We start from the raw sequence: 225,367 nt of genomic DNA, 5'->3' as shown, positions 1-225,367 counted from the left end.
GCCAGCCGCAGCCCGATTCGTATTTGTCCGACGACGCAAAAAGCGGTTCGCCCGAGACGATGTCGACATAGATGCCCGGTTCCTTGTTGTGCAGCAGCTTGCCAGTGCCGGGGCGTTCCGTGCCGCTATGCTGCGTGACATGGAATTCTTCGGGGCTTAGCGCGGCGATCGCCTCGGGAGATTTCGTGTAACGGGTCATGGAGCCTCCGTTCAGGGGTATTCATGCGCAGTATTTGAGATCGGATTGCCGAAAGCAAAGGGTTGTTTCGCAGCCCTCGCGAAGACGTGCATTGATCCGTATCACCTTGCCGTACGTAACCTAAGGGAAAGGAGAGCCAAGATGTACCGCATCGTTTTTCTGATCTTTCTTCTGCTTGTCGGCCGCTCGGTGCAGGCAGGACCTGTATCCGGCGTGTTCCCTTCGATCGACGGCGGCTCGTTGTCGATAGAGGATTGGCGCGGACGACCGGTGCTGGTCGTCAACACCGCGTCGCAATGCGGGTTCACTGGCCAATATGCCGGTTTGCAAAACCTTTGGGAAACCTATCAGGATGCCGGGCTGGTTGTTCTCGCAATCCCGTCGGATGACTTTAATCAGGAATTGGCAACCGCGGCCGAGGTCAAGGAGTTCTGCGCGCTAAACTATGATCTGACGCTGCCGATGACCGACATACTGCATGTGAAGGGGGCACAGGCGCATCCGTTCTACAAAGCGGTCAAGGCCGAAACCGGGTTCGAACCGGCCTGGAACTTCAACAAGGTTCTGGTGGCGCCGGACGGGTCTGTTGCGGCGACCTTCGGGTCGGCTGTCAAACCGGACTCCGCGCGGATGCAGCGCGAGATCGAGGCGTTGCTGAACTAGGGTTTTCGCGCGCTTGCCTGACGCGACAGCTGGACTGCAAGGATACCAGCGGTGGTGATCGCCACGCCGAAGGCGTCGAGCGCGCCCAGCCGCTCGCCCAGCAGGGCGGCGGCGATGGCAACACCAAACACCGGGTTGAGAAAATGGAAGGTGGCCGCCCGGATCGCACCGATCCGGTTGAGCAGCAAGACCCAGACAAAGGTGGCGGTGAGGCCGGGCACCAGCGTTGTATAGGCAAAAGCCAGGGCCAGCGGCAGCGTCGGCGTGACATGCACGGTCTCAAAGATCGGGGTGGCGAGAAACAGGACAGCGGAGCCAACCAGCATCTGCAAGCCGACCACCATCATGAAATTCCCACCCGAGGTCGCCCCGCGCAGGGCGAGCGTGGCGGTGGCCAGCGCCAGCGCGCCCAGACCGCAGAGCAGCACCCCGAACAGATCGACACCCGCGCCGATGCGCGCGCCCATGATCAAAGCCACACCGAGAAAACCAGCCATCAGTCCGACAATCCCCAGCGCCGGAAGCCGCTCGCCGAACAGCAGCCAGCTGGCCAGCGCCACGAGGAGAGGCATGGTCGAAGCGATGATCGCGGCGACCGAGGCCTCGACCGTTTGCATCGCATAGAAGTTGAGGCCCAGATAGAGCGCGTTCTGGCAGATGCCAAAGACGATGGTCGCCTTCCACTGACCACGGGTCAGGTTCCAGCTTTGCCCCATGGCGCGGGCGATGGCCACGCCCAGAAGGCCCGAAATCAGGAAGCGGCAGGCGAGAGAAAACAGTGGCGAGGCATCTGCCACGATGATCCGTGCCGAGGTGAAGGCCGAGGACCACATGAAGGCAAAGGCCAGCCCCATGGCAATGGCGCGCAGATCCACGGTGTTCTCTCCCTCTCGATCAACGCGGCGACAGTTTCGGAAATCACGGTCCGGTGCAAGGGGGCACTCTCTTGTCACCGCGGGAGGCGAGACCTCGCGATACTCAGGGCAAGAGGTAAGAGGGGCGCAAACGCAAGGACCGCCCCGAAGGGCGGCCCGAAAAGCATGTGATCCGGTTGGGATCAGCCGTTCACGCTGTCCTTCAGCGCCTTGGCGATGGTCATCTTGACCACCTTGTCGGCTTCCTTGGTAAAGGTCTCGCCGGTGGCGGGGTTGCGCACCTGGCGCTCGGGGCGCTCGCGGCAATAGATCTTGCCGACGCCCGGCAGGGTCACGGCACCACCGCCCGACACTTCGCGGGTGATCAGCGCGCAGACCGCGTCCAGAGCGGCGCTGGCGGTTTTCTTGTCACTGCCCATATCCTCGGCGAGTGCGGCAACGAGCTGAGTTTTGGTCATAGGCTTTGCCATTTCTTGGTCTCCTTTTTCGTGCCCGATCCATAGGGCCTCATTGCGGCAATCTAACTTTATCTTGTGAGCGAACACAACGAATAGTAGCGTCGAAAATCCCGAAAATAGGGGATTTTCGGCGTTTTTCCGCAGTTAGAGGAAGGCTGTTTCGTCAAATGATCGCAATTTGCGGCTGTGCAGCCGTTCCAGAGGCATGCCACGCAGGGCTTCCATGGCCCTGATCCCGATGCGCAAATGGCGGCTGACCTGCGTGGTATAGAAGGTCGAGGCCATGCCGGGAAGCTTCAATTCGCCATGCAGCGGCTTGTCGCTGACACAGAGAAGCGTGCCATATGGGACCCTGAATCGATAGCCGTTTGCGGCGATGGTCGCGCTTTCCATGTCGAGTGCGATGGCGCGAGATTGGCTGAGGCGTTGCACCGGGCCCGACTGGTCGCGCAGTTCCCAGTTGCGGTTGTCGATGGTGGCGACGGTACCGGTGCGCATGATCCGTTTCAGGTCGTAACCGCTGAGTTCTGTCACCTCGGCCACCGCCTGTTCCAGCGCGATCTGGATCTCGGCCAGCGCCGGGATCGGAACCCAGACCGGCAGGTCGTCGTCCAGCACATGGTCCTCGCGCAGATAGGCATGGGCCAGCACGAAATCACCCAGCGCCTGGGTGTTCCTGAGGCCGGCGCAATGACCCACCATCAGCCAGGCATGCGGGCGCAGCACAGCGATATGGTCGGTCGCGGTCTTGGCGTTGGATGGGCCTACGCCGATGTTGACCAGCGTGATGCCCGACCCGTCGGGGCGCTTGAGATGATATGAGGGCATCTGCGGAAGCTTCGCCGGAACATCGATCGGGGTATCCGGATCGGTGACCTCGACATTGCCGGTGCTGACAAAGCTGGTGTAGCCGCTCGCCGGGTCGCCCAATTGCGCGCGGGCATAGGCCTCGAACTCGGAGACATAGAACTGGTAGTTGGTGAACAGGACGTGGTTCTGGAAATGCTCGGGGTCTGTGGCGGTGTAATGCGCCAGCCGGGCCAGCGAGTAATCTACCCGTTGCGCGGTGAACAGCGACAGAGGGCCCGCGCCGTCCTCGGACACATGGGTGCCGTTGACGATATCGTCATTTGTGGTGGCCAGATCCGGCACGTCGAACACGTCGCGCAGGGTAAAACCGGCGGCGCCTTCGTGTGGGACAACCAGATCGGGGGCATTTGCCACCGCGAAATGCAGCGGGATCGGCGTGGTCGACGCGGCGATCTGCACCGGTTGGCCATGATTCCGGATCAACAGGCCGATCTGCTGGGTCAGGTATGACCGGAACAGGTCTGGACGGGTGATGGTGGTCGCATGGGTGCCCGGTTGCGAAACATGGCCAAAGCTGAGCCGGCTGTCCACCTGCGCGTAAGACGAGGTTGAAAAGCGGATCTCGGGGTAATAGGCGCGAAATCGGGTTCCTGGGTCCAGACCCTGCATTGCGCTGGTGAACCTCTCACAGAGGAAACCGGTCGACTGGCTGTAGAGCTCTTCGAGCCGCACGACAGCTTGGGCTGCATCGGTGAAATAAGCCGGTTCGGGGGTTTCGGGGGTGATCAGCTGCGTCATGCAAGCGGCTCCAGAAGGTTGATCCGCTGAAAGCTGCGCACATCGATCAGGCCAAGATCGGAAATACGCAGTTCGGGGATCACCACCAGCGCCAGCAACGAATGCTGCATATAGGCGTTGTTGAGTTTGCAGCCGCAGGCGGCCATGGTCTCGACCATCTCCTGCGCCTTAGCGGCGACCTCGGCGGCGGGGTTGTCGGACATCAGGCCCGCGATGGGCAGTTCTACCAGCGCCAGCTCCCGGCCCTCGCGCCAGATGGTGATGCCGCCGCCGACCTCGGCCAGCCGGTTGGCGGCCAGCGCCATCTGGTCACGGTCGGTGCCGACCACGATCATGTGGTGGCTGTCATGCGCCACGGTCGAGGCCATGGCCATGCGGCCCTGATAGCCAAAGCCCGAGACAAAGGCGTTGGTGACGCCGCCGGTGGCGCGGTGGCGTTCGACGAGCGCGATCTGGCAGACATCGCCCTCGCCTTCGACCAGCCCCCCGATGATTGGCAGTTCCGCTTTCAGCGCCTTGGTCGGCGCCTGGTTTTCCACCACCCCGATCACATTGGCGCGGACCCGGTTGGCGCCGGTGGGGGCCTTGATCTCGAAATCCGTCGCGCTGAGCGCATGGCCTAGATGAACGGTGTTGCGGGCCGTGTCGGGCCAGTCGTAATGCGGGCAATCGACGGCGATCTTGCCGTTCTCGGCCACCACCTGCCCGCGTGCGATCACCAGTTCGATGGGCAGCGCGTGCAGGTCCGAGGTGAGGATCACATCGGCCCGGCGGCCCGGCGCGGTCGAGCCCAGCTCGCGCTCCAGCCCGAAATGGGTAGCGGTGTTGATCGTCGCCATTTGCAGCGCCACCAGCGGGTCGCAGCCACAGGCGATGGCATGGCGCACGACACGGTTCATATGGCCCTCATGCACCAGCGTGCCCGAATGGCAATCGTCGGTACACAGGATGAAGTTGCGCGGATCGAGCCCTTTTTCCGTCACTGCGGTGATCTGGGTCTCCACGTCATACCAGGCGCTGCCCAGCCGCATCATGCTGCGCATGCCCTGGCGCACCCGGGCGATGGCATCCGCCTCGCAGGTGCCCTCGTGATCGTCGGCCGGGCCACCCGCCACATAGGCGGCAAAGGCGGGTCCCAGATCGGGCGAGGCATAATGCCCGCCCACCGTCTTGCCCGCGCGCTGGGTGGCGGCGATCTCGGCCAGCATCTTGGGGTCGGCATTGGTGACGCCGGGAAAATTCATCATCTCGCCCAGGCCGATGATGCCGGGCCAGGTCATCGCCTCGGCCACATCCTCGGGAGTGATCTCATACCCGGTGGTTTCCAGACCGGGCGCCGAGGGGGCGCAGGAGGGCATCTGGGTAAAGATGTTGACGGGCTGCATCAGCGCCTCGTCATGCATCATCCGTACACCGGCAAGGCCAAGGACATTGGCGATCTCATGCGGGTCGGTGAACATGGTGGTGGTGCCATGCGGGATGACGGCGGCAGCGAATTCCGCCGGGGTCAGCATACCGCTTTCGATATGCATATGCCCGTCGCAGAGGCCGGGGATCATGTAGCGCCCGTTCGCCTCGATGATCCGGGTTTCCGGGCCGGTGCAATGGCTGGCATCGGGGCCGACAAAGGCGATGCGCCCTTCGGCAATGGCGATGGAGTGGCCGGGTAGTGCCTCGCGCGTGTGCACGTTGATCCAGATACCATCGCGGATGATCATGTCCGCTGGTTCACGGCCTGCGGCGACGGCGACCAGGCGGGGGGCCACGTCGGCCCAAGCTGAGAAAGTCTTGTGTTCCATGGCGCAGCTTTTCCGAAACCGCGACCGGGTGCAAGCCCTGCCAAAAGGGTTTCATCAAAGCTTCGTCTTTGCCCGCTTGACAGCGGCAGGCGGTCGGCGTGACCTTGCCGGAATGGATTATGACACGATAGATGCAGATGGGTTCGGGCGGTCGCTCAGGGGGATCGGGCTGAACCTGCTGGTACGGGATGTTCCGGCGGAATGTGCCTTTCTAGAGGCGGTGTTCAGGATGCAATCGCATCAGGTGACGGCGAATTTCGCCATTGTCACCTATGGCGAGCAGGTGTTCCAGCTGCACAGCGACGGTACCTATCACGCCAACCCGCTGCTGGGGCTGTTGCCGGAAAACCCGCCGCGCGGCGCGGGGATCGAAATCAGGCTCTATGACAGCGATCCCGATAGGGCGGTGGAACGGGCCGAGGCATTTGGCGCGACCATCCTGCAAGCGCCGACCGACAAGCCGCATGGCCTGTGCGAGGCCTATATCCTGTGCGGCAATGGCTATGCATGGGTGCCGAGCCGGCCCAAGGACAGTGCCTGACCGCAGCGCGCCGCAGGCGCGCTGCCCGGCCCAACGGGAGGAGGTGTCGCGCCAGCGGCATCGACGACGGGCGGGAGCGCCCCCTTTCCCGGATCACCCGGCCTCGCGGGCGATTTCGGCGCGAATCCAGTTGGCAAAGGCCACCGCACCGGGGGTCTCCTCGGCCTGTGGTGACAAAAGCAGGTAATAGGCCTCGGGCATCAGCACGCTGTGGTCGAAAGGGGCGATCAGGCGGCCTTCGGCCATCAGGCGCGATACGATCACCTTATGCCCCATACACAACCCGTCCCCGGCCATGGCCACGGAAAGCCCGACCATATAGGTGGTAGCATAGGTGATCGGCGGGTTGGGCCAGGGCAGGCCCACGTCCTCGGCCCAGCTCGCCCAATTCGACAGCAGGTTCGAACAGTCGTAGAGCGGCTGTTCATGCAGGTTTTCAAGCGTGACCGGATAGCCCGGAACACAGACCGGGAAATAGCGATCGGTTGTCAGCAGCTCGGTCCGCACCGTATCCGCCGGGCGCAGGGAATAGCGGATCTCCACCGCCGCGCCCTCGGCCATTTCGCGTGGTTCCCACAACTCGGTGAAGATGTTCAGATGCACATCCGGGTGCAGCGCGCGGAACCGGGGCAGGCGCGGCCCCAGCCAGTTGACCGCAAATGTGATGTTGCATTGCACCTGCACCGTATTCTGATGGTCGCCGGTCACCGCGCGGGTGCCCCGGATCAGGGTGCGGAACGCCTCTCGCACCACCGGCAGATAGGTGATCCCGGCCTCGGTCAGTTCCAGCGCCCGGGGTCGGCGGTGAAACAGCGGCTGGCGCAGGTGCGATTCCAGCGCTTTGATCTGCTGGCTGACCGCGCTTTGCGTCATGTTCAGATCGCGCGCGGCGCCGGTAAAGGACAGGTGGCGGGCAGCGGCCTCGAAGGTGCGCAACCAGCCCAGCGGGGGAAGGGGGTTCTGCATCTCATAACCCTGCCATAAGTATTTCTAATGCGAAACGGGAGAATTTTTCGTTGGTCAAACCTGATGTCAAAAGGCAGGTTTTGGGCAACCCGATCGCCAGCCGACACCAGGAGAGAGCCCATGTCCGTCACCAGCCTGCGCCCTAATATCGACCATTGGCCGGACCGCGTCGATCTGGCCGCGTCCTTTCGCTGGATCGAGCGGCTGAACATGCATGAAGGGGTCGCCAATCATTTCAGCCTGGCGGTGAACGACGAGGGCACGCAGTTCCTGATGAACCCCAACCAGATGCATTTTGCGCGCATCCGCGCCTCGGACCTGCTGCTGCTGGATGCCAACGACCCCAGGACGATGGAGATGCCGGGGGCGCCTGATCCCACCGCCTGGGGCCTGCATGGCTCGATCCACCGCCGCTGTCCGCATGCGCGTTGCGTGATGCATGTGCATTCGATCTTTGCCACCGTGCTGGCCAGCCTTGCCGACAGTACCCTGCCGCCGATCGACCAGAACACCGCGACCTTTTACAACCGCTATGTCATCGACGACGAATTCGGCGGGCTGGCGTTCGAGAGCGAGGGCGAGCGCTGTGCCTCGATGCTGAGCGATCCGAAGAAGCGGGTGATGATCATGGGCAACCATGGCGTGCTGGTGATCGGCAGCGACGTCGGTGACACGCTGAACCGGCTTTATTACTTTGAGCGTGCCGCCGAGACCTATATCCGCGCCTTGCAGACGGGCCGCCCGCTTAGGGTGCTCAGCGACGAGATTGCCGAGAAGACTGCGCAGGAGCTTGACGACTATCCGGGCCAGGCCGAGGCGCATCTGCGCGAGGTCAAGGCGGTGCTGGACGGTGAAGGCTCGACCTACGCCAGTTGACACTTTGAAAATCGCAACTTGCCTGCACCGGCCCGACGGCGCCGGAGGATGGCGCTTGTCCAGAGACGAGGAAAGACGATGACCGATTTCAGTCAGGACGCCGAAGCGGCACGCTGGAATTATCGCCCCGAGAACCCCGTGGGGCTGAACCCGCTGTTCACCTGGCCGCCGCGTCCGGCGGCGGTGCTGCGGTGGTATCGGGGGGCGTGGCTTCAGCTCACCTCGCTGACACTCTGTTTGGTGCTGGCCGTTGCGGCCTATGCCTGGTTCCTGCCGCCGCTCGAGACGATGCAGAGCTTTGCGCCCGGTTGGATGTTCCGGGTGTGGCTGTTGAACATGGTGCCACAGATCATGGTGGCGGGCGGTCTGCACTGGTGGCTCTACATGCGCAAGGGCCAGGGCATGTACAAGAAGTTCGACCGCCGTGACCTGACCCGCGACAACGGTACCTTTACCTTTCGCAACCAGGTCTGGGACAATATCTGGTGGACGCTTGGAAGCGCGATGACCGTCTGCACGGTCTATCAATGGCTGATCTACTGGGTCATGGCCAATGGCTGGGTCCCCACCGTTACCTGGGCGCAGGCACCGGTCTGGTTCGTGGTCTGGATGTTCTTCATCCCGATGTGGTCGGGGCTGCATTTCTACTGGGTGCACCGGCTGGAGCATCACCCGAAGCTCTACAAGCATGTGCACGCCGTGCATCACCGCAATGTCAACATCGGCCCGTGGTCCGGGATTTCGAACCACTGGTACGAGAATATCCTCTATTTCACGACCTATTTCATTCATCTGCTGGTGCCCTCACACCCGCTGCATCTGCTGTTTCACATCTACTTCCAGCAGGTCAGCCCGATCCTGTCGCATTCGGGGTTCGAGAAGATCAAGGCGGGCGAGACCGAGGCCGCCAAGACCGGGGATTTCTTTCACCAGCTGCATCACCGATATTTCGAGTGCAATTACGGCACCTCCGAGATCCCCTTTGACAAGTGGTTCGGCACCTTCCACGACGGCAGCGCCGAGGCGACCACGCGCACCCGCGCCTTCAAGAAGCAGATGTATACCTGACCCGGTTGACAGGTTTCACAAGGGCCGCCCGCTTGGGCGGTCTTTCACGTTTTTGAGGGCGCGCGCGCCGGGTCTTTACCTTTGCCCCGCGCCTCTGTTACAGGCGCCCGGTCCGGATCATCCGGGCGCCGGTCGCAGCCTACCCGGCTTATGAAAACAAGGGACCCAAACGTGAAGACACTTGTCATCTGCTCCGGCGGATTGGATTCGGTATCGCTGGCCCACAAGGTGGCCGCCGAGCACGATCTGATCGGCCTTATCTCCTTCGACTACGGTCAGCGCCACCGCAAGGAACTGGACTTTGCCGCCCGTGCCGCCACACGGCTGGGCGTACCGCATGACCTGATCGACATGGGACAGATCGGCGCGCATCTGTCGGGCAGTGCCCTGACCGATGATGTGGACGTGCCCGACGGGCATTATGCCGAGGACACCATGAAGATCACCGTGGTGCCCAACCGCAATGCCATCATGCTGGCCATCGCCTTCGGCATCGCCGCGGCCAAACAGGCCGATGCGGTGGCGACCGCCGTGCATGGCGGCGATCACTTCATCTATCCCGATTGCCGCCCCGGGTTTACCCAGGCGTTCGAGGCGATGCAGGCGCAGGCGCTGGACGGTTATGCCAATGTCCGGCTCTACACGCCCTTTGTACACGAACCGAAATCGGCCATCGTGCGCGAGGGCGCGCGGCACAACACGCCCTTTGCCGACACCTGGTCCTGCTACAAGGGGGGCGACGTGCATTGCGGCCGCTGCGGCACCTGTGTCGAGCGGCGCGAGGCCTTCCATCTGGCGGGCGTCACCGATCCGACCACCTATGCCGACCCCGAATTCTGGCGCGCGGCGGTGGAGGGGCGTTGATGTACCGGATCACCAAGGAGTTCCATTTCTCGGCCTCGCACCAGCTGTGCCATCTGCCCGACGACCATCCCTGTGCCCGGCTGCACGGGCATAACTATATCGTCGAGGTCGAACTGGCCGCCGCCGATCTGGATGCCAACGGCTTTGTCCGCGATTACCGCGAGTTGAAGCCGCTCAAGACATGGATCGACGATGCGCTGGACCATCGTCACCTGAACGAGGTGTTCGGCCATGACATGGTCACGTCCGAGCGACTGGCGAAAGAGGTCTTTGACTTCTGCAAGGCGCGCTGGGCAGAGACCAGCGCCGTACGGGTCAGCGAAACGCCCAAGACCTGGGCCGAGTACCGGCCATGACCACGCTGCGCATCGCCGAAATCTTCGGTCCCACGATACAGGGAGAGGGCGCGGTGATCGGCGCGCCCACCGTGTTCGTGCGGGCGGGCGGCTGCGATTACCGTTGTTCCTGGTGCGACAGCCTGCATGCGGTGGACAGCGCCTATCGCGACACATGGGCCGCGATGAGCACCGAGGAGATCTGGGCCGAGGTCGTGCGTCTGTCGGGCGGTATGCCGCTGACAGTGTCGCTCTCGGGCGGCAATCCCGCGATCCAGGACTTCGGCCCGTTGATCGAGATGGGCAAGGCGCAGGGCTATCGCTTTGCGCTGGAAACCCAAGGATCGGTCGCGCGGGGCTGGTTTCGTCAGCTTTCGCCTCTGATCCTCAGCCCCAAACCGCCCTCGTCCGGCGAAACGGTGGATTGGGACCGGTTCGGCGACTGTATCGCACAGGCGCGCGATGCGGTGACGGTGATCAAGATCGTGGTGTTCGACGAGGCCGATTACCTCTGGGCGCGCGAGGTGGCGGCGCGTTATCCGAACCTGCCGATCTATCTGCAACCGGGCAACCACACGCCGCCGCCGCCCGATGCCGAGGATGCCGCCATCGACATGGACGGTATCATGGCGCGTTACCAATGGCTGATCGGACGGACCCTGTCCGACCGATGGTTCACCCCCACAATCCTGCCGCAGCTGCATGTACTGGTCTGGGGCAACAAGCGCGGCGTTTGAGGCGCCGAAAGGAGCAAGACAATGGCCAACCAGGACATCTATGCAAACCTGACCCAACTGGGTGGCAAGACGGAACTGCCGAACTCGCCCGACGAGGCGGTGCTGGAAAAGGTCCCCAACCCGCAGTCGGGCACCGATTACGCAGTGCGCTTTACCGCGCCCGAGTTCACCTCGCTCTGCCCGCTGACAGCGCAGCCCGATTTCGCCCATATCGTGATCGACTATGTGCCGGGCGACTGGCTGGTGGAAAGCAAGTCGCTGAAGCTTTATCTCGGCTCATTCCGCAATCACGGTGCGTTCCACGAGGATTGCAGCGTCTCCATCGGCAAGCGGTTGGTCGAACTGCTGGCGCCCAAATGGCTGCGGGTCGGGGCCTATTGGTATCCGCGCGGCGGTATCCCGATCGACGTGTTCTATCAGACCGGGCCGGAATTGCCGGGTGTCTGGATCCCCGATCAGGGCGTGCCGACTTATCGCGGGCGGGGCTAGGTTCAGGCACCTAGGATTTCTCGAACAGCGCAATAAACGCCATGTCGTCCTTGTGCGGGCCTGCGGCCAGATCGCCATAGATCCGGACCCGGGGCAGTTTGAGGTTCTCGATCTGCCCCTGCGCCATCCGGCGCAGCGCAAGGTCGAAGCCCTTTTCCTCGAAATGCTTGGCGTTGATCGAGATCGCGAATTGCGCGCCGTGCCGGGCGACGCGCAAGAGCGCGGGAAAGACCTCGGGGCCCAGATGGCCATGGGTGAAGGTGCCTGAGGACACGATGCCGGAATAGCTGTCGCGCGGGGCGGGGATGCCCTGGTTCAGGTCGGTCTCGATCGCGTCGCGATAGATGTCCTTGCGCATGGCGCGGTCCAGCATCTCGGCGCTGATATCGGCGGCGTCGATCGGACCGACGCCAAGCCCGGCCAGAACGGCGCCGCAGAGGCCGGTTCCGGCGCCCACATCCAGAACTGGCCCCTGTCCACCCGCCGCAACAAAGGCACGCGCGGTGTGCACCGGCAGTTGGTAGTCTTCGCGGGCGGCAAAGCTGTCGTCATAATCGCCGGCCCATTCGGCATAGAGCTGCCGGTTGTCCTCGGGCGATTGCAGGCCGTAGGCCGCGTCCAGATCGGGTGTCTTGATGCTCATGCACAATTGAAGGCCCAAGTGCGGATTCGAATCAAGTGCGTCGATCCAGCGCTTGCACATCGCGCGCGGGCGCAGCATCTAGGATTCCATGACTGGAACGCTGCTTTCTTTTGGACATGGCTATACCGCCCGGGTGCTGTCGCGGGCGCTGGCCCCACAGGGCTGGCGCATCATCGGGACCAGCCGCAACCCCGACCAGATGGAGGCGATCCGCGCCTCGGGGGCCGAGCCTTTGCTTTGGCCGGGCGAGGAGATCTCGTTCGACGGCGTCACCCATCTGCTGATCTCGACCGCGCCCGATGCCGCGGGCGATCCGGTGCTGGCGGCGCTGGGCGATCGGATCGCAGCGTGCGCTGCGCAGTTTCGCTGGGTCGGTTACCTGTCAACCACCGCCGTCTATGGCGACCATGGTGGCGCTTGGGTCGACGAGACGACGCCGCTCAGCCCTTTGGCCGCGCGTGGGCGCTGGCGGGTGACGGCGGAACAGCAATGGCAGGCGATTCCGGGTCTGCCGATTCACATCTTTCGGTTGGCCGGTATCTACGGCCCGGGGCGCGGGCCATTCTCGAAACTGGGCAAGGGCGGCATTCGCCGGATCATCAAGCCGGGACAGGTCTTCTCGCGCATCCATGTCGAGGATATCGCCCAGGTCCTGGCCGCCTCGATGGCGCGGCCCAACCCCGGATCGGTCTATAATGTCTGCGACGACGAACCGGTACCGCCACAAGACGTGATCGCCTATGCGGCCGAGTTGCAGGGCTTGCCCCTGCCCCCCGCGGTCGATTTCGACAAGGCCGACCTGACCCCGATGGCGCGCAGTTTCTACAGCGAGAACAAGCGGGTGCGGAACGACCGGATCAAGGACGAACTGGGTGTTCTGTTGAAGTACCCCAACTACCGGGTGGGGCTGGAGGCCTTGCAGGTCGAAGGCGGGGATTGACCGGGAAAGGGCTTGTTAGGGCTGCGTCCGCTATCACGACCGCTCTGGCCCGTCAGCCTCTTCAGGTCCATGCAGCACGATATTGAACCCTTCGTCTGCCGTGGGTTCTGCGAAATACCTGGAAAACAGCTGGAACTGGGCTTCGGTCGCGGCAAAGGGGTGATCCCCCTTTGCATTGCGGGCATGCAGCCGTTCCAGACAGATTTCATCCGGGGTCGCCATGACGTGCAATTGGTGTGACGCATTCGATGCGGCAAGGATGCTGCGCATCCAGGTGCGGTTCTCGGTCGTGTTGGCTGGGAAATCGAGGACAACAGAAACCCCGGCATTCAACAGCGAAACGACATGTGACCCCATGATCGCCCGCAGCTTGGCCGCGCAGCGCATGTAGTTCTTTGGCGACGACATCTCTTCGGAAAACAAGGCGCTCAGCCATTCGTCTTCGGCAATCAGCACCGTTCCTTCGACGCGCCCCAAACGGGCAGCAAGGGTCGATTTCCCGGATCCGATCTTGCCGCAGAGCATATGCAGGGTTGGGGCAGAAGGTGGCATTCGGGTATCCATTCTTTCTAGCTGACGGATTGATCCTCCGGGTCTGACGGCGGGCAGCCAAGGTCGCAGCGGGACTCAGAGAGAGACCGCATTTGATAACCAGATGGTTAAGCCCGCTTCTCCCCGATCTTCGCCACACCCAGCACTTCGAGCACCTTGGCCTCGATCTGGGGGGCGTTCATGCCTGCGATGGCATACATGTCCTCGGGGCTGGATTGGTCGATGAACGTGTCGGGCAGGACCATCGAACGGAACCTGAGCCCGTGGTCGAAGACTCCCTCGTCCGCCAGCAGTTGCGCGACGTGGCTGCCAAAGCCGCCGACGGCGCCTTCTTCGATGGTGATCAGCGCTTCGTGGTCGTGAGCCAGCTGCAGAATCAGATCGCGGTCCAGCGGTTTTGCAAAGCGGGCGTCGGCGATGGTGGGGGTGATCCCGCGGGCGGCCAGCGCCTCGGCGGCCTTTTGCACCTCGGCGAGCCTGGTGCCGAAGGAGAGGAGCGCGACGCGCGCGCCTTTCCGGATCATCCGGCCCTTGCCGATCTCCAGCACCTTGCCCTGTTCGGGCATCTCGACGCCCACGCCCTCGCCGCGCGGATAGCGGAAAGCGATCGGGCCGTCATCATGCGCTGCGGCGGTGGCGACCATGTGCACCAGTTCGGCCTCGTCGGCGGCGGCCATGACCACCATGCCGGGCAGGTTGGCCAGATAGGCGATGTCGAAACTGCCTGCATGGGTGGCGCCGTCGGCGCCGACCAGACCGGCGCGGTCGATGGCGAAACGGACCGGCAGGCGCTGGATGGCCACGTCATGCACGACCTGATCGTAACCGCGTTGCAGGAAGGTCGAATACATCGCGCAGAAGGGTTTCAGCCCGCCCGCCGCGAGGGCGGCAGAGAAGGTGACGCCATGCTGTTCGGCGATGCCCACGTCGAAGCAGCGCGAGGGATAGCGTTCGGCAAAGAGGTTCAGCCCGGTGCCGTCGGGCATGGCGGCGGTGACGGCGACGATCTTGTCGTCGCGGGCTGCCTGATCGACCAGCGCCTTGCCAAAGACCGAAGTATAGGAGGGCGCGTTCGAGGGCGCCGTTTTCTGCTCGCCCGTGACCACGTCGAATTTGGCCGTGGCATGGCCCCGGTCGCGGGCACGTTCGGCGGGGGCGTAACCCTTGCCCTTCTTGGTCAGCACATGCAGCAGGATCGGGCCGGTGGCGCGGGCCTTGATGGTGCGCAGGACCGGCAGGAGCTGGTGCATGTCGTGCCCGTCGATGGGGCCGATATAGGAAAACCCCAGCTCCTCGAACAAGGTGCCGCCGACGGCCATGCCCTTGAGCATTTCCTTGGCGCGCTTGGCGCCCTCGCGGAAGGGTTCGGGCAAGAGCGAGACCGCGCCCTTGGCGGCGGCTTTCAGCTCCTGAAACGGGGCCTCGGCGTAGAGGCGGGAGAGGTAATTCGACAGCGCGCCGACCGGCGGGGCGATCGACATCTCGTTGTCGTTGAGGATGACGATGAGGCGCTTTTTCAGGTGGCCCGCGTTGTTCATCGCCTCGAACGCCATGCCGGCGGACATGGAACCGTCGCCGATCACGGCGATGGCATCGCCCAACCCCTCGGGCGTCACGCCGCCAAGGTCGCGGGCGACGGCAAACCCCAGCGCGGCGCTGATCGAGGTGGAGCTATGGGCGGCGCCGAACGGGTCATAGGGCGACTCGGAGCGCTTGGTGAAGCCCGAAAGCCCATCCTTCATCCGCAGGGTGCGGATGCGGTCGCGGCGTTCGGTCAGGATCTTGTGCGGGTAACACTGGTGGCCGACATCCCAGATCACCTTGTCGCGCGGGGTGTCAAACACCGCATGCAGCGCCACGGTCAGTTCCACCACGCCAAGGCCCGCGCCCAGATGCCCGCCGGTTACCGAGACGGCCGAGACGGTTTCGGCCCTGAGCTCTCCAGCGAGTTGGGTGAGCTGCGCGTCAGAGAACCGTTTCAGGTCCGCCGGACGGGTCACCTGGTCGAGAAGCGGGGTATGCGGGCGGTCAGGCATGGCGTCCTTCGTGGTTCAGTTCTCGCGCGCAATAACGAAGCGGGCGGCTTCCTTCAAGGTTTCGGCGCGAGCGCCATAGGGGGCGAGGGCCGTACACGCCTGGTCGACAAGGTCGCGGGCGCGGGTCTTGGCGGCGTCGAGACCCAAGAGCGAGACAAAGGTGGCCTTGCCTGCGCTGGCGTCCTTTTGCAGCCGTTTGCCCGCCTTTTCGGCATCGCCTTCGACATCCAAGATGTCGTCGGCGATCTGAAAGGCAAGCCCCAGCGCGCGGGCATATTGGCGCAAGGGGGCCGGATCGGCCCCACCCAGCACGGCACCGGCGGCAGCGGACCATTCGATCAGCGCGCCGGTCTTGCCCGCTTGCAGCCGGGTGATCTGGTCAAGTGTCAGCGGTTCTGGCGCGGTTTCGGCGGCGATGTCCAGCGCCTGGCCCAGCACCATGCCGCGCGCGCCCGCCGCCTGCGCCAGCGTCAGTGTCAGGGTGGCGCGGGTCTCGGCGGTTCCGACCTCAGGGCGGGTACACAGCTCAAAGGCCAGCGAATGCAGCGCGTCGCCCGCCAGAACGGCGGTGCCTTCGTCCCATTTCACATGGGCGGTGGGGCGGCCCCGGCGCAGGTCGTCGTCGTCCATGCAGGGCAGGTCGTCATGCACCAGGCTGTAGGCATGCAGCGCCTCGATGGCGGTGGCGGGCCAGATCGCGCGCGCTTCGTCCACGTCATGCAGCCGGGCGCTTTCGAGCACCAGAAAGCCGCGCAGGCGCTTGCCGCCCTCGGTGGTCCAGGCCATGGCGCGGGTGATGTCGAGCGGCTCCAGCGCGCCCAGCACAGTGTCGAAACTGCGCTGGATCAGCGCGGCGTCCTGCGCCAGCCTTTCGCCGAACATGGTCAGAGACCTTCGACCGGCTTGGTGCCCGTTGGCTGGCCATTGCTGTCGAGCGTGATGGCGGCAACCTTTTCTTCGGCGCGCTTGAGCTCGTCCTCGCAGCGTTTTTTCAGCGCCGCGCCGCGTTCGTAAAGCGCGATGGACTGATCCAGCGCCACATCGCCGCGTTCAAGCTGACCGACCACGGTTTCCAGCTCTTTCATCGCCTGTTCAAAGCTCATCTGGTCGACGGGGGTCTCGGTCATGTCGCGGCCTTTATCAATTCCTGTACATGCGCGCGCGTTGCGGCGGCGAGCGCGTTCAGATCATAACCGCCTTCGAGAGTCGAGACGATACGGCCCCGGCACAATCCTTGCGCAAGGGTGCAAAGCTCGGCTGTGAGCCAGGCGAAATCTGCGGTGGACCAGTTCAGGTTGGCCAGCGGGTCGTCCTGATGGGCGTCGAACCCGGCCGAGATGATGATGAGTTCGGGCTTGAAGGCGCGCAGGCGCGGGAAGGCCTGTGCCATGTAGGCCGCGCGCATCTCGGCGCCGCCGGTGCCGGGGGCCAGCGGGATGTTGACGATCTGGCCATGCGCGCCATCCTCGTCCGGGCGGCCCGAGCCGGGCCAGAGCGGCATCTGCTGGCTGGTGATCAGAAGCGCGCGCGCTTCGTCCCACAAAAGATCCTGGGTGCCATTGCCGTGATGCACATCGAAATCCACCACTGCGACGCGGTTCAACCCGTGATGGTCAAGCGCATGTTTCGCGGCCAGCGCGGCATTGCCGAAGAGGCAGAAGCCCATCGCGGTTTCGCGTTCGGCGTGGTGGCCGGGCGGGCGGATGGCGCAAAAGGCGTTCTGCACCTCGCCGCCCAGCACCATGTCGACCGCGCGCACCACCGCGCCTGCGGCGCGGAACGCGGCATCGACCGAGCCGGGCGACAGGAAGGTGTCGCCGTCGATCTGGGTGAACCCCTCCTCGGGGCGGGCATCGCGGATATCGGCGATATAGCCTGCGGGGTGGATGCGCAGCAGGTCGTCTTCGGCAGCCATCGGTGCGGTGACACGGCGCACGTCAAGCGGTTCGAGGGCGTGAAGCACATGTTCCAAGCGGGCCACCCGCTCAGGGTGGCCGGTGGGCGTGACATGGTTCAGGCAGTCGGCATGGGTGATCAGGGCGGTTGTCATGGTGCGCACGCTAGCAACGCGCGCGCGGCTCTGCAAACGCTCTGTTCCCTTGGGTCAGTTGATCGGGGCCAGCAGCTCGGGGGCGGTCACCAGTTGGCGCACACCATGGCTGTGATCTTCGTTGAAGACGTTACCCTTGGCGCCCCAGTGCTGGATCGAGCTGTAGGAAAGTTTCATGCATTCGGGGCGCACGCTCCATGTCACCTGCATGGGCGAACAGACCTCTTGCGTGTAGCTGGGTCCGGTGGTCGAGCCGAGAAAGACCACGGGCTGGCCGGTGCCCGAGGGCAGCGATTTTGGCTGGTGCAATCCGCCCGCCATATGGCCGTCATAGGCAAAGGTGCCGAAGTCGGCGGCGCTGTCGTCGTTGACGATCAGGAATACCTGCGATTCGACCCGCAGAGAGGGGTTGGTGCAGGCATCCGAGAAACAGGAGCCGAGCGTTGGGCCGGGATCGACATCGCAGGTGGTATAGACCCAATGCACCTCGATCGTGTCGCCGGGTTTTACACCGTGGAATGCCTCGTGCCCCTCGGGCGTGGTCAGTTCGGCGGCGGACAGGCTCTCGGTGCCATTGCATTTCCAGCCGCCATGCTCGCCCTCGCCACCGGGCAGAGAGAAACCGGGCCCCTTGTGTTCAGCATTGGTATGCGTGTGGATGTCGCAGAGGTTCATCGAGGCCGTTTCGGGCGCGCGGGGAAAGCTGACGGGGTTGGTGCCGATGGCGCTGGCAATGTCGCGGGGGGTCTGAGGGCCGAAGCCCCGGCACAGGGTCTGGGCGCTGGCGGGCAGGGCCAGTGCTAGAAACGCGACTGAAAGAATGCCGGTGCTATTCATGAGTGGAGCCTCTCTGAAATCAATGAGTTCAGCCTATCATGAAAAGAGCCGCGGATGAGAAAAGTCTGCGCGCCTAGTCCGGCGCGAGCATGTAGCCCGCGCCGCGCACCGTTTGCAGGTAGCGCGGCTGTTTCGGGTTGGGCTCGATCTTGCGGCGCAGGCGAGTGATCTGCACGTCGACCGCGCGTTCCTGGGCCTGACCCCGGTCGCGGCCCAGATCCTCGACCAGCTTGGTGCGGGTGATCGCCTCGCCCGGACGAGCGGCAAAGATCTTCATCAACTGGTTCTCGGTAGCGGTCAGGCGGACCAGCTGGTCACCCTGCCACATCTCGCCGCGTTCTATGTCATATCGGATCGGCCCCAGTTGCAGGAACTTGGGTGCCGCGTCCTGGGCGCTGGTATCGGGCACGCGGCGCAGGATCGCATTGATCCGGAGCAGAAGCTCGCGCGGTTCGAAGGGTTTTGCCAGATAGTCGTCGGCGCCCGCCTCCAGCCCGGCGATCCGGTGCTCGGTCTCGCCACGGGCGGTCAGCAGCAGGATCGGCGTGCTCAGGGTCTGACGCAGGGCACGGGTCAGGCTGACACCATCCTCGCCCGGCATCATCACATCCATGACGATCAGGTCGAAATCCAGCCCTGACAGGATGCGCCGCGCATGTTCGGCATCGCGTGCGGCGGTGACAAGGAACCCGTTGCGCATCAGGAACTTCTTGAGCAAGTCACGAATACGTTCGTCGTCATCGACGATCAGCAGGTGGGCGTCAAAGGCGCTCATGAGCCGCTGTCCCGCAGCTTGACATAGGCCCGTTGCATCTCGCGATCCATCATCGCCTCCAATACCTGGCGGAACCCGGCGACCGCCTCGGGTCCGGCCTCCTTGTATGCGGCGCGCATCCGGGCGCGCTGCGCATCCGACAGTTTCGCCTCCAGTGCCGCGCCCGCCTCGGTCAGGAACAGGTGCCGCTCGCGCTTGTCCTGGGTGCCGACCCGGCTTTCGACCAGGCCGTCGGCGATGAGGGTGCGCAGAACGCGGTTCAGCGACTGTTTGGTGACCCCCAGAATGGCCAGCAGGTTGTTCACCGTGGTGCCCGGTGCCCGGTTGATGAAGTGGATCGCCCGGTGATGGGCGCGGCCATAGGCCATCTCGGCTAGGATCCGGTCGGGGTCTGCGGTAAAGCCGCGATAGGCGAAAAACATCGCCTCGATCCCCTGCCGCAGCTGCTCGTCGGTCAGAAACAGCAGGCTTTCACCGCCAAAGACCGGTGATGGTCGCGCGTCGGACATGTGGTGCACCTTTGTCGTTCCTCGTCACTTTATGTCAGTCTTGTTGACATTCCAATACTGAACAGGTAGTGAGTCGCAGTTTTTGCGCAATATAGTGTCCGGTGTGGAACTTGTTGGCGCAATTATTGGAAATACTACCTGGCGTGGAGGGAACACAATGGCGGGTTATGATGATCGCGACGGCGTGATCTGGATGGATGGGGAGCTGGTCGATTGGCGCGATGCCAAGGTCCATATCCTCACCCATGCCATGCACTATGCCTCGTCTGTGTTCGAGGGCGAGCGCGCCTATAACGGCAAGATCTTCAAGAGCCGGGAACATTCCGAGCGGCTCGTTGCCAGTGCGCAAGCGCTGGACATGCCGATGCCCTATTCTGTCGACCAGATCGAGGCCGCCAAGGAAGAGACGCTGAAGGCCAGCGGTCTGACCGATGCCTATGTTCGGGCGTTGGTCTGGCGTGGTTCGGGCGAGGATATGGGCGTGGCCTCGGCCCGCAATCCGGTGCGGATGGCAATCGCGGTCTGGCCTTGGGGCGCCTATTACGGCGACGCCAAGATGCAGGGCGCCAAGCTGGACATCGCCGAGTGGAAGCGGCCCAGCCCCGAGACGATCCCGGTACATGCCAAGGCGGCTGGCCTTTACATGATTTGCACCATCTCCAAGCACAAGGCCGAGGCCAAGGGCTGTTCGGATGCGCTGTTCATGGACTGGCGCGGTTATGTGGCCGAGGCGACCGGCGCCAATGTGTTCTTTGTCAAGGACGGCGAGGTGCATACGCCGCTGGCCGACTGCTTTTTGAACGGGATCACCCGGCAGACGGTGATCGGGATGCTCAAGGACAAGGGCATCACCGTGCACGAGCGCCGCATCAAGCCGGAAGAGATGGAAGGGTTCGAACAGTGCTGGCTGACCGGCACCGCCGCCGAGGTCACTCCGGTGGGCCAGATTGGCCCCTATACGTTCGAAGTGGGTCAGATGACCCGCGAAATCGCGGCGGAATATGAGGCGCTGGTTCGGGCGTAAATCGCGACCTGTTTTTTGGGGAAAGGGCGCCGGATGACCGGCGCCCTTTTTGTTTCAGACGATCTCGGTCGTGACGACGACATTGCCACGGGTGGCGTTGGAATAGGGACAGATCGCGTGACCTGCATCAGCGATGCGCTGCGCCTCGGCCTTGTCGACGCCGGGCATAGACACTTTGAGCGTCACGGCCAGGCCAAACCCGCCCTCGGCACGGGGGCCGATGCCGACCTCGGCATCGACCGAGACATCGGCGGGCACTTTGGCCAGGCTCTCGTCCTGGGTCGTGGCGAATTGCATCGCCCCGACATAGCAGGCGGCATATCCCGCGGCGAACAGCTGTTCGGGGTTGTGGCCCTTGCCGTTGCCCCCCATTGCGGGCGGGGTGGCGAGCACCAGGTCGAGGCCGGATTCGGCGACCTGTGCCTGGCCATTGCGGCCACCGGTGGCGCGGGCATGGGCGGTATAGACGGGGGACACGGTCATATTGGGCTCCATTTTATCGAATGCGATTAAATCGTGTACGATCTAAATAGTAGCCTAGTCCGCGAAATGCAAGACGTTGCGAAAAAATCGCGCGCGATCTATATCGTGGGCATGCTGGATCGTGCCCTTACCCTCGACGAGTTGCTCTGCTTTTCGCTCTATTCCGCCAATCATGCGATGGGGCGGCTGTACCGCCCGCTGTTGGCGCGGTTCGATCTGACCTATCCGCAATACCTGGTGCTGGTGGCGCTGTGGCAGCAGGACGGGCGCAAGGTGAGCGCTCTGGGCGCGGAATTGCAGCTTGAATCAAACACGCTGACGCCGCTTTTGAAACGGATGGAGGCGGCTGGGTTGATCAGGCGCGCGCGCAACCCTCAGGATGAGCGCAGCGTGATCGTTACCCTGACCGATAAGGGCCGTGGGTTGGAGAGCGAAGCGGCGGACATCTCGAACTGTATTCTGGCGGCGGCGGATGCGGACCTTGCCGAACTGGCCGAGCTGCGCGAGCGGTTGCACCGGTTGACCAAACGGTTGCGCGAGGCCGGATAACGGCCCCGCGCGTCAGGTGGTTACGACCACCGATCCCCTCATATGCGGGTGGTAGGCACAGAAATAGGGATAGGTGCCGGGGGTATCGAAGCGGATCGTGGCCTGCCCGCCCTTTTCCAATTCTTCGGTATCCCAGTTTACCTCGTCATCTGTGGCGGTATGCGGGGCAAAGTCGTGGTTGATCCAGCGCACGGTTTCCCCGGCCCGGATGGTGATCTCGGCCGGCTCAAAGGCAAAGGCGCGGATATCGACCACCACCGGGGTAGAGCCCGATGCGGGGAGCGCGGAACCCACGATCGCCCCCCCCGCACCGAAGCAGACCTGCCTGCGGGTCAGCCGCATTGCAGGCCGTTCACCATCTGCTCGGCATGGCCTTCGTGCACCTTGAAGGTGACGAGCGCTTCGGACAGCAGATCCTTGAGCGGTTCGACGGTCACGGTCGGGATGAACACGCCTTCGACCGTCTGGTTGACCACCTGGTGGTAGCCGAGTTCGTTCTGGGCATAGGCGCAGTCAAAGGCCTTGCCGCTCAGCGACATCAGTTCGGCGCGCTTGTCGGCGGCACCCTTGACCAGCGTGCGGCTCAGGTCGTTGTCCTGGGGCGTGACGTTCAGCTTGGTGATCAGATCGCCGGCAGCAACGTTCACCGCGGTGTGGTCGCGGATCATGGTTTCGGCGAATGCGCGGACCTCGGCATTGTCGGACACGGCCAGCGCCAGATGCGCATAGCGGATGTCGATCTGACCGGCGGTATAGGCGGTATGAGCGATTTCCAGGTCGTTCATCTTGTCGGCCGCCTGGACGGTTTGGGCGGCAAATCCGAGGGCAAGGGTGGCGGCGAGGGTAATGGTCTTCATGTCTTGTCTCCTTAAAAGGTTTCGGTAAATCCTCAGATAATTGGTTTCCCGGTATGTTGAATGCGCGTGAAGACAAAGAACATTGCAGATCGTTCAGCTATCTGGACGGAATGAAAAAAATGGGTATGTTGGCGGTATGTTGGACCTGCTCAGCGATATCCTCACCCGTCTGTCCCTGAAGGGGACGCTGTATTTCCGCACCTCGTTCACGCCGCCCTTCGGCGTGCATGTGCCCTCGTATCAGAACGTGGCCCGGTTTCACTTCGCCTATCGCGGCGAATGCATGGTGCATGTGCCGGCAGCAAACGAGACGCTGCGACTGACCCAAGGCGATCTGGTGCTGATCCCGCACGGTGCCGAACACATGCTGTTGTGCCAGCATTCGCGCCCCGATTCCGCGCTGCCGCTGGATACGGTGCTGAGCCGGTCGGGCTATCGCGGTGAGGGGGTGCTGGTCTATGGCGGCGACGAGGACGATCAGGACACTCAGCTGATCTGCGGGCATCTGACCTACGGCATGCATGGCCGGTCCTGCCCGGGTCATACCCTGTTGGAGCGGCTACCGCCCTATATCCTTATCCGGGATTATGGCGAGGAGCGCGGCGCGTGGCTGGAGGCAACTTTGCGTGTGATCGCGGCCGAGGCCGGGCGCGACAGGATGGGCAGCGACCTGATCGCGCTCAAGATGACGGAGGCGCTTTTTGCCCAGGCGATCCGGGCGCATCTGGAAACTGTGAGCCCGGACGATTCCGCGCTGGCGGGGTTTGCTGATCCCAACCTGTCGCGAGCGCTCAGCGCCTTTCATCGGGATCCGGCCAAGGACTGGACTGTCGAAATGCTGGCTCGGATTGCGGGGCAGTCACGCACCGGTTTCGCGCAGCATTTCGCTGCCAAGATGGAGATGACTCCGATGCAATACCTGACCTCGTGGCGGATGCAGATCGCCTGTCAGGGCCTGGTTGACAGCCGGTTGAGCGTGGCCGATGCCGCCGAACTGGCCGGGTATGCCTCGGAAGCGGCGTTCAGCCGGGTGTTCCGCAAGCAGCTCGGGGTGTCGCCAGCCGCCTATCGGCAGCAGTTCGATGATGCAAAAAGGCAGGCAGTGGCTGCATCTTGAACGATCTGACCTAATTCCCGAACTATGGATCATTCAGCGTTCGACTGTCTGGCGCCATATCAGGGTTATTCCGCCGTTGGGCGGTTCAACCAACCTGATAAGGACCCCAATCATGTCTATTCGTTTCGTAACGCGCACCGTGCATGCCTATCTCGATTATCCCGTGGCTCTGGCCCTGATGGGCATGCCCGTCGTTCTTGGCCTGGGCGCCGAGAACCCCATGGCGCTGTGGCTATCGGTCGTCACCGGATTCGCCGCCTTTGTGCTGACCCTGCTGACCGACCACCATCTGGGGGTCTGGCGCGTCCTGCCCTACAAGTTTCACCTGGCCGTTGACCTGACCGTGGGCATCGTGTTCCTGCTGGCGCCCAGCCTGTTCGGGTTCACGGGGCTGGATGCGCTGTTCTACTGGGTCAACGGCGCGGCGGTCGTCACGGTCATCTCTTTGAGCACGCCTGAGGCGAAACCGGCGATGTAAGCCGGTGACGGCAGCGATCCGTCGCAATAACATCGTGAGAAGTTCAAGAATCTGAGCCGCGGGTTTTACAAACCCGCGGCTCTCATGCGCCTACCAATCGCGCGGACCGGAGACTCCGGCCGCCAGACAGGAGAGCATTCGCATGACACGACTTCTTCGCCCCTCGCGCCGGGCCTTTCTGGCAGGCGGCACCGCATTCACCGCAACGCTGGCGATGCCTTCGATCAGCCGCGCCGCCTCGCGCCCGGTCTTTACCCATGGGGTGCAATCCGGTGACGTCGATACCGCATCGGGCATGATATGGACCCGCACCGACCGCCCGGCAAAAGTGATGATGGAGGTGTCTAGCACCGAGAGCTTTGCCGATGCGCGCCGCCTGTCGCCGATGTTCGCCACACCCGAGAGCGATCTTGCCGTCAAGCGGCTGGTCGATAGCCTGCCGGCAGATCAGGAGGTGTTCTATCGCTTTGTCGCTGCCGATCTGGACGATATCCGCGCCGTGTCCGAGCCCATCGTCGGCCGTTTCCGTACAGCACCGACCGCGCGGCGGGATATCCGGTTTGCGTGGTCGGGCGATACCGCCGGTCAGGGTTGGGGTATCGACGACGAGGGTATGCGCACCTATGCCACGATGGCGCAGCACCGGCCCGATTTCTTTATCCATTCCGGTGACACCATCTATGCCGATGGCCCGATGAAGGATGAGGTCGAAAAGGACGGCGCTGTGATCTGGAAGAACACCACCCTGATCGAGGAAAAACGCAAGGTGGCCGAAACGCTGGCCGAGTTCCGGGGTCAGTGGAAATACAATCTGATGGACGAACATGTGCAGGCGATGAACGCGCTTTGCCCGACGTTTTTCCAGTGGGACGATCATGAGGTCGTCAACAACTGGTCGGATGCCAAGGACCTGAGCGCCGACGACCGGTACACCGAGAAATCGGTGCATGTGCTGCAAAGCCGCGCCGCGCGGGCGTTTCACGAGATGACGCCGCTCAGGATCACGCCTGCCGAGCCGGGCCGGGTCTATCGCAAGATCTCCTACGGGCCGATGCTGGATGTGTTTTTCCTCGACCTGCGCAGCTATCGCGGCCCCAACGGCGCCTCGATGGAAGAGGAGATCACCGACCAGAGCCGTATCCTGGGCGCCGAACAGCTGGCCTGGATCAAGCGGGAACTGGCGGCCTCGACCGCAACGTGGAAGGTGATCGCATCCGACATGCCGCTGGGCCTGATCGTCTGGGACAACTGGAAGGAAAAGGCGGGCGCCGAGGCGGTGTCTAATGGCGACCACGGCCCGGCGCGGGGGCGCGAGCTGGAGATCGCCGATCTCCTGCGCTTTATCAAGAGCGCGGGCGTGCGCAATACGGTCTGGTTCACGGCGGATGTGCATTACACCGCCGCGCATCACTACAGCCCGGACCGGGCGCAGGTCCAGGATTTCGAGCCGTTCTGGGAGTTTGTCTCGGGTCCGCTGCATGCAGGGACCTTCGGCCCCAATGATCTGGACCGGACCTTTGGTCCCGAGGTGAAGTTCGTCAAGGCGCCGACGCCGGAGCAGGGCGCCAACCTGCCGCCCAGCATGGGTCTGCAATTCTTCGGTCTCGTGGATATTGATGCCGCCAACCAGCAGATGAAGGTTCGCCTGATGGATCGCGGCAATACCGAGCTGTGGTCGGTCACGCTCGACCCGGTTCTGTCGGCGCTCTGACGTTTGCCACGGACCAGAAAATTGAAAATTTTCTGGTGACAGAATTTCTGTGAAATTCTGCGGCTGGCCCCGATGGGGCCAGTCAGCGTCTGGCGCGGCCTTCGCGCAGGATGGTGTAGATGCCACCCGCGACGATGATGGCGCCTCCCGCCCAGGTGGCGGAGTCTGGCGTTTCGCCAAATACGACAATGCCGAGGATCATGGCAAAGACCAGCCGCGTATAGCGGAAGGGGGCGATGACCGAGATCTCGCCGCGCCGCATCGCGCGGGTCAGGCATTCGTATGCGAGTACACCGAACAGGATCGCGGCACCCAGGTGCCGCGCCGTTCCCCAATCTGGCAGGGTAGCGCCGCCGCTCCAGCCAAGCGCCAGCACGCCCGAGACCACCAGCGCGCCAAAGCCGTAGACGCCCAGTTGCGCGTTGCTCAGCCGGGGCCGCGCGGCGCGGGTGGCCAGGTCGCGCCCGGCAAAGCCGATCATGCCGAGGACGGCAAAGATCGAGGCGGGTACAAAGCCCTGCATTCCGGGGCGGAGGATCAGCAGCACACCCGCCAGCCCGATCAGGATCGCCACCCAGCGCCGCCAGCCCACCGTTTCGCCCAGAAACAGCGCGGCCCCCATCGCCACCACCAGCGGTGTCGCCTGAAGGATGGCAGATGTGCTGGTAAGCGGGGTCAGCGCCAGCGCCAGCGTATAGCAGATGCGCCCCATCACCTCGAAGCCCGAGCGGATCGCGAGCGTCCGGTCGGGCCGGACAAACGCGGCCTCTCCCCGCCAGCGGGCCAGCAGGGCAAAGATGCCCATGCCGCCCAGCCCGAAGAGGATCAGCACCTGTCCGACCGGCAGGACTGCGGTGGCGGATTTGACAAACATATCCTCGAGCGCAAAGGCGCCCATGGCGGCCACCATGTAGAGGCTGCCGCTGAGGTTCTCGGCCTGCCGGCTCATGTGGGTCAGAAATCCACGCCGCGCTGCGCCTTGATCCCTGCTTCGAATGGGTGTTTCTCGACCGTCATTTCGGTCACCAGATCGGCATAGTCGCGCAGCGCCTGTGGCGCGTCGCGCCCCGTCAGGAACACGCTGGTCCGGTCGGAGCGGGCCTTGAGCCCCTCCAGCACCGTATCGACCGAGAGGTATTCATAGCGCAGCGCGATATTGATCTCGTCCAGCACCACCAGGTCATATTCACCACTTTCCATCAGTTCGCGCGCCTTGCCAAAGGCGGCGGTGGCGGCGGCGATGTCGCGGTCGCGATCCTGGGTGTCCCAGGTGAAGCCCTCGCCCATCGTGTGCCAGGTCACCAGGTTGTGCTCCTCGAAGAAACGCCGCTCGCCGGTCTTCCACTTGCCCTTGATGAACTGGACCACGGCCACCTTCTGCCCCCAGCCAAGCGCCCGGATTACCACGCCGAAGGCGGCCGAGGATTTGCCCTTGCCCTTGCCGGTATTGACCAGCACCAGCCCGCGCCCGGGATCGACCGCCTCGGAGACTTTCTTGCGGTGCTCGGCCTGTACGGCCTTCATCTTTTCCTTGTGGTCCTGCGCGTCGGTCATCTGTGTTCCTTTCCCGGTTGCGCGCTACCCTAGGGCGTGGCGCGGAAAGGTAAAGGTCACGCCTTGGGATTGAGCGGGCGGGTCTTCACATTGTCGAGGCCCAGCTGCCGCTCGCGCCAGATCACCACCACGTTGCCCGCGATCACCAGCAGGGCACCGGCCAGCATCACCAGCGTCGGCAATTCGTCGAACCAGATATAGCCGATGATGATGGCGAACAGCATCGAGGCATAGTCATAGGGCGCCAGCATCGAGGCCTGGCCAAAGCGGTAGGAGGAGGTGACGAGGATCTGTGCCACCCCGCCGATCAGCCCGGTCAGGATCAGGATCGCGGCCTGTTCCACAGTCGGCATGGTCCAGCCGAAAAACGCCGTCAGCGCCGACAGGAGCGTCGCGGTGAGCGAGAAGTAGAAGACGATAGCGGCGGCGTGATCGACCTGCACCAGTTGCCGGATATGGATCTGGACAAAGGCGCGGGCCACGGTCGCGCCCAGCACGCAGAGCGCGCCGATGGTGGCCGCCTGATCCAGCGAGGCACCGGTGCCGAGGCGCGGCCAGAGCATGACGATCACGCCCAAAAGGCCCAGAGCGACCGCGCCGATGCGCACCAGGCGGATGGCCTCTCCCAGCATCAGTGCCGCGAGGATCAGGGTAAAGATCGGGGTGGCATAGCCGATGGCGGTCACCTCGGGCAGGGGAAGCAGGCCGAGGCCGGTGAAGGTCAGCCCCATGGCGCTGGTGCCAAGTACCCCGCGCCAGAAATGGCCCATGGGTTTCTTGACGATCAGACCCTGCCGCAACTGGCCGCGCGCGATCAGGTAAACCAGGATGACGGGGATGGCAAAGAGCGAGCGGAAGAACACCATCTCGCCTGGCGGGAAATCGGCTGAAAGCGCCTTGATCATCGCGGACATCACGGTGAACAGGACCAGCGCGCTGAGTTTCAGCGTGATGGCCAGGACCGGTCGATGCGATGTTAAGGGGTTTGCCATGGCGCGACCCTGCGCCTTTGGTTGGGAAAGATCAATCGCTTGATTTCTGCTATCGGTAACAGCCATTGTGCAGGTGCAGAAACATGTTTGGGAACCTGCAACATGGATCAGATCGCCGCCGCCTTTGGCCCGCAGGGTTTTGACGTTCAGGGCGCGGGCGCGTGGCCGTCCCGGTTTGCCGTGACAGAGCTTGCAACCCGCTGCTTTGGCGCGGTGGGCGCGGCGCTGGGCGAGGTAATCGAGGCCACGGGTCTTGGGCCGCGCCCGGCGGTGACGGTGGATCGGCGACTGGCCTCGCTGTGGTATTCCTGGTCGATCCATCCGCAGGGCTGGCAGATGCCCGGCGCCTGGGACCCGATTGCGGGGGATTACGCGGCGGCGGATGGCTGGATCAGGCTGCATACCAATGCGCCGCATCACCGGGATGCGGCGCTTTCGGTACTTGGCTGCACGGCGGAACGGTCGGTGGTGGCCGAGGCGTTGCGGGGCTGGCAGATCAACGCGCTGGAATCAGCGGTCGTGGGTGCGGGCGGGGCGGCAGCGGCGATGCGCGACCGTTCGACCTGGCTGGCGCATCCGCAGGGTGCGGCGGTGGCGGCGGAGCCGCTGGTGCATTGGGCGACGCGCGCGGGCGCCTTGCGCGATTTTGGCGGCACCCGGGCGCGGCCGCTGGCGGGGCTGAGGGTGCTTGATCTGACACGGGTGCTGGCGGGGCCGATGGCGACGCGAACGCTGGCCGGATACGGGGCCGAGGTCCTGCGCATCGACCCGCCAAGCTGGTCGGAACCGGGGGTGGTGCCGGATGTGACACTGGGCAAGACCTGTGCCCATCTGGATCTGAAACAGGCCGCCGACCGGGAGAGCTTCGAGGCGTTGCTGGCAGGGGCGGATGTTCTGGTGCATGGCTATCGTCCCGGCGCGCTGGATGCGATGGTTTCGCCCGAGCGGCGTTTGGAACTGGCGCCGAACCTGATCGAGGTGAGCCTCTGCGCCTATGGCTGGACCGGGCCATGGGCCGGGCGACGCGGCTTCGATTCGCTGGTGCAGATGAGCTGTGGCATTGCCGAGGCGGGCATGGGCTGGGCCGGGGCCGAAAAACCGCATCCGTTGCCGGTGCAGGCGCTGGACCATGCGACGGGGTATCTGATGGCGGCTTCGGTCCTGTCGGCGCTGGCGCGGGCGGCGCGGGGAGAGGGCGTGTCCTCGGCCCGGTTGTCCTTGGCGCGGACGGCGGAACTGCTGTGTTCCATGGAAAAGGCAGAGGAGGGCCCGGCGATTACCGGCTCCACCCCCGATGACCTGTCGGATTGGAACGAACAGACACCTTGGGGCCCGGCGCGACGGCTGAAACCGGCGCTGAGCGTCGAGGGAGCGCCGATGCACTGGGACAGCGCGGCTTGTGAGCTGGGATCGTCGCCTGCCGCCTGGCGCTGATCAGGTCAGCCAGTACAGAAGGCCCGAGAGAGTAAAGAAGGCCAGTGTTGTTGCCGTGAGCAGGGCGATCGAGGCCATGCCCTCGTGCCCCAGCTCCTGTGCCAGAACGGCGTAGATGCCGAACATCGGCATCGCCGCCGACAGGATCAAGGCGGTGCGCATGTCGGCATCCATCGGCAGGCCGATGGCGGCGACCAGCATCACCGCCAGCAGGGCCAGCGCCGGGTGCAGCAGCAGTTTCAGCGCAGAGATCTGCACCGCATGCCAGCGGCTGCCGCGCCAACTGAGACCAGCAAGCGAGCCGCCGATAACCACCAGCGCCAGCGCCGAGGCGGAGGCGGCCAGCATCTGCATCAGCCGGGTGACGGTTTGTGGCACTGGCACACCGGCGAGGCTGACCGCGAGGCCCAGCAGCAGGCCGATCACCATCGGGCGTTTCAGCACACCCCAGAAGATGCCGGCGATGCGCCGACCGATGCCGCCCTGCGCACGCCCGCGCGCCATGTCCATCAGGATCAGGCAGGTGGGGATGATCAGCACGTTTTCGACCAGCATGTTCAGCGCCAGAATCACGCCCGCCAGATCGGGAAAGGTGAGCAGCATCACCGGATAGCCGACAAAGCCGGAATTGGGGCAGGAGCTGCCCATCACTGCTACCGCACGGCGGGTGGCGTCAGTGCCCGACAGGGTGAACCACAGGTAGCTGAGTGCCACGGTGCCGAGCCCGGCGACGGCAAAGGCGAGCATGTAGCCGGGGTGGAACACCTCGGCCACGTTGCGGCTGGCCACCGCGTTGAAGAGGAGCGCGGGCAGGGCGATGTCCATCACGTAGCGGCCCAGAACCCGCATGTCAGCGGTGCTGAACCAGCCTTGCCGGACCACCAGAAACCCGATGGCGAGTGCTGCGTAGATCGGAAAGGTGATAGTCAGGATCTGGCTCATGCCGCGGTCCATTCGGCAGGCAGAGGCGCGCCGATCTCAGCCGCGAAATCGTCGAGGAAGCGCAGCATCAGCGCGATGCGGGCCTGGGCGAGGGCGCGACCTTTTTCGGTCAACATGCCCTGCGGCAGGGACAGCAGTTTCACCCGCCAGTGGTCGAGCGAATAGAGCGCATCGTCGGGCGCGCGGTGTTCGCAGAAGGGATCGGCGGGATCATAAAGCGCCCGGCCTAGCGAGCCCGACACCGAGAAGTTGCGGGCGATGCCGATGGCGCCCAGCGCATCGAGCCGGTCGGCGTCGCGCAGGATGCGCGCCTCTTCGGTCTCCGGCGGGATCCCGGTCGAAAAGCTGTGCGCGGCGATGGCGTGGCCGGTGGCCGCGATCTGCGTGTCGTCAAAGCCAAGGTCGTGCAGGATCGGTGCCGCCGCCTCGGCCGAACGGCGCGAGGCGGTGTGCCGGTCGGGCGCGTTCTTGGGCAGGTTCACCAGATCGTGCAGATAGCTGGCGGCCAGCAACACATCCCTGTCGGCATCGGGGCCGGCAATGGCCTGCACATTGACCCAGACCCGGTCCAGATGAGCGAGGTCATGCGCCGGGTCGGTCGCCATACGCTGGGCGACGATCCCGCGCAGCGCCTGATGCAGATCAGCCGATATGGCCACGATTGGCCCCGATCTGGCCCCGGTGCAGCAGCAGGTGGTCGAGGATCACACAGGCCATCATCGCCTCGCCCACCGGCACGGCGCGGATGCCGACGCAGGGGTCGTGGCGACCCTTGGTGATGATCTCGGTCTCTTCGCCGGACTTGGTGATGGTCTTGCGGGTGGTCAGGATCGACGAGGTGGGTTTGACCGCAAAACGCACCACGATATCCTGCCCGGTCGAGATGCCGCCCAAGATACCGCCCGCGTGGTTCGAGCTGTATTGCGGGCCGTTCTGGCCCATGAAGATCTCGTCGGCATTGGCCTCGCCGGTCAGTTCGGCGGCGGCCATGCCCTCGCCGATCTCGACGCCCTTGACGGCGTTGATCGACATCATCGCGGCGGCCAGATCGGTGTCGAGCTTGCCATAGACCGGCGCGCCGAGGCCTGCGGGCACGCCGCGCGCAACGACCTCGATCACCGCGCCGACCGAGCTGCCGGACTTGCGCAGCCCGTCGAGATAATCGGCCCAGTCGGTGGCGGCCTGGGCATCGGGCACCCAGAACGGGTTCTGTTCGATCTGCGCCCAGTCGAAGCGGGCGCGGTCGATCCGGTGCGGTCCCATCTGCACCATGTAACCGGTGATCTGGACATTGGGGGCAAGGGCGCGGATCACCTCGCGCGCGAGGCCGCCCGCTGCCACCCGCGCGGCGGTTTCACGGGCCGAACTGCGGCCGCCGCCGCGATAGTCGCGGATACCGTATTTCTGGAAATAGGTGATATCGGCATGGCCGGGGCGGAACTTGTCCTTGATATCCCCGTAGTCCTTGGACCGCTGGTCGGTGTTCTCGATCATCAGCTGCACCGGGGTGCCGGTGGTCTGCCCCTCGAACACGCCCGAGAGGATCTTTACCTCGTCGGCCTCACGTCGTTGGGTGGTGTATTTGTTCTGGCCGGGTTTGCGACGGTCTAGCCAGTGTTGAATCATCGCCTCGTCGATCGGCACGCCGGGCGGGCAGCCATCGACGGTGGCGCCAAGCGCGGGTCCGTGGCTTTCACCCCAGGTGGTGACGCGGAAGAGATGGCCAAAACTGTTCATCGACATGGGGGCGCTCCTTTGCGCGATGTGCTTAGCGGGGCGCGTCCCCGGCCTCAAGGGGTTTGCTGAGTGAAGGGGGGAAAGGGGACGCTGCCCCCCGCCTACAAAATTCGTCGAATTTTGTAGGCTCCCCCCGGAGTATTTGTCGCGGAATTAAGATCAGGCCGCTTGCGTCAGTTTTGCGCGGGTCGCGGTGATCTGGAGCGCGGCGCGGGCGGCCTCGCGCCCCTTGTCCACGAAATGGGTGCGGAAGATGGCGTTGTGGTGATCGGTTTCCTGGTACTGATGCGGCGTGAGCGAGACCGACAGGACCGGAACGCCAGTGTCGAGGCCCGCGCGCATCAGCCCGTCGACCACCGCCTGGGCCACGAAATCGTGTCGGTAGATGCCGCCATCGACCACGAAGGCGGCGCAGGCCACGGCGGCGTAGCGTCCGGTCTGAGCAAGATCGCGGGCGAGGAGCGGCATCTCGAACGCGCCGGGCACGTCGTAGATGTCGACCTGTTCCGCCGGGATGAGGTCGAGGAAACCGTCGAGCGCGCGGTCGACGATATCGGCATGCCAGTTGGCCTTGATGAAGGCATAGCGGGTGTGTGTCATCATGATCTCCATTGGTTAGACACGTCACCCAAGGCGATCACGAACGGTCGGGCGCACGCGGTTGCGTGGCCTGGCCGTGCGTTCTCTTTCATCCGGACTGTGACCGTCGGCTCTGGCCTCTCACCAGATCTGCTGACACTCTTCTGCTGGCTCCACGATTTGTCCGAAAACCGGTTCCCGTTTTTCGGATCGTGGACGCGGGAAGAGCCGCTCGCGGGCTCGCGGGTCTGGCCCGCATACCGCCGGTGGGGAATTCCGCCCCGCCCTGAGAACGAGGGGGAACTTGCCAAGACGCGGTGGGCGCTGCAAGACGGAATCGACAAGAGAGGAGAACCGCAATGCATCCCAACCCGGCGTTTCGTGGCGAAAGCACCGCGCGCAATCTGGAGTTTGCCCGGGCGCGCGGGTTTGGCGTGTTGGCGGTGGCCGCCGAGGGCGCGCCGCTGATCAGTCATGTGCCGTTTTTGCTGAACCCCGACGGGGACGTGGCCGAGCTGCATCTGGTGCGGTCGAACCCGATCGTGCGGCTCTTGTCCGAACCGGTGGCGGTGCGGTTGGCGGTCAGCGGGCCGGACAGCTATGTTTCGCCCGACTGGTATGGTGTCGTGGATCAGGTGCCGACCTGGAACTATGTTGCCGTGCATCTGACCGGAGAGCTGGAGTTGTGTCCGCAGGAAGAGTTGCCGGGCTTGCTGGACCGTCTTTCGGCCTATTTCGAGGCTCGGCTTTTGCCCAAGCCTGCCTGGACCAGCGCCAAGATGACACCCGGTGCGCTTGAGCGGATGTTGCGGATGATCGTGCCCTGCCGGATGCGCGTGTCAGATGTGCAGGGTACGTGGAAGCTTGGTCAGAACAAGCCCGAGCTGGCACGGTATGGCGCGGCCGAAGGCATCGCGACCGCAGGTATCGGTGCGGAGCTGGACGCATTGGCGGCTCTGATGCGGGGGGCTTGATCCCGGTGCTGCGCGGCATACCACTAGAGATTGACGCGGATTGGTCCGCGCCGACAGGCAAAAAGGGAGACCATCGTGATGAAGCTCTATTACAGCCCGACCTCGCCTATGTGCGCAAGGTCATGGTGCTGCTGCATGAAACCGGCAAGCTGGGCGATGTCGAGCTGGTGACCGCCAGCGGCACGCCGCTGGTTCCGGCCGAGGCGCTCTTGGCCAAGAACCCGCTGACCAAGGTGCCGGCGCTGGAACGGCCCGAAGGGCCGACCCTGTTCGACAGCCGGGTGATCACCGCCTATCTGGATGCGCGCTACAAGGGTGGGCTGTACCCCGAGGGCGACGGGCGCTGGAACACGATGACGCTGGAGGCACTGGGCGACGGTATCACCGACGCGGCGCTGTTGATGACCTATGAGGGACGGCTGCGGCCCGAGGACAAGCGCTGGGACGCGTGGGTCGAAGGACAGTGGAACAAGATCGCCCGCGCCTGCGCCGCGCTGGAGAGCCGCTGGATGGCGCATCTGGCCGGGCCGGTGGACATGGGCCAGATCGCGGTGGCCTGTGCACTGGCCTATGTCGATTTCCGGCATGACGTGCGTGGTTGGCGCAACGGCAACCCGGCGTTGGCCGCGTGGTTCGCCGATTTCGAATCGCGCGCCTCGATGGTCGAGACGCGCCCGCCTGCGGCCTGAGGGGGGTAAAATATCCGGGTCGAGCTTGAAATTGTGTGGCTCTGCCGCGACATGAAAGGCAAACTGCGGCGTCCTGCGCGCCTATGACCGCTGGACGAACCGATTTCTCCCGGATAGATACCCGCGTTGAGTCACCGCATTTTATTGCGGTGCACATGCATGTTTGCCCGGACCCGGGCGCTGGAATCGGAGAAAACCTCGTGTCCCACGCAGAAGATCACGAAGGCACCCGCAGAGATTTCCTCTACTACGCCACGGCTGGCGCAGGTGTCGTAACCACCGGGGCCGCTGTCTGGCCGCTGGTCAACCAGATGAACCCGTCGGCGGATGTTCAGGCGCTGTCGTCGATTCGCGTTGACATCAGCGGTGTCGAGGTCGGCACCCAGATCAGCGTCAAGTTTTTGGGCAAGCCGGTGTTCATCCGCCGCCGCACCCAGGCCGAGATCGACGAAGCCCGCGCGGTCAATCTGTCCGATCTGATCGACAACGACTCCCGCAACCCCAACCTGAGTGGTGGCGGTGATGGCGGTGACGAGAACCGTTCGCTGGACGAAAACGGCGAATGGCTGGTGATGATGGGTGTCTGCACCCACCTGGGCTGTGTGCCTCTGGGTGATGGCGCCGGCGATTTCCACGGCTGGTTCTGCCCCTGCCACGGCTCGCACTACGATACCTCCGGCCGGATCCGCAAAGGCCCCGCGCCCGAGAACCTGCACATTCCGGTTGCAGAGTTCGTCGACGAAAACACCATCAAGCTGGGATAAGGAAGCGCGCTCATGGCCGGTATTCCGCACGACCATTACGAACCGAAGACGGGCGCCGAAAAGTGGCTGAACAGCCGCTTGCCCATCGTCGGCCTGATCTATGACACCATCATGATCCCCACCCCCAAGAACCTGAACTGGTGGTGGATCTGGGGCATCGTCCTGGCCTTCTGCCTGGCGCTGCAAATCGTCACCGGCATCGTGCTGGTGATGCACTACACCCCGCATGTCGACATGGCATTTGCCAGTGTCGAGCACATCATGCGCAACGTGAACGGCGGCTATATGCTGCGGTATCTGCATGCAAACGGCGCATCGCTGTTCTTTGTCGCCGTCTATATCCACATCTTCCGTGGCCTGTTCTACGGCTCGTACAAGGCCCCGCGCGAGATCACCTGGATCGTCGGCATGCTGATCTATCTCTGCATGATGGGCACTGCCTTCATGGGCTATGTGCTGCCGTGGGGACAGATGTCGTTCTGGGGCGCAACCGTGATCACCGGCCTGTTCGGCGCCATCCCCTTTGTGGGCGAGGCGATCCAGACCTGGCTGCTGGGCGGGCCCGCCGTGGACAATGCCACGCTGAACCGCTTCTTCTCGCTGCACTATCTGCTGCCCTTCGTCATCGCGGCGCTGGTCATCGTGCATATCTGGGCCTTCCACACCACCGGCAACAACAACCCCACGGGTGTTGAAGTTCGTCGCGGGTCGAAAGCCGAGGCCGAGAAGGACACGCTGCCGTTCTGGCCCTATTTCGTGATCAAGGACCTGGTGGGCCTGGCCATCGTGCTGGTGATCTTCTGGGCGATTGTCGGCTTCATGCCTAACTATCTGGGCCACCCCGATAACTATATCGAGGCAAACGCGCTGGTGACGCCCGCGCATATCGTGCCCGAATGGTACTTCCTGCCGTTCTACGCCATCCTGCGCGCCTTCACTTCGGAAGTTTGGGTGGTGCAGATCGCCAGCTTTGTGACCGGCGGCATCATCGACGCCAAGTTCTTTGGCGTGCTGGCGATGTTCGGCGCGATCCTGGCGATGGCGCTGGCGCCCTGGCTCGACACTTCGTCGGTGCGTTCGGGCAAGTATCGTCCGATGTTCAAATGGTGGTTCTACCTGCTGATCATCGACTTCTTTGCCCTGATGTGGCTGGGCGCGATGCCGGCGGAAGAGCCCTATGCATCCTTCTCGCTGATCGCTTCGGCCTATTGGTTCGGCTACTTCTTCGTGATCCTGCCCATCCTGGGCGTGATCGAGAAGCCGCTGCCGCAGCCGGCCACGATCGAGGAAGACTTCAACGCGCACTACGGCACGGCGTCTGACGCCACTCCGGCCGAGTAAGAAGAGGGACCGGAACTCATGTTCAAGAAACTTGCAATCGGTGCCGCTTTTGCCCTGGCGCTTGCTCCTGTCGCATCTTTTGCGGCAGGCGGCGGCGAGCAGCATATCGAGGATTTCCAGTTCTCGTTCGAAGGCCCCTTTGGCACCTATGACCAGAACCAGCTGCAACGCGGCCTTCAGGTCTATACCGAGGTCTGTGCGGCCTGCCACGGCCTGAAATACGTGCCGCTGCGCACGCTGGGCGACGAGGGTGGCATCGGCTGGACCGACGATCAGGTCCGCGCCTATGCCTCCGAGACCTTCTCGGTCTATGATCCGGAATTGGAAGACGATCGTCCGGCGATTCCGACCGATCACTTCCCGGCCAACACCGCCGCTGGCGCCCCTGACCTCAGCATGATGGCCAAGGCACGCGCGGGCTTCCACGGACCCTACGGTCTGGGCATCAACCAGCTGTTCAAGGGGATCGGCGGCGCGGAATACATCGCCTCGCTGCTGACCGGTTACACCGGTGAGGAAAAGGAAGAAGCGGGTTCGATCCTGTATGAGAACACCGCCTTTCCGGGTGGCTGGATATCGATGGCGCCGCCGCTGAGCGACGAGCAGGTGGAATTTGCCGATGGCCATGCCAACGACCTGCACCACATGTCGGCTGACGTGTCGGCCTTCCTGATGTGGGCGGCCGAACCCAAGATGATGGCCCGCAAGCAGGCCGGTCTGGTGGGCGTGATCTTTCTGACCATCCTGGCCAGCATGCTGTACCTGACCAACAAGCGTCTGTGGGCGCCGCACAAGGGCAAGAAGCACTAAGCTGCTTTTGCACTTTGGTTTCGAGAGCCCCCGCACCCCGGTGCGGGGGCTTTTTGGCTTTCTTTGGACGTGATTGCCATCACTGCGAGCGTTCAGACCCATCAGCAGGGGCTTATTTCAGCAAAATAAGCCCCTGTTCGATGGCGAGAATGCCGGGGCAAGGCCAGTTTCGGGACAGACGGCGGATGGTCCGCCTGTCTCAAAATCAGGAGATGTCCCATGAAACCCCTTGCTCTGATTGCCGCGCTTGCTCTGGCCGCCAGCCCGGTTCTGGCCTTTGATCTGACCACCGACACCCAGTTGGGCAGCACCCCGGACGAGATCCGCGCCAGCCTGAAAGACCTGGGCTACGACGTTCGCAAGATCGAGGACGAGGACGGTAAGATCGAGGCCTATGTGGTCAAGGACAGCAAGATGGCCGAGGTCTATGTCGATCCCAAGACCGGCAAGGTCAGCAAGATCGAGATGGAGTGACGACGGATGGCCGGGACACCTGGCGGGCGTGAAAACGCCCGCGAGATCCGCGTCTGGGATCCGCTGGTGCGGCTGACGCATTGGGGTGTGGCGCTGGGCGTGCTGGTCAACAGTGCGCTGACCGATCCCGATGGTGCGCTGCACGAGCAGGTCGGCTATGGCGTGCTGGCGCTGGTTGTGCTGCGGCTCTTGTGGTGTATCGTTGGGCCGAAACCGGCGCGCTTCACCGCCTTCCCGCCCAACCCCGCTGCCGCTCTGGGGCACCTATGGGCGATGCTGCGGGGAGAGCGCAGGGTTCACCTGTCGCATAATCCCCTGGGGGCGCTGATGGTCTATAACCTGTGGCTGACATTGCTGGCGTTGAGCGCCACGGGCCTCATGATGGGCACGGTCACGTTCTTTGGCGTCGACTGGGTCGAGGAGGTGCACGAGGCGGCCTTTGGCTGGCTGATGTTCTCGGTGGCACTGCATGTGGGCGGTGTGCTGTTCGACCAATGGCGCACCGGCGTGCCGCTGGCCCGCGCGATGGTGACAGGACGCAAGCGGATACAAGCGGAACGGCTGGACGGATGACCGCATGGCTCCGTCCCCTGATGCGGCCCGGCGACGCGGATGAGCGCCGGGCTGCAATCCTGGCCTGGATGATCGTATTGCAGGCCCTCTGTGCCCTGTTTTTCATTGGCGACGTTCTGGCCGACCTGAGGGCGGGGGACAACGACGGCCCCACGCATCTGTGGCTGGAAGGAGGTGTAGCGCTGGTTCTGTGTATCGGGCTGGGTGTACTGATGTACGAGTTGCGCCAATTGCTCTTGAGGATGGAGCGGGTCACCACGGGTCTGCGTGCAGCACGCGGTGAGATGGCCGAAGTGATCGAAGGTTTCTTTGCCGACTGGGGTCTGACACCCGCGGAGCGCGATGTGGCACTCATGATCCTCAAGGGGCTGGACAATGACAGTATCGCCACGCTCCGGGGTCGGGCGGCGGGGACGGTGCGGGCGCAATCGGCGGCGATCTATGCCAAGGCGGGGGTTGATGGGCGGACCCAGTTCCTGAGCCTGTTCATGGAAGAGCTGCTGGCTGATCCAGATTAGGGGAGGGGCGCTGCCCCTCTTGCCCTGCGGGCAATTCACCCCGGAGTATTTCCAACCAGAAAGAAGCGCGAGGGCGCTGTCACGCTGTCAGCGCGTTGCCCGAGGTGCCGGTTATCGTGGCGGTGACGATCTGGCCTTCGGGTTGCGGGGTCTTGAAGTTGACCTCGGTGAATTGCTCGGTGCGGCCCATATGGGGGCTTTCCATCAGGATGCGGTGGCTGCGGCCGACCTGTTCGGCAAGGTGCAGCGCCACACGCCTGTCGCCTGCGTCGCGCAGGCGGGCTGCGCGGTCCTTGATGGTCTTGCCGTTCACCTGGCTGGGGATCCTGGCCGCAGGCGTGCCCTCGCGCCGGGAATAGGGGAAGACGTGCAACCAGGTCAGGTGGCAGTCATCGACCAGCTTCAGCGAGTTCTCGAAATGCGCCTCTGACTCGGTCGGGAACCCGGCAATGATGTCGGCGCCGAAGGTCATATCGGGGCGCAGGCGGCGGGCCTCTTCGGCAAAGCGGATGGCGTCGTCGCGCAGGTGGCGGCGCTTCATCCGTTTCAGGATCAGGTCGTCGCCATGTTGCAGGCTGAGATGCAGATGCGGCATCAGGCGCGGTTCGGTGGCGATGGCCTGCAGCAGGTTCTCGTCCACCTCGATCGAATCGATGGAACTGATCCTGAGGCGCGGCAGGTCGGGCACCAGCCGCAGGATGCGCATCACCAGATCGCCCAGTTTGGGCTCTGCGGGCAGGTCGGCGCCCCAGGAGGTGAGATCGACCCCGGTCAGCACCACCTCGTTATAGCCACGATCCACCAGCCGCTTGATCTGGTCCACTACGACGCCCGCCGGAACGCTGCGCGAGTTCCCGCGGCCATAAGGGATGATGCAGAAGGTACAGCGGTGATCGCAGCCGTTCTGCACCTGAACATAGGCGCGGCTGCGAGTGCCGAAGCCGTCGATCAGGTGGCCGGCAGTTTCGGTCACGCTCATGATGTCATCGACCTGCACCGCTTCGGTGTCGCCGATGAAATCGGCGGCCATGCTCTTCCAGGTCTCGGGCCGCATCTTTTCGGTATTGCCGATCACCGCGTCGACCTCTGCCATGGCGGTGAATGTCTCGGGTTCGGTCTGGGCGGCGCAGCCGGTGACGATCAGGCGCGCGGTGGGGTTCTCGCGGCGCAGGCGGCGGATCTCCTGACGGGCCTTACGCACCGCCTCGGCAGTGACGGCGCAGGTGTTGACGATGACGGCATTATCCAGCCCGGCCTGGGCGGATAGTTCCTTCATCGCCTCGGTCTCATAGGCGTTGAGACGACAACCCAGCGTGGTGAACTTGGGCGCGCTCATCTCAGGCTGGCCAGGAATTCAGGCGTCAGCGTAGCGCTGAAGACATGCATGGTGGGACCGGTCATCCAGACGCCATCTTCGCGCCAGTCGATCCAGAGCGTGCCGCCGTCAAGATCGATCTGCACCTTGCGGCCCGTCAGGCCCCGGCGCGCGGCCGCCACGGCAGTGGCGCAGGAGGAGGAGCCGGAGGCCAGGGTGATGCCGACGCCGCGCTCCCACACCCGCATGCGGATACGGTCGGGGCCGGTAACTTGCGCCACCTGCACATTGGTGCGCTGCGGGTAGAGCGGATGATGCTCGTAGCGCGCGCCGAACTCGGCCAAGGGGATCGCTTCGGCATCGGCCACGAAGAAGGTGCAATGCGGGTTGCCCATGCCGGTGGCAGTCGGGCTGCCCTCGATGGGCAGTTCCAGCGTGTCCATCTCTTCGGCCAGCGGGATCTCGTGCCACAAAAGTTGCGGCGCGCCCATGTTGACCGACGTCAGCCCGTTGCCCGCGTCGCGCGCATATAGGTCGCCACGGTCGGTGGTCAGGTGCAGGTCGGTCTTACCGGTCTCGTCCATCAGGTAGCGCGCAATACAGCGGGTGGCATTGCCGCAGGCGGCCGAGGTCGAACCGTCGGCGTTCAGAAACACGAGATGCGCGTCGCCCTTTCCCTGCTCGATCAGCGCCAACTGGTCGAATCCCACTCCGAGATGGCGATGCGCGATACCCCGGGCCAATGCAACTGTGACGTCGACCGGATGCGCCCGCGCATCGACAACGACGAAATCGTTGCCCAGCCCGTGCATCTTCATGAAGGTCATACCGGTGGTCTGCTGTGTCATGGCGGGCATATAACGCTGCCAAGGAACTTATTCCAGCCTGCTGCGTGGATTAGGCAAAAAAGGGGGTTGACCCCCCTCTGCCACCTGCCTAATTAGGCCGCCTATCGGGTCGCTGGACACGCCGGAAACGAAAGCGACACGAGGTGCAAATAAGCCCTTGAACCTGATCGGTGAATTGGCTTAGAGAGCGCCACGGGTCGAAAGACCGGACAGAGAGTGGGCCGTTAGCTCAGTTGGTAGAGCAACTGACTTTTAATCAGTGGGTCGCAGGTTCGAATCCTGCACGGCTCACCACTTCTCATAAATTATCCTCTCCCTGCTTGGGGTTGGTGTCGGATTAGACAAACCTCTTGGGAAGGTTCGGCAAGTCGCGCTCGCCATTCGGGCGGGCGATCAGTTTTTCAATCGCGGAATCGGCCATACCTTCGCGGCCAGCGGCCCTGGTGTAGCGCTGCACGAGGGCCAGTGTTTTGTGGCATGTGACCGTGACGATCTCGTGCGCGGTGGCCCCAGCCTCGGCCAAGCGGCGCGCGCAGGCCTTGCGCAGCCAAACGGGATCTGTTGTTGCTCTCTCTCGTGCACTTCCGCGCTGTTGATACAGTTTCGCGGAACCGAGCATGACGACACAGTTTGAGGCAGTTGTCACACGGTCTCGGCACGAAGCGGATATCCAGTCGCCTATCCTAAGCCAGGCTGCGAAGGGATTGGTGGACAAGATTAAGGCGCAAAAATCCCACGAAAACAGTCGCTTTTCGTTCCAAGGTAGCGTGGCTACACTGTCGGAATTCGAATCCGGGCTGGACGGATGACCAATTTAGACGGCAGAGGCGTGACACACCGTGAATATCCTGTTCATCATGTTCGACCAGTTGCGCTGGGATTACCTGAGCTGTTATGGCCACGAGACCCTGAACACACCCCATATCGACCGTCTGGCGGCGCAAGGGGTGCGCTTCGACCGTGCCTATATCCAATCTCCGATCTGTGGCTCGTCCCGGATGAGCACCTATACCGGGCGCTATGTGCACTCACACGGAGCCAGCTGGAACGGCATTCCGCTCAAGGTGGGCGAGATGACCATGGGTGACCACCTGCGGGCCACCGGCATGGGCTGCTGGCTGGTGGGCAAGACACATATGCGCGCGGACGAGGAGGGCATGGCGCGGCTGGGGCTTGAGCCGGATTCGCTGATCGGGGCGCGAGTGGCGGAATGCGGTTTCGACGTGTTCGAACGCGACGATGGCATGCTGCCCGAGGGGCCGGACGGGTATTACGATCCAGATGGCGCCAAGGAATACAACAAGTACCTGCGCGCCAAGGGCTATGAGAGCGACAACCCCTGGCACGACTTTGCCAATTCCGGGCTCGACGACGAGGGCAATGTGCAATCGGGCTGGTTCCTCAAAAACGCGACCCGCCCCGCCAATATCGCCGAAGAGGACAGCGAGACCCCCTATCTGACCTCCCGCGCGATGGAGTTCATCGAGCAACAGACCGGCCCGTGGTGCTGTCACCTGAGCTATATCAAGCCGCACTGGCCCTATATCGTGCCCGAACCCTATGCGAGCATGTTTGGCCCCGAACATGTGCAGGACGTGGTGCGCAGCGATAGCGAACGGCAGAACGCCCATCCTCTGTTCAAGGCCTTCATGGATACCAAGGTGGGCGAGGCCTTCTCCCGGCAAGAGGTGCGCGATGCGGTGATCCCCGCCTATATGGGGCTGATCAAACAGGCCGACGACCAGATGGGGCGGCTTTTCAAATGGCTCGAGGACACCGGGCGCATGCAGGACACGATGATTGTCCTGACCTCGGATCATGGCGATTTCCTGGGCGATCACTGGATGGGGGAAAAGACCTTCTTCCACGATGCCGCGACCCGGGTTCCGCTGATCGTCTATGACCCGCGCCCCGAGGCCGACGCGACCCGGGGCAGCGTCTGTGACGCGCTGGTCGAAAGCATCGACCTGGCGCCGACATTCGTAGAGGCGGCGGGCGGTAAACCGGCGATGCATATCCTCGAAGGGGAAAGCCTGATCCCGATCCTGCACGGCGCGCGCGACCATACGCTGCGCGATCACGTGATCTGCGAGTACGATTTCTCGGCTTCGCCGATTGCGCATCTGAACGACATCTCGGTGCGACAGGCGGTGATGTTCATGGTGGCGGACAAGAACTGGAAACTGATCCATTTCGAGGCCGACCCGCGCCCGATGCTGTTCGATCTGAAGAACGACCCGCAGGAACTGGTCGATCTGGGCGGCGACCCGGCCCATGCCGATGTGATAGCCGGGATGTATGACAAGCTGTTCCGCTGGACCCGCCGCCAGTCGCAGCGCACCACCCGCAGCGAGGAACAGCTGATCGCCATGCGCACCAAATCCCGCAAGCGCGGGATCGTGCTGGGCATCTATGACGAGAACGAGACGCCGCTGGAACTGACCGTGAAATACCGCGACCGCAAGGCACGGCCCTACAAGGACTATCTGAAGAGGTGAGAGCTGCGTAAGCGCCAGACCGCGGGATGGCGAACCAACGGTTGAGCGGGGCAGTTTATGCCAGCCAAGTCCGGATAACCGTCGAAGGGCGTGCTGGCGGCTCCATATCGCCAGCCCGTGCGGGCGGTCTGGCGCTTGCGCGGCGGCCTATCGGCCTTGGTTCCGCGCTGGCATTTTAGCTGCATCGACCTCGAGCCCCAGAACGGTCAGCGCCTCGGCGATCTCGTCCACGCTGGCGGTGGTGTCGAGGTGGTCCTTCAGCCAGGAGAGGGCGAATTTCATTTTGTTTTCCTGAACATTTCTATTGGATTGCGCGCTTTAGTAGCTTCGATGTCCAGTTTAAGCGAATGAGTGGCAACAACGGATTGTCTTCCAAGCTCCTCTAAACTCGCCCTAACTTCTTGATCTTTCATCAGTTCCAGAAGATCCTTCCCCATAAACCTCTTAGAAAGACCATTAATATACATGAGGTAATCATGAATTTCTGACGAGGTATTCCAGTCGCATATCAAACTCACTTCACTGTATTTTCCGTCAAGAACATCTATTAGGTCTCTGCCTTCAGGCTCAGTCAGCGCTTGCAAACGCGAAGCTTTTTTAGCAGTTCTTAGAAAATCTCGATACAATTCCCGCTTTTCTTTGCGAATTGCGATAGCCTCTTCCACCGAACGGTGCCATGGAAACAGGATCGTTGCTGTCACAAGAGCAACAATCGCTGCTGAAGTTAGCCAGGTGATCACCTACTCAACCCCCCATGCAGGTTCGGCATGTCCAGCGCCGCGAACCCGTAGTGGCGCAGCCAGCGCAGGTCTGAATCGAAGAAGGCGCGCAGGTCGGGGATGCCGTATTTCAGCATCGCCAGACGGTCGATACCGATGCCGAATGCAAAGCCCTGATACACATCCGGGTCGATGCCGCCGGCGGCGATCACCTTGGGGTGCACCATGCCGCTCCCGAGGATCTCCAACCAGTCGTCGCCCTCGCCGATCTTCAGCTGGCCGCCTTCCCAGGAACAGCGGATATCGACCTCAGCCGAGGGTTCGGTGAAGGGGAAATGCGAGGCGCGGAACCGCAGCTCGACCTCGTCGACCTCGAAGAACGCCTTGACGAATTCCTCGAGCGTCCATTTCAGGTTCGCCATCGAGATACCGCGGTCCAGCGCCAGGCCTTCGACCTGGTGGAACATCGGCGTATGGGTCTGGTCGTAATCGGCGCGATAAACGCCGCCCGGACAGATCACGCGCAGGGGCGCGCCGATTTTTTCCATCGAGCGGATCTGCACCGGCGAGGTATGGGTGCGCAGCACATGCGGCGGGCGATTGTCGCCCTCGGCGCGGTGCATGTAGAACGTGTCCATCTCGGCCCGCGCGGGGTGGTGGCCGGGGATGTTGAGCGCGTCGAAATTGTACCAGTCGGTGTCTATGCGCGGCCCTTCGGCAACCGAGAAGCCCATCTCGGCAAAGATCGCGGTCAGTTCCTCGCGGGCCTGGCTGATCGGATGCAGCGTGCCCTGGCGGCGGTTGCGCGCGGGCAGGGTCACGTCCAGCCATTCGCTGCGCAGACGCTCGTCAAGCGCGGCATCGGCCAGCGCCGCCTTCTTGGCGGCCAGCGCAGAGTTGATCTCGTCCTTGAGCGCATTCAGTGCCGGACCGGCGGTCTGGCGTTCCTCGGGCGTCATCTTGCCCAGTTCGCGCATCATCAGGGCCACTTCGCCCTTTTTGCCCACGGCGGCAAGGCGGATCGCCTCGATCGCGGCCTCGTCGGCGGCCTCTGCGATCTGGCCCAGATATTTGGCTTTAAGATCGTCCATGACGGTCCCCTGAATTTGGTCCAGAACCTGCTATCGGCCAATGGGCGCGATTGCAAGACAGGCTGGGTGGTTTGGCCCGGCTGTTTCCCGGATGCCGCGCCTGTCTCAGGTCATGCGCCTCATCATCGCCGCCATGGTATAGGCATTGGCATAGCCCAGATCGCGGGCGACCCGGGCGGCGGGCCTGCCCTCGGCCAGGCCCCGCAGCGCCGCCTGACAGCGCAGCCGTTGCGCCCATTTACCGAAACTCACGCCGGTTTCCATCTGGAAATGTCGGCTGAAGGTGCGGCGACTCATCCCCGCCTCGGTGGCCCAGCCGTCCAGGTCGCGCGGGCTGGCGGGTGTGGCGATCAGCGCGTCGCAGACCCGGCGCAAACGCGGATCGACGGGGTATGGCAGTGCCAGGGGCGAGACCGGGGCGGCCAGCAGCTCGATCAGGATAAGCTGGCTCAGATGCAGGGCGCGGGGCGGCATCGGCCAGGGATTGTCCATCTCGCAGAGTGCCGCGATCATTTGCGCCAACAGCGGCGACACCGTGACCAACCGGCATCGGGCCAGCGCATCCGCACCGGGCAAAGCCGCACGGACATAGAGCGATTGCAGGCGCACAGCGCCAATCATTCGGATCTCGTGCGGCTGCTCTGCCGGGACGATCAACCCATATCCGGGCGGGATGGCATAGGACATGGCCTCCGTCTCGGCCATCATCAGGCCCGAGACCGCATAGATCAGCTGATGCCGGGGATGCCGATGCCGGACCGAGACATAGCCGTCGCGATAGTCGCGCGCATAGCCGACCACATCATGTGGCAGGGACTGCACACGATCCGCCGAGGAGCCCGGCAATTGGAACTGATCGTCAAATTGGCCCATTTGCAAAATCTTTGGCCACATTTCTCAAAAAGGACAAGCTAGGACAGGGGCAATCTGGAAAGGAGCTGCCGATGCGCCCCATCACCGACATGACCGAGCTTGAAACCCTTTACGACGCGGCGGTGCCCGCTTCGCTGACCAAGGTGCGTACAAGGCTGAGCCCGCTTTACCGTCAATGGATCGAGACAGCACGGTTCTGCGTGCTATCGACGGTCGGCCCCGAGGGCACCGATGCCAGCCCGCGCGGCGATGATGGCCCGGTGGTACGCATCGTCGATGACAGCACCCTTTGGTTGCCCGACTGGCGCGGCAACAACCGGATCGACAGCCTGCGCAATATCGTGCGCGACAACCGGGTCAGCCTGATGTTCATGGTGCCCGGCTGCCAGAATGTGGTGCGGGTGAACGGCACCGCCTTTCTGACCCCTGACGCTCAGGCCCGCGCCAGTTTCGAGCGCAAGGGGCGCCAGCCCGCAACAGTCATCGTGATCCAGGTGGGCGAGATGTATTTCCAATGCGCCAAGGCGCTGATGCGCTCGGGCCTTTGGACGCGGGGCGACGAAAGCGGGCTGGTCCCCACGGCGGGACAGTTCCTGCGTGAACAGGACGACGGGTTCGCCGCCGAGGACTATGACGCGGGCTATGCCGAATACGCCAAGTCGCGGATGTGGTGAGCGACTGCGCAGACCAAGAGTTGGAGGGGAGCAAAGACACGCGTCCCAAGTGATGCTAGCATCGACCGAAGGCCGGATCTGCTCGTGCCTGTGAATGTGACAAATGGGCAGCCTCTCCATGACGACCGCATCGACCAGACGTCAGGTTCTCGCAACCATCGGAGGATTGGGGGCGCTCGGCCTTGGGGCACGGGGTGTGCTTGGCCAACCGCAGGGCAGAATTCTGGTTGTCGGCGCCGGGCTGGCGGGCTTGTCGGCGGCCCGCGTCCTGCGCGATGCCGGGCGGACCGTCACTGTTATCGAGGCGCGATCGCGCATCGGCGGTCGCATTCACACCTCTCGCATCTGGCCGGATTTGCCGATGGACCTTGGGGCAAGCTGGATTCACGGCCAGCGTGGCAATCCTCTGACCGCCCTTGCGCGAGAGGCGGGGGCAAGGGTCGTGGCCACCCGCTACGATGCCGCCATCCTGAAGGATGCAAACGGGCGCGACATCGACCCGGACTTCCGTGGCGCCGAGCACATTCTGCGAGGGGCGCTGGCGGAGGCTGATCGGAAGTCGCGTGACATGTCTGTCCTGGACGCGCTGGAGGCTTCCTCCGGCTGGCGGGACGCGGATGCAGCGTTGCGCAGGCTTGTACTCTACCTCGTCAATAGCACGCTTGAGCAGGAATATGGCGCCCCCGCCAGACAGCTTTCAGCCTGGTATGGCCAAGAGGATGCCGAATTCGGGGGGCAGGATGCGCTGTTTCCGAGCGGGTTCGACCAGATCGCTGCGTATCTGGCGCGGGGTCTCGATATTCGACTTTCCACCGAGGTGACCGGGATCGCTCCGGGACACGTGCGCCTTGCGGATGGAAGCCGGATCGACGCCGATGTGATCGTTTGCACGCTGCCGCTGGGCGTTCTGCAATCCGGACGTATCCGGTTTTCCGAACCACTGGCTCAGGATCGCGTTGCCGCGTCCCGCAGCCTGCGGATGGGTCTTTTGAATAAATGCTGGCTGCGTTTCGATGGCATCCATTGGCCAGACGATGTCGACTGGATCGGTTGGCTTGGCCCCACGCCCGGCCTTTGGGGCGAATGGGTATCGCTTGCCCGGACACTGAGGGCACCTGTCCTGTTGGGTTTCAATGCTGCCGATGCGGCGACCGAAGTGGAAAGCCTGAGCGACCGCGCAACCGTCGCGGCCGCTCAGGAGGCGCTCCGTTCGATGTTCGGTTCGGGTTTTCCGGCGCCACTCGCAGCCCAGATCACAAGGTGGGGGCAGGACGGGCACGCGTTAGGCAGCTACAGCTACAACGCCGTCGGCACCGGGCCGTCCACGCGCACGGAACTGGCAGGATCGGACTGGGATGGAAAAATCTGGTTTGCGGGCGAAGCGACCTCTGCTCGCTATTTCGGCACGGCACATGGCGCCATACTGTCGGGGCGGGCTGCGGCCGGAGCTATCCTGGCGACAGATTAATTGCCGGAACAACGAGGTTTGTGGTCCAGCTTCCAAATCAGGGCGGCCGATTGAAGGGGACGATGCCGCAGGCCCGTGTTGGTCTGTTCCATAGAACGAAAAGACCGCCCCGAGGGGCGGCCTTTCCATCACTGTCTCTCGTCTTACGCGAGATATCAGGCGGCCAGCGCGGCCTGTGCCTTGGCGACGATGGCACCGAAGGCTTCGGGCTCGTGCACGGCCAGGTCGGCCAGGACCTTGCGGTCCACTTCGATGCCGGCCAGGTTCAGGCCGTTGATGAAGCGCGAATAGGTCAGCGCCTCGTCGTGGCTGCGCACGGCAGCGTTGATCCGCTGGATCCACAGCGCGCGGAAGTTCCGCTTGCGGGCCTTGCGGTCACGGGTTGCATACTGGTTGGCCTTGTCTACGGCCTGGGTCGCCACCTTGAACGAGCTCTTGCGGCGGCCATAGTAACCTTTGGCAGCCTTGAGGACTTTCTTGTGACGGGCGTGGGTTACGGTTCCACCTTTAACGCGGGACATCTCTCAAATCTCCTCTTAGCGGTCGTAGGGCATGTAGCCCTTGACGATCTTGGCGTCGGGGGCGGACAGGGTGGTGGTGCCACGGGCGTCGCGGATGAACTTGGTCGTGCGCTTGATCATGCCGTGGCGCTTGCCGGCCTGACCTGCCTTGACCTTACCCGTTGCGGTCACCTTGAAGCGCTTCTTGGCGCTCGATTTGGTCTTCATCTTGGGCATTTCCGTCTCCTTTTTGGGTTCGGTTTGCGCGCGACTCGGCATGCCACACCGGCCGGTCGCGCGAATAGAGGCGCCGTTTACGCAGAAAGCGCGTCCGAGGCAAGCGGTTTTTCCGGGGTTTCAAGGGATGAAACGGGCCAGAACCGAAAAGAACACCTCTGGGATCTCGGCCAGGGAATAGCCGCCCGGTTTGGTCCGAACGGCATGGACCGCCATGCCCCCGGCAATGATCAGGGTGACAAAGGCGGCGATCGGGCGGCGGGCCTCGCTATAGGCCGAAACCATGGCCGGAATCGACAATGCGGCCACGACCATGCTTATCACCAGGATCAGATCGGCGTCCATGTCGGGCCCTCCTCCTTGCGGTCGAAGCTTAGCCCGGGTCGGTGTTATAGATCAAACGTTCGTCACAGGGGGCGACCCGAAGGATATTGGTGGTGCCCGGTACGTTGAAGGGCACGCCGGCGGTCACCACGATTTGATCGGTCTCCATGGCGAAACCACCTGCGCGCGCGGCGCGCGCGGCATTCACGACGGCGCCCTTGAACCGTTCCAGTTCCGGGGTAATCACACAGTGACAGCCCCAACTGAGGCAAAGCCGCCGTGCAGTTGCCAACAACGAAGTCATGGCGATGATCGGCACCCCCGGGCGTTCGCGCGCGGTGAGCAGGGCGGTGGTGCCGGACTGGGTGAAACAGCAGATCGCCTTGATATCGGTTTTTTCCGCGATTTCGCGCGCGGCGGCGACGATCCCGTCGGCGATTGTGCTGCCCTTGGCGGTGCGTGAGGCGGCGATGATCTGGCTATAGGTGGGGTCTGCCTCGACCTCGATGGCGACCTTGTCCATGGTCTGCACCGCCTCGATCGGATACTGACCGGCCGCGGACTCGGCGCTGAGCATGATGGCGTCGGTGCCCTCGTAAATGGCGGTGGCCACGTCCGACACCTCGGCCCGGGTGGGCATCGGGCTTTCGATCATGCTTTCCAGCATCTGGGTGGCCACGATCACCGGCTTTGCGGCGGCGCGGCAGCGGCGCACCAACCGTTTCTGGATGGGCGGTACCGCCGCGACCGGCAGTTCCACCCCCAGATCGCCGCGCGCCACCATGATCCCGTCCGAAGCATCAAGGATGGCATCGAATTCCTCGACCGCGGCAGGTTTCTCGATCTTGGACAGGATCGCGGCGCGGCCGTCGGCCAGGCTGCGCGCCTCGAAAACATCACGTGCGCGCTGGACAAAGCTGAGCGCCAGCCAGTCAACGCCCAGCTGGCAGGCAAACTCAAGGTCGCCGCGATCCTTCTCCGACAGCGCCGCCAGGGGCAGCACGACGTCGGGCACGTTGACCCCCTTTCGGTTCGAGATGGTGCCGCCGGTGATTACGGTGCAATCGGCGAAGTCGGGGCCGCAATCGGTTACCTTCAGCCGGATCTTGCCATCGTTGACCAGCAGATGCGCGCCAGGTTCCAGCGCCTGGAAAATCTCGGGGTGCGGCAGGCAGACACGCTTGGCATCGCCCGGCGTCGGGTCCAGATCAAGCCGGAACGCCGCGCCCTCAGACAGGTCCTCGGCGTCGTTGGCAAAGGTTCCTACCCGCAATTTGGGGCCCTGAAGATCGGCCAGAATGGCGATCGGACTGTCCAGATCCTTCTCTACCTGCCGGATGATCTGGTGCTTGGCGCGGATCTCGTCATGGGTGCCGTGGCTCATGTTCAGGCGGAACACGTCGGCCCCGGCCTCGTGCAAGGCGCGGATCGTCTCATAGGTTTCCGACGCCGGTCCCAGCGTTGCCACGATTTTCACTTTTCTCAGGCGACGCATGACCGACCGCTCCCTTGTTCAAGCATTGTTACCGCAAACATCCATCGCGCTCGTTATGGCGCAATTCCCTTTTGTCGGCAACTGTCCTACACCTGCGGCAAACTAGATGACAGGCCCATGACATACACCCCGTTTTTTATCCACGGCGAGGATCGGCGTTCACGCTGGCTGATCACCTGCGACCATGCGACCAACACGGTACCGCCTGATATCTGCGGCGGCGACCTGGGTTTGGCGCGCGAGGACATGGAGCGCCATATCGCCTATGATGTCGGCGCATACGAGGTGTCGCGCCTGCTGGGCGAGATGCTTGAGGCACCTGTGATCGCTGCCAACTTCTCGCGGCTGGTGATCGACCCCAATCGGGGCGAGGACGATCCGACGTTGCTGATGAAGCTCTATGACGGTTCGATCATTCCCGGCAACCGCCACGCCGACGCGGCAGAGCGCGAACGCCGGCTGAACATGTGCTATCGGCCCTATCACAACGCGCTGGCACAGTTGGCATCACGGCCCGGAATGGTGCTGGTGTCGATGCATTCGTTTACCCGTCAACTGCGCGGCCGCGAGCCGCGGCCCTGGCATGTGGGTGTGCTGCATACAGCGGATCAGCGTTTCTCCGATCCCCTGATTGCGCGCCTGCAAGCGGAACGGGACCTCTGCATCGGTGTGAACCAGCCCTATACCGGTGTGCTGCCGGGTGATGCCATAGACACCCACTGTACCGCTTTTGATCGGCCAAACGCTCTGATCGAGCTGCGTAACGACCTGATTGGAGATCATGCCGGGCAACACGCCTGGGCCGAACGATTGGTGCCGATCTTGCAGGGTGCGTTGGTCGATAGTGGTCTCTGACCTTGTGCGGGGGCCGGAAAACGATACGTTTTCCGGGCCGTTTTCCGAGACGGAAAACGGCGCTACCCTCAGATTTGTCGAGACATTGAAACGCGCGCCGTCGCCCTCAACCTCTGGAGCCACGACATGGACAAGCAAACCGAAATCGAAATCCAGGCCGCCGCCTTTCGCCGTCTGCAAAAACACCTGATGCAGGACCGCACCGATGTGCAGAATATCGACCTGATGAACATGGCCGGGTTCTGCCGCAACTGTCTGGCGCGCTGGTACCAGGAGGCGGCCAACGAAAAGGGTATCAAGATGGGCAAGGACGAGGCTCGCGAGATCTATTACGGTATGACGATGGCCGAATGGAAAGCCAAGTATCAGGCCGAGGCGAGTGCCGAGAAACAGGCCGCTTTCGAGGTGGCGTTCAAGGAAAATGTGACCGACCGGGACTGAACCGCGCGCGTCATCCGGTGACGCCGCTGCGTCCGACCAAGGCCATCAGGGTTGCGGTCATGGTGGCAATCGCCCGCTCCTGACCATCCTGCTTCGCATAGGCGGTGGCCGTGGCAACGGTCAGGGTGCGGCCGGGTTTTACCACCTCGGCCCGGAACGCAAACCTTTGGCCCTGGGCCGGATTCAGAAAGTTGGCCTTGAACTCCACCGTCAGAACGGCCGCTTCTTTCTCCATCAGGGAAAATGCCGCATAGCCGCAGGCGCTGTCCAGCACCGTCGAAACGATGCCCGCGTGCAGAAATCCGTGCTGTTGGGCAAAAGCCGGATCATAGGGCATGCTCAACTCGATCCGGCCCGCAGACAGAGCGTCGATGCGGGCGCCCAGTGTCGCCATCACCGGTTGACGCGCGAAACTGTCGCGCACCTTTTGTTCAAATCCGCCAAAACGTGGTTGGAACTCGCTCATTTCGGCCCTTTCCCGGGTGCCTTCGTCTTCGCGACGAACGGCTGTCCGATCAGCCTTGCCCAGCGGTCGCAGAACCGCAAGTGGTGAAGCGGTGTTCCGGGTGGGTGGTCACCCCGGAACACGCAAGAAGCCACCCGACAGGGTGGCTTTGGCAGGCTTCAGGCCGGAACCCTTTCAGATCGCGGTCTTACGTGCTTCATCAATGTAGATCTCGCGCAGACGGCGGGCGATCGGTCCGGGCGTTCCGTCACCCAATGTGACGCCATCGATCTCGACCACCGGCATCACGAAGGCGCTGGCCGAGGTGGTAAAAGCCTCGTCCGCGGTCTTTGCCTCGTCGATGGTAAAAAGCCGTTCCTCGATCTCCATCTGTGCCTCTTGCGCCAGTCGCAGCACCGCCTTGCGGGTGATGCCGTGCAGAATGTCATTGGACAGCGGCCGGGTCACGATCTTGCCGTTCTTGATGAAATAGGCATTGTTCGAAGTACCCTCGGTCACATACCCGTCTTCGACCATCCAGGCATCGTCGCAGCCGGCCTTCTTGGCCATCATCTTCCCCATCGAGGGATAGAGCAGTTGCACCGTCTTGATATCGCGGCGGCCCCAGCGGATATCCTCGATCGAGATGATCTTGGCGCCGCGTTTCGATTCGGGGCTGTCAGCCAGACCGGGCTTGGACTGGGTGAACAGAACCAGCGAGGGCGGCGTGTCAGGCGAGGGGAAGATGAAATCGCGGTCACCGTCCGACCCGCGTGTAACCTGAAGATAGACCAGCCCCTCTTCAATCCCGTTCACGTCGACCAGCTTGCGGTGGATCTCCAACAGCTCGTCTTTGCTACAGGGTTCGGCCATGTCCAGCTCGTCCAGCGACCGCTTGAGTCGTACCGCGTGGCCTTCGAAATCGATCAGCTTGCCATCCAGAACGCTTGTCACCTCGTAAACCGCATCCGCCATCAGGAAGCCACGATCGAAGATGGAAACCTTGGCTTCGGTTTCGGGCAGGTATTCGCCATTTACGTAAACGGTGCGGGTCATGGGATATTCCTCTCGCTCATGCCGCGTCTTGCGGCGATTAGGGGTCTGCGTCAAGTCCGGTCCAACTGCGGAAAGCGCAGGTCGGTGACATCGGCGACGAAAAACGGAAAATAGGCTTCGGTTCCGAAATGGTTGCCCGCCTCGACATGGGTCGGCACGCGGAACCCAGAGAACACACGGCCATCGGATAACACGGCGCCGAACGGCTGCAGCCTCCATGCCTTTTCCGGGTTGGCATTGCTCCAGCGGGAAAAGGCGATCCGGACCGGCGCGCCCGAAGCGTCCACCGTCAACTCGACCGCCTGTTCCAGGCCGTCCCGGGTGATTGTCACCCGCGCTGTCTGCGCGTCGACAGAGTCCCAGGTAACGCCTGGACGCGGCAGGACCGCCGCCGGAGTCCACATAACCGCCTCGGCAGCATAGCGGCCAAAGGCCGAGCGGCGATGGTCGGATGTCCCCCCATAGCGGGCGACCGGCACCAGCCCGGACAGCCAGAACCGGGTCCAACTGCCGGAATCCGACCCTGACAGCTTACGCAATCCGCGCCCGGCCCGCATTGACCAGATAAAGCCATGCGGACTGGCAAGGGTCTGCCGGGCCCTCATCGGCATGTAGCCCGGGTGTTCCTTGTCTCCCATGCCGAACTTGCCCTGCATCTCCAACGCGGCGACAGTGAACAGCTTGGTGCCCGGCGTGATGGCCCAGAGGAAAAATCGGCGTGCAGGGTCGGGAAGATCAGTCACCATCCGAGGGTCGAAACGATCCGGCTCGACAGGCTGAAATCTGGCAAGGCGCCGCGCCTCTGCCACGTCGGCGCGCAGGTCGCGCCAGCGCCAGAGCATCAGGGCAGTCAGACCGACAAGGCACGCGCCCGTCAAGAAGACCCACGCAGTCATCGCCCGCCGCCTCCGACGCTCAGCCCCAGAGGGAGGCGCTGGGCGGATGCACGCCAGCCGCATCGAATTGAAGCGGCGTCTCGCGATCCTCGGCCAGCAGAAGGGGCCCGTCGAGGTCAGTGACCAGCGCGCCCTGCGCCACCAGCGTCGCCGGTGCCATCGCGAGCGACGAGCCAACCATGCAGCCCACCATGATGTCATAGCCCTCGGCCAGCGCGGCGCGACGCAGTTCCAGCGCCTCGGTCAGCCCGCCGGTCTTGTCGAGCTTGATGTTGACCACGTCATACTTGCCCTTGAGCTTGGGAAGGCTGCTCCGGTCATGACAGCTTTCGTCGGCACAGACAGCCACCGGGCGCTCCATGCCGATCAGGGCTTCGTCCTGACCTGCGGGCAGGGGCTGTTCGACCAATGCCACCCCCAGGCGCACCAGATGTGGCGCCAGGTCGGCATAGACCTCAGCAGACCAACCCTCGTTTGCGTCGACAATGATTTTCGCGCCGGGTGCCCCAGCGCGCACCGCTTCAAGACGCTGCATGTCATCCGGAGTCCCCAGCTTGATCTTGAGCAAGGGGCGATGCGCGTTCTTCGCGGCCTGCGCCTGCATCGCCTCGGGGGTGTCGAGCGAAAGGGTATAGGCCGTGATCTCGGGCCTTGGCTCGGGCAGCCCAGCCAGTTCCCACACCCGTTTGCCGGCGCGCTTGGCCTCGAGATCCCAGAGGGCGCAATCGACCGCGTTGCGCGCGGCTCCCGCGGGCAGCAGGTCCATCAGGGCAGTTCGGGTGATCTCGTCCGGCAAGCCGGCGATCTCGGCCTCGACCGACTCGAGCGTTTCATCGTAGCGGGCGTAGGGAACGCATTCGCCCCAGCCCTGATGCACACCGTCGGAGACCCGCACCGTAAGAACCTTGGCCTCGGTCCGCGAGCCGCGTGAGATCGTGAACACCTGCGCCAAACGGAAAACGTCGCGTGCTACCTCGATCTTCATGCCGCCCGTTCCTTTCACTTTGCCTCAAATACTCCCGCCGGAGGCGAGATTTTTCGTCGAAAAATCTCTCGTGCCTCCGCCGGAGGTGTTAGATCACATCGCCGCCAATGCATCCACCAGTTTACCCGGGCCAAAGCGGAACGGATCGGTGGCGGGCAGGCCCATCTCGGCCTCGACGCTGGCCAGATAGGCGCGGGCGTCCTCTTCGCTCATGTGCTGGGTGTTGATCGAAACGCCGACCACCTGGCACGCAGGATTCGCGACTTTTGCCAGCGACAGCGCCATGTCGCGGACGGCCTCCAGCGTCGGCAACTGGTACCCCGGCAAGCCGCGCATATGTTCGCGGGTCGGTTCGTGACACAGGATCAACGCATCGGGCTGGCCGCCATGGACCAGAGCCATCGTCACCCCGGAGTAGGAGACATGGAACAGGCTGCCCTGGCCCTCGATCAGGTCCCAGTGGTCCTCGTCATTGTCGGGCGTCAGCCACTCGACCGAACCGGCCATGAAATCGGCGATCACCGCATCCAGCGGAACGCCGTCGCCGGTGATCAGGATGCCGGTCTGACCGGTGGCGCGGAAGGTCGACTTCATGCCGCGCTCGCGCATCTCGGCATCCATGGCCAGCGCGGTGTACATCTTGCCCACCGAGCAGTCGGTGCCCACGGCCAGGCATCGCTTGCCCTTGCGTTTGACACCATTGGCGATCGGGTACTTGACCGAGGGGATACGCACGTCATGCAGCTTGCGGCCACATGCCTCGGCCACAGCCACCAGGTCGGGTTCATCGCGCAGCAGGTTGTGCAGGCCAGAGGCGAGGTCGAATCCTTCTTCCAGCGCCATCACCAGAACCTTCTTCCAGTCCTGGCTGATCACGCCGCCGCGGTTGGCGACGCCGATCACCAGTGTCTTGGCACCGGCCTCGCGCGCCTGGGCCAGATCCATGTCGGTCAGTCCCAGATCGGCCTTGCACCCGTCCATGCGGTACTGGCCCACGGCGTTCTCCGGGCGCCAATCCTTGATCCCCACGGCGACCTTCGCCGCGAGTTGGTCGGGGGCATCGCCCAAAAACAGCAGATACGGTGTCTCGATCATCCCGGTGCACTCCTTTGATTCCGGTCAAGACTAAAGGTCTTGAAAAACGAGCGTTTCGCGTTGTGTTTGCCGTTGAATCCTCGGGTTGGGCAAATTTTGCATGGATCCGAACTTTGGCGCAAAAATCTTCGAAGTTTTCAAAACGATTACTCTTTAATCACCCTTCTTTGCTGCAAGTGCGAAAGTTGCCGGCGTGAGATGCTGCGACTGCATAAAGATGCTTGCGCTGGATGGCGCAATTTAATACCCCGTTGAGAGGAGAAATCGCAATTTCATTACCTGGCGAAAGGTCTGCCCATGAGTTTCCGCATCCAGCCTGCCGCGCCCGCGCGCCCCAATCGTTGCCAGTTGTTCGGGCCCGGCTCGAACACCAAGCTGTTTGTGAAAATGGCGGCCTCGGCAGCGGATGTCATCAACCTCGATCTCGAGGATTCGGTGGCGCCCAGCGACAAGGACAGCGCGCGCGCGAACGTGATCGAGGCGCTGAATACGATCGACTGGGGCAACAAATACATGTCGGTGCGGATCAACGGGCTGGATACGCCCTATTGGTATCGCGATGTGGTGGATGTGCTGGAACAGGCGGGTGACAGGCTGGACCAGATCATGATCCCCAAGGTCGGCTGCGCGGCGGATGTCTATGCCGTCGATGCACTGGTCACTGCCATCGAACGTGCCAAGGGCCGGACCAAGCCGATCAGCTTTGAGGTGATCATCGAATCCGCCGCCGGCATCGCCCATGTCGAAGAGATCGCGGCCAGCAGCTCCCGCTTGCAGGCGATGAGCCTGGGCGCGGCGGATTTCGCCGCCTCGATGGGCATGCAGACCACCGGTATCGGCGGCACGCAAGAGAACTATTACATGCTGCGTGAAGGGGCCAAGCACTGGTCCGACCCCTGGCATTGGGCCCAGGCCGCCATCGTCGCCGCCTGCCGCACTCATGGGGTGCTGCCGGTGGACGGGCCGTTTGGCGATTTCAGCGATGACGAGGGCTATATCGCGCAGGCCAAGCGTTCGGCGACGCTGGGCATGGTCGGCAAATGGGCCATCCATCCCAAGCAGATCGCGCTGGCCAACCAGGTCTTTACCCCTTCGGACGAGGCGGTGACCGAAGCGCGCGAAATCCTTGCCGCGATGGAAGCGGCCAAGGCCAAGGGCGAAGGTGCCACCGTCTACAAGGGCCGTCTGGTCGATATCGCCTCGATCAAGCAGGCCGAGGTCATCGTGGCCCAGGCGGAACTGATCGCCGCAAACGGCTGACGCTCGAAGATACCTGTTGCAAAGGGCGTCCATCGGGCGCCCTTTGTCATTTGGAGAGGACCATATGGCTGACCTGACCCTGTTCCATACCGCCGAGGTGCATCGCGCCACTTTCGATGCGCTGGCCGCACGGATCGCGCCCGAGGCCCGACTGACCCATGTGGTGCGGCCCGATTGGCTGGCGCGCGCGCAAAACGGGATCGACGCCGATCTTGCGACCGAGGTCACCGCCGCTCTGGCCGAGGCGCCGGTGGCGCTTTGCACCTGTACAACCATCGGCGGGCTTGCCGAGCAGGCCGGCGCTTTGCGCATCGACGCGCCGATGATGCATGTAGCCGCACAAAGCGGTGGGCCGGTCCTGCTGGTCTGCTGCCTTGAGAGCACCAGGGCGCCTTCGACCGCGCTGCTGGAGGCGGCGTTTGCCGCCGAGGGCCGTCCGGCGCGGATCGCTCATCTGGATCTGTCTGACCTCTGGCCTTTGTTCACCGAAGGTGACGGCGACACCTTTGCTGACGCAATCGCGAGGCGCGTGGAACATGCAGTGGCTTCTCATCCGGAACTGAGCGCCGTGGTGTTGGCCCAGGCTTCAATGGCTGGGGCACAGGCGCGGGTGCGGACCGATGTGCCGGTGCTGGCCTCGCCGGAACTGGCGCTGCGCGCCGCGCTTGAGCAAGCAGCAACATGAAAACGGGGCCGCTGGGCCCCGTTGTTCAGAGTGCCCTAGAGCGCAAGTTCAATAACCGAACACGTCGTTCGGGACCCATTTCATGCCTTTGCCCTTTTGCCCCCAGCGCATCATCAGGCATGAGGTATTGAGGCGGTTGAAATAGGTGATGTCGACCTTGTACCAGCCGGCCTGCGGAACCTCGACCTCGGAGACGATGGTGCTGTCGCATGTCTGGCGCCCGTCGAAATGGCCAACCCTCTGGCCGCCGATGCGTGCGTCGATCCCGTCATTGGTGAAGAAGTCGATCTCGTAAACACCCGGAGAATCGAAACGAATATAACCCCGGATCGCGGCGGCCACATTCTCCGCCCGTTTCGAGGTCAGCGTGTTCTCACCTTTGGCGGTGTCACGATAATCGAGTCCGCGCAGTGCCTTGCCGCGCTGCGCGCCCGCCTTGAGCACGCTACGCGCCTCGGCCAGTTGACGGATGTGCTCGCCTTCCCTGGCATATCCATAGCTGACAGACAGGCCACGCTTCAGCCCGCCGGGCTGCGGATTGGCGGGTTGCAGTTTGGCCGGTCCTGCCGACAACGCTCCTGCACAGATCATGGCAAGCCCTGCAAGCGCGCCGATCCAGATCGCTTTCATTTGTTACACTCCCGGTTTTCAGCGTCGCTACCGGTCTTGGCGCCGGAGTTGGGCAACGCATTCGTGATCAGCCTAGGCATCAAATTTTCGTGCGGCAAGGGCCGATACGATCACTTTTTCCCCGCACCCTCAGGCGCGCAGGTCCTTGGGAGAACCCATGACGACATAGGTCGTGATAGAATTCACATGGGGAAGGGTGCCCAGAACATCGGTGTGAAAAGTCTTGTAGCTGGGCAGATCCGCGCATTCGACCCGCAGCAGGTATTCGATGGTGCCGGTGATGTTGTGGCACTCCACAACTTCGGGTGCGCGGGCGACGGCGCGCTCGAACCGCTCTTGCGCTGCCTTGGTATGCTCACCGAGGCCGACACCCATATAGGCGACAAAGCCGATACCCAGCGCCGCCGGATTCAGTACCGCACGGTAGCCGCTGATAACACCCGAGCGTTCCAGCTCTTGAACCCGGCGCAAACATGCCGAGGGCGACAATCCCACCCGCGCCGCAAGGTCGAGATTGCTGATCCGACCGTCGTGGGACAATTCCTGCAATATCTTGCGGTTTATTTCGTCGATCTTCGTCATTGATTGCGAATTTACAGTGAATGGTCGCTAGAACGCAATTTCATTTGCCCTGAGCCGCGCAAGAGTTTGCGCATGACATACGATCTGCTCATCGCCCTTCTGCTCTTTGCCTTTGTCTCGTCCATCACGCCGGGGCCGAACAACCTGATGCTGATGGCCTCAGGCGCCAATTTCGGGTTTCGCCGCTCGGTTCCGCACATGCTGGGGATTGGGCTGGGCTTTACCTTCATGGTGGTGATGGTTGGCGTCGGGCTGGTGCATGTCTTTGATGCATGGCCGTTCAGCTATATCCTGCTCAGATATGCCTCGGTCGTCTATCTGCTCTATCTCGCCTGGAAGATCGCCAATGCCGCCCCGGCCAAGCGGGGGGCAGCGGCGGGGCGCCCGATGACATTCCTTCAGGCGGCGGTCTTTCAATGGGTCAACCCCAAGGCCTGGGCGATGGCGCTGACCGCGATATCGGCCTATGCGCCGGGACAGACGCTGACGGCGGTGCTGGTGGTTGCCGCGATTTTCGGAGCGGTCAACCTGCCCTCGGTCAGCACCTGGACGGTACTGGGCCAGCAGATGGCGCGGTTGCTGACCAATCCGCGCCGCCTGGCAGTGTTCAACTGGACCATGGCCGGGTTGCTTGTTTTGTCGCTCTACCCGGTGCTCTGGCCCGGCTAGGGTCGCAGGGGAATGCACAGATCGGTGCGCAGCGCCTCGGGTGCCGTGTGTTCGGGATCGTCGTGATAAATCTCGAAAGGCGGCGCAAGATCGGGCCAGACCCGCAACCGCTGCAACTCGCGCTCGTAGAGCCTGCGGAACTTGTCCGGTATCTGCTCATAGGCCCCACATGCCGATGCACGGCACAATGACAGGGCCTCTGGCGCCACGGTTCCAGACCCGCAACCTCGCCTGTGTCCCGCGGTACCGCGCATCCGGCAAGATAGACCTGCTGGGATGGTGGGGTTCGGGCCGGGTCGGACAGGTAGAGCCCGACCACGGGCCCCCACCCGCGTGCCCGCCAATCGGGCGGCAGGCAGGAGAGGAGTTGCGAAAATCCCGCGGCCTTCTGCGCATAGGGTCCGATATGGCGAAAGGTGCGCAGATCGAAGCCCGCGAGATGGTCGAGTGAGACATCCAGGCTTTCATTGGTCACGACCAAGGCCTCACTTCAGGGGCAGGCAGATTTCGGTCAGCAGTTCTTCGGGTGGAACCGCGCGCGGATCGTTGAGGTAAATCTCGAAACAAGGGCTGTCCGCTGGCTCCTCGCCCGAACCGGGCAACCAAGTGCCGAACAGAGAATGATAGGCGGCAGCGAGCCCGGAATAGGGACCCTTGTAGGTCATGACCGCCGTTTTTCCGCCCGGCAGGTGGTGCTCTTCCATCCCTTGCGGGATATCCTCGCCGCGCCATGTTCCGCCTGCAAAGGACCGCAGTTCCGCCTCGGGCACGCAGTCGGGGCTGTCGAGATAGACCGCAACCGAGTCCGCGATCTGCGGCCACAGGTTGCGGGACTGGCACAGAGCCGAAAAGCTCTCGAAGCTGCGGCCAATGGCGGAATAGGCGCCGCGATGGTTGACCCCCACCAGGCGGCGGGCGGGCTCAGTGCGGATCTCGACGGGTTGCACTGGATAGTCTCCTGTTCTGAAGGGGGGCAGAGGCGGCAACAACCGATTGGCCCTGCGAAAGGCCGACGGGCTTTGCCCATAGGTCTCGGCAAAAACGCGCGCGAAGGAGACCGGGTTGGGATAACCGACCGAGGCGGCGATCTCGTCCACCCGGGCCCGGGTCTGCACCAGTGCGGTAGCTGCCCGGTGCAACCGCATCCGCCGCACCGTCTGGGCACAGGTCTCGCCAGTCAGCGCCCGGAACACGCGGTGCCAGTGAAACCGCGACATCGCCGCCACATCCGCCAACTGGTCCAGCGACAGGTCGCCGCCCGGATTGTCATGGATGTAGTTCAGCACCCGCAGGATGCGCCCTTCGTAATCTGTCATTGCCTGATGCCTGTTTCCTCTGCCCCGGCAGACTGCCATCGAAGCGTCCCACAAATCTTGCCGAGTTGCATCCTGCGCGCCCTGAGGTCATATAGCGGGAAACTCCGCGACGTGAGGGCACCATGACCCAGTATCTGGATTTCGAGAAACCGCTGGCCGAAATCGAAGGCAAGGCCGAGGAACTGCGCGCTCTGGCCCGCGCCAACGAAGAGATGGACGTGGCAGAAGAGGCCGCGGCGCTCGATGCCAAGGCGGCCAAGCTTCTGGACGAGCTATATCGCGATCTGACCCCCTGGCGTAAATGTCAGGTGGCCCGGCACCCCGAACGCCCGCATTGCCGCGACTATGTCGATGCGTTGTTCACCGAATACACGCCGCTGGCCGGCGACCGGAACTTTGCCGATGATCTGGCGGTAATGGGCGGGCTGGCGCGGTTCAATGACCGCCCGGTCATGGTGATCGGCCACGAGAAGGGCTCGGACACCAAATCGCGCATCGCCCACAACTTCGGCATGGCCCGGCCCGAAGGCTACCGCAAGGCGGTGCGCCTGATCGAGATGGCTGGCCGGTTCGGTCTGCCGGTGGTTACCCTGGTCGATACCGCGGGCGCCTATCCCGGCAAGGGCGCCGAAGAACGCGGCCAGTCCGAGGCCATCGCCCGTTCGACGGAGATGTGCCTGCGCGCCGGTGTGCCGCTGGTCTCGGTCATCATCGGCGAGGGTGGTTCCGGCGGCGCGGTCGCCTTTGCCACCGCCAACCGAGTGGCGATGCTGGAGCACTCGATCTATTCGGTGATCTCGCCCGAGGGCTGCGCCTCGATCCTCTGGAAGAATGCCGAAAAGATGCGCGAGGCGGCCGAAGCGCTGCGCCTGACCGCGCAGGATCTGCTGAAACTGGGCGTGGTGGACCGGGTTATCCCAGAGCCGCGCGGCGGTGCCCATCGCGACAAACCCGCCGCGATGGAAGCGGTACGCACCGCCATCGCCACCATGCTCAAGGAGCTTGAGGGCAAATCCGCCGAGGCGCTGATCAAGGATCGTCGCAAGAAATTCCTCGATATCGGATCCAAAGGGCTGGCCGCATAGGAAAGGGCGCCGCGCGCCCCTTCATTTCGCCTGAAATACTCCGGGGGAGTCGCCCATCGGGCGACGGGGGCAGCGCCCCCGCCCCGTTCCGTCTAGCGCAGCATCCGCAGCAGCTCGACCGAGGGCGTGCCGGTCACTGCCAGCCCACGCGCGCGCTGATAGTCACTGATCGCGGCTGTGCTTTTCGACCCGATCACCCCGTCCGCGCCGCCGGTATCGTATCCGGCCGCGCTCAGGCGGGTCTGTAACTCCTTGCGCTCTTCCAGCGTCAGACCGGTCTCATCGGGTCCGAACGATGCCTTGAACGGCCCACCGCCCTTGAGGCGGTCTGACAAGTGTCCCACGCCGATGGCGTAGCTGTCGGAGTTGTTGTAGCGCTTGATCACGTTGAAATTCTTGAACACCGCGATTTTCGGCCCCGGCACCTGCGGTTGCAGCACATTCAGTGGCGTACCCGAACTGGCGGCAGCAGAGCCGACCTCGCCGCCCCAGGGCTGGCCGCGCACCCAGCCCGCATTGGCCAGATAGGCGGCGGTCGAGGCCAGCGCGTCGGTCGGATCCTCGGACCAGATATCGCGCCGCCCGTCGCCGGTGAAATCGACCGCATAGGCCAGGTACGAGGTCGGGATGAACTGGGTATGGCCCATCGCACCGGCCCAGCTGCCGGTCATGTTGCGGGGTGACGTATCGCCGTTTTGCAGGATCTTCATCGCCGCGATCAGCTGCTTTTCGAAAAACGCGCCGCGCCGCCCATCATAGGCCAGCGTCGACAGGGCCGACACGATCGGCACATCGCCGCGCCGGGTACCATAGCGGCTTTCCAGCCCCCAGATTGCGGTCACCACTGCCTTGTCGACCCCATAACGTTGCTCGATCCGGTCCAAGAGCGCGCCGTGCCGGGCCAGCATCTGCTTGCCGGTCGCGATCCGCTCGTCTGAGGCCGCGATGGCCAGGTAGTCTTCCAGCGAGCGTTTGAACTCGGTCTGGTTGCGGTCCCGCTCGATCACCTTGGGGATATAGCCCGCGCCGCGAAACGCGCTGTCGAGGGTTGAGGCGGAAATGCCTTGCGCCGAAGCCCGCCCCTTGAAAGAGGCGACCCAGGCGTTCCAGCCCGCGTTGGGAACGGTGGGCCAGGCTTCTGCCGGTGCGGCGGTGGGCGCGGTCGTAGCCCCGCCACAGGCCGAAAGCGTCAGCGCCCCCAAGCCGAAAGTAAAAAGCCGACGATCAATCATGGTGAATCCTGCTCGTTTGTTTTGCCGCAGGATACCGCGATCAGCTGCGCCAGACCAGCAAGCGTTTCTCGATTTTGCCGATGGCCCAGCTGGTCAGCACGCCGAGGCAGGACAGAATGACCACACCGGCAAAAAGCCGCTCAAGATCATAGAGCGCGCCCGCTTGCAGGATATAGGCGCCGATCCCGTGTTCGGCGCCCAGCATCTCGGCCGCGACCAGCAGGATGATGCCGATGGCCAGCGACACCCGCAGCCCGGACAGGATGCCGGGCAGTGCGCCGGGCAGCACGATCTTGCGCACGATCGACCACCAGCCCAGGCCAAAGCTCTGCCCCATACGAACAAGCCCTCGGTCGACATTGTCGACCGCGCCATAGGTGGCCACCACCGTGGGCGTGAAGGTGCCCAGCGCGATGAGGGCGTATTTCGACCCTTCGTCGATGCCGAACCAGATCACGAACAGCGGCAGCAAGGCAATCTTCGGGATCGGAAAGATCGCCGCCACCAGCGGCACCAGACCGGCCCGGATATACGAGAAGAGCCCGATCAGCACTCCCACACCGATGCCCGCGCTGATGCCCAGCACCGAGCCCACCGCCAACCGGCTGAGCGACGGGAGCAGATGCGTCCATAGCGCGCCGGACCGGGCCAGATCACCCAGCGTGGCGGCCACGTCCGAAGGGCGCGGCAGGGTCAGGTTGGAAATCCAGCCTGTCCGCGTGCCCCATTCGATCAGGAACAGCAGCAGCACGAACACCGCGATGCCAGTGCCGCGCCGCGCCTCGGGGCGGAAACCGCCGCCACGAAAGGGAACCCTGATCTCAGGCATCCAGCAACTCCAGATCGGCGGCTACCGCCTCGTCCCGCATCAGTGCCCAGAGATGGGCCTGGATCGCCTCCAGCCCCGCGTCCCCTGCATGCCGTTCCGACAGCGTCCCCGGCACCTCGATCACCTCGCGCACGCGGCCAGGGCGGCGCGACAGTACCGCGATGCGGTGACCCAGGCGCACCGCCTCGGCCAGGTTGTGGGTGACATAGACGCCGGTAAAGGGCTGCCGCTCCCACAGGGCCACCAGATCCTCCATCAACAGTTCGCGCGTCTGCGCGTCCAGCGCCGAAAGCGGCTCATCGAGCAGCATCACCGCCGGGTTGACCGCCAGCGCCCGGGCAATAGCGACCCGCTGTTTCATCCCGCCCGACAGTTGCCGGGGCAGGGCATCGTGGAAATCCGACAGCCGGGTGCGGGCCAGCACATCCTCGATGATCGCGCGCACCCGGTCGCCCGGCAGACGGTGATCTTCGAGCACCAACGAGATATTGCCCGCCACGCTGCGCCAGGGCAGCAGGGCGAAATCCTGGAACACATAGGTCAGCGGGTTCAGACAGCCCTCGGGCGGGGTGCCGCCTTGCAGCACCTCGCCCCAATCGGGTTGTTCCAGCCCGCCCAGCATCCTGAGCAGCGTGGACTTGCCGCAGCCCGACGGACCGACCACGCACAGGATTTCGCCCGCAGGGATATGCAGCGAGACATCGTCCAGCACCACCATGTCGCCATAGCGATGGGTCAGACCGCGAACCGCAAGTTCCATGTGCCGTCAGATCATCGGTGCATAAGAGCCGTCGACCAGCACCTCGGTCGTGATGCTGTCCTTGACCAGACCTTCGGACTTGAACCAGCCCAGCTGATCCTCGACCGAACCCATGTTCAGGGCTGAATCCTTGTTCAGGCGCATCGCGCCGTTGCGGATGGACTTCTCGGCCTTCTCGAAGGGTTGGTCTGCATAGACATATTTGTGCACCAGCTTGACCATTTCGACCCCGGCCTCGTCCCCGGCGGTCTTGTCCACCAGCGCCGCGTTGAAATCCGCCGCCCCGCGCGAGAAGGCGCGCAGGAACGCCTCGGTCTGCGCCCGTTCTCCGGATGCATTGGCGGCCGAGGTAAACACGGTGGTGACCTGATAATCGGGCAGATAGTCGGCAACCATGCCGATATGTTTCACTGCACCGCCGCCCGAGAGCGCCTTGCCGATATGGGGCACGATGGTCCAGGCATCGACCTGTCCCGATTTCATCGCGCCGATGATCGCGCCCACCTTTTGCAGCGGCGTGAACTTGACCGAGGCGCCCTCGGCCGCCGCGATCTTGGCGCCCATATAGTGGAAGGACGAGCCCGGCTGCGTGACCGCAAAGCTGCGCCCGTCGAGTGCCGCAGCACTGGTCAACCCCGCGTCATAAGCCGCGTTCGAGGCCAGGATCATCTGGCCGTCTATGCCCTTTTCCTCGCTCAGCGCTCCGCCGATGACCTTGGCCGCGCCTTTTTCGGCCAGGCTGATCAGGCCGCCGGTGACCGCGGTCACCGCATAATCGGCGTCACCGCTTGCGATTGCCACCGCCATCGGCTGGGCCGCCTCGAAGAACTTGAATTCGACGTCCAGCCCCTCTTCGGCAAAGTAGCCACGCTCGAAGGCGACGAAGGACGCCGCATGGCTGGTGAAGCGCAATGCGCCGACCGTCATCTTGCTGTTGGCCAGAGCCGGCGTTCCCAGCATCGGCAGCGTGGCGGCGCCACCGATCAACCCAAGCGTACCGCGACGGGTGAAATTTGACATGGTTTCTCTCCCCTGTTGTTCACTGGATAATGTCGCAGTTCTGGAAATCATCCAAGCCCTGTTGGCCAAGCGTCGGGCCATCATGGGTTTCGGTGGCGTCGATTTGGTTCTTAGGCCGTTTCATGGGACACTGACCGGATAACTTGCGAGTTCAGGGGGCCGACATGTCAGATCCGTATTCGAACCTTGCGGCACAGGACCATGCCATTCAAACCGCAATCGCGGATGCAATGGAATTGCGTTGCCTTGACCCGTCACAAGTCGCAATCCGCGAAGCATATCTGCGTGGGTTAGAGTTGCAGCCGGGCGCTCTTGCCGTCGAATTCGGCTCTGGAACCGGCCATGTCACACTGGACCTGATCAGACTTGCAGGCGCCTCAAGCGCGCTGGGGATTGAGCCATCACCCGTCATGGTCGAACGCGCCCGCGCGCAGTTTGCCGCCGAGCCGAATTTGCGCTTCGAAACCGGTGACGCCAGGGATACGGGGTTGCAGGATGCATCCGTGGACATGGTCTTGATGCATACGCTGCTTTGCCATGTTCCCAGCCCTAAGGATGCGATTGCTGAGGCGTTCCGCATCCTCAAGCCGGGTGGGCTTCTGGCGATATGTGACGGGGATTACAGTACCGCGACGACCCAGATCGGGGATTTCGATCCGCTGGAACAGGTTGTGCGATTCATGATCAATCAGAATGTCACCAACCTTTGGATCATGCGGCAAGTCGGCGATCTTTTGACTGAGGCAGGGTTCGAATTGGGTGGTCGACAGGGGCATGGATACGTGGCCGAGGGCGAGGCCGGGTATTTCCTGACCGTCATCGACCGCGGTGCGGACAAGATGGCGGAGAATGGCTTGCTGTTCCCCGAAACGGCGGCGGCCCTGAAATCCGAGGCACGCCAACGTCTGGAGGCCGACAAGTTCTTTGGCTTCATGTCCTATGTGAGCCAGATCGCCATCAAGTCCTGAGGGCTGTTGATCACGTCACCAACAGCCGCAGGCCCTGTGTCACGTCGGAACGCACCGCCAGCCGCAATCCGGGTTCATCGCCCGCCTTCAGCGCGGCGATGATCAGCTTGTGATATTGCGGCGGGTCGGTGCGACGCAGTCGGCCATAGAGCGCGCGCATCGTCGGTCCCAACTGCAGCCAGACGGTTTCCGCCATGGCCAGCATCGCCGGCGCCTGCGCCCGAAGGTAAAGGGTGCGGTGAAATTCCAGATTGGTGCGGATATAGCCCACCGCATCGCGTTTCGACACCATCTCGGCCACGGTGCCGTTGATCGTCTGCAACCGGTCGATCAGTGCCATATGGGCACGCGGCAGGGCGCGGCTGGCCAGTTCCACTTCCAAGAGGGCGCGAAGGGCGGCCAGTTCCTCGATCCGCTCGCTGCTTAGTTCTGGGGTCGAAACTCGGCCCGAGCTGGAAAGGAATAGCGCTCCTTCGGCGACAAGACGACGGATCGCCTCGCGCGCGGGGGTCATCGAAACGTCGAATTCCTTGCCAATGCCGCGCAGGGTCAGTGCCTGACCCGGTGACATTTCGCCATGCATGATGCGTGTGCGCAGGGTGCGATAGACCCGGTCATGGGCGGCGGCTGTCTGGTCGGTCGGGCGCGGGTTCTGCATGTTTCCTTGTGATCACATCTGTGAGCAGCGTCAAGCCGACCGGATCATTCCGGCAGGCCGGCGGTGCGCAAAGCCTGCTCCAGGCGCGCAAGCGTACTACCTTCGCGATAGGGGTAGATATCGGGCAGGTTGGCAATCGTGATGCCGGGTTGAAGCGCGAGCGCCTCGACCACTTCCCATTCGGCATCCTCGGTCTGGCCCATCTCGGTCAGGATCGCGCCTTGCAGCAGACGTTGGCGCAGTGCTTCGGGGTTTCTTTCCAGCGCTTCGGTACTCCACTCCAGCGCTGCTTCCAGGTTGCCAAGGCTGAAATGCACCTCGGCGATTGCATTCAGATAGGGAAACGGCGCCCGCGGGTTCAGGCGCATGGCATGTTCGAACCCGGCCAGGGCGCGCTCCGGCTCACCAGCGTAATGCCAGTTCCAGGCCTGCATTCCGAAACCATCGGCATAGTTCGGGTCAAGCTTCACCGCCTGTGCGAAAGAGGCATCGGCCTTGTCGTATTCCCGGCGAAACATGTGAACCAGTCCCAGCGAGGCATGGACGGCGGGCAATTCGGGGTCGATCGCCACCGCCTGACGGGCGAGCCGGTAGGCGGTTTCCAGCGATTCGGCGCTGGCGGTCAGCGAGACGCCGGTTCGATTGGTATAGGTCGTTGCAAGGATGGCCTTTGCCAGCGCGAAATCCGGATCCAGATCCAGCGTGGACCACAAATAGGCCTGGGCCGCCTTGCGCGATTCATCGTTGAACCGCCAGATCTCCTCCCATGCGCGCAGGAACAGATCGTAGGCCTCCAGATTGTCGGTATGACGCTTTGACAACCGCCGCCGCTGGTCCTGTGTCAATTCGATCTTGAGCGCGTCGATGATCTGCGAGGCGACCTGATCCTGCAATGTGAAGAGATCGCTGAACTCGCGGTCCAGCCGTCCGGCCCACAATTGGAACCCGGTCGTGCCATCGACCAGATTTGCATTGATGCGGACGTGATCGCCGGCGCGCTGCACGCTGCCTTCGACAACATACCGCACGCCCAGAACCTTGTGGACGGTCTGGGCGTCCATCGCCTCTTGCCGGTCGCGAAAGGAAAAGCTGGTATTGCGGGCAATGACCAGCAGACCGCCGACCTGGCTGAGATCGTTGATCAGGTTGTCGGTCATCCCGTCGCTGAAATAGGCCTGATCGGGATCGCCCGACAGGTTGGCGAAAGGCAGTACAACGAGCGAGGGCCGATCCTGAGTGGGCGGCACCGCTATCGGGGCAACCTTGGCCGTTTCGTTGCCAGCGTTGCGACCCAGCACGACATAGCCCAGGCCGACGGCGGCGATGACAAGGAGGACCAGTGCAAGAGCAGGCGCGCGGCGGCGCCTGGGTGGATCTGGCGCGCGGGCTGCATCGGCGCCGGTGCCTTCTGCCGAGAGATGGAACACAGCGACCGGCTCGGCCACGTTTTTGACCATATGCTTGCCGCCATCAACGAAGTGAAGATCGCCTCGTTTCCGGGCCTGTTCATACACGTTTCGGGAAACCGCGATGCCACCGGGTTGAGCCAGGGCCTCAATCCGCGAGGCGACGTTTACGCCGTCGCCATAGATGTCATCCTCATCGACAATCACCTCTCCGAGGTTGATGCCGATCCTGAGTTTCAGCGGATGGTTCCGCATCGCGGTCTGAATTTCGCGTGCGCAATCAAGCGCGCTGGTGACGCTGGCGAATTCCGCCAGAGCCCCGTCGCCGAGGAGTTTGACCAATCGCCCGTCATGGCGTGTCAGCGCAGGTTCGACATGGGTGCGGCGTGCATCCAGGACAAGCGCCAGTGTGCCCGACTCGTCCTCGCCCATCAGGCGGGTAAAGCCGGCGACATCCAGCATCATGATGGCTGCCAACCGTCGCTGTTCCTGTCCGGTCATGCCACCCCGACCCCTCATTCCCCCTGGTCACCTTAGCAACTCACCCTGTTCGGACCAACAGGCTTAGAAGAGGTAACTGTGAAGTTGGGTGCCGTTGTCGCGCAACCACTGGCGCGGCTCCTCATAGGGTCCGTGGATGCGGGTGACCGTGCCCCAGAACCGCGAGGAATGGTTCATCTCGACCAAATGCGCCACCTCGTGGGCGGCGACATAGCGCAGGATCGAGGGTGGCGCGAGAATCAGCCGCCAAGAGAACATCAGCCCGCCCTCGGCGGTGCAGGACCCCCAGCGCGAACGCGTGTCGCGCAGGGTGATGCGGCTATAGGTCTGGCCCAGTTCGGCCGCATAGAAATCGCAGGCCGCTGCCAGTCGGTCGCGTGCCAGTTCGCGTAGGAACCGGTGCAGCCGCGCCTCCATTCCCTGCGATGGCACCTCGACCTGACCCGGGCGCAGCTGGATCCGCCTCCCCGTCGCCGGAACGATACGGGTGGGGACCCCCTCGATCGGAATCGTGTCACCATATCCGGGCTGCCACCGGGGCGCATGCCGGGCCAGATGTCCGCGAATCCAGTCGGCCTTGCTGTGGGCAAAGTCGATGGCCTCGCGCTCGGGCACACCCGGTGGCAGGGTCAGCGTGACCCGCCCGTCCAGTTGTGAAATGCGCAGGCTTATCCGCCGTGCACGCGCCGAGCGTCTGAGCGTCAGCGGCACCGGTGGTTGTCCCGGTAGATGATGCTGCCCCATATCGCGCTCCCTCTGGCGTAAAGGCTTTGACAGTCTGCACCTCATGTGGCACGAGGCCGGAATCGTCGTTGCGACTCACCAGATATCAAGGGGATTTCACATGCCCAAGGAAGAATGGGGTGTAAAGCGCGTTTGCCCGACCACCGGCAAACGGTTTTATGACCTGAACAAGAATCCGATCGTCAGCCCCTATACGGGCGAGGTTGTCGAACTCGATCTCGGCAAGGGCCGCATGATCGCTGCCGATGCCGAAGATGCCGCCACCCGCAAAGCCCGCCAGACCGTGGAGGACGACGAAATCGTGCTGGACGACAGCGATGACGATTCGGTCGACATGGATCTGGATGATGACATCCTCGAAGACGATGATGACGAGGACAGCGTTTCGCTGGACGACATCAAGGATATGTCCTCGGAAGACGAGTGAACCGGATCGGATGCGCGCAAGTCAGGGCGGGCTTTGTCCCGCCCTTATTTCGTGCCCGCCCTGCCGGTTCCAACTGCGGGAAAATCTGCGACTTCGCCGTTTTTTTCGCTTGCACTCCCCCGGCCGCTCTCATAAACGTCCGCTCACCGCAGCGACGCGCATGTTCGCTGGCCGGTCCGGGGCCTTAGCTCAGTTGGGAGAGCGCTTGCATGGCATGCAAGAGGTCAGGGGTTCGACTCCCCTAGGCTCCACCAGATTTCTTCCGAAAATCCAAACCCGCTTCTGTTTGAAGCAGGCCTTTGCTCGCCTCGGCATGGCTGTTTGCACCACTGCCTGACTCCTTCTCTACGTTTTCACTGGTGACAAGGAGGTGCGGTTTTGCCGGTCCGCTCCACAAGAAAAAACCCCGCGCCGGGCGCGGGGCAGTTTTCTTGCCAAGGGAAGCAAGCGGGGAGAATTACCAGTTCATCGGTCCCTTGTCCGCAAAGGAATGGACCAGGAAATCTATGAAGGCGCGCACCTTGGGCTGGGTGAACCGGCCCGGCGGATAGACCGCGTAGATGCCCTGCACTTCGTCGGGCAGCGACGGCATCGCATCTTCGACCAGCCCCTGTTCCATGGCATCGGCGAACAGGTAGCAGGGCAAATACGCGATCCCCAGGCCCGAGATGGCAGCGTTCAGCAGCGACTGACCGTCGTTCACGCTCAGCCAGCCGGCGGTGCGTACCTGACGTTTCTCGCCCGACGGCGCCGTCAGCTTCCAGACATTGCCCGAGGCCTGGCTGGAATAGTGCAACAGCTTGTGTTCGTTCAGATCGTCGATCTTTTGCGGGCGCCCGTATTTCTCGAAATAGCTGGGGCTGGCGATCATCCGCTTGGTGGTTTCGCTCAGCTTGCGGGCACGCAGGGTGCTGTCCTCCAGCTCACCGATGCGGACGGCCATGTCGAACCCTTCCGAAATCAGTTCCACATAGCGGTTGTTCAGGACCATGTTGACGGTGATATCGGGAAACTCTGCCAGAAACCCGGACAGAACGGGCGACAGGTGATTGACGCCGAAATCGGTTGCCACCGAGATCCGCAGCAGCCCCGACGGTGCCGATTGCATCGAGGTCACCAGCGCGTCCGCCTCTCCAGCGTCGTTCAGCACCCGGCGGGCGCGGTCGTAATAGGCCAGCCCGATTTCGGTCGGCGACACCCGGCGCGTGGTCCGGTTCAACAGCCGGGCGCCAAGGCGCGCTTCGAGACTGGAAACATGCTTAGACACCGCGGATTTCGAGATACCCATCTTCTTGGCCGCGTCGGTGAACCCGCCCTGGTCCACGACATTGGCAAAAGCTTCCATTTCTGTCAGTCGGTCCATGCCCGGTTCCTCGGCTGATTGATCTTGCTTGAGGATCACTTATCCGCGCAGATCTGGGCGAGAACGGGGCAGAGCTGGGATAATATCGGGGTTTTGTCGCGGATCGTTTGCGGCAGAGAAACAGGGAAACAATAGGGAAGACCCCTTACAGTTTTCAGAAACTGATGCCGATCATATAGATCCAAAATGGCAAGGTCGCGGCGCTGAGAAGGGTGGATTGGGCAATCAGTGTTGCGACCAGCCTGCGGTCGGCACCAAAGCCCGACGCCAGCACATGCGCCGCCGATGCCGTCGGCAGGGCCGCGAACAGGATCACCACCGCCGCCAGACCGGGACTGGTCCCCAGCAAGCGGCACAGCAACCAGGCTATTGCAGGGGTGAGGAGCAACCGCACCGAACAGAGATAGCCGTTGAACACATCAAGCCGGGTCAGGGCCCGCCAGTCCATGGTGGCGCCGATTGAGAGCAGGGCGATCGGAATGGCGGCGTGGGCCAACATCTGCGCCGGAGCAAGGATCGGATCCGGAATCTTGTACCCGGACAGACCTACTCCCACCCCGGCGACCGAGGCCAGCAAGAACGGGTTGAGCGCGATTTTTTGCACCGTGGCCCGCAGGGTCAGGTTGCCGCCCCGCGACAGGGCGGAGACCGCCAGCAGATTGGCCATCGGAACGGCCATGCCGATGGCCACCGCCATCTGGCCGACATCGGCAAGATGCAGCGTTGGCACCGCGACAAAGGCCATCGCGCTGTTGAATCTCCAGGTGGTCTGCCAGGCCCCGGCAAAATCCAGAAACCGCTCCGGGCCTACTCGGCGGGCCAGATAGCCAAGCATCAACGCAAGCCCCATCACTGTCCAAACGGCCGGCCCGATGCGGATCACATCCTGCACCGCAATCGGCCGGTTGCTGGCGGCAAAGAACAGCAAGGCCGGAAACAGGATCTCGAAATTCAGCTTGTCCAACCCCTGCCAGGCCGCAGGCGTCAGCCGGTCCCGTACCGCGCCGCCCAGACCAACCATCAGAAAGCTGGGCACCAGCCCCATCAGGATTGTCGTGATCATGCCCGCTCCATTTCCCAGCCATTGCGCCAGACCTTGCGTCTCGGCCGGTCAATACACAAGTACGCGTGCCTGTAATCCGTGTTCGCTTCCGGATCCGCGATCGCGTAGGATGCCACCAGTGTTTCAGCAACGAGGAACTGGTTGTGAACAGCTTTCTTGCCGCATTTGGTATCGGCCTTCTGTCGACGGCAGCCCTGGCGGGCGGCGATACCCCCGCCAACCCCGAGGCCCGCGTCTATTTCGCCAATCTCGCCGATGGCGATACCGTGGCCTCTCCGGTCACGGTGATCTTCGGACTCAGCGGCATGGGCGTCGCCCCCGCCGGGACAGAGGCCGAGAATACGGGTCATCACCATCTTCTGGTCGACCGCCCGCCGATGGGTCAGGGCGAAGACGGGGCCGAAGAACTCACCTACGCCCTTCCCGCCGATGAGCACCACCGCCATTTCGGAAAGGGCCAGACCGAGGTCACGCTCGATCTCGGACCGGGCAAACATACGCTGCAACTGGTGATGGGCGACTATACCCATGTGCCGCACACCACCCCGATCGTGTCAGAGGTGATCACGATAGAGGTGAAGTAAGGCCCGAAACTTCGACCGGGGGCGAACCCTCGCCCGCGATCCTTGCCTTAAGACAGGGGTCCAGATGAAAGGACCCCCATGCTGACCTGCATCATCCGTTACCATATCGACCCGACCAAACGGGCCCAGTTCGAACGCTACGCTCGCACCTGGGGCCAGGCGATCCCGCGCTGCGGCGCCGACCTGATCGGTTATTATGCCACGCACGAGGGCTCATCGACCCTCGCCTTTGGCATCTACAACATCCCCAGCCTGGCCGAATACGAGGCCTATCGCGCCCGCCTTGCCGCCGATCCGCTGGGGCGGCAGAATTACGACTTCGCCCAGTCCGAGAAGTTCATTTTGCGCGAGGACCGGACATGGCTCAAACTGGTCTCAACCCCGCATGGAGAGCCGACATGATCGCCGTCATCTTCGAAGTCGAACCCGCCCACGGGCAGCAGGAGGCCTATCTCGATCTCGCAGGCCGGATGCGCGCCCTGCTTGACGATATGCTGGGCTTCATCTCGGTCGAACGGTTCCAGAGCCTCACCACTCCCGGCAAGCTTTTGTCGCTTTCCTTCTTGGAGGATGAAGAGGCCGTCACCCGCTGGCGCCAGTTCGCCGCCCATCGCGGCGCCCAGACCCGCGGGCGCGAGGCCCTCTTCGCCGACTGCCGCCTGCGCGTGGCGGGCGTGATCCGCGACTATGGCATGGCCGAACGCGATCAGGCCCCCGACGACAGCCGCTCAAGCCACGGCTAGAACAACCAGCGCAACAGATGTTTCAACCGACAGGGGGCGCGGTCCGATCCGTGTGGCGGTCAATCGTCCCCGGCACCGCTCCGCAATTTGCCTAGAACGACAGGCGAATACTGCGCCGCGCCGCCCGGCCCGAACACATGTTTCTGGATGCGCTCGAACGCTTCGAGATATTTGGTGTACGAGGTCAGGTCGACCCCGCTCGGCGCGGGCAGCATATCGCCCAGCGCCCCGGTATAGCCCCGAACGCTGATCTCCATCTCGGCGCGCGACAGGCCCAGCTGCGCCTCGGCGGCGATATTGGCCACCGAAACCTGCGCATCCGATTTGAAACTGGTGGCCTCGATCTTCAACAGAACCGCAACGCCGATTTCCACTTGCAGGCCATCGACCGTCCCCACCATGAACGATTTCGCCTCCTGCAACACGCCCACCGACTTGCCGCTGGCCTGCGCACTGAACAGGCTGTTGAACCAGCTGACCTTGCCGCTTGCCTCGCGGGTAAACGCCACCGCGCGCACATAATGCTGATCGAGCGCAACCGGATCACCCGGTTGCAGACCGTTCTCGCCGCCCAGGCCAAGCCCTAAACCCTCGGTCTGCGGGCCGCCGGGATCGCCGGTGCGGAACCGATAGCCCGAAAACAGCGGGTCACCGGCAGAGAGAGGTTCATAAAGCGCTTTTTCCGACATGAGCGTTCAATCCTTGCAACCAATGGCTGAACACTACCACAAGACCCGCCGGCGGCCCAAACGCTTTGCCCTTCATTTCGCCACAAATACTCCCGCCGGAGGCAGAGATTTTTCGACGAAAAATCTCTCCCGCCCGGATCAGAACGACAGCGCCAGCCGGGTGCCCTGGTTGATCGCCCTCTTGGCGTCCAGTTCGGCGGCCACATCCGCCCCACCGATCACGTGACAAGGCACGCCCTTGGCCCCCAGCGCATCCGCCAGCGACCGGTCCGAGACCTGACCTGCACACAGAACCACCGTGTCGCAGGCGATGAGGGTGGGGTTCTCCCGCGCCTCACCAAAGCTGATATGCAGGCCCTCGTCGTCGATCTTCTCGTAGTTCACGCCGCCCACGAAATTGACGCCCTTCATCTTCAGCGTCGCGCGGTGGATCCAGCCGGTGGTCTTGCCCAGATCCTTGCCATGCGCCTTGGCTTTGCGCTGCAACAGCGTCACCTCGCGCTCGGGCTTGGCGGGTTGCGGCCCCTCGGGCGCCAGGCCCGAGCGGTGCTCGCCCGGGTCGCTCACGCCCCATTCCTTCAACCACAGCGGCAGGTCGGTCGCCGGGCTGTGGCCCTCTTCCAGCAGGAACTCGGACACGTCGAACCCGATGCCGCCCGCGCCGATCACCGCGACCCGCTTGCCCACCGGCTTCTTGTGGCGCAACACGTCGATATAGCTCAGCACATTGGCGCGGTCCTGCCCCGGAATTGCCGGATCGCGCGGGCTGACCCCGGTGGCGATCACCACCTCGTCAAAGCCCGCCAGATCACCGGCGCCAACCGCCTGGCCCAGTTTCAGGGTCACACCCAGATCGGCCAGCATCACCCGGTACCAATCCACGAGGCCCCAGAATTCTTCCTTGCCCGGCACCTGCTTGGCCATGTTCAGCTGGCCGCCGATCTCGTCCGACTTGTCGAACACCGTCACCGCATGGCCGCGCTGCGCGGCGGTGATCGCTGTCGACAGGCCCGCAGGACCGGCCCCCACGATTGCCACCTGTTTGGGCGCCGCCGCCTTCTCCACCACCAGTTCGGTTTCATGGCAGGCGCGCGGGTTCACCAGGCACGAGGTCAGCTTGCCTCCAAACGTATGGTCCAGACAGGCCTGGTTGCAGGCGATGCAGGGCGCGATGCGGTCGCCCTGTCCCGCCGCCGCCTTGTTGACGAAATCCGCATCCGCCAGCATCGGGCGGGCCATCGACACCATATCGGCGCAGCCAGTTGCCAGTACCTCTTCGGCCACTTCGGGCGTGTTGATCCGGTTCGAGGTGATCACCGGGATCGAAACCTGCCCCATGAGTTTCTTCGTGACCCAGGCAAAGGCCGCGCGCGGCACGCTGGTGGCAATGGTCGGAATCCGCGCCTCATGCCAGCCGATGCCGGTATTGATGATGGTGGCGCCGGCCTTTTCGATCTCTTTCGCCAGCTGCACCACCTCGTCAAAGGTCGAGCCATTGGGGACAAGGTCGATCATCGACAGGCGATAGATGATGATGAAATCACGGCCCACAGCCTCGCGAGTGCGGCGCACCACCTCGATCGGCAGGCGCATCCGGTTCTCGTATGACCCGCCCCAGCGGTCGGTGCGCTTGTTGGTATGGGTGACCAGGAACTGGTTCAGGAAATAGCCCTCCGACCCCATGATCTCGACCCCGTCATAGCCCGCCTGCTGCGCCAGCACCGCGGCATTGACGATATCGGTAATCTGCTTTTCGATCCCTTCCTCGTCCAACTCGGTCGGCGGGAACGGAGAGATCGGCGATTTCACCGGGCTGGGCGCCACGCATTTCGGCCCATAGGCATAGCGCCCCGCATGCAGGATCTGCATCGCGATCTTGCCGCCCGCCTCATGCACGCGCGCGGTGACGATGGAATGGTTCGCGACATCCTTGTCGCTGGTCATCATCGCGGCGCCAGGCAGGACAGACCCTTCCATGTTCGGACCGATGCCGCCGGTCACCATCAGCCCCACGCCACCCCGCGCGCGGTCGGCATAGAATTCGGCCACCCGGTTCCAGTCGCGGGTCTCTTCCAGCCCGGTATGCATCGAGCCCATCAACACGCGGTTCTTCAACGTGGTAAAGCCCAGATCAAGCGGCGCAAGCATGTGTGGGTACGCAGTCATCGGAATTACTCTCCCTCGGATTTGACGGGCAGGATCACCATAGCCCGTGCCCCTGTCACGCGAAACCCGACGTCACCCCCTTTGCCGCCGTAGCGTCGCTTGCTAGACAGGGCCAACCCAAAGGAAAGATATCCGATGACACCCGAAGAGATTGCCGAGCTCCCCTATCGCCCCTGCGTGGGTGTGGTCCTGATGAATGGCGATGGGTTCGTCTTTGTCGGCCAGCGCATGGACCAGAACACCGATGCCTGGCAGATGCCCCAAGGCGGGGTGGACGAGGACGAGGACCCCTTCGAGGCTGCCCTGCGCGAGCTATGGGAAGAGACCGGCGTGACAGCGGATCTGGTCGAGATGGTCGCCGAGACCGAGGGCTGGCTGCCCTATGACCTGCCGCATGACCTTGTGCCGCGGATCTGGAAGGGGCGCTATCGCGGGCAGGAGCAGAAATGGTACCTGTTCCGCTTCACCGGCCGCGACGATCAGATCGACATCAAAACCGAACACCCCGAATTCAGCCGGTGGAAATGGCAGGATCCCGGCCGGCTGGTGGCCGAGATCGTGCCGTTCAAGCGTGACGTCTACGAGCGTGTCGTTGCGGCCTTTGCCCCGCATCTGGGCTGAGCAAAGCGCAGTCGCCGGGGCGCGTGCGCCGGGCGCTGCCCGATCCACACCGCGCCCAGCACGATGATCGCGCCCAACCCCTGAACCGGGCTCAGGGATTCGCCCAGCGCCAGCCAGCCCAGGATCACCGCCGTCAACGGGCTGAGGATGCCGAGCAGCGAGACCGCCGCCGGTTCGATCCGGGCCAGACCGCGAAACCACAGGACATAAGTCAGCGCGCCGCCGACCAGGCCAAGCCAGGCCAGTGCTGCCAGATTGATCAGGCTCAGCCCCGGCCAGTCGGGCGCGGCCAGCCAGGCCACCGGAATCATCAACAGACCACCGGCAGTCAGCTGCCAGGCAGTGAATGTGACCAGCGGCACATCAGGCCGCCATTTGCGGGTCAGCACCACGCCCACCGCCATCGACAGCGCGCCACCCAGCCCGGCCAGTACGCCGATCCAATCCAGCCGCGCCTCGGGCCCCAGCAGCAACAGCGCCACGCCGACGATTCCAGCCAACGCCGACAGCACCGCGCCCAGCCGGATCTGCGTGCCCAGTGCCACTGCCGAAAGGAAGACGACGATCAGCGGCTGCACCGCACCCACCGTCGCGGCAACCCCACCCGGCAGGCGATAGGCGGCAACAAAGAGCAGCGACCAGAACACCGCAAAGTTCAGCGCGCCCAGGATCAGCAACTGCCCGATCCAGGCCCGAGGCGGCAATTGACGCACCAGCAGCATCAAAAGCAACCCAGCAGGCAGCGCCCGCAGCAGCGCCACGACAAAAGGCGAATGCGCGGGCAGGAACTGGGTGGTGACGATATAGGAACTGCCCCAGATGGCCGGGGCGATTGCGGTCAGGGCGATATCCGTTGTCCGTGACATGGGGGGCCTCATCAATTTATCTCGACGTCGAGATAACATCATTTATCTTGACGTCAAGATAAATCGACGAAATAACCCGGATCATGGATCATGTAGACCTTATCACCCGGCAATGGGCGGCCGAGCGCCCCGACCTCGACACGCGGGCAATGGCGGTGATCGGCCGGGTCGCGCGGCTGTCGATGGCTTTTGGACAGGGGATGCAGGAAAACTTTGCCCGATACGGGCTCAACCCGGCCAAGTTCGACGTTTTGGCTACGCTCCTGCGCTCAGGCCCGCCTTATGCGCTGTCCCCCGGCGCGCTGCTTGATGCGACCATGGTCGCCTCTGGCACCATGACCAACCGGATCGACCGGCTGGAACAGGACGGACTGGTCGAACGCCGAAAGAACCCTGAGGACAGCCGCAGCGTGATCATCGCGCTCACCCCCAGGGGGCTGACCCTGATCAACGAGATGATGGCCGCCCATGTGGCGACGCAGGCGCAACTCCTCAAGGGGCTGGCGGCAGAGGAACAGACCATGCTGTCCACCCTGCTGGCCAAGGCGCTACACAGTGCCGAGTCTGCAAACGGGCGTGCTGACCAAGCGTAGCCAGACAATCAGGCGCCGGATGTTTCGACCTAAGCACGTGGATCACCAGCAAGGTGCAGCGCCCAGCCCGTGCTTCTTTCTGGTCCAAAATACTCCGGGGTGAATTGCCCGCAGGGCAAGAGGGGCAGCGCCCCTCCCGGGCCCGAGATCAGAGCAGCCCGTTTTCCTTCAGCAGCTCGACCATGTTGGTCTCGGGGCGCGGGCCGATATGGCCGATCACCTCGCCGGCGCAGACATTGCCGATCCGGGCGCAGGTCTCGTAATCGCGGCCAGTGGCCATGCCAAACAGAAAGCCCGCGGCGAACTGATCACCCGCGCCGGTGGCATCCACCGGTACCACCTTTTCCACCGGCACGTCGATGCGCAGCGTGCCGTCCATCACCGTCACCCCGTCGCCCGAGCGGGTGCAGACCACCAGCGGGCAAATGCCCGAGGTGAGCATCAGCGCATCGTCCAGATGGTCGGTCTCGAACAGCGACTGGATCTCGGCCTCGTTGCCGATCACGAAATCCAGATCGTGCTGGATCAGCGACAGGAAATCGGCGCGGTGCCGGTCGACACAGAACGGGTCCGAAATCGCGATCCCCGCTTTGCCACCCGCCGCGCGGGTCGCCCGTGCCGCCTCGCGAAAGGCCGATTTCCCGGCGTCGTGGTCGAACAGATATCCTTCGAGAAACATCAGCTTCGCGTTGCCCGTCACCTGCTCCGGCACATCCGCCGAGCTTAGCGTGGTCGAGATGCCCAGATAGGTGTTCATCGACCGCTCGCCATCGGGCGAGACAAAGATCATCGAGCGCGAGGTTGCCAGTTCCCCCGCCACGGGCGGATTGACGAAGTCGATACCGCCCTCGTTCATCGCGTCGGCATAGAAATGACCCAGCGCATCGTCGCGCACCCGCCCGATAAACGCCGTATCCAGACCCAGCGCGCCCGCGCCCGCGATGGTGTTGGCGACCGAGCCGCCCGGCGTCTGCACTCGCTCCTTCATCGAGGCATAGAGCACCTCGCCGCGCTCCTGCTCGATCAGCTGCATGATGCCCTTCTCGATTCCCATCAGGTCGAGAAAGCTGTCATCGGCTTGCGAGATCACATCGACAACGGCATTGCCGATGCCAACGACATCGTAGGTCTTCATAGGGTCTTGTCCTCGAATTGGCACAGATCGCGGATGAGGCAGGTGCCGCACATCGGCTTTCTGGCTTTGCAATGGTAACGGCCGTGCAGGATCAGCCAGTGATGCGCATGTTGCTGGAAGTCGGCCGGGATATTGTCTTCGATGGCGCGCTCGACCGCGTCCACATCCTTGCCCGGACAGATGCCGGTGCGATTGCCGACGCGAAAGATATGGGTGTCCACCGCCTGCGCCGGCATGTGCCACCACATGTTCAGCACCACGTTGGCGGTCTTGCGACCGACACCGGGCAGCGATTGCAGCGCGGCGCGCGAATTGGGTACCTCGCCGCCATATTCCTCGACCAGGATGCGGCTCAACTTGATGACGTTCTTGGCCTTCTGCCGGAACAGGCCAATGGTCTTGATATGCTCGGTCACGCCCTCTTCGCCCAGCGCCAACATCTTTTCCGGCGTGTCGGCGATCTTGAATAGTTCGCGGGTGGCCTTGTTCACGCCCGCATCGGTGGCCTGCGCGCTCAGCGCGACCGCTACCACCAGCGTATAGGCATTCACATGCTCCAGCTCGCCCTTGGGTTCGGGATCGGCGGCCTGGAATCGGGTAAAGATCTCGCGGATCGTATGGTAATCAAGTTGCTTTGCCATCCGAGCCTTAATGCCCTGCCCGGCAATCCCCCGCAATTGAAAAGACAGCGCCTAGGCTCCAATCAGCGGTAACGCCTATTGTCCTGAACGCTGGAACCTTTCCCATCAGCAAAGCATTCCTGCGACCGTTCAAAACAATAGCTTCTCGCTATTGAATCAGAGTCATCCAATATTGGATCGCTTTTAATCTGGTGCATAGCCTGGGTTGGATCAGTTATCAGTTTTGGAGACCGGAATGACCAAGAACAAGGCAACACTCTTCGGCGCCGCCCTTGCGGTCGCCTCCATTCCTGCTGGCGGTGCATACGCGGCTGACTTGACGATCTCTCTTTGGGGCGGTGGCTATGCAGAGGATTTCACCGAGAACCTGATCGTTCCGTTCGAAGAGGCCAACAATGTCGAGATCGTCGTGGATCGTGGACACTCGTCGGAACGGCTGAGCAAACTGATCGCGACGAAGGGGCGCGGCACCGACGTTGTCTTCCTGTCGGATTTTCAGATGTACTAGGCCTATCAGCGCGGGCTGATCGCGAATTTGAACCCGGAGAACGCCCCCAACCTCGCCAACCTGCGTGACTTTGCCAAAGATCCGATGGGTGACGGTGCCTGCCCGGCCTTTGTCGTGCTTGGCGCGGGCCTTGCTTATAACACCGACGAGTTCGGTGACGGGGCAGAGTTTTCCTGGGCCGACCTGCTGCGCTCTGACCTGAAGGGCAAGGCGGGATACCCAGATATCGGCATCTCCTATGCGACCATGCTGGCTGTGAAGATGGCCGAACTCAAAGGCGGCGGCATCGACAACATCGCGCCGGGGCTCGAAGCCGTCAAATCGGCAAAGGACAGCATCCAGTTCTATCAGAACGCCCAGATCCTGGAGAGCGAGGTGCGCGGCGACGTGTCCATGGCGCCTGAACTGAACATCTTTGTGCGCAAGGAAGACGGGATCCCGATGGATTTCGCCTGGCCCGAAGAAGGCGGCATCGGCATCCTCAATCTCATGTGCGTCGTCGAAGGCTCGCCAAACGCTGAATTGGCCGAAAAGTTCATCAACTACATGATGTCGGACGAAGTTCAGACAAAGCTCTTGGTCGAACAGGGCGAAACGCCGGTATCGGCCAATGTCGATTTCTCGGTCGTCGAACCATCCTCGAATTCGCTGTCGATCGATGATCTCGAAAAGCTCAATTTCTGGGACATCAAGACCATCGCCGCAAACAAGGCGGATTGGGTTCAGCTTTGGCAGGAAACCGTCATCGCGAACTGAGTCTCTCCCTGAGCGGGGCGTTTCAAGGAGATCGAGACGCCCCGCAACACCAATCGGAGTTGTCCATGTCCTCGGTTGAAGTCAGAAATCTTGTCAAGAAATACGACGAGTTCACCGCCGTGCGGGACGCGAGTTTTCGGGCGGAAACCGGCAGCCTGATCAGCATTCTCGGGCCGAGCGGATGCGGCAAGACAACGACATTGCGCGCCATTGCCGGCTTCGAGACCGCGACATCAGGCGATATCCTGCTGGACGACAAGCCGGTCAACGACATCCCGCCCTGGCGACGCAACATCGGGATCGTCTTTCAGTCTTATGCCCTGTTTCCCTTCATGACCGTGGTCGACAATGTCGGTTACGGGTTGAAGATGCGCAAGATGGACAGGGATCAGATCGCCCGCAAGACGGATGACGCCCTGAACCGCGTCGGATTGCCTGACAGCCATCTGAAATACCCCCGCCAGCTCAGTGGAGGTCAGCGGCAGCGCGTCGCGCTGGCGCGCGCACTTGTTATCGAACTCGCTGTCATGCTTCTTGACGAACCTCTATCGGCGCTTGACGCCAAGCTGCGCGACGAAATGCGGTTCGAGTTGAAACGGATTCAGCGCCAATCGGGCGTGACCACCTTGCTGGTGACGCATGATCAGGAAGAGGCGTTTACCCTGTCGGACCAGATCGTCGTGATGAACAACGCGGTCGTCAAACAGGTCGGCAGCCCGCGCGAGATCTGGGATAACCCCAACTGCGCATTCGTGGCCGATTTCATTGGGATCGAGAATATCCTCCCAGCAGAGCGAACATCGGACGGGGTTCGCATCGCGGGGCACGAGTTTGCCGCCCTGTCCGATACGGTCTCGGGAACCGATATCATGGCGGCGTTTCGCAGCAGTGATCTGGAACTGGCGGGAGACGAAACCGGGCAATTCGCGGGACAGGTAGTCGGCGAGGCCTATACGGGCAACTACAATGTCTACCAGGTGCAGACCGACTTGTCGGAGGCGCCCATCATTCTCAAGACCGGGAAAGGCCAACGGCTGAGCGGGAATACTAACCTGAAGCTTCCGCCGGATCGTATCAAGATCCTGGAGCGGGACTGACCCATGCTGAGCGCCACCCAAAGAAACTGGGCCCTGTCGCTCCCGGCCTTCATCATCGTCGGGCTTCTGGCGGTCGTTCCTGCCGTGATGATGCTGACCTCGGCCTTTACCTCGCCAGATATCGAAGGTTTCACGCTGGCCAACTTCGAAAAGCTCTGGAACAGCAAACTGGCGTTTCAGGCGTTCTGGCGCACCATCCGCGTGGCGATCATCGTGACCCTGATCACGATTGTCCTGGGGTATCCGCTGGCCATCGGTTTTCTGCGGGCTGGCCCGCGGATGCAGTCAATCCTGCTGCCAATGCTTGTGTTCCCGTTGATGGTCTCGGTGGTGGTGCGCGCCTATGGCTGGATCGTGGTTCTCAGCCCGTCGGGCATCTTCAACCAAGTTCTTCTGGGCCTCGGGATCGTCTCCAGCCCGGTCGACCTGCTTTATTCGGAAACCGCCGTCATTCTTGGCGAAAGCCAGTTGCTGCTGCCCTACATGGTGCTGTCCCTTATGGCGAGCCTGCAAAAGGCGGACAGCAATCTGGAAGAAGCCTCGATGAGCCTCGGTGCGAACCCGGTCACGACCTTTTTCCGTATCGTCATCCCGATTAGCGTGCCGGGGCTCTTGACCGGAACCTTGCTGGTCTTCGCTTTGGCATTGACCGCGTTTGCGACCCCGCTTCTGCTGGGCGGTGGCTGGGCGCCGCTGCTGACAACGCTGATCTACACCTATGCCTTCACCACCTTCGACTGGTCGGCAGCCGCAGCGGTGGGACTTGTCCTCGTCATTCTGGCCCTGGCTTTTGTCTGGCTGCAGCGCTGGGTCTGGCAAAAGGTGATGAAATCCCATGAATAGTTTTCGTGCGGAAAACGCCCTTTTGATGGCGGGAAAAACACTGTCCGTTGCCATGATGGTGGCCGGCTTTCTCTTTTTGTTGGGGCCGATCGTCATCGTGGTGATTTCCTCCTTCACCTCGGCATCCTACCTGACATTCCCGCCACCGGAGTTTTCCCTGCGCTGGTATTACGAGGTCTTTTCGCTGTCGTGGTTCTCGCGCTCCATCGTTACGAGCTTTGTGATCGCGATCATCGCCACGGCGATTTCAGCGGTGATCGGCATACTCGTGGCGCGGGCGCTTGCTCGCGGCACATTCGGCGCCAAGGCAATCGTCGAATTCGTCGTGCTCACACCGTTGCTGCTGCCGATCGTCGTCCTGGGCTTCGGCCTGTTCAACCTGCTGGTAACCTTGGCGCTGGAAGGCAACAACTTTGTCAATCTGATCGGCGGCCACATCATGATCACGGTGCCATTTGTCGTGCGCTCCGTCTGGTCGGCGATGGCGGGCACGGACATCACGCTTGAGGAGGCAAGCCTCGGTCTTGGGGCCACTCCCTTCGAGACCTTCCGCAATGTGGTCTTGCCGATGGCCCGCCCGGGGATCGTTTCCGGCGGCATCCTCGCGTTCACCATGTCGTTCAACGACGTCTCGTTGTCGATTTTTCTGACCGGTCCGCGCGCCTCGACGCTGCCGGTCGAGATGATGGCCCATATCGAATATTCGGCTGACCCGACACCGGCGGCGATCTCGACCATCATGCTGGTGATCACCCTCATCATCTACGCCATCACCAGCCGCACGGTTGGTTTGAAAATATTCGCCTGAAAACAGGAGCACCCAATGACAAAGAACCATGCACATGGACCCATCCCGGATGGATTCTTCGCAGAAATCCCGAAGGTAGATATCCACTGTCACCTCTACGGCACCATCCGCGAAGCGACCTTGCAGGATTTCGTCCGCGAAACCTCGGCACCGCTGACCGAGGAAGACGTGGCGGGATACTACGTCCGAGGAGAAAAACCGCGTGGTGTCCTGCATGCTTTTCGGTTCATGGAAAAGCATATCTTTGGCACGGAAGACCGCCTCTACCGCGTGACGCGCGAATGCCTTGAAGACCTGCGCGCTGAGAACGTGCGCTATGCGGAACTGTTCTGGAACACCACCGGAACACTGTTGCATGCCCCCGACCTGTCGTTCGACGCGGCGCAAGGCGCACTCATTCAGGCAATGGAGGACGCGGAGCGCGATTTCGGTATCGTGTCCCGGATCATCCATTCGATCGACCGCGAAGCCAGTCCCGAAGACGCGGTCGTGATGATGGAACGCGCGCTGGCCGCGCCGCATCCCAGGATGATCGGCCTCGGCATCGACTATATGGAGGATGAACGTTTCCCGCCCGAAGGTTTCTGGAAAGCCTATCGGATGGCGCAGGAGGCAGAATGGAAGCTGACGGCACATGCCGGCGAGAACGGCAGCCATTGGCGCAATATCGAAACCTGTCTCGACCTTCTGAAGGTCGATCGCATCGACCATGGCTATACGGTTCTGGACAATCCGGACCTGCTGCAACGCTGCATTGACGAGGAAATCGTCTTTACGGTGGTGCCGACGAACACCCATTACCTGAACGTGTTGTCACCTGATGAATGGGCCGAAAAGCATCCGATCCGAGCGATGGGCCGGACCGGCCTGAAAACCCATCCCAACACCGATGATCCACCTTCCACAACACCTCTCCGAACACGGTCTGGAAAACGATGCACGCGGCCTTTGACTATGGTCTCGAAGATCTGCGCAGCTTCATGTTGAACGGTCTGGACGGTGCCTGGATTGACGACGCAACGCGGTGCGCGATGACCGAGCAGTTCCTGGATCTGTTCGACCAAGCGGTGAAGAAGCATGGCTTGCGCGATGCGTGACAGGACGGCAAGTGTCTCGACTCCAAGACCCCGACGTAAGGCCATTGCCAATCGCGCGTGAGATCAATCAGGATGCCCCTATGGAGCACCTGATTGATAAACTCGCAGTCAACCGCCACGATCCGCGCATCAGTCGGAGACATCTCTCCTATTTCTACGCTGCCGCGAAGGTGGAGAATTTCACTAAGGCCGCAAAGCTTTGCGGTGTAGCGCAGCCGTCGCTCTCCCGCGGCGTTTCCCTGCTGGAAGAGGCGATAAACGCAAAGCTCTTTGACCGGGTTGGGCGTTCGGTGAAACTGACGTCAAAGGGCAGAGAAATCTTTCCGGTCGTCGAGTTGTTGCTGAACCAGTTCGACGACATTTCCAGAGGCCTCACCAACGGCCTGCAGAAACCTTTTGCGGAGCTGAAGATTTCGGCAGTAACAAGCCTGACATCGAATTTCCTGCCGAGGTTGCTGAACCAGTTCGAGCATGAAAACCCCGGAATACAGGTTACGATCTATGACGGGCTCGACACGGATGTCTATAAGGAGGTTGAGGTCGGCGATACGGATATCGGGGTCGTTACTGAAATCAGAAGACCTGAAAGCTTTCGGATCAGTAAACTGTTCCGCGATCAATTGGCTCTCGTCGTTTCAGAAGAACACGCGCTGGCTGACCGGGAGTCGATTGAATTGAGAGATCTCGAACACGTGCGCATGACTTCATTCGCGAAAGCGACGGAAACCCACGCCGAACTAGCAGCAGCTTTTCATAGCGTTGGCCTGGATTACCATCCGGCCGCCACTGCCCGCTATCGCAGCACACTTATGGGGCTGGTCTTGCACCGCGGTCTGGCAACCTTGCTTCCCAGAATTGTCGCCGAGGAGCATCAGAACCCGCGGCTAAGGATTGTGCCGCTGGTCAATCCGGTGTTGCACCGGACGTATCATATGGTGATGCGCAAAGGTGGAAGCTTTAAGCCAGGGGTAGCGAGACTTGAACAGTTCTTGCGACGATCAGCAATGAATGCTGTGAGCCAAATGGGTGAAAGGGGCCTTGAATAGGCGTTGCGGGAGAAGAACGAAGTCGAAGACGAGCGGTCAAACCGTCATCTGCCCATATCTCAGTTTTTCTTGAGATTTCCGTGAAACGGATTGGATCTTCCTCTGATCTCTCGCGCCAAGAGTAGCGTAACATTTTATTATATAACAGTTTTTATGCGATGTGCGTCTTCAGGTGGGCTTCGAGTTCCTGCAAATGTGCCTTGCGCTGATCATCGCTGATCCAAGCGCCATCAAAGGCGTTTCGCATGAACTGCGTCATGTCTTCGGCACTGAAATCACCGTGCTGTTGCACCTGTTGCATGGTGTTGGTCAGATACCGGCTTGCGAATTCCTCAGGATCGTCGGTGTTAAGGCACACACGCAGCCCCAGATCCAGCATCTTGCGCTAGGCCGCCAAACGCCGCGGTTCCGGGTCTGACGGACGCCATGTCGGGCACATGGTCAAAGTGATCTTGCGGTCCCGCACAACGTCAATCAGCGCCGGGTCATCCAGTACATGCAACCCATGATCAATGCGTTCCAGACCCAGCTTGTGCACACATTGGTTTGCATGCTCGACCGCGTTTTTCTGATCGCAATCACAATGCGCCGTCAGACGATAACCTTCCTCACGGGCACGGTCGTAAAAGTGCTGGAACTTGATCGGAGGATTGCCTTCCTCGTAGGAATCCAACCCCACCCCGAGGATATCGTCCCGGTGCGTTTCCGCGAGGTCCAGCATCTCCATCGCGCTTTCCAACGAGCGCTCGCGGTTCATGCACATGATCAACCCGGTCGAGACCTCCGACGCGCGACACGCGGTCTTCAGTGCATCCATCATCTCGTCGAAACCGACACCACGATCAATATGCTGCTGCGGGTCAAAAAACATCTCAACGTGACGGATGTTTTCGACCTGACACCTGTTCAGGAATTCCTGCGTAATGTCGAAGATGTCCTGTCCAGTACGCAGAACGCTGGAGCACATGTAGTGGTAATCGAGAAAATTCTTCAGCGCGGGCGTGCCATAGTCCTGAGCCGCAAGAAGTTGCGCCTCTGTGGCATAGGGAATGTCGACACCATTGCGGTTCGCCAATTCCAGAACCTTGGCCGCCGACACAGTTCCTTCAATGTGTATGTGCAACTCGGCCTTGGGCATCGAGGCAATGAATTCGGACATGTTCATGGGCAGTCACCCGCCTTTCCGCACCACTTGATAAATTTACACCATTTGGTGCAGATATGAGTTTGTCAACGAAAACCTATCGTGCATACTGGAACTCAGGAGTCGACAGCGAGATCAGCACGAGCGGGTTTACACGTTTCCGATCCGGCGCCCGCGAATAGGTACGGGGGTGGCTCGGTGAAAAGGAAGAAGTTCGATGAACGGCAAGCGCGGAAAGACAGATCAATCCATGGTTCCAGCTACGCAATCGACGACGGTTCCGGAAGCAGCTTCAAAGCCGCGACGGGTCAACCACGTGCGGGCGAAAAGGATGCAAAGCATCATGGATGCCGCCGAGATCGAATTTGCCAGCAACGGCCTGAGTGGCACTTCGGTTCAGTCCATTGCCGACCGTGCCGGGCTACAGAAGCGGCAGGTGCTCTATTTCTTCAACAGCAAGGAGAGCCTTTACACAGACGTTATCGACCGCATTTTCCGAGAGTGGCGCAGCCTCAGCCCCAGTGATCGTGAGGGTTCGCCGAAGGCTGTAATTTCCGACTACATCGAGCATATTTTTCTACAAGCCGAAACCAAACCCCACCAAAGCAAGTTGCTGATTTCCGAAATGCTATCGGGTGGTGCCTTTGGCATCGAAGCGATGGAGAGGCGGGGATCTCGATCGATCGTGGCACGCTCCATCGCGCTGCTTCAAGGGTACATGGACGAAGGCGTTATGCGGCGAACCGATCCGTTTGCCTTCCTCTTTCAAATCTGGAGCGCCCAGCACTTCTATGTCGCTTTCAGTCCAGAAGTGGCTTTCTTCCTCGACAAAGATCAAATGGACCACGAGGACTGGACCCGATTTCGAGATCAGACAAAGGCATTTGCCTTATCGTTTTTTAAGGACTGACAGCCGACAACGAACGCTGGATGAACTTGAATTTTGGCGTGGCATGGCTCTTTAGCCGTCAGGTTCGCCGAACTGACGACTACGAGGGCTCGTACGCCCCGAAAGGGGCGCATGTCCATGACAAGGCGCTCGCCAAGAGCATCTTCGATTGGGTCAAGGCTCGCTCAACTCACCTCTCCCGATGGCTTGCGCCAACGCCCGGCCTCCCCAGTCTTCAGAGATTGGCGACAGAAACCGCCGGGCGGCGCGCGGACCAGTCTGTCGCGTCTTCTAACTGGGCCGACAGGTTCAGCAGAATATCCTCTCGTGCCAGCGACGCCGCGATCTGCACACCGGCCGGCAGCCCCTCGACCAGGCCGGTGGGCACGGTGATCGCGGGTTGGCCTGTCACGTTGAAAGGCGCGGTCGCGTTGAAGCGGCTGAAGAGCTCATCATAGAACCGCCGCGCGCTCCAGTCGGGATGGTTCTGGTCCAGCACGCCCAGCGGAATGGGCGGTGCGGCAAAGGGCGGCAGGATCACGGCATCGTAGCCTGCAAAGAACGCGCCCATCTGGTGACCGGTCATGCCCATGATCTGCACCGCTTCCATCATGTCGACCGCGGACATGGCCTGACCATCCTCGATCCCCTTCAATGTGCAGGTTTCGTACACGTCCGTGCTGGCCGGAATACCAAAAGCCGTCGTGAGCGTCTGAGAGGCGGCGGCCAGCGTGGCCATCCAGAACCGGTAGTTCGCCCTGTGAAACTGTTCCTGGTCCAGTGGGATGTGGTCGATTTCCTCGACGTTGTGGCCAAGGTTGGCAAGAAGTTTTCCGACGCGAACGACCTCGGCCGAGATACCTGCATCGGTCGGGGCGGCGCCCTGAAAACCGGTTGGCGCGATGGCGATCCTGAGGCCCTGCATCGGGCGCTTGATGCAGTCGCCATAGGGCGTCTGCGGGTTTGCGAGAGGGATGAACGAACCCGCCTCGGGGCCCGCAACCAGATCGAGCAGTGCTGCGGCATCTCGCGTTGTGCGGGTGACCGCGAATTCGTGCCCGAGCCCCAGAATGGCAAGCTGCGCATCCGGGCCAAGCGGTGTGCGCCCCCGGCTGGGTTTGAGCCCGATCACCCCGCAACAGGCCGCAGGGATACGGATCGACCCGCCGCCGTCATTGGCATGGGCCATGGGCACGACCCCGGCGGCCACGGCGGCGGCGGCACCGCCGCTGGACCCGCCGGTGGTGCGGGACGGGTCCCAGGGGTTACGGCTGGGCCCCGTGGCGACGGATTCGGTCGTTGCATTGAACCCGAATTCCGGCGTGGTGGTGCGCCCCAGGGTGTTCAGCCCCGCCGCCTTGAAACGGCGCATCAATTCACCATCGTGCGGCGCGACATACACGTCGTTGTCCAGCAAACGCGTGCCCATCCCCTGCGGCACCCCCGCCGCCGTCATCATGATATCCTTGATCAGAAAGGGCACCCCGGCGAAAGCGCCGGAACTGTCACCGGCAATGGGCGGCTCGATGGCATCCACCATGAAATTCAGCTGCGGGTTCACGGCGGCAATGCCGCGCCGCGCCGCGTCGGTTAGCTCGTCCGCCGAAACCTCTTTGCGGGCAACCAGTTCAGCCAGCCCCGTGGCGTCATAAGAGGCGTATTCGCTCAGCTTCATGTTCATCTCTCCTGTCTCTGGGTCGACACTTGTCGTGGCAAGGCGTTAGTCCGAGGCCTAGGCCTGGCCCAGCATTTCGACCATCCGGTCGCGCATGATGAATTTCTGGGGTTTGCCGGTGATGGTCATCGGCAGCTCTGTCACGATGCGGACGTGCCGGGGCACCTTGAAATGGGCGATTTGCCCCTGGCAATGGGCGCGCACGTCTTCGGCGGTGATCTCGCGCCCGGGTTTGGCGACGACCCAGGCACAGACCTCTTCGCCCATTCGGGCGTCGGGAATGCCAAAGACCTGGACCTCTTTGATGTCGGGATGGCCGAACAGGAATTCCTCGATCTCGCGTGGATAGATGTTCTCGCCGCCTCGGATGATCATGTCCTTGACCCGCCCGGTGACCGTGCAGAACCCGTCTGCGTCCAGAACGGCCAGGTCGCCGGTATGCATCCAGCCATCGCGGATCGCCTCGGCGGTGCGCTCCGGGTCGTCCCAATAGCCCTGCATCACCGAATAGCCGCGCGTACACAGCTCTCCCTGAACGCCCACGGGCACGGTCTGGCCGGTGTCATCGACGATTCGGACCTCCAGGTGGGGGTGGATCCGGCCCACGGTTTCGCACCGCTTTTCGGTGCTGTCGTCGACAAAGCTCTGAAAAGACACGGGCGAGGTTTCGGTCATGCCGTAGCAGATCGTCACCTCGCCCATGTGCATCCGGTCGTTGACCTGTTTCATCACATCGACCGGACAGGGAGACCCCGCCATGATACCCGTGCGCAGCGACGACAGATCGCGCGGAGTTGCAGACAATTCCTGCAACATCGCCACAAACATCGTCGGCACACCATAAAGCGCCGTGCAGCGTTCGGCCTCGACCGTGTCCAGCGTCTGGGCCGGGTCAAAGGCTTCGCCCGGAAACACCATCGCCGCACCCTTGCTGACGGCCCCAAGCACGCCCATCACCATGCCGAAACAGTGATAGAGCGGCACCGGGATCGCCAGCCTGTCCCGTTCCGTCAGGTTGATCCGGTCGGTCACGAACCGCGCGTTGTTGACGATGTTGCGATGCGTCAGTGTGGCCCCCTTGGGCTGGCCCGTCGTGCCCGAGGTGAACTGGATGTTGATCGGATCGTCCGCGCGCAACGTCTTGTCGATTTCCGGCAGGCGGGCCCGGTGTTCGGCGGTGCCCATGCGGGCAATGTCGCCAAACGCCCATTCACCGGATTGGCCTGCATTATCGCCCATGACGATCACATGCCGCAGTTCGGGGAGCTTTTCTGCCCGCAGCCTACCCTTCTCGAAATTTGCCAGTTCCGGCGCGAGGGTACGGATCATTTCAACATAATCCGAGGTCTTGAACGCAGGCGCCAGCACCAGCGCCTTGCACCCCACCTTGTTCAGGGCGTATTCCAGCTCGCTCAGGCGGTAGGCCGGGTTGATGTTGACCAGGATCACGCCGATCCTTGCAGTGGCGAATTGCGTCAGAACCCATTCGATCCGGTTGGGCGACCAGATGCCGAGACGGTCGCCCTTTTGCAGCCCAAGCGCCAGAAACCCGCAGGCAAGGTCATCTACCGCTTGCGAAAACGCGTCATAGCTCAGCCGCGCATCCCCAAAGATCAGCGCATCACTGGCCCCGCCGCGCCGGGCGGTTTCGCGCAGCAATTGCGGGATCGTCGCGCCGGACAGTTCCGGCTGGCAACCCCCCTGAACATGGGAAAGACCATCCCGCGCAGCCAATGCGGCAGCCTCGTTTCGCTGTGCCATCTCCTAAGCCTCCCAAGTTGTTTCGCCGCCGCACAGCGTCAGCGCGGCACGGGCCGTGTCGATCTCTTCAGGGTCAAGCGCCTCGAGATCCCGGTCCATCACGACGATATCAGCCTGCATCCCCGGCGCGATACGGCCAAGGCGGTTTTCATCGAAACCGGCGTAGGCACCACCAGCCGTATAGCCATGTAGCGCCTCTGTCAGAGACAGCCTGTTGTCCGGGCAATTCTCGCTCCACCGTTCACGAACCATCGCGGCCTTGATGCCGCGCATCGGGTCGATGTCCGACACCGGCCAATCCGATGAAAAGGCAAGCGGGACACCGTCGCTCAATAGGGCACGGACCGGAAACGCCTGCGGCCAGCGCCCCTTGCCAGCCTTGCTGCGCCACGGCTCCAGCGGGAAATCCATGGCGCCCGGCGGATGCGGCGGCTGCATGGAGGCCACGACGCCCAGTTCGCGCAGGCGATGGGCATCGTCGGGATGCAAAAGCTCGATATGTTCGATCCGGTGGCGGCTGTCGCGTGCGCCATTGGCCCTGCGTGCGGCCCCATACCCATCCAACACGCGCCGGACGGCAGCGTCACCGATGGCATGAACACTGATCTGCAGCCCGCGCCTGTCGGCCTCGATCGCGGCAGCGGCGAAATGTTCGGCCGAATGCAAGGCCTCGCCACTCCAACCGGCGCGGTCGGTATAGTCTCCGACCAGAAACGCCGTGCCGCTGTCGATCACTCCGTCCATGAACATCTTGATCCGCCCCGACCGTAGGCGGTCAGAGCGATAGGTTTCATGCATCCAACTGGCCTCTTCCAGCGTACTCAATTGCTTATCTGGGGTCAGGTGGAACGGTACTTCGGTGCGGCAGATCAATTCGCCCCGCTCTTCGAGATCGCGAAGCAGGGCCAGCTGATAAAGGTTTCCGTCCATGTTGTGCAGGCTGGTGAAGCCGAAAGAGGCGCAATATGCCAGCCCTTCCTTTATCACGCGCAGATCGTCATCGCGCTGCGCCGGGGTCAACCCGTCACCGGGTTCCAGCCCCATCAACCCGAGGTTTTCCCGCCCGCCGGAAGAGCGTAGCGACAAGACCGGATCAATCGCCGCCTGTTCGCGTAATTCGCCAGTGGCCGTGCCGTCGGGGGCCATGACGATCTCGTTGCCCGTGGGCAGGTCGCGTCCATGCAATACGCCCGCGCGCTGCAACGCAGCCGTATTGGCCCAGGCGGTATGATGATCCCCCGCGATCAGGATGAACGGGCGGTCGCGCAATATGTCATCCAGCAAGTGCCGTGTGGTGGCAACACCATCGCCAAACAGGGAATAATCCGCCGCCTTGCAGATCAGCAGCGCCGCATCGGGGTTGGCCGCCGCATAGGGATGCAACTTGTCCCGCAGCGCCGTCGCCCCGCGCACATTGTCGAGATGCAGCATACGCAGGCCAGCAGCCCCCAGAAACAGGTGCAAATGCGCCTCGACCATGCCGGGCATCACCGTGTTGCCCTGCGCGTTGAAGCGGCGTGTTTTGGGGCCAGCGAACGCGGCGATTTCGTCGCGCGCACCCACCGCCAGGATCGTCCCGCCCCGCAGAGCGACGGCCTCGGCCCGTGGCGCGGCTGCATTCATGGTCAGCACGCGGCCGTTTTCGATGATGACATCCGCCTTGGTCATAGCTTCGACCCTTCTTCGTTTTTCGAAGCCTTTCGGCCCAGCATTTGGCGAAGCTGCCGCACTGACCCGGCCAGCCCCTTGGGCATCACCACGACAAAGACGATCAGCGCCACGCCCAGGATGAGATCACGCGCGTCGCCCATACCCTTGGAAAACTCAATGATCAGCATCATCGTGCCCGCCCCGATGATCGGCCCCCAGGTCGACCCCACGCCGCCAACGACGACCATCGACAACACGAACAGCAGCGTCGAGAAATCGAACAGGCTGGGCCCGGCGGCGCGGAAATGCCCGGCATAGATCGCCCCGGCCATTCCGGTCAGAAAGGCCGATATGGCAAAGGCCGCGATCTGGTATTTCCGGCGGTCGATGCCGCGACTGCTGGCATAGCCGACATTGTCGCGGATGGCGCGAAACGCCAGGCCCAGCCGCCCGTGGATGATCACGACAATGCCCAGGATCGTCACGGCAAAGGCCAGCAGGGCGACATAGTAGTTCCCCAGGATCCAGTTGCCCCGAAGCAGTTTCCGGAACCCGAAATCTTCGAACTGAGAGAAACCTGCCGCCCCGCCGAACATTTGCTGGCAAGAGTTGCGGACCATCGTGAAACACTCGGTCTCGGTGATGATCAGGACATGAATCATCCCGACGATGGCAAAGGTCAGCAGGGCCACATAGGCACCCGTAAGGCGCAGGCAGGCCAGCCCGATGAAAAAGGCCAGGATCGCCGAAACGATGGCAGCCAGCGGCAGCGCCGCCCAGATGGAAATACCAAGATAGGACGTGCTCATCGCGACGGCATAGGCGCCGGTGGCAAAGAACAGCATCTGGGCCAGCGAAAAGACACCGGCATGCCCCATCAGCAGGTTCCAGTTCATCGCGACCATGGCCCAGAGAAAGAACAGGATAACCTCGCCCAGCAGGTATCGCTGTGTCATGATCAGGGGCAGCGCGGCAAAGCCCGCGACGATCAGCACCGACACCAGAAGATGCCGTTTCAAGGAATGTGACTGGTTCATAGGCGCACCACCCTTTCACGGCCAAAGAGGCCCTGTGGTCGCCAGATCAAAAGCAGGATCACCAGCATGAGCATGGTCGGAAATCCGAACCGCACGCCGAAGTAATACCCGATCGCTGCCTCCAAAAGCGCGAGGCCGAAGGCGCAAAGCCCTGCGCCCCAGACATTGCCCAGCCCGGCGACCACGCAGATCACGAAGGCCTTCAGCAGCGGGTCACCCCCCATCTGCGGCGACAGCGTCGCCTGGGTCGAGATCATCAGCCCCGCGACCCCGGCCAGCATCCCCGCCAGTGCCATGACCTGCAAAAACACCGTATCGGCCTTGACCCCCATCAGCATCGCGGCTTCGCGGTTCATCGCCGTCGCCCGGATTGCCCGGCCAAAGCGGGTTTTCATCAACAGCCACGCCGTCCCCAGGATCAACGCCAAGGCCACCCCAACATTGGTCAGCGCCTGAAGCGTGATGCTCACGCCGCCAAGCTGGGCAAGGCCCTCAACCCGGACGACCTGCGGATAGGGGTAGCCGCCATAGATCTTGAGCACGATGTCCTGCAACACGATCCCAAGCCCTGCGGTCGCGACCATGACGTTCATTCCGAAATCCGGCGTGCCCAGCATGAAGCGCACGATCAGAAGATGCGTCAGCACACCGATCACCGCGCCTGCGGCCATCGCGGCCACAAACCCCAGAAACAAGGGCAGTTGAAACGCATTCGCCGCCGAATAGGCGACATAGGCGCCCAGCGTCATGAACAGCCCATGGGCCATGTTGAACATGCCCAACGTGCCAAAGATCAGCGACAGCCCGACCGAGGCCAGCGCATACATCGCGCCAAGCGTCACGCCTGTAAAGAAAATCTGGATGAGCACATCCATGGGTCAATGCCCTCCAAGATATGTCTTGAGAATGTCGCCCGAGTCCCGCGCCTCGGCGGTGCTGCCCTGCCAGACGATATGGCCGGCATCCATCAGGCAGATCCGATCCGCGAAATGCATGAGACGGCTGGGATTTTCCTCGACCACCAGAAACGCTTTGCCTCGGGCGCGTAACTGGTCCAGCGCCTCGTAGATCTGTTCGATCACCAAGGGAGCGAGACCCAGCGACGGCTCGTCCAGCATGATCAACCGTGCTTCCGACATCAGGCCGCGCCCGATCCCCACCATGCGCCTTTCGCCCCCCGACAGGCCGCTTGTGATCTGGTTACGCCGATCCTTCAGCTTGGGGAACAACTGATAGACATCGGCCAGACGCTGGGCGATCTCGGCCTTGTCCGACGCCAGATAGGCGCCCATCAAAAGGTTGTCCTCCACCGTCATCTCGGTGAAAAGCTGATCGCCTTGCGGGACGTGGATCAGACCGGCCTCGACGCGCTTTTGCACCGACATCCGGCTGGCGTCCTGCCCGTCGAATGTGATCTTGCCTTGGCGAAGAGGAAGAAACCCCGACAATGTCCGCAACAGTGTTGTCTTGCCGTGCCCGTTGGGGCCGATCAACGCCAGCACGCCTTGCTGCGGAATCTCGATTGAAACGCCATGCAGCACAGGCCGGTTCAGGTAGCCTGACACCAGATTTTCACACGATAACAATTGGGTCATGCCGCGCCTCCAAGCCCGGCGCTGCCCAGATAAACCTCGGCAACGGTCTTGTCATTGGCCAGCCCGCCGGGCGTTCCGTCATAGATGATGCGGCCCTGATGCATCATGACGGCGCGGTCCGCGACCGCGGTCAGGAAACGCATGACATGTTCGATGAACACCAGCGTCATGCCGCGTGATTTGAGCGTGAGCATCAGTTCGATCAATTCGTCAATCTCGGGCGGCGTCAGGCCGCCAACGGGTTCGTCCAGCAACAGGATGTCCGGCTCGCTGATCAGGGCCGTGGCGATCATCAGTTTCTTTCGCGCGAGGATGGGAATGCCCGCAACCGGTTCCGACGCGATGTCGGCCAGCCCGACCTCTTCCAGAAGCGCCTGTGTTGCCTGGCTGTCGGCCCGCGCCGTCAGCAGCCATCCCCCGGCGCTGCGGCGCCCGAAGGCGCGCGCGGCCAACAGGTTCTCAAACACTGTCATGTTGTCGAACCCGGAATTCAGCTGGAATGTCCGCGCCATGCCAAGCTGGCACAGACGATGCGGCGCAAGACCGGTAATGTCCTGATCCCGAAAGCGAATTGTGCCCTCGGTGGTGCGGGTCAACCCGCTGATCAGGTCGAAAAAGGTTGTCTTGCCCGCACCGTTGGGGCCGCCGATGCCGACAACCTCGCCACGGTCGACGGCGAAATCCACCCCGTCGACCGCGGCAAGGGCTCCGTAGCGCTTGGTCACGCCACGGAGCTCGAGGAAGCCATGTGCCCCTTCTGCCGTCAAAGCCTCAGCCCTTCATCCAGGGCGGAGTCTTGAACCCGGCCTTTTTGTAGGGCGCCGGGGCGATCAACACGCCATCTTCCGCCTTGTCGAAAATCTGGCTGAAGATATGCGGCATCCCAAGGCTCGGGTCGTTGGTTTCGGTCGGATAGCTATAGGCCGATTGGGTATCGGCATGGAAACGCATCGTCCCCACCGGCCCGCGATAGATCAGCGACCGCAGGCGGTCGGCAACCGCCTTGTTCTGCACATCGTCATAGGGCGCACCCGGCCCACCGGCCAAGGCGGCGGCAATGGAGTAGGCATATAGCGCCGAATAGGTTTGGACGCCGGAGGCCGTCGATGACAGATCGCCATAGCGTTCCTTGTAGGCCTTGGCAAAGGCATCGCCTATTTCGTCCTGCAAGGTGCCAAGCACGACTGCGTAGGTCACACCAACCGAGTTGTCCCCGGCAATGTCGCGGAACGCGGCCAGCGAAGCGCCATATTGCAGATAGACAAGGCTGTTTGTCGGGTCGGTCATGAACTGGTTCATGAACAGCGCCTGATCCTGCGGATAGAAGTGCGTGACGACGATCACCGCCGGGGGATCGGCGCGCAGCTTGGCCAGGGTCGGCCCCCAGTCGGATACCGGAATGGCCACCGTTTCATAGAGCGAGACATCATAACCATATTCACCGGCCCCATCGCGGATGGCATTGGCGATGTTTACCGAATAGATGCCCGGCCCGGTGATGATCGCGATCTTGTTGTTCGGGCGGCTGAATTCGCCATTGTCCTCGATATCCTTGAGGAACTTGAGGAAGCCGCCGCCATACAGCGTCTCGGGCGGATCGTACTGGAAGGTGCCCCAATACCGGTCGGGATCGGATTTCACCATTTCGTCATGCACGGCCACGGTGTTGGCATGCATCGCGATGATTCCGGCATCGGCGGCCACATCATGCAGCGCGGTGCCGTTTTCCAAGTTATAGCCCGCAATCAGGGCGCTGGCGTTGTCCCGGTCGATCAGCCGCTGAGCGGACTGGATGACAACATCGACCCCCTTGCTTTGCGTGTCGGCAAAGACCAACTCGATCGGACGGCCTAGAATGCCGCCAACCGCGTTGATCTCGTCCGCCGCCATCTGGATGCCGCGCTGGAATTCGATCCCGTCCGCGGCGACGATCCCGGTCAGAGGCGCCGGGCAGCCGATCACCACCGGATCGGACGATTGCGCCTGTGCCGCACTGTTTAGCCCGGCCAGCATCGCGGCCGAGCCCGTGGCCATGCTGGCGCCTTTCAGAAACCCGCGCCGGGTTTGGGTATGTTTCAAGTCTTTGGTCATATGGACCTCCCTGGATGTGTCAGTTTGAGAAATGCGCGTCTTTCGCGCGCTTGATTGCGGCGGCCTGATCGTTGCTCAGGGCCTGACCGCCATAATTCGCGATGAAGTCGGCATAGGGATCGGGCAGCGAATCGGATGCGCCGCTCAGTTCTTCGAGAACCGCCAATCCGCAATAGGGAACATAGACAGGCGAATACCCGCCTTCATGCGTCATCACGATACGCCCCTGGCAATGCCTGTCGGCCAACGCCATCACCTGGCGCGTCATCCAGCGGAAATCCTCGGATGACAGCATGCAGACACCCAGCGGATCGACAGCCGAGGCATCGTAGCCGCAAGGTAAAACGATCAGTTCGGGCGCGAACGCATCAAGCGCCGGAATGACGATCTGTTCGAATGCTTCGCGGTAGGCGCCCGAACCCGAACCCGGCGGCAGCGGGACGTTGATATTGCTGTTGCCCGCTCCCTTTACCTCGATGCCGCCCGAATCCAGCGGAAAGAGGTTGTCCTGATGAAGCGATATCGTCAGCACTCCGGGATCGTTCAGGAATACGGCCTCGGTTCCGTTGCCGTGATGCACATCCCAGTCCACAACGGCGATCCGCGTAAGGCCGTGGGTTTTCTGGACATGCCGGATGCCCAGGGCCGCATTGGCCAACAGGCAGAACCCCATCGCCAGATCAGGCAGTGCGTGATGCCCGGGCGGGCGGCACAGCACATAGGCATTATCCACGGCGCCGGTCATCACGGCGTCCATCGCCGTGATGACGCCGCCCACGGCGAGACGCGCGATCTCCAGGCTGGCAGGACCTGCCGGGGTCAGCTCGCCCACATCGCCGCCACCCTGTTTGCAGACCGCGGCCAGATGGTCGATGTGGCTTTGCGGATGAACCATGCGGATCACATCATCCATCGCCCGCTCGGGCCGAAGAAGAGAAAGGTGGTCCCAAAGCCCCGTCGCCTGAACAAGGTTCTGGAGACGGCGTTTGGTTTCGGGGTTCTCGAAATGCTCCGCCGGCTGAATGGTCAGGCTGGGCGCCATCGAGCCGCACCAGTTCTGGGTGTCATGCCAGTAATACAGCTCCGATGCGACAAGGGCCGTCCGGCGCGAGCAGGTTGTATTTTTGTGAAACATGACGTCCTCCCACCTTTAGGTTCCACCAAGCAGGAAAACGTTCAATACCACCAGAGTAGTATTGATGTGCATTTTTTTCACTGATATGGTATTATCAACTCGGAGGACAGGACCATTCTGCAAGGAAAATCAAAAGAGTACGAGTTCTTTGGCCAATTGTGCGCCGCTCGCTCGATCGAGGATTTCGCAAGCGTCGTGGTCCCGTTCTGTCGCGATGTCTTTTCGGTTCAAAGCGTTCTGGCGATCCGTTTTCACCGCGGCAGCGCGCCGGAATCACTGTTCAAATGGGTTCTGGAAGATCACCTCGAAGCGATGTTCGACCGGGACTATACCCGGTTCGGATACCTGCTCGATCCGTTTTACAAACTGGCCATGGAAACCGAAGACTGGGTAGCCTGCCCACTGCGCGAGATCGCACCCGACCGCTTCGAGACAAGCGAATATTACTCGAACTATTTCGGACCAATGGGACTGGTCGACGACATGGGTTTCGTCGCCCGGGTCGATGACGACACCTCGGTGAACATGTCCATAGGCCGCCACGCCGGAAAACGCCGGTTTCGGGCCAGCGAAATCGCCAGGTTCCGGGCCCTGTCGACGGTGCTGGTGCCAAGCCTGTTGTCTGTTCTGGGTAAGCCGGCAAAACGGGATATAGGCGCTCCTGCCTCGCTGGAACATCGCTTTCGGTTGATTTCCCAGGACGGAGAGGATGAAATCTCGGACCGCGAAGCCGAAGTGGCAACACTCATCGTTCAGGGTCATTCCAGCCGGGCCATCGGTTACAAGCTCGGCATCTCGGGGAACACGGTCAAGGTGCACCGGCGCAATATCTACAAGAAACTGAACATTTCATCGCAAAGCGAACTGTTCGGGTTGTTGACCCAAAATGCCTGACTGAACAACCTACAGGCACATCGCACCGCGTCCAGCCTGGGCGTGAAAAAGGGCGGGCGTGGACGCCTGATCGGCCGCACCAAGGGCGGCACGAACACCAAGCTGCATGCCATCTGCGACAGCATAGGCCGCCCGCTCGACTTCTTCGTTTCCGCAGGGCAGGTCAGCGATTACATCGGTGCGCGCGCTGTTCTGCAGCCTGCCGACCGTGAACTGGCTGATCGGGGACCGGAGCTAGGCGAAGACGAAGCTTGCAGGAATTCGCTTCCACCCACGCCTCGGTCTGCAAGCCTCTCAATTCGAAGCGCAGCCTCACCAGCCGTCAGAATTTCAAGCTGAGCCGCACCGCTGCTTTCGCCGGATGGAGGGGTTATTTGGCGGGGTCGTAGAGCAGGGGGCCTGCGCCTGGTGAGATTGGCTGGACATTGTTTGCCTGCATCCTCAATCCGATGCTGACGCTTCGCCGTCACCGCCGAAGGCAACCTTGCAACGATGCCCGGCGGGAATGGCAAGTTCCGGATTGTCCAAGCGAAGATGCACTCCGAATGTGCCGCTGGCCACGTCGAACACCCGGTCGATGCGAAATATCTCTGCCCGGTAGACTCCGTCGACGGGCAGGGCCGGGCGGACTTGGGCCACGTCACCATTCTGTATCGTGTTGTATTCTGCGACTGGCAGGAAGGTGATCACATCCAGCGGGTCAAGTCCGACGATTGTCGCAAAGCGCCCTTCCTGAGGCAGGTATTCGCCGTCGTCGAAGTATCGTTCCAGCACGATCCCGTCGATCGGGCTGTGGATTTCGAGCAGAGACAACACCGCCTCGGCGCGCTTCAGTTCTTCCATCGCGAGGCGGCGGGCGAGTTCCGCGCGGACCAGAACCGATCGGGCGGATTCAACAGCCGTCTGGATCTCCTCCAGAACCTCGCGGCTTACGACGCCCCGCGTCGAAAGTTCCTGTGTCCGCGCAAGCCTCGCTTCAAGAAATGCAAGCTGGGACTTCTGCGCTTCGATTTCCGACGTGTCGTCGGCACGCAGGCGCAGCATCTCGACCGTGGCACGCTGAATCGTCGAGTCGAGTTCGGCGAGGAGTTGCCCCTTTTCGACCTGTTCCCCCGGTTCGACATGAACCCGCGCCACGACGCCGCCGGAGGAGCCGGCGACGTCAACAGTCTCGGAGGGATCGATCACGCAGTCGTAGACCTCGGCACCACAGGGCGTTGCCGCCAGAGCCGCAGCGAAAACAATTGCCGCGCGCATCGACAGCGTCAGGCCTCTGCCATCGGTACGGGCGCGTCATCCGTGTCAGTCGGCTGCTCTGCCTCGGTGGATCCGGTATTGGCGCGCTCCAGCATACGATGGAAATGGCGCATCGACGAAAGGTGCAAGTAGATGCATTCCAGTTCATCCTTGCGGCAGAGATCGGCCAGAACATCGCCGGATAGCGCCTTCAGTTTTTCGCGGTCGACGACCTGAAAACCGCCCAACGTCCGCTTCTGGCCAGCGCCCAGTGAGAACTCGGCCTGCATCGGAACCAGAAGATCGAGTTCTTTAAGCCGCTTGCAAAAGGCCTGAGTGCGGGCAAAGCCGGCCTGATAGTCCTGCAGGAATTTCAGTACCGATTTCAGATAGCCGGTCTGTTCGCCGTCCGAATCGAACAACCGCTCGCCGCGACCGTCGCGGTTTGCCCCCTCGAACTCTTCGTCCACCAAAAGGGTGAACTGATTTTTTTCCTTGTCTAGCGAGAAGACGAATGGATAACGCCGGGCGAAGGCCGGGATGTAGCTGCCGACCCAGTTGCCGTCGGCATCCACGGCCAGGTTTTCGTCGTCGCGGGTGCCGACGATGATGGCGGGCACCACGTCATCGCCATTTCCAGCGAATACGATCGGATGAGTGCCGGCGGCGGGACCGAATTCAAGCGCGGTGAGCGGAATTGAATTCGTATGACGCGCGAAGGCGTAGGTTTTTCCACTGCTGATGGAAAGGTCGCCATGCCGCTTGGCGCTGACCGGAACGGCCGTTTTGTAGAAAAGTTGTTGCACGGGCATGGTCAATCTATCCCTTCAGATGTCATTGTTTTCTCTTCTGAAACTATTGGGCCCCTAAACTAATTTGTAGCCAAAAGCCCCCGTTTTGTCTAAGCTTTTTAGCATTGGTAAGCGTTTTGCCGCACGATGCTTCGCCAAGAGTCTGCATTTTTAGAGTGTCGCCGCCGGGGGATTTTGTCCATGTCATTCCCATTCATTCGGGGCCTGAAGATTCCACGTTCGCGCAGCGACAGTAGGTCGCTTTATGCTCGCAAATCAGGCACTAGCGGTCGGAAAGTTCATGTTGAGCAACTCGAGCCTAGACTGTTGCTGGCAGCTGATTTCGCGGTCTCGATGGCCGACGCGATGCAGGCCGATACGGCAGAGCTCAGACTTGAAGGATTCCAGTCAGAATCAGGCGCCGCCCTGAGGGCACTCAATTCCAGCGGAGCGCAGATCGCGCAGGCTTTTGGTGGTGTGGATGCGGTTCCGCTCACCTCTCAGATCCGGGTTATTTCGACGGAAAAAGACGACCGGATCGAGATAGACGCCCTTTCATTGTTCGAAATCTCGAAACAATCATCGAATTTACCGCTCTTTGAAGTCGAGGGCGGAGAAGGTGCCGACACTTTGCGAGTCGTCGGGGGCGATCTGGAGAACGGATTGCGCACCTATACCGACTGGCACATCGACGATGTCACCGAAGAGGGCGCTGCGGGTGTTGCGTCGGTCACGCTGCGCAACGGCAATGACGTAGAAGTTGCGACGTTCAATATCGCGTTCAACGGCATCGAGGTGCTATCGGGCACCCAGGGCGACGACACATTCTATCTCGCGGCCAGCGAGATGCGCAAAGGCATCACCATCGATGGCGGTGATGGCGACTTTGACAGCCTCGTTCTGGATGGCAGCTATTCCAGTGTGTCCTATCAGGCCGCGACGGCCAACGATGGTCAGATCCTGCTGGACGGCACGGCGCTGGTCTACCAGGGGCTGGAGCCGATCACACAGAATAATGCTGCGGACGATCTGGTGATCGACCTGACGGACTTTGACGATGATGCAGTGCTGAACGCCTTCAATGCGGGCACTATGTACATCGGCACAACCGGCGGTCTCATCCCGACATTCGAGAACATCACCTTCGTCAACCCGACCAATTCGCTGACCATCAACCTGAAATCCGGGTCAGATACACTGACAGTCGAGAGTCTTTCGGCCAACTGGGACGCATCGCTTTACATCTACGGCGAATACGAAGGGGCAGAGACCTTTCTGGGCGACAGCGGCGAAGATGACGTGACCTTCTCGGGCAGCATCGACCTTGGCAGTAGCGGGTCGATGCAGGTCATTGCCGAGACGATCACGGTGAACGACAACGTCTCGATCACCGGTGATACCTCCGAAGATGGCTTTATCGAATTCCGCAGCCGCCGTCTGGGCACGGCCGAGCTGGAAAACCTGTCGCCGATCTTTCCGGGTATCCCCAAATACGCTTCCGTCGATATCGGAGAGAACGCCAGCATCGAGGCGGGCGGCGTCTACCTGATCGCCCAGGCCGAGGAACGCGGCTATGCCGAACAGCTGGAAATCTCGCAAGAGTTGGACACTAATCTTGTCGGCCCGCTGCTTGATCAGGTCACTTCGGTCCTGCAATTGCCTTTCCAGATCCTGGTGAAAAAGACCGACGCACAGGTAACAGTTGCGGACGGCGCCAATATTACCGGCCATTCCGCGGTGGGTATTTATGCCAACTCGGTCACCAATGCCTCGGGTTCTGCGGGGTTCTCGATCGCCAGCCTCGGCTGGGCGGATTCAACCGCCAACGCCACTGTCGATATCGGCGACGCCAACATCTATTCCGACGGTTTCGTCGTCGTCACGTCCGACGCCTCTTCGACCGCCAACATGTCGGCTGAGACGAATACGAGCCTTGGCACGGTTCCGACGTCGTCCAGCAGTCAGGTCTCGCTGTCGCTGGCGGTGGCGCGGTCAACGCTGTCTTCTACGCTTACGGTAGCCGATGGGGCGAGGATCGAGGCGGGTCTGACGGCCAATCTGCTGGCCGGCGGAGAGGTCGATTCCCAGGCCTCGGCCTCATCGGGCCTGTTCTCTTCCGGTGCGGCCGGTGCGGCACTGTCGATCGAATTGTCGAATGCCGATGTTCACACAAACATCTATGGCACGGTTATCAGCCGCAACGAACCGGGCGCAGTGGTCAAGCTGGAGTTCGACCCGCTAGCGGCGCCGGGCCAACGCGGATATGTCGATCTGGTCAACGACAAGATTTTTGTCGGCCCGAACGCGCTGGCGACCGAGGATACGGTGGTCTATACCTCCAGCCGCGGGCAGAACATCGGCGGCCTGATTGATGGCGCCACCTATTACGTGCTCAAGGATTCGGCCGATCCCAACTATATCCAGCTTGCCAAGTTCGAGGACAGCGTCTTTCGTGGCGACGCCATCGACCTGGTCGAATTCAACGGCACGGCCAGCAGCCCGCTATATCCGGCGACCAACAACAAGTCGTTCACTGGCGCCGATGTTAATTCCGAGACGGGTGAGATCAGTCTGCCGAACGGCGCCTTTACCGGGACCGGGACGGATTTCACCACTGTCGACCAGACTTACCCGCTGGGACAGGCGGTGATTTACGAGGCGGCAGCGGGCTCGGAAATCGAGGGTCTTGTCAGCGGCAATACCTACTATGTCATCACCGGCACCAACCAGTTCAACCTGGACGGCGGGGCCCGCTCTTTCGTTGGGGCCGACGGCCAGACCATCCAGCTTGCCGAGACCGAGAATGAGGCTTACGCGGGCGTCGCGATCGAGCTTGGAAACGTGACTGGCGACGATTTCACGCTTCGGGCCGCGCATATTCTGGACCCGGGCTTTGCCACTGGCGTCGGTATCGGCGCCAACCTCGAGGTCGAGACCACGACAGAGGCCGGCGCAGGCCTCAGTTCGGCGTCCTCCAACGGATCGAATTCCCCCGATGGCTACAATCTCAGCGACTCGTTGCTGGGCAACATCTTTTCCAGCCTGATGGGGCGCATCTCGACCGAGTCTTCCTCCAACTCGGCCATGAACAGCGCCGGCGCCAGCCCGAACAGCTTGAGCGCGGCGGTCGCGCTGGCCTTTGCCTACAACGATCACGATGTGTCGGCCAATGTTCACCCGACGGCGCGGATAACCTCGGGTGAAGATCTGGAGGTCAAGGCCGAGATCGAGCACCTGAACAAAGGCTTTGCGTCATCGAGTACCGAGCCGCAGGAACAAAACTCGACAGGAGAGCAGAGCGCCCCGAACACCGTGAGCGCTGCGGTCATTCTGACGATCACCGACAACGACGCCCAGTCGACGATTCACAGCGGCGCCGAGATGAACGCGAAACGGGCCACCCGCGTGATTGCCGGTGTGACCTATCCTTTCGCCCAGACGCTCGATCAGTTCCTGCCGACCACGGCCGGAGAGGTGGTCGACCTGTTCAAGACCGAGGGCTACGGCGCCATCACGCAATATGTCGATGATACCTTCGGTCTGTCGAGCTTCCTGAACACCTGGTCGTCTTCGACCTCCAAGGGCGACAATGTTTCCGTTGCCGGTTCTATCAATTTCCAGGTCCAGGACACGACGGCAATCGCGACCGTGAAGGACGGCGCGCTGATCAATCAGGACGCCTCGTTCAACGCGGACGAAACCGATCCGTATTTCGGGCAGGAGGTCGTCTCGGTCGAGGCAACATCCTACATGCAGCAGATCGACATGGCCGGCATCTTTGGCTGGTCGCTCGGCTCGCTGGGCCTGAACGATCTCTACGTGTCCAGCGGTGGCGCTTCATTCGACGGCGGCACACCCTTCGACACAAACTCGCCCAGCGTTGCCGGCAACAGCGGCGGCAAGGGCGGCATCGGCGCCACGCTGTATGTCAAGCTTGTGGACAACACGACCCACGCCATCGTCGAGGACAACGCGCGGATCTTCACTGGCCGATCGGGTGGCTTCAACATGAAGGCCGAAGAGGCGCTGTTCAACCTGGGCTTCGCCCAGTCCGGCGCAGCCTCGGATTCGGGATTTGCGGTCGGCGGCACCATCGCGGTCATCAAGCAGGACAGCGACACGTTGGTGCAACTGGGTAATCGCGCCCATGTTTCAGGCGAGGACGCGCGCCTTTATGCGGGGTCACTGGACACCCATATCGGTATCACCGGCGGTCTTTTCTTGGGCGAATCCGTCGGCGTCGGCGTGTCGGTCGCGGTCAACGACGTGACCCGCAACACCCGCGCCGTGATCGGGCCCGAGGCCCCGGACGCCGAAGCCTCTTACACGGCGGGTAGTACCAATTACCTTGATCTCGACGGCCAGCTGTCGGTCCGGGCGATCAACGACGGCGCGATCTGGGGCTTCTCGATTGCGGGCGCCATCCAGTCCAATGAACAGCATCCCGACAGATCTGACGACCCGCTCGATGGTGTCTCACTGGGCATTTTGTTCGGCGACACCCCGGTGGAGAACCCGGTCACCACCGGGGTCGGGATTTCTGGCTCTGTCGCGCTAAACTTCGTCGACGACACCACGCGCGCCGCGATCACCGACGCCGGCACTGTGAACGCGGGCTCTTTGGAGGTCACGTCGAACAACGAAACGCAGGTGGTTTCGGTCTCTGGTTCTTTTGCCATCGCCGTTTCACGTGGGCAGACCGGCAATTCGGGCACCCAGACCGGTGTCGGCGTTGCTGGTGCGGTCAGCGTCAACACAGTGGAAGGCAATACAGAGGCGCTGGTGCTGGGCACCGATTTCTCGATCACTGAGGACCCGGACCCCAACGACAGCAGCATCGAGGCAACCGGCGCAGGCGGCATGATCGTCGACGCTTACCGCGTTGGCGACATCTTCTCGCTTGCCGGCAGCCTGGGCGGTGCGGTTACCACATCGCAAAGCAACAGCACGATCTCGGCTGGCGTCGCCATTTCGGTCGGCGTCAACCTGCTGTCTGGCAAGGTACGGTCCTATGTCTCGGATTCCGACGCTACCGTCTACAAGGGCTCGTCCGAGATTCTGGCCACCGCCGCGCCCGACATCATGTCGATTTCCGGCGCGCTGGCCTTCTCTTATTCCGGTGGCGTCAGCGGCAGCAGCACCGCTGCGGCAGTCGGCATCGCGATCAGCGTGAACGAAATCGGCACCGAGGACGACCCGTTCGAGGTCATTGCCCGAGTGCACGATTCCAAGATCGACGTCTCGGAAGGCGACATCACCGTGAAGGCCGACAACCTGTCCGAGATCGAGAATTACACCTATGGTGTAGCGCTGGCGATCTCGAATAGCTCTGGTGGCAGTTCCTATGCGTTCAGCGGCGTGGGGTCCGTATCCGTCAACAACCTGCATACGGTCGTCTATGCCGAAGTGACCGAGGACAATGACGAGACAGAGCTGACCGCGACCAAAGGGGCGGTGTCGGTCATTGCAAAGGAGAATGCCACGATCGACGCCGACGCGGGCGGTTTTGGTCTGGCACTGGCGCTGGCCGGCAGCGGCGGCGGTGGCTTTGCAGGTGGGTTGGGCCTGTCGATTGCGATCAACAACCTCAGCACGGACACGATGGCCATCGTGGACGGAGCAAGAATTACTGCGGGCACCGTGTCCAATACCGGTGACGACGACGTTGTCATTCAGGCCGACCTGACGACAGAGATCACCGCATTGACAATCGCCGGTGCGGGCACCGCCTCGCAGGGGGATGCCGCGATTGCCTTGGCCGGGACCGGGTCGGGCAACCGCATTCGGCTGCGCGCGCTGGCCGATGTCGACGGTGCCACGATCACCGGCGGCGACAAGGGCATCCGTATCGAGGGCGGTCTTGGTGAAAACTCGAAGATCAAGGCCGATGCAGGCGGTGTCGGGATCGCGCTGGGTCTGAGCTCGACGGCCTCGGTCTCGCTCGGCATCGCCGTGGCAGTCAACGACATCGAGGGACTCGAGGACGTCGCTACCCCAGACGTTGGAGCGACGGTCAACGGTTCCACATTGGAGACGGATGACGGTGCTCTCTCCATCGGCGCGATTTCGGGCGCCGATATCGATACGTTCGTTCTGGGTGTCTCGGTGTCCGCCGATATCGGTATCACCGACAGCAATGCCATCGGCTTTTCCGGAGCGGGCAGCATTGCCATCAGCCGGGTCGGTTACGATACCGAGGCATCCTTCACGGATTCCTCCTTTACCAGCAATGATGGTGGCAACGCGACGATCCTGGCCCAGGACGGCTCGACCATCGATACCTTCGCATTGGCCGGGTCTTTCACACTGGCCCTGGCCGGCGGCGGCACTGCGGTTGCGGCAAGTATCGCCGCTTCGGTTTCGGTCAACGAGATTGAGAACGGCATCCTGGCCAGTGTCTCAGGCTCGGACATTCTGACCAGCGGCGACGTGACGGTCAGTGCCAGCACGGTGCCGACCACTTCGCAGAACGCGCAGGACCAGCTCGCCGGGATTGCCGAGTTTGATTATGACGCGACCGAGGATGCGACGATCAACGCCATCGCCATCGGTGTGGCGGGCGCGGTCGCCATCAGCCCCGGCGACGCCTCGATCTCGGCGAGCCTTGCAGGCGGTTTCGCCTTCAATGACATCGACAACACGATCGTCGCCGAGATCACCGCAGACAGCACCGTTGCAGGGGTGAACGACGGCGACAAGGTCGGCAAAGTCGATGTTCTGGCCTATGATCAGGCCAATATCTTTGCCAGCGCCGACGGCGGCGCGATCAGCCTGTCCTTCGGCGATCCGGCGATCTCGATCGCTCTGGCCGCCTTCGTGTCGGTCAACGATATCGACAATGTGGTGACCGCGCGGATCTCGGATTCCACGGTTCAGGCGCGCGACACGATCAGCGTGCACGCCAGGAGCACGGCGTCCATCGAGTCGATTTCAGTGGGCGCTGCCGCCTCGATTTCAATCGGCCAACAAACCGCCATCGCAATCAGCGGCGCGGGCGGTTATGTCGCCAATACCATCGGCAACACGATCACGGCCGAGATCGTCGATTCCACCGACAGCACCGGCGTGCCGCGCGTCTCTGGCGGCGCCGTCGACGTCTATGCCGAGGATGTCTCGACCATGGATGGCATCGGGGTCGCCGCCTCTCTCGCGTTCAGCGTCGCGCTGAACCTGAAGGATGGCGTTTCCGTATCCGTCTCGGGCGCCGGGGCAGGGGTGTACAACACGCTCAACTCGACGCTGGACGCCAACATCACCAACTCGACTGTTGCTGCTACGGGCGCCGACGAGGATACCGAAATCACCGATAACCTTTCCGGGGATGTCCGGGTTCAGGCAGATTCCAACGTCACCTTCGATGACACCACGGTCGCCGTCTCGGTTTCGGGGGCGATCTCGCTTATCTCTATCACGGTGAGCGCCGCAGTGGTTATCGTGCAGAACCACGCGCTCGGGTCTGTCACCGCATCGATCGACGGCAGTACTGTCAATGCCACCGGGGATGTGACGGTCGACGCCTCGGATTCCACAACGCTCGATAGCGAGGCCGTGGGCGTGACCGTTTCGATCAGCCTCGCAGGCCTTGCCGGGGCAGGCGTCGCGATCGAGAACAAGATCGACCGCGATGTGACCGCCCAGATTGTACAGTCCAGCACCGTCACCGCCGCCGATGACGTCACGGTCGATGCAGATGCTGTGCAAAACGTGCTGAAATCCACGGGTACCGCCGCATCCATCGCTGTGGTTCCGATCTCCATTTCGGGTGCGGGCGTTTCCGCCGAGGCGCTGGTATACAGCGACGTTACCGCGTTGATCGACGGCTCCACCGTCACGGCGACCGCAGGCGATGTTGTCGTCGACGCGCAGATCGACTCGCTGGCTTATGCCACCGCGCAGGGTGGTGCATTTGGCGCGGTGTCGATTTCTGTCATGCTTGCTAGCGCAGAGGTCACCGGACTTGTGCGGGGCGGAATCACCGGGACATCCATTGTCACCGGCCGCAATGTTCGCGTGAATTCGACAAGCACCGCCACCGCGGACGGCAGTCTGATATCCGTGGGTGTCGGCCTGCTCACCGGCGCCGGGATCGGCGCCGCGCCAGATGCGGAAGAGGGCGCGAGTGGCAACGTGATGGTCAGCCGCAGCGTCGAGGCGCTGATCGGTCTCCCCGAGGGGAGCGCGCGCCAGACAGTCACCGCGAACGGCACCGAGGAAGGCTCGGGTGAAGTCGAGGTCGATGCCGATGCCACGCATTACGCCAACGTAGATGCAACGGCCGTAACCGTTGGCGGCGGCGCGATCAGCGCTTCTCTGTCTGGGGTCGACATTTCCGGCGATGTCCTGGCCATCGTGGACGAGGGAGCGATCATCAACGCCCGTGCCCTGATCGTCGATGCCGACAGCTATCTGGACGCCTATGCCGAGATCACCGGTGCCGCCGTCGGCCTGCTGGCCGGCGCTGGTTCGAATGCCGTGGCGACGATCACCGGCACCACCCGCGCCACCGTGGGGGCCGATCGCGACCGGGCGTCGTCAACTGTTCCCACCACGCTGACGATCGGGGCGGGCGGCACCACCGTGCAGGCCGTGTCTGAGGCCATCGCCGAGACCCTGTCGGATGGCGGTTCGGGCGGCGGCTTGTCGATCACAGCGCTGCTGGCCAGCACGACCATAAACACCGACGTCATTGCCAATGTTGGCCAAAGCACCCAGATCACCGGCGGCGCCTTGACCGTCACCGCCGACGCTTTCCGCGATGCCGACAGCGAAGTGCTTGCTGCGGGCGTCGCCGCGATCACGGGCAGTGGCGGTTCGGCCGACAGCGCCATCACAGGGGAAACCTCGGCCAGCTTCGGCCCGGGGGACGGCACGACGCCGGGAAACAACGCTGCCGCCACAACGATTGTCGACGGTGGCGATGTCACGATCACCGCGATCGAGAACAGCGACAGCTATGCCTACACCCATGGTGGCTCGGGTGGTGCCATTGCCATTGCCGCGCTTATTCCCACCGCCTATGTCACCACGACGATGGAAGCCTATGTCGGTGCGGGCTCGGATATCGAGGCCGACAACCTGACGGTCACTGCCAATGCAGAGCAAAGGAAGGCGTCCGTCGATCTTCTGGTCGTGGCCGTCAGCATCGCCGGCGGTGCTGGCAGCACCGGTACCGCTTATGTGGGGTCTGCTGACAACTCGGTATACTCGAATGCCGATGCCTGGATCGGCGACGGGGCGGTCATTGACCTGACCGGTGACCTGACGGTGAAAAGCATCACCTCGTTCGACTATGCCGCTGTCGATGGCGACGTGGGATCGGGCGGCGGGCTGGCCATTTCGGTCCTGTTGTCGGATTCCGACCTGAGCAGTGGCTCGTTCGCCTGGATAGGCGACAACGTCGAAGTGACCGGCCGCAATGTCACGGTCGAGGCCACCAGCCAGGCAGGCACGTTCTCTGATGTGCTCGTCGGTACCGGAGCCTTGCTTGCCGGGGGCGGCGCGCAAACCAACGCCCACACTTACACCCGCACGGCCGCCTACACAGGCGATGGCGCCTCGCTGGATTTGACCGGTGACCTTATCGTTACCGCGTCGAACATCGTTGGCGAAGCCAAGGGCAAGGCCAGCGCCTATGGCGGTGGCGTGATCCTCGTCGGGGCTTCTGTTTCGGATGCCTACGCGCGGAATGACGTCGAGGCTTTCCTGGGCGACAATGGCGTGGTCATCGCGGATGACGTCACCGTTGGAGCGGTGGTCGAGGATGGAAATGCGTCCCCTCCGTCGAACACTCTGACGATGGACGGCACCGAAGATACCATCAACTTTGAACGGCACGGGTTGCAGGAGGGTGACTCCATCGTCCTGACCGGGGCTGGAGCGGCGAACGGCACCTACACGGTGATGGAGATTGCCGGAAATTCGCCTGATCCGACCGACAATTTCCGTTTCGGTGCGGCGCTTACGGTCGATGCCTCTGAAAGCTTCCTCGCCACGGCAGCCGAGCTGCCGGTGATCGGTGTGTCGGCCACGATTTCCGGGATCGACACAGGTACCGACCAGATCACCTTCACTTCGCCCCACGGCCTTGCGACCGGGGATACCGTGCCCAGCGATGCGGCCACCGGCGGCACGGCTTATGTGCGTGCGATCAATGACTTCGTGATCGAGCTTTACGAGACCGAGGCGCAGGCCATCGACACTTCGTCGCAGAACGGCCTTCTCGATGTCGAGGCTCCGGTGGGCGTCGATGCCACCGCTGACCGTATCTATCTCGGGGCTTCGTCCGATCTCTATACCGGTCAGCTTGTCGGTTACGATCCGGGCGGCGCAGCTGCCGTGGCGCCCGCCGGGCAGCTGTATTATGTTCGTGTGGTCGATGCGAACCTGAACGCGATCGAGCTGTACACGAACCAGTCCGATGCCGAGAACGGCACAGGTACGCCGGTGAACCTGACCGCGTCGACCGGTACCCATCTGATTTACCAGGCGGCGCCCGAGGGCGCGGCGCAGGTGGATGCTCTCAGCGATACCATCCGGTTCGCCTATGCGCATAACTTCGAAGACGACATGGAGGTCGTCTATAAGCCCAGCGGCGCGCCGATCAGTGGGCTGATCGCAGACGCGACCTATCAGGTGCGCGTGGTGGACGAATTCACCATTCGCCTGGCCACCTCGGATTTCACCGCCAGCACCGACCGGCTGACTTTCTCGGGCGGAAACATCTCGTCCGGCGTCATCGATCCGGTCTCAATGCCCTTTGCGGCAAATGATCTGGTGACCTACTCGAACACCGGGTCGACAAAGAGCTTCGAGGCGTCGTTCATCGACCTCCAGGGCAGCGGCCAAACGCCTGACACGAATAGCGGCGGCGAGCTTCTCACCACGGACAACAACACGATCTACCTGGGCACCGATGCCAACCGCGACGGTGTGTACGAGGGGCACGGTTTTGCCAACGGTGACTTGGTCTTGTACGAGGTCGAGGATGGCGGAACGCCCGTCGGCGGGCTGACCTCGGGCCGTGGATACTATGTCATAGTTGTCGACGCCTATCGTATTCAACTGGCGGAAACCTATTATGAAGCGGTAGGTTACACCGACCCCAACGACTCCTCCAACAACATCGAGATTACTCCGGTTGAGCTGGCACGCTTGCCCAGCAACGAGGCGGTGCAGTCGCTGACCAAGGCTGCTGACCTGCCTATCATCGGGCTGGATGAGGGGACAACCTACACCGTGGCCAGCAATGGCGGCGCGTTGGCCGACGGCTTTGTCCTGCGCGACGGGTCGGGCAACACGATGTCCTTTGCGGGCACCGTGAACGTCATTCTGGCAAACGGCTCCGTGGTTGTTCAGGCCCTGTCCAACGCCAACCGGCTGGAACGGGTCGAGGTGAATCTGGGCGCGCCTGTCGAAGGCCGGCACGAGTTCCGTGTCAACCTGAATGCGCTTCCCGACGATCCGACGGATGCCACGGGCATGGGCCTGGAAACACCCGAGGGTCGCGACATCCGCGAAGCTGTTTTCGTCGCGTTCGACGGTCAGACCAAGGCCGAGGCGCGCGGTGGCGGCGGTGGTTTCGGCGCGTTCACCTTCCCCACTGCCGATTCCGGCGCGGATGTGATGGCGCAGGCCTACATCAACGCTGACCTCGTCCGTGCGGGCGGTGATGTGACCCTTTACTCGCTGACCGATACCAACCTCGACCTTGTGGTCAGCAACATCGCGGGTGGTCTTCTCAGCGTTCAGGATTCGGATGGCGATCAGATTGCCAGCAGCTATTCGACCACCGCAGTGGGCAAACTGACCAGCATCACAGGGGTCACAACGGGTGGGACTTCAGCCACGATCCTGAGCAGCGACAGCGCGATCACAGAACTGACCGAAGTACAGGCGCAAGATGTCACGATCGAGGCCGCAGGCAATTTCCGCCAGTACTCACAGCTTGATTTCAACCATACGGCCGAAGTCATCGCAGACGGCGGCGGGCTGATCGCCGGCGCTGGTGCCTATGTTGAAAATGATCTGACTGCCCGTTCGAATTCGGTCATTGGTGATGGTGCCGCAATCGATGCCGAAACCGTTGATGTCAGTGCCAACATGGGCATCCTCGCCAGCCCGACCTCCAGTTTGCTGTCTGGCGATCTGACCATCGACAGTTATGCCCGTGCCGAGGCCGGGGGCCTGTTCGGCGGCACACGTGCCGAGTCTGACAGTAACTTCGACTATGATTCCGCGGTGTTGATCGAAGGTAGCCTGGCTGTCGGCAAGGACCAATTGACCGATGGAACCCTGATTCAGGGGCGTCGTGGTGTAGATTTTGAAGTCAATCGGGCGAGCTATACCTACGCGAGTGACTATCGGGCGGTGTTCTGGGGGATTGGCGCTGGCACCGGGGATACCTATGGCTCGGCAAGCACGCGTCTGGTTGTCGATGGCGATGCCGGTGCGACCATCTTTGCTGCCCCGCGTTTGATTGGCGGAGTAAATGTCCATGCCAACGATGTCCCGCCAAGCGCTCTGAACACCTATCCCGGTTACGATGACCTTGCAGTCTACGTGAGCGTCAACGGTGACCTGATCGAATGGGATTCCGATATCGAAATCAGCGCAGGCCCGTCACCGGAACTGGTGGTTGATTCAAGCGGTGATGTTGTACGGGCCTACAACGTCAAACTGATGAACGACAGCGGCGTATTCATATTGCCCGAGGTCGGCTCGGATGCGTTCAACGACTTCAATGGTAGCGACCAGATCGAAGTCGATGACATCATCGCCGCGAACCTTGGGTCGGTTGTATTCAATGCGCCGATTGGCAGCATCAGCCAGGAGAACGGAAATTTCGATGGCAAACACTGGACCGAACTGCGCGTGTTGCGCGGGTTTGGCGAAGTGCGGCTGACCAACCTGTCCAATTACGATCTGGTGGTGAACCGGATCGACATGATCGCCGAGGCCGGTCAGGCCCGCGTGCTGCTGGTCGACCTGGATATTCTCGAAAGCGCCATGCAGTTCTCGATCAAGGAAAGCTACGGCAACGCCCTGATCGATATCCGCAATCTTGGGACAGGGAACATCGTTCTTGCCGGGAGCAACGTCAACGGTGCCTCGCTTGAGAACCCGTTGGGCGAGACCCGCATTCTGAACACCGGTGGTGACATTCTGACCGGGGGCGCGGTCATCCGCACCAACACGATGGGCGATGCCGACCTGGCGCGCAGCTACCGCGATACAGAGTTCATGTCCTATGCGGTGGCCGAACTAGAAGTCACCGCACAAACCGGGGCTTCGGGCGCGGTCGAGTTGGTGCGCACCGATGGCGGTGATTGGGCCGACATGGCGATCGCGGAACGTGGCCTGATCCGCGTCGGCGACGAGGTTCACCAGGTGGCCGATGTCGATGGCGATAAGCTGACACTGACCCGGGCCTCTTCAATTACGGCCGGAACCGCGACGCGCATCGTGTCGCTGTTCCACGGGATAGAAGCGACCAAGGGAGATATCGGCTCCGATAGTACGGCGATCAAGGTGGATCTGACCCGCGTCGCCAGCGAGAACGAAGCTTTGTATGCAGCGTCGGGCGACAACATCTGGATGGACCTTGGCCTGCGCATCCGTACCGGCGACACCACACAGACCACAGCCACCGTGGCGGTCGGCATCGTGGCGGCCGCGACCGAGGCGTCACTTGCCCTGCGGTCTGCCGTTCGCGAGGATGTGGATGGTCAGAGCCAGGGTGTCCTCGTCACTGGCGATCCCGGCCCACCCCTCTCCAACGATACCGGAGACAATGGCACCTACTATCAGTTCTTCTATGATGATCCGGATACCGTGAACCGTGATCTCGGACCCGGCGCGGGTTATTCCGCCACGCCGACCGAACTGACTGTCACCACTTGGGACTTCGAGCTGATCGAGGCGGGCAGCCGGGTCACGGTCGATGGAACCGATCCTGATGGTTCAACCGTACGTGCGCCGGGCGACAACACCGTCCGCATCGTCGCGAATACAAATATCCGGCAGGGTGACTCCGACGGAACTGGCGCGCATTACATCGACGCTGCCACCAATGGCGACATCTTCCTGACCGAGATCGACGCCGTCCTGAGCGACGACCTCGACGATCTGCGTGTCGGCCGGATCGACTCCTCCGCTGGTGACGTGACTCTTGAAGCACCGCGCGACATTCTCGATTCCGATCCAACCGACGGCACGCCCGATCCTTGGGACGTCGGCGGCGTCAACATCACCATGACCGCCCGTACCGGCGGTATCGGCACCGACGCGGATTTCCTGGAAACCAATCTGGTCGACAGCGTCCTGAGCGTATCGCAGACCGGTGTCCTGACTGCGGACGCCGAACGCACCATCCGGATCACCGAGACAGCGGGCAACATGCGCGTTAACACGGTGGATTCCGAGTTGGGCGACGTCACGCTGACGACCCGGGCAGGGTCGATTCTCGACTCCAACTCTGGCGCGGATGAAGACGACAACGTCACTGGTCGGAATGTTGACCTGCTGGCCGACGGCGGCTCCATCGGTCTGTCCTCGGACGATTTTGATATCGATTCCGGCATTCTGGGCGACTGGTCCGGTGTGGTGACTGCCGATGGCGACACTGGCGTCTACCTGACCGAGACAGCGAACGAGTTGAACCTGCTCTACGCCCTGTCCACGGGCGGCGCGGTGCGGCTGACCATCCCGGACACGCCTGCCACGCCGACCCTGCCGACCTCGCCTTACAGCCACGCCGAAGTGCCGCGCATCCTGCCGCGTGATGTGTCATCCCCGGCCGAGGACCTGTATCTGCTTGAAAACGGCACTCGTCTTGTGGTGCAGAACGCGGTGCAAAGCTTTGATTATGCTCTTGTCGATGCCTTCAACACCGTGGACCTTTGGGTCGGTGACAATCTCTCGATGGAGGCAAACAGCCAGGTGATTGCTGGCCAGACGGTAACGATGCAGCTCGACACCACCCGCACCGGCTCGTCGCGTTCGACCACCGACGCCGACAGCGGATATGGAAGCACTGCCGAGTTGACCGGAACCATTCAGACCCGCGGCGACCAGAACACTGATCAGTTCGTGCTTCAATCCGGCGACGACGTGGACATCATCACCGTCAACTCGCTGACGCTGATTACCCAAGGCTTTATCCGCACCGCAGGCGACGAGGACGAGATTGCCGTCAACGCGCTGATGACGATGGACACGTATCGCAACAACGGCAACCGCGACACGCTTGACCTTGACGGGGCCGAAGACACAGACGTCTACGTCATCAACACGACTGGCACCTACGGCGACGAGCGCGACTATGTGATCAACGTTCTCGATACCGGCGCACCCGACGATGGCGCCGATACGCTGGCGATCACTGGCTCGGACGGCGCCGACTTGTTCCTGCTGCGCGAGATCACCGCAATCGAGAACCGCGTCACCGACCGGCCTGGCTTCGTCGCGTTGCTGCACGCGGATCCGAATGGCACCGACACTTCGCTGGATAATGCCATCGACCAGGCTCAGACCTCCACCGAGCGGCCAGCTAGCGTACAGAGGGTCAACTACGACCGCGCGGTCAATGGTCGGCTGACCGTCTTTGGCCTTGGGGGCGACGACATGTTTGCCGTCGACGGCAACAGCACGATCACCACGCTGGATGCAGGGGCAGGGGCCGATCGCTTCCAGATTGGCCAGTTCCACGGTGTTCTGGATGCTGAAAACCCCGAAGGGGCAGCATTCCACCTGAACGCGGTGCCCGGCGACGAGCCGACAGAGGTCATCCGCACCACCCGCGGTTACATCACCGCGGGTCCGTCCCAGCCGCTGTTGGCCAAGGGGGGCGATGGTGGCGATACCTTCATCGTCTATTCCAACAAGGCGGAGATCCGGCTGGAGGGCGACGCGGGCAACGACATATTCGTGGTTCGCGCCTTTGCGCTGGCCGATGAGAATTTCGACCCGATCATTGACCGGTACTCGGTCGAAGGCCGCAACATCATCAACACCGGTACCGGTGAAGACCAGGTGACCTACAATCTCAACGCCCCGGTCTCGATCGACGGCGGCACGGGCTATGATAAGGTTATTGTCCTTGGGACCGAGTTCGGGGACGCTTTTGTCATCCGCGAAGATGGCATCTTTGGCGGCGGCCTGAACGTCAACTTCGAGAACATTGAAGTGCTTGAAGTCGATGGCCTGGAGGGCGACGACGACTTCTTCGTCCTCTCCACCCCCATCGGCGTTGCCGTGCGCATCATCGGCAACCTCGGCAGCGATGTGATCAATGTCGCTGGTGATGTGACCGAGCAGATCAGCAGCGCCGGACTGGAAGGGCAGAGCTCTGTCATCAACCACGATGTCCTCAGCGACGGCCGCTACGAAGGCCTGTCCATCGAAGGCGTCGAGATGACCGTGGCGGGTGACGGCAGCGGTCCTGTCAGCATTCGCGAGGTCGACGAGAACGGCGACGAAGACGGTTATTCCGTTGTTCGCGAAGGCGATTTCGGCGACCGTTATGAGATTTCGCTCAACGAGGCCATTGCAGTCGGCACCAGGGTCTATATCACCGTTTCGGCAGCGCGCTCGTCAGACGACGAGGATGCCTGGGACCCGACCGAGGCGCCTCGCATTCTGCTGGATCGCAACAACGATGGCCTGCCGGACGAGGGCGACTCGGTCCTGATCGGCGCCTCCGAGGGCGATTACTTCGACACGGTTTCGGTCAACGGGACCGACGAACAGGTTCCGACCCGCGATGTCGTTCTGGTATTCGACTCGACCAATTGGTCCGACGCGCAGACCGTCTGGATTGCCGCCTCGGATGACAGTCTGGAAGAGGGCGAGCGCAAGATCGTCATCAGCCATAGCGTTCAGGCGATCAATGAAAACGGCGCCGATCAAGACGCCGTCGATCTGTACGACGGCCTTGCCGTGCGCAACGTCGAGGTCACGATTCTGGACAACGATCAGGCCGACGTGATCCTCACGCACGAGGGCACTGACACGCGTGTTCTGGAAGGCCCCGATGGCTTTACCGACCGGGTTGGCATCTCGCTTACCCGGGCGCCTGACCCGGGCGAGACCGTCACCGTCTCGCTGGCCGAACTGTTCGCGCCGGGAACCGAGGCGCAACTGGCCTTCGACATGCCTACGATCACATTCGACGCCTCGGATTGGGATACCGTCAAGTATGTCACACTGACCGCCATAGACGATGACATCCCCGAAGACCCGCGTGGTCTGCAGATCCAGGCGACGGTCACCTCGACCGGCGGCGCCTTTGATGATGCTGCCAACCAGGTTCTGGGCGTCAAGGTTCTGGATAACGACACCCCCGGTGTGGTCATCACCGAAAGCGCCGGTGACACTCTGGTCACGCCCCTTTCCGACGACGATTACACCATCCGGCTGACCTCGGCGCCCAACGCAGGCGAGGTGGTGACGATCCCGCTTCTGACGGACGGGCAAGCGTCCATCGTCAGCGCCATCGACACGTCCGACAACAGCGACCGTCTGATCGAGAATGTCGATGTAGGCACATTCGAGGTTGCCGAGTTCTTCGATGGCCCTGTCAGCTTCTCGGGGGACACGATAACGCGCACCGACCTGGGCTCTTTCCTGGATGCCAACCTATATGTCGGCGCCCGCATTGCGATTTCCGGCAGCACGGCGAACGATACCGGTACCGAGGAATATTACGAGGTCACCGCTGTCACCGACACCACGATCACCCTTGCCGGCGCCAATTTCACCGGTGGGGTCGATGCGACCGTCTCGCTGGGCGAAGTGTCTATCGCGATGCTGTTCAACGGGCAGGTGATCTTCGGAAACGAGACCATCACAGAAAACGGCGTCACCGTCGATGGTGACACCATCACGCGTACCGACGGCGGCAGCTGGTACGCCGACGGCTTCCTTCCGGGGCACGAGATCCGCATCGGCAGCGGGCCGAATGCGGGACTGTACCAGATCGCGCTGCTGGAAATCGACAATCAGGATCGCGAGTTCTTGCGCCTGACACCGTCTGCCGATCTTACCGCGGGCACCGGCGATATCCGCGTCGTCCGCGTTGCCGATGCAATTCAGTTCGACGACAGCAACTGGGCAACCGAGGTCCGGATCACGGTCGAGGCCAACGATGATTATACCCTGCCGGTCTACCTGCAGAACAAGATGTCGTTCTCTTCCGTGCACCGCCTGACCAACATCCAGGGTCCGTTGTCGGTAGAGGGCGGAGTGACTGGTGCCGACCGCACTTTGATCCCGGCAATCATCCTGCCGGGCGAGACACCGGGCGAGGCCGTCGGCATAGGCCCGCAGCCCGACGAGTTTGCGCAAATCGACGTCCTTAACATTTTTGACGACGCCTCGCAGGAGGATAAGTCCGGCGTGTTGACGCCCACTGGGCTGACCGGCTTCGGCATGGCCACGGAACTCAGCTTCGAGGAAACAGATTTCGGTGAGCCCACCACGGTGCCCGGAGGCATCTCTTGGGGCACCCAGGTGCTCGACGTGAACGGCAACTTTACCACAGATTCTCTCCTGTCGAGCATCGAGGTGCTGAACATCATGATGGGCAAGGGCGACGACGCCCTGCGGATTGACGGCACGCTCCAACCGACCACAGCCGGGCAGGGCGGAGAGACCGCGATCCATGGCGGCCTGACGATGATCCACGGCGGCGGCAACCGGACCGAGGACGGCGGCGACCTGATCATGGTCGACGGTGGCGGCGGATCGGAATCGCTCTTGGTGATCTACGGTGACACCTCGCAGGACGGCCTGTTCTATTCCGGTTCTGGCAGCGACAGCGAGGGCCACAACTTCGGCGAACGACCCTTCCCGCCGTTTACCACCGAGGCGCTGGCCGACCTCCGGTCCAGCTTCTTGATGCCACTGGCTGATCCTTTCCTGATCGCGGGCAAGGATCAGATCCTCGTCTTTGCAGAACTGGCCGGCGAGATGACTTTCGACGCCACTGCCCTGACCATCCAGGCGACCTCGAGCTGGCTGGATGCGGGCTTCCGCCAAGGGCGCGCGGTCGAGGTCGAACTGGCCAATGGCTTGACTGCCAGCTACCGCATCGCCGAGATCTCGACAGACGGCCTGACCCTGACGTTGGAAGATGGCGCGGTTCTGCCAGACGGCCTACGTCAGGCGCGGGTCACCGCAGGCGGCGGCGCGGGCAAGGTGACCGCCTATGGCGGCGGCAACGATGACCTGATCATGGGCAGCCGCGAAGGCGACCATCTGGCCGGCGGCGGCGGCAACGACGCAATCTTCGGCCAGCAGGGACTGGACCAGATTTGGGGCGACAGCGGCTTTAACGTCGACATGTTCGGCGATTTGACGGTCTATAACGACGACACGCTGACCATCGCTGAAAAGCGCGAGCTGGCCGGGCCGGTCCTGACCATCCCGGTTGCGGGCGCGCTGATCTCCGAGGCGGGCGATGCCATGATCGTGGGGGACGATTCCGTCTTTGGCGGCATCGGCGACGACGTCGTCTTTGGTGACCACGGCCGCATCGACGTGACCGAACCGCCGCTACGGATTCGGACCACGGCCTATGAGTACATTGTAGAGATCGCGAGTTCAGAGATCGACAACGGCGGTGACGACCTGATCTTTGGCGATGCCGGGCGCGATATCCTGATCGGTGGCGCGAACCGGGTCGTGCAGGGTGTGCCGAACGGCGACCGGATCGACGGTGGCACCGACCAGGACCTGATCTTTGGCGACAATGTCACGCTGGTACAGCGCGCGGAGGGACCGCACCAGGATCAGGATGCACGTATCGTGCGCCTGACCGGATCCACCATCTACAACCGCGATGGCTCGGCAAATGTGGACAACGTAACGCTGTTCGTCGACCCGCGCCACTCGGGCTCACCTTGGACCGCCTTCGAGATTACCGAGCTCTATCACGACGTTGCCTATCAGGCGCGCAATGATGGTCAGTTCGGCAATGACGACATCGCGGGTGGTGCCTCGCACGACAAGATCTTTGCGCAACTCGGGGATGATTCCGTCCAGGGCGACGGTGCGATCCTCGACCTCCCGGTGTCGGCCACACGCGACACGGACGGCATGCTTGTGCACGTGCCCTCGTTCGAGGCCGAAACCGATGGCGACGACTATGTCGAAGGTGGCGGCGGCAACGACCTGATCTTTGGCAACCTGGGTCAGGACGATCTGATCGGTGGTAGTTCTTCGTTGTATACGCTCGTAACACCCGAGCAGCGCCCGGATGGCTCTGACATTATCTTTGGCGGGGCCGGGACGCAGATTGCCATCAATATCCTTGGTACTGATGCGGACAGTACGCTGGGCGCGCGATCGGAACATGGTCGTGACGCAGATGTGATCGTCGGCGACAATGGCAACATCTTCGACCTTCTCGATGCTCCCAACGTCTGGCTGGCCTACAACTACGACAGGACCCCGGACATCGGCAACAACACGGCCGATCCCTCGCAAGCGCACCTGCGCGGCGACATCCGCCTGATCCCGCGTGCCGTGGTTCAGCTGGACTACACGCCAGGCACGGATGTCGGCAGCCTCGGCGCCAGCGACCTTGTCTATGGCGAGGATGGCGATGACATAATCTACCTGATGACGGGTAACGACGTGGGCTATGGCAACGGCCACGACGACCAGATCATCGGCGGCACCGGTGACGACCGTATCTTTGGCGGGACAGGCGAAGACGGTCTGCTTGGCGACGATGGCGTGATCCGGGTCAGCCGCAATGGTCTGGCCGAGCCTCTGAACGGCATCGGGGCAGAGTCGCAGCAGACCCTTTCGATCCCCGGGCCCTGGATCGGCGCAGAGGTGGATCTGGAAGGTTACCTGAAGATCACCGTCGACGCGATCCTGCCCAAAGAGGGTGGCAATGACATCATCTACGGTGGTCTGGGTGACGATTTCATCCATGCCGGAGCCGGGGATGATGCAGCTTCGGGCGCCGAGGCGCTGCCGATCTTCCACAACGACACCCGGCCCATCGCCAATACGCCGATGTTGTACGAACCAGATAGCGGGATCCTGTCAGAGTTCTATGATCGTACGACCGGCAGCTATCAGACCTTCTATGACCCGTACGATCCGCGCCCGATCATCGAGAATTACTTCCTGAACTTCCGGACCTTCGATGACGACGGCAACCTGATCGAGGACGGCAAGGACGCGATCTTTGGCGGCGACGGCAACGACGTTGTGTTTGGCGGCACGGGACATGACCGGATGTTTGGCGGGTGGGGAGATGATTATCTCCAGCTCGACGATAACTTGGGTACAAACGACGGCCGGAACGACACTTCGGACAGTGCGGTTACCCCGCAAACCACCGGTGGCGCGGCGGACTTTGCCTTTGGCGGCGGCGGTCGCGATGTCCTGATCGCCAACACCGGCACCGACCGGATGTTCGACTGGACCGGCGAATACAACAGTTTCATCGTTCCGTTCTCGCGTTTCGGCGCGCCCACGGTGAACCGGTTGCCATCGCCGCACGCCGTCGAGTTCCTTTTGGATCTGGCCGAGGCCACGGGTGCCGCGACCAGCCGGGCCGAGGCCTATGACGTGATTGCCATGGTCACGCCGCAGGACCCCGAATGGGGTGACCAGCACGGTGCGCCGCGTGATCCGCAGCCCGGAAACGGCCGGGGCGCTTTTGACAGCGCCGGCGGACCCGAGAACGACACCGTTCGCGCGCCACTGCAAACGGCCGCCGGTTCCACCCCCTCCGGGCCGGCCGAGCCCGGCACTATCGAGGTGGGTATCCAGATCGAAAAGGCGATCAACGCCGTAGATCCGTGGTTCCCCACCGATGCCGAGGATGCGGACACTGCGGCCGAAGCCGTCGAGCTCGCGATCGGGACCGATGTGATCTGGACCTATCTCGTGTCGAACACCGGGGACGAGTCGCTTCATCGGCTGTCGGTCAGCGATACAGATGCGGATGGCGACCGGTTCACTCCGACCTACGTCTCGGGCGATTCCAACGGTAACCGGCGTCTCGATCCGGGCGAGGTTTGGCTGTACACTTCCGAAGGCGTTGGGGATCACACCGTCGTGGCGGGGGCCTATTCAAATGTTGCCACCGTAACGGCGCGCGGATCGCGGGGTGCGGCTCCGACGGCTTCGGACGCCAACCATCACGTGGGCATCTTTGTGACCGACCCACCGCCGTCCGTGACGATCGAAAAGGCGATCAATGCCTTGGATCCCCTCAATCCCACGGCTGCCGAAGATGCCGATGCCGGTCCGGGTCCGGTGCTGGAGACGGGGTCTGCCGTATTGTGGACCTACCTGATCACCAATGACGGCACCGTTTCGGTCTCGCTGGACAGCATCGTGGATGACGCCGGTACGCCGGACAACAGGTCGGATGACCGCGCGCCGGTCTATGTCTCCGGCGACGACGGCAACGGCATTCTGGACCCGGGAGAGACCTGGCTGGCGTCTTTGGACGGCGTCGCCGCCGACGGTGATTATGTCAACGAGGTCAGGGTGACGGTCAGCGACGCCTACGGCCGCAAAGCGACAGATACAGACGTGAACCATCACACGGGCACCATGATTCCTGGCGGCTCGGCAGTCACGCTTGTCAAGGCGGTCAACGCGGTCAATCCGTGGAACCCGACGGTTGCCGAAGACGCCAACACTTTGAGCGGCCCGGACCTTAACTCGGGCGACGCGGTCGTCTGGACTTACCTTGTCGGCAATGCGGGCGGTGGCGCGCTTGCCGTCGGAAGTCTGATCGACGATGCGGGCACGCCTGGCGACAGTTCCGACGATTTCGCGCCGAACTATGTTGCGGGTGACGCCAACAACAACGGGTTGCTCGACTTTGGCGAGACATGGCTCTATCGCGCTGTCGGCATCGTGACACCGGGCGACTATGTCAATGTGGCGACCGTCACCGCGACCGATGCCGAAGGCAGGCAGGTCACCGACAGTGATCTTGCCCGCTATCAAGGCTCTACGCCGCCGGACACCGCGGAAATCACCCTGGAAAAAGCGGTGAATGCTGTCGATCCGCTGAACCCGACCGAGGCAGAGGATGCCGACACGATCCCAGTCAAGGTCCGCGCCGGTCAGGACGTCACCTGGACCTATCTTCTGTCCAACACGGGTGAAGAGACCTTGGCCGTCATTAACCTGATCGACGATGCGGGCACGCCGGGTGATGGTTCCGACGACTTCTTGCCGTCCTACGTGTCAGGCGATGATGGCAACGGTCTGCTCGATCCCGGCGAGACCTGGCTCTACGTTGCGGTCGGCGTTGCGCCGGAAGGCGACTACGAGAACATCGCTATCGCCGTTGCGGCAACTGATCAGAACGAGCAGGTGTCGGCGACCGACAACGCGCGTCTCACCGGCGTTGAGGACCGGGTGAAGCTGGTCAAAGCGGTCAATGCAGTCAATGTCTATGCCCCGACGGAACTCGAGGACGCAAACGATGCGCCCGGACCGTTGTTCGTCGAAGGTACGCCGCTGATCTGGACCTACCTTGTCACCAACGAAGGGGCCGGCGAGATTGTTCTCGACAAACTCACCGGTGTGATCGACGACGCGGGTACACCGGACGATACCAGCGACGACTTTGCCGCCATATATGTTGATGGGGATACCGACAATGACGGGATGCTGGATGTCGGCGAGACATGGCTGTTCACCTCGGACGGTGCTGTCAATGCATCGGCCTCGATCGGTGCATACGGAAATGCTGCCGCTGTTTTCGCGGGCGAGGATCGGTCAATCACCGACACCGACCTGGCCCATCATCATGGCGTGCAGCAGGGGCAGGCCGCTGGTTTGACACCAGGTTTCTGGAAGAACAACGCCACCCAGAACGGCGCTTCTGCGTGGCCCGCTACCTCGGATGGCATGCTGATCTACGATCCGCAGCAGACACTGGGTACGGTGTTCGACATTCCAGTCAGCTATGCTCACCTGGCAGATGTGACGCTGGTCGATGCGCTTGACCTGAACGGAGGGGGCGAGAACGCCCTGATGCGCCACGCCGTCGCTGCATTGCTGAACGCCACCAGTGCCCAGGTCGGCTATCCGGCCTCTGCACCGCAGGTCATCGCCTGGACAAACGAGGCTCTCTTGAGCGGGAGCATGACCACGCTGAACAGCCAGAAGAACGTATTCGTCGGCTGGAACGAGTTGGGAGGCGATCTGGATCAGCATGGCCGCAGCCAGAGCTACCTGGATATTGTCGCACAGTCCGGAATCTACGTTCCGTGGCTGCTCGACGACCGCTCCACGCCGGATGTGACCGACTATCTGGTCTATGACGATGAAACCGGTGCGTTCGTCGCGCCCCCATCAGGTGGGGCGCAGCACTTCGCGCTCTGAGTGCGATTGCAGGATTTGCCACCCGCCTTGCGAATGGCCCTCCGCTAGCTGCGGGGGGCCTTTCGCACCGCGGAGCCCTATGGGGCACTACCTCTCATCCGTATCGGCTTGCGCCTTCCCGATGTCTTTTTGCAGGTCTCCTGCTAACGGCCCAGGTAGCCATAACAAAGGACTATAAAACGTTGACTTTGCGTCATAACATCGGGATCGTTCCTGAAGGAGACAGCCTTGGAAACGCGATCTAACCTGGAAATGACGGCTGGTCCGGTGGAAGGCGCCGAAGAGTCTGCGCAGGTATCCCCGACCAAGACGGATGAGCAGACGGCCTTGGTCGCCTGGACCGACCAGTTATGCAAGCGCCTGAGCGCCGACATTGTTGTACTGGCGCTTGGCCCGCGCGACACAGGGCCATTCCGGCTGGCGGCCCGCGCACCGAGGGACGCAGAACCGGGCGAAGGGCTGGCTTCTGCCGTGGACCTCGCCATCGCGCAACGCAAGCCGATTGTGAAAAGCGGTTTTCAGGAACGTGGCGCGACCTGTTGTGCGGTGGGCGTTCCGGTGCTGCGCGACGGCGCGCTCTTCGGCGTGGTCGCGATCCAGCTTGCCGTCCGCGCCGATCTGGACCTGCGCCGCGTGGTGGACGAGGTGAAATGGGCGCTTCCGGCCATCGAGCTTCGTCTCGTGGTCCGTGACCTGAACGAAGGCGCGTTGAGCCAGGCCAGGGCACGCGCCGCCGTCGAGTTGTTGGCGGGTACCCTGGACGAGCCGCGCTGGTCCGTCGCTGCCGCCACGGCAGTCACGGATTTCTGCGATCGGCTCGCCTGCGACCGTGTGGCGCTTGGCCGCCGTCGCCGCCGACGGTCCAAGGTTGTCTCGTTGTCTCACAGCGGCGGTTTCCAGCGGTCCTCGGAACTTGTCCAGCGGATCACCGACTCGATGGACGAGGCCATCGACCAGGGTGATGCGATCCGGATGCCGCAGGATGGCGAGGACACGTTGACCTTGACAGCCGCACATCAGGAGCTGATCCGGTCCGGCGTTCCCCGCGCTGTGCTCACCGTTTTGCTGCGCCGCGATGGCCGAGTGACAGGGGCGATGGTGTTGGAACGCGGCGGCAACAACCCGTTTCGAGACGAAGAAGTCGACCTTGTCGAAGCGGTGGCCGGTATCCTTGGCCCGGTGCTAGAGGAAAAGCGGCTGAACGATCGTGCCCTGCCGGTCAAGGTGCTGGCAGAGATTGGCCGCATTGGCGCCGCCGTCCTCGGCCCCCGCAAGCTGGGGCTGAAGGCGGTGATCCTGCTGTCGGGCGTTGCATTGTGGTTCGCCTGGACAACTGCAGCGCCCTTTCACATCACTGCGGGCGCGCGGGTCGAGGGCGAGATCCGCCGCGTAGTCGCGTCTCCGCTGGAGGGATACATCGCGTCTGCCGCTGCGATCCCCGGCGACATCGTGGCCGAGGGCGACATCCTCGCGACGCTGGACGACCGCGACCTGAGGCTGGAAATCGCGCGCTGGAATACCGTCCGTGCCCAGCGTCAGCGCGAGTACGAGACCGCGCTGGCAGAGCGCGACCGTGCCGCCATCGGTATTGCCGCCACCCAGATCAGCCAGGCCGAGGCCGAAATTGCTCTGCTCGAGGAACGTCTTGCCCGAACCGAACTGCGCGCTCCGTTCGATGGGGTGGTTCTGTCGGGCGATTTGGATCAGTCCGTTGGCGCGCCGGTATCGCGCGGGCAGGTGCTCTACGAGATCGCGCCGCTGGACGCTTATCGTATCGTATTGTCGGTCGACGAGCGCGACCTTGCGTTGGTGGGACAGGGGCTGGCCGGTGAGGTTATTCTGACCGCGTTGCCGGGGCAGACGTTCGGAATGGAAACCGGTCGTGTCACATCTGTCGCCGGGGTCGAGGATGGCCGAAACGTGTTCCGGGTCGATGCGCAACTGTCCGAACAGACAGACCTGCTGCGTCCCGGCATGGAGGGAATCGCCAAGGTTACAGTGGATGAACGCTCGCTGCTTTTGATCTGGACGCATGGTCTGCGGAACTGGGCGCGGATGGCGGTCTGGCGCTGGCTGCCATGAGCAGATCGCTACACAGCCAGATCTGGTATCGCGTCGCCGACCTGACGCCGCGCCTTCGTACCCATGCCGAGGTACATCGCGCCGTGTTCCGGGGCGAGGTCTGGTACGTCGTCGAGGATCACGCCAGCGGCGCCTATCTACGCCTGTCCGAAGCTGCCTGGCGCCTTGTCGGCTTGATGAACGGTCGGCGCACGATGGAAGAGATCTGGCGTGCCGCCGCCGAGGCACTGGGTGACGACCTGCCAACACAGGACGAGGTGATCCAGCTATTGATCCGGCTGCACCGATCCGACGTGCTGCACGCCGCGATCCCTCCCGACATGGAGCAGGTCGTTCAACGTGGCCGGTCCGATACCCGCAAGAAGCGCCTCGCCAGTCTTCGCAACCCGCTCGCCATCCGGGTGCCGGTGCTGGACCCTGACAATTTCGTTCGCGCGACGGGATGGCTGGTGCGGCCGTTCTTTTCCTGGTTCGGCGTGGTTGTATGGCTGGCGGTGGTCGGTGGGGGCCTGTTCGCCGGGCTCCAGAACCTCGACGCGCTGCAGTCCAACATTGCCGATCGGGCACTGACAGCAGGCAATCTGCTGCTGATCCTCGCGGTCTATCCGCTGGTCAAGGCGGTGCACGAGTTGGGCCACGCCTATGCAGTCCGCCATTGGGGCGGCGAAGTGCACGAGATCGGTGTCATGTTCCTGGTCTTCATGCCGGTGCCTTACGTGGACGCCTCGGCCTCCTCGGCGTTCCGGTCGAAATGGCAGCGTGCGGGAGTCGCTGCGGCGGGGATCCTGGTCGAGCTGTTTCTGGCTGGCGGCGCGGCGCTGCTTTGGGTGCAGATGGAGCCGGGTCTGCTGCGGGCGGCCATGATGAACGTGATGCTGTTGGCCGGGCTCTCAACCGTGTTCTTCAACGGCAACCCGCTGCTGCGTTTCGATGGCTACTATGTCCTTGCCGACCTGATCGAGATCCCGAACCTCGGCACCCGTTCGACCCAACATCTGCAATACCTGACACAGCGCTATCTCTTCGGAATGAAGAACGCCGTTTCACCCGCTATGGCGCGCGGAGAGGCGACCTGGTTCACTGTCTACGGAATTCTTTCGCTGGTCTATCGGTACATGATCATGCTGACGATCATGCTGCTGGTTGCGGGCATGTTCTTCGAGATCGGGCTGCTTCTGGCATTCTGGGCGGGTGTCCTGCTGCTGATTGTCCCCGCGGTGCGGGGTATCCGCTTTGTCCTTGGCAGCCAGCGGTTACAGGGGCACCGGTTCCGCGCACTAATGGTCACGTCGGCGCTGGCGCTGGCGGTGGTCTGGGCGCTCTTTGTTCAGCCCGTGCCCTCAGCCACTATCGTCAGCGGCGTGATCCGCGCGCCAGAGGCCGCGCGGGCATTGAGCGGCGCGGAAGGATTTGTCGAGGAACTGTTGGCGCGCCCCGGTGATCCGGTAGAGACAGGGGATCCGATCCTGCGCGTGAGCGACCCTCTGCTGGACGCTCGCGTGCGGCAGATGGAGGCCCGGATCGAGGAACTGAGGTTGCGCCGTTTCAATGCGCTGGCCAGCGACAGGGTGCGGGCCGACATGGTTGCACAGGAACTGGCGCTTGCCGAAGAAGAGCATGCGCTGGCGGTCGAGCGGCGGGGCGAGCAGATCGTGACCGCGTCAGTGGCCGGTACGCTGCTGCTGCCGGCGGGCGACGATCTTGTGGGGCGCTATGTCCGCAAGGGCGAAGAACTGGCTTGGGTTATCGGATCTCAGACGGGTGTTGTCAGGGTGGTCATACCCGAGGCCAAGATCGATCTGGTGCGTCGCAGCATCGAGGCGGTGCAGATGCGCCTGACCAGCGCGCCCATGGACCCGGTGCCAGCGGTACTGACCCGCGGCACCCCCGCTGCTGTCCCGGTCCTGCCAAGTGCAGCTTTGGCGACCGAGGCAGGTGGTCCGATCCCCGTCGATCCGACGGCTGACAAGCCCTTGACCCCTGTCGGAACCATCTTTGTCATGGACGTCGAGCCAATGGACGGGCGCCCGCTGACTTCGCTCGGTGAACGGGTTTCGGTGCGCTTCGACCATGGTTCTGCGCCCTTGGGGGCACAAATGCTGCGTGCGGTGCGGCAGATTTTCTTGCGAGACCTCAATGTCTGATACTTTCCCCGGACAGGCAGCAGGCGCTTTTTATCCCCGCGCGCCCGTCGAACCGGCGAAGTCCAAGCTCGACCGTTGGATCGAGAAATACACCCTCCTTCCACGGCGTCGCAGACGCGCCCGGCCAACAAGGTTTTTCGCCTGGCGCGTCCTGCGCCGCGGTAAGAGGTTTGCAGAATTGTCCGATGGTGAGCTCCACGACGAAGTGCGCCGGGCGGCTCACGACCTGCGCGCGGCGCGCGCCCATCCGGGCGAGGCGCTGTTGGCCCGAAGTTTCGCGCTGATCCGCGAATGTGCGGGGCGCGAACTTGGTCAGCGCCACTATGTGACCCAGATCCTTGGCGCACGCGCGGTGTTGAACGGCGCCGTGGCAGAGATGCAGACCGGTGAAGGCAAGACACTTGCGATCACCCTTGCTGCGGGAGCTGCCGCATTGGCCGGTCGGCGCGTGCATGTCATTACCGCAAACGACTACCTCGCGGGTCGCGATGCCGAGACCATGCAGCGCCTCTATACCCGATTGGGCCTGACCTGCGCTGCGATCGAGCCAGGCTGTACGCCAGATGACCGTCGCACGGCCTTTGCCGCCGACATCGTTTATGCCTCAGGCAAGGAGGTTGCTTTCACCTTTCTGCGCGACCGTGTCGCGATGGGCGGGCGGTCAGGGGATATCGGCCTGCGCACACGCGCGTATTTCGAGGGGACCGGCCTGCTGTTGCCCGGCTTGCAATTCGCCATCGTGGACGAGGTCGACAGCGTGATGATCGATGAGGCGCGCACGCCGCTGATCCTGTCTGTCCCCCCGGCGGATGCAGAGACCGAGGCCGAAGCGGCCCGTGCCGCCCACGCCATTGCCGCCGAGATGAAAGAGGGGCGCGATTATCGCATCGACCGGCTGCGCCATACGGTCGAACTGGGCCGAAAGGGGTGCGACAGGTTAGCGGATCAAGCCAGTCGGATGCCCTCCGCATGGCAACCAGCGCCGATCCGCGAGGACGCGGTGCGCACCGCGCTCAGCGCCATTCACCTGCACAGGCGTGACGAACATTACATCCTGCGCGACGGCAAGGTCGAGATCGTCGATGAATATACCGGGCGCATCATGCCCGATCGCTCATGGTCGGCGGGGCTGCACCAGGCGGTCGAGGCCAAGGAGGGCGTGGAAATCACCACGCGTCGCGTCACGCTCGCTCAGATCACGTTCCAGCGCTTCTTTCGCCGCTACATCCACCTTGGCGGCATGACCGGTACCGCGACCGAGGCGGCCGACGAATTCTGGTCGGTTTATGACCTGCCAGTGGTGCGGATCCCCACGAACAAGCGTTCACGCCGCCGGACTTGGAAAACCCTGGTTTCGGCTCGTGCCGCGACCAAGTGGGCACGCGTCGCCAAGCGCGCCAAAGAGCTATCGGCCCGAGGCCGCCCGGTGCTGATCGGCACCCGAACCGTCGCCGCCTCTGAGGCTGCAAGTGCCGCGCTGCACGCGCTCGGGGTAGAGCACAGGGTCCTCAGCGCTGCGCAGGACGCAGACGAGGCGGCCATCGTCGCCGAGGCGGGCCGGGCCGGCGCGGTGACCGTCGCCACCAACATGGCCGGGCGCGGTACCGACATCATTCTGGATGCCGAGGCGCGCAAGGCGGGCGGGCTGCATGTCATCATGACCGAGAAGCATAGTTCCCGTCGGATCGACCGCCAGCTCTCGGGCCGCGCAGGCAGGCAGGGCGACCCCGGCAGCACCGAGGCGATCTTGTCCGCCGAGGATTCGTTGCTGTCCGAATTCGGGGGGCGCTACAGCCGTTTCATAACCCATTTCGGCGGGCGCGCCGTACTGTCGGCGCTGTCCGACGCACAGCGCCGTGCCGAACACACCCACGCCAACGCCCGCCGTCATCTATTGGAACTAGACGAACAGATGGCAGAGAACCTCGCTTTTACCGGATCGCCAGAGTAGGCGCTGTGAGTGGAAACTTGGTTGGGGCGGGCAAGGCGATTTCTTGGCGCTGGGCCACGATCAAACCATCTGCAGTTGGCAACGACAAGGACAGCTCCGAAATCGTCCGCATGGCGGCGTTGGTGCACATCAGGTTTCCGCCTAGGCGTGGAACGTAGAGGTTCTATGGCGAACGCCATTACCTATGGCGAGAAGCGACGATGATCGTGAAGAACCTGAGAGCTACGTCACGAAGGCCCGGGACAGGAAAGCAGCGCCGAGATTTCCAATACAAACAATGCGCGAGCACTGTTGCCAGGAACCGATCTTGTCCGACAGGCTCGGCTCCCAGAGTGCCGCCCCTAGGGGGGCGCGGTACTGGGCATGCGCCGGACACGGGGCGCTGGCGGCACACGCGAGCAGAGACGCACGCCCGACGTCGCGACGGCGGTATCGGGTGTTGATCCGATTTCGGCCGATGCGACGTTTCCGGAAGTAAGCCACGATGCGCCGCTCGGTCTCCCGCCATCACTTGTTGCTCCGGCCAGAACGAGGTGGCCCTCCCGATTGAGGATCGCCAGGATGCGCGGCGCGTCATGAGGGGTGATATCTTCGGTGTGAACGATTGCCCCCTGCATGGCCTCGGCCAGCGTGGAAAACCGCGCCAGTACCTTGGGGTGTGCCTGCCCGGACATGAGAGCCGCGGGCGCATTGCAAGCCGTCTTGAGCGCAAACGGCAAGTCTTGATCTGCAGAAAGCGGTCAGGAAGCTTGGCGGCAAACCTGTTGTCTGCGTTGCCGACTGAGTTTGGAAAGGAAGGTCGAACATGGGCATATCTCCGACGGTGCGGAAAGCCTCTCTCCCCGCTTCAAACCGTCAATGACCGAACCACCGCCCTCTTCCTCGAAAGGGTGACGGCGGCCGGTTCGAAAGGCGCGTCAGAGCTTTCCCTGGATTCGCAGGCTCAGTTTCGCCCCGGCGTCGACGATGATGTGGTTCTTGCGATCGAGATAGCCCAACAGCGATAGTCCAGAGAACGGGCATGTCAGACCTTCTTGGCCAAGTCTGCAAAGAACCGTGTCAGGGCAAGCTGCACCTTGTGATAGGTGGCAAGTTCGGCGGGGGAGAAGTCTTGCGAAAGCCGGGCCAGCCGGGCCATCTCGTCAGCCCGGGTCGCGGTGATGATGGTGTCACCCCTCGGTGTCAGCCAATAGCGAGGGGACCGTGCGTGGTCAGTATTTGCGCGCCGTTCGATCAGGCCCAAGCGCTGTACCTCTTGCAGGATGCGCGAGATATATTGCCGCTTCATCTGTAACGCCGTGCCCAGTTGTGGCGCCGTGTCGCTGGGGGCCGGCGACAGTCCATCGAGGATGGCACGCTGCCCCGCCGTTAGACCCTCGCGCAAGCTCCCCCGCTCCACTGCTGCCGTGATGTTGCGAAGCAGGGGCCGCGTGGCCTGTACCGCCTGAAAAAGCTGATCGGGTTCATGTGTCATGCCAACAGCATCGGACCAGATAAAGCAAGTCGCCAACTCAGTTGAAAAATGTTTGCGCAGGTTCCGGGTCGCGGCAACGGCGCCCGCGCGCTACTCTCCGATCAGACAAAGAGGTGCGACATGAACGTTCAGACCGCAGACGAGGGTTATCACTATGGCGTTATCCGTCGCGCGATCGAGCTGATCGACGCAGGCGGCGAGACCATGTCGCTGGACGATCTTGCAGCCCGGATGAACATGAGCCCCGCGCATTTCCAGCGCATCTTTTCGCGCTGGGTCGGGGTGTCGCCCAAGAAATACCAGCAATACCTGACGCTGGGCCATGCCAAGGCGCTGCTCGAGGAACGTTTCACCCTGTTGGAGGCGGCCCAGAATGTCGGGCTTTCGGGCACCGGGCGGCTGCACGACCTCTTCGTCCGGTGGGAGGCGATGAGCCCCGGCGATTATGCCCGCAAGGGCGCGGACCTGACCATATACTGGGGCTGGTTCGAAAGCCCCTTTGGCCCCGCACTGGTCATGGGAACCGAGCGCGGCATCTGCGGCATCGGCTTTGCCGCCGAGGCGGGGGCCAAGGCCACGATGGCGGACCTGTTGTCGCGCTGGCCACAGGCCACCTTCGTCGAAGACCCGATGCGCCTGCGCCCCTGGGCACTCAGCGCCTTTGGCGCCGCCAGCGACCGGCTGGAGCCGGTGCCGCTCTACCTGATCGGCGCGCCCTTGCAGATCAAGGTCTGGGAAGCCCTCTTGCGCATCCCCTCGGGGCAGGTCACCACCTATGGCGAACTGGCCCAGTCCATCGGCCAACCGCGCGCGGTACGCGCGGTGGGCACGGCGGTGGGGCGCAACCCGGTCAGTTGGCTGATCCCCTGCCACCGCGCCCTGCGCAAATCCGGCGGCCTGGGCGGCTATCACTGGGGCCTGCCGGTGAAACGCGCCATGCTGGCCTGGGAAGCGGCCCGCAGCGAGGCCTAGCGCCAGCGCGCCGCCATCCAGCGCAACTGGTGCAGCCGCCTTGGCGGTGCCTCGCGGCGGGCGGCAAGTTCTCTCTCGATCTCCCAATTGCGCAGCGTTTTGGGCTTGCTCCAACGCTCCGGTCGAAGGGCCATCAGCACGTGGTTGTCGCGGCTTGGCATGGTCGGTCTCCTGTAACTGCCGGTGTGGAGATCATTGAACGCGAAGCCTGCTGACACCCCGTTGTCAGGGGGATGTGCTAGGCTGTCAGCAGCAAGTCAGAGGGTCTCATGCGCCGTTCCACCCGTTTGTTCGAAATCATTCAGATCCTGCGGGCCGCCACCGTGCCCATCACAGCCGAGAATCTGGCCGCGCGGCTCGAGGTCTCGGCACGCACCGTCTATCGCGACATCGCCGCACTTCAGGCCATGCGCACCCCGATCGAGGGCGCGGCGGGTCTGGGCTATGTCATGCGCGGTGGCTATGACCTGCCACCGCTCAACTTCGATCAGGAAGAGGTCGAGGCGCTGCGCGTCGGTCTGTCGATGCTGGCGCGCACCGGCGACAGCGCCCTGCAACAGGCCGCCCAGCGGGTCTGCGCCAAGATCGACGCGCTGCACGATCCGGCGGACTGGTTGCGGGTGGCGCCCTGGGGGGCGCCCGCCGACGATCCCGGGCAGGGATGCACCCCCATCGCGCTGTTGAGCAGCGCGGTGCGCGAGGCGCGCAAGATCAGGATCGAATATCGCAGCGGCGAGGGCGCCCAGACGCTGCGTGTGCTGCGCCCGGTCGGGCTGATCTATCACCTCGATTGCACTATGGTGGCAGGCTGGTGCGAATTGCGGCAGGGGTTTCGCCATTTCCGTACTGACCGGATCTGGGCCTGCGACCTTCTGCCCGACAGCTTTGCCCCGCAGGCGACGGCCCTGCGCCAGCTTTGGCAGGAACACAGTGGCTGGGACGAGGCCGCCACGGCCAGCGTGCGGTAGGGCGATGCGCAAGGAACCGCCGATTTCACCGCTTTGTTGCTTGTTTGTAGTGCCCCGCCCAGTGATATACTTGGACAAAAGCAACAAATCTCGCGGCAAGCGGGACCAGGAGCAGAAAGTGAACCCATGACCAAGACAAAGCTTACACTCGCCACCGGACTGGTGGCCGTTCTGGCGCTGGGCGCCTGCACAGACCCGGCCTCGCTCAGCACCAATACCGACCCTAATCGGCAGGCCAAGCAAGGCGCGTTGATCGGCGGCATTCTCGGGGCCGGCGTCGGTGCCATCGCCAACGATTCCAATCCGGGCCTGGGTGCACTGGCCGGTGCGGCCATCGGGGCCGCGGGCGGCGGTCTGATCGGCAACCAGCTGGACAAGCAGGCCGCCGAACTGCGGCAGGAACTGGCCAATGACGGCATCACCATCACCAATACAGGCGACCGTTTGGTTGTGAGCGTGCCGAACGACATTACCTTTGACACCGACAGCGCCACAGTGCGTCCGGCTCTGCGGTCGGATCTGCAAAAGGTCGCGGCGCATCTGGTCCGCTATCCGAAATCGACGGTGCAGGTCATCGGCCATACCGATAGCGACGGCGAGGCCGCCTATAACCAGGGCCTGTCGGAGCGGCGCGCGGGTGCTGTGGCCGACATCCTGCAGGCGGGCGGTGTGACCTATGACCGGATCTCGACCCTGGGCATGGGCGAGAACAGCCCGATCGCTTCGAACCTGACGCCCGAGGGCAAGGCCCAGAACCGACGCGTCGAAATCGTGGTGATCCCGCGCAACTGATCGGGGCAACAGCCCGAGTAGGCAGACCCCGCGCCCTGCATGGCGCGGGGTTTTGCGTTTGCACCGGTGATTTCACCAGTCCGCAGAAGCCACCTGATCTGGAGTCGCGTCTTTGTCCCGCGCTATGGCGCGTGGTTTCCCGGCCATGAATCGGCGGCCGCCGGTCGGATGGGTCGGGCCTTTGCCAAAAGCGTCGAGGGTGCATTGACCGGGCAGGTGATCATCGTCGGCTGAGCCAAGGCCGATCGCGCCCACGGACCCCTGCATATTTGAACAACGCTTGCGCGGGGTCAGGGGTTTGGATCGGCGGGATTGCCCTCTAGGTAAAAGGGGACGCAGAAACAGGAGAACCCGATGACCGACCTCACCCTGCTGGGCCTCAGTGGCGCCTTGCGCGCCGCCTCTACCAACCGCAAGCTGCTGCGCGAAGCGGCGCGTCTGTTCGGACCCGCGACCTATACCGAGGCCGATCTGAACCTGCCTCTCTACGATGGCGACAACGAAGCCGCCGACGGCATTCCCGAGGTTGTGCTGCGCCTCGCCGATCAGATCGCTGCTGCGGATGCGGTGATCATCTCGACGCCGGAATACAACAAGGGGCCGTCCGGCGCGCTGAAGAATGCGCTCGACTGGGTTAGTCGGACCAGCGGCAAGCCTTGGGCTGACAAGCCGGTTGCTGTGATGTCAGCGGCAGGTGGCCGGGCCGGGGGCGAGCGCGCGCAGGCTGTTTTGCGCGGCTTCATGGTGCCGTTCCAGCCGCGTCTTGTGACAGGCCCCGAGGTGCATCTGGCCGACAGTTCCAACCAGTTCGACGAGAACGGGCAACTGACCGGCGCGCTCTATGTCCAGACTTTGCAGACGCTGATGGACAAGCTGCGGGCCGAGGCACAGCGTTGAAGCGAAATAGGCCTTAATACCGGCTGGCGCGACCTTGGCCGCCGCGCCAGTCTGGCCCTTTCAGCCTAGGTAAGCGCTGAACGCAGGAAAGCCCGGTTTTGTCCGAGCTTCGGGCGCAGGGCGATTTGACGCCAGCTGTTGCACACTTTTCGGTTCAATTGACCGGCCTGCCGACCGGGTGTTGCTGGTCTAGGCGGTCGGGCCGACGGCCTGGGCCTTGATCCAGCGATCAAACCGCCACATGCCCCAGGCGATCGGGATCAGGGCCAGCCCGCCGATGACATAGGCCAGCGGCTCGTCACCAAAACTTTCGAACATCTGAGTATAGGCGTGGATCACCCCGAACACGAGCGAGGCGTTGAACAGCCCCCGGTTGCCGCGATGCGCTGACCAGAACAGCAGCGTCACCAGCGCCGCCGCCCAGAGCACCGAATAGACGCCGTCGGAAATGACCACGGCGGTTTCGCGATAGGCATCGCGGGCCTTGGAATAGGCATCCCAGGCGCCTTCGGTCCAGACCTGCGGCTCTGCCGGACCCCATACCGTCTCGCCCACCACATCGCCCCAGAGCGAGCCAACCAGCGCACAGAGGTTGGCCACGACAAAGCCCAGCACCGCCAGGATGCGCGCGTGCCGCGCGCTGCGCTCACTGTATCGCCCTGCCACCCAGAGACAGGCCGCCAACAACACCGCCATTTGCAGGATCGAAAGCGTCGATTCCGGCGAATAGAACACATAGGCCGCGTGGAAGTAAAAGGTGCCGGTATCCAGCATCTGGGCAAAGGGAACTATGGCCAGCGCCGTGATCAGCCGCACGTCCAGCAGCCATCCGCCCGCCACCAGCAAACCCGCCGTATAGAGATAGAACAGGCTCACCGGCACGCCCGACACCCCGTTGTCGGCAATCAGATACCCTAGCCCGCCGACATGCATCGCCAGCCCCATCAGTGCCACCGCCCCGGTGACGAACGGCGCGCGCACCAAATCACGGACAAAGGCAAGTGTCGCCCCGGCCATGATCAGCCCGCCCAGAACACTCAGCACCTGACCCGCGATCTGCGGATGGTTCGACACCAGCTCGACTGTGCCGCCGCCACATAGCATCCCGGCCCCGATCAGCGCTGCGGCATTGCCGAACATCCGCAAGTCGCCGCCGCTACGCAACAGAATGCCAAACCCGCCCGCCAGCAACAAAAGCCCCACCACCGCCACTGCCAGCGGATCCTGCAACCATAGGACAAGCCCGCCGGTCGCCGACAGGATACCCAGGCACAGGACCGTGTTGATGCCCAGTGTCACCATCGCCTGCCGCGACCGCGCCTCGATCTCGCGCGCGGCCTCCGGGGTGATCACCGCGTCGTCAACTAGCTTATCCGTATCTGCAACCGCGAACATGGCAGCCCTCCTCCCGCGATCCGGTTGCCGGCAAGACTAGCACCGAACGGGGCCAAAGACAGCCGGCTGCGCTTCCGCGCCCGGATAGGCTTGTGCCGCTGGACCGGCGCCCGTATCTAGGCGCAAACCGGATTTGCAGGAGACACCCAATGTTCAAAGGACTCGGCGGCCTTGGCGATATGGCCAAGATGATGAAATCGGCGCAGGAATTGCAGACCAAGATGGCTCAGATGCAAGAGGATCTGAACAGTATTCTGGTGACCGGCGAATCCGGGGCCGGGCTGGTCAAGGCCACCGCAACCGCCAAAGGCGAGCTGAAGGGGCTGGATATCGACCCGTCGATCTTCAACGGGGACGACAAGGAAGTGGTCGAGGACCTGATCCTGGCCGCCATCAAGGACGCCCAGGCCAAGGCCGCCGAAAAGGCGCAAGAGGAAATGGCCGCCCTGACCGAAGGCATGGGCCTTCCCAAGGATATCAAACTGCCGTTCTGACACGGTGGCGTTCCCTTTGTGGTGAACTGCGGGCATGATCGCGTCAGGGCGGGGGATCGCACGGGAAACAGGATATGGCCGGATCGACCAAGGATATCGACGCGCTGATCGAGCTGATGGCGCGTTTGCCCGGGCTGGGCCCGCGCTCGGCCCGGCGCGCGGTGTTGCATCTGATCCGCAAGCGGGCGCTGCTCTTGACGCCGCTGGCCGATCTGATGGGGCAGGTGGCGGCCACCGCCCGCGAATGCCTAAACTGCGGAAATGTCGGCACCTCCGACATCTGCGACATCTGCACCGACGAGCGCCGCGCCACCGGCGAGCTGTGCGTGGTCGAGGATGTGGCCGATCTGTGGGCAATGGAACGTTCGGGCGTCTTCAAAGGCCGCTATCACGTGCTGGGCGGCACCCTGTCGGCGCTGGATGGGGTCGGTCCCGAGGAATTGCGTATTCCCCGGCTGGCGGATCGCGTCACCGCCGAGGCGATCTCCGAGGTGATCCTGGCGCTGAACGCCACCATAGACGGCCAGACCACCGCCCATTACATCGCCGACCAGTTGGGCGGCCGGGTGCGGCTGACCTCGCTGGCGCAGGGGGTGCCGATCGGGGGTGAGTTGGATTATCTCGACGACGGCACCATCTCGGCCGCCATGCGCGCGCGCAAGGACCTCTAGACGCGCCCGCAATGCAAAGCGGCCTTCGTGTCCCGACCTGCATCTTTGCCTTTGGTACGCCCGGATTTGCGGGTACCAAGAGATCAGACATTCATTCCCCGGAGTTTAGCCCGATGACCCGCCTTCTCGCCTTTGTGCTCGCCGCCGTCACTGCCACCGCCGCCTGGTCGCAGGAGCTGATCGACAAGGGGTTCGTGCATGGCTGGAACCTGATGGTCGACCCGGCGCTGGGCAATGGCTGTCTGATCCAGACTGTTTACGAGGACCTGTCGGTGGTGCGTCTGGGTTATGACCGGACCGGCAATCGCGGCTATTTCACCGTTTTCAACAAGAACTGGGGCGCCATCGAGGATGGCGGCAGCTATCCCATCACCTTTGATCTGGATGGTGAGCGGTTCGAGGCCACCGCTATCGGCGCCAACAAGGGCAAGGTGCGCGGCGCAACGGTGTTCTTTACCGACCGCGAGTTCGTACATGCCATCGCCCAACGCAAGGTGATGACGGTCTATGGCGTCGAGGGGCAGGAGGTCATGGCGATCGACCTCAAAGGTACCTCGAAAGCGCTGGAATACGCGCGCGAGTGCCAGAAGGCACAGAATTGAGCCTGGTTCAGCGAATCGCGTGCAGCAAGGCGTCCTCGGTCCGGCAGTCGCGGACCACGTCCCGACCGCAGGGCACCGGCTTGAGTGAGTTGGACAAGCAGATCCTAACCTCGGCGATGTAGCGTCCGTTGCAGGTCACCGTCAGCATGTCGCGTTCCAGCTTCGGATTGGCCTTAAGGAACGCTTCTTCGATTACACGCGCTGGCAATTGCACGGTGCGGTCCAGTCGGCGGAATACCTCGGGGCGGACGACGCTGTCATAGGCCTCGCGCGAGAGGTCGAAATAGGACTGCGCGCTCAGCCCGCTACAGGTGCCATGTTTCTTCCACTGATGCCAGGCCAGGCCCGAACTACCTTGGATATCGGTCATTTCCGCAGTCATCCTGCGTGAGGGGGGCGTCTCGGAGGTGCGGCAATAGGAGGGCCAGCCATACTGGTATTGCGGCCAGAGGCCATGCAGTATCCAGCCGTGGTCATAGCGCGGGTTGCACTGGTCCTCGCCCCGCGCGTCGCCCGTGGTCTCACACCAGTTGGGCGACCAGCTGAGCGAAAGAACGTAATAGTCGAACTGGCCCGCTTTCTCGCCATCGGCGAATGCCGAAACCGCGCTCAGTACCCAGAGAATCAGCCAGCGCATTCGCTCTTTCCTTATCTGCCCGGCCCGACTATATACAGCCGGAGTTCCCCGACAACGGAAACCGCCCCAAACCCCGGGGCAGCCGAATTCCGGCGACGGGAGAGATGTATTCGCAAGGAGACAAGCCATGGCAAAACCTCTGATGGCCAAGGCAACCGCCGTCTGGCTGGTGGACAACACGACGATCAGCTTCAAGCAGATCGCCGATTTCGTCGGCATGCATGAGCTGGAAATTCAGGGCATTGCCGATGGTGATGTGGCGGCGGGCGTCAAGGGGTTCGACCCCATCGCCAACAACCAGCTGACCCAGGAAGAAATCGACAAGGCCGAACAGAATCAGCTGCACAAGCTGAAGCTCAAGTTCAACCCCGCCGCCGCCGGCGAGGAAAAGCGCCGCGGCCCCCGCTATACGCCGCTGTCGAAACGCCAGGACCGTCCGAACGCGATCCTGTGGCTCGTGAAGTTCCACCCCGAGCTTTCCGATGGCCAAATCGCCAAGCTGGTCGGCACCACCAAGCCGACGATCCAGTCGATCCGCGAGCGCACCCACTGGAACATTTCCAACATGCAGCCCATCGACCCGGTTGCGCTGGGTCTGTGCCGCCAGTCGGAACTGGACTCGGTCGTGCAAAAAGCAGCCGCCAAGAAAGCCGCCGAGGGCGGCGTGATGAGCGATGACGAGCGCCGCAAGCTGGTTTCGACCGAACAGTCGCTGGGCATGGATACCGGCCCGCGCATCCCGACCGCGATCGAGGGACTGGAGAATTTCTCGCTGTCCGAGCCGATCGACACCAGCGATGACGAAGAGGACGACAACAACCCGATCGTCGATGCCGACAGCTTCTTCAACCTGCCCAAGGGCGGCAAGGATGACGAGGACGAGGACGACGATACCCGTTATTGATCGGAACCGCCCCGGCCCTGTGGTCGGGGCTTTTTCATGCTTGGCGATCCATGCTTGATGTGCTTTCCAAACTGATCGGCCCGCATCGGGCGGTGTCGGTCTATGCGTTTCTCCACACGCGCGGCGCCGCGCTTGCGGCCGCCGTGCTGTTCGTCGCCATCCTTGGGGGGCTATTGCTGTTCGGCAGGGGAGAAGAACCCCATGAGCACGAGGCGTTTCTGACGCTCGAAGTGCTTTCTCTGACCGCGCTCAACGGCGATTTGCGCAACGGTGCGCTAGTCTCTGTTCGCTTGCCCGATGGACATGCCACTTCGATCACCTCGACCGAGGGGCCGGTGGCGGCCAGCGTGACCACCACCGCCTGTGTTGAAAAACGCGTCTATGTCACCAGCGGCGCGCCGCGGTACCGGCTGAAACTGCCCCAGTATTGCGGGGGGCAGTAGCCGTATCACAGCATCTGGAACACCAGACCGGCGATCACCGCGCCGGTCAGCCCCAGCCCGAGATACAGCGCAAAGACCCGTGGTTTCACCAGCGACCAGACCGCCGCCATCGCCGGGATCGAGCTGACCGCGCCCGCCACCATGAAGGCCATGGCCGCCCCGGCTGTCATGCCCTGTTCCATCAACCCCGCCAGCAGCGGCGGCGCTACGTAAGAATTCAGATAGGCCGGCATGCCGACCAGCGCGGCGGTTGCAATGGGCACCACCCCCTCGCCACCAACCAGGCCAGCGATCACCTCTGCCGGCACATAGGTGACCAGCAGCGCCTCGATCACATAAGCCAGCGTCATCCATTTCAGCAGGAACATCCCGTTGCTGATGAATTCGGCGCGAAAGACGCGGGTGCGCTCGGTCTCGGTCCAGAACCGCCAATGCGGGGCCGCCGGTTTCGGGGCGCCGCAGCCACAGCACGAGGTCTTGGCCCTGCGCAGCGGATCGCTCAACGCGTCTCCCGCCGAAAGGGCGCGCACGACAAAGCCGCCGAACAGGCCCAGCCCGACCGCCGCCACCGCCTTGCCGATGGCAAAGGGCCAGCCCAGCGCGCCCGCTGTGATCAGCAGCGTCGGCGGGTCGATGAGGGGCGAGCTGAGCCAGAAGGCCATTACCGCTGAAAGGGGAGCTCCCAGCGCCAGCAGCCCGGCGATGAAGGGGATCACCTCGCAGGAGCAAAACGGTGCCAGCCCGCCGAACAGCGCCGCCAGCAGGATCATTCGCGTTTCCCGCCCCTCGAAGGCGCGCGCTACCAGAACCTCGGCCCCGGTCGCCTTGAGCCAGGCCAGCAGCAGCACGGCAAAAAGGATATAGGGCGCGGTCCCCGCCAGAGCCGCAGCCGCGAAACGGACAACTGCGACCAGCTGCGCGGGATCCAGCAGCGCCACCGCGCCAATCAGCCCCGCGGCCACCGCCCAGGGCGTTTTCAGCCACGTCGTCAGACGGCCCGGCCCGCGCCGTGGCGGAGAGGTGATCTCAACCATTGTCTATCTCCTTTATTTCGTGCCCGCATTGATCGGCGCAGCATTCCGCGATGATGAATTGCGCCAGCGCCTCAAGATGGTCGTATCGGGCGCGGTTGATGGTCTGCCGACCCTGGCGGGTCTGTTCGATGACCCCACCCGCCGTCAGCGCCTTGAGGTGATGGGCCAAGGTCGAGGCCGCCATGTCCGTGCGCTGCTGGATCTCGCCCACCGTCAGACCGGGTCGGCCGGCCCGGACCAGTGTGCGCAGCACCTTGAGCCGCGCCACCGATCCCATGGCGGCAAATCCGCTTGCTGCTTCATCCCACATGATTGCTCCCTAAATAACTACAAAACTAGCTTTATAGTTATTATTGCAAACGTCAAGACGCATCCTGTTCGGGACGATAAGGCCAGATGGCATGCATGCGTATCTCCAGCCGATCAAAGACCCTTGTCAGCGGTCGATAAGTCCAAATTGATAGCAGAATAAGTCCAATCTATTGTGAGCCCATGGCGATACCGGTCGAAACATTCTTTCTGAAACAGGGTGCGCAGGGCACGCTCCAGGCGCAAATCCAGCAGATGATCGCCGAGGGCATCCTTTCGGGCCGCTTTCATGTGGGCGAGAAACTGCCCTCGTCGCGGCGGTTGGCGACCCATCTGGGGGTCAGTCGGATCACCGTGACGCTGGCATATACAGAGTTGTTGGCGAATGACTATCTGACCTCACGCGGGCGATCGGGCTATTTTGTGTCCGAGAACGCGCCGATCCCGCCCAGCTATGCCCCGATGGAACGCGACCAGGAAACGGTGGACTGGTCCCGTGCCATCGCCCGCAAATTTTCGGGCGGAGACACATTGCAGAAGCCGGCGGATTGGCGCGACTATCGCTATCCGTTCATCTATGGTCAGGCCGATCCCACGCTGTTCGATCACGCCAACTGGCGGCTTTGCGCGGTGCGGGCGCTGGGACAAAAGGATTTTGCCTCACTCACCGCCGACTATGTCGATCAGGACGATCCGCTGCTGATCGAATTCATCGCCCGCCACACCTTGCCCCGGCGCGGCATCTCGGCCCGGCCCGAGGAAATCCTGATCACCTTGGGCGCGCAGAATGCGCTCTGGCTGGCGGCGCGGGTGTTGTTGAACCGCAGGCGCAAGGCCGCGATCGAGGATCCCTGCTATTACGCGCTACGCGAATTGCTGATCCAATCGCGCTGCAATCTGGTGCCGCTGCGCGTCGATCTGGACGGGCTGCCGCCCGATGCCATCCCCGACGATACCGACGCGATCTTCACCACGCCCAGCCATCAAAGCCCCACCACCGCCACCATGCCGGTGTCGCGTCGTCACGCACTGTTGGAGCGGGCACGTGAGATCGACGCGATGATCGTCGAGGACGACTACGAGTTCGAACTAGCCTTTCTGGGTGCGCCCTCTCCGGCGCTGAAGTCGCTCGATCGCGATGGGCGTGTCGTCTATGTCGGCAGCTTCTCAAAATCGCTCTTTCCCGGTCTGCGACTGGGTTACATGGTCGGCTCCGAGCCGTTCATCCGCGAGGCGCGCGCGCTGCGGTCTCTGGTGCTGCGCCATCCGCCGGGTCATATCCAGCGCACCGCCGCCTACTTTCTGTCGCTGGGCCACTACGACGCGCAAATCCGGCGCATGTCCTCTGTCCTGCTGCAACGGCGGCAAGAGATCGAGCGCGCCATCGCCCAACACGGCCTGAGCATTGCCGGGCGCGGTGTCTATGGTGGTTCGTCGCTCTGGATGCAGGCTCCGGTCGGGGTGGATTGCGGCGCGCTTGCCATGGCTCTGCGCGGCGAAAGCGTTCATATCGAGCCTGGAGTGGCCTTCTTCTCGGGACCGGACCGGCCCACGAACTATTATCGCCTGGGTTATTCCTCGATCCCGACCAGCCGCATCGCGCCGGGGATAGAGCGCATCGCTGGCGCCATCGCCCGTCATGCTTGGTAGGGTCTGGCCCTATCCCGGTTTTCATTCTGGCCCTAACGCATGCCTTCGGGTTCCGCCTAAACCTTTAACCAAGATGCCGGTTCCCGCTGTGGCCGGCCAATCAGAACACCATGGAGTGCGATCTCATGAAGATGACGACCGAAGAAGCCTTCGTCAAAACCCTGCAGATGCATGGCATCCAGCATGCGTTTGGCATCATCGGATCGGCGATGATGCCGATTTCCGACATTTTTCCTGATGCCGGCATCACCTTCTGGGACTGCGCCCACGAAGGGTCGGGCGGAATGATGGCCGACGGCTACACCCGCGCAACCGGCAAGATGTCGATGATGATCGCCCAGAATGGGCCCGGCATCACCAACTTCGTGACGGCCGTTAAAACCGCCTATTGGAACCACACCCCGCTTCTGCTGGTCACCCCGCAGGCAGCGAACAAGACCATTGGTCAGGGCGGCTTCCAGGAGGTCGAGCAGATGAAACTGTTCGAGGACATGGTCGCCTACCAGGAAGAGGTCCGCGACCCCACCCGCGTGGCCGAGGTGCTGAACCGCGTGATCATGAACGCCAAACGCGCCAGCGCGCCGGCACAGCTGAACATCCCGCGCGACATGTGGACCCAGGTCATTGATATCGAACTGCCCGCGATTGTCGAGTTCGAGCGCCCCGCGGGCGGCGAACAGGCGGTGGCGCAGGCAGCGGCCTTGCTGTCGGATGCAAAGAACCCGGTGATCCTGAACGGCGCCGGCGTGGTCCTCTCCAAGGGCGGCATCGCGGCCTCCAAGGCGCTGGCCGAGCGGCTTGATGCGCCGGTCTGCGTTGGCTACCAGCACAACGACGCATTCCCCGGTTCGCACCCGCTCTTTGCCGGTCCGCTGGGCTATAACGGCTCGAAAGCCGGAATGGAGCTGATCAAGGACGCCGATGTTGTGCTGTGCCTTGGCACCCGTCTGAACCCGTTCTCGACCCTGCCGGGCTATGGCATGGAATACTGGCCGGCAAATGCCAAGATCATCCAGGTCGATATCAACCCCGACCGGATCGGCCTGACCAAGAAGGTCTCGGTGGGCATCATCGGCGACGCGGCCAAGGTGGCGACCGGAATCCTGAACCAGCTGTCGGGTACCGCCGGGGACGAAGGTCGCGCCGCGCGCAAGGCCAAGATCGCCGAGACCAAGTCGCGCTGGGCGCAGCAGCTGACCGAGATGACCCATGAGGACGACGATCCGGGCACCACCTGGAACCAGCGCGCCCGCGATGCCAAGCCCGAATGGATGAGCCCCCGCATGGCCTGGCGCGCGATCCAGAGTGCCCTGCCGAAAGAGGCGATCATCTCCTCCGATATCGGCAACAACTGCGCCATCGGCAACGCCTATCCCTCGTTCGAGGAAGGCCGCAAATACCTGGCCCCCGGCCTGTTCGGCCCCTGCGGTTACGGCCTGCCCGCAATCGTCGGCGCCAAGATTGGCTGCCCGGATGTGCCGGTGGTCGGCTTTGCCGGTGACGGAGCCTTTGGAATCGCGGTGAACGAGCTGACCGCCATCGGGCGTGGAGAGTGGCCGGCGATTACCCAGATCGTGTTCCGCAACTATCAGTGGGGCGCGGAAAAGCGCAACTCGACGCTTTGGTTCGACGACAACTTCGTCGGCACCGAGCTGGACGAGCAGGTGAGCTATGCCGGCATCGCCAAGGCCTGTGGCCTGCAAGGCGTTGTCGCGCGCACCATGGACGAGCTGACCGCCGCGCTGGCCAAGGCCATCGAGGATCAGAAGGCGGGCAAGACCACCCTGATCGAGGCGATGATCAATCAGGAACTGGGCGAACCCTTCCGCCGCGACGCCATGAAGAAACCCGTTCGCGTGGCCGGTATCGACAAGGCCGACATGCGCGAACAGCAGGTCTGAGCGACATGCACGAACCCGGCGCCAAAGACAGCATTCTCGTTCTCAACGCCGGGTCCTCGTCGATCAAGTTCGCGGTTTTCGGACCCGACCTGACAGAGCAGCTATCAGGACTCGCCGCCGGTATCGGCGGCGTGTCCTTCCTTCAGGTTGGTTCGGAAAAGACCGAACGGCCGCTGATCGACCACCGCGCAGCCCTTGCTGCCGTGCTCGAGGCCCTCGAGGCTGCGGGCGTGCGGGTTGCGGACCTGCGTGCGGCCGCGCATCGTGTTGTCCATGGCGGGCGAAAGCTGACGGCACCTGTGCGCATCACGCCCGAGGTGCGGGCCGAGATCGCCGCCTGTTCGCCGCTGGCGCCGCTACACAACCCGCACAATCTCGCCGCCATAGACACGCTGGCCGAACTGGCGCCGGACCTGCCCCAATTCGCCAGTTTCGACACCTCGTTCCACGCCACAAACCCCGAGGTTGCGACCCGCTACGCGATCCCCCGGATGATCGAGACCAAGGGGATCCGTCGTTACGGGTTCCACGGACTTAGCTATGCTTCGCTGGTACGCCGCCTGCCCGAAATCTCGGGCGAGGCGCTGCCCTCGCGCCTGCTGGCCTTCCATCTCGGAAATGGCGCCTCACTTTGTGCGATCAAGAACGGTTGTTCCATAGCCACGACCATGGGCTATTCCCCGCTCGATGGATTGACGATGGGCACCCGCTCGGGCGGGATCGACGCGAATGCCGTGCTGCGCCTGGTCGAGGATCATGGGTTGGAGCGCACAAAAGCGATCCTGAACCACGAAAGCGGGTTGCTGGGGCTTTCAGGTGGAAAGTCGGACATGCGCCGCCTGATGCTCGACCATACCGCCGACAGCGATTTCGCCATCGAACACTTCTGTTACTGGACGCTGCGCCATGCCGGCAGCCTGATCGCCGCGATGGAGGGGCTCGATGCCATCGCCTTTACCGGCGGCATCGGTGAAAACGCCATTGGCGTGCGCGCCCGTATCCTGCGCGGGTTGGAATGGCTGGGCTTGCGCATGGACCCCGATGCCAACCACGGCAACAAGCCGAAGCTTCATACCGGAAAGTCAAAGATCGCGGTCTGGATCGTCCCTGCCGAGGAAGAGCGGATGATCGCGCTGGACGCGCAACGCCTGCTGGAGGCCGCATGACCGAACCTGCCGCAATCGGCCTTGCTGCCGCCTTCGAAATCCGGGCAGAGATCGGCGCGCCGCTTGACGGCGGGCCTGGCCGCAACGGTCATCGCCGGATCATCCCGATCACCGGCGGAACCGTCCGGGGTCAACGTCTCAACGGAACCGTTCTGCCCGGCGCCGATTTCGAATTGATCCGCGCAGACGGCAATTCCGCGGTCGAGGCACACTACGCCATCCTCGCCACCGACGGCACCCCGATCTATGTCCGCAACACCGGGTTGTTCGTCGCTCAGGCCGACGTGATTGCCCGGCTCGATGCGGGAGAGGATATCCCGTCCGAGGACTACTATTTCCGCACCGCGCCGGTGTTTGACGCCCCCGACGGGCCGCATGGTTGGCTTGCCGACCGAGTGTTCGTGGCGAGCTGCCGATTTACCCCCAGCGTCGTCACCATCCGGGTCTTCGAGGTTACATGATGCGCCGTCAGGACATCGCCAGCGTCACTGCCGTCGCCGCAACGATGTCGTCAACCGTGGCGCCTCGGCTCAGGTCGCAGACCGGTTTGCGGAACCCTTGCAGGATCGGCCCCAGCGCCTGTGCCCCGGCCAGTTCCTGGCACAGCTTGTACGCGATGTTGCCTGCATCGAGATCGGGAAATACCAGTACATTGGCATCGCCCCTACCCAGCCCCTTCTTGGCGGCGATGGTGGGGTTCAGCGCTGCGTCCGCCTGTACCGGCCCCAGGAAACCGGTGGTCTCCGCCGCTGCGCGTACCAGGTCCACGCTGTCGCCCGCGCCCGAACTGCCTGTTGAATATGAAAGCATTGCCACGCGGGCAGAACCCAGAAGCGCGCGCGCGGACACCTCCGACGCAAGCGCAATCGCCGCCAAAGCCTCGGCGTCCGGGGTCACGTTCACCGCGCAATCGGCAAAGATCAGTTCGCGCCCGTCAGGAAACCGCATCAGGAAGAACGACGAAGGTACCGAGACCCCCTCGGCCAGCCCGATCGCGATTGCGGCCGCCTCGATCACCCGCTTGGTCGGGCTGTCCGCGCCTGCCACCATTGCCTCGGCTTCGCCACAGGCGACCATGGTGGCGGCCAGGTACAGGGGTTTGCCCAGCATCCGACGGGCCACCGCCTCTTTCACGCCGCGCGCCTCGACCAGCGCCGCGACATGGGCCTCCGACGGGGTACCCAGACCGACCGGTTCGCACAGGCCTTGCCGCGCCAGTTCCATTGCGGCCGCAGCTACCCGCGGATCATCCATTTCCGGAAACACCACCCGCGCCCCACGGGCTTTGGCTTTTTCGATGGCGCGCTGCTGTGCGGTCATTTTCCCCTCCAATTCAGTCACCGAAGGGAGACAGCGATGAGCGACGAGGTCAAGATCAACCGTGGCCTGGTGGGCGTCTATTTCGAGCGCTCGGGCGTCAGCCATATCGACGGATCGCAGGGCGAACTCAGCTATCGGGGTTATTCGATCCACGATCTCGCCACCCATTCCACCTTTGAGGAAGTGGCGTATCTGCTGATCCATGGCGAGCTTCCATCCGAGTTGGAACTTGCTGATTTCGATTCCCGGCTGAAAGCGGCGCGCAGCCTGCCGCCTGCGGTTTTCGACATCATCCGTGCCACAAAAGACGGTCATCCGATGGATGTGCTCCGAACCGCTGTTTCGGCGCTGGCGGCACTGGAACCGGGCAGTCGGTTGGTCAGCGAAGAGGCCTTTGTTGAAAACGGCATTCGCCTGACCAGCCAGATCCCGATGATGGTCGCCGCGCACGAGGCAATACGCAACGGGCGCGACCCGGTGGCCCCCGACAACAGCCTGTCGCATGCGGCCAACTGGCTCTGGATGCTCAAGAGCGAGAAACCCTCGATCGAAGCGGCCCGGCTGGCGGATGTCGATTTCATCCTGCATGCCGAGCACGGCTCCAACGCCTCCAGCTTTGCCGCCCGCGTGACCATCGGGACCGAGGCCAACCTGCACGGCGCCATCGTGACCGCGCTGTCCACGCTTGCCGGCCCTGCCCACGGCGGCGCCGCCGAGGACGTGATGAAGATGGTGCAAGAGATCGGCAGCCCGGAAAACGCTGCCGACTATGTCCGGACCAAGCGCAAGGCGCGCGAACCTGTCACCGGCTTTGGCCACCGCGTTTATCGCACCGAGGACCCGCGCGCCCGACACATGCGCGAAGGCGTGCGCAAGCTGGGTGAGGAGATGGGCGCGCCCGAATGGTATGCCATCCTGCAAGCCGTGGTCGAAGCGATGCAACCCTATGCGCGGCACGGGCTGAACGTGAATGTCGATTTCTATTCCGGCGTGATCTATCAGCTGCACGGCATTCCGATGGACCTCTATGTTCCGATCTTTGCCATCGGGCGCGTGCCGGGCTGGATCGTGCAATGCATCGAGCAACTGCGGCGCAATATCCTGATCCGACCGCTCACGCTCTATGACGGTCCGGAACCACGGGTCTATGTGCCGATCGGACAGAGATAGCTTTACCAATCAAGAGCACAAAACGAACGACATCGTCCCAGCATTCGGGCGAATTTCAGAAAACGGTTCGCAAATCCATTCTTGCGCAGTACCGTTGGCGAAAAAAAGGGAACAGGGAATGACCTTTCAGCAGCCGCAGATCGACACCTCGCCGCATGTCTCGGACGAGGTCCGCAAGACGACGTGCTACATGTGCGCCTGCCGATGCGGGATCAACGTTCATATGAAGAACGGCAAGGTCGCCTATATCGAGGGCAACCGCGACCATCCGGTGAACAAGGGCGTGCTCTGTGCCAAGGGCTCTGCCGGGATCATGCAGGTCAACGCCCCCTCGCGCCTGCGCGCACCGCTGAAACGGGTGGGGCCGCGCGGCTCGGGCGAGTTCCAGGAGATCAGCTGGGACGAGGCGCTGGAGATCGCGACCGGCTGGCTGAAACCGATCCGCGAGAACGATCCGTCGAAACTGGCCTTCTTCACCGGACGCGACCAGTCGCAAAGTTTCACCAGCTTCTGGGCACAGAATTTCGGCACCCCGAACTATGCCGCGCATGGCGGCTTCTGCTCTGTCAACATGGCGGCGGCGGGCATCTACACGATGGGCGGCGCGTTCTGGGAGTTCGGCCAACCCGACTGGGATCATACCAAGCTGTTCATTCTCTTCGGCGTGGCCGAGGATCATGATAGCAACCCGATCAAGATGGGCATCGGCAGGATCAAGGCGCGCGGCGCGCGGGTGGTCGGCGTCAACCCGATCCGCTCGGGCTATAACGCGGTGGCCGACGACTGGTTCGGGATCACGCCGGGCACCGACGGGCTGCTGATCCTGTCGCTGATCCATGTGCTGATGAAGGCGGGCAAGATCGACCTCGACTATCTCGCGCGCTACACCAACGCGCCCTGTCTGGTGATCGAGAACCCGGGCGCCGACGACCACGGCCTGCTGTTGCGCGACGCTGACGGCAAGGTGCAGGTGATCGACCGCGCGACCGGCGAACTGGCCCCCTTCGACCGTCCCGGCGTGCGTCCGGACCTGACCGGAACCCATGTACAAAACGGTCAAACCTGCCACACGGTGATGCACAAAACGGTCAATCGCTACCTGTCCGAGGAGTACACACCCGAAGCAGTGGCCGATCGCTGCGGCATCCCCGCCGCGCGCATCCGCGCGCTGGCCGCCGAGATTGCCCGCGTCGCCTTTGACGAAGCGTTCGAGATCGAACAGGAATGGACCGATTTCCGGGGCGAAACCCACAAGGTGATGAAGGGCCGCCCGGTCTCCTTCCACTCCATGCGCGGCATCTCGGCCCATTCCAACGGCTTCCAGACCTGCCGCGCGCTGCACCTGTTGCAGATCATGCTCGGCACGGTCGAGGTGCCCGGCGGCTTCCGCTTCAAACCGCCCTATCCCAAACCGGTCGAAGCGCACCCCAAACCCCATTGCAAGGTCACGCCGGGCGCCCCGCTTGATGGCCCGCATCTGGGATTCGTGCGCGGCCCCGAGGATCTGGCGCTCAAACCCGACGGCAGCCCGGCCCGCATCGACAAGGCGTTTACCTGGGAAAATCCCATGTCTTCTCATGGACTTATGCACATGGTGATCTCGAACGCCCATGCCGGCGATCCGTACAAGATCGACACGCTGTTCATGTACATGGCGAACATGTCCTGGAACTCGACCATGAACACGCGCGGCGTGATCGACATGCTGACGGACAAGGACGAGAGCGGCGAATACGTCATCCCGCGGATCATCTACTCGGATGCCTATAGCTCGGAAATGGTCGCCTATGCCGACCTGATCCTGCCCGACACCACCTATCTGGAGCGGCACGACTGCATCTCGCTGCTCGACCGTCCGATCTGCGAGGCGGACGGCGCGGCGGACGCGATCCGCTGGCCGGTGATCGAACCCGACCGCGATGTGCGCGGCTTCCAGACGGTGCTGGTGCAACTGGCCAACAAGCTGAAACTGCCCGGTTTCACCGACGAGGACGGCGCGGCGAAATACTCCGATTACGCAGACTACATCGTCAATCACCAGCGTAAGCCGGGCATCGGGCCGCTGGCCGGTTTCCGGGGCGAGGCAGGTGACAAGGCCGGGCGGGGTGAGGTCAACCCGGACCAGTTGAATCGGTATATCGAGAACGGCGGGTTCTTTGTCGAACATCTACCGGACGCGGCACGATACTACAAACCCTGGAACACGGCCTATCAGGATTGGGCCGTCGGCATGGGTCTCTATGACAGCCCGCAACCCTACCTGTTCCAGCTCTATTCCGAACCGATGCGCCGGTTCCAGCTGGCCGCCGAAGGCCATGGCGAGCGGCAACCGCCCGATCACTTGCGCGACCGGATCAGTCAGCGGCTGGACCCGCTGCCGATCTGGTACGAGACCGATCAGCACGGCAACGAGGGCTTCACCGTCAACGCGCTGACCCAACGGCCCATGGCGATGTATCACAGCTGGGGCACCCAGAACGCCTGGTTGCGGCAGCTGCACGGGCGCAACCCGCTCTATGTCCCGACAAAAATCATGCGTGAACAGGGGCTTGAGGATGGCGATTGGGCGCGAGTCACCTCGCCCCATGGTCAGATCGTGGTGCCGGTGATGGAGATGGCCGCGCTCAACGACAACACCGTCTGGACCTGGAACGCGATCGGCAAGCGCAAGGGCGCCTGGGCGCTGGAACCGGACGCACCCGAGGCCACCAAGGGCTTCCTGCTCAACCACCTGATCCACGAGTTGCTGCCACCCATGGGCGACGGGCTGCGCTGGGCCAACTCCGACCCGGTGACCGGTCAGGCGGCGTGGTTCGACCTCAAGGTGAGAATCGAAAAGGCCGCAGGCCCTGAGGAGAGAGCTGAAAGCCAACCCGAGTTCCCCGCGTTGAAATCGCCCGTGGGAACCGGTCCGAAAGAGCTGACATGGAAGGTGGGAAAATGAGCGGAACAATTTTCTGCATAGAAAATTGCCCAGAAAATTCGTCGAATTTTCTCGCGTTCGCCTGTGGTTGCTGGAGCGTGACATGACGGAGTTGCCGCAGAAGACCGACCGCAAGCTGGGGCTGGTGATCGACCTTGATACCTGTGTCGGCTGCCATGCCTGCGTAATTTCCTGCAAGGGGTGGAATACCGAGAATTATGGTGCGCCGCTCAGCGATCAGAACCCTTACGGGTCCGATCCCTCGGGCACGTTCCTGAACCGGGTACATTCCTACGAGGTTGAGCCGCCCGAGGGCCAGGCCCAGCTGATCCATTTCCCAAAATCCTGCCTTCATTGCGAGGACGCGCCCTGTGTCACCGTATGCCCGACCGGCGCCAGCTATAAGCGCTCCGAGGACGGGATCGTTCTGGTCAACGAAAGCGACTGCATCGGCTGCGGCCTTTGCGCCTGGTCCTGCCCCTATGGCGCGCGCGAGCTGGATCTGGCCGAAGGCGTGATGAAGAAATGCACCCTGTGCGTCGACCGCATCTATAACGAAAACCTGCCCGAAGAGGACCGCGTCCCGTCCTGTGTGCGGACATGTCCGGCCGGTGCGCGTCACTTCGGCGATCTGGGTGATCCGGACAGCGCGGTGTCACAACTGGTGGCTGAACGCGGCGGCATGGACCTGATGCCTGAAATGGGCACCAAGCCCGTCAACAAATACCTGCCACCGCGGCCCAAGGACAGGATCGAGGATCAGATCGACATCCTGGCGCCGCTGCTGGCGCCGGTGGCCGAAGAACCCAAAGGGTTCATCGCCTGGCTCGACAAGGCCTTGGAGAAACTCTGATGCATCCCGCTCCTTCCGTCATCATCTTTACCACCTTGTCCGGACTCGGCTTTGGCTTGCTGGCCTTTCTCGGTCTTGGCCTGCCAGACGTATCCGGTTGGGTGGCCTTCGTCTTCTTCGCCATTGCCTATGGTCTGGCCGTCGGCGGGCTGCTGGCCTCAACATTCCACCTCGGCCACCCCGAGCGCGCCTGGAAGGCGTTCAGCCAGTGGCGCACAAGCTGGCTCAGCCGCGAAGGCTGCGCCTCTGTCGCGGCGCTGCTTGTCATGGGGCTGTACGCCGTCGGGGTGATCTTTCTGGACCAGCGCTGGGCTGTGCTGGGCTGGGTCGGTGCTGCACTATCTCTGATCACGGTGTTCACCACGTCGATGATCTATGCCCAGCTCAAGACCATTCCGCGCTGGAACATGAACCTGACACCGGCGATGTTCCTGTCGTTCAGCCTTGCCGGCGGTGCGCTGCTGGCCGGCCAGAACACCGCCGCGATCCTGCTGCTGTTGATCGCGGCTGCGGTACAACTGGCCTACTGGAAACAGGGCGACGCTGCGCTGGCGAACTCGGGCACCGATATCGGCACCGCGACCGGGCTGGGATCGCGCGGCAAGGTGCGCGCCTTCGAGCCGCCGCATACCGGCAGCAACTATCTGCTGCGGGAATTCGTGCATGTCGTCGGCCGCAAACACGCGGCAAAGCTGCGGATGCTGGCCGTGGGCCTTGGCTTTGTCCTGCCGCTGCTATTGTTGCTGGTGCCGGTGCATGACGTGGTCGTCAAACATCTGCTCGCCCTGATTGCAGTGATCGCGCATCTAATCGGCATCGCCACGTCGCGCTGGCTGTTCTTTGCCCAGGCGGAACATGTGGTCGGGCTCTACTACGGCAAACGTTAGCCTGCGCGGCAACGCCGCGATTTGAGTATTTTTGACCAGAAAGAAGCAGGAGCCCGGCGCCCAGGTATCGCGCCGGTTCTTTGTCCGGCTTTTACAGAAGCCCTGCGTGCTTCATCGCCGCGTCGATGGCAGCCTTGGTGCTGTCTTCCAGACCGGTCAGCGGCGAGCGGACCTCTTCGCTGCACAGGCCCAGTTTCGACAGGGCATACTTGGCGCCGACCAAGCCCGGCTCGATAAAGATCGCCTCGTGCAGGGGCATCAAGCGGTCTTGGTAGTCGAGCGCCTTGGAATAGTCACCGGCAAGCGTCGCCTGCTGGAATTCGGCGCAAAGCCTCGGCGCCACGTTGGCGGTGACAGAGATGCAGCCGACCCCGCCATGGGCGTTGAAGCCCAGCGCTGTCGCGTCCTCGCCCGAAAGCTGGATAAAGTCAGGGCCACATGCGGCACGCTGCTGGCTGACTCGGGCCAGATCACCGGTGGCATCCTTGACGCCGACGATGCGAGGCAACTTGGCCAGCGCGCCCATGGTCGCGGGCGTCATGTCCACGACCGAGCGGCCAGGAATATTGTAGATGACGATCGGGATCTCGGCGCAGTCATGTAACGCGGTGAAATGCGCGATCAGTCCGCGCTGGGTGGGCTTGTTGTAATAGGGCGTCACCACCAGCGCCGCATCGGCTCCGATCCGCTGGGCGAATTGCACGAAGCGGATCGCTTCGGTGGTGTTGTTCGACCCTGCGCCCGCGATCACCGGTACGCGTCCGGCAGCGGCCTTGACCACCTCGGCCACAACGGTCTCGTGTTCCTCGTGAGTCAGCGTGGGGCTTTCGCCGGTGGTGCCGACGGGAACCAGGCCGGTCGAACCTTCGCCAATCTGCCATTCGACAAGCCGTTTGAGCGTCTCCAGGTCCAGCTCGCCGTTGCGGAACGGGGTGACGAGGGCAGGCATCGAGCCTTTGAACATGGAAAACGCTCCCTAGATAGAGTGGTAAGCGGGCAGTTGCCCGCCGGTTGCCCCGTTTGGTCCGGAAAGTGAATTGATCCGGGCCGCGCAAGGTATAACGTGAAAGGCTCTAGCCTTGGTTCGGCAGGAAATGCAAGGGATGTCCCGCGTTCTGATCATCAGTCTGGCAGCGATTTTCTGGTGTTTCGCGGCAATCGGCCCTGTATGGGCCGATGCTGCCGCGAATCTCCGGGTTGCTCTGCGGGAAATGCGGGCCGAGAACTGGACCGAGGCGCTGAGTGTCGCGGGCGCGCGCGGTTCGGTGTCGCGCGACATCATCGTCTGGCACTGGCTGCGCAGGAGCTATGGGACCGATGGCGATGCGCTGGTGTTTCTGAACCGCCGGGGCGATTGGCCGGGTCTTGACTATCTGCGCCGACAATCCGAGCCGCAATTCACCCTTTCCCCGCCGGAACGGGTGCTTGAATTCTACTCGGGCGCACCGCCACAGACCGCCGAGGGCGTGCTGAACTATGCGGTGGCGCTGCTGGCCACAGGACAGCGGGGCGATGCCGAAGCGGAACTGGTCAAGGCTTGGCGCACCCTGCCCATGGGGGCCGGGCTGCAACGCGATTATATCGAGAATTACGGCAAACTGCTGGCGCCGCATCATGTCGCGCGGCTCGACCGTATGCTGTGGGAGGGTTACATCATCAGCGCCAAGCAGATGCTGTTGCTGGTGGATGAGGATCAGCGCAAGCTGGCGCAGGCGCGGCTCGGGTTGAAGGACCGGGTGCCCGGTGTAGATGCCCTGATCTCTGCCGTTCCCGAAGCTTTGGCCCAGTCGCCGGGTCTGGCGCATGACCGATTTGTCTGGCGTGACCGAAAGGAGCTGGATGACAGCGCCATCGACCTGATGCTTGAACGCTCGGTCAGTGCCGAGGCGCTGGGCGAGCCGGGCATGTGGGGCAAGGCGCGCGCGCGGCTGACGCGGCTGATGATGCGGCAGGACCGCAACGAGCGGGCCTATCAGATGGCCGCGCGCCATTTCATGACACCGGGGATGGGCTATGCCTATGCCGATCTGGAATGGCTGGCAGGGTATCTTGCCTTGGCCAAGCTGGGCGACCCAGCTGCGGCCGTCGCCCATTTCCAGCGCTTCGATGCGGCGGTCAACTCGCCGATTTCGAAAGGGCGGGCGGGCTATTGGCTGGGCCGCGCCTATGCGGCGCTGGGAGATGCAGACAAGGCCCATGCTGCCTATGCCATGGGGGCCGAGCATCAGACCTCGTTCTATGGTCTGCTGGCGGCCGAGCGGATCGGGCGCCCGTTCGATCCGGCCCTGGCCAATCCGCCCGCAACGCCCCCCTGGCGTGAGGCGGCGTTCATGTCCTCCAGCGTACTCGAGGCCGGGCTGCTGTTGCTGCGTGCCGGAGAGCGTGATCTGGCTGAGCGGTTCCTGACCCATCTGGCCGAGAACCTCGATCCGGTGCAGGCGACGCAGCTGGCCGAGATGGCGCTGGAGATGCAGGAACCGCATCTGTCGGTGATGATCGCCAAGCGAAAAGCGCAAGAAGGGGTGGTGCTGACCGGCGCCTATTACCCGCTGCACCCGGTCGGGCGGCTGAACCTGCCGATGGCGCCCGAAATGACGCTGGCCATTGCACGCCGTGAAAGCGAGTTTGACCCCGTGGTGATTTCGGGTGCGGGCGCGCGCGGCCTGATGCAGGTGATGCCCGCGACGGCGCGGCTGGTGGCCGACACGCTGGGTATTCTGGGCGGACACTCTACCGACAGTCTGACGTCCGATTGGGAGTATAACGCCAAGCTGGGCGCCAATTACCTGGCCGAACTGGCCGGAGAGTTCGACGGCAATGTGGTGATGATGGCGGCGGGCTATAATGCCGGCCCCAATCGCCCGATAAGCTGGATGGAGCGGTTCGGCGATCCGCGTAGCGGCACTCCGGATATCGTTGACTGGATCGAACATATCCCGTTCGAGGAGACCCGCAATTACATCATGCGGGTGACCGAGAGCCTGCCTGTCTATCGTGCGCGCCTTGGCAAGGAACCGCTGCCGTTGCCGTTTTCCGCTGAACTAGCGGGATCGACTTTGCGCGCGTTCGCGCCACAGGGTGAATAGGCCAGCGGCCACGATCAGCGCGGCGCCGATGATGACGGCGCTGCGCAGGGTCTCGCCAAACACGGTGATACCCAGGATCGCGGTCCACATCAGGTGGAAATAGGCAAAGGGTTGCACCGCGCTTGCCTCGGCCATCTCGTAGCATTTGATCAACAGCCAGTGCCCGGTGGCGCCGCTGACACAGAGCAGCGCCATCCAGCGCCAGTCGGCGGCATTCATCGGCTCCCAGAACCACAGGCCAATGGCGGTCATGGCCACGGCGCCCGATACGCCGGTCCAGAAGAAGCTGGTGGCGGTGCTGTCCTGCCGGGCGGCATAGCGGGTCAGCAGACCATAGAGCGCGAACATCAGGGCCGAAATCAGCGGCACCACGGCCCAGGGGTTGAACACGCCCATGCCCGGCTGAAGGATGATCAGCACGCCGATCAACCCGACCCCGATGGCCGCCCAACGCCGCCAGCCGACCTTTTCGCCCAATACCGGGCCGGACAGGGCCGCCACCAGAAGCGGGTAGCAGATGAACACCGCCATGCTCTCGATCAGGCCCAGAACGGTAAAGCCGAATACCGCCACGCAGATCTCGCCCGCCAGCAGCAGCCCGCGAAAAATCTGCAGGCCCGGCTGCGAGGTGCGGGTGGCAGCGCGCAATCCGCCGCGCGACCGGGCCGCCAGCGCGATCACGAACGCGGCAAAGAACCAATATCGGATCATCACCACCATGTAGGTGTTGTAGCTTGAGGCGAGATGACGCGAGATACCGTCCTGAAGTGCGAACACCACCGTGGCGGCCAGCATCAGCGCGATACCGGCGGGAATATTGTTCTGCTGTACCCGTCCTGTCGCCTGTGTCATGGCCGTACCCCTTGCGTCATGTGCCGTTTGCGGCCGTATCCCGGCACCCGCGTCACGGCAAACCCGGCCGCCTCCAGCCCGCGCCGCACAAAGCCTGCTGCCGTGTATGTGGCAACCGTGCCGCCCGGTGCTGTCCGGTTTGCGACATGTGCCAGCAAATCCGCTTGCCAAAGCTCGGGATTCTTGGCGGGGGAGAAGCCGTCGAGGAACCAGGCATCGGCCCGTCCCGTCCATTCCGGCAGGGTCTGGCGCGCATCGCCCTGCACCACATCCAGTTGCAGTGTGCCCAGATCGCAGGGCGCTCCGGTCCAGACCTGCAGAAACCTTTCGACCCAGAGGGCAAGCTCGGGGAAGGCGGCCAGCGCCCGGGCCATGTCGTCATGCGTCATTGGATAGGCTTCGAAACTGGTAAAGCGCAGCGGGCCGGTCATGCCTGTGCTTTCCCAGGCGGCCCAGGCGGTCAGCATGTTGAGCCCGGTGCCAAAACCCAGCTCGGCGATATGAAAGCCCGGTCTGAACCGCTCTGGCAGGCTGTTGCCCGCCAGAAACACATGCCGCGTCTCGGCCAGACCGTTTTCAAGCGAGAAATAGGGATCGTCGAACCGGTCCGAGACCGGTATCCGGTCCTCGGTCCAGCTGAGTTTCGCTTGCTGGTCAACCATGCGAATATCCCCTACGAAATCGGCGCGACACTGGCGAAAGGGACGGGCGATGGCAATGGCCGATGTGACGATACGCGGCGCGGGGATCTTCGGCCTTTCCATCGCATGGGCATGCGTCTTGCGCGGGGCGCGGGTGCAGGTGGTCGACCCGTTCGGGCCGGGGGCAGGGTCGTCGGGCGGCTTGGTCGGCGCGCTGGCCCCGCATGTGCCGGAGAACTGGAATGCCAAGAAAGCGTTCCAGTTTGACAGCCTGATGATGGCCGAAGGGTTCTGGGCTGGAGTAGAGGCGGCGGGCGGCGTGTCGCCCGGCTATGGCCGCACCGGGCGCATCCAGCCGCTGTCGGATGATCGTGCCGTGGCGTTGGCACAGGAACGGGCGGTAAACGCCCGTACCCTGTGGCAGGGGCGGGCCGAATGGCGGGTCTGCCCGGTTGGCGAGATGGGCGGCTGGTGCCCGCCTTCACCCACTGGGCTGGTGGTGCAGGATACGCTCAGCGCCCGCATGCATCCACGTCGCGCCTGTGCCGCGCTGGTCGCGGCGCTGGCGGTGCGCGGAGTCGAGGTGCTGATCGAGGCGCCCAACCGGGGGCGGGTGATTCACGCCACCGGCATCGCCGGGCTGGAAGAGTTGAACCGCGGGCGGGGTCGCATCGTGGGCAGTGGGGTCAAGGGCCAGGCGGCGCTGGTGCGCTTCGATGCCGGGCGACAGGCGCCGCAGCTTTTTGCCGATACGGTGCATATCGTGCCCCACGCGGATGGCACGCTGGCAATCGGCTCCACCTCGGAACGCGATTACGATGACCCGAACGGCACCGATGCGGCACTGGACACGGTTCTGGACCGCGCAATGCAGGCGGTGCCGCTATTGCACGGGGCCGAGGTGATCGAGCGCTGGGCGGGCGTGCGCCCCCGCTCGCGCTCGCGCGCGCCGATGCTGGGGGCGCATCCGCTCTATCCCGGCCAGTTCATCGCCAATGGCGGGTTCAAGATCGGCTTCGGCATGGCGCCCAAAGTGGCCCAGGTCATGGCCGATCTGGTACTGGAAGGGCGCGACAGCATCCCCGAGGATTTCCGCCCGGAGGCTTCGCTGTGAACCTCGCTCCCTACCGGGTCGCACCGGACAGCCCGCAGATTGGCGTGGTCCTGTCCCTGATCCGTGACAGCTTTGCCTTCATGGATGGCCGGATCGACCCGCCCTCGTCAATGCATCGTCTGACTGAAGAAACAGTCGCGGATCATGCGGCGCGGCACGAAATCTGGGCACTGGGAACACCCCCGCTGGCGGTGGTGTTCCTGACGGTCAAACCCGGGCGGCTCTATCTCGGCAAGCTTGCGGTGGACGCTGAATTACGAGGGCAAGGGCTGGCCCGCCGACTGGTGGCTCAGGCCGAGACCCGCGCCCGCGCGCTGGGCCTGCCGGTTGTTGAGCTGGAAACTCGGGTGGAACTGGTGGAGAACCACGCCGCCTTTACTCGGCTTGGTTTTGTCCAGACCGGAGAGACCGCACATCCCGGTTACGATCGGCCCACCTCGATCACCATGCAGAAGAAGCTCGTCTGAAGCGCGTCGACGATCGCCGCGGACGACCACGAGAATTTTCGTCGAAAATTCTCGGCGCTCCGCGTTCGAGAGGCGGCGCTCAGCTGTCCTCGAACGGATCCCATTCATCCTCGACCTCGGGCAGCGCCTCGGTCACCACCTTGGCAGCGCGTTGTTCCGGGGTCTCGATATGGGTGATCCGCGCCTTGGGAAACTGTGCCAGCACCGCCTGCACCAGCGGATGTTCGCGGGCCTTCTCCTCCAGCGCGTATTTCTCGGCGTTGCGCACCTCGTCGATGGTCTTGCCGCCGCCCTGCGCCACCACGCTCACCGCCCAGCGATTGCCGGTCCAGCGTTGCAGCGCACTGCCCAGCCGCTGCGCCAGATCGGTGGGGGCGCGCTCGGTGGGTTGAAACTCGATCCGGCCCGGCTGATAGCTGACCAATCGCAGGTCCATCTCGATATCCGCCAACAGCTTGCCGTCGCGATTGGCGCGGATCAGTTCGACCACATGCTCGAATGTGGGAAACCGCGCCAATGCCGTTTGCGCATCCTGCGCCAGCGCCGCAACAGGCCCGCCGCCACCGCCGCGCGGGGCGGGTGCATAGCTGGCGCTCACCCCGTTGGCGGAGGGCGCGCCCTGACCGCCGCGCACCCCGCCGCCGGGGTTCGGCGGCGGTGGCGCGTCCTGCAACCGTTTGATCAGCTCTTCGGGGCTGGGCAGATCGGCCACATGGGTCAGCCGGATCACCGCCATCTCGGCGGCCATCATCGCATTGGGAGCGGCTGCCACCTCTTCCAGCGCTTTCAGCAGCATCTGCCACATCCGGGTCAGCACTCGCATCGGCAGCGCATCCGCCATCTGCTGGCCGCGCGCCCGCTCGTCGGGCGAAACGGTCGGATCCTCGGCGGCATCGGGCGTGATCTTGACCACCGACACCCAATGGGTGATCTCGGCCAGATCGCGCAGCACTGCCATCGGGTCGGCGCCTTCGGCATATTGAGCGCCAAGCTCGGTCAGTGCCGCGCCCGCATCGCCGCGCAGGATCATGTCCATCAGGTCCAGCACCCGTCCCCGGTCGGCCAGTCCCAGCATCGCCCGCACCTGCTCGGCGCTGGTCTCGCCCGCGCCATGGCTGATCGCCTGGTCCAGGAGAGAGGTCGCATCTCGCGCCGACCCTTCCGCGGCGCGCACGATCAGCGCCAGCGCGTCTTCGGCGATCTGCGCCCCCTCGGCATCGGCGATCCGGCGCATCAGCGCGATCATGTCCTCGGGCTCAATCCGGCGCAGGTCAAACCGCTGGCAGCGGCTCAGCACTGTCACCGGCACCTTGCGGATCTCGGTCGTGGCAAAGATGAATTTCACATGCGCCGGCGGCTCCTCCAGCGTCTTGAGCAGCGCGTTGAAGGCGCTGGTCGACAGCATGTGAACCTCGTCGATGATATAGATCTTGTAACGCGCGCTGGCGGCGCGATAGCGCACGCTGTCGATGATCTCGCGGATGTCGTTCACGCCGGTGCGGCTGGCGGCGTCCATCTCCATCACATCGACATGGCGGCCTTCCATGATGGCCACGCAATGCTCGCATGTCCCGCAAGGTTCGGTGGTCGGCCCGCCATTTCCATCCGGGCCAATACAGTTCATTCCCTTGGCGATGATCCTCGCGGTGGTCGTCTTGCCGGTGCCCCGGATGCCGGTCATGATGAACGCTTGCGCGATCCGGTCGGCGGCAAAGGCATTTTTAAGCGTCCGCACCATCGAATCCTGCCCGACCAGATCGGCAAAGGTTTCGGGCCGGTACTTGCGGGCCAGCACCTGATAGGGGGTCGGAGAGGCGTCGGACATTGGCTGCTTTCGTCGGGGCTGGATTCTGGTTCTGCAGACGGTACTGGGCAGAGGGGCGAAGGTCCACCGCCTGTGTGATTGTTTCAGGGGTGGAACAGGATTGGGTTGGAAATGGCGGGTGCGTTCCCCTGTCTCGAGGTTGATGCAGACGGGTACAGGGGTATACGAATCTGTTCCGTCGAGTCCCTTCCCGTTGGAGGTAACGCCGTTCGGGACGATTACACGATTGCAAGTGGCGCGGGCGACGATGCGATATCCGACAATTTCGGCTCTAATCTGATTAACGGACAGCAGGGCGACGACTTCATCGTTTCGGTGGACGATCGCGGCGACCTGGGTACGGCGGACACCGTCAAGGGTGGCGTCGGGCGCGATACCCTGGTCGTGGATGAGGGGGACCTGGTCACCACCGGGGGTGGGGCCGACCAGGTGGTGATCGAGAATTATAGCGGCGTTGCGGATGGCTATGACGTTGTCACGATCACCGATTTCGATACGGCACGAGATGTCCTGACCCTGAAGGGCGAAGCTTTGCTGCTGCGTCCCGGCTCCGTTGGAGAGACACGGGTCAGCGTGCAAGAGCTTGATGACGAGACCGGGACCATGGTCCCGATCAACGGCATTCCGGTGGCACATCTGATCGGCGCTCAGGGCGTGACCCGGGATCAGATTCGCGTGTATATAGACAACCGCTGACCCGCGTCGCGGCGCTGTTTGATCTGTTCACGGGTATCTTGTCTTGCGATACCGCCGCGTTAAAGGCCATTCTACCCTTGGGGTCAGGATCGCCACGCCCCGTGGCAATGGTCGGTCGGAAAGGGAAACCGCAGATGGCGCAGCTGGTTCTCTATGCGCTGCAAGTCGGCGGCGGCACATTGGCGATCTGCCAGTTGCCGGGACGGTCGGGCGATTATTCCGGCGATGTCGATCTGATCGGGTCCTGGGCGCCTGGGCTGGTGATCTCGATGACGACCGAGGTCGAGATGCTGCAGCACGGTGCGCGCAATTTTGGTGCTGATATCCAGAGTCGCGCCTGCCGCTGGGCTCATCTGCCGGTCGATGATTTCGGAGTGCCTGGCCGTGATGCCGAGATCAAATGGAAGGCGATCAGCAAATCGGCCCGGCATGCTCTGCACGGCGGCGGGCGCGTATTGATCCATTGCAAGGGTGGCTGTGGCCGGTCGGGCATGGCGGCGTTGCGCCTGATGATCGAGACGGGCGAAGAGCCCAAGGCGGCGCTTGCGCATTTGCGGTCGGTCCGCCCCTGCGCGGTGGAAACCGACGCCCAGATGGACTGGGCGCTGGCTGGGCGTGCTATCCGGGACTGATCCTTCAGGCCGTTGCTTGCACTGGCGCAGCAGAGTGGACGCAGCGGGGCCGGGCCTCGGCCATGGCGCATGGTACCGGGCCCGGCCCGGCGGCAAATCCCGCTCCGTCGGGCGCCATCAGCGCATCGGCAAAGCGATTCAGATGCGACAGGGCGGTGTCTTCGTCGACGCCGCAGAACACGCGGATCCGGCTGTGCGAGGCGGCGTAGCGGGCCATGCAACCTGCTCCACACGGGGGCATCTCGCAATGCCCCTCTATCGCGAAACCTGCATCGGTCATCGGTTCAGCCTGACGCAGCGCGCGGGCGAGGTTCTCGGCCAATGCCGACAGCGCGGGGCAGGGCCTGCCGGTTCGGCGACAGAGCGTTGCGGCAAATTCATGCGTTCTTGTAGTCCAGATCATCCTGCGCCCTCCGCGCGGTGGAACAGGGTGTCGGGGACCGGCCGATCAGGGCCAAGGCATCCCGTCCGGACACCCCGCCCGGGTTCGAGTTACGGTTGCGATGGCAGGTCTCCTGACTTGCGGGTCCGGGCTTTGCCGGCCTTCCCGGCCCGGGGGCCAGTGGCATTTCGGCATTGCTCACCGCTTACAGTTGCGGGGGCAGTCTCGGCATTGGTCCTCTGTCGCCAGGGGGCCGCACCGTGTTCCCTTTTCATCCCGGCGCATGTGTCACCGAGAACCATCGCCTTAGCGGTAGCGGGTGTTGCGGGCCGGAGTCAAGCCGGGTGTTCGTGCCGTGTTTTTCCCCATGCGGCGGGATGCTAGTATCGGTATCGAGTAGTCAGGCTGAAGAAGGGTGTCGGCATGCGGTTGAGAGGAGTACGCGGCAGCAGGCATGTCGAGGATCGTCGCGGGCGACGTGGCGGTGGCATGGCCATCGGCGGGCGCGGGCTGGGTATCGGCGGGGTTCTGCTGCTCTTGGTTATTGGCGCTTTCACCGGCATCGACGTCACCCCGTTCCTGACCGAACGGCCGGGCCCGAGCCAGAGCACACCCAAGGAACTGACCGCCGAAGAGCGGCAGGCGGGCGAATTCGTCTCGCGCGTATTGGCCACGACCGAGGATGTCTGGGGCACCGTGTTCCGCGACCAACTGGGCCGCGACTACATCCCGCCGACGCTGGTGCTGTTCTCTCAGGTGACGTCCAGCCCCTGTGGCGGCGCCTCAGGCGCGACCGGACCATTCTACTGCCCCGCCGACCAAAAGGCCTATCTCGACACCGATTTCTTTGCCACCCTGGCGCAGCGCTTGCAGGCGGGCGGCGATTTCGCCGCCGCCTATGTAATCGCACACGAAGTGGGCCATCACGTGCAGAACCAGTTGGGCATTCTCGGTCAGGTGGATCAGGCCCGCCGGCAATCCTCGCAGGTCGAGGCCAACGCGCTGACCGTGCGGCTGGAATTGCAGGCCGATTGCCTGTCGGGTGTCTGGGCGCGCTCGGTCCAGGGCCTGATGGAACGCGGCGATCTGGATGAAGCGCTGAACGCCGCCCGGATGATCGGCGACGACCGGCTGCAACGGCAGGCGGGCCGGGTGCCGCAACCGCATACCTTTACCCACGGCACCTCGGTGCAGCGGGCATCCTGGTTCGATCGCGGCTATAAAAGTGGCCGGGTCGCAAGCTGCGACACGTTCAACACCAACAGGCTCTAATCCGCGCGCGGCAGCATCTCGGGCAAACGGCGCAGCACGTCCGAGGATTGCCGGGCGCGGGCCAGCATCCAGCCGCCTTGCAGCAGGATGAACATGGTCTCGGCGATCTTTTGCGGATCGGTTAGCCCAAAGCGTCTGGCATGATGCGCGCCCTCGGTAATCCAGCCTTCGAACAGGTGGCGGGCATGGGCGCGAAACGCGGCGTTGTCCGGGCCTTCGAACAGGGTCGACGAGATCGGGCAGCCATCCCATTGGCCTGACTTGTCAAAGAGCTTCGCGACCTTGCCGCACAGCACCTGCATCCCGTCATGGAAACTGTCGGCCGGTTCGAACGAGGCCGCGATCAGCCGCAGCATCTCGTCCGAGGCCCAGGTGGCCGAGGCCAGTGCCAGGTCGGATTTCCCATTGGGAAAGTGGTGATAGAGCGAGCCCTTGGGCGCCTCTGCCTCGGCCAGCAGTTCGGACAATCCAACGCCATGATACCCCCGGCGCTGGAACAGCTGGGCGGCGGTGCGGATCAGGCGATCTTTGGTCGGAAGCGGACGTTGGGTCATGTGCCGAGGATATTGACAGCTCTGGACCGATTGGTCCAGACATGAGAAATAGACCAATCGGTCTAGGTCATCTGGAGGTCCCAATGCTGGATATGCAGTCATCTGTCAGGGTCGAGGATTTTCATTTTTCATCCGGGCCGGCGCAGCTTTCGGCGCGGCTCTATCTGCCGGTGGGCACGCCCCGGGTTGCTGTTGTGATCAACAGCGCCACCGGGGTGCCGCGCGACTATTACCATCATTTCGCCACCTGGCTGGCGACCGAGCGGAGCATGGCCTGCCTGACTTATGATTATCGCGATTTCGGGCATTCGCTGACCGGGCCGCTTGCGGCCTCGACCGCCACCATGTCCGACTGGGCGCTCCTTGACATGCCCGCCGCCTATGCCGAGATGCAGCGCCGGTTTCCCGATCTGCCGCTCTGGGTGATCGGCCATTCGGTTGGCGCCATGCTGGGGCCACTGCAACCGGGGATCGAGCCCATCGCGCGCATGATCTGCGTCTGTTCCGGGCTGGTGCATCACTCGGACCACCCCTGGCCCTATCAGGCGCTGGCGCGGCTGTTCTGGTTTGGTCATGCGCCCCTGCTGGTCAAGACCTTAGGCTATCTGCCGGGGCGCGCGATTGGCTTTGGCACCGATCTGCCGCCGGGCGTCTATTGGGAATGGCGGCGCTGGTGCACAACGCCCGGCGCATATTTACCCGAGACAGGCACCCGCCTGCCGAAACCCGATTGGGGCCGCTCGGGCGCGCAAGTCGATCTCTTTGCCTGCGAAGATGACGATACGATCCCACCCGAATGTGTCTGGCGACTGGCCGAACTCTATGGCGACACTGCCCGGCAGCACCTGTTGCGGCCAAAGGAACACGGGCTGCGCGACATCGGCCATCTGGGCGCGTTTGCCCGGCGCAATGCCGCACTCTGGCCTCGGCTGATCGCCCCCTGAGGAGGGGGCGATCCCGGGGCTGTTCAGCCCTTGTTCCGGCCCTGCTTGTCGCGCATCACCGCGCGGACCATCTTGCCGAACGCCTTGTCGCGTGAGCGCGCCTCGGCCACGCTTTCCGAGTTGCGCGCATCCTCGCGCTTCAGCTTGCGCCAGCGGTCGAGGCGAGCGGGTTCCAGCGTGCCCGCCGCAATGGCTGCCTGGATGGCGCAGCCCGGTTCGCTGTCATGTCCGCAATCCGAGAAACGACAGCTGGTGGCGAGGTCCGAGAGGTCCTGAAAAACCTCGTCGATCCCGTCGCCCGCATCCAGCAGACGCAGAGCGCGCATGCCTGGTGTATCGACCAGCCAGCCGCCGTTGACCGTCCGCCGCAGGGCACGGGCGGTGGTGGTGTGACGGCCCTTGGCATCGTCCTCGCGGATACCGGCCGTGGCCTCCTGCGTACCGGTGAGGCCATTCATCAACGTGGTCTTGCCCACGCCTGAAGAGCCCACCAGCGCCCCTGTCTGGCCGGAGGGGCACCATGAAAGGACCCTATCCAGATCGGCAGGATCAAGCGCGTTGACCGCCAGCACCGTCAGAAACGGCGCCAGCGCCTCGGCCCGCGCGACATAGGCGCGGGGGTCGGCACAGGTGTCGGCCTTGGTCAGCACCACAACGGGATAACACCCGGCCTGATGGGTCAGCGCCAGATAGCGCTCCAACCGGGGCAGGTTGAAATCGGCGTTGCAGGAACTGGTGATGAACAGCACATCGACATTGGCCGCGATCAACTGCGCCTCGGCCCCGGTTCCCGCCGCGCGCCGTTTCAACAGGCTGCGCCGGTCGAGCAGATGCCGGACGCGGTGCTCGGGATCGGCCAGGACCCAGTCGCCCACGGCAAAGGCGCCGGTCGGCTGGTCGGGCGGCGTGATCAACAGCGTTTCGCCCTCGGGCGACAATCCGGTCAGGGCGCTGCGGTGAATGGCTGTCAGGCGATAGGGCGTACAGCCGGAATGGGCCGCGGCCTGCGCGGCAAAGAAAGAGGACCATCCAAGGTCCGGGAGTGTAAGAGACATCGGTCTGCCTGTTGCGAAAGAACGCAAGGCGGGCGGATGGCGCACGCGCATCCGGCCGGAACGGGTTCAGGCAGGGGTATGAGTCGTCAGAACCGCTCTGCCCGAAGGGTCTTTGCTACAATCATACATCCCTCCGCATGCTACAGAATTCCGGGTGCCGCAGGCGCGGCGGTGCAAGTGAGAGGCTGGACATCGACCCAAGCGGGACTCGTTGTGGCTGCTTCCTTCCGGACCTGACCAGGTTGGCGAGGCGCTCGCCCGCGCCAACCTCTCGCGACCCGATATAGGCGGGTCGGGCCGGGATGACAAGATCTCAAAGCCCGACGCGCAGGCAGAGAAACCCTTCGGCGTCCACGCCCAGATCGGCTATGTCGCGCCCGGCAAGCTCGTCCAGGTGTTCGCGGGCGCGTGGCCCGGTGCGTAGAATGGCGGCCCGCCCCGGCAGCGGGGCAAATCGCCAGGGTTGGGGCGCGTCCTCGAGCGGATCGCGGGGCAGGCGCCCGGACAGGTAGTCGCGCAAAACGGCCTGTATCCGCAGCCCCGGCAGGGAAACAGGCTGACCGCTGTCCAGCATGTGGAAATGACCGCCGCCATTGGTGCGGTAATTGTTCAGTGCGACGACAAGCCTCTGTCCCTCTTCGATGGGCTTGCCGTCGTGAAACAGGGCTCCGATTCGACGGTTTCGGTCCGAGATCAGTTGGCCGCCGATATCGTATCGTGGTGGCGTCGACAGGTCGATTTCATAGCTGAGCCCATAGAGGATATCGAAATTGTGCCCAGGAACTCTGGCATCCCGCAGCAGGGCGGCGCCTTTCGCCTCACCGGGTCTGTGGAACACGCCCGCTGCCATCTCGAGCCATTCGCGCAGGTCGGCCCCGGTCAAAACCAGCGCCCGCAACTCGTTGGGAAACATGTGCAGATCGGCCACATGGCGCATCGACAATGGGCCGGCGGGCACGTCTGTATAATGATCCGGTCCGGCGCGACCGCCAGCCTTGAGCGGCGAGACCGCCGACAGCATCGGCAGATCCGACAGCGCCGTGCCAACCAGATAGGGGCGCAAGCCAGCGGCCTGCGCGGCGGCGACCTTGGCCAGGCTGCGATCGGGTGCGATGAAGGCGAAATAGCTGTGCATCGACTGGTCCGAGTGACCGGCAGGTTGATTGGCGACCGCGCGCGTGGTTGCATGATCGGCGGCCAGCAGGCGCACAAGCGTCGCATCCTCGTTGCCAACGGCCGCGCGCAGGGAGACTTGTGCCTGCTCGACCCGCCAGCGGCCTTGCGCTCCCAGCCTCAGATCGAGGTCGATGACCCCCAGATGCGAGCCGTGATGCCCCGGCATGACCACAGGTTTTCCATGTACCAGCCCCTCGGTCATCCGCGTATGGGGGTAAGGTCCGGTTTCGGGTGCGGGCACCTGCAAATGGGTATGTCCGGCGATCACCGCATCGACTCCGTCCAGTGCGGCAAGCGGGATCACCGCGTTTTCCTGTTCGGGCGTCGCCTCGGGCTCGGCCAGCCCGGAATGGGCCAGTGCAACGATCAGGTCGCAGCCCTTGGCCTTGAGGCGGGCCACCGCTTCACGTGCCGACTCTACGATACCCCCGACGCGCATCCGCCCTGACAGCAGATGCGAGTCCCATTCCACAGTCTGTGGAGGCAATGCAGCCAGTACGCCGATCTTGATCCGGGATTGCACTGATCCGCAGTGCACCGTGCGATCAAGGATCGCGGTGTGCTTCCACGAGGGTGAGCCGTCCAGCCGGTGGGCGTTCGAGCAGACCACCGGGCAGGGTGCCTGACCCAGCACCCGGTCCAGAACCTCCAGCCCAAAGTTGAAATCGTGATTGCCCAAACCCAGCGCGTCATACCCGAGATAGGCAAAGGACCGCATCAGCGGGTGCGGGTTCTCGGGGTGGTGGGCACAGACATCGCCCATCTGACTGCCCTGAAGGCTGTCGCCATTGTCGAACAACAGGCACAGGTCGACCCCCGGCTCGGCCCGCGCGGCATGGATCAGCCGGGCAATGCGGGTCAGCCCTCCGGACGGGTCGGGACGGTCGGCATAATAGTCGTGGCCCGTCAGGTGCATATGCAGGTCGGTGGTGGCCAGCAGGCGGACGCGCAATTCAGCGCCGCCCTCTGCGACGGCATCCGTTGACATGGCCTGATGTGAAGGTTCCATTCAAATTCCATTACCCGGTCCATGCGAAAACTCTCCCATAGGTAGAGTACCCTATTCAGAAATAGAAAAAACCGTATCAGGGCAAGGCGTTAGTTGATCACGATTTGTGTCAACCCTGTCTCTTTCCGGCGTCAGTGCAGGCAGTTACCGATTGATCTGCGCCGCCCGCCGTGGCAGCCCTGTGCCACCGGTGAGCCGGTCAGGGCGAAGTCGAGAGAGGGCAGGCATGAAAACCGCAGAGCAGGTTACGTTTGGAGGCTCGGGTCTGGATCGGGCGGCACATCTGCGCGGTGATGCGATGGCGCAGGCGCAAATGGCCGCCGACCCCAAAGCACGCTGCCTGCTTCTGTGGCGCGGCAAGCTGCTGGTCGAAAGTGAGCGGCTTGAGCGTCTGGCCTGGGTCGCGCCGGCACATCCGCTGGTGACCGAGGGTCCGGGTGGAGAAGCCGAGACGCCGATTTTCCTGGGCCTCGATGACACCGGCGCGCCGCTTTTTGCTCAGGACATCTCGGGCTGGCAGGCTGAGGGACAGGACCTGACCGGGTTGGGCGGTTTCGTGGACAGATCCGAGCAGCAGCACCCCGAATTGCCCAAGGGGCAGGTGTTTGCCGAATTGCGGCGGATCATGACGCGGCTCAGCCCGCGCGATGCTGAACTGGCCGCCACCGCCAAGGCCGTGATCGGCTGGCACGCCAGTCACAGGTTCTGCGCCCGCTGTGGCGTCCGCAGCGAAATATCGCAGGCGGGGTGGCAACGCGGCTGCCCGGCTTGTGGTGGCCAGCACTTCCCGCGCACCGATCCGGTGGTGATCATGTTGATCACCCATGGCGACCAGGTGTTGATGGGTCGCTCTCCGGGTTGGCCCGAGGGGATGTATTCGCTGCTGGCGGGTTTTGTCGAACCGGGTGAGACGCTGGAGGCCGCCGTGCGCCGCGAGGTGCTCGAAGAGGCGGGCGTGCCCGTCGGCGCGGTCACCTATCTGTCCAGTCAACCCTGGCCATTTCCGGCCTCTCTGATGTTCGGCTGCGCGGGCGAGGCGCTGTCGCGCGACCTGAAAATCGACCCGGTGGAAATCGAGGATGCGATCTGGGTCAGCCGCAGCGACATGATGCTGGCCTTTGCCGGCGAGCATCCGCGCCTGCTGCCCGCGCGCAAGGGGGCGATAGCGCATTTCCTGTTGCAGAACTGGCTTGCGGACACGTTGGATTAAGGGGAAACTCGCGCAAAAATCACAACCGACGAGGGATCATGCAGTTCATCAGCAAGGAAGACATCGAGGCGCCGGTGGCGCAGGTCTTTGCCATCCTTTCCGAATTCGAGACCTTTGAGCGCTCGGCCATGCGCCGCGGGGTCGAGGTGCAGCGCGTCGATGCCAGCGCCCCGATCGGGGCAGGCATGGCCTGGGACACCCGGTTTCGTTTGCGCGGTAAGCCGCGCGAGATGCATGTGGTGCTGAAACAGTATGACGCGCCGTCGCTGATGCGCTTTGCCAGTCACAGCAAGGGCATCAACGGCGATGTGGTGATCGAGTTGCTGGCGCTGTCGCCGCGCCGCACAAGGATGAGCTTTTCCATCGAGTTGAAGGCGAACACGCTGTCCGCGCGCCTGTTCCTGCAATCGCTGAAACTGGCCCGCAAGAACATGTCCCGCCGGTTCAAGCTGCGGATGGCCGAATTCGCCAAGGAAATCGAGGGCCGCTGCGCCCGCTGAGCGGGCGCCTTTGCGAATCTAACAGCTTTGCGGTCGTTTCAGCTGCGTGGCCGGGCAGCAGGGTAAACGCCCAGGATCTCGACGTTGTTGGTGAAATGGTTCAGCTCGTCCATCGCGAGGCGCACATTGTCGTCTTCGGGGTGACCGACGATATCGGCATAGAACTGCGTGGCCGAGAACGAGCCATCCAGCATGTAGCTTTCCAGCTTGGTCATGTTGACGCCATTGGTGGCAAATCCTCCCAGCGCCTTGTACAGAGCGGCGGGAATGCTGCGCACCTCGAACACGAAACTGGTGATCATGCCGTAATCACCGCGGCGCGAATCGTCTGTCTCGCGCGACATCACCAGGAATCGGGTGGTGTTGTTGTCGGTATCCTCGATATGGCGGGCCAGCACGTTCAGCCCATAGATTTCGCCCGCCAGTTCGCTGGCCAGCGCCGCGTGGGTCTTGTCGCCGCGTTCGGCCACTTCGCGCGCTGCACGGGCATTGTCGGGGCTGACCCGACCGGTGATGCCGTGCTGTTTCAGGAAACCCGCGCATTGTGGCAAAAGCACCAGGTGCGAATGGGCATCGCGGATATCGTCCAGCGTCGCACCCGGCACGCCCAGCAGGTTGATATGCACGCGAACAAAGGCCTCGTCGATGATATGCAGCCCGCTATGGGGCAGCAGGCGGTGGATATCGGCGACCCGGCCATACGTGGTATTCTCGACCGGCAGCATCGCCAGCTCGGCCTCGCCCCGGCGCACCGCATCGATCACGTCCTCGAAGGTGCGGCAGGGCAGCGCTTCCATGTCCGGGCGGGCGTTGCGACAAGCCTCGTGACTATAGGCGCCGGGCTCTCCCTGAAAGGCGATGCGATGGGTCATGGGGTCGTTTCCGTGCAACAAGTTACATTTTGGGCGTTTGGTCGCGGTGTCTATACCTTGCCTCTTGCGAGGGGAAGCCTTAGACACCCGCCCAGACAGCTGAAATGGACTCGCGATCAATGTTCGACACGATGACAGTTACCAAGGCCGCTGCCGGCCTGTTCGGCGCTTTCCTGGCGCTTCTTCTCGCCAAGTGGGCGGCCGAGACGGTCTATCATGTTGGTGGCCACGGCGACGAGCCCGCCTATGCAATCGAGGTAGCCGAAGCCGAAGAGGCCAGCGGCACCGAAGAAACCGTCAGCTTTGAAGAGCTGATGGCCTCGGCGGATGCTGCCAAGGGCGAAAAAGTGTTCAAGAAATGCGCCGCCTGCCACAAGGTGAACGGCGAGGACGCCACCGGCCCGCATCTGGATGGCGTGGTTGGCCGCGCGGTCGCCTCGGTTGCCGGTTTCGGCTATTCCGGCGCGATGCAGGGCCACGGCGGCGACTGGACGCCCGAGGCACTGGATGAATTCCTGGCCAAGCCTTCGGCGGCGGTTCCGGGCACCTCGATGAGTTTCTCGGGCCTCAAGAAACAGGGCGACCGGGTTGACCTGATTGCCTATCTGCAGAGCGTTTCGAACTAATCGCTCGACACAGACCGGTTTTGACCAAAGGCCGCTGCCCCGTGCAGCGGCCTTTTTCATCGGTCGGGGTGACTTCACGATTGCTTCACCTATTCTAAACTTGCAACTGCCCTCGCTGGACCATTAGCTAACGGCAACAAGATTGGCGGATATGCCAACCCAACCCGGAGGAAGAGCCTTGACTATACGCCCGCGCGCCGCCACCCGTGCCAAAGCATTGGATATCCGGCCCGGTGTGATGATGCTGGTCGCAGGGATCGTCCTGCTGGCGCTGGCTGGACTTGCGCGCGCCGAGGAGACGATCATCAAGAGCCACGGGTTCTCTGAATTCGGCGATCTGAAATACCCCGCGGGGTTCGCACATTTCGACTATGTCAATCCCGATGCGCCCAAGGGCGGCGAGCTGAGCTATGCCGCGATAGGGACCTTCGACAACCTCAACCCGTTCACCCGCAAGGGACGGGCGGCGGCGCGATCGGCGGACCAGTACGAATCTCTGCTGACGCCATCATATGATGAACCGGCTTCCTACTACGGTTTGGTAGCCGAAAGCCTGGAATATCCCGAAAGCCAGGATTGGGTGATTTTCAACATTCGGCCTGAGGCGCGGTTTTCCGATGGCACGCCGATCACCGCCGAAGATGTGGTGTTCAGCCACGAATTGCTGCTGGAGCAAGGGCTGAAATCCTATGCCGAGGCAGTCAGGAAACGTATTCCCAAGGCCGAGGCGCTGGATAATCACCGTGTCAAATTCTATTTCGCCCCGGACATCCCGCGCCGTGCGCTGATCACCCAGGTCGGGGGTACGCCGATCTTTTCCAAGGTCTGGTTCATGGCCGACCCCGAGAAACGCCGCCTGGACGAACCCCGACTAGAGCAGGGGATCGGCTCGGCGCCTTATGTGCTGGACAGCTTCGACATCAACAGGCGCATCACCTATCGCCGAAATCCCGATTACTGGGGCGCGCATCTGAACGTGAATGTCGGGCGCAACAACTACGACAGTATCCGGGTCGAGTATTACACAGACACCATCGCCGCGATGGAGGGGTTCAAGGCGGGCAACTATACGCTGCGGCAGGAAAACAACTCGAAAAGCTGGGCCACAGCCTATGATTTTCCGGCCATCGAAAAGGGCCATGTGGTCAAGGCCGAGCTGTTGGATGGCGACGTGCCCAGTGCCAGCGGTTTCGTGATCAACATGGACCGGCCGCAGTTCCAAGATATCCGCGTACGCGCGGCGGTGCAGTTGGCGTTCAACTTTGAATGGACCAATGACAGCCTGCAATATGGTCTGTTCCAGCAGCGCCATTCCTTCTGGCAGGGCACGCCGCTGCAGGCGACCGGGTTGCCCCAAGGCCGCGAGCGCGAGGTGCTTGAGGCGCTGGGCGACGCCCTTGATCCAGCGGTTCTGAGTGAAGAGCCGGTCAGCGCCCATAGTTCCAGTCCAGACCGTCAAAACGACCGCAAGAACCTGCGCCGCGCGATGAAGCTGTTGGATGAGGCGGGCTGGGCCGTCGGGAACGATGGGATCCGGCGCAATGCGGCGGGCGAAACGCTGAGGATCGAGTTCCTGTCGGACGAGCCGACATTGGACCGGATCATCCAGCCCTTTGTCGACAACCTCAAGGTCATGGGGATAGACGCCCGGTACAATCGCGTCGATGACGCGCAGTTCACCCTGCGGCGGCGCGACCGCGATTTCGACATGATCATGGGCGGCTACCCGATGTCGCTGCAACCCTCGACCGGGTTGTACCAGCAGTTCGGAAGCGAGGCGGCCGCCTATTCTGTGTTCAACCCGTCGGGCGTGCACGGGCCGGATATCGAGCCGCTGATCGACGGGATCGTCGCAGCCTCGACCACCGAAGAGTTGCAGGCGAATGTGCGGGCGCTGGACCGGGTGCTGAGGGCCAAGCGGATCATGGTGCCGACCTGGTACCTGGGTAAATACTGGGTGGCCTATTGGGACAAGTATGCCTACCCTGAGAACCTGCCACCCTATGCGCTGGGGGTCGAGGATTTGTGGTGGATCGATTCTGACCGTGCAGCAGCGCTGAAATCCTCGGGCGCGTTGAGGTAAGCGGTCTCGATGGGTGCCTATATCCTCAGACGATTGCTTTTGGTGATCCCGACGTTGCTTGGGATCATGCTGGTCAATTTCGTGCTGGTGCAATTCGTGCCGGGTGGACCGGTGGATCAGGCCATCGCGCAGTTGCAGGGCGGCGGCGATGTATTCGAAGGTTTCGCAGGCCAGGGCAACGACGCGCAGTTGAACAGCCAGACAAATGCGGTGAACGACCGCTATATCGGTGCGCGCGGCCTGCCGCCGGAATTCATCAAGGAATTGGAGGAGCTTTACGGGCTCGACAAGCCGGCGCACGAACGGTTCCTGCTGATGCTGTGGAACTATCTGCATCTGGATTTCGGCGAGAGCTATTTCCGCAAGATCGACGTTGTCGATCTGGTTTTGGAGAAGATGCCGGTCTCGATCACGCTGGGCCTGTGGTCGACGTTGATCGCCTACGCGATCTCGATCCCGTTGGGCATCCGCAAGGCGGTGCGCGATGGCTCGCGTTTTGACACCTGGACCAGCGGGTTGATCATCGCGGCCTATGCGATCCCGGGGTTCCTGTTTGCCATCCTGCTCTTGGTGCTGTTCGCCGGGGGCAGCTATTGGCAGATCTTTCCGCTGAGGGGCCTCACCTCGGACAATTTCTCGGACCTGTCTTTGCTGGGAAAGGTGCTGGATTATTTCTGGCACATTGCCCTGCCGCTGACCGCCTATACCATCGGCGCCTTCACCACGCTGACCCTGCTGACCAAGAACAGCTTTTTGGACGAGATCAAGAAGCAATACGTGATCACCGCCCGCGCCAAGGGGCTGAGCGAAAGCCGGGTGCTGTACGGCCATGTGTTCCGTAACGCGATGCTTATCGTGATCTCAGGCTTTCCGGGCGTGTTCCTGTCGGTTTTTCTGGGCGGCTCGCTGATCATCGAGACGATCTTCTCGCTCGACGGTCTGGGCCGGCTGGGGTTCGAGGCGACGGTGGCGCGCGACTATCCGGTGATGTTCGGCACGCTCTTCGTGTTCGGCCTGATCGGTCTGTTGGTCGGTATCCTGTCGGACCTGACCTATGTGCTGGTCGATCCCCGCATCGACTTTGAGCGGCGGGAGGGCTGAGCCATGCGCCTGTCACCGCTGAACCAGCGCCGCTGGAACAATTTTTGCCGCAACCGCCGCGCCTTCTGGTCGCTGATCGTGTTCTCGATCCTGTTCGGGGTCTCGCTGTTTGCCGAGTTCCTGGCCAATGACAAACCGATCCTCGTCAGCTATCGCGGTGAGTTGCGGATGCCGATCTTCTCATTCTACCCCGAAACCGCCTTTGGTGGCGATTTCCAGACCGAGGCGATCTATCGCGACCCCGAGGTGAAATGCCTGATCGCTAGCGGCGGCATCGAAGACTGTTTCGACGATCCCGAAGGAGTGATCGAACAGATCGAGGCGGGCACCTATCAGGCCGAGGGATTCGAACAGGGCTGGGCCATCTGGCCGCCTATCCCCTATTCCTATCGCACCTCGGTCGATCGCCCAGGCGCGGCACCGCTGCCCCCGAACGAGCAGAACCTGCTGGGCACCGACGACACCAAGCGCGACGTGCTGGCGCGGGTGATCTACGGGTTCCGTCTGTCGATCCTGTTCGCGCTGATCGTGACCTTTGCCGCCTCGATCATCGGGGTGATCGCGGGTGCGATACAGGGGTTCTTTGGCGGTCGTACCGACCTGATCATGCAGCGGGTGATCGAGATCTGGGGAGCCACGCCGGGCCTGTACGTGATCATCATCATGTTCTCGATCTTTCAGCGCAGTTTCTGGATGCTGGTCATCATCTCGATCCTGTTTGGCTGGACCGCTCTGGTGGGCGTGGTCCGGGCCGAGTTCCTGCGCGCCCGAAACCTGGAATATGTGCGCGCGGCGCGGGCGCTGGGTGTCAGCGACTGGACCATCATGTTCCGCCACATGCTGCCCAATGCGATGGTGGCCACGGTCACCATCCTGCCGTTCCTGGTCACCGGGTCCATTGGCGGGCTGGCCTCGCTCGATTTCCTTGGCTTTGGTCTGCCCTCTTCGGCCCCGTCGCTGGGCGAGCTGACCTTGCAGGCCAAACAGAACCTGCAGGCGCCGTGGCTGGCCTTCACAGCGTTTTTCACCTTTGCCATCATGCTGTCGCTGCTGGTCTTCATCTTCGAAGGCGTGCGCGATGCATTCGACCCCAGAAAGACCTTCTCATGAGTGCGCTTCTCGAGGTCAAAGGGCTGAATGTCTCGTTCCGTCAGGATGGGCGGATCAGCCAGGCGGTGCGCGGCGTGTCCTTCACGGTGAACCGGGGGGAAACCGTTGCTCTGGTGGGCGAAAGCGGTTCGGGCAAATCGGTCTCGGCGCTCTCGACCGTGTCGCTCTTGGGGGACAGCGCGATTGTCGAAGGCTCGGTCACCTATGACGGGCAAGAGATGATCGGCGCCAGTGAGCAGCGGCTGATGGATGTGCGCGGCAACGATATCAGCTTTATCTTTCAAGAGCCGATGACCTCGCTCAATCCGCTGCACACGATCCGCAAGCAGATGGCGGAATCGCTGGCCCTGCACCAGGGGCTGGTGGGCGAGGCGGCACAGACGCGCATTCTGGAATTGCTGGTCAAGGTCGGTATCCGTGACCCCGAAACCCGGCTCGATGCCTATCCGCACCAGTTGAGCGGCGGACAGCGGCAAAGGGTGATGATCGCCATGGCGCTGGCCAACAAGCCCGACATCCTGATCGCGGACGAGCCGACCACGGCGCTGGATGTGACAATCCAGGCCCAGATCCTCGAATTGCTGGCCGATCTCCAGCGGGAGGAGAACATGGGGATGCTGTTCATCACCCATGATCTGGGCATCGTGCGGCGGATCGCCGACCGGGTCTGCGTGATGAAGGCGGGAGAGATCGTCGAGAGCGGCAGGACCGAAGAGATTTTCGCCAATCCCCGGCATCCGTATACGCGCAAGCTGTTGGCAGCCGAACCCAAGGGGCGACCCGACCCGGTGCGCTCAGGGGCCGAAGAGGTGGCCCGCACCGATCACCTGCGGGTCTGGTTCCCGATTCAGCGCGGTTTTCTGCGGCGCACTGTGGGGCATGTAAAGGCGGTGAACGACGCCTCGATTTCCGTGCGCGCGGGCGAGACCCTGGGCATCGTGGGCGAAAGCGGCTCTGGCAAGACAACGCTAGCGCTGGCGATCATGCGGCTGATTGGCTCCGAGGGCGGCATCACCTTTCGCGGTGAGGATGTACGCGGCTGGTCCACGCGCGAGCTGCGCCGGTTGCGCAAGGACATGCAGATCGTGTTTCAGGATCCATTCGGCAGCCTCAGTCCTCGGATGACCTGCGCCCAGATCATTTCTGAGGGGTTGGCGATCCACAAGGTCGACCCCCACCGCGCGCCGCGTGAGCTGGTAGCCGAGGTGATGCGGGAGGTGGGGCTGGATCCTGCCACGATGGACCGCTACCCGCATGAGTTCTCTGGCGGTCAACGGCAGCGTATCGCCATCGCACGGGCCATGGTGCTGCGGCCCAGGTTGCTGGTGCTGGATGAGCCTACATCGGCCTTGGACATGACGGTGCAGGTGCAGATCGTGGCGCTGCTTCGAGAGCTGCAACGCAAGTACGGTCTGGCCTATCTGTTCATCAGCCACGACCTGAAGGTGGTGCGGGCGATGTCACATAAGGTCATCGTGATGCGTCAGGGCGATGTGATCGAAATGGGCGAGACCGAGGCGCTGTTTACCAACGCACAGACCGACTATACCCGCAGCCTGATCGCGGCGGCAGGGTAGGTCGCCGTTTTCCGATACGGAAAACGGCCCGGAAAACAGGTGTTTCCCGGGCCGGAATTCTTGCAGAATTCCGGTCAGCCTGCGGCTGCGGTTTCGCGGGACGGTTTCGGGACCGGGCCGCGCAACTCCTCGTAGTGATCGAAGCTCAACCTGACCCAGCCGGTGCCCCGGCTGGAACTGGCCAGCACCCGGTGCAACTCGTCTTCGGCGACTGCTGGCAGCAGGGCGTTGAAGATCTCCCAGCCTGCGGCCGAGGGATGCGCCTCGAAGCCCAACACCTGACCCTGGAGGCCGCTGATCGCCGGTACCAGATCGCCGACAAATACCGAAGGCAGGTGAATCTCGGCTCGCAGGATGGGTTGCAACACCACCGGCTTTGCTTGTGGAATCGCCTCGCGCACCGCCGCCTTGCCGGCGGTGCGGAAGGCGTAATCGGAACTGTCTACCGCGTGATGTTTGCCATCCTTCAGTGTCACTTTCACATCAACTACCGGGAAACCCTCTGGACCGCGCGCCAGCGCCTCTTCTGCCCCCTGCGCAACCGAGGGAATATAGGTCTTGGGCACCGCGCCGCCTTTGACCACTTCGTCGAACTGGAACCCGGCCCCGCGCGGCAGCGGCTCGACCGTCAGCAGCACATCGGCGAACTGACCGGCACCGCCAGATTGCTTGCGATGGCGATAATGGTGTTCAACAGGTTTCTGGATCGTCTCGCGATAGGCCGTCGCCACCGGTTCCGAGGTGATCTCGACGCCAAAGTCCTCGGCCAGCTTGGTTGCGATCCGGCGCAGGTGCTGTGGCCCCTGACAGCCCAGCACCGCATGGCCGGTGGCGTCGTCGGACGAAACATGTAGGCCCGGGTCGATCTCGTTCATTCGGGCCAGCGCAGCGGACAGCCGGGCATCGTCGCGTTCATGCGCCGGGCTGACCAATTGGCGGTGACCCGGCGGATGGCTGCGTGCCCAATCGGGCAATTCCGTCGCGCCGGCACTGTCATAGATATGGCCTGGCCGCAGGTGTTCGGATTTCACCGCCAACCCGATCTGACCCGCCGCCAGCGCACCGATCTGGCTGCGGGCGTCCAGTTCCATCAGGCTGCCGACGGTATCGCCTCCCAGCGCCTCATGCGCCTTTACCCCATCGCCAAGGCCCCGCAGCACCACGATCTTGCCCATGTGTTTCTTGACATCGGCAAATCCCGCGATGGCGCGCGCCTGTTCGCTGGCTGCATCGCGACCGGCGGCAATATCGAATTCGGGGGCCTCGTGGCGCAGCGCCTTCATCATCCGGGTCAGCCCGTTGCCATGGCTCGCCGCGCCCAGATAGGCCGGGATCAACTGGTGATTCTGCGACACTCGGGCCGCCAGGTCATATACTTCGGCACTGGGCGGTTGGCGGTCCTCGATCAGTTGTTCGAGAAGATGATCGTCGAAATCCGACAGCGCCTCGAGCAATTCGGCGCGCGCTTCCTGTTCACGCTCGACCGCCGCAGCGGGCAGTTCGATCAGGGCCGAGGGTTCGCCCTCGCGGTATTTCCAGGCCCGCTCCGAGATCAGGTCCACCGCGCCCACCACCTGATCTCCCTCGCGGATCGGCACCTGGCGCAGGGCGATGTGATGGGTGCAATAGGCCTGAAGCGCCGCGACGATGTCGCGGATACGGCCGTTGGGGTTGTCCAGACGGTTGATGAACAGAAAGGCCGGAATGCCGGCCTCTTCGACAAGTCGCAGGTAGGGTGCGCACAGCACCGCCGCCTCGGGGTCGGGTGGCACCACGATCACGGCCGCGTCCGAGATCGCCATGGCCGGGCCGGCAAAGGCCAGCGCATCGCTGCCGCCATCCACGTCGATTGCGCACCAGGGTTCCTCCAAATAAGAAAAACCGTGCAGATGCACGGTTTCGGAAAGGTCGAATGTGGTCGGGCGGCTGTCGAGGCGACTGATGGCCTCGACCAGCGTGGACTTGCCGGATTGGCTCGGTCCGAGAACGGTGAATACGCGCATGGAGGCTATCCCTTTTCTTGCTGCAATCCTGTTTTCTGCTCCGCAACCAGAGTTCGTACGAATGCCGTCGCATCGCATGCCTGTGATGCATCAATAGCCTGCCTCAGCGGCAAGGTCGCTGCGCCGTCCGGTCCAACCAATGTCGGGTGCAGGGCAACCCGCCCTGCCCTGAGTGTGTGAAATCCGGCGCGTGGCCGTCAAGTCCCTTGGCGAAAATGGGCGGGAAAGCCGCACTGCCGTATGACCGATCAAATCGCCGAACTGTGCCCGGCCTTGCTGAGGTCATAGGCGTCAAACACCCGTGCCACCATCCGTGTCAGCGCCCGCGCTTCTTGCGGGATGAACAGCCCGTCCGAGGTGATTCGCAGCAGGCCATCGAACGCCTCGTTGGCGGTGCGGAACATTTGATCCAGCTCCTCGGCGGACACATCGTGATCGCGCAGGATCTCGGCCCGATCGATGCGGAAATCGCACATCAGCGCCTCGATCAGGCGAGCGCGCATCACGTCCTGCCCCTTGAACAGGTGGCCGCGCGCGGTTGAAAATCGCCCGGCCCGAATGGCGCCGGTGTGGGCAGAGGTGGCCGGTGCGTTCTGCGCGTAACCCTGTGGGAATCGAGAGATCGAACTGGCGCCCACACCTATCAGAACATCGGCCTGATCGTCGGTATAGCCCTGGAAATTGCGGCGCAGCTTGCCCGCCTTCAGCGCGCGGGTCAGACCATCGTCCTGGGTGGCGAAATGGTCGATGCCGATCTCGGCGTAATTGTCCCACATGAACAGGCGCCGCGCGGTATCGAACAGGTCGAGCCGCTGTTCCGGCGTCGGCAGCGCGTCCGAGGGAATCAGCTGCTGCCGCTTGGCCATCCAAGGAACATGGGCATAGCCATAGAGCGCCACCCGGTCGGGGTTGAGCGACAAGAGCTTCTGCACGCTTTCGGTCATGCGCGCGCGGGTCTGATGGGGCAGGCCATAGAGGATATCGGCGTTCAAGCTATAGATGCCACGGGCGCGAATCATGTCGACCGCGTCGCGGGTGACGTCATAGCCCTGAATGCGGCCGATGGTTTTCTGGATCTCGTCATCGAAATCCTGCACCCCGATCGAAGCGCGGTTCATCCCCGCCTCGGCCAGTGCGTCCAGCCGGGCCGGGTCGATCTCGTTGGGATCGATCTCGACCGAGAATTCGGCCTCGGGCCCCAGTGGGACCGTGTCGAAAATGCTGCGCGCCAGATCGCGCATCAACTCGGGGTTCAGCAAGGTCGGCGTGCCGCCACCCCAATGCAGGCGCGACAGGTGCACGCCCTCGGGCAGGCACTCGGCCAGCAATGCAAGCTCGGCCTTGAGCGTATCGACATAGGCGATGACCGGATTGTCGGTCTGGGTGCCCTGAGTGCGACAAGCGCAGAACCAGCAGAGTCGGCGGCAGAAGGGCACATGAACATAGAGCGAGATCGCGCTGCCGGGGGAAATTCCCGAAATCCACTCGCCAAAACGATCTGACCCTACGTCATTGCTGAAATGGGGGGCGGTCGGGTAGCTTGTGTATCTCGGTACTTTCGCGTCAAAAAGTCCGAGCCGTGCCAATTGTGATTTCGCTATCATGCGAGTACCGTTATGAGAGCGGTCCGTGAAGGACCTTGACTCAGATCAAGTAGGACCGAATTCCATGAGCACCTCGCCTCAGCTTTGCCATTCCAACTGCGACGATTGCCCGATCCGGCACCGTGCCGTCTGCGCGCATTGCGATACGGATGAGTTGGAGGAGCTGGAAGAGATCAAGTACTATCGCAGCTTCGAGGCCGGGCAGACCGTGATCTGGTCAGGCGATCAGATGAGTTTCGTTGGGTCCGTCGTTTCCGGCATCGCCACGCTGACCCAGACGATGGAAGACGGTCGCACTCAGATGGTGGGCCTGCTGTTGCCCTCGGATTTTGTCGGTCGGCCGGGGCGCGAAGGGGCGCCTTATGACGTTGTGGCGACCACCGATCTGGTCATGTGTTGTTTCCGCAAGAAACCGTTCGAAGAGCTGATGGCGCGCACCCCGCATATCGCGCATCGGCTGCTGGAAATGACGCTGGACGAACTGGATGCGGCGCGCGAATGGATGCTGGTGCTGGGCCGCAAGACCGCGCGCGAGAAGATCGCCAGCCTGTTGTCGATCATCGCCCGCCGTGATGCCTCGCTGACCAAGCGGGGCATGAGCGGGCCGATGGTGTTCGACCTGCCGCTGACCCGCGAGGCGATGGCCGACTATCTGGGCCTGACACTGGAAACGGTGAGCCGCCAGATCTCGGCGCTGAAAAAGGACGGGGTGATTCACCTCGAAGGCAAGCGCCACGTCACCATCCCGGACATGGGCCGGTTGATGGAGGAAGCGGGCGACGATACCGACGGCGGTTTTCTGGTCTGAGACCGGAAATATGCGAGGCTTTGCCTCGCGCTCCGGAGTATCTATCGCGAAATGAAGGGGGTGGGCCGCGGCTCAACTCTGGCGCCGCAGCCAATCGGCCACGCGCCGGGCGGCGGAGCCGGGCGCCAGCGGGCGTGGTGCCCAGAGACGCAAGGCGTGCGGCAGGGTGACCCGGGTTGCGAAGGGTGCAACCAGCTGCCCGCGCGCCAGAAACGGGGAGATCAGCGCCTCATGCCCCATCAGCACCCCGGCGCCGTTCACCGTTTCCTCGACCGCTAGCGCATAGAGCGAGAACTCGGGACCGCGCGGCACAAAGGTCTGGCCGGGTAGGGCAGCCGCCATCCAGAACGACCAGTCGCCATGCCATGTAGTGTCGATAAGACAGGGCAGGTGGCGCAGGTCCTCGGGCCGGTTCAACCGCCCCACCAGAGCGGGTGCGCAGACCGGGGTGATCGTGTCGGCGGCCAACTCGTCGCCCGGGCCATCGCCGAAGAACAGGCAAAGATCGAAGGGCGCGCGTTTCAGATCGGGTGGCTGTTCCATCGCGGTAACCGAGATCTCGATCTCGGGGGCCGCGGCGCGCAGACCGGGCAGGCGCGGCGACAGCCAGAGCTGTGCGACCGAGGGCAGGGCCGCCACATGTACCACCTGCGGCTTGGCGCCGGTGCGAAGGTCATGGCTGACCGTGGCCAGCCGGTCGAAAGCGCCGGTCAGATCGGGCAGAACATCGGCCGCGAGAGCGGTGAGGGTGACGCCCCGAGCGCTGCGGTCGAAGAGTGGCGCGCCCAGCATATCCTCGAGCTGCTTGATCTGAGCCGAGACCGCGCCGGGACTGACGCCCAGTTCGTCGGCGGCGGCGGCGAAACCGCCCAGTCGCGCAGCGGCCTCGAATGCGCGCAGGGCATTCAGTGGCAGGGGGCGGGGGCGTGGCGGGGCGACGGGCATCAGGAAGCCTTAGATTTTCTGACCCTAATTTTCCCGGAAACTGATTTGCGCGCAAGAGGTGGTTTGGTGATCCTGCGGGCAGAGATACGGAGGATTCCATGCCACAGCTTGCCGCCCGCCCCTGGGTGCCCGCCCATTGCGAAACCCGCGTTCAGCAGATCGCCGACACGACTGCGCGCGCCGACAGCGCCGCGATAGATGCGCGTCTGGAGGCGCTGATCGAGAAAAACCATGTGATCCATGATGTGGAGTGTTTCAACCTGAACCCCGCGACCAATGTGATGAATCCACACGCCGAAGCTGCGCTTGCGCGTGGTTTGGGCAGCCGTCCCTCGCTGGGCTATCCCGGTGACAAATACGAGATGGGTCTGGAAGCGATCGAAGAGATCGAGGTGATCGCCGCCGAACTCGCCGCACGGGTTTTCAACGCGCGCTATGCCGAAATACGCGTCGGATCGGGCGCGCTGGCAAATCTGTATGGGTTCATGGCGCTGACCCGGCCCGGTGACACGATCATCGCACCGCCGGCCAGCATCGGCGGTCATGTCACCCACCACGGGGCTGGTTGCGCGGGCCTTTATGGACTGAATACCATCGAGGCGCCGGTGGATGTGGACGGCTACAGTCTGGATCTGGTGTCGCTCGCTGAACTGGCCGAGCGGCACCGGCCCAAGCTGATTACCGTGGGCGGCTCGCTGAATCTCTTTCCGCATCCGGTGGCCGCGGTGCGCGAGATCGCCGACCGGGTCGGCGCCAAGGTTCTGTTCGACGCGGCACATCAATGCGGGATCATCGCCGGTGGCGTCTGGGCCAACCCGCTGGACGAGGGGGCGCATCTGATGACGATGAGCACCTACAAGAGTCTTGGCGGGCCTGCGGGCGGGCTGATCGTGACCAATGATGCCGAGATCGCTGAGAGGCTGGATGCCATCGCCTTTCCCGGCATGACCGCCAATTTCGACGCGGCGAAATCGGCGGCGTTGGCGATCTCGCTGCTGGACTGGGTCGATCATGGTGCGGCCTATGGCCAGGCCATGGTCGATCTGGCGCAGGCGCTGGCCGCCGAACTGGAGGCGCTGGGCATGCCGGTCTTCCATGGGGCGGGAGGGGCCACTGCCTCGCACCAATTCGCGGTCGAGGCGGCGCGGTTCGGCGGCGGTCAGGCCGCGTCGAAGATGCTGCGCCGGGCGGGGTTCCTGGCTTGCGGTATCGGCCTGCCGATAGCACCGATTTCGGGGGATATGAACGGCCTCCGGATCGGGACGCCGGAACTGGTGCGGCGTGGGGTGACATCGGACCACGCCGCCGAACTGGCCTGGCTGATCACGCAAGCCCTGACCGGCAACGACCCCGAGGCGGTGGCCGCAAGGACCCGCGAAATGCGGGGCCGCTTCCAAGGGATGCACTACATCAGGTCGTGACCGGTCCGTTGATCCGTGCTCTACTCCCTTGAAGGCCTCAGAATTCGGGAGACAGGGATCATGCAGTTCGAAAGCCTGTTCGTGATGCTTATTGTGGGTGTTCTGGCCGGATGGTTATCCGGCCGGATCATGGCGGGACGTGGGTTCGGCCTGATTGGGAATATGATTGTCGGTGTCGTTGGGGCTTTCCTTGCCGGTTTGATCTTTCCCGCCTTGGGTTTTGCAGTCGGAGGCGGGTTCCTTGCGTCGGTGCTGCATACAACGATCGGAGCCGTGATCCTGCTGTTCCTGATAGGATTGGTCCGCAAGGCATGATGCTTGTGCCTTGAACCGGGGAAATGTCCGTATGGAGAGACGGTTGGCGGCCGTGCTGGTCGCGGATTTTGCGGGCTACAGTTCCCATGTCGGCCGCAACGAGGAACGCGCAGTCCGCGCGGCGCGCGGACATCTGGATGCCATCGAATTGGTCATCGGCCTGCACCGGGGGCGCGTGGTCAAGACGATGGGCGACGGGTTGCTGGCCGAGTTTTCCTCGTCCCGGGATGCAGTGGGCTGTGCGACCGCCATCCAGCATCGGATGATGGACCGAAATGCGTCTTTGGAGGACTCTGAGCATATGCTCTTGCGGGTCGGCGTTCACTCGGGCGAGATCCTATCGGAGAATGGGGATATCTTCGGCGATGACGTGAACATCGCGGCCCGAATCGAGGCCCAGGCACCGAAAGGCGGCGTCGCTGTTTCGGAGCGTGTCCACGACGAAGTGGTCGGCCGATTGGAGATTGCTTTTCGGGATGCAGGCGCGCCGCCGTTGAAGAACATATCGCGCAGCATCCGTCTGTTCGACTGGATGCCGTCTCGGAAGGCCGATGCGCCTGCAGCGCGCCCAAAGGCCGTCGATGACAAACCCTCGTTGGCGGTTCTTCCCTTGACGAACTGGTCGGCTAATCCGGAAACGGAGTACATTGCCGATGGATTGACAGAGGATATCATTTCCGCGTTGGCGCGGGTTCCGTGGCTTTTCGTGATCGCCCGGAACTCGTCCTTTGCGTACAAGGGCACCCCGATGGACGTCCGACAGATCGGCCGGGAACTGGGGGTCAAATATGTTCTGGAAGGCAGCATGCGCATCCAGGGCAACCGGATCCGGGTCAGTGGCCAACTTGCCGACACGGCATCAGGTACACAGGTCTGGTCAGAGCGGTTCGACGGCACCGACGAGGACATATTCGATTTGCAGGACAAGGTGACCGCTGCCGTTGTTGCCGCTGTGGCGCCCACCGTGCAGATGGCCGAGATGCAGCGCGCGGCCCAGAGCGCGCCGGGCAATGCCAGCGCCTATGATTACTATCTGCAAGGGCTGGCAGCGCTGAACCGGGCGCAGGTGGCCAAGGCGGCCGATCTGTTGGATGCAGCGATCAAGGCTTCACCGGACTATGCCAAGGCGATGGCGATCAGGGCGTGGTGCCACACTCTGAACGTGGCTTGGCGTGTCGGGTATGCCCAAGAGACCGACCGGACCAGAGGCGGAGAGCTCGCCAATGCAGCGCTTGATCTTGCCCCGGGAGATCTCGAGGTGGCAGCTTATTCCGGGTACGCGCTTGCCTTTTTTGGCCTGGAGATAGAACGGGGCATGGGGCTGGTCCGGCAAGCATGTGAAGGCTGTCCAAGCTTTGCCTGGGCATGGACCTCGCTCGCGATGCTCGAAGCGTTGCAGGGCGACAGCGACAAGGTGCTGGAGCTTGCGGCGCGCGCGCGTCAACTCAACCCCAAAGATCCTTTGTGGTTTCGCGCACTTGTCGCCATCGCCGCCGTTCATCGGGATGCCGGACGGTTTGAAGAGGCGCTAGAGGCCGCGAACGAGGGATTGCGGCTCAATCCCAATGTCGTGGTGCTTTATGTCCATTCGATCTGTTCGCTGTGCGAACTGGACAGGATGGACGAAGCAAAAGCACTGGCTAACCGGCTCTTGGACCTGTCACCCGAATTCTCGGTGTCCCGGTTTCAGGACCACCACAAGTATTTTCGCACTGCATTGCACACCGCGCAGAATACGCGCTTGCTCAGGGCGATGGGGCTACCGGAGTAGCCCCGCGCCGGTTCAATGCGCCATGAAAACGGGAACGGTGGCCTGTTCCAGCATGTTGCGGGTGGCGCCGCCCAGAATGGCCTCGCGGAACCGCGAATGACCATAGGCGCCCATTACCAGCATGTCGGCGCTGGTGTCGGTGGCGTGGCGGTTGAGGATGTCCGACACCCGTGTCATCGTTTTGCTGAGTACGTCGATTTCCACCTTGACGCCATGGCGGGCCAGCATCTGGCTGAGCAGGCCGCCCGGGTCCGAGCGGTCGGGGCCGTGGCGCGGGGGGTCGATTACCACGATCCGTACCAGATCGGCGGCCCGCAGGAAGGGCATCGCCAGCCGGATCGCGCGCATCGCCTCGACGCTTTCATTCCACCCGAGCAGGACGGTGCGCGGCTGTTTCAGCGTTGGCGCGTTGTCGGGCACGACCAGAACCGGGGCGTGCCCTTCGAACATGGCGGCCTCGACGATCGGCTCTGCCTCACTACCGCGATCTTCGCCATAAGGGCGCGACAGCACCACCAGGTCCGAGAACCGGGCGCGATGAGCCACATGGCGACCCAGATCGGCAATCTGGGCAACGCCGCTTTCGGCAGACCAGCGCACGCCGGACTTGCCCAGTGTATCCTGAGCCAGTTTCAGAACCTCTTCGGCCTCGGCATTGGCCCGGTTCAGCGTTTCTTGCAGGATCAGCGCGTTGGCGCCGGCATAGTAATAGCCGGTCTGACTCCGGTCGACGCCAAGGCATAGCGCCTCGGCATGGGCGTCCTGAGCTTCGGCCAGGGCGACCAATTGCGCCAAGGCAGCCGGGGCGAGCTTGGGATCGGTCAGAACGGTCAACAGGGATTTATAGGCCATTTGAACCTCGTGACTGCATTTTTGCCCGGATCGGCCCGGGCGTTTCAATTGAGATATGCGTGTCACACATTTCGGGGTCGCGTCTTGATGCAGATCAAAGCGGCATTTCGCTCAACTCTTCAATTAAGCGACCAGTCTAATCCGTCTGGCGTGGCGTGAGAATCGCGCGGGACAAGGCAAAGGGACGCAATATGTCGAACTATATCAAGCTCATCGCGCTTGGTCTCATCGCGCTGTTCGCGGCGATGGGGATCAACTATGCGCGCGACGTGGCTTACATGGTGCATGCAGTCATCGTGCTGCTTGTCTCCGGTGGGCTGTTCATCTGGACGCTGCGCAAGACCGACGAGGCCGGCGGACTGCTCGACCTTTCGGGCGAATACATGGACGATGTCGTCCGTTACGGTGTCATCGCAACCGCATTCTGGGGCGTCGTCGGCTTTCTGGCCGGGACGTTCATCGCATTTCAACTTGCCTTTCCGGGGCTGAATTTCGAATGGGCCCAGGGTTATGCAAATTTTGGCCGTCTGCGCCCGCTGCACACCTCGGCAGTGATTTTCGCATTTGGTGGTAACGCATTGATCGCAACCTCGTTCTACGTGGTCCAGCGCACCAGCGCAGCACGGCTATGGGGTGGCAATCTGGCGTGGTTCGTGTTCTGGGGTTACCAGCTGTTCATCGTTCTGGCGGCAACCGGCTATCTGCTGGGCGGCACCCAGTCGAAGGAATATGCCGAGCCTGAATGGTACGTTGACCTGTGGCTGACCGTGGTTTGGGTCGCTTATCTGGCTGTGTTCCTGGGCACGATCATCAAGCGCAAGGAACCCCATATCTATGTGGCCAACTGGTTCTATCTGAGCTTTATCGTCACCGTCGCCATGCTGCATGTGGTCAACAACCTGACCATCCCCGTCAGCATCTGGGGTTCGAAGTCGGTCATCGTGTGGCCGGGCGTGCAGGACGCCATGGTGCAATGGTGGTATGGTCACAACGCCGTGGGCTTCTTCCTGACCGCCGGCTTCCTGGGCATGATGTACTATTTCATCCCGAAACAGGCCGAACGTCCGGTGTTCAGCTACAAGCTGTCGATCATCCACTTCTGGGCGCTGATCTTCATCTATATCTGGGCCGGTCCGCACCACCTGCACTATACCGCGCTGCCTGACTGGGCCTCGACGCTTGGCATGGTGTTCTCGGTCGTGCTGTGGATGCCGTCCTGGGGGGGCATGATCAACGGTCTGATGACGCTCTCGGGCGCCTGGGACAAGCTGCGCACCGACCCAATCATCCGTATGATGGTGATTTCGGTCGGTTTCTACGGCATGTCCACCTTCGAAGGCCCGATGATGTCGATCCGCGCAGTGAACTCGCTGTCGCACTACACCGACTGGACCATTGGTCACGTGCACTCTGGTGCGCTGGGTTGGAACGGTATGATCACCTTTGGCGCGCTCTACTTCCTGGTGCCGGTGCTGTGGAAGCGGGATCGTCTCTACTCGCTGAAACTGGTGAACTACCACTTCTGGCTCGCCACTATCGGTATCGTGCTCTACGCCGCCTCGATGTGGGTGACCGGGATCATGGAAGGCCTGATGTGGCGCGAAGTGGATGCAAACGGCTTCCTGGTGAACTCGTTCGCCGACACCGTGGCTGCCAAGTTCCCGATGTATGTGGTGCGTGGTCTGGGCGGGGTCCTGTACCTCACCGGTGCCATCATCATGTGCTACAACCTGTGGATGACCGTTCGGAAGGCACCGGCCAAAGAGGCCAGCCTGTCCGTCGCGGTCCCGGCTGAATAAGGAGGGCCGGAGCAATGGCAATTCTCGACAAACATAAAATCCTCGAGACCAACGCGACCCTCCTGCTGATCTTCAGCTTCCTGGTCGTGACCATCGGCGGCATCGTGCAGATCGCACCGCTGTTCTGGCTGGAAAACACCATCGAGAAGGTGGAGGGCATGCGGCCCTACACCCCTCTCGAGATGGCAGGGCGCGAAGTCTACATTCGCGAAGGCTGCTATGTGTGCCACAGCCAGATGATCCGCCCGATGCGCGACGAGGTCGAACGCTATGGCCATTACTCGCTGGCGGCGGAGTCGATGTACGACCACCCGTTCCAGTGGGGCTCCAAGCGGACCGGGCCCGACCTCGCCCGCGTGGGCGGTCGCTACTCGGACGATTGGCACGTGGATCACATGCGTGACCCGCAGTCGGTGGTGCCGGAATCGGTGATGCCCAAATATGGCTACCTGGAACGCACCATGATCGACGGCAAGTATATCGGTGATCTCATGGCCGCCAATGCGATCGTCGGCGTGCCGTACACGGACGAGATGATCGAAGCCGCGCAAGCCGACTTTGCCGCCCAGGCCGACCCCGACAGCGACTATGACGGGCTGCTGGAACGCTATGGCGACAAGGTCAATGTGCGCAACTTCGACGGTCAGCCGGGTGTCTCCGAGGCCGATGCGCTGATCGCCTATCTGCAAATGCTGGGTACGTTGGTTGATTTCTCGACCTTCACGCCGGACGCGAGCCGCTGAGGAGGGAGATATGGAAGAATATACCCTTCTCCGGCAGTTCGCGGACAGCTGGATGCTGCTTGCACTGTTCGCGTTCTTCATCGGTGTGGTGGTCTGGGTGTTCCGCCCGGGATCGACCAGAACCTATGACGACACCGCCAACATCCCGTTCCGGCATGCGGACGCACCTGCGCCCCGTCAGGGCGATACGGCAGCGCCCCTGCGGGGCAACGACAAACCCGCCACATTCAAGGAGGCGCGGCAATGAGCAAGAAACCTGTTCAGAAACAAGAGGTCGAAACCACCGGCCACAGCTGGGACGGGATCGAGGAATACAACAACCCGCTTCCCCGCTGGTGGCTGTGGACCTTCTATCTCTGCATCATCTGGGGCATCGGCTATACCATTGCCTATCCGGCCTGGCCCATGATCAACTCGGCCACCGCCGGGGTGATGGGCTGGTCGACGCGGGCCAATGTCGCGAACGATATCGCCGCAGTGGAAGAGGCAAACGCTCCGATCAATGCCAAGCTGGAGTCAGTCGAACTGACCGCGATCGCATCGGATGCGGATCTGAACTCCTATGCCGTGTCGGCGGGGTCTGCCGTGTTCAAGACCTGGTGCGCCCAGTGTCACGGCTCGGGTGCCGCCGGTGCGGTCGGTTACCCCAACCTGCTGGATGACGATTGGCTGTGGGGTGGTTCGGTCGAGGAGATCCACGAAACCGTCACTGTCGGTATCCGGAACACGGAAAACGACGATGCGCGCTATTCCGAGATGCCCGCCTTTGGCCGTGACGAGCTGCTGGAGGCCGCCGAAATCGACCAGGTGGTCAATTTCGTGATGTCACTGTCGGGTGAGCCGCAGGATGCCTCTCAGGTGGCGGCCGGTGCAGTGGTCTTTGAGGACAACTGCTCTTCCTGCCATGCCGAGGACGCCACCGGCGACCGCGCGCAGGGCGCCCCTAACCTGGCGGATGCCATCTGGCTCTATGGTGGCGATTACGCTGCGATCGCAGAGTCGGTGAACAACGCCCGCTTTGGCGTGATGCCCCCTTGGGACAGTCGCTTGACCGAAGCGCAGATCCGCGCGGTTTCGGTCTATGTCCACCAGCTGGGCGGTGGCGAGTAGCATAAGGATACCTCCGGGCTGCGATCGCGGCCCGGAGGGTGGCGTCGGCTGTTCGATCTGTTCGCGCGTTTCCTGAACAGCCGGCGCCTTTAGTCATAATCACAAAGCATCCGCCGACCAATCCGGTCGGCGGATCTTTTTTGTGACAGGGGCGCGGAACAGTTAATGGCTTGGGATGCAATCACTATTTCGTGATGATCAGCGAATGGATGCGCCATTTGTACAATGTTTTCGGACGTTTTGGCCGTGTGCGACGTAACGCCCGATGCAATTGCAGCATCAAAAGCTGCGCCACAGATACGCTTTTTGACCCATGTCAAAGTCTGCCGCGCGCGCATCTGGAAGAAGTCGCGCTGTAGAATAGCCAAAACCGGAGTGAGTCCGTGAGCGAGTCGACCCCAGAACCCAGCCTTTACGCCGCCCGAGAGCCCATTTTCCCGCGGCGCGTATCGGGCACGTTCCGCAATCTCAAATGGTTCATCATGGCGGTAACGCTGGGGATTTACTACCTGACGCCCTGGATTCGCTGGGATCGCGGTCCCAGCTTGCCCGACCAAGCTGTGTTGCTGGATATGGCTAACCGGCGCTTTTACTTCTTCTGGATCGAAATCTGGCCGCACGAATTCTATTTTGTCGCGGGTCTGCTGATCATGGCGGGGCTTGGCCTGTTCCTGTTCACTTCGGCATTGGGCCGGGTCTGGTGCGGTTATGCCTGTCCGCAGACAGTGTGGACCGACCTCTTCATCCTGGTCGAACGCTGGATCGAGGGCGACCGCAACGCCCGGCTGCGCCTGCACCGCCAGAAAAAGCTCGATTTCCGCAAGGCGCGGCTGAGGATCACCAAATGGACCACCTGGCTGTTGATCGGTCTCGCCACCGGTGGGGCGTGGGTGTTCTACTTCGCCGATGCGCCGACGCTGCTGCGGGATCTGGTGACCGGCAATGCCCACCCCATTGCATATACGACGATGGCGGTGCTGACCTTTACTACCTTCTTTTTCGGTGGTTTCGCGCGCGAACAGATCTGTATCTACGCCTGCCCCTGGCCGCGTATTCAGGCCGCGATGATGGACGAGGATACGTTGGTTGTAGGCTACCGCGAATGGCGGGGCGAGCCGCGCGGCAAGGGCAAGCGCACGGAGGATTCGGAACTGGGCGATTGCATCGACTGCATGGCCTGCGTCAACGTCTGCCCGGTCGGGATCGATATCCGCGACGGCCAGCAACTGGAATGCATCACCTGCGCGCTGTGTATCGACGCCTGTGACGACATGATGGAGAAGATCGGCAAGCCGCGCGGGCTGATCGACTATATGGCGCTCAAGGACGAAGAGGCCGAGCGTGCCGGTCACCCGCCCAAGAACATCTGGAAGCATATCCTGCGCCCGCGCACCATCATGTATACCAGCCTCTGGTCGCTGGTCGGTTTCGCGTTGCTGTTTGCGCTGTTCATCCGGTCCGACATCGACCTGACGGTGGCCCCGGTTCGCAACCCGACCTTTGTTACCCTTTCGGACGGGTCGATCCGCAACACCTATGACGTGCGCTTGCGCAACAAGCATGGTGAGGAACGCCCGTTCCAACTGTCCGTGGTCGGCGATCCGGCGATGCGGATCGAACTCGAGGGCCTGCCCGATAACAAGGTCGCCGTTCCTGCCGATACCGCCTTTTTGCAGCGGGTCTATATCGTGACACCCAAGGACGCGGCCCCATCTCTAGCGGCCAGTACCGATGTCCGTATCTGGGTCGAGGATCAGAGCAACGGTGAGCGCGCCTATAAGGACACGACATTCAACGGACGGGGGAACTGAAGATGGCTGAGCGCACCTTTACCGGCAAACATGCCGCCATGGTCTTTGTCGGCGCATTCGGTATCATTATCGGGGTGAATATCCTGCTGGCTTATAGCGCGATCAAGACCTTTCCGGGGTTGGAGGTTAAGAACTCCTATGTCGCCAGCCAGGAATTCGATACCCGCCGCGACGCGCAAGAGGCGCTGGGCTGGCATGTGCGCGCCGATGCGACCGGTGGTCTGGTGGTCCTGTCGATCACCGACCAGGCGGGCAAACCGGTCGAGGTTTCCGAGTTGAAGGCGGTGTTGGGTCGCGCCACCCATGTGCAAGAGGATTTCGCGCCCGATTTCGCCTTTGACGGCACGGCCTATGTGGCCAAGGCGGAACTGGGTGATGGCAATTGGAACATCCGCATGGTGGCGCGTGCCGAGGACGGCACCGAATTTATCCAACGCGTCGTTTTGCATGTGAAGGGTTGACCCGATGACGGCGCAGCTCCGCCCCTCGCCCGCGGCCTGTCCGGCCTGTGTTGCGGTTCCGGCCCAGCCCGCCCGCCCGGTGCCCGAGGATGTGCAGATCGCGCTGTCTTTGCCGGGCATCCACTGTTCGGCCTGTATCTCGACGGTCGAGCGCGCCTTGCAGGCCCATCCGGGGGTCGAGGACGCGCGGGTGAACCTGACGCTGAAACGGGCCCTGATCAAGGCCGGGCCCGAGCTGCGCGCCGCCGATCTGATCCCGGTGCTGGAGCGTGTCGGATACGAGGCGCACGAGCTTGACCCCGGAACGCTCAACGCGACCCGCACCGACCGGGCGGGGCGCGACTTGCTGATGCGGCTGGCGGTGGCGGGCTTTGCCTCGATGAACGTGATGCTGCTGTCGGTCTCGGTCTGGTCCGGTGCCTCGGACGCGACGCGGGACATGTTCCACTGGATTTCCGCCGCCATTGCGATGCCTGCCATCGCCTTTTCCGGCCAGCCCTTTTTTGTTAGCGCCTGGGGGGCACTCAAGGCCAGGCGGCTCAACATGGATGTCCCCATCGTGTTGGCCATCGTTCTGGCGCTGGTCACCTCGCTTTGGGAAACCTCGCTGAGCGGCGAGCATGCCTATTTCGATGCGGCGTTGACGCTGACCTTTTTCCTGCTTGCAGGTCGCTATCTGGATTACCGTACCCGCGCCGTGGCCCGGTCTGCGGCCGAGGAACTGGCCGCGCTGGAGGTGCCGCGCGCGATCCGGCTGCATGACGGGGTCGAAACCGAGGTCGCCGTTGCGCAACTGGCGGTGGGCGACCTGATCCTGGTGCGCCCCGGCGGGCGGATGCCCGTCGATGGCGAGATTGTCGAGGGGCGTTCGGAACTGGACCGCTCGCTGCTCACCGGCGAAACGCTGCCGATCTTTGCCGAACCGGGGCTTGTGGTCAGCGCGGGCGAGGTCAACCTGACCGGTCCGCTGGTGATCCGCGCCAGCGCGGTGGGGCAGGATACCTCGCTGCACCGCATGGCCGATCTGGTGGCCATCGCCGAAAGCGGGCGCTCGCGTTATACCTCGCTGGCCGACAGCGCCGCGAAACTCTATGCGCCGGGGGTGCATATCCTCTCGGCGCTCAGTTTTGTCGGCTGGTATCTCTACAGCTGGGATGTGCGCACCGCGCTCAACATCGCCGCCGCCGTGCTGATCATCACCTGTCCCTGTGCGTTGGGCCTCGCGGTGCCGGCGGTGACGACGGCCGCCTCGGGGCGTCTTTTCAAGCGGGGAATGCTGATCAAGCATGCCACCGCGCTGGAACGTCTGGCCGAGGTGGACACGGTCGTGTTCGACAAGACCGGCACGCTGACGGCGGGCACACCCGAACTGACCAATCTGGGCGATCACCGCCGCGCCGACATGGAGGTCGCACTGGCGCTGGCAGAGGCGTCCTCGCATCCGCTTTCCGTTGCGATCACCCGCGCCGCGCGGGCTGCGGGGCTGCATCCGGCCCTGATCGACGATGTGACCGAGGTGCCGGGGTTTGGCACCGAAGGTGTCTGGCAGGGACAACGGGTGCGGCTGGGCCGCGCCGCCTGGGTCGGGGCCGAGCAGGCCGCGCAGACCTCGGCCTGGCTGGCGGTCGGCGACCGGGCGCCGGTGGCGTTTCTGTTCTCCGACGCGCTGCGCCCGGGGGCCGAGGAAACCGTCTCGGGCCTAAAAGCCGCGGGCAAGGAGGTTCTGCTCATTTCGGGCGATACCACCGGCGCGGTCGAGGCACTGGCCCGGCGTCTGGGGATCGAGAACTGGATGGCCGAGGCCCTGCCGCAGGACAAGGCTGACCGGGTGCAGGCATTGGCCGACGCGGGCAAGCGGGTGCTGATGGTGGGCGACGGATTGAACGATACCGCCGCTCTGGCCGCCGCCCATGTGTCGATCTCGCCCGCCTCGGCGCTGGACGCCGCGCGCGTCGCCTCTGATATCGTGCTGCTGGGCAACGACTTGTCCCCGATTGCCGGGGCCTGCGATACCGCCATCCGCGCCACCAAACGTATCCGCGAAAACTTCCGCATCGCCACTGTCTATAACGTGATTGCCGTGCCGCTTGCGGTGGCGGGGCTCTGCTCGCCACTGATCGCGGCCTTGGCGATGTCGACCTCGTCGATTACCGTGTCCCTGAACGCCCTGCGCCTGAGGTGAGTTGATGGAAGTCCTGGCGATCCTGATCCCGATATCGCTGATCCTTGGCGCGGTGGGCCTGTTGGCCTTTGTCTACACCGTGCGGTCGGACCAGTATGACGATCCCGAAGGCGATGCGCGCCGGATCCTGTCGGGGGACTGGGACGACAAGCCCAAGCCTTGACCCCGCCGCGCCCTGCGCCAGAGTGGGAACCGAATGGGAGGGACAAGATGGAAATCTACGAGAATGGCAGCCGTCCGACGCGCAAGGCGAATTCGGATTGGTTCACCGGCACGGTCTGGCAGGATCCGGTGGTCGAGGCGCCGGTGCCCGCGCGGGTGCGGGCGCTGCGGGTCGGGTTCGAACCGGGTGCGCGTACTGCATGGCATACTCATCCGCTGGGCCAGACGTTGTATGTGTTGTCCGGCAGCGGCCTGGTCGGACTACGCGACGCAGCCCCGCGCGTGATCCGCGCGGGCGACACGGTCTGGATCCCGCCCGGCGAGGAGCACTGGCACGGCGCCGGCCCGGAAACCGGCATGGTGCATCTGGCCATTCAGGAGGCCGAAGACGGTCAGGTCGCCAACTGGCTGGAGAAGGTGAGCGACGCCGACTATCTGACCCCGCCCCAGACGGTGCCGAACCGGCCTTGAATTCGCGGCCTGCTCCGGCTATGTGCCGATAGTCCGCAAGCAGAGAGAAGTCAGGCATATGGCCACCATCAACCCGATCCAGTTCATCCAGCAGGTCCGCGCCGAAGTGTCCAAGGTCGTCTGGCCGACCCGCCGCGAGGTGCTGCTGACCACGGTGATGGTGTTCATCATGGCGGCGTTGACGGCTGTTTTCTTCGCGCTGGTCGACCTGTCGATCCGGGGCGGACTGCAACTGTTGCTGGGCATGTTCAACTGACCAGGGCCCGCGCCGCGGCGCAATCCGGCCTTGCACATCGCCGGATCAGGGGCTAGGTCACGCAGTACCTTCGGGACGGGCGTGCGGCGATTCGAGCTGCGCGCCGCTTTTTGTTCCGGCGGGCCGCTCGATGGGTGGCCGCAATTCAGAAATGCTCCGGGACGCGCCCGCGGACCGGCCAGAAGACGAGGACGACAGGGTCATGGCGAAACGGTGGTATTCGGTCAGCGTGCTTTCGAACTTCGAAAAGAAGGTCGCCGAGACGATCCGCGCCTCGGTCGCCGAACACGGGCTCGAAGATCAGATCGACGAGGTGCTGGTGCCGACCGAAGAGGTCATCGAGGTGCGCCGCGGCAAGAAGGTCTCGACCGAACGTCGGTTCATGCCCGGTTATGTGCTGGTGCACATGGAGATGTCCGACCAGGGCTATCACCTGATCAACACGATCAACCGGGTCACCGGTTTCTTGGGCCCGCAGGGTCGCCCGATGCCGATGCGCGATGCCGAGGTCAACCAGATCCTCAACCGCGTGCAGGAAGGTGAAGAGGCGCCGCGCACCCTGATCTCGTTCGAGATCGGTGAGCGCGTCAAGGTCAACGACGGCCCGTTCGAAGGCTTTGACGGCATGGTCGAGGGCGTCGATGACGACAGCCAGAAACTGCGCGTGTCGGTGTCGATCTTCGGTCGCGAAACCCCGGTCGAGCTCGACTTTACCCAGGTCGCGAAACAGGGCTGATCGCAGCAAGACTGCGCTGCCCTTAAAACCATCGGCGCCTTGGACCTTTACCGCGCGGCACTTGCATTGTCGGGCGTTCCGGTCTATCGGCACCCGATGCCGCCCTTGGGCGGCGAATCCCGTGGGAGACGGAGTGGGCGCGCCCCGGAGGTCGGACCACATCAATAGCATCTGCCGGATCGCGTTCCGGCGGAGTTGAAAAGGAGAAGGCCAATGGCCAAGAAACTGATCGGCACGCTGAAGCTTCAGGTGCCCGCAGGCAAGGCTAACCCGTCGCCGCCAGTTGGTCCGGCGCTGGGTCAGCGCGGCATCAACATCATGGAATTCTGCAAGGCGTTCAACGCCAAGACCGCAGACATGGAAGTGGGCGCACCCTGCCCGACCGTGATTTCCTATTATCAGGACAAGTCCTTTACCATGGACATCAAGACGCCGCCCGCGTCCTATTTCCTGAAGAAGGCCGCCAAGATCCAGTCGGGTTCCAAGACCCCCTCGCGCGCGACCGCCGGCACCGTCACCGTTGCCCAGGTCCGCGAAATCGCCGAGGCGAAGATGAAGGATCTGAACGCCAACGATATCGAAGGCGCAATGCAGATCATCCTGGGCTCTGCCCGGTCCATGGGCATCGAGGTGAAATAAGATGGCAAAGCTTGGAAAACGCACCCGCGCTGCCCGCGAAGCCTTTGCTGGCAAGGAAGAGCTGTCGGTCGAAGAAGCCGTTGCGCTGGTCAAGTCGGCCGCCTCGGCCAAGTTCGACGAGACCGTCGAGATCGCAATGAACCTGGGTGTTGACCCGCGTCACGCCGACCAGATGGTTCGCGGCGTTGTCGGCCTGCCCAACGGCACCGGCAAAACCGTGCGCGTCGCTGTCTTTGCTCGTGGCCCCAAGGCTGAAGAAGCCCAGGCCGCAGGCGCGGACATCGTTGGCGCCGAGGACCTGATGGAAACCATCCAGTCCGGCAAGATCGAGTTCGATCGCTGCATCGCGACCCCCGACATGATGCCGGTTGTCGGTCGTCTGGGTAAAATCCTGGGCCCGCGCAACCTGATGCCGAACCCCAAAGTCGGCACCGTGACCATGGACGTCGCCCAGGCCGTGCAGAACGCCAAGGGCGGTGAAGTCCAGTTCAAGGTCGAAAAGGCCGGTGTCATCCATGCAGGCGTCGGCAAGGTGTCGTTCGACGAGGCCAAACTGGTCGAGAACGTTCGCGCGTTTGTGGATGCTGTGGCCAAGGCCAAACCGGCCGGTGCCAAGGGCACCTACCTGAAAAAGATCGCGATCAGCTCGACCATGGGTCCGGGTGTGTCGGTTGACGTGGCGAGCGCCTCGGGCAACTAAGCGGTCAGACTGGCGGCTTTGTTCGCCAGATACAGACAAGGGAACCCGGCCTGTTTCTCGCAGTGCCGGGTTTTCTTTTTCCGGTTCAGCCCGCCCGCCCCAGCAAACTGCGTTTCCACCGCCCCAGCAGAATGCGCGCGCGCCGATGCAGGGGTGGGCGTTTCTCCATGTAGAACCGAGCCCGGGCGCCCATGAAATCATCCTGATACCCCTTTAGAAAGGGGGCGATGCCCCGGCCTGCCTGAAAGGACGCGCGCACCTCAGCCATGCGCGGTCCCCATTCCTGGCAATGAAACACACGCAATTCGGGACGATTGATCAGGCGCAGACCAAAGGCCCCGGTTTCCGAGCAGTAGAGTTCCACCGCCGCTTCGGAGCCAAACCGACCAAAGGCATCGGCATCGCTTTGCTGAGCCCGCTGCGCCTCGCGCCACACTTGTGCGGGCAGGATCGCGAAACAGTTGCTGAACCGCTGCGTGCGCATCAGGTCTGTGCCGGGCAGGGGCGTATCCGCGCGAAACGGCAGGGTCGAGCCTGTCAGGAAAAGGGCTCCGTGGCGGGTCATTGCTTCCATTGACTCGGCCTGCCAGGGCAGATTGGACTCGCGATAGGGTAGGGTATCGAGCCGCACGATACAGACCAGATCGTCGCCGATCAGATCGAATTGTTGCCACAAGAGGTTGGTCTCGTTCTCGGTCGTCTGGGCGGGATCGGTTTGTCCCGCAATCACCAATTCGGCGCCAAACGCGTCTGCAAGGTCGGTCATATCCTTGGCGATGGCCGGGTCCTGGCCGACATGTACAACAAGGCGATCCGGCGGTTGATCGAAAAACCCCATCCAGTCGCGCAGGATAGTGCAATGCGCCGGTTGCAGGACAAAGGTCAGAAGTGAGAAACCGTTTGCTTCGGTCATCGGCCTCCGCCCTTTGAGTTGCACTGTCTTGGGCGGGGCTGCCCGTCGCATGGCGGGATGCTAACAATGGCCTCTGCCGGGGTCAACGCGCGCCAGGCCCGCTTTGACTTGCCGCGGGTGGGCGGTATAGGCTACGCGGCGGAAAAGAGCAGCATATCAATGAGGCAGGCAGTGATGAACGATCGGAACGCGGGATGACGGCGCCCTGGCGCGTTGGTGCCATTCTCAACGAACCTTTGCCCGATACGCTTCGCTTCGCTGCTTGGTATCTCGAAGCCGGGGCCGAGGGGCTTACCTTGCTGTTCGATAATCCGCATGACCCTGCGATACCGGTTCTGAGCACGCATCCGCGCATCGACTGCGTCGCGTGTACGCCCGAGTTCTGGGCCGATCTGGGGCTGACGCCGGAAACCCGGTTTACCAAGCGACAGAATGCGGCGCTGACCTGGGCTTACAGGCGGCAGACCGAAGGATGGTTGCTGAATGTCGATGCCGACGAGTTCATGTGGGCGTCGAACGGCGGGATAGCTGCCTTTCTTTCGGGCCAGCCGACCCAGGTCGAGGCGATCCGTGTAGAAACGGCCGAGATCGTGGCAGTTCCTGATGGGGTGGCGGGCCAGATCTATCGCCTGCCGATGGAGCGCGACGCCGCGCGCCGGGTCTATGGCGATAGCGCGGCGCTGTTCGGACCGCGCCGCAAAGGGCTGATTGGACATCCACAAGGCAAATCTTTCATTCGTTGCGGGTTAAAGAACGTGTTCCTGCGCCAGCACTGGGCGCAACGTCAGGGCGGCGGCGAATTGGCCGAAGCCTTTGTGCCGGTGCGCGGCGGGGCGGCGGCGCTGTTGCATCATATCGGGCTCGACTACGAAGTCTGGCGGGCCAAGCTTGACTGGCGCCTTGTGTCGAGCGGGTTCACGGTGCCGCTGACCGAACGGATCCGCGTGCTGCTGGGCGAGCCCGATGCCGAGACACGCCTGCGCGCTTTGCATGGTGACCTGCACGGGGTCGACCCGGTGCGGCTCGACCGGCTGCGGGCCGAGGGGGCTTGCCTGGAACTGCCGATCGATGTGGATGGGGCCGCGGCGCGAATCTTTGGTGCGCGGTTCCCCGCCGGATGAGCCCGCGACCGGTCGTTTTACCCCTTGGAAACCCCATCGCTCTGGCCTAAGAGAGGGGGCGAAGTAAAGCGTGCGATTCGTCGTGCGCTTTATTTTGTTTCGTCCAAGACGGTGGGTGGCCGCATCCGTGGCCTTAATCTCCTGCCTGAGACGGGTACAGACCAAAGAGATCGGGGGCTCGACCCTCGGGCGATTATTTGGCTCCACCCCGTAAAACGGACATGAACGCCGGGTGAGAGCCCGGCAAATATGAGCCGGGATGTTCACCATCCCAAATTTGGAGAGAACTGTGGATAGAGCCCAGAAAGAGAAAGTGGTCGAGGAACTCGGCCAGATCTTCGAAAGCTCTGGCGTCGTGGTGGTTGCTCACTACGCCGGTCTGACAGTTGCCGAGATGCAGGACCTGCGCGCGCGTGCACGCGAAGCGGGTGGGTCTGTGCGTGTTGCCAAGAACAGGCTCGCCAAGATCGCCCTTGAGGGTAAGCCGTGTGCAAGCATGGCCGACCTGCTGACGGGTATGACCGTTCTGACCTATTCCGAGGACCCCGTGGCAGCAGCCAAGGTGGCCGAGGGCTTCGCCAAGGATAACAAGAAATTTGAGATCCTCGGCGGTGCAATGGGCGAGAACGCTCTGGACCGTGCCGGCGTCGAAGCCGTGTCGAAAATGCCGTCGCGTGAAGAGCTCATTGCTCAGATCGTGTCCTGCATCGGCGCACCTGCTTCGAACATCGCTGGCGCGATTGGCGCACCTGCAAGCAATATCGCTGGCATCCTTTCCACCATCATCGAGAAGGCGGAAGCTGCGTAAGCGGTTGGCACTGAATGATCTGCGTGGGGCATGTGCCCTGACGTTGGAACACACACTGTAAACGGAAAGAGCTGATAAAATGGCTGATCTGAAAGCACTCGCAGAAAGCATCGTGGGTCTGACCCTGCTGGAAGCACAGGAACTGAAAACCATCCTGAAGGATGAATACGGCATCGAGCCCGCAGCTGGCGGCGCCGTGATGGTTGCAGCAGCAGGCGGCGACGCCGGCGCAGCGGCCGAAGAAGAAAAGACCGAATTCGACGTCGTCCTGAAGAACGCCGGCGCTTCGAAAATCAACGTGATCAAAGAAGTTCGCGGCATCACCGGTCTGGGCCTGAAAGAAGCCAAGGATCTGGTCGAAGCCGGCGGCAAGATCAAAGAAGGCATTGCCAAGGCAGAAGCCGAAGAGATCAAGGCAAAGCTGGAAGCAGCTGGCGCCGAGGTCGAGCTGGCCTAAGGCCGATCGGTCAGGAGCCGTTTTCCGACACGGAAAACGGGCCGGAATTTTTGCAAAATTCCGGTTGCGCTCCGAAACTACGAGGCTGGACCCGGGAAATCCGGGTCCAGCCGAACCTGTCTTAGAAAGGACCCCTGCGGGGGGGTGTTTTCTAAGGCGCGGTTCACGGATCGGGAGGCCGCCACTCGGGACGGTGGCCATGAATTGATCCGAAACGCTCCGTCTCGAATGGTCAAGGCGCCGGGGCCCGGCGGTGCCCTTGACCGGTGAGAAACTGAAAGGTGACATCTGACATGGCTCAAACGTTCCTTGGCCAGAAACGTCTTCGCAAATATTACGGCAAAATCCGCGAAGTGCTGGAAATGCCGAACCTCATCGAGGTCCAGAAATCCTCCTACGACCTGTTCCTGAACTCCGGCGATGCGCCTCGGCCTCTGGATGGCGAAGGCATCATGGGCGTGTTCCAGTCGGTCTTTCCGATCAAGGATTTCAACGAAACCAGCGTGCTGGAATTCGTGAAATACGAGCTGGAAAAGCCGAAATACGATGTCGAGGAGTGCATGCAGCGCGACATGACCTACAGCGCCCCGTTGAAGGTCACGCTGCGCCTGATCGTGTTCGATGTCGACGAGGATACCGGCGCCAAATCCGTCAAGGACATCAAGGAGCAGGACGTGTTCATGGGCGACATGCCCCTGATGACGCCCAACGGCACCTTCATCGTGAACGGCACCGAGCGCGTGATCGTATCCCAGATGCACCGTTCGCCCGGCGTTTTCTTCGACCATGACAAGGGCAAGACCCACTCTTCGGGCAAGCTGCTCTTTGCCTGCCGCATCATCCCGTATCGCGGCTCGTGGCTGGATTTCGAATTCGACGCCAAGGACATCGTCTTTGCCCGTATCGACCGTCGCCGCAAGCTGCCGGTGACGACCCTGCTCTATGCGCTGGGCCTGGATCAGGAAGGCATCATGGATGCCTATTTCAAGACAGTCTCCTATCGTCTGGAGAAAAAGCGCGGTTGGGTCACTCCGTTCTTCCCCGAGCGTGTGCGCGGCACCCGTCCGACCTATGATCTGATCGACGCCGCCTCGGGCGAGGTGATCGCCGAAGCCGGCAAGAAGGTCACCCCGCGCGCGGTGAAGAAGCTGATCGAAGAAGGCAGCGTGACCGACCTTTTGGTCCCGTTCGAGCATATCGTCGGCAAGTTCGCGGCCAAGGACATCATCAACGAGGAAACCGGCGCGATCTATGTCGAGGCCGGTGACGAGCTGACGCTGGAATATGACAAGGATGGCGATCTGATCGGCGGCACCGTCAAGGAGCTGATCGACAACGGCGTCACCGACATCCCGGTGCTGGATATCGACAACATCAACGTCGGTCCCTACATCCGCAACACCATGGCGCAGGACAAGAACATGAACCGGGAAACCGCGCTCATGGACATTTACCGCGTCATGCGTCCGGGCGAGCCGCCCACCGTCGAGGCCGCCTCGGCCCTGTTTGACACCCTGTTCTTTGACAGCGAGCGCTATGATCTCTCTGCCGTGGGCCGGGTCAAGATGAACATGCGCCTCGATCTGGATGCCGCAGACACGCAGCGCACCCTGCGCCGCGAAGACATCATCGCCTGCATCAAGGCGCTGGTCGAACTGCGCGACGGCAAGGGTGACATTGACGATATCGACCACCTTGGCAACCGCCGGGTGCGTTCGGTCGGCGAACTGATGGAAAACCAGTATCGCGTCGGCTTGCTGCGGATGGAGCGCGCCATCAAGGAGCGCATGTCCTCGGTCGAGATCGACACCGTGATGCCGCAGGACCTGATCAATGCGAAACCTGCCGCTGCCGCCGTGCGCGAGTTCTTCGGCTCTTCGCAGCTGTCGCAGTTCATGGACCAGACCAACCCGCTGTCCGAGGTGACGCACAAGCGTCGTCTTTCGGCGCTTGGGCCGGGCGGTCTGACCCGCGAGCGTGCCGGTTTCGAGGTGCGCGACGTTCACCCGACCCACTATGGCCGGATGTGCCCCATTGAGACCCCCGAAGGTCCGAACATCGGTCTGATCAACTCGCTGGCCACCTTTGCCCGCGTGAACAAATACGGCTTCATCGAGACCCCCTACCGCGTCGTCAAGGGCGGGCAGGTCACCGATGAGGTGCACTATATGTCCGCGACCGAGGAAATGCGCCACACCGTGGCGCAGGCCAACGCCACCCTGGACGAGAATGGCAAGTTCGTGAACGAGCTGGTCAACACCCGTCAGGCCGGCGACTATACGCTGGCCCCGATGGAAAGCGTCGACCTGATCGACGTGTCGCCGAAACAGCTGGTTTCGGTCGCCGCCTCGCTCATCCCGTTCCTCGAAAACGACGACGCCAACCGCGCTCTGATGGGCTCGAACATGCAGCGTCAGGCGGTTCCGCTTCTGCGGGCTGAGGCGCCGCTGGTCGGCACCGGGATCGAGGAAAAGGTCGCCATCGACTCGGGCGCGGCAATTCAGGCCAAGCGTGCGGGCATCATCGACCAGATCGACGCGCAGCGGATCGTGATCCGCGCCACCGAGGATCTGGAACTGGGCGATGCGGGCGTCGACATCTACCGCATGCGCAAGTTCCAGCGGTCGAACCAGAACACCTGCATCAACCAGCGCCCGCTGGTGAAAGTGGGTCAGCAGGTTTCCAAGGGCGAGGTCATCGCCGACGGTCCCTCGACCGATATGGGCGAACTGGCTCTGGGCAAGAACGTTGTCGTCGCGTTCATGCCGTGGAATGGCTATAACTACGAGGACTCGATCCTGATCTCGGAACGCATCGCGCGTGACGACGTCTTTACCTCGATCCATATCGAGGAATTCGAAGTTGCCGCCCGCGACACCAAGCTGGGGCCGGAAGAGATCACCCGCGACATCCCGAACGTCGGCGAGGAAGCGCTGCGCAATCTCGACGAGGCGGGCATCGTCTATATCGGTGCCGAAGTGCAGCCGGGCGACATTCTGGTGGGCAAGATCACGCCCAAGGGTGAAAGCCCGATGACCCCGGAAGAAAAGCTGCTGCGCGCCATCTTCGGCGAGAAGGCCAGCGATGTGCGCGACACCTCGCTGCGCGTGAAGCCGGGCGATTACGGCACCGTGGTCGAGGTTCGCGTGTTCAACCGCCACGGCGTCGACAAGGACGAGCGCGCGCTGCAGATCGAGCGCGAGGAAGTCGAGCGTCTGGCCCGTGACCGGGACGACGAGCTGGCGATCCTCGACCGCAACATCTATGCGCGTCTGAAGTCGCTGATCCTGGGCAAGACCGCGGTCAAGGGCCCCAAGGGCATCAAGCCGGGTTCCGAGATCACCGAAGAGTTGCTGGAAACCTTGACCCGCGGTCAGTGGTGGATGCTGGCGCTGGAAGGTGAGCAGGATGCCCAGATCGTCGAAGCGCTGAACGAGCAGTACGAACTGCAAAAGCGCGCCCTGGATGCCCGTTTCGAAGACAAGGTCGAAAAGGTGCGTCGCGGCGACGATCTGCCCCCGGGCGTGATGAAGATGGTCAAGGTCTTCATCGCGGTGAAGCGCAAGCTGCAGCCGGGTGACAAGATGGCCGGCCGTCACGGTAACAAGGGTGTGATTTCGAAAGTGGTGCCGATGGAGGACATGCCGTTCCTCGCAGACGGGACCCCGGTCGATTTCTGCCTCAACCCGCTGGGTGTGCCGTCGCGGATGAACGTCGGTCAGATCCTCGAAACCCATATGGGCTGGGCCGCGCGCGGTCTGGGTCTGAATGTGGACGAGGCGCTGCAGGAATACCGCCGTTCGGGCGACCTGACCCCGGTGCGCGACGCGATGAAGCACGCCTATGGCGAGGACGTCTATGCCGAGGGTATCTCGGGCATGGACGAGGACACGCTGGTCGAGGCCGCAGGCAACGTCACCCGTGGCGTTCCGATCGCAACGCCGGTCTTCGACGGTGCGAAAGAGGCGGATGTGAACGACGCGCTGACACGCGCCGGTTTCGATACCTCGGGCCAGTCGGTTCTGTTCGACGGACGTACCGGCGAACAGTTCGCGCGCCCCGTCACCGTGGGCATCAAGTATCTGCTCAAGCTGCACCACCTGGTCGACGACAAGATCCACGCACGTTCGACCGGCCCCTACAGCCTGGTGACCCAGCAGCCGTTGGGCGGCAAGGCGCAGTTCGGCGGTCAGCGTTTCGGGGAGATGGAGGTCTGGGCTCTGGAAGCCTATGGCGCCGCCTACACCCTGCAGGAGATGCTGACGGTGAAGTCGGACGACGTGGCCGGCCGGACCAAGGTCTACGAGAGCATCGTCAAGGGCGAGGACAATTTCGAGGCGGGCATTCCCGAGAGCTTCAACGTTCTGGTGAAAGAAGTCCGCGGCCTCGGCCTGAACATGGAACTCCTGGATGCGGAGGTGGAGGACTGAGAATTTTCGCCGAAAATTCTCGCCCCACATTTTCCGACGAAAAATGTGGGGCCTCCCCCCATCATCCGCACGAATTTGAGGTACACAAATGAACCAGGAACTGACCAACAACCCGTTCAATCCGCTGACACCGCCCAAGGTGTTTGACGAGATCAAGGTCTCTCTGGCATCGCCCGAGCGGATCCTGTCGTGGTCTTATGGCGAGATCAAGAAGCCCGAGACCATCAACTATCGCACGTTCAAGCCCGAGCGTGACGGCCTGTTCTGCGCGCGTATCTTTGGCCCGATCAAGGATTACGAATGCCTGTGCGGCAAGTACAAGCGCATGAAATATCGCGGCGTTGTCTGCGAGAAATGCGGTGTCGAGGTGACGCTGCAAAAAGTGCGTCGCGAGCGTATGGGCCATATCGAACTGGCCGCGCCCGTTGCGCATATCTGGTTCCTGAAATCGCTGCCCAGCCGCATCGGCCTGATGCTGGACATGACGCTGCGCGATCTGGAACGCATCCTCTATTTTGAAAACTACGTGGTCACCGAGCCGGGCCTGACCGATCTCACCTACGGTCAGCTGATGACCGAAGAAGAGTTCATGGATGCCCAAGACCAATATGGCATGGATGCCTTCACCGCCAATATCGGCGCCGAGGCAATCCGCGAGATGCTGTCCCAGATCGACCTCGAGGCCGAAGCCGAACAGCTGCGCGCCGATCTGGCCGAGGCCACCGGTGAGCTGAAGCCCAAGAAGATCATCAAACGGCTGAAAGTCGTCGAGAGCTTCCTGGAATCCGGCAACCGCCCGGAATGGATGGTGCTGACCGTGATCCCGGTCATCCCGCCGGAACTGCGCCCGCTGGTGCCGCTGGACGGGGGCCGCTTTGCGACCTCGGACCTGAACGATCTTTATCGTCGCGTCATCAACCGCAACAACCGCCTGAAGCGCCTGATCGAGTTGCGCGCGCCCGATATCATCGTGCGCAACGAAAAACGGATGCTGCAAGAGTCGGTCGACGCCCTGTTCGACAATGGCCGCCGCGGCCGGGTGATCACCGGTGCCAACAAGCGTCCGCTGAAATCGCTGTCTGACATGCTCAAGGGCAAGCAGGGCCGCTTCCGCCAGAACCTTCTGGGGAAACGGGTCGACTTCTCGGGCCGTTCGGTCATCGTGACGGGACCTGAACTCAAGCTGCACCAGTGCGGTCTGCCCAAGAAGATGGCGCTCGAACTGTTCAAGCCGTTCATCTATTCGCGGCTAGAGGCCAAGGGCCTCAGCAGCACCGTGAAACAGGCTAAGAAGCTGGTCGAGAAGGAACGACCCGAGGTCTGGGATATCCTGGACGAGGTGATCCGCGAGCATCCGGTTCTGCTGAACCGAGCGCCGACGCTGCACCGTCTGGGCATCCAGGCGTTCGAGCCGATCCTGATCGAAGGCAAGGCGATCCAGCTGCACCCGCTGGTTTGCTCGGCCTTCAACGCCGACTTTGACGGTGACCAGATGGCCGTGCACGTGCCGCTGAGCCTTGAGGCCCAGCTCGAAGCACGCGTGCTGATGATGTCGACGAACAACGTTCTGTCGCCCGCCAACGGCGCACCGATCATCGTTCCCTCGCAGGACATGATCCTGGGTCTCTACTATCTGACCCTGGAACGTGAAGGCATGGTCGGCGAAGGCAAGATCTTTGGCTCGATCGACGAGGTTCAGCACGCGCTGGACGCGGGCGAGGTGCATCTGCACACCAAGATCACCGCGCGGATCGCGCAGATCGACGACGAGGGTAACGAAGTTCTGCAACGGTTCGAAACCACCCCGGGCCGTGTGCGCCTGGGCGCGCTGCTGCCGATGAACAACAAAGCCCCGTTCGAACTGGTCAACCGTCTGCTGCGCAAGAAAGAGGTGCAGCAGGTGATCGACACCGTCTACCGTTATTGCGGCCAGAAAGAGTCGGTGATCTTCTGCGACCAGATCATGACCATGGGCTTCCGCGAGGCGTTCAAGGCCGGCATCTCGTTCGGCAAGGACGACATGGTGATCCCCGATGACAAATGGGGCATCGTGGATGAGACCCGCGACCAGGTGAAGGATTTCGAACAGCAGTACATGGACGGCCTGATCACTCAGGGCGAAAAGTACAACAAGGTTGTCGATGCCTGGTCCAAGTGTAACGACCGTGTCACCGAAGCGATGATGTCCACCATCTCGGCGGACAAGCGTGACGAGAACGGTGCCGTGATGGAGCCGAACTCCGTCTACATGATGGCCCACTCGGGTGCGCGGGGCTCGGTCACCCAGATGAAACAGCTGGGCGGCATGCGTGGCCTGATGGCCAAGCCGAACGGCGACATCATCGAGACGCCGATCATCTCGAACTTCAAGGAAGGTCTGACCGTTCTTGAATACTTCAACTCGACCCATGGCGCCCGTAAGGGTCTGTCGGATACTGCTCTGAAGACGGCGAACTCGGGTTACCTGACACGTCGTCTGGTGGACGTGGCGCAGGATTGCATCGTGCGCGAGCATGATTGCGGCACCGATCGCGGCGTGACCGCCGAAGCGGCGGTCAACGACGGCGAAGTCGTGGCCTCGCTGGCCGAGCGCGTGCTGGGCCGTGTCGCCGCCGACGATATCCTGCGTCCGGGCACCGAAGAGGTGCTGGTGGCCGCCGGTCAGCTGATCGACGAGCGGATGGCCGATGCCATCCACGAGGCCGGTGTGCAGACCTCGCGGGTCCGCTCGCCGCTGACTTGCGAAAGCGAGGAAGGCGTCTGTGCCATGTGCTATGGCCGTGACCTGGCGCGCGGCACCATGGTGAACCAGGGCGAGGCTGTCGGTATCATCGCGGCGCAGTCGATCGGTGAACCGGGGACCCAGCTGACCATGCGGACCTTCCACATCGGCGGCGTGGCCCAGGGTGGCCAGCAGTCGTTCCAGGAAGCGAACCAGGACGGCACCATCGCGTTCGAAAACCCGCAGCTGCTGGTCAATGCCGCAGGCGAAAGCCTGGTCATGGGCCGCAACATGAAGCTGTTGATCAAGGACGCGCAGGGCGAGGAACGTGCCAGCTTCAAGCTGGGTTACGGCTCGAAACTGTTCGTCAAGGACGGCGCCCAGATCAAGCGTGGCGACAAGTTGTTCGAATGGGATCCCTACACCCTGCCGATCATCGCCGAGAAGGCCGGTACCGCCAAATATGTCGACCTGGTTTCGGGCATCGCTGTCCGCGACGAGACCGACGAGGCCACTGGCATGACCCAGAAGATCGTGATCGACTGGCGGGCCGCGCCGAAAGGCAGCGATCTCAAGCCCGAGATCATCCTGGTGGACAGTGATGGTGAACCGGTCCGCAATGACGCGGGCAACCCGGTTCACTATCCGATGTCGGTGGACGCGATTCTGTCGATCGAAGATGGCCAGGTCATCGAGGCCGGCGACGTCATCGCTCGTATCCCGCGCGAAGGCGCCAAGACCAAGGACATCACCGGGGGCCTTCCCCGCGTGGCGGAACTGTTCGAGGCCCGTCGTCCCAAGGATCACGCGATCATCGCCGAGATCGACGGTTACGTCCGCTTTGGCCGCGACTACAAGAACAAGCGTCGCATCTCGATCGAGCCGTCGAACGAGGCCATGGAACCTGTCGAATACATGGTACCCAAGGGCAAGCACATCCCGGTGCAAGAAGGCGACTTCGTGCAGAAGGGTGACTATATCATGGACGGCAACCCGGCCCCGCACGACATCCTGTCGATCCTGGGCGTCGAGGCTCTGGCCAATTACATGGTGAAAGAGGTGCAGGAGGTCTATCGTCTGCAGGGCGTGAAGATCAACGACAAGCACATCGAAGTCATCGTGCGTCAGATGCTGCAGAAGTGGGAGATCTCGGACTCGGGTGACACCACGCTGCTCAAGGGCGAACATGTCGACAAGCAGGAATTCGACGCGGCCAATGAAAAGACCATCGCCCGCGGCGGTCGCCCGGCCTCGGGCGAGCCGATCCTGCTGGGGATCACCAAGGCCTCGTTGCAGACCCGCTCCTTCATCTCGGCGGCCTCCTTCCAGGAGACCACCCGCGTGCTGACCGAAGCCTCGGTTCAGGGCAAGAAGGACAAGCTGGTCGGCCTCAAGGAAAACGTGATTGTCGGTCGTCTGATCCCGGCAGGTACCGGTGGAGCAACGCAGCAGATGCGCCATATCGCAACCCAGCGCGACAACGTGGTCATCGCCGCTCGTCGCGAAGAGGCCGAAGCCGCCGCTGCGCTTGCCGCACCGATCATGGATGCCGAGATCGTGGACGACGACCTCGATACTCTGGTCGACACGCCGGAAAGCCGCAATTGATCCGATCGCATGTGAACGAAAAGAACCCCCGTGCCGCGCACGGGGGTTTTTCTTTGTGTGGTCAGGCGTAGAATGGGCGGCGCAGGAGGTGCGACATGCCCGAACCCATGCTCCGGGATTTGCCCGGCTTTGGCCCCCGGCTGCGCCGTTTGCGGCGGGCGCGGTCGATGAAACAGGCGGCGCTGGCCGAGGCGCTGGATACCAGCCAAGCCACCGTTTCGCGTTGGGAGGCGGGGACGCAGCTGCCAGACGGGGCAACCCGCCGCCGCGCGCTGGAGTTGTTGACACGGGATGTCTGCGACGATGCGGTGCTGCGTCGACTGGTGGAACATTCATCGGACTGCCTGCATCTTGTGGACGAGGCCAATCATGTCTGTCTGGCCTATTCCCCGTCCCGCGCGCGGCAATGGCGGCAATCGCAGCGGGCCCTGCTGGGACAATCGCTCTGGCCTTATGCCACGGTCGAGATCCAGGCCGCCGAGGCGGCGCTGGACGGATCGGACTGGTGGGAGAGCCAGACGCCGAACCCCCGGCTGTTCCATACCAGCCGCCGGGTTTATGACGCGTTGACCGTGGTCGAGGGCGGCCTCTTGTGGGAGCGGCTCTATCTTTCCGACGGCACGCCGGTCCGGCTCTGCTCGCAGGCGCACAGCCCGCATAATTAATACGTGGCGCGTGATGCCCTGGCGGGGTATCGCGGGATCATGCGCCCGAAACTGACCTTGCCCCCCTTGCCCCTGATCCTGCTGCTTTGGCTGGCAGGGCTTGGTGCGGCGGGGCAATTTGCCAAGATCGCGGTACCCTTTGACTTGGTCCGGCAACTCTATCCCGATGCGGGCGCGGGGCAGGGTTGGCTGCTCTCGGTGATCAGCGTCTTTGGTATTCTCTTTGGCATGGTCGCGGGCCTTCTGACCGCGCGTTATGGCTGTCGCCGGTTGCTGGTGGCGGGTCTTGCCCTGGGCGCGCTCATGTCGCTGTGGCAGGCGACGCAGCCAGCATTTGCACTGATGCTGGCCAGCCGCATGATCGAGGGGCTTTCCCATCTGGCCATCGTGGTGGCCGCACCCACCCTGATCGCGCAGATTGCCCCCGTGCCGCTGCGCAACTTTGCCATGACCTTGTGGAGCACCTTTTTTGGCGTCGCCTTTGCGCTGGTCGCCTGGATCGGCCTGCCCTGGGCGCAGACGCATGGGGTGGCGGGCCTGTTCCTGTGCCACGGGGGGGTTATGGCGGTGCTGGCGGCTGCGGTCTGGAGACTGCTGCCTGCCGACGAGACCGCAACCGACGCGGAAAACAGCTTGCGCCCGCGTGACCTGCTCGCCCGGCACCTGTCGGCCTATGGGTCGCCCCGCATTGCTGCGCCGGCTGTGGGCTGGCTGTTCTATACGCTGACCTTCGTCTCGCTGGTGGCGATCCTGCCACCGCTGTTGCCGGAAGACCTGCGGGCAACCATCGTGGGCGTGATGCCCCTGACCAGTATCGCGGTGGCACTGCTGGTTGTTACCCCGCTCTTGCGGCGCTTGCCTGCGACCGGTGTGGTGATCGCGGGGTTTGGCCTTTCGGCACTGGTTTTGTCGGGTTTCTGGCTGGGGGTGCCGACACCGGTTCTGTGCGTGATGCTCTTTGCGACATTGGGGCTGGTGCAGGGGGCGAGCTTTGCCGCGATTCCCGCGCTCAATGCCTCGAGCCAGGATCGCGCGCTGGCCAACGGGGCGCTGGCGCAGATGGGCAACCTGGGCAACACGCTGGGCACACCGCTGCTGTTGTTGGTGCTGGCCGCCTGGGGCACCGGAGCGTTGCTGGCGGCGGTGATCCTGATCTATCTGGCGGGTATCTCACTGCATCTCTGGTTGTGGTGGCGCCGCCGACGCGAATAGGCGCGGACCCGAAATGTGGCGACTTGCCATTTCGTTCTGGCCTCGCCAGAAATGAAACGCAGCCAGTGCGCGGCCTCGGAAACCGGTACCGGCCTATTCCATTTGGCGAGGCCAGGATATGTCACCAAATATGCGCGGCGCGCTTCTGATGATGGCGAGCATGGCGGCATTCACCTGCAACGACACGGTTGTGAAACTGCTTGGCGCAGAGATGCCGCTGTTCCAGATCCTGGTCCTGCGCAGCGGGTTGTCGGCGGTCTGGATCTATATCATGGCGCGGCATCTGGGGGCGCTCCACCTGCGGTTTGGCCGCCGCGACAGGATGCTGGTGGCATTGCGCTGCCTGTCCGAGATCGGCGCCACCTACTTCTTTCTCACCGCGCTTCTGAACATGCCGCTGGCGAATGTGACGGCGGTGCTGCAAATGCTGCCGCTGACCGTGACACTCGGGGCGGCCCTGTTCTTTGGCGAACAGGTTGGTTGGCGGCGGATGCTGGCGATCGGGCTTGGGTTTTGTGGCATGCTGCTGATCGTGCGACCGGGGCCGGATGGGTTCACGCTTCATGCGATCTATGCGATGGCGGCGGTGATCTGTGTCACCGCGCGTGACCTGGTGACGCGGCGGATGTCGTCGCAGGTGCCTTCGCTGACGGTCACGCTGGCCACGGCCGTGTCGGTGATGTGCTTCGGGCTCGTAGGGTCGCTGACAGTGGATTGGATTCCCTTGAGAACGGACCTGTCCCTGGGCCTGTTGGCGGCCTCGCTGCTGGTTTTGGGCGGTTATCTGTTCAGCGTGATGGTGATGCGGATCGGTGAGGTCGGCTTTGTCGCGCCGTTTCGCTATTCAAGCCTGATCTGGGCGCTGGTTCTGGGATGGCTCGTCTTTGGCGACTGGCCCGATCCGCTGACCATGACCGGGGTGGCGCTGGTGGTGGCGACCGGGCTCTTTACCCTGTTCCGCGAACGGGCGTCACGGCATCGGGGCTGAGAAGATCTCGCGCACGCGGGCATTGTCGACATTGAAGCGGGCCTTGAAATAGGCCTCCTCGTCCGCATCAAGCGGTTGATAGCGGAACTGTTTGGCACCCGGCTTGGCGCGGGAATCGTTAAATTCGTTATGGCCGCGCAGCATCATGTCCTCGCCGGGGACCGTGATCGTCGGCATGACGGTCCATAGTTTGTGATGACCGAAATGCATGATGCCCTCACGATGACCGGGGGCAACGATCACCCCAAGCGCGATGGCGCTGTAGGCGAACTGGAACGGGCTGACCTCGATCCCGCGTTTGCCACAGCGAAACACGTAGCCGGTGTTGAAATCGACCGCCACGGCCGGGTGTTTGCGCCAGAGCCCTTCGGTATCTGCGGCCACTTCGCGATAGCGAGCGACGAAATCGCGGGCCATGCCGTCATCGTCATCCAACCGGAATTGCAGGCAGGGCGCATCGATGTCGTGGCGGTGATCGTCGAGCGCCTGCGCCATCGCGGTACGGTGGCGCAGCGGTGGATAGGCGCGGATGCGGATCTGGGGCACATCCCGCACCAGAGCCTCCAGCCGGGCCCGGTAGCTGTCGGGAAAGCATTCGCCGATCACCACCAGAAACTCGAAATCCGGGTCGGTCTGTCCCGCGACCGAGGGCAGGGTGATTGCCTCGAACTGGCGGAAACGGTCCTCCATCCGGGTAGGCGCATAGAGATAGGCGCGCCGCTCGTCCAGCGTTTCGTGCATCACCTTGAAGCCGCCATGGCCAAGATAGCTGAACCGGCAAAGACCCAGAACCTGCATGTTCAGCCCCCTGAAAAGACGCGTTTGACGTGATCCTCGCGGATAGCGAAGCGGGCGGCAAAATCGGCTGCCTGCTCTTCGCTCAACGGTTCCAGCGACACCGGCTTGTTCTTGTTCTGACGCGAGTCATTATAGTCGTTGAGGCTGCGCACCCACATTGGCGCGTCTGAAATGCTGATCACCGGCATGAAGCGGCCGATCTTCTCATGGGCAAAGTTCATGATCGTCAGTTTGCAGCCGCCTTTCACATACATGCCCAGCGCGGCGACATACAGCGCGCGGACCGTTTCTTTGGCGGTGATACCCGGGGCGTCAATCTCGGCCAGGTATCCCCGGTTGAAATCGACCGCGACGGTGCGGTTTCCGGCCACCAGCCCGCCGCAGTCGTTCAGGGTGCGGCGCAACCGTTCGATGAAATCAACCGAAATCGCGTCATCATCGTCATGGCGGAATTGCAGGCAGGGTTTGGTCGGGTCCTTGCGGGCCTTGTTCAGTATTTCCTTCATCACCTCGCGCTGGGGGCGGGGTGGTTCTGTCACGATCCGCACCTGCGGTACATCCGCCGTCAGGTCGTGCAGCCGGTCGCGGTGCTCTTTTGGAAGGCTGTCGCCGATGACGACGATCAGGTCAAAATTCTGATCCGTCTGTTCGCGCAGACAGGGCAAGGCCGAGGTTTCGAACAGACGGAACCGCTCTTCCAGACGGTCGTTGGAATACAGATAGGCGATACGCTCTTCGGTGGTCTCATGATCGACCTGAAAGCCGCCGATCGCGGGATAGGAAAACCGGCACAGACCGATGGCCTGCATGTCCCTGCTGTCCATAGACAAAACCTTCTCGACACTGCCGGACAAGTTTGGCAGTCTGCCACGACCTTGGCAACCGGGGGTGGGCTGTTGACACTCTGGCCGACTCCCCCTATTACGCGCGCTATCTCGGAAGCCGTGGGCCGCCCCACGACCGATTTCAAATAGACGTGGTCAAGGTCCGGACAGTTTTGTTGTCCCGATCCTCTGATAACCAACCGCGACGTTCGCCTCGGAATGGGAACGTTCGCGGATTTTGCGCTTGCATAAGACGCAGGTGCGCCAAACCGAAGCCGCACGCAACGCGCGTGCATGACATGTGTGTTGCAAAACGGGGAAAAGACCGGAATGCCAACGATCCAACAGCTGATCCGCAAACCGCGGCAGCCGAAAGTAAAACGCTCGAAGTCCCAGCACCTGGAACAGTGCCCGCAGAAGCGCGGCGTCTGCACCCGGGTCTATACCACCACTCCGAAGAAACCGAACTCGGCAATGCGTAAGGTTGCCAAGGTCCGTCTGACCAACGGGTACGAAGTGATCTCCTACATCCCCGGTGAAAGCCACAACCTGCAAGAACACTCGGTTGTTCTGATCCGCGGCGGCCGTGTAAAAGACCTTCCCGGCGTGCGTTACCACATCCTGCGCGGTGTTCTGGATACCCAGGGCGTCAAAGACCGTAAGCAGCGTCGTTCGAAATACGGCGCGAAGCGTCCCAAATAAGAAGGAGAGGCCGAGATGTCCCGTCGTCACGCCGCAGAAAAACGCGAAGTCCTGCCCGACGCCAAATTTGGCGACAAGGTTCTGACCAAGTTCATGAACAACCTGATGATCGACGGCAAGAAGTCGGTCGCAGAGCGCATCGTCTACAACGCCTTCGATCGCGTTGAGAACAAGATCAAGCGCGCCCCCGTCGAAGTGTTCCACGAAGCGCTCGACAACATCAAACCCTCGGTCGAGGTCCGCTCGCGCCGTGTGGGTGGTGCCACTTATCAGGTTCCGGTCGAAGTGCGCCCCGAGCGCCGCGAAGCGCTGGCCATCCGCTGGCTGATCGCCGCCGCGCGCAACCGCAACGAAAACACCATGGAAGAACGCCTCGCCGGCGAGCTGCTGGACGCTGTCCAGTCGCGCGGAACCGCCGTGAAGAAGCGCGAAGACACCCACAAGATGGCCGAGGCGAACAAAGCCTTCAGCCATTACCGCTGGTAATTCTAGAGGCTCAGACCAATGGCACGCGAATATCCGCTGAACCTATACCGGAACTTCGGTATCATGGCTCACATCGACGCAGGCAAAACGACCTGCTCGGAACGTATCCTGTATTACACCGGCAAATCCCACAACATTGGTGAGGTGCATGACGGCGCCGCCACCATGGACTGGATGGAGCAGGAGCAGGAACGCGGCATCACCATCACCTCGGCTGCGACCACCACCTTCTGGGAGCGCACCGAGGACGGCCAGACCGCCGACACCCCCAAGCACCGCCTGAACATCATCGACACCCCCGGCCACGTTGACTTCACCATCGAAGTCGAGCGTTCGCTGGCCGTGCTCGACGGTGCCGTCTGCGTGCTCGACGCCAACGCCGGTGTCGAACCCCAGACCGAAACCGTGTGGCGTCAGGCCGACCGCTACAAGGTGCCGCGCATGGTGTTCGTCAACAAGATGGACAAGATCGGCGCCGACTTCTTCAACTGCGTGCGCATGATCGAAGACCGCACCGGCGCCCGCGCGGTACCGGTCGGTATCCCGATCGGCGCGGAAAACGAGCTGGAAGGCCTGGTTGACCTGGTCACCATGGAAGAATGGCTGTGGCAGGGCGAAGACCTCGGCGCAAGCTGGGTCAAGGCCCCGATTCGCGACAGCCTGAAGGACATGGCTGAAGAATGGCGCGGCAAGATGATCGAAGCGGCCGTCGAAGAAGACGACGACGCGATGATGGAATACCTCGAAGGCAACGAGCCCGACGTGCCGACCCTGCGCAAACTGCTGCGCAAGGGCACTCTGGCGCTGCATTTCGTGCCGGTTCTGGGTGGCTCCGCATTCAAGAACAAGGGTGTTCAGCCGCTGCTCAACGCCGTGATCGACTATCTGCCCAGCCCGCTGGACGTTGTTGACTACATGGGGTTCAAGCCCGGTGACGAGGAAGAAGTGCGTAACATCGCGCGCCGCGCCGATGACAACATGGCCTTCTCGGGCCTGGCGTTCAAAATCATGAACGACCCGTTTGTCGGCTCGCTGACCTTTACCCGCGTTTACTCGGGCGTCCTGAAAAAGGGCGACACCATGCTGAACTCGACCAAGGGCAAGAAAGAGCGCGTTGGTCGTATGATGATGATGCACTCGAACAACCGCGAGGAAATCGATGAAGCCTTTGCAGGCGACATCATCGCGCTGGCGGGTCTGAAAGACACCACGACCGGTGACACGCTGTGTGACTCCAAGGATCCGGTGGTTCTGGAAACCATGACCTTCCCCGATCCGGTTATCGAGATCGCGGTCGAACCCAAGACCAAGGGCGACCAGGAAAAGATGTCCCAGGGTCTGGCCCGTCTGGCCGCCGAAGACCCGTCCTTCCGCGTGGAAACCGACCTGGAATCGGGTCAGACCATCATGAAGGGCATGGGCGAACTTCACCTGGACATCCTGGTGGACCGTCTCAAGCGCGAGTTCAAGGTCGAGGCCAACATCGGTGCGCCGCAGGTGGCTTATCGCGAGACCATCTCGAAAGAGGTCGAGCATACCTACACCCACAAGAAACAGTCGGGTGGTTCGGGTCAGTTCGCCGAGGTCAAGCTGGTCATCACCCCGACCGAGCCGGGCGAAGGTTACTCCTTCGAGAGCCGGATCGTCGGCGGTGCCGTGCCCAAGGAATACATTCCGGGTGTGGAAAAGGGCATCAAGTCCGTCATGGATAGCGGTCCGCTGGCCGGTTTCCCCGTGATCGACTTCAAGGTCGCCCTGATCGACGGTAAGTTCCACGACGTTGACTCCAGCGTTCTGGCCTTCGAAATCGCGGCCCGCATGGGTATGCGCGAAGGCATGAAGAAAGCCGGCGCCAAGCTGCTGGAACCGATCATGAAGGTCGAGGTGATCACGCCCGAGGAATACACCGGTGGCATCATCGGTGACCTGACGTCGCGTCGGGGTCAGGTGTCCGGGCAGGAAAGCCGTGGCAACGCGATCGCGATCAACGCCTTCGTGCCGCTGGCCAACATGTTCGGCTACATCAACACCCTGCGTTCGATGTCGTCGGGCCGTGCCCAGTTCACCATGCTGTTCGACCACTACGATCCGGTCCCGCAGAACATCTCGGACGAGATCCAGGCGAAATACGCGTAATCGGTGGTGCGTGGGAAACCACGCACCCTGTCAACCCTTAGGGTGCGTGCCTGCACGTACCGGCAAGAGAAAAAAGGAGCTTTGCAATGGCAAAGGAAAAGTTTGAGCGTAATAAACCGCACGTCAACATTGGCACGATTGGCCACGTTGACCACGGGAAGACGACGCTGACCGCAGCGATCACGAAATATTTCGGCGACTTCAAGGCGTATGACCAGATTGACGGCGCGCCGGAAGAGAAAGCACGCGGGATCACCATCTCGACCGCCCACGTGGAATACGAGACCGAAGCGCGTCACTACGCCCACGTCGACTGCCCCGGCCACGCCGACTATGTGAAGAACATGATCACCGGTGCGGCGCAGATGGACGGCGCGATCCTGGTGGTGAACGCCGCTGACGGCCCGATGCCGCAGACCCGCGAGCACATCCTGCTGGCCCGCCAGGTTGGCGTGCCCGCGCTGGTGGTGTTCATGAACAAGGTCGACCAGGTCGATGACGAGGAACTGCTGGAGCTGGTGGAAATGGAAATCCGCGAGCTGCTGAGCTCGTACGACTTCCCCGGCGACGATATTCCGATCGTTGCGGGCTCGGCCCTGGCGGCGATGGAAGGCCGTGATCCGGAAATCGGCGAGAACAAGATCCGTGAACTGCTGGCCGCGGTTGACGAGTACATCCCGACCCCGGAGCGCGCTGTCGACCAGCCCTTCCTGATGCCGATCGAAGACGTGTTCTCGATCTCGGGCCGCGGCACCGTGGTGACCGGTCGTGTGGAACGCGGCGTGATCAATGTCGGCGACTCGATCGAGATCGTGGGCATCAAGGACACCCAAACCACCACCTGTACCGGTGTGGAAATGTTCCGCAAGCTGCTGGATCGCGGTGAAGCCGGCGACAACATCGGCGCGCTGCTGCGTGGTATCGACCGCGAGAAGGTCGAGCGCGGCCAGGTGCTGTGCAAGCCGGGTTCGGTGACCCCGCACACCAAGTTCGAAGCCGAGGCCTATATCCTGACCAAGGAAGAGGGCGGCCGTCACACCCCGTTCTTCGCGAACTACCGTCCGCAGTTCTACTTCCGGACGACCGACGTGACCGGCACCGTGACGCTGGCCGAAGGCACCGAGATGGTGATGCCGGGCGATAACGTGGGCTTCACCGTCGAGCTGATCGCGCCGATCGCGATGGAAGACGGCCTGCGCTTCGCCATCCGCGAAGGCGGCCGCACTGTCGGCGCCGGCGTCGTGTCGAAGATCATCGAATAATCGGTGATCCCGAGACACGCCTGGTTGCTCGAGGAGATTTTCCGCAGGAAAATCTTCCAAGCGCACAAGGGTGACAAACAGAAAAGGCCGCTCCCCCGGAGCGGCCTTTTTCATGTCCACAAACGAT

205 protein-coding genes, 2 tRNA genes, 1 other RNA gene, 3 pseudogenes and 2 riboswitches (1 of these 213 cut by a window edge) are annotated in these 225,367 nt (G+C 62.8%); of the genes and pseudogenes, 116 read left to right on the top strand and 95 right to left on the bottom strand.

The window, feature by feature from the left end; all coding sequences use genetic code 11:
• On the bottom strand, window positions 1-199 hold the start of the coding sequence (gene msrB, locus AC2FNA_RS06475; protein ID WP_496825212.1) for a peptide-methionine (R)-S-oxide reductase MsrB. It extends 251 nt beyond the left edge of the window; 199 of the gene's 450 nt are visible here — the first part of the coding sequence; its start codon is at window positions 197-199; the stop codon falls past the left edge of the window.
• Between the two features lie 141 nt (window positions 200-340).
• On the opposite strand from msrB, the gene AC2FNA_RS06470 reads away from it, so the two are divergent.
• Window positions 341-862 carry a glutathione peroxidase gene (locus AC2FNA_RS06470; RefSeq protein WP_496825211.1) on the top strand — a complete coding sequence of 174 codons (522 nt, stop codon included), beginning with the start codon at window positions 341-343 and terminating at the stop codon, window positions 860-862.
• Here AC2FNA_RS06470 and AC2FNA_RS06465 read toward each other — a convergent pair.
• The 4 genes from AC2FNA_RS06465 to ade all read right to left on the bottom strand — a co-directional run bounded on the left by AC2FNA_RS06465 (window position 859) and on the right by ade (window position 5,602).
• On the bottom strand, window positions 859-1,737 hold the full coding sequence (locus AC2FNA_RS06465; protein WP_496825210.1) for a DMT family transporter: 879 nt from the start codon (window positions 1,735-1,737) through the stop codon (window positions 859-861). The two genes, AC2FNA_RS06470 and AC2FNA_RS06465, sit on opposite strands and share 4 nt — an antisense overlap.
• 182 nt (window positions 1,738-1,919) lie before the next feature.
• Window positions 1,920-2,207, bottom strand: coding sequence for an HU family DNA-binding protein (locus AC2FNA_RS06460; protein WP_234144607.1), 288 nt, complete (start codon window positions 2,205-2,207; stop codon window positions 1,920-1,922).
• A gap of 132 nt (window positions 2,208-2,339) precedes the next feature.
• A complete protein-coding gene (locus AC2FNA_RS06455) occupies window positions 2,340-3,803 on the bottom strand; it encodes an AMP nucleosidase (protein WP_496825209.1) in 1,464 nt (487 codons plus the stop codon).
• Window positions 3,800-5,602 (bottom strand): adenine deaminase, encoded by a 1,803-nt coding sequence (gene ade / locus AC2FNA_RS06450; protein WP_496825208.1) that lies wholly within the window; start codon window positions 5,600-5,602, stop codon window positions 3,800-3,802. The genes AC2FNA_RS06455 and ade overlap by 4 nt, the downstream gene beginning before the upstream one ends.
• 112 nt (window positions 5,603-5,714) lie before the next feature.
• Between ade and AC2FNA_RS06445 the strand changes: the two genes are divergently transcribed.
• On the top strand, window positions 5,715-6,143 hold the full coding sequence (locus tag AC2FNA_RS06445) for a VOC family protein (RefSeq protein ID WP_496825272.1): 429 nt from the start codon (window positions 5,715-5,717) through the stop codon (window positions 6,141-6,143).
• A gap of 93 nt (window positions 6,144-6,236) precedes the next feature.
• Here AC2FNA_RS06445 and AC2FNA_RS06440 read toward each other — a convergent pair whose 3' ends face one another.
• Window positions 6,237-7,109: a LysR family transcriptional regulator gene (locus tag AC2FNA_RS06440; protein WP_496825207.1), complete on the bottom strand. Its 873-nt coding sequence runs from the start codon at window positions 7,107-7,109 to the stop codon at window positions 6,237-6,239.
• A 120-nt stretch (window positions 7,110-7,229) separates the two neighbouring features.
• Between AC2FNA_RS06440 and AC2FNA_RS06435 the strand changes: the two genes are divergently transcribed.
• From AC2FNA_RS06435 to queF, 6 genes are all read left to right on the top strand, one after another.
• Entirely contained in the window at window positions 7,230-7,985 is a 756-nt protein-coding gene (locus tag AC2FNA_RS06435; RefSeq protein WP_496825206.1) for a class II aldolase and adducin N-terminal domain-containing protein, read from the top strand.
• Between the two features lie 78 nt (window positions 7,986-8,063).
• Window positions 8,064-9,053 (top strand): sterol desaturase family protein, encoded by a 990-nt coding sequence (locus tag AC2FNA_RS06430; protein ID WP_496825205.1) that lies wholly within the window; start codon window positions 8,064-8,066, stop codon window positions 9,051-9,053.
• Between the two features lie 171 nt (window positions 9,054-9,224).
• Window positions 9,225-9,917 (top strand): 7-cyano-7-deazaguanine synthase QueC, encoded by a 693-nt coding sequence (queC, locus tag AC2FNA_RS06425; protein WP_496825204.1) that lies wholly within the window; start codon window positions 9,225-9,227, stop codon window positions 9,915-9,917.
• The gene (gene queD, locus AC2FNA_RS06420; protein ID WP_496825203.1) at window positions 9,917-10,273 is read left to right on the top strand and encodes a 6-carboxytetrahydropterin synthase QueD; all 357 of its coding nucleotides are present in this window, start codon (window positions 9,917-9,919) and stop codon (window positions 10,271-10,273) included. Before queC ends, queD begins: the two co-directional genes overlap by 1 nt.
• Window positions 10,270-10,989 (top strand): 7-carboxy-7-deazaguanine synthase QueE, encoded by a 720-nt coding sequence (queE, locus tag AC2FNA_RS06415; protein ID WP_496825202.1) that lies wholly within the window; start codon window positions 10,270-10,272, stop codon window positions 10,987-10,989. The genes queD and queE overlap by 4 nt, the downstream gene beginning before the upstream one ends.
• 21 nt (window positions 10,990-11,010) lie before the next feature.
• Window positions 11,011-11,478 carry a preQ(1) synthase gene (gene queF / locus AC2FNA_RS06410; RefSeq protein WP_496825201.1) on the top strand — a complete coding sequence of 156 codons (468 nt, stop codon included), beginning with the start codon at window positions 11,011-11,013 and terminating at the stop codon, window positions 11,476-11,478.
• Between the two features lie 10 nt (window positions 11,479-11,488).
• Here the strand turns inward: queF and AC2FNA_RS06405 are convergent, their stop codons facing one another.
• Window positions 11,489-12,121 (bottom strand): class I SAM-dependent DNA methyltransferase, encoded by a 633-nt coding sequence (locus AC2FNA_RS06405; RefSeq protein WP_496825200.1) that lies wholly within the window; start codon window positions 12,119-12,121, stop codon window positions 11,489-11,491.
• An 88-nt stretch (window positions 12,122-12,209) separates the two neighbouring features.
• Between AC2FNA_RS06405 and AC2FNA_RS06400 the strand changes: the two genes are divergently transcribed.
• Complete coding sequence (locus AC2FNA_RS06400) at window positions 12,210-13,061, top strand: SDR family oxidoreductase (RefSeq protein ID WP_496825199.1); 852 nt, start codon at window positions 12,210-12,212, stop codon at window positions 13,059-13,061.
• 33 nt (window positions 13,062-13,094) lie between these two features.
• On the opposite strand, the gene AC2FNA_RS06395 is transcribed toward AC2FNA_RS06400, so the two are convergent.
• The 8 genes from AC2FNA_RS06395 to AC2FNA_RS06360 all read right to left on the bottom strand — a co-directional run bounded on the left by AC2FNA_RS06395 (window position 13,095) and on the right by AC2FNA_RS06360 (window position 19,820).
• The gene (locus AC2FNA_RS06395; RefSeq protein ID WP_496825198.1) at window positions 13,095-13,613 is read right to left on the bottom strand and encodes a P-loop nucleotide/nucleoside kinase family protein; all 519 of its coding nucleotides are present in this window, start codon (window positions 13,611-13,613) and stop codon (window positions 13,095-13,097) included.
• A gap of 107 nt (window positions 13,614-13,720) precedes the next feature.
• Entirely contained in the window at window positions 13,721-15,649 is a 1,929-nt protein-coding gene (gene dxs / locus AC2FNA_RS06390; RefSeq protein ID WP_496825197.1) for a 1-deoxy-D-xylulose-5-phosphate synthase, read from the bottom strand.
• Between the two features lie 15 nt (window positions 15,650-15,664).
• Entirely contained in the window at window positions 15,665-16,531 is an 867-nt protein-coding gene (locus AC2FNA_RS06385) for a polyprenyl synthetase family protein (RefSeq protein WP_496825196.1), read from the bottom strand.
• A 2-nt stretch (window positions 16,532-16,533) separates the two neighbouring features.
• A complete protein-coding gene (locus AC2FNA_RS06380) occupies window positions 16,534-16,776 on the bottom strand; it encodes an exodeoxyribonuclease VII small subunit (protein WP_044027791.1) in 243 nt (80 codons plus the stop codon).
• Window positions 16,773-17,699: a histone deacetylase family protein gene (locus tag AC2FNA_RS06375; RefSeq protein ID WP_496825195.1), complete on the bottom strand. Its 927-nt coding sequence runs from the start codon at window positions 17,697-17,699 to the stop codon at window positions 16,773-16,775. The genes AC2FNA_RS06380 and AC2FNA_RS06375 overlap by 4 nt, the downstream gene beginning before the upstream one ends.
• 54 nt (window positions 17,700-17,753) lie before the next feature.
• Window positions 17,754-18,536: a delta-class carbonic anhydrase gene (locus tag AC2FNA_RS06370; protein ID WP_496825194.1), complete on the bottom strand. Its 783-nt coding sequence runs from the start codon at window positions 18,534-18,536 to the stop codon at window positions 17,754-17,756.
• A 73-nt stretch (window positions 18,537-18,609) separates the two neighbouring features.
• A complete protein-coding gene (locus AC2FNA_RS06365) occupies window positions 18,610-19,311 on the bottom strand; it encodes a response regulator (RefSeq protein WP_496825193.1) in 702 nt (233 codons plus the stop codon).
• Entirely contained in the window at window positions 19,308-19,820 is a 513-nt protein-coding gene (locus AC2FNA_RS06360; RefSeq protein WP_234170773.1) for a MarR family winged helix-turn-helix transcriptional regulator, read from the bottom strand. Before AC2FNA_RS06360 ends, AC2FNA_RS06365 begins: the two co-directional genes overlap by 4 nt.
• 157 nt (window positions 19,821-19,977) lie before the next feature.
• On the opposite strand from AC2FNA_RS06360, the gene AC2FNA_RS06355 reads away from it, so the two are divergent.
• Window positions 19,978-20,844, top strand: a complete 867-nt coding sequence (locus AC2FNA_RS06355; protein ID WP_496825192.1) for a branched-chain amino acid aminotransferase — start codon at window positions 19,978-19,980, stop codon at window positions 20,842-20,844.
• A 54-nt stretch (window positions 20,845-20,898) separates the two neighbouring features.
• On the opposite strand, the gene AC2FNA_RS06350 is transcribed toward AC2FNA_RS06355, so the two are convergent.
• Window positions 20,899-21,327, bottom strand: coding sequence for an organic hydroperoxide resistance protein (locus AC2FNA_RS06350; RefSeq protein ID WP_496825191.1), 429 nt, complete (start codon window positions 21,325-21,327; stop codon window positions 20,899-20,901).
• Between the two features lie 111 nt (window positions 21,328-21,438).
• On the opposite strand from AC2FNA_RS06350, the gene AC2FNA_RS06345 reads away from it, so the two are divergent.
• Window positions 21,439-21,876 (top strand): MarR family winged helix-turn-helix transcriptional regulator, encoded by a 438-nt coding sequence (locus AC2FNA_RS06345; RefSeq protein WP_496825190.1) that lies wholly within the window; start codon window positions 21,439-21,441, stop codon window positions 21,874-21,876.
• 12 nt (window positions 21,877-21,888) lie between these two features.
• Here AC2FNA_RS06345 and AC2FNA_RS06340 read toward each other — a convergent pair whose 3' ends face one another.
• Both AC2FNA_RS06340 and AC2FNA_RS06335 read right to left on the bottom strand, forming a co-directional pair.
• Window positions 21,889-22,170 carry a cupredoxin domain-containing protein gene (locus AC2FNA_RS06340; RefSeq protein WP_496825189.1) on the bottom strand — a complete coding sequence of 94 codons (282 nt, stop codon included), beginning with the start codon at window positions 22,168-22,170 and terminating at the stop codon, window positions 21,889-21,891.
• Between the two features lie 38 nt (window positions 22,171-22,208).
• Window positions 22,209-22,733, bottom strand: a complete 525-nt coding sequence (locus tag AC2FNA_RS06335) for a DUF4142 domain-containing protein (RefSeq protein WP_496825188.1) — start codon at window positions 22,731-22,733, stop codon at window positions 22,209-22,211.
• A 136-nt stretch (window positions 22,734-22,869) separates the two neighbouring features.
• Here AC2FNA_RS06335 and AC2FNA_RS06330 point away from each other — a divergent pair, with 136 nt between their 5' ends.
• The 3 genes from AC2FNA_RS06330 to AC2FNA_RS06320 all read left to right on the top strand — a co-directional run bounded on the left by AC2FNA_RS06330 (window position 22,870) and on the right by AC2FNA_RS06320 (window position 26,039).
• Window positions 22,870-23,850, top strand: coding sequence for an AraC family transcriptional regulator (locus tag AC2FNA_RS06330; RefSeq protein WP_496825187.1), 981 nt, complete (start codon window positions 22,870-22,872; stop codon window positions 23,848-23,850).
• Between the two features lie 112 nt (window positions 23,851-23,962).
• Window positions 23,963-24,328, top strand: coding sequence for a hypothetical protein (locus AC2FNA_RS06325; protein ID WP_234170766.1), 366 nt, complete (start codon window positions 23,963-23,965; stop codon window positions 24,326-24,328).
• 142 nt (window positions 24,329-24,470) lie between these two features.
• Window positions 24,471-26,039 carry an alkaline phosphatase D family protein gene (locus AC2FNA_RS06320; protein WP_496825186.1) on the top strand — a complete coding sequence of 523 codons (1,569 nt, stop codon included), beginning with the start codon at window positions 24,471-24,473 and terminating at the stop codon, window positions 26,037-26,039.
• An 82-nt stretch (window positions 26,040-26,121) separates the two neighbouring features.
• Here the strand turns inward: AC2FNA_RS06320 and AC2FNA_RS06315 are convergent, their stop codons facing one another.
• From AC2FNA_RS06315 to AC2FNA_RS06305, 3 genes are read right to left on the bottom strand one after another with little or no spacing between them, the layout of a single operon-like run.
• Window positions 26,122-26,988, bottom strand: coding sequence for a DMT family transporter (locus AC2FNA_RS06315; protein WP_496825185.1), 867 nt, complete (start codon window positions 26,986-26,988; stop codon window positions 26,122-26,124).
• A gap of 5 nt (window positions 26,989-26,993) precedes the next feature.
• Window positions 26,994-27,593: a cob(I)yrinic acid a,c-diamide adenosyltransferase gene (cobO, locus tag AC2FNA_RS06310; protein WP_496825184.1), complete on the bottom strand. Its 600-nt coding sequence runs from the start codon at window positions 27,591-27,593 to the stop codon at window positions 26,994-26,996.
• A 56-nt stretch (window positions 27,594-27,649) separates the two neighbouring features.
• Window positions 27,650-28,585, bottom strand: a complete 936-nt coding sequence (locus tag AC2FNA_RS06305; protein WP_496825183.1) for a DMT family transporter — start codon at window positions 28,583-28,585, stop codon at window positions 27,650-27,652.
• 102 nt (window positions 28,586-28,687) lie between these two features.
• Between AC2FNA_RS06305 and AC2FNA_RS06300 the strand changes: the two genes are divergently transcribed.
• The gene (locus AC2FNA_RS06300) at window positions 28,688-30,019 is read left to right on the top strand and encodes a CoA transferase (RefSeq protein ID WP_496825182.1); all 1,332 of its coding nucleotides are present in this window, start codon (window positions 28,688-28,690) and stop codon (window positions 30,017-30,019) included.
• Here the strand turns inward: AC2FNA_RS06300 and AC2FNA_RS06295 are convergent, their stop codons facing one another.
• The 4 genes from AC2FNA_RS06295 to AC2FNA_RS06280 form a co-directional block, all read right to left on the bottom strand.
• Window positions 30,020-30,961, bottom strand: a complete 942-nt coding sequence (locus AC2FNA_RS06295; RefSeq protein WP_496825181.1) for an AEC family transporter — start codon at window positions 30,959-30,961, stop codon at window positions 30,020-30,022.
• Complete coding sequence (locus AC2FNA_RS06290) at window positions 30,958-31,620, bottom strand: HD domain-containing protein (RefSeq protein ID WP_496825180.1); 663 nt, start codon at window positions 31,618-31,620, stop codon at window positions 30,958-30,960. The genes AC2FNA_RS06295 and AC2FNA_RS06290 overlap by 4 nt, the downstream gene beginning before the upstream one ends.
• Window positions 31,604-32,704: a chorismate synthase gene (aroC, locus tag AC2FNA_RS06285; RefSeq protein ID WP_496825179.1), complete on the bottom strand. Its 1,101-nt coding sequence runs from the start codon at window positions 32,702-32,704 to the stop codon at window positions 31,604-31,606. Before aroC ends, AC2FNA_RS06290 begins: the two co-directional genes overlap by 17 nt.
• A gap of 153 nt (window positions 32,705-32,857) precedes the next feature.
• Window positions 32,858-33,298 carry a 6,7-dimethyl-8-ribityllumazine synthase gene (locus AC2FNA_RS06280; RefSeq protein ID WP_496825178.1) on the bottom strand — a complete coding sequence of 147 codons (441 nt, stop codon included), beginning with the start codon at window positions 33,296-33,298 and terminating at the stop codon, window positions 32,858-32,860.
• 76 nt (window positions 33,299-33,374) lie between these two features.
• Window positions 33,375-33,575: riboswitch (FMN riboswitch) on the bottom strand.
• Window positions 33,576-33,636: 61 nt separating this feature from the next.
• Between AC2FNA_RS06280 and AC2FNA_RS06275 the strand changes: the two genes are divergently transcribed.
• The 8 genes and pseudogenes from AC2FNA_RS06275 (at window position 33,637) to AC2FNA_RS06240 (ending at window position 39,420) form a co-directional block, all read left to right on the top strand.
• Complete coding sequence (locus AC2FNA_RS06275; protein ID WP_496825177.1) at window positions 33,637-34,251, top strand: FMN-binding negative transcriptional regulator; 615 nt, start codon at window positions 33,637-33,639, stop codon at window positions 34,249-34,251.
• Window positions 34,252-34,329: 78 nt separating this feature from the next.
• Window positions 34,330-34,940, top strand: a pseudogene (locus AC2FNA_RS06270) (glutathione S-transferase).
• A 200-nt stretch (window positions 34,941-35,140) separates the two neighbouring features.
• On the top strand, window positions 35,141-35,704 hold the full coding sequence (petA, locus tag AC2FNA_RS06265) for a ubiquinol-cytochrome c reductase iron-sulfur subunit (protein WP_496825176.1): 564 nt from the start codon (window positions 35,141-35,143) through the stop codon (window positions 35,702-35,704).
• Between the two features lie 12 nt (window positions 35,705-35,716).
• Window positions 35,717-37,045, top strand: coding sequence for a cytochrome b (gene petB / locus AC2FNA_RS06260; RefSeq protein WP_011046034.1), 1,329 nt, complete (start codon window positions 35,717-35,719; stop codon window positions 37,043-37,045).
• Between the two features lie 18 nt (window positions 37,046-37,063).
• The gene (locus tag AC2FNA_RS06255; protein ID WP_496825175.1) at window positions 37,064-37,855 is read left to right on the top strand and encodes a cytochrome c1; all 792 of its coding nucleotides are present in this window, start codon (window positions 37,064-37,066) and stop codon (window positions 37,853-37,855) included.
• A 219-nt stretch (window positions 37,856-38,074) separates the two neighbouring features.
• Entirely contained in the window at window positions 38,075-38,329 is a 255-nt protein-coding gene (locus AC2FNA_RS06250; protein WP_496825174.1) for a PepSY domain-containing protein, read from the top strand.
• Window positions 38,330-38,335: 6 nt separating this feature from the next.
• On the top strand, window positions 38,336-38,902 hold the full coding sequence (locus AC2FNA_RS06245) for a cytochrome b/b6 domain-containing protein (protein WP_496825173.1): 567 nt from the start codon (window positions 38,336-38,338) through the stop codon (window positions 38,900-38,902).
• A complete protein-coding gene (locus tag AC2FNA_RS06240; protein ID WP_496825172.1) occupies window positions 38,899-39,420 on the top strand; it encodes a helix-turn-helix transcriptional regulator in 522 nt (173 codons plus the stop codon). Before AC2FNA_RS06245 ends, AC2FNA_RS06240 begins: the two co-directional genes overlap by 4 nt.
• A 79-nt stretch (window positions 39,421-39,499) precedes the next feature.
• Here the strand turns inward: AC2FNA_RS06240 and mtaB are convergent, their stop codons facing one another.
• A complete protein-coding gene (gene mtaB, locus AC2FNA_RS06235; protein ID WP_496825171.1) occupies window positions 39,500-40,756 on the bottom strand; it encodes a tRNA (N(6)-L-threonylcarbamoyladenosine(37)-C(2))-methylthiotransferase MtaB in 1,257 nt (418 codons plus the stop codon).
• Window positions 40,753-41,592: a diaminopimelate epimerase gene (gene dapF, locus AC2FNA_RS06230; protein ID WP_496825170.1), complete on the bottom strand. Its 840-nt coding sequence runs from the start codon at window positions 41,590-41,592 to the stop codon at window positions 40,753-40,755. The genes mtaB and dapF overlap by 4 nt, the downstream gene beginning before the upstream one ends.
• Before the next feature lie 209 nt (window positions 41,593-41,801).
• Here dapF and AC2FNA_RS06225 point away from each other — a divergent pair.
• Window positions 41,802-41,877: transfer RNA gene (locus tag AC2FNA_RS06225), tRNA-Lys, on the top strand.
• 43 nt (window positions 41,878-41,920) lie between these two features.
• Here AC2FNA_RS06225 and AC2FNA_RS06220 read toward each other — a convergent pair.
• Window positions 41,921-42,202, bottom strand: a complete 282-nt coding sequence (locus AC2FNA_RS06220) for a hypothetical protein (protein WP_496825169.1) — start codon at window positions 42,200-42,202, stop codon at window positions 41,921-41,923.
• A 238-nt stretch (window positions 42,203-42,440) separates the two neighbouring features.
• Between AC2FNA_RS06220 and AC2FNA_RS06215 the strand changes: the two genes are divergently transcribed.
• On the top strand, window positions 42,441-44,081 hold the full coding sequence (locus tag AC2FNA_RS06215; protein WP_496825271.1) for a sulfatase-like hydrolase/transferase: 1,641 nt from the start codon (window positions 42,441-42,443) through the stop codon (window positions 44,079-44,081).
• 147 nt (window positions 44,082-44,228) lie between these two features.
• Here the strand turns inward: AC2FNA_RS06215 and AC2FNA_RS06210 are convergent, their stop codons facing one another.
• From AC2FNA_RS06210 to AC2FNA_RS06195, 4 genes are all read right to left on the bottom strand, one after another.
• On the bottom strand, window positions 44,229-44,363 hold the full coding sequence (locus AC2FNA_RS06210) for a hypothetical protein (RefSeq protein ID WP_496825275.1): 135 nt from the start codon (window positions 44,361-44,363) through the stop codon (window positions 44,229-44,231).
• On the bottom strand, window positions 44,360-44,821 hold the full coding sequence (locus AC2FNA_RS06205) for a hypothetical protein (RefSeq protein WP_496825168.1): 462 nt from the start codon (window positions 44,819-44,821) through the stop codon (window positions 44,360-44,362). The genes AC2FNA_RS06210 and AC2FNA_RS06205 overlap by 4 nt, the downstream gene beginning before the upstream one ends.
• Window positions 44,818-45,891 carry a phenylalanine--tRNA ligase subunit alpha gene (gene pheS / locus AC2FNA_RS06200; RefSeq protein WP_496825167.1) on the bottom strand — a complete coding sequence of 358 codons (1,074 nt, stop codon included), beginning with the start codon at window positions 45,889-45,891 and terminating at the stop codon, window positions 44,818-44,820. The genes AC2FNA_RS06205 and pheS overlap by 4 nt, the downstream gene beginning before the upstream one ends.
• Window positions 45,892-45,996: 105 nt before the next feature.
• Complete coding sequence (locus tag AC2FNA_RS06195; RefSeq protein ID WP_496825166.1) at window positions 45,997-46,764, bottom strand: AraC family transcriptional regulator; 768 nt, start codon at window positions 46,762-46,764, stop codon at window positions 45,997-45,999.
• 71 nt (window positions 46,765-46,835) lie between these two features.
• On the opposite strand from AC2FNA_RS06195, the gene AC2FNA_RS06190 reads away from it, so the two are divergent.
• Both AC2FNA_RS06190 and AC2FNA_RS06185 read left to right on the top strand, forming a co-directional pair.
• Window positions 46,836-47,438 carry a pyridoxamine 5'-phosphate oxidase family protein gene (locus AC2FNA_RS06190; RefSeq protein ID WP_234167684.1) on the top strand — a complete coding sequence of 201 codons (603 nt, stop codon included), beginning with the start codon at window positions 46,836-46,838 and terminating at the stop codon, window positions 47,436-47,438.
• Between the two features lie 118 nt (window positions 47,439-47,556).
• On the top strand, window positions 47,557-48,906 hold the full coding sequence (locus tag AC2FNA_RS06185) for a flavin monoamine oxidase family protein (RefSeq protein WP_496825165.1): 1,350 nt from the start codon (window positions 47,557-47,559) through the stop codon (window positions 48,904-48,906).
• 155 nt (window positions 48,907-49,061) lie between these two features.
• Here the strand turns inward: AC2FNA_RS06185 and rplT are convergent, their stop codons facing one another.
• The 4 genes from rplT to pyk all read right to left on the bottom strand — a co-directional run bounded on the left by rplT (window position 49,062) and on the right by pyk (window position 51,462).
• On the bottom strand, window positions 49,062-49,427 hold the full coding sequence (gene rplT / locus AC2FNA_RS06180; RefSeq protein ID WP_093034506.1) for a 50S ribosomal protein L20: 366 nt from the start codon (window positions 49,425-49,427) through the stop codon (window positions 49,062-49,064).
• A gap of 15 nt (window positions 49,428-49,442) precedes the next feature.
• A complete protein-coding gene (gene rpmI / locus AC2FNA_RS06175) occupies window positions 49,443-49,643 on the bottom strand; it encodes a 50S ribosomal protein L35 (protein ID WP_234138760.1) in 201 nt (66 codons plus the stop codon).
• Between the two features lie 120 nt (window positions 49,644-49,763).
• Window positions 49,764-49,988 carry a hypothetical protein gene (locus tag AC2FNA_RS06170; RefSeq protein ID WP_496825164.1) on the bottom strand — a complete coding sequence of 75 codons (225 nt, stop codon included), beginning with the start codon at window positions 49,986-49,988 and terminating at the stop codon, window positions 49,764-49,766.
• Between the two features lie 28 nt (window positions 49,989-50,016).
• Window positions 50,017-51,462, bottom strand: coding sequence for a pyruvate kinase (pyk, locus tag AC2FNA_RS06165; protein WP_496825163.1), 1,446 nt, complete (start codon window positions 51,460-51,462; stop codon window positions 50,017-50,019).
• A 117-nt stretch (window positions 51,463-51,579) separates the two neighbouring features.
• Here pyk and AC2FNA_RS06160 point away from each other — a divergent pair, with 117 nt between their 5' ends.
• Window positions 51,580-52,317, top strand: coding sequence for an N-formylglutamate amidohydrolase (locus AC2FNA_RS06160; protein WP_496825162.1), 738 nt, complete (start codon window positions 51,580-51,582; stop codon window positions 52,315-52,317).
• Between the two features lie 126 nt (window positions 52,318-52,443).
• The gene (locus AC2FNA_RS06155; RefSeq protein WP_496825161.1) at window positions 52,444-52,758 is read left to right on the top strand and encodes a DUF1244 domain-containing protein; all 315 of its coding nucleotides are present in this window, start codon (window positions 52,444-52,446) and stop codon (window positions 52,756-52,758) included.
• Between the two features lie 10 nt (window positions 52,759-52,768).
• On the opposite strand, the gene AC2FNA_RS06150 is transcribed toward AC2FNA_RS06155, so the two are convergent.
• The 5 genes from AC2FNA_RS06150 to dgcN all read right to left on the bottom strand — a co-directional run bounded on the left by AC2FNA_RS06150 (window position 52,769) and on the right by dgcN (window position 57,235).
• Entirely contained in the window at window positions 52,769-53,224 is a 456-nt protein-coding gene (locus AC2FNA_RS06150; RefSeq protein WP_234138755.1) for a PaaI family thioesterase, read from the bottom strand.
• A 174-nt stretch (window positions 53,225-53,398) separates the two neighbouring features.
• Window positions 53,399-54,259, bottom strand: coding sequence for a D-amino-acid transaminase (locus tag AC2FNA_RS06145; RefSeq protein WP_496825160.1), 861 nt, complete (start codon window positions 54,257-54,259; stop codon window positions 53,399-53,401).
• A gap of 50 nt (window positions 54,260-54,309) precedes the next feature.
• Window positions 54,310-55,155: a DUF6544 family protein gene (locus tag AC2FNA_RS06140; RefSeq protein ID WP_496825159.1), complete on the bottom strand. Its 846-nt coding sequence runs from the start codon at window positions 55,153-55,155 to the stop codon at window positions 54,310-54,312.
• Window positions 55,156-55,174: 19 nt separating this feature from the next.
• The gene (gene dgcA / locus AC2FNA_RS06135; protein WP_496825158.1) at window positions 55,175-56,140 is read right to left on the bottom strand and encodes an N-acetyl-D-Glu racemase DgcA; all 966 of its coding nucleotides are present in this window, start codon (window positions 56,138-56,140) and stop codon (window positions 55,175-55,177) included.
• Between the two features lie 93 nt (window positions 56,141-56,233).
• Window positions 56,234-57,235: an N-acetyltransferase DgcN gene (dgcN, locus tag AC2FNA_RS06130; protein WP_496825157.1), complete on the bottom strand. Its 1,002-nt coding sequence runs from the start codon at window positions 57,233-57,235 to the stop codon at window positions 56,234-56,236.
• A 297-nt stretch (window positions 57,236-57,532) separates the two neighbouring features.
• On the opposite strand from dgcN, the gene AC2FNA_RS06125 reads away from it, so the two are divergent.
• Window positions 57,533-58,495 carry an L-malyl-CoA/beta-methylmalyl-CoA lyase gene (locus tag AC2FNA_RS06125; protein WP_496825156.1) on the top strand — a complete coding sequence of 321 codons (963 nt, stop codon included), beginning with the start codon at window positions 57,533-57,535 and terminating at the stop codon, window positions 58,493-58,495.
• Between the two features lie 64 nt (window positions 58,496-58,559).
• Complete coding sequence (locus AC2FNA_RS06120) at window positions 58,560-59,180, top strand: hypothetical protein (protein WP_496825155.1); 621 nt, start codon at window positions 58,560-58,562, stop codon at window positions 59,178-59,180.
• Window positions 59,181-59,228: 48 nt separating this feature from the next.
• On the opposite strand, the gene AC2FNA_RS06115 is transcribed toward AC2FNA_RS06120, so the two are convergent.
• A complete protein-coding gene (locus AC2FNA_RS06115) occupies window positions 59,229-59,810 on the bottom strand; it encodes a PA14 domain-containing protein (RefSeq protein ID WP_234138747.1) in 582 nt (193 codons plus the stop codon).
• A gap of 129 nt (window positions 59,811-59,939) precedes the next feature.
• On the bottom strand, window positions 59,940-60,392 hold the full coding sequence (locus AC2FNA_RS06110) for an Lrp/AsnC family transcriptional regulator (protein WP_496825154.1): 453 nt from the start codon (window positions 60,390-60,392) through the stop codon (window positions 59,940-59,942).
• Window positions 60,393-60,464: 72 nt separating this feature from the next.
• Here AC2FNA_RS06110 and AC2FNA_RS06105 point away from each other — a divergent pair, with 72 nt between their 5' ends.
• Window positions 60,465-61,061 (top strand): LysE family translocator, encoded by a 597-nt coding sequence (locus tag AC2FNA_RS06105; protein ID WP_496825153.1) that lies wholly within the window; start codon window positions 60,465-60,467, stop codon window positions 61,059-61,061.
• Here AC2FNA_RS06105 and AC2FNA_RS06100 read toward each other — a convergent pair.
• Together AC2FNA_RS06100 and AC2FNA_RS06095 are read right to left on the bottom strand one after the other, a co-directional pair.
• Window positions 61,058-61,249 carry a GyrI-like domain-containing protein gene (locus AC2FNA_RS06100; RefSeq protein WP_496825152.1) on the bottom strand — a complete coding sequence of 64 codons (192 nt, stop codon included), beginning with the start codon at window positions 61,247-61,249 and terminating at the stop codon, window positions 61,058-61,060. The two genes, AC2FNA_RS06105 and AC2FNA_RS06100, sit on opposite strands and share 4 nt — an antisense overlap.
• Before the next feature lie 297 nt (window positions 61,250-61,546).
• Window positions 61,547-62,377, bottom strand: coding sequence for an AraC family transcriptional regulator (locus AC2FNA_RS06095; RefSeq protein ID WP_496825151.1), 831 nt, complete (start codon window positions 62,375-62,377; stop codon window positions 61,547-61,549).
• 122 nt (window positions 62,378-62,499) lie between these two features.
• Between AC2FNA_RS06095 and AC2FNA_RS06090 the strand changes: the two genes are divergently transcribed.
• Window positions 62,500-63,462 carry an acetyl-CoA carboxylase carboxyltransferase subunit alpha gene (locus AC2FNA_RS06090; RefSeq protein WP_496825150.1) on the top strand — a complete coding sequence of 321 codons (963 nt, stop codon included), beginning with the start codon at window positions 62,500-62,502 and terminating at the stop codon, window positions 63,460-63,462.
• Window positions 63,463-63,554: 92 nt separating this feature from the next.
• On the opposite strand, the gene AC2FNA_RS06085 is transcribed toward AC2FNA_RS06090, so the two are convergent.
• The 4 genes from AC2FNA_RS06085 to AC2FNA_RS06070 are packed head-to-tail and all read right to left on the bottom strand — an operon-like array spanning window position 63,555 to window position 67,303.
• The gene (locus AC2FNA_RS06085) at window positions 63,555-64,694 is read right to left on the bottom strand and encodes a lytic murein transglycosylase (RefSeq protein ID WP_496825149.1); all 1,140 of its coding nucleotides are present in this window, start codon (window positions 64,692-64,694) and stop codon (window positions 63,555-63,557) included.
• Between the two features lie 40 nt (window positions 64,695-64,734).
• The gene (locus AC2FNA_RS06080; protein ID WP_496825148.1) at window positions 64,735-65,523 is read right to left on the bottom strand and encodes an ABC transporter permease; all 789 of its coding nucleotides are present in this window, start codon (window positions 65,521-65,523) and stop codon (window positions 64,735-64,737) included.
• Window positions 65,516-66,283: an ABC transporter ATP-binding protein gene (locus tag AC2FNA_RS06075; RefSeq protein ID WP_234144550.1), complete on the bottom strand. Its 768-nt coding sequence runs from the start codon at window positions 66,281-66,283 to the stop codon at window positions 65,516-65,518. The genes AC2FNA_RS06080 and AC2FNA_RS06075 overlap by 8 nt, the downstream gene beginning before the upstream one ends.
• A 6-nt stretch (window positions 66,284-66,289) precedes the next feature.
• Window positions 66,290-67,303 (bottom strand): ABC transporter substrate-binding protein, encoded by a 1,014-nt coding sequence (locus tag AC2FNA_RS06070; RefSeq protein ID WP_496825147.1) that lies wholly within the window; start codon window positions 67,301-67,303, stop codon window positions 66,290-66,292.
• Window positions 67,304-67,467: 164 nt separating this feature from the next.
• Between AC2FNA_RS06070 and AC2FNA_RS06065 the strand changes: the two genes are divergently transcribed.
• Entirely contained in the window at window positions 67,468-68,271 is an 804-nt protein-coding gene (locus AC2FNA_RS06065) for a methyltransferase domain-containing protein (protein ID WP_496825146.1), read from the top strand.
• A gap of 10 nt (window positions 68,272-68,281) precedes the next feature.
• Here AC2FNA_RS06065 and AC2FNA_RS06060 read toward each other — a convergent pair whose 3' ends face one another.
• From AC2FNA_RS06060 to AC2FNA_RS06050, 3 genes are all read right to left on the bottom strand, one after another.
• Entirely contained in the window at window positions 68,282-68,929 is a 648-nt protein-coding gene (locus AC2FNA_RS06060; protein ID WP_496825145.1) for a GntR family transcriptional regulator, read from the bottom strand.
• A gap of 44 nt (window positions 68,930-68,973) precedes the next feature.
• Window positions 68,974-70,836 carry an adenylate/guanylate cyclase domain-containing protein gene (locus AC2FNA_RS06055; protein WP_496825144.1) on the bottom strand — a complete coding sequence of 621 codons (1,863 nt, stop codon included), beginning with the start codon at window positions 70,834-70,836 and terminating at the stop codon, window positions 68,974-68,976.
• Window positions 70,837-70,899: 63 nt separating this feature from the next.
• A complete protein-coding gene (locus tag AC2FNA_RS06050) occupies window positions 70,900-71,580 on the bottom strand; it encodes a M48 family metallopeptidase (RefSeq protein ID WP_496825143.1) in 681 nt (226 codons plus the stop codon).
• 100 nt (window positions 71,581-71,680) lie between these two features.
• Here AC2FNA_RS06050 and AC2FNA_RS06045 point away from each other — a divergent pair, with 100 nt between their 5' ends.
• Together AC2FNA_RS06045 and AC2FNA_RS06040 are read left to right on the top strand one after the other, a co-directional pair.
• Window positions 71,681-72,007, top strand: a complete 327-nt coding sequence (locus AC2FNA_RS06045) for a TIGR02300 family protein (protein WP_234144547.1) — start codon at window positions 71,681-71,683, stop codon at window positions 72,005-72,007.
• Between the two features lie 178 nt (window positions 72,008-72,185).
• Window positions 72,186-72,261: transfer RNA gene (locus AC2FNA_RS06040), tRNA-Ala, on the top strand.
• Window positions 72,262-72,464: 203 nt separating this feature from the next.
• On the opposite strand, the gene AC2FNA_RS06035 is transcribed toward AC2FNA_RS06040, so the two are convergent.
• Together AC2FNA_RS06035 and AC2FNA_RS06030 are read right to left on the bottom strand one after the other, a co-directional pair.
• On the bottom strand, window positions 72,465-73,370 hold the full coding sequence (locus tag AC2FNA_RS06035) for a LysR family transcriptional regulator (RefSeq protein ID WP_234137133.1): 906 nt from the start codon (window positions 73,368-73,370) through the stop codon (window positions 72,465-72,467).
• A gap of 154 nt (window positions 73,371-73,524) precedes the next feature.
• The gene (locus AC2FNA_RS06030) at window positions 73,525-74,433 is read right to left on the bottom strand and encodes an AEC family transporter (RefSeq protein WP_496825142.1); all 909 of its coding nucleotides are present in this window, start codon (window positions 74,431-74,433) and stop codon (window positions 73,525-73,527) included.
• Window positions 74,434-74,576: 143 nt separating this feature from the next.
• On the opposite strand from AC2FNA_RS06030, the gene AC2FNA_RS06025 reads away from it, so the two are divergent.
• The 3 genes from AC2FNA_RS06025 to AC2FNA_RS06015 all read left to right on the top strand — a co-directional run bounded on the left by AC2FNA_RS06025 (window position 74,577) and on the right by AC2FNA_RS06015 (window position 75,760).
• Window positions 74,577-75,017, top strand: coding sequence for a DUF4399 domain-containing protein (locus AC2FNA_RS06025; protein WP_496825141.1), 441 nt, complete (start codon window positions 74,577-74,579; stop codon window positions 75,015-75,017).
• 78 nt (window positions 75,018-75,095) lie between these two features.
• Entirely contained in the window at window positions 75,096-75,419 is a 324-nt protein-coding gene (locus AC2FNA_RS06020) for an NIPSNAP family protein (protein WP_496825140.1), read from the top strand.
• Window positions 75,416-75,760, top strand: coding sequence for an antibiotic biosynthesis monooxygenase family protein (locus AC2FNA_RS06015; RefSeq protein WP_496825139.1), 345 nt, complete (start codon window positions 75,416-75,418; stop codon window positions 75,758-75,760). The genes AC2FNA_RS06020 and AC2FNA_RS06015 overlap by 4 nt, the downstream gene beginning before the upstream one ends.
• 59 nt (window positions 75,761-75,819) lie before the next feature.
• On the opposite strand, the gene AC2FNA_RS06010 is transcribed toward AC2FNA_RS06015, so the two are convergent.
• Window positions 75,820-76,449, bottom strand: coding sequence for a hypothetical protein (locus tag AC2FNA_RS06010; RefSeq protein WP_496825138.1), 630 nt, complete (start codon window positions 76,447-76,449; stop codon window positions 75,820-75,822).
• A gap of 138 nt (window positions 76,450-76,587) precedes the next feature.
• Entirely contained in the window at window positions 76,588-78,615 is a 2,028-nt protein-coding gene (locus AC2FNA_RS06005) for an FAD-dependent oxidoreductase (RefSeq protein WP_496825137.1), read from the bottom strand.
• Window positions 78,616-78,750: 135 nt separating this feature from the next.
• Between AC2FNA_RS06005 and AC2FNA_RS06000 the strand changes: the two genes are divergently transcribed.
• Window positions 78,751-79,236, top strand: a complete 486-nt coding sequence (locus tag AC2FNA_RS06000) for an RNA pyrophosphohydrolase (protein ID WP_496825136.1) — start codon at window positions 78,751-78,753, stop codon at window positions 79,234-79,236.
• On the opposite strand, the gene AC2FNA_RS05995 is transcribed toward AC2FNA_RS06000, so the two are convergent.
• Window positions 79,194-80,102: an EamA family transporter gene (locus AC2FNA_RS05995; protein ID WP_496825135.1), complete on the bottom strand. Its 909-nt coding sequence runs from the start codon at window positions 80,100-80,102 to the stop codon at window positions 79,194-79,196. The two genes, AC2FNA_RS06000 and AC2FNA_RS05995, sit on opposite strands and share 43 nt — an antisense overlap.
• Window positions 80,103-80,185: 83 nt before the next feature.
• On the opposite strand from AC2FNA_RS05995, the gene AC2FNA_RS05990 reads away from it, so the two are divergent.
• Entirely contained in the window at window positions 80,186-80,695 is a 510-nt protein-coding gene (locus AC2FNA_RS05990; protein ID WP_496825134.1) for a MarR family winged helix-turn-helix transcriptional regulator, read from the top strand.
• 148 nt (window positions 80,696-80,843) lie between these two features.
• On the opposite strand, the gene AC2FNA_RS05985 is transcribed toward AC2FNA_RS05990, so the two are convergent.
• Window positions 80,844-81,830, bottom strand: coding sequence for an adenosine kinase (locus AC2FNA_RS05985; RefSeq protein WP_496825133.1), 987 nt, complete (start codon window positions 81,828-81,830; stop codon window positions 80,844-80,846).
• Window positions 81,827-82,471, bottom strand: a complete 645-nt coding sequence (gene nth, locus AC2FNA_RS05980; protein ID WP_496825132.1) for an endonuclease III — start codon at window positions 82,469-82,471, stop codon at window positions 81,827-81,829. The genes AC2FNA_RS05985 and nth overlap by 4 nt, the downstream gene beginning before the upstream one ends.
• Before the next feature lie 235 nt (window positions 82,472-82,706).
• Here nth and AC2FNA_RS05975 point away from each other — a divergent pair, with 235 nt between their 5' ends.
• From AC2FNA_RS05975 to AC2FNA_RS05945, 7 genes are all read left to right on the top strand, one after another.
• The gene (locus AC2FNA_RS05975; RefSeq protein ID WP_496825131.1) at window positions 82,707-82,979 is read left to right on the top strand and encodes a hypothetical protein; all 273 of its coding nucleotides are present in this window, start codon (window positions 82,707-82,709) and stop codon (window positions 82,977-82,979) included.
• A 15-nt stretch (window positions 82,980-82,994) separates the two neighbouring features.
• Window positions 82,995-83,735, top strand: a complete 741-nt coding sequence (locus AC2FNA_RS05970; RefSeq protein WP_496825270.1) for an extracellular solute-binding protein — start codon at window positions 82,995-82,997, stop codon at window positions 83,733-83,735.
• Between the two features lie 65 nt (window positions 83,736-83,800).
• Complete coding sequence (locus AC2FNA_RS05965) at window positions 83,801-84,832, top strand: ABC transporter ATP-binding protein (RefSeq protein ID WP_496825130.1); 1,032 nt, start codon at window positions 83,801-83,803, stop codon at window positions 84,830-84,832.
• Window positions 84,833-84,835: 3 nt separating this feature from the next.
• Window positions 84,836-85,675 carry an ABC transporter permease gene (locus AC2FNA_RS05960; RefSeq protein ID WP_496825129.1) on the top strand — a complete coding sequence of 280 codons (840 nt, stop codon included), beginning with the start codon at window positions 84,836-84,838 and terminating at the stop codon, window positions 85,673-85,675.
• Window positions 85,668-86,483, top strand: a complete 816-nt coding sequence (locus AC2FNA_RS05955; RefSeq protein WP_496825128.1) for an ABC transporter permease — start codon at window positions 85,668-85,670, stop codon at window positions 86,481-86,483. The genes AC2FNA_RS05960 and AC2FNA_RS05955 overlap by 8 nt, the downstream gene beginning before the upstream one ends.
• A 15-nt stretch (window positions 86,484-86,498) precedes the next feature.
• The gene (locus tag AC2FNA_RS05950; protein ID WP_496825127.1) at window positions 86,499-87,470 is read left to right on the top strand and encodes an adenosine deaminase family protein; all 972 of its coding nucleotides are present in this window, start codon (window positions 86,499-86,501) and stop codon (window positions 87,468-87,470) included.
• Between the two features lie 190 nt (window positions 87,471-87,660).
• Window positions 87,661-88,626 (top strand): LysR family transcriptional regulator, encoded by a 966-nt coding sequence (locus tag AC2FNA_RS05945; protein WP_496825126.1) that lies wholly within the window; start codon window positions 87,661-87,663, stop codon window positions 88,624-88,626.
• Between the two features lie 151 nt (window positions 88,627-88,777).
• Here the strand turns inward: AC2FNA_RS05945 and add are convergent.
• Window positions 88,778-89,764: pseudogene (add, locus tag AC2FNA_RS05940) on the bottom strand (adenosine deaminase).
• Window positions 89,765-89,987: 223 nt separating this feature from the next.
• On the opposite strand from add, the gene AC2FNA_RS05935 reads away from it, so the two are divergent.
• The gene (locus tag AC2FNA_RS05935; RefSeq protein ID WP_496825125.1) at window positions 89,988-90,680 is read left to right on the top strand and encodes a TetR family transcriptional regulator C-terminal domain-containing protein; all 693 of its coding nucleotides are present in this window, start codon (window positions 89,988-89,990) and stop codon (window positions 90,678-90,680) included.
• A gap of 214 nt (window positions 90,681-90,894) precedes the next feature.
• Here the strand turns inward: AC2FNA_RS05935 and AC2FNA_RS05930 are convergent, their stop codons facing one another.
• From AC2FNA_RS05930 to AC2FNA_RS05890, 9 genes are read right to left on the bottom strand one after another with little or no spacing between them, the layout of a single operon-like run.
• Window positions 90,895-92,340: an amidase gene (locus tag AC2FNA_RS05930; protein ID WP_496825124.1), complete on the bottom strand. Its 1,446-nt coding sequence runs from the start codon at window positions 92,338-92,340 to the stop codon at window positions 90,895-90,897.
• A 51-nt stretch (window positions 92,341-92,391) separates the two neighbouring features.
• Window positions 92,392-94,095 (bottom strand): AMP-binding protein, encoded by a 1,704-nt coding sequence (locus tag AC2FNA_RS05925; protein ID WP_496825123.1) that lies wholly within the window; start codon window positions 94,093-94,095, stop codon window positions 92,392-92,394.
• A 3-nt stretch (window positions 94,096-94,098) separates the two neighbouring features.
• Window positions 94,099-95,763: an amidohydrolase gene (locus AC2FNA_RS05920; protein WP_496825122.1), complete on the bottom strand. Its 1,665-nt coding sequence runs from the start codon at window positions 95,761-95,763 to the stop codon at window positions 94,099-94,101.
• Complete coding sequence (locus AC2FNA_RS05915; RefSeq protein WP_496825121.1) at window positions 95,760-96,764, bottom strand: branched-chain amino acid ABC transporter permease; 1,005 nt, start codon at window positions 96,762-96,764, stop codon at window positions 95,760-95,762. Before AC2FNA_RS05915 ends, AC2FNA_RS05920 begins: the two co-directional genes overlap by 4 nt.
• A 14-nt stretch (window positions 96,765-96,778) precedes the next feature.
• Entirely contained in the window at window positions 96,779-97,657 is an 879-nt protein-coding gene (locus tag AC2FNA_RS05910; RefSeq protein WP_496825120.1) for a branched-chain amino acid ABC transporter permease, read from the bottom strand.
• A 3-nt stretch (window positions 97,658-97,660) separates the two neighbouring features.
• The gene (locus tag AC2FNA_RS05905; RefSeq protein WP_496825119.1) at window positions 97,661-98,377 is read right to left on the bottom strand and encodes an ABC transporter ATP-binding protein; all 717 of its coding nucleotides are present in this window, start codon (window positions 98,375-98,377) and stop codon (window positions 97,661-97,663) included.
• Window positions 98,374-99,102, bottom strand: a complete 729-nt coding sequence (locus AC2FNA_RS05900; RefSeq protein WP_496825118.1) for an ABC transporter ATP-binding protein — start codon at window positions 99,100-99,102, stop codon at window positions 98,374-98,376. The genes AC2FNA_RS05905 and AC2FNA_RS05900 overlap by 4 nt, the downstream gene beginning before the upstream one ends.
• Window positions 99,103-99,148: 46 nt before the next feature.
• Window positions 99,149-100,456, bottom strand: a complete 1,308-nt coding sequence (locus AC2FNA_RS05895; protein ID WP_496825117.1) for an ABC transporter substrate-binding protein — start codon at window positions 100,454-100,456, stop codon at window positions 99,149-99,151.
• 31 nt (window positions 100,457-100,487) lie between these two features.
• Entirely contained in the window at window positions 100,488-101,603 is a 1,116-nt protein-coding gene (locus AC2FNA_RS05890; RefSeq protein ID WP_496825116.1) for a class II histone deacetylase, read from the bottom strand.
• A 195-nt stretch (window positions 101,604-101,798) separates the two neighbouring features.
• On the opposite strand from AC2FNA_RS05890, the gene AC2FNA_RS05885 reads away from it, so the two are divergent.
• Window positions 101,799-102,497: a helix-turn-helix transcriptional regulator gene (locus AC2FNA_RS05885; protein WP_496825115.1), complete on the top strand. Its 699-nt coding sequence runs from the start codon at window positions 101,799-101,801 to the stop codon at window positions 102,495-102,497.
• A gap of 9 nt (window positions 102,498-102,506) precedes the next feature.
• A pseudogene (locus tag AC2FNA_RS05880) lies at window positions 102,507-102,729 on the top strand (IS5/IS1182 family transposase); the annotation flags it as partial.
• Window positions 102,730-102,938: 209 nt separating this feature from the next.
• Here the strand turns inward: AC2FNA_RS05880 and AC2FNA_RS05875 are convergent.
• Both AC2FNA_RS05875 and AC2FNA_RS05870 read right to left on the bottom strand, forming a co-directional pair.
• A complete protein-coding gene (locus tag AC2FNA_RS05875; protein ID WP_496825114.1) occupies window positions 102,939-103,754 on the bottom strand; it encodes an efflux RND transporter periplasmic adaptor subunit in 816 nt (271 codons plus the stop codon).
• 8 nt (window positions 103,755-103,762) lie between these two features.
• A complete protein-coding gene (locus tag AC2FNA_RS05870) occupies window positions 103,763-104,545 on the bottom strand; it encodes a SapC family protein (RefSeq protein ID WP_496825269.1) in 783 nt (260 codons plus the stop codon).
• Between the two features lie 306 nt (window positions 104,546-104,851).
• Here AC2FNA_RS05870 and AC2FNA_RS05865 point away from each other — a divergent pair, with 306 nt between their 5' ends.
• The 4 genes from AC2FNA_RS05865 to AC2FNA_RS05850 all read left to right on the top strand — a co-directional run bounded on the left by AC2FNA_RS05865 (window position 104,852) and on the right by AC2FNA_RS05850 (window position 135,073).
• Window positions 104,852-128,896 (top strand): calcium-binding protein, encoded by a 24,045-nt coding sequence (locus AC2FNA_RS05865; protein ID WP_496825113.1) that lies wholly within the window; start codon window positions 104,852-104,854, stop codon window positions 128,894-128,896.
• 228 nt (window positions 128,897-129,124) lie between these two features.
• Entirely contained in the window at window positions 129,125-130,978 is a 1,854-nt protein-coding gene (locus AC2FNA_RS05860; RefSeq protein ID WP_496825112.1) for a GAF domain-containing protein, read from the top strand.
• Window positions 130,975-133,122, top strand: coding sequence for a peptidase M50 (locus AC2FNA_RS05855; protein WP_496825111.1), 2,148 nt, complete (start codon window positions 130,975-130,977; stop codon window positions 133,120-133,122). Before AC2FNA_RS05860 ends, AC2FNA_RS05855 begins: the two co-directional genes overlap by 4 nt.
• Window positions 133,115-135,073: a preprotein translocase subunit SecA gene (locus AC2FNA_RS05850; protein ID WP_496825110.1), complete on the top strand. Its 1,959-nt coding sequence runs from the start codon at window positions 133,115-133,117 to the stop codon at window positions 135,071-135,073. The genes AC2FNA_RS05855 and AC2FNA_RS05850 overlap by 8 nt, the downstream gene beginning before the upstream one ends.
• A gap of 1,024 nt (window positions 135,074-136,097) precedes the next feature.
• On the opposite strand, the gene AC2FNA_RS05845 is transcribed toward AC2FNA_RS05850, so the two are convergent.
• On the bottom strand, window positions 136,098-136,547 hold the full coding sequence (locus AC2FNA_RS05845; RefSeq protein WP_496825109.1) for a MarR family winged helix-turn-helix transcriptional regulator: 450 nt from the start codon (window positions 136,545-136,547) through the stop codon (window positions 136,098-136,100).
• Window positions 136,548-136,667: 120 nt separating this feature from the next.
• Between AC2FNA_RS05845 and AC2FNA_RS05840 the strand changes: the two genes are divergently transcribed.
• Entirely contained in the window at window positions 136,668-137,519 is an 852-nt protein-coding gene (locus AC2FNA_RS05840) for a methylated-DNA--[protein]-cysteine S-methyltransferase (protein ID WP_496825108.1), read from the top strand.
• Here the strand turns inward: AC2FNA_RS05840 and AC2FNA_RS05835 are convergent.
• Window positions 137,516-137,680, bottom strand: coding sequence for a hypothetical protein (locus tag AC2FNA_RS05835; RefSeq protein ID WP_496825107.1), 165 nt, complete (start codon window positions 137,678-137,680; stop codon window positions 137,516-137,518). The two genes, AC2FNA_RS05840 and AC2FNA_RS05835, sit on opposite strands and share 4 nt — an antisense overlap.
• 108 nt (window positions 137,681-137,788) lie before the next feature.
• On the opposite strand from AC2FNA_RS05835, the gene AC2FNA_RS05830 reads away from it, so the two are divergent.
• The 4 genes from AC2FNA_RS05830 to AC2FNA_RS05815 all read left to right on the top strand — a co-directional run bounded on the left by AC2FNA_RS05830 (window position 137,789) and on the right by AC2FNA_RS05815 (window position 140,176).
• Window positions 137,789-138,487, top strand: coding sequence for a helix-turn-helix transcriptional regulator (locus AC2FNA_RS05830; protein ID WP_496825106.1), 699 nt, complete (start codon window positions 137,789-137,791; stop codon window positions 138,485-138,487).
• A gap of 126 nt (window positions 138,488-138,613) precedes the next feature.
• Window positions 138,614-139,279, top strand: a complete 666-nt coding sequence (locus AC2FNA_RS05825; RefSeq protein ID WP_496825105.1) for a YiaD family glycine zipper/OmpA-like lipoprotein — start codon at window positions 138,614-138,616, stop codon at window positions 139,277-139,279.
• A 39-nt stretch (window positions 139,280-139,318) separates the two neighbouring features.
• The gene (locus AC2FNA_RS05820; protein ID WP_496825104.1) at window positions 139,319-139,513 is read left to right on the top strand and encodes a hypothetical protein; all 195 of its coding nucleotides are present in this window, start codon (window positions 139,319-139,321) and stop codon (window positions 139,511-139,513) included.
• Between the two features lie 120 nt (window positions 139,514-139,633).
• Complete coding sequence (locus AC2FNA_RS05815; RefSeq protein ID WP_496825103.1) at window positions 139,634-140,176, top strand: NADPH-dependent FMN reductase; 543 nt, start codon at window positions 139,634-139,636, stop codon at window positions 140,174-140,176.
• Window positions 140,177-140,365: 189 nt separating this feature from the next.
• Here the strand turns inward: AC2FNA_RS05815 and AC2FNA_RS05810 are convergent, their stop codons facing one another.
• Window positions 140,366-141,571: a hypothetical protein gene (locus AC2FNA_RS05810; RefSeq protein WP_496825102.1), complete on the bottom strand. Its 1,206-nt coding sequence runs from the start codon at window positions 141,569-141,571 to the stop codon at window positions 140,366-140,368.
• A 149-nt stretch (window positions 141,572-141,720) separates the two neighbouring features.
• Here AC2FNA_RS05810 and AC2FNA_RS05805 point away from each other — a divergent pair, with 149 nt between their 5' ends.
• The 3 genes from AC2FNA_RS05805 (at window position 141,721) to AC2FNA_RS05795 (ending at window position 143,338) form a co-directional block, all read left to right on the top strand.
• Window positions 141,721-142,065 carry a YbaB/EbfC family nucleoid-associated protein gene (locus AC2FNA_RS05805; RefSeq protein ID WP_234144530.1) on the top strand — a complete coding sequence of 115 codons (345 nt, stop codon included), beginning with the start codon at window positions 141,721-141,723 and terminating at the stop codon, window positions 142,063-142,065.
• Window positions 142,066-142,139: 74 nt separating this feature from the next.
• Window positions 142,140-142,736 (top strand): recombination mediator RecR, encoded by a 597-nt coding sequence (gene recR, locus AC2FNA_RS05800; RefSeq protein ID WP_496825101.1) that lies wholly within the window; start codon window positions 142,140-142,142, stop codon window positions 142,734-142,736.
• Window positions 142,737-142,849: 113 nt separating this feature from the next.
• The gene (locus AC2FNA_RS05795; RefSeq protein WP_496825100.1) at window positions 142,850-143,338 is read left to right on the top strand and encodes a hypothetical protein; all 489 of its coding nucleotides are present in this window, start codon (window positions 142,850-142,852) and stop codon (window positions 143,336-143,338) included.
• Between the two features lie 7 nt (window positions 143,339-143,345).
• On the opposite strand, the gene AC2FNA_RS05790 is transcribed toward AC2FNA_RS05795, so the two are convergent.
• Window positions 143,346-143,975 (bottom strand): ribonuclease T2 family protein, encoded by a 630-nt coding sequence (locus AC2FNA_RS05790; RefSeq protein ID WP_496825099.1) that lies wholly within the window; start codon window positions 143,973-143,975, stop codon window positions 143,346-143,348.
• Window positions 143,976-144,102: 127 nt separating this feature from the next.
• Here AC2FNA_RS05790 and AC2FNA_RS05785 point away from each other — a divergent pair, with 127 nt between their 5' ends.
• On the top strand, window positions 144,103-144,879 hold the full coding sequence (locus AC2FNA_RS05785) for a DUF1013 domain-containing protein (RefSeq protein WP_496825098.1): 777 nt from the start codon (window positions 144,103-144,105) through the stop codon (window positions 144,877-144,879).
• Between the two features lie 50 nt (window positions 144,880-144,929).
• Window positions 144,930-145,322 carry a hypothetical protein gene (locus AC2FNA_RS05780; RefSeq protein WP_496825097.1) on the top strand — a complete coding sequence of 131 codons (393 nt, stop codon included), beginning with the start codon at window positions 144,930-144,932 and terminating at the stop codon, window positions 145,320-145,322.
• A gap of 5 nt (window positions 145,323-145,327) precedes the next feature.
• On the opposite strand, the gene AC2FNA_RS05775 is transcribed toward AC2FNA_RS05780, so the two are convergent.
• Both AC2FNA_RS05775 and AC2FNA_RS05770 read right to left on the bottom strand, forming a co-directional pair.
• Window positions 145,328-146,356: a permease gene (locus AC2FNA_RS05775; RefSeq protein WP_496825096.1), complete on the bottom strand. Its 1,029-nt coding sequence runs from the start codon at window positions 146,354-146,356 to the stop codon at window positions 145,328-145,330.
• Window positions 146,349-146,666, bottom strand: coding sequence for an ArsR/SmtB family transcription factor (locus AC2FNA_RS05770; protein WP_496825095.1), 318 nt, complete (start codon window positions 146,664-146,666; stop codon window positions 146,349-146,351). The genes AC2FNA_RS05775 and AC2FNA_RS05770 overlap by 8 nt, the downstream gene beginning before the upstream one ends.
• A 182-nt stretch (window positions 146,667-146,848) precedes the next feature.
• Here AC2FNA_RS05770 and pdxR point away from each other — a divergent pair, with 182 nt between their 5' ends.
• The 4 genes from pdxR to AC2FNA_RS05750 all read left to right on the top strand — a co-directional run bounded on the left by pdxR (window position 146,849) and on the right by AC2FNA_RS05750 (window position 151,843).
• Window positions 146,849-148,315, top strand: a complete 1,467-nt coding sequence (pdxR, locus tag AC2FNA_RS05765; RefSeq protein WP_496825094.1) for a MocR-like pyridoxine biosynthesis transcription factor PdxR — start codon at window positions 146,849-146,851, stop codon at window positions 148,313-148,315.
• A gap of 125 nt (window positions 148,316-148,440) precedes the next feature.
• Entirely contained in the window at window positions 148,441-150,216 is a 1,776-nt protein-coding gene (gene xsc, locus AC2FNA_RS05760) for a sulfoacetaldehyde acetyltransferase (RefSeq protein ID WP_496825093.1), read from the top strand.
• A 5-nt stretch (window positions 150,217-150,221) separates the two neighbouring features.
• Window positions 150,222-151,382, top strand: a complete 1,161-nt coding sequence (locus AC2FNA_RS05755) for an acetate/propionate family kinase (protein ID WP_496825092.1) — start codon at window positions 150,222-150,224, stop codon at window positions 151,380-151,382.
• Window positions 151,379-151,843, top strand: a complete 465-nt coding sequence (locus AC2FNA_RS05750; RefSeq protein WP_496825091.1) for a DUF3237 domain-containing protein — start codon at window positions 151,379-151,381, stop codon at window positions 151,841-151,843. The genes AC2FNA_RS05755 and AC2FNA_RS05750 overlap by 4 nt, the downstream gene beginning before the upstream one ends.
• A gap of 7 nt (window positions 151,844-151,850) precedes the next feature.
• Here the strand turns inward: AC2FNA_RS05750 and AC2FNA_RS05745 are convergent, their stop codons facing one another.
• Window positions 151,851-152,702, bottom strand: coding sequence for a phosphate acyltransferase (locus tag AC2FNA_RS05745; RefSeq protein WP_496825090.1), 852 nt, complete (start codon window positions 152,700-152,702; stop codon window positions 151,851-151,853).
• Window positions 152,703-152,738: 36 nt separating this feature from the next.
• On the opposite strand from AC2FNA_RS05745, the gene AC2FNA_RS05740 reads away from it, so the two are divergent.
• The 4 genes from AC2FNA_RS05740 to AC2FNA_RS05725 all read left to right on the top strand — a co-directional run bounded on the left by AC2FNA_RS05740 (window position 152,739) and on the right by AC2FNA_RS05725 (window position 158,535).
• Window positions 152,739-153,872 (top strand): citrate/2-methylcitrate synthase, encoded by a 1,134-nt coding sequence (locus AC2FNA_RS05740; RefSeq protein WP_496825089.1) that lies wholly within the window; start codon window positions 152,739-152,741, stop codon window positions 153,870-153,872.
• A 118-nt stretch (window positions 153,873-153,990) separates the two neighbouring features.
• The gene (locus AC2FNA_RS05735; RefSeq protein ID WP_496825088.1) at window positions 153,991-156,816 is read left to right on the top strand and encodes a molybdopterin oxidoreductase family protein; all 2,826 of its coding nucleotides are present in this window, start codon (window positions 153,991-153,993) and stop codon (window positions 156,814-156,816) included.
• An 82-nt stretch (window positions 156,817-156,898) separates the two neighbouring features.
• Window positions 156,899-157,648 (top strand): 4Fe-4S dicluster domain-containing protein, encoded by a 750-nt coding sequence (locus AC2FNA_RS05730; protein ID WP_496825087.1) that lies wholly within the window; start codon window positions 156,899-156,901, stop codon window positions 157,646-157,648.
• Entirely contained in the window at window positions 157,648-158,535 is an 888-nt protein-coding gene (locus AC2FNA_RS05725) for a dimethyl sulfoxide reductase anchor subunit family protein (RefSeq protein WP_496825086.1), read from the top strand. Before AC2FNA_RS05730 ends, AC2FNA_RS05725 begins: the two co-directional genes overlap by 1 nt.
• A 91-nt stretch (window positions 158,536-158,626) precedes the next feature.
• On the opposite strand, the gene dapA is transcribed toward AC2FNA_RS05725, so the two are convergent.
• Window positions 158,627-159,499, bottom strand: coding sequence for a 4-hydroxy-tetrahydrodipicolinate synthase (gene dapA, locus AC2FNA_RS05720; RefSeq protein WP_496825085.1), 873 nt, complete (start codon window positions 159,497-159,499; stop codon window positions 158,627-158,629).
• 130 nt (window positions 159,500-159,629) lie between these two features.
• Here dapA and AC2FNA_RS05715 point away from each other — a divergent pair, with 130 nt between their 5' ends.
• Window positions 159,630-161,621 (top strand): lytic transglycosylase domain-containing protein, encoded by a 1,992-nt coding sequence (locus tag AC2FNA_RS05715; protein ID WP_496825084.1) that lies wholly within the window; start codon window positions 159,630-159,632, stop codon window positions 161,619-161,621.
• Here AC2FNA_RS05715 and AC2FNA_RS05710 read toward each other — a convergent pair.
• Complete coding sequence (locus AC2FNA_RS05710; RefSeq protein WP_496825083.1) at window positions 161,577-162,473, bottom strand: DMT family transporter; 897 nt, start codon at window positions 162,471-162,473, stop codon at window positions 161,577-161,579. The two genes, AC2FNA_RS05715 and AC2FNA_RS05710, sit on opposite strands and share 45 nt — an antisense overlap.
• Complete coding sequence (gene mnmC2 / locus AC2FNA_RS05705; protein ID WP_496825082.1) at window positions 162,470-163,135, bottom strand: tRNA (5-methylaminomethyl-2-thiouridine)(34)-methyltransferase MnmC2; 666 nt, start codon at window positions 163,133-163,135, stop codon at window positions 162,470-162,472. Before mnmC2 ends, AC2FNA_RS05710 begins: the two co-directional genes overlap by 4 nt.
• Window positions 163,136-163,184: 49 nt before the next feature.
• Between mnmC2 and AC2FNA_RS05700 the strand changes: the two genes are divergently transcribed.
• Together AC2FNA_RS05700 and AC2FNA_RS05695 are read left to right on the top strand one after the other, a co-directional pair.
• The gene (locus AC2FNA_RS05700; RefSeq protein WP_496825081.1) at window positions 163,185-164,228 is read left to right on the top strand and encodes an NAD(P)/FAD-dependent oxidoreductase; all 1,044 of its coding nucleotides are present in this window, start codon (window positions 163,185-163,187) and stop codon (window positions 164,226-164,228) included.
• On the top strand, window positions 164,225-164,695 hold the full coding sequence (locus AC2FNA_RS05695; RefSeq protein ID WP_496825080.1) for a GNAT family N-acetyltransferase: 471 nt from the start codon (window positions 164,225-164,227) through the stop codon (window positions 164,693-164,695). The genes AC2FNA_RS05700 and AC2FNA_RS05695 overlap by 4 nt, the downstream gene beginning before the upstream one ends.
• A gap of 79 nt (window positions 164,696-164,774) precedes the next feature.
• Here AC2FNA_RS05695 and AC2FNA_RS05690 read toward each other — a convergent pair whose 3' ends face one another.
• Window positions 164,775-166,544, bottom strand: coding sequence for a DNA polymerase III subunit gamma/tau (locus tag AC2FNA_RS05690; protein ID WP_496825268.1), 1,770 nt, complete (start codon window positions 166,542-166,544; stop codon window positions 164,775-164,777).
• An 87-nt stretch (window positions 166,545-166,631) separates the two neighbouring features.
• On the opposite strand from AC2FNA_RS05690, the gene AC2FNA_RS05685 reads away from it, so the two are divergent.
• Together AC2FNA_RS05685 and AC2FNA_RS05680 are read left to right on the top strand one after the other, a co-directional pair.
• The gene (locus AC2FNA_RS05685) at window positions 166,632-167,216 is read left to right on the top strand and encodes a hypothetical protein (protein ID WP_496825274.1); all 585 of its coding nucleotides are present in this window, start codon (window positions 166,632-166,634) and stop codon (window positions 167,214-167,216) included.
• Between the two features lie 134 nt (window positions 167,217-167,350).
• Window positions 167,351-167,848, top strand: a complete 498-nt coding sequence (locus AC2FNA_RS05680; protein WP_234221276.1) for a protein-tyrosine phosphatase family protein — start codon at window positions 167,351-167,353, stop codon at window positions 167,846-167,848.
• A gap of 4 nt (window positions 167,849-167,852) precedes the next feature.
• Here AC2FNA_RS05680 and AC2FNA_RS05675 read toward each other — a convergent pair whose 3' ends face one another.
• Window positions 167,853-168,065, bottom strand: a complete 213-nt coding sequence (locus tag AC2FNA_RS05675) for a hypothetical protein (RefSeq protein WP_496825079.1) — start codon at window positions 168,063-168,065, stop codon at window positions 167,853-167,855.
• A 271-nt stretch (window positions 168,066-168,336) separates the two neighbouring features.
• Window positions 168,337-168,548, bottom strand: a riboswitch (cobalamin riboswitch).
• A gap of 105 nt (window positions 168,549-168,653) precedes the next feature.
• On the opposite strand from AC2FNA_RS05675, the gene ypfJ reads away from it, so the two are divergent.
• Window positions 168,654-169,502 carry a KPN_02809 family neutral zinc metallopeptidase gene (gene ypfJ, locus AC2FNA_RS05670; protein ID WP_496825078.1) on the top strand — a complete coding sequence of 283 codons (849 nt, stop codon included), beginning with the start codon at window positions 168,654-168,656 and terminating at the stop codon, window positions 169,500-169,502.
• Here the strand turns inward: ypfJ and AC2FNA_RS05665 are convergent.
• Entirely contained in the window at window positions 169,499-170,056 is a 558-nt protein-coding gene (locus tag AC2FNA_RS05665) for a TetR/AcrR family transcriptional regulator (RefSeq protein WP_496825077.1), read from the bottom strand. The two genes, ypfJ and AC2FNA_RS05665, sit on opposite strands and share 4 nt — an antisense overlap.
• 83 nt (window positions 170,057-170,139) lie before the next feature.
• Here AC2FNA_RS05665 and AC2FNA_RS05660 point away from each other — a divergent pair, with 83 nt between their 5' ends.
• The gene (locus tag AC2FNA_RS05660; RefSeq protein ID WP_496825076.1) at window positions 170,140-171,000 is read left to right on the top strand and encodes an alpha/beta hydrolase family protein; all 861 of its coding nucleotides are present in this window, start codon (window positions 170,140-170,142) and stop codon (window positions 170,998-171,000) included.
• Window positions 171,001-171,023: 23 nt separating this feature from the next.
• Here the strand turns inward: AC2FNA_RS05660 and rsgA are convergent, their stop codons facing one another.
• The 3 genes from rsgA to AC2FNA_RS05645 form a co-directional block, all read right to left on the bottom strand.
• Window positions 171,024-172,055 (bottom strand): ribosome small subunit-dependent GTPase A, encoded by a 1,032-nt coding sequence (gene rsgA, locus AC2FNA_RS05655; protein ID WP_496825075.1) that lies wholly within the window; start codon window positions 172,053-172,055, stop codon window positions 171,024-171,026.
• Window positions 172,056-172,230: 175 nt separating this feature from the next.
• An RNA gene (gene ffs / locus AC2FNA_RS05650) (signal recognition particle sRNA small type) lies at window positions 172,231-172,329 on the bottom strand.
• Between the two features lie 39 nt (window positions 172,330-172,368).
• Window positions 172,369-174,219: a 5'-nucleotidase C-terminal domain-containing protein gene (locus AC2FNA_RS05645; RefSeq protein WP_496825074.1), complete on the bottom strand. Its 1,851-nt coding sequence runs from the start codon at window positions 174,217-174,219 to the stop codon at window positions 172,369-172,371.
• Window positions 174,220-174,466: 247 nt separating this feature from the next.
• Here AC2FNA_RS05645 and nudC point away from each other — a divergent pair, with 247 nt between their 5' ends.
• Together nudC and AC2FNA_RS05635 are read left to right on the top strand one after the other, a co-directional pair.
• Window positions 174,467-175,450 (top strand): NAD(+) diphosphatase, encoded by a 984-nt coding sequence (nudC, locus tag AC2FNA_RS05640; RefSeq protein ID WP_496825073.1) that lies wholly within the window; start codon window positions 174,467-174,469, stop codon window positions 175,448-175,450.
• Between the two features lie 38 nt (window positions 175,451-175,488).
• Window positions 175,489-175,950, top strand: a complete 462-nt coding sequence (locus AC2FNA_RS05635; RefSeq protein ID WP_496825072.1) for an SRPBCC family protein — start codon at window positions 175,489-175,491, stop codon at window positions 175,948-175,950.
• A 38-nt stretch (window positions 175,951-175,988) separates the two neighbouring features.
• Here the strand turns inward: AC2FNA_RS05635 and AC2FNA_RS05630 are convergent, their stop codons facing one another.
• Complete coding sequence (locus AC2FNA_RS05630) at window positions 175,989-176,822, bottom strand: prephenate dehydratase (RefSeq protein WP_496825071.1); 834 nt, start codon at window positions 176,820-176,822, stop codon at window positions 175,989-175,991.
• Between the two features lie 119 nt (window positions 176,823-176,941).
• On the opposite strand from AC2FNA_RS05630, the gene AC2FNA_RS05625 reads away from it, so the two are divergent.
• From AC2FNA_RS05625 to AC2FNA_RS05605, 5 genes are all read left to right on the top strand, one after another.
• On the top strand, window positions 176,942-177,448 hold the full coding sequence (locus tag AC2FNA_RS05625; protein WP_496825070.1) for a c-type cytochrome: 507 nt from the start codon (window positions 176,942-176,944) through the stop codon (window positions 177,446-177,448).
• 151 nt (window positions 177,449-177,599) lie between these two features.
• The gene (locus AC2FNA_RS05620; RefSeq protein ID WP_496825069.1) at window positions 177,600-179,531 is read left to right on the top strand and encodes an extracellular solute-binding protein; all 1,932 of its coding nucleotides are present in this window, start codon (window positions 177,600-177,602) and stop codon (window positions 179,529-179,531) included.
• A 9-nt stretch (window positions 179,532-179,540) separates the two neighbouring features.
• A complete protein-coding gene (locus tag AC2FNA_RS05615; RefSeq protein WP_496825068.1) occupies window positions 179,541-180,632 on the top strand; it encodes a microcin C ABC transporter permease YejB in 1,092 nt (363 codons plus the stop codon).
• A gap of 3 nt (window positions 180,633-180,635) precedes the next feature.
• Entirely contained in the window at window positions 180,636-181,742 is a 1,107-nt protein-coding gene (locus tag AC2FNA_RS05610; protein WP_496825067.1) for an ABC transporter permease, read from the top strand.
• Window positions 181,739-183,319 carry an ABC transporter ATP-binding protein gene (locus AC2FNA_RS05605; protein ID WP_496825066.1) on the top strand — a complete coding sequence of 527 codons (1,581 nt, stop codon included), beginning with the start codon at window positions 181,739-181,741 and terminating at the stop codon, window positions 183,317-183,319. Before AC2FNA_RS05610 ends, AC2FNA_RS05605 begins: the two co-directional genes overlap by 4 nt.
• Before the next feature lie 74 nt (window positions 183,320-183,393).
• Here the strand turns inward: AC2FNA_RS05605 and AC2FNA_RS05600 are convergent, their stop codons facing one another.
• Window positions 183,394-185,322: an elongation factor G gene (locus AC2FNA_RS05600; protein WP_496825065.1), complete on the bottom strand. Its 1,929-nt coding sequence runs from the start codon at window positions 185,320-185,322 to the stop codon at window positions 183,394-183,396.
• A 248-nt stretch (window positions 185,323-185,570) separates the two neighbouring features.
• Window positions 185,571-186,926, bottom strand: a complete 1,356-nt coding sequence (gene hemN, locus AC2FNA_RS05595) for an oxygen-independent coproporphyrinogen III oxidase (RefSeq protein WP_496825064.1) — start codon at window positions 186,924-186,926, stop codon at window positions 185,571-185,573.
• 64 nt (window positions 186,927-186,990) lie between these two features.
• On the opposite strand from hemN, the gene fnrL reads away from it, so the two are divergent.
• Window positions 186,991-187,734, top strand: coding sequence for a transcriptional regulator FnrL (fnrL, locus tag AC2FNA_RS05590; protein ID WP_496825063.1), 744 nt, complete (start codon window positions 186,991-186,993; stop codon window positions 187,732-187,734).
• A gap of 72 nt (window positions 187,735-187,806) precedes the next feature.
• Here fnrL and AC2FNA_RS05585 read toward each other — a convergent pair whose 3' ends face one another.
• The gene (locus AC2FNA_RS05585; protein ID WP_496825062.1) at window positions 187,807-188,679 is read right to left on the bottom strand and encodes a LysR family transcriptional regulator; all 873 of its coding nucleotides are present in this window, start codon (window positions 188,677-188,679) and stop codon (window positions 187,807-187,809) included.
• A 98-nt stretch (window positions 188,680-188,777) separates the two neighbouring features.
• Here AC2FNA_RS05585 and glyA point away from each other — a divergent pair, with 98 nt between their 5' ends.
• From glyA to AC2FNA_RS05570, 3 genes are read left to right on the top strand one after another with little or no spacing between them, the layout of a single operon-like run.
• Window positions 188,778-190,100, top strand: coding sequence for a serine hydroxymethyltransferase (glyA, locus tag AC2FNA_RS05580; RefSeq protein WP_496825061.1), 1,323 nt, complete (start codon window positions 188,778-188,780; stop codon window positions 190,098-190,100).
• Window positions 190,101-190,160: 60 nt separating this feature from the next.
• A complete protein-coding gene (locus AC2FNA_RS05575) occupies window positions 190,161-190,415 on the top strand; it encodes a GlsB/YeaQ/YmgE family stress response membrane protein (RefSeq protein ID WP_496825060.1) in 255 nt (84 codons plus the stop codon).
• Between the two features lie 31 nt (window positions 190,416-190,446).
• Complete coding sequence (locus AC2FNA_RS05570) at window positions 190,447-192,186, top strand: adenylate/guanylate cyclase domain-containing protein (RefSeq protein ID WP_496825059.1); 1,740 nt, start codon at window positions 190,447-190,449, stop codon at window positions 192,184-192,186.
• Between the two features lie 12 nt (window positions 192,187-192,198).
• On the opposite strand, the gene AC2FNA_RS05565 is transcribed toward AC2FNA_RS05570, so the two are convergent.
• Window positions 192,199-193,038, bottom strand: coding sequence for a universal stress protein (locus tag AC2FNA_RS05565; RefSeq protein ID WP_234178008.1), 840 nt, complete (start codon window positions 193,036-193,038; stop codon window positions 192,199-192,201).
• Window positions 193,039-193,229: 191 nt separating this feature from the next.
• On the opposite strand from AC2FNA_RS05565, the gene ccoN reads away from it, so the two are divergent.
• The 13 genes from ccoN (at window position 193,230) to rplA (ending at window position 204,108) form a co-directional block, all read left to right on the top strand.
• Window positions 193,230-194,837: a cytochrome-c oxidase, cbb3-type subunit I gene (ccoN, locus tag AC2FNA_RS05560; RefSeq protein ID WP_234167642.1), complete on the top strand. Its 1,608-nt coding sequence runs from the start codon at window positions 193,230-193,232 to the stop codon at window positions 194,835-194,837.
• Between the two features lie 14 nt (window positions 194,838-194,851).
• The gene (ccoO, locus tag AC2FNA_RS05555) at window positions 194,852-195,580 is read left to right on the top strand and encodes a cytochrome-c oxidase, cbb3-type subunit II (protein WP_011049205.1); all 729 of its coding nucleotides are present in this window, start codon (window positions 194,852-194,854) and stop codon (window positions 195,578-195,580) included.
• Between the two features lie 10 nt (window positions 195,581-195,590).
• The gene (locus AC2FNA_RS05550) at window positions 195,591-195,827 is read left to right on the top strand and encodes a cbb3-type cytochrome c oxidase subunit 3 (protein WP_496825058.1); all 237 of its coding nucleotides are present in this window, start codon (window positions 195,591-195,593) and stop codon (window positions 195,825-195,827) included.
• On the top strand, window positions 195,824-196,690 hold the full coding sequence (ccoP, locus tag AC2FNA_RS05545) for a cytochrome-c oxidase, cbb3-type subunit III (protein WP_234138787.1): 867 nt from the start codon (window positions 195,824-195,826) through the stop codon (window positions 196,688-196,690). Before AC2FNA_RS05550 ends, ccoP begins: the two co-directional genes overlap by 4 nt.
• 482 nt (window positions 196,691-197,172) lie before the next feature.
• Window positions 197,173-198,501, top strand: a complete 1,329-nt coding sequence (gene ccoG / locus AC2FNA_RS05540) for a cytochrome c oxidase accessory protein CcoG (protein WP_496825267.1) — start codon at window positions 197,173-197,175, stop codon at window positions 198,499-198,501.
• A gap of 2 nt (window positions 198,502-198,503) precedes the next feature.
• Window positions 198,504-198,962, top strand: a complete 459-nt coding sequence (locus AC2FNA_RS05535) for a FixH family protein (RefSeq protein WP_234138789.1) — start codon at window positions 198,504-198,506, stop codon at window positions 198,960-198,962.
• 4 nt (window positions 198,963-198,966) lie between these two features.
• Window positions 198,967-201,144 carry a heavy metal translocating P-type ATPase gene (locus AC2FNA_RS05530; RefSeq protein ID WP_496825057.1) on the top strand — a complete coding sequence of 726 codons (2,178 nt, stop codon included), beginning with the start codon at window positions 198,967-198,969 and terminating at the stop codon, window positions 201,142-201,144.
• Between the two features lie 4 nt (window positions 201,145-201,148).
• Window positions 201,149-201,307 carry a cbb3-type cytochrome oxidase assembly protein CcoS gene (gene ccoS, locus AC2FNA_RS05525; protein WP_011049199.1) on the top strand — a complete coding sequence of 53 codons (159 nt, stop codon included), beginning with the start codon at window positions 201,149-201,151 and terminating at the stop codon, window positions 201,305-201,307.
• Window positions 201,308-201,354: 47 nt separating this feature from the next.
• On the top strand, window positions 201,355-201,777 hold the full coding sequence (locus tag AC2FNA_RS05520) for a (R)-mandelonitrile lyase (protein WP_496825056.1): 423 nt from the start codon (window positions 201,355-201,357) through the stop codon (window positions 201,775-201,777).
• 58 nt (window positions 201,778-201,835) lie between these two features.
• Complete coding sequence (gene secE, locus AC2FNA_RS05515; protein WP_234138793.1) at window positions 201,836-202,033, top strand: preprotein translocase subunit SecE; 198 nt, start codon at window positions 201,836-201,838, stop codon at window positions 202,031-202,033.
• A gap of 202 nt (window positions 202,034-202,235) precedes the next feature.
• Window positions 202,236-202,769: a transcription termination/antitermination protein NusG gene (nusG, locus tag AC2FNA_RS05510; RefSeq protein ID WP_234221236.1), complete on the top strand. Its 534-nt coding sequence runs from the start codon at window positions 202,236-202,238 to the stop codon at window positions 202,767-202,769.
• 213 nt (window positions 202,770-202,982) lie between these two features.
• The gene (gene rplK, locus AC2FNA_RS05505; RefSeq protein ID WP_496825055.1) at window positions 202,983-203,408 is read left to right on the top strand and encodes a 50S ribosomal protein L11; all 426 of its coding nucleotides are present in this window, start codon (window positions 202,983-202,985) and stop codon (window positions 203,406-203,408) included.
• 1 nt (window position 203,409) lies between these two features.
• Window positions 203,410-204,108: a 50S ribosomal protein L1 gene (gene rplA, locus AC2FNA_RS05500; protein ID WP_234138796.1), complete on the top strand. Its 699-nt coding sequence runs from the start codon at window positions 203,410-203,412 to the stop codon at window positions 204,106-204,108.
• 85 nt (window positions 204,109-204,193) lie between these two features.
• On the opposite strand, the gene AC2FNA_RS05495 is transcribed toward rplA, so the two are convergent.
• Window positions 204,194-205,021, bottom strand: coding sequence for a hypothetical protein (locus AC2FNA_RS05495; RefSeq protein WP_496825054.1), 828 nt, complete (start codon window positions 205,019-205,021; stop codon window positions 204,194-204,196).
• A 194-nt stretch (window positions 205,022-205,215) separates the two neighbouring features.
• Between AC2FNA_RS05495 and AC2FNA_RS05490 the strand changes: the two genes are divergently transcribed.
• From AC2FNA_RS05490 to AC2FNA_RS05455, 8 genes are all read left to right on the top strand, one after another.
• A complete protein-coding gene (locus AC2FNA_RS05490) occupies window positions 205,216-206,142 on the top strand; it encodes a glycosyltransferase family protein (RefSeq protein WP_496825053.1) in 927 nt (308 codons plus the stop codon).
• Window positions 206,143-206,431: 289 nt separating this feature from the next.
• On the top strand, window positions 206,432-206,950 hold the full coding sequence (gene rplJ / locus AC2FNA_RS05485; protein WP_011049190.1) for a 50S ribosomal protein L10: 519 nt from the start codon (window positions 206,432-206,434) through the stop codon (window positions 206,948-206,950).
• A gap of 79 nt (window positions 206,951-207,029) precedes the next feature.
• A complete protein-coding gene (gene rplL, locus AC2FNA_RS05480; RefSeq protein ID WP_234144484.1) occupies window positions 207,030-207,407 on the top strand; it encodes a 50S ribosomal protein L7/L12 in 378 nt (125 codons plus the stop codon).
• 293 nt (window positions 207,408-207,700) lie between these two features.
• On the top strand, window positions 207,701-211,837 hold the full coding sequence (rpoB, locus tag AC2FNA_RS05475) for a DNA-directed RNA polymerase subunit beta (protein WP_496825052.1): 4,137 nt from the start codon (window positions 207,701-207,703) through the stop codon (window positions 211,835-211,837).
• A gap of 88 nt (window positions 211,838-211,925) precedes the next feature.
• A complete protein-coding gene (gene rpoC / locus AC2FNA_RS05470) occupies window positions 211,926-216,167 on the top strand; it encodes a DNA-directed RNA polymerase subunit beta' (protein WP_496825051.1) in 4,242 nt (1,413 codons plus the stop codon).
• A 95-nt stretch (window positions 216,168-216,262) separates the two neighbouring features.
• On the top strand, window positions 216,263-216,832 hold the full coding sequence (locus AC2FNA_RS05465) for a helix-turn-helix domain-containing protein (RefSeq protein WP_496825050.1): 570 nt from the start codon (window positions 216,263-216,265) through the stop codon (window positions 216,830-216,832).
• Between the two features lie 3 nt (window positions 216,833-216,835).
• Complete coding sequence (locus AC2FNA_RS05460; RefSeq protein WP_496825049.1) at window positions 216,836-218,044, top strand: MFS transporter; 1,209 nt, start codon at window positions 216,836-216,838, stop codon at window positions 218,042-218,044.
• 118 nt (window positions 218,045-218,162) lie between these two features.
• Entirely contained in the window at window positions 218,163-219,032 is an 870-nt protein-coding gene (locus AC2FNA_RS05455) for a DMT family transporter (RefSeq protein WP_496825048.1), read from the top strand.
• Here the strand turns inward: AC2FNA_RS05455 and AC2FNA_RS05450 are convergent.
• Both AC2FNA_RS05450 and AC2FNA_RS05445 read right to left on the bottom strand, forming a co-directional pair.
• Window positions 219,015-219,830, bottom strand: a complete 816-nt coding sequence (locus AC2FNA_RS05450; RefSeq protein ID WP_496825047.1) for a putative rhamnosyl transferase — start codon at window positions 219,828-219,830, stop codon at window positions 219,015-219,017. The two genes, AC2FNA_RS05455 and AC2FNA_RS05450, sit on opposite strands and share 18 nt — an antisense overlap.
• 2 nt (window positions 219,831-219,832) lie before the next feature.
• Window positions 219,833-220,639 (bottom strand): putative rhamnosyl transferase, encoded by an 807-nt coding sequence (locus tag AC2FNA_RS05445; protein WP_496825266.1) that lies wholly within the window; start codon window positions 220,637-220,639, stop codon window positions 219,833-219,835.
• Window positions 220,640-220,984: 345 nt separating this feature from the next.
• Between AC2FNA_RS05445 and rpsL the strand changes: the two genes are divergently transcribed.
• The 4 genes from rpsL to tuf all read left to right on the top strand — a co-directional run bounded on the left by rpsL (window position 220,985) and on the right by tuf (window position 225,240).
• Window positions 220,985-221,356: a 30S ribosomal protein S12 gene (gene rpsL / locus AC2FNA_RS05440; protein WP_005862801.1), complete on the top strand. Its 372-nt coding sequence runs from the start codon at window positions 220,985-220,987 to the stop codon at window positions 221,354-221,356.
• Window positions 221,357-221,371: 15 nt separating this feature from the next.
• Entirely contained in the window at window positions 221,372-221,842 is a 471-nt protein-coding gene (gene rpsG / locus AC2FNA_RS05435) for a 30S ribosomal protein S7 (RefSeq protein WP_011049181.1), read from the top strand.
• 18 nt (window positions 221,843-221,860) lie between these two features.
• On the top strand, window positions 221,861-223,978 hold the full coding sequence (gene fusA, locus AC2FNA_RS05430; RefSeq protein WP_496825046.1) for an elongation factor G: 2,118 nt from the start codon (window positions 221,861-221,863) through the stop codon (window positions 223,976-223,978).
• A gap of 86 nt (window positions 223,979-224,064) precedes the next feature.
• Complete coding sequence (tuf, locus tag AC2FNA_RS05425; RefSeq protein WP_234144476.1) at window positions 224,065-225,240, top strand: elongation factor Tu; 1,176 nt, start codon at window positions 224,065-224,067, stop codon at window positions 225,238-225,240.
• The last annotated feature ends 127 nt before the right edge of the window (window positions 225,241-225,367 follow it).

The organism is Ruegeria sp. YKSD163 (assembly GCF_059612905.1).
The sequence above is the reverse complement of the archived record's forward strand: the minus strand, read 5'-3'. Positions and strand labels throughout refer to the sequence as shown.

What these genes read in the sequence shown, in the direction of transcription:
- AC2FNA_RS06470 (WP_496825211.1), top strand. Translation starts at nt 341, where the DNA reads ATGTACCGCATCGTTTTTCTGATCTTTCTTCTGCTTGTCGGCCGCTCG.
- AC2FNA_RS06460 (WP_234144607.1), bottom strand. Translation starts at nt 2,207, where the DNA reads ATGGCAAAGCCTATGACCAAAACTCAGCTCGTTGCCGCACTCGCCGAG.
- AC2FNA_RS06455 (WP_496825209.1), bottom strand. Translation starts at nt 3,803, where the DNA reads ATGACGCAGCTGATCACCCCCGAAACCCCCGAACCGGCTTATTTCACC.
- ade (WP_496825208.1), bottom strand. Translation starts at nt 5,602, where the DNA reads ATGGAACACAAGACTTTCTCAGCTTGGGCCGACGTGGCCCCCCGCCTG.
- AC2FNA_RS06445 (WP_496825272.1), top strand. Translation starts at nt 5,715, where the DNA reads ATGGATTATGACACGATAGATGCAGATGGGTTCGGGCGGTCGCTCAGG.
- AC2FNA_RS06440 (WP_496825207.1), bottom strand. Translation starts at nt 7,109, where the DNA reads ATGCAGAACCCCCTTCCCCCGCTGGGCTGGTTGCGCACCTTCGAGGCC.
- AC2FNA_RS06435 (WP_496825206.1), top strand. Translation starts at nt 7,230, where the DNA reads ATGTCCGTCACCAGCCTGCGCCCTAATATCGACCATTGGCCGGACCGC.
- AC2FNA_RS06430 (WP_496825205.1), top strand. Translation starts at nt 8,064, where the DNA reads ATGACCGATTTCAGTCAGGACGCCGAAGCGGCACGCTGGAATTATCGC.
- queD (WP_496825203.1), top strand. Translation starts at nt 9,917, where the DNA reads ATGTACCGGATCACCAAGGAGTTCCATTTCTCGGCCTCGCACCAGCTG.
- queE (WP_496825202.1), top strand. Translation starts at nt 10,270, where the DNA reads ATGACCACGCTGCGCATCGCCGAAATCTTCGGTCCCACGATACAGGGA.
- queF (WP_496825201.1), top strand. Translation starts at nt 11,011, where the DNA reads ATGGCCAACCAGGACATCTATGCAAACCTGACCCAACTGGGTGGCAAG.
- AC2FNA_RS06405 (WP_496825200.1), bottom strand. Translation starts at nt 12,121, where the DNA reads ATGAGCATCAAGACACCCGATCTGGACGCGGCCTACGGCCTGCAATCG.
- AC2FNA_RS06400 (WP_496825199.1), top strand. Translation starts at nt 12,210, where the DNA reads ATGACTGGAACGCTGCTTTCTTTTGGACATGGCTATACCGCCCGGGTG.
- AC2FNA_RS06395 (WP_496825198.1), bottom strand. Translation starts at nt 13,613, where the DNA reads ATGCCACCTTCTGCCCCAACCCTGCATATGCTCTGCGGCAAGATCGGA.
- dxs (WP_496825197.1), bottom strand. Translation starts at nt 15,649, where the DNA reads ATGCCTGACCGCCCGCATACCCCGCTTCTCGACCAGGTGACCCGTCCG.
- AC2FNA_RS06385 (WP_496825196.1), bottom strand. Translation starts at nt 16,531, where the DNA reads ATGTTCGGCGAAAGGCTGGCGCAGGACGCCGCGCTGATCCAGCGCAGT.
- AC2FNA_RS06380 (WP_044027791.1), bottom strand. Translation starts at nt 16,776, where the DNA reads ATGACCGAGACCCCCGTCGACCAGATGAGCTTTGAACAGGCGATGAAA.
- AC2FNA_RS06375 (WP_496825195.1), bottom strand. Translation starts at nt 17,699, where the DNA reads ATGACAACCGCCCTGATCACCCATGCCGACTGCCTGAACCATGTCACG.
- AC2FNA_RS06370 (WP_496825194.1), bottom strand. Translation starts at nt 18,536, where the DNA reads ATGAATAGCACCGGCATTCTTTCAGTCGCGTTTCTAGCACTGGCCCTG.
- AC2FNA_RS06365 (WP_496825193.1), bottom strand. Translation starts at nt 19,311, where the DNA reads ATGAGCGCCTTTGACGCCCACCTGCTGATCGTCGATGACGACGAACGT.
- AC2FNA_RS06360 (WP_234170773.1), bottom strand. Translation starts at nt 19,820, where the DNA reads ATGTCCGACGCGCGACCATCACCGGTCTTTGGCGGTGAAAGCCTGCTG.
- AC2FNA_RS06355 (WP_496825192.1), top strand. Translation starts at nt 19,978, where the DNA reads ATGGCGGGTTATGATGATCGCGACGGCGTGATCTGGATGGATGGGGAG.
- AC2FNA_RS06350 (WP_496825191.1), bottom strand. Translation starts at nt 21,327, where the DNA reads ATGACCGTGTCCCCCGTCTATACCGCCCATGCCCGCGCCACCGGTGGC.
- AC2FNA_RS06345 (WP_496825190.1), top strand. Translation starts at nt 21,439, where the DNA reads ATGCTGGATCGTGCCCTTACCCTCGACGAGTTGCTCTGCTTTTCGCTC.
- AC2FNA_RS06335 (WP_496825188.1), bottom strand. Translation starts at nt 22,733, where the DNA reads ATGAAGACCATTACCCTCGCCGCCACCCTTGCCCTCGGATTTGCCGCC.
- AC2FNA_RS06330 (WP_496825187.1), top strand. Translation starts at nt 22,870, where the DNA reads ATGTTGGACCTGCTCAGCGATATCCTCACCCGTCTGTCCCTGAAGGGG.
- AC2FNA_RS06325 (WP_234170766.1), top strand. Translation starts at nt 23,963, where the DNA reads ATGTCTATTCGTTTCGTAACGCGCACCGTGCATGCCTATCTCGATTAT.
- AC2FNA_RS06320 (WP_496825186.1), top strand. Translation starts at nt 24,471, where the DNA reads ATGACACGACTTCTTCGCCCCTCGCGCCGGGCCTTTCTGGCAGGCGGC.
- AC2FNA_RS06315 (WP_496825185.1), bottom strand. Translation starts at nt 26,988, where the DNA reads ATGAGCCGGCAGGCCGAGAACCTCAGCGGCAGCCTCTACATGGTGGCC.
- cobO (WP_496825184.1), bottom strand. Translation starts at nt 27,593, where the DNA reads ATGACCGACGCGCAGGACCACAAGGAAAAGATGAAGGCCGTACAGGCC.
- AC2FNA_RS06305 (WP_496825183.1), bottom strand. Translation starts at nt 28,585, where the DNA reads ATGGCAAACCCCTTAACATCGCATCGACCGGTCCTGGCCATCACGCTG.
- AC2FNA_RS06300 (WP_496825182.1), top strand. Translation starts at nt 28,688, where the DNA reads ATGGATCAGATCGCCGCCGCCTTTGGCCCGCAGGGTTTTGACGTTCAG.
- AC2FNA_RS06295 (WP_496825181.1), bottom strand. Translation starts at nt 30,961, where the DNA reads ATGAGCCAGATCCTGACTATCACCTTTCCGATCTACGCAGCACTCGCC.
- aroC (WP_496825179.1), bottom strand. Translation starts at nt 32,704, where the DNA reads ATGTCGATGAACAGTTTTGGCCATCTCTTCCGCGTCACCACCTGGGGT.
- AC2FNA_RS06280 (WP_496825178.1), bottom strand. Translation starts at nt 33,298, where the DNA reads ATGACACACACCCGCTATGCCTTCATCAAGGCCAACTGGCATGCCGAT.
- AC2FNA_RS06275 (WP_496825177.1), top strand. Translation starts at nt 33,637, where the DNA reads ATGCATCCCAACCCGGCGTTTCGTGGCGAAAGCACCGCGCGCAATCTG.
- petB (WP_011046034.1), top strand. Translation starts at nt 35,717, where the DNA reads ATGGCCGGTATTCCGCACGACCATTACGAACCGAAGACGGGCGCCGAA.
- AC2FNA_RS06255 (WP_496825175.1), top strand. Translation starts at nt 37,064, where the DNA reads ATGTTCAAGAAACTTGCAATCGGTGCCGCTTTTGCCCTGGCGCTTGCT.
- AC2FNA_RS06250 (WP_496825174.1), top strand. Translation starts at nt 38,075, where the DNA reads ATGAAACCCCTTGCTCTGATTGCCGCGCTTGCTCTGGCCGCCAGCCCG.
- AC2FNA_RS06245 (WP_496825173.1), top strand. Translation starts at nt 38,336, where the DNA reads ATGGCCGGGACACCTGGCGGGCGTGAAAACGCCCGCGAGATCCGCGTC.
- AC2FNA_RS06240 (WP_496825172.1), top strand. Translation starts at nt 38,899, where the DNA reads ATGACCGCATGGCTCCGTCCCCTGATGCGGCCCGGCGACGCGGATGAG.
- mtaB (WP_496825171.1), bottom strand. Translation starts at nt 40,756, where the DNA reads ATGAGCGCGCCCAAGTTCACCACGCTGGGTTGTCGTCTCAACGCCTAT.
- dapF (WP_496825170.1), bottom strand. Translation starts at nt 41,592, where the DNA reads ATGCCCGCCATGACACAGCAGACCACCGGTATGACCTTCATGAAGATG.
- AC2FNA_RS06220 (WP_496825169.1), bottom strand. Translation starts at nt 42,202, where the DNA reads ATGCTCGGTTCCGCGAAACTGTATCAACAGCGCGGAAGTGCACGAGAG.
- AC2FNA_RS06215 (WP_496825271.1), top strand. Translation starts at nt 42,441, where the DNA reads ATGTTCGACCAGTTGCGCTGGGATTACCTGAGCTGTTATGGCCACGAG.
- AC2FNA_RS06210 (WP_496825275.1), bottom strand. Translation starts at nt 44,363, where the DNA reads ATGAAATTCGCCCTCTCCTGGCTGAAGGACCACCTCGACACCACCGCC.
- pheS (WP_496825167.1), bottom strand. Translation starts at nt 45,891, where the DNA reads ATGGACGATCTTAAAGCCAAATATCTGGGCCAGATCGCAGAGGCCGCC.
- AC2FNA_RS06195 (WP_496825166.1), bottom strand. Translation starts at nt 46,764, where the DNA reads ATGGGCCAATTTGACGATCAGTTCCAATTGCCGGGCTCCTCGGCGGAT.
- AC2FNA_RS06190 (WP_234167684.1), top strand. Translation starts at nt 46,836, where the DNA reads ATGCGCCCCATCACCGACATGACCGAGCTTGAAACCCTTTACGACGCG.
- AC2FNA_RS06185 (WP_496825165.1), top strand. Translation starts at nt 47,557, where the DNA reads ATGACGACCGCATCGACCAGACGTCAGGTTCTCGCAACCATCGGAGGA.
- rplT (WP_093034506.1), bottom strand. Translation starts at nt 49,427, where the DNA reads ATGTCCCGCGTTAAAGGTGGAACCGTAACCCACGCCCGTCACAAGAAA.
- rpmI (WP_234138760.1), bottom strand. Translation starts at nt 49,643, where the DNA reads ATGCCCAAGATGAAGACCAAATCGAGCGCCAAGAAGCGCTTCAAGGTG.
- AC2FNA_RS06170 (WP_496825164.1), bottom strand. Translation starts at nt 49,988, where the DNA reads ATGGACGCCGATCTGATCCTGGTGATAAGCATGGTCGTGGCCGCATTG.
- pyk (WP_496825163.1), bottom strand. Translation starts at nt 51,462, where the DNA reads ATGCGTCGCCTGAGAAAAGTGAAAATCGTGGCAACGCTGGGACCGGCG.
- AC2FNA_RS06160 (WP_496825162.1), top strand. Translation starts at nt 51,580, where the DNA reads ATGACATACACCCCGTTTTTTATCCACGGCGAGGATCGGCGTTCACGC.
- AC2FNA_RS06155 (WP_496825161.1), top strand. Translation starts at nt 52,444, where the DNA reads ATGGACAAGCAAACCGAAATCGAAATCCAGGCCGCCGCCTTTCGCCGT.
- AC2FNA_RS06150 (WP_234138755.1), bottom strand. Translation starts at nt 53,224, where the DNA reads ATGAGCGAGTTCCAACCACGTTTTGGCGGATTTGAACAAAAGGTGCGC.
- AC2FNA_RS06145 (WP_496825160.1), bottom strand. Translation starts at nt 54,259, where the DNA reads ATGACCCGCACCGTTTACGTAAATGGCGAATACCTGCCCGAAACCGAA.
- AC2FNA_RS06140 (WP_496825159.1), bottom strand. Translation starts at nt 55,155, where the DNA reads ATGACTGCGTGGGTCTTCTTGACGGGCGCGTGCCTTGTCGGTCTGACT.
- dgcA (WP_496825158.1), bottom strand. Translation starts at nt 56,140, where the DNA reads ATGAAGATCGAGGTAGCACGCGACGTTTTCCGTTTGGCGCAGGTGTTC.
- dgcN (WP_496825157.1), bottom strand. Translation starts at nt 57,235, where the DNA reads ATGATCGAGACACCGTATCTGCTGTTTTTGGGCGATGCCCCCGACCAA.
- AC2FNA_RS06125 (WP_496825156.1), top strand. Translation starts at nt 57,533, where the DNA reads ATGAGTTTCCGCATCCAGCCTGCCGCGCCCGCGCGCCCCAATCGTTGC.
- AC2FNA_RS06120 (WP_496825155.1), top strand. Translation starts at nt 58,560, where the DNA reads ATGGCTGACCTGACCCTGTTCCATACCGCCGAGGTGCATCGCGCCACT.
- AC2FNA_RS06115 (WP_234138747.1), bottom strand. Translation starts at nt 59,810, where the DNA reads ATGAAAGCGATCTGGATCGGCGCGCTTGCAGGGCTTGCCATGATCTGT.
- AC2FNA_RS06110 (WP_496825154.1), bottom strand. Translation starts at nt 60,392, where the DNA reads ATGACGAAGATCGACGAAATAAACCGCAAGATATTGCAGGAATTGTCC.
- AC2FNA_RS06105 (WP_496825153.1), top strand. Translation starts at nt 60,465, where the DNA reads ATGACATACGATCTGCTCATCGCCCTTCTGCTCTTTGCCTTTGTCTCG.
- AC2FNA_RS06095 (WP_496825151.1), bottom strand. Translation starts at nt 62,377, where the DNA reads ATGACAGATTACGAAGGGCGCATCCTGCGGGTGCTGAACTACATCCAT.
- AC2FNA_RS06090 (WP_496825150.1), top strand. Translation starts at nt 62,500, where the DNA reads ATGACCCAGTATCTGGATTTCGAGAAACCGCTGGCCGAAATCGAAGGC.
- AC2FNA_RS06085 (WP_496825149.1), bottom strand. Translation starts at nt 64,694, where the DNA reads ATGATTGATCGTCGGCTTTTTACTTTCGGCTTGGGGGCGCTGACGCTT.
- AC2FNA_RS06080 (WP_496825148.1), bottom strand. Translation starts at nt 65,523, where the DNA reads ATGCCTGAGATCAGGGTTCCCTTTCGTGGCGGCGGTTTCCGCCCCGAG.
- AC2FNA_RS06075 (WP_234144550.1), bottom strand. Translation starts at nt 66,283, where the DNA reads ATGGAACTTGCGGTTCGCGGTCTGACCCATCGCTATGGCGACATGGTG.
- AC2FNA_RS06070 (WP_496825147.1), bottom strand. Translation starts at nt 67,303, where the DNA reads ATGTCAAATTTCACCCGTCGCGGTACGCTTGGGTTGATCGGTGGCGCC.
- AC2FNA_RS06065 (WP_496825146.1), top strand. Translation starts at nt 67,468, where the DNA reads ATGTCAGATCCGTATTCGAACCTTGCGGCACAGGACCATGCCATTCAA.
- AC2FNA_RS06060 (WP_496825145.1), bottom strand. Translation starts at nt 68,929, where the DNA reads ATGCAGAACCCGCGCCCGACCGACCAGACAGCCGCCGCCCATGACCGG.
- AC2FNA_RS06055 (WP_496825144.1), bottom strand. Translation starts at nt 70,836, where the DNA reads ATGACCGGACAGGAACAGCGACGGTTGGCAGCCATCATGATGCTGGAT.
- AC2FNA_RS06050 (WP_496825143.1), bottom strand. Translation starts at nt 71,580, where the DNA reads ATGGGGCAGCATCATCTACCGGGACAACCACCGGTGCCGCTGACGCTC.
- AC2FNA_RS06045 (WP_234144547.1), top strand. Translation starts at nt 71,681, where the DNA reads ATGCCCAAGGAAGAATGGGGTGTAAAGCGCGTTTGCCCGACCACCGGC.
- AC2FNA_RS06035 (WP_234137133.1), bottom strand. Translation starts at nt 73,370, where the DNA reads ATGGACCGACTGACAGAAATGGAAGCTTTTGCCAATGTCGTGGACCAG.
- AC2FNA_RS06030 (WP_496825142.1), bottom strand. Translation starts at nt 74,433, where the DNA reads ATGATCACGACAATCCTGATGGGGCTGGTGCCCAGCTTTCTGATGGTT.
- AC2FNA_RS06020 (WP_496825140.1), top strand. Translation starts at nt 75,096, where the DNA reads ATGCTGACCTGCATCATCCGTTACCATATCGACCCGACCAAACGGGCC.
- AC2FNA_RS06015 (WP_496825139.1), top strand. Translation starts at nt 75,416, where the DNA reads ATGATCGCCGTCATCTTCGAAGTCGAACCCGCCCACGGGCAGCAGGAG.
- AC2FNA_RS06010 (WP_496825138.1), bottom strand. Translation starts at nt 76,449, where the DNA reads ATGTCGGAAAAAGCGCTTTATGAACCTCTCTCTGCCGGTGACCCGCTG.
- AC2FNA_RS06005 (WP_496825137.1), bottom strand. Translation starts at nt 78,615, where the DNA reads ATGACTGCGTACCCACACATGCTTGCGCCGCTTGATCTGGGCTTTACC.
- AC2FNA_RS06000 (WP_496825136.1), top strand. Translation starts at nt 78,751, where the DNA reads ATGACACCCGAAGAGATTGCCGAGCTCCCCTATCGCCCCTGCGTGGGT.
- AC2FNA_RS05995 (WP_496825135.1), bottom strand. Translation starts at nt 80,102, where the DNA reads ATGTCACGGACAACGGATATCGCCCTGACCGCAATCGCCCCGGCCATC.
- AC2FNA_RS05990 (WP_496825134.1), top strand. Translation starts at nt 80,186, where the DNA reads ATGGATCATGTAGACCTTATCACCCGGCAATGGGCGGCCGAGCGCCCC.
- AC2FNA_RS05985 (WP_496825133.1), bottom strand. Translation starts at nt 81,830, where the DNA reads ATGAAGACCTACGATGTCGTTGGCATCGGCAATGCCGTTGTCGATGTG.
- nth (WP_496825132.1), bottom strand. Translation starts at nt 82,471, where the DNA reads ATGGCAAAGCAACTTGATTACCATACGATCCGCGAGATCTTTACCCGA.
- AC2FNA_RS05975 (WP_496825131.1), top strand. Translation starts at nt 82,707, where the DNA reads ATGACCAAGAACAAGGCAACACTCTTCGGCGCCGCCCTTGCGGTCGCC.
- AC2FNA_RS05965 (WP_496825130.1), top strand. Translation starts at nt 83,801, where the DNA reads ATGTCCTCGGTTGAAGTCAGAAATCTTGTCAAGAAATACGACGAGTTC.
- AC2FNA_RS05960 (WP_496825129.1), top strand. Translation starts at nt 84,836, where the DNA reads ATGCTGAGCGCCACCCAAAGAAACTGGGCCCTGTCGCTCCCGGCCTTC.
- AC2FNA_RS05955 (WP_496825128.1), top strand. Translation starts at nt 85,668, where the DNA reads ATGAATAGTTTTCGTGCGGAAAACGCCCTTTTGATGGCGGGAAAAACA.
- AC2FNA_RS05950 (WP_496825127.1), top strand. Translation starts at nt 86,499, where the DNA reads ATGACAAAGAACCATGCACATGGACCCATCCCGGATGGATTCTTCGCA.
- AC2FNA_RS05945 (WP_496825126.1), top strand. Translation starts at nt 87,661, where the DNA reads ATGGAGCACCTGATTGATAAACTCGCAGTCAACCGCCACGATCCGCGC.
- AC2FNA_RS05935 (WP_496825125.1), top strand. Translation starts at nt 89,988, where the DNA reads ATGAACGGCAAGCGCGGAAAGACAGATCAATCCATGGTTCCAGCTACG.
- AC2FNA_RS05930 (WP_496825124.1), bottom strand. Translation starts at nt 92,340, where the DNA reads ATGAACATGAAGCTGAGCGAATACGCCTCTTATGACGCCACGGGGCTG.
- AC2FNA_RS05925 (WP_496825123.1), bottom strand. Translation starts at nt 94,095, where the DNA reads ATGGCACAGCGAAACGAGGCTGCCGCATTGGCTGCGCGGGATGGTCTT.
- AC2FNA_RS05920 (WP_496825122.1), bottom strand. Translation starts at nt 95,763, where the DNA reads ATGACCAAGGCGGATGTCATCATCGAAAACGGCCGCGTGCTGACCATG.
- AC2FNA_RS05910 (WP_496825120.1), bottom strand. Translation starts at nt 97,657, where the DNA reads ATGGATGTGCTCATCCAGATTTTCTTTACAGGCGTGACGCTTGGCGCG.
- AC2FNA_RS05905 (WP_496825119.1), bottom strand. Translation starts at nt 98,377, where the DNA reads ATGACCCAATTGTTATCGTGTGAAAATCTGGTGTCAGGCTACCTGAAC.
- AC2FNA_RS05890 (WP_496825116.1), bottom strand. Translation starts at nt 101,603, where the DNA reads ATGTTTCACAAAAATACAACCTGCTCGCGCCGGACGGCCCTTGTCGCA.
- AC2FNA_RS05875 (WP_496825114.1), bottom strand. Translation starts at nt 103,754, where the DNA reads ATGCGCGCGGCAATTGTTTTCGCTGCGGCTCTGGCGGCAACGCCCTGT.
- AC2FNA_RS05870 (WP_496825269.1), bottom strand. Translation starts at nt 104,545, where the DNA reads ATGCCCGTGCAACAACTTTTCTACAAAACGGCCGTTCCGGTCAGCGCC.
- AC2FNA_RS05855 (WP_496825111.1), top strand. Translation starts at nt 130,975, where the DNA reads ATGAGCAGATCGCTACACAGCCAGATCTGGTATCGCGTCGCCGACCTG.
- AC2FNA_RS05850 (WP_496825110.1), top strand. Translation starts at nt 133,115, where the DNA reads ATGTCTGATACTTTCCCCGGACAGGCAGCAGGCGCTTTTTATCCCCGC.
- AC2FNA_RS05845 (WP_496825109.1), bottom strand. Translation starts at nt 136,547, where the DNA reads ATGACACATGAACCCGATCAGCTTTTTCAGGCGGTACAGGCCACGCGG.
- AC2FNA_RS05840 (WP_496825108.1), top strand. Translation starts at nt 136,668, where the DNA reads ATGAACGTTCAGACCGCAGACGAGGGTTATCACTATGGCGTTATCCGT.
- AC2FNA_RS05835 (WP_496825107.1), bottom strand. Translation starts at nt 137,680, where the DNA reads ATGCCAAGCCGCGACAACCACGTGCTGATGGCCCTTCGACCGGAGCGT.
- AC2FNA_RS05830 (WP_496825106.1), top strand. Translation starts at nt 137,789, where the DNA reads ATGCGCCGTTCCACCCGTTTGTTCGAAATCATTCAGATCCTGCGGGCC.
- AC2FNA_RS05825 (WP_496825105.1), top strand. Translation starts at nt 138,614, where the DNA reads ATGACCAAGACAAAGCTTACACTCGCCACCGGACTGGTGGCCGTTCTG.
- AC2FNA_RS05820 (WP_496825104.1), top strand. Translation starts at nt 139,319, where the DNA reads ATGGCGCGGGGTTTTGCGTTTGCACCGGTGATTTCACCAGTCCGCAGA.
- AC2FNA_RS05815 (WP_496825103.1), top strand. Translation starts at nt 139,634, where the DNA reads ATGACCGACCTCACCCTGCTGGGCCTCAGTGGCGCCTTGCGCGCCGCC.
- AC2FNA_RS05810 (WP_496825102.1), bottom strand. Translation starts at nt 141,571, where the DNA reads ATGTTCGCGGTTGCAGATACGGATAAGCTAGTTGACGACGCGGTGATC.
- AC2FNA_RS05805 (WP_234144530.1), top strand. Translation starts at nt 141,721, where the DNA reads ATGTTCAAAGGACTCGGCGGCCTTGGCGATATGGCCAAGATGATGAAA.
- recR (WP_496825101.1), top strand. Translation starts at nt 142,140, where the DNA reads ATGGCCGGATCGACCAAGGATATCGACGCGCTGATCGAGCTGATGGCG.
- AC2FNA_RS05795 (WP_496825100.1), top strand. Translation starts at nt 142,850, where the DNA reads ATGACCCGCCTTCTCGCCTTTGTGCTCGCCGCCGTCACTGCCACCGCC.
- AC2FNA_RS05790 (WP_496825099.1), bottom strand. Translation starts at nt 143,975, where the DNA reads ATGCGCTGGCTGATTCTCTGGGTACTGAGCGCGGTTTCGGCATTCGCC.
- AC2FNA_RS05785 (WP_496825098.1), top strand. Translation starts at nt 144,103, where the DNA reads ATGGCAAAACCTCTGATGGCCAAGGCAACCGCCGTCTGGCTGGTGGAC.
- AC2FNA_RS05780 (WP_496825097.1), top strand. Translation starts at nt 144,930, where the DNA reads ATGCTTGATGTGCTTTCCAAACTGATCGGCCCGCATCGGGCGGTGTCG.
- AC2FNA_RS05775 (WP_496825096.1), bottom strand. Translation starts at nt 146,356, where the DNA reads ATGGTTGAGATCACCTCTCCGCCACGGCGCGGGCCGGGCCGTCTGACG.
- AC2FNA_RS05770 (WP_496825095.1), bottom strand. Translation starts at nt 146,666, where the DNA reads ATGTGGGATGAAGCAGCAAGCGGATTTGCCGCCATGGGATCGGTGGCG.
- pdxR (WP_496825094.1), top strand. Translation starts at nt 146,849, where the DNA reads ATGGCGATACCGGTCGAAACATTCTTTCTGAAACAGGGTGCGCAGGGC.
- xsc (WP_496825093.1), top strand. Translation starts at nt 148,441, where the DNA reads ATGAAGATGACGACCGAAGAAGCCTTCGTCAAAACCCTGCAGATGCAT.
- AC2FNA_RS05755 (WP_496825092.1), top strand. Translation starts at nt 150,222, where the DNA reads ATGCACGAACCCGGCGCCAAAGACAGCATTCTCGTTCTCAACGCCGGG.
- AC2FNA_RS05750 (WP_496825091.1), top strand. Translation starts at nt 151,379, where the DNA reads ATGACCGAACCTGCCGCAATCGGCCTTGCTGCCGCCTTCGAAATCCGG.
- AC2FNA_RS05745 (WP_496825090.1), bottom strand. Translation starts at nt 152,702, where the DNA reads ATGACCGCACAGCAGCGCGCCATCGAAAAAGCCAAAGCCCGTGGGGCG.
- AC2FNA_RS05740 (WP_496825089.1), top strand. Translation starts at nt 152,739, where the DNA reads ATGAGCGACGAGGTCAAGATCAACCGTGGCCTGGTGGGCGTCTATTTC.
- AC2FNA_RS05735 (WP_496825088.1), top strand. Translation starts at nt 153,991, where the DNA reads ATGACCTTTCAGCAGCCGCAGATCGACACCTCGCCGCATGTCTCGGAC.
- AC2FNA_RS05730 (WP_496825087.1), top strand. Translation starts at nt 156,899, where the DNA reads ATGACGGAGTTGCCGCAGAAGACCGACCGCAAGCTGGGGCTGGTGATC.
- AC2FNA_RS05725 (WP_496825086.1), top strand. Translation starts at nt 157,648, where the DNA reads ATGCATCCCGCTCCTTCCGTCATCATCTTTACCACCTTGTCCGGACTC.
- dapA (WP_496825085.1), bottom strand. Translation starts at nt 159,499, where the DNA reads ATGTTCAAAGGCTCGATGCCTGCCCTCGTCACCCCGTTCCGCAACGGC.
- AC2FNA_RS05715 (WP_496825084.1), top strand. Translation starts at nt 159,630, where the DNA reads ATGCAAGGGATGTCCCGCGTTCTGATCATCAGTCTGGCAGCGATTTTC.
- AC2FNA_RS05710 (WP_496825083.1), bottom strand. Translation starts at nt 162,473, where the DNA reads ATGACACAGGCGACAGGACGGGTACAGCAGAACAATATTCCCGCCGGT.
- mnmC2 (WP_496825082.1), bottom strand. Translation starts at nt 163,135, where the DNA reads ATGGTTGACCAGCAAGCGAAACTCAGCTGGACCGAGGACCGGATACCG.
- AC2FNA_RS05700 (WP_496825081.1), top strand. Translation starts at nt 163,185, where the DNA reads ATGGCAATGGCCGATGTGACGATACGCGGCGCGGGGATCTTCGGCCTT.
- AC2FNA_RS05685 (WP_496825274.1), top strand. Translation starts at nt 166,632, where the DNA reads ATGGCGGGTGCGTTCCCCTGTCTCGAGGTTGATGCAGACGGGTACAGG.
- AC2FNA_RS05680 (WP_234221276.1), top strand. Translation starts at nt 167,351, where the DNA reads ATGGCGCAGCTGGTTCTCTATGCGCTGCAAGTCGGCGGCGGCACATTG.
- AC2FNA_RS05675 (WP_496825079.1), bottom strand. Translation starts at nt 168,065, where the DNA reads ATGGCCCGCTACGCCGCCTCGCACAGCCGGATCCGCGTGTTCTGCGGC.
- ypfJ (WP_496825078.1), top strand. Translation starts at nt 168,654, where the DNA reads ATGCGGTTGAGAGGAGTACGCGGCAGCAGGCATGTCGAGGATCGTCGC.
- AC2FNA_RS05665 (WP_496825077.1), bottom strand. Translation starts at nt 170,056, where the DNA reads ATGACCCAACGTCCGCTTCCGACCAAAGATCGCCTGATCCGCACCGCC.
- AC2FNA_RS05660 (WP_496825076.1), top strand. Translation starts at nt 170,140, where the DNA reads ATGCTGGATATGCAGTCATCTGTCAGGGTCGAGGATTTTCATTTTTCA.
- rsgA (WP_496825075.1), bottom strand. Translation starts at nt 172,055, where the DNA reads ATGTCTCTTACACTCCCGGACCTTGGATGGTCCTCTTTCTTTGCCGCG.
- AC2FNA_RS05645 (WP_496825074.1), bottom strand. Translation starts at nt 174,219, where the DNA reads ATGTCAACGGATGCCGTCGCAGAGGGCGGCGCTGAATTGCGCGTCCGC.
- nudC (WP_496825073.1), top strand. Translation starts at nt 174,467, where the DNA reads ATGAAAACCGCAGAGCAGGTTACGTTTGGAGGCTCGGGTCTGGATCGG.
- AC2FNA_RS05635 (WP_496825072.1), top strand. Translation starts at nt 175,489, where the DNA reads ATGCAGTTCATCAGCAAGGAAGACATCGAGGCGCCGGTGGCGCAGGTC.
- AC2FNA_RS05630 (WP_496825071.1), bottom strand. Translation starts at nt 176,822, where the DNA reads ATGACCCATCGCATCGCCTTTCAGGGAGAGCCCGGCGCCTATAGTCAC.
- AC2FNA_RS05625 (WP_496825070.1), top strand. Translation starts at nt 176,942, where the DNA reads ATGTTCGACACGATGACAGTTACCAAGGCCGCTGCCGGCCTGTTCGGC.
- AC2FNA_RS05620 (WP_496825069.1), top strand. Translation starts at nt 177,600, where the DNA reads ATGCCAACCCAACCCGGAGGAAGAGCCTTGACTATACGCCCGCGCGCC.
- AC2FNA_RS05615 (WP_496825068.1), top strand. Translation starts at nt 179,541, where the DNA reads ATGGGTGCCTATATCCTCAGACGATTGCTTTTGGTGATCCCGACGTTG.
- AC2FNA_RS05610 (WP_496825067.1), top strand. Translation starts at nt 180,636, where the DNA reads ATGCGCCTGTCACCGCTGAACCAGCGCCGCTGGAACAATTTTTGCCGC.
- AC2FNA_RS05605 (WP_496825066.1), top strand. Translation starts at nt 181,739, where the DNA reads ATGAGTGCGCTTCTCGAGGTCAAAGGGCTGAATGTCTCGTTCCGTCAG.
- AC2FNA_RS05600 (WP_496825065.1), bottom strand. Translation starts at nt 185,322, where the DNA reads ATGCGCGTATTCACCGTTCTCGGACCGAGCCAATCCGGCAAGTCCACG.
- hemN (WP_496825064.1), bottom strand. Translation starts at nt 186,926, where the DNA reads ATGATAGCGAAATCACAATTGGCACGGCTCGGACTTTTTGACGCGAAA.
- fnrL (WP_496825063.1), top strand. Translation starts at nt 186,991, where the DNA reads ATGAGCACCTCGCCTCAGCTTTGCCATTCCAACTGCGACGATTGCCCG.
- AC2FNA_RS05585 (WP_496825062.1), bottom strand. Translation starts at nt 188,679, where the DNA reads ATGCCCGTCGCCCCGCCACGCCCCCGCCCCCTGCCACTGAATGCCCTG.
- glyA (WP_496825061.1), top strand. Translation starts at nt 188,778, where the DNA reads ATGCCACAGCTTGCCGCCCGCCCCTGGGTGCCCGCCCATTGCGAAACC.
- AC2FNA_RS05575 (WP_496825060.1), top strand. Translation starts at nt 190,161, where the DNA reads ATGCAGTTCGAAAGCCTGTTCGTGATGCTTATTGTGGGTGTTCTGGCC.
- AC2FNA_RS05570 (WP_496825059.1), top strand. Translation starts at nt 190,447, where the DNA reads ATGGAGAGACGGTTGGCGGCCGTGCTGGTCGCGGATTTTGCGGGCTAC.
- AC2FNA_RS05565 (WP_234178008.1), bottom strand. Translation starts at nt 193,038, where the DNA reads ATGGCCTATAAATCCCTGTTGACCGTTCTGACCGATCCCAAGCTCGCC.
- ccoN (WP_234167642.1), top strand. Translation starts at nt 193,230, where the DNA reads ATGTCGAACTATATCAAGCTCATCGCGCTTGGTCTCATCGCGCTGTTC.
- ccoO (WP_011049205.1), top strand. Translation starts at nt 194,852, where the DNA reads ATGGCAATTCTCGACAAACATAAAATCCTCGAGACCAACGCGACCCTC.
- AC2FNA_RS05550 (WP_496825058.1), top strand. Translation starts at nt 195,591, where the DNA reads ATGGAAGAATATACCCTTCTCCGGCAGTTCGCGGACAGCTGGATGCTG.
- ccoP (WP_234138787.1), top strand. Translation starts at nt 195,824, where the DNA reads ATGAGCAAGAAACCTGTTCAGAAACAAGAGGTCGAAACCACCGGCCAC.
- ccoG (WP_496825267.1), top strand. Translation starts at nt 197,173, where the DNA reads ATGGCGGTAACGCTGGGGATTTACTACCTGACGCCCTGGATTCGCTGG.
- AC2FNA_RS05535 (WP_234138789.1), top strand. Translation starts at nt 198,504, where the DNA reads ATGGCTGAGCGCACCTTTACCGGCAAACATGCCGCCATGGTCTTTGTC.
- AC2FNA_RS05530 (WP_496825057.1), top strand. Translation starts at nt 198,967, where the DNA reads ATGACGGCGCAGCTCCGCCCCTCGCCCGCGGCCTGTCCGGCCTGTGTT.
- ccoS (WP_011049199.1), top strand. Translation starts at nt 201,149, where the DNA reads ATGGAAGTCCTGGCGATCCTGATCCCGATATCGCTGATCCTTGGCGCG.
- AC2FNA_RS05520 (WP_496825056.1), top strand. Translation starts at nt 201,355, where the DNA reads ATGGAAATCTACGAGAATGGCAGCCGTCCGACGCGCAAGGCGAATTCG.
- secE (WP_234138793.1), top strand. Translation starts at nt 201,836, where the DNA reads ATGGCCACCATCAACCCGATCCAGTTCATCCAGCAGGTCCGCGCCGAA.
- nusG (WP_234221236.1), top strand. Translation starts at nt 202,236, where the DNA reads ATGGCGAAACGGTGGTATTCGGTCAGCGTGCTTTCGAACTTCGAAAAG.
- rplK (WP_496825055.1), top strand. Translation starts at nt 202,983, where the DNA reads ATGGCCAAGAAACTGATCGGCACGCTGAAGCTTCAGGTGCCCGCAGGC.
- rplA (WP_234138796.1), top strand. Translation starts at nt 203,410, where the DNA reads ATGGCAAAGCTTGGAAAACGCACCCGCGCTGCCCGCGAAGCCTTTGCT.
- AC2FNA_RS05495 (WP_496825054.1), bottom strand. Translation starts at nt 205,021, where the DNA reads ATGACCGAAGCAAACGGTTTCTCACTTCTGACCTTTGTCCTGCAACCG.
- AC2FNA_RS05490 (WP_496825053.1), top strand. Translation starts at nt 205,216, where the DNA reads ATGACGGCGCCCTGGCGCGTTGGTGCCATTCTCAACGAACCTTTGCCC.
- rplL (WP_234144484.1), top strand. Translation starts at nt 207,030, where the DNA reads ATGGCTGATCTGAAAGCACTCGCAGAAAGCATCGTGGGTCTGACCCTG.
- rpoB (WP_496825052.1), top strand. Translation starts at nt 207,701, where the DNA reads ATGGCTCAAACGTTCCTTGGCCAGAAACGTCTTCGCAAATATTACGGC.
- rpoC (WP_496825051.1), top strand. Translation starts at nt 211,926, where the DNA reads ATGAACCAGGAACTGACCAACAACCCGTTCAATCCGCTGACACCGCCC.
- AC2FNA_RS05465 (WP_496825050.1), top strand. Translation starts at nt 216,263, where the DNA reads ATGCCCGAACCCATGCTCCGGGATTTGCCCGGCTTTGGCCCCCGGCTG.
- AC2FNA_RS05455 (WP_496825048.1), top strand. Translation starts at nt 218,163, where the DNA reads ATGTCACCAAATATGCGCGGCGCGCTTCTGATGATGGCGAGCATGGCG.
- AC2FNA_RS05450 (WP_496825047.1), bottom strand. Translation starts at nt 219,830, where the DNA reads ATGCAGGTTCTGGGTCTTTGCCGGTTCAGCTATCTTGGCCATGGCGGC.
- AC2FNA_RS05445 (WP_496825266.1), bottom strand. Translation starts at nt 220,639, where the DNA reads ATGCAGGCCATCGGTCTGTGCCGGTTTTCCTATCCCGCGATCGGCGGC.
- rpsL (WP_005862801.1), top strand. Translation starts at nt 220,985, where the DNA reads ATGCCAACGATCCAACAGCTGATCCGCAAACCGCGGCAGCCGAAAGTA.
- rpsG (WP_011049181.1), top strand. Translation starts at nt 221,372, where the DNA reads ATGTCCCGTCGTCACGCCGCAGAAAAACGCGAAGTCCTGCCCGACGCC.
- fusA (WP_496825046.1), top strand. Translation starts at nt 221,861, where the DNA reads ATGGCACGCGAATATCCGCTGAACCTATACCGGAACTTCGGTATCATG.
- tuf (WP_234144476.1), top strand. Translation starts at nt 224,065, where the DNA reads ATGGCAAAGGAAAAGTTTGAGCGTAATAAACCGCACGTCAACATTGGC.